This window comes from Mucilaginibacter sp. GW821-FHT07G05, from assembly GCF_059418565.1.
On sequence record NZ_JBWKQC010000002.1, the window covers coordinates 288,358 to 519,043 of the forward strand.

The following is a 230,686-nucleotide window of genomic DNA, read 5'->3' on the forward strand; positions in this document are numbered from 1 at the left end:
TTGCTTCACTCGTCTAACAGAACTGTAAACGGCAACAACAGGCGGGTGATCCACGTAGAATTTAGTCGATCGGTACTGCCCGATGGATTAGAATGGGCTGAAAAGCTATTAATTGTTTAATTTCGCCTATATATCTACAACATGCGTATCACTATTATAGGTTCGGGCAATGTGGCTACACATTTGGCGGCGGCATTTAAAAATGCCGGTCACCGCATTGTGCAGGTTTATAGCCGCACCATGCAAAACGCCGCGCTGCTGGCTTATCATGTAGGCGCCGAAGCCATTGATGATCTTACCCATATCAATACCGAAACAGACATCTTTGTTATTTCTGTTAAAGACGATGCCATTGGCGGTATAGCCGAGGTGCTTGCAGGTTACAATAAGTTGATAGTACATACATCGGGTGCCAGTAGTTTGGCTTTTATAAAGGCTTTTACTGATAACGCGGGTGTGTTTTATCCGCTGCAAACGTTCAGCAAAACCCGCGAGCTCGATTTTAGGAATGTCCCCTTATGCCTTGAAGGTGCAGACGACGAGATAGTAAATACATTACAGGAACTTGCCCGCACGGTGAGTAACAAAGTTTACCTGGTTAATTCCGATCAGCGGAAGATATTGCATTTGGCAGCAGTGTTTGCCTGCAACTTTCCTAATTACCTGTATCATGTATCGCAGCAGCTTTTGGCACAGCACGATCTCGCTTTCGACCTCATACGCCCCCTAATTGACGAAACCGCCCAAAAAGTACAGCAGCATAACCCTGCCGATGTGCAAACCGGTCCGGCGGTGCGTAATGATGAAATACCAATGAATGCGCATCTGCAATTGCTTGACGGTCAAACTGATTTGCAGCGTATATATGAGGTACTCAGTCAGGGTATTATCAAAATGGATAAAAGCACTTAGCTACCATCGGTAATTTTGTTACTTTTGCCAAAATGAATATTTTTAAAGTAAAGATAAACTTTGAGGAACAGGGGCACGAGCCTATTGAACTCCCCATTGCCGAAGGGGAATCCGTGCTGGATGTTTGCCTTGAAAATGGTATAGAACTACAGCATAACTGTGGTGGTGTTTGCGGATGCAGCACCTGCCATGTATACGTTAACCGTGGTATGGATAACATACAGGAAATTGCTGATAAAGAAGAAGATTTTATTGACAGGGCCGTTAACCCGCGCATTAACTCGCGCTTAGGTTGCCAGTGCGTTATTATCGATGGCGATATTGAAGTAACCCTGCCTGATCAGTCGCAGTTTTTAGGACACTAATTTTTAGTACAGCATATAAACCCCAAAATGACAGAAAATAAATTTGCCCTGCCCATATACTGGAACGATCATGAAGATATTGCCATAGAGCTTTACGAAAAGTTTGGCGATGATTTTGATGAATCGAAAATATACCGTATCCGGTTTACCGACCTGTTAGAGTGGATATTGACCCTGCCTAACTTTGCCGGTACACGCGAGCAATCAACCGAAGGTCACCTGGAGCAGATCCAATCGGCCTGGGTGTACGAATGGCGCGATAATCAATAAGAGATTTGCAATTTTTGAGCTTGCCGCAGGCAGGCTCAAAATTAAATAGTTCCCTAAGCCGATCAGTGTTAATACCCCCAACATGGAATCTTTTTTAAACAAGCTTAAAGATATCACCACTTTTATTTTTGATGTGGATGGCGTGCTTACCGATGGTTCTGTTTTTGTAACGGAAACCGGCAGTCAAAGCCGTGCCTTCAATATAAAAGATGGCTATGCTATGCAACTGGCCGTTAAGTGTGGTTATAATGTATGTGCCATATCGGGCAGTCGCTCAAAAAGCTCTATTTACCGTTTAAACAGCCTTGGCATTACCGATGTATTTGTAGGCGCGCGCAACAAGGACGAAAAGTTTAAAATATACCTCGAAGAACGCCACATTAAAGCCACCAACGTTTTATACATGGGCGATGATATTCCTGATTTGGGGGTGATACAACTGGCCGGGTTACCCGTTTGCCCTGCCGATGCCGCCGAAGAGATAAAAGCGGTTTGTGAATACGTATCGCCGTTTGCAGGTGGCAAAGGCTGCGCCCGCGATGTGATAGAAAAAGTATTGAAAGTACAAGGCAAATGGATGAATGCCGAAGCTTATAGCTGGTAGTATTTAATTCAAAAGTTAAAAGTCAAAATTCAAAAAAAGCAATCACTATGGCAACGCTACCTTCAATTATACTGGCATCCAAATCGCCGCGCAGGCAGGAGTTGTTACGTTTGATGGATGTTGACTTTCGTGTAGTGCTAAAGGATGTAGACGAATCGTACCCGGCGCATTTAAGCCTGGAAGAGATAGCGGTTTACATCGCCTCAAAAAAAGCCGAAGCCTTTGATGAAGAACTTGGCGACGATATTGTACTTACCGCCGATACCATTGTTTGTATTGACGACCTGATACTGGGAAAACCCGAATCCCCGGAACACGCGGTAGAAATGCTGACGTTGCTATCGGGCAGGGTACACAGGGTAGTAACCGGCGTTTGCCTGCTAAATAAGCACCATTATAATAAGTTCTTCGATGTATCTGAAGTGTTCTTCCGTAAGCTGACAGAACAGGAGATCCGGAGTTATGTAGAACAATACCAACCGTTGGATAAAGCCGGTTCTTACGGCATTCAGGAGCGCATCGGCCTGATCGGTATTGAAAAGATCAACGGTTCCTACACCAATATTGTAGGTTTGCCTACCGAAAAACTGTACCAGCAATTGCTGAAACTGGCTTAATCCAGCATCCCCGTCAAAACCCCTTCTTTTAGCGAATTGGTCGACATCAGCACATTGCCGATGCCCAGCTTACGCATCACAAAACGTGTTATCAGCGACGCTACTACAATCATATCTACCCGGATAGGGATAATGGCTTTATTGGCCTCGCGTTCCGCGTGCGATGAATCGATGAGCTTGTCAGTTGCCGCTATAAGGTCATCATTTTCAAATAAATAGTTTTTGGTGGTCTTCAGGTCGAAATGGCGGCCTTTGGCTTGTTCAACTACTTCGGCCAGGGTTTCAAAAGACCCCGATGAGCCGATCAACTGGCCGATCTCGTATCCGGCTACTGCCGTTAACATATCTTTTAACTTATCTTCGAGGTAATTATTCAATTCATCAATAGATGCCTGCGGAATAGGGTCGCTTTTGTGGAACTTATCCATCAGCCTTGCCGCGCCAATTTCAAAGCTTTGTTTCCAGATGATGTGCTCATCGTTCCCTAAAATAAATTCAACGCTGCCCCCGCCAATATCAATAATTAATACGTTACCGGCAGAAAGGCAATCACCCGCTTTAACCCCATGGTATATAAAGTTGGCTTCGGCATCTCCATCAATAATTTCAATGTTGATACCTGTTAGTTGAGCTACCTCGTTAATAAATTGGGTGCCATTGGCCGCGTTACGCAGCATGGAGGTTGCAATGGCGCGCACTTCGGTAACGTTATGAGCTTCTATATCCCGCTGAAACAGTTGCATGGTATCCAATCCCCGCTGAAAGGCTTCGGGCTGTATAAAGCCTTTATTGATGCCTCCCTCGCCCAACTTAACGGCAATATGCTCATGTATCAGTTCGTGATAATTGGTAATTGTACCTTCGGCTATCAGTAAGTGAAAGGTATTGGTACCAAGGTCCATTACCGCTACGCGTTTATTCATATCACCAGTAAACTTATAAATACGGTAAATAGTTTGGCTGTATTTTTACTTTAAAGCAGGCTTAACATTGCCGCTTAAAAGTAACGAAGTTTTTTGCAGAATAAAGAATATAGCGAATGATGGCAGCAGGTACAGCAAGTTTGAATACAGCAGCATAAACTTTACAGTTGCCGGGTTAAACTTATCGTGAAAGTAAGTGAGTATCACCAACGGAATGCTGATCTTAATAAGATGGCAAAGCAAAACTGTAATGGCAAACGCCCGGAAGGGGATAGCCAGTTCTTTAAATTTGGTACGCAGGGTAATGATCACCATGTAGGTTTCAATCACGAAAAAGGCCATACTAAAACCAGCCAGTATCTTTTGGGTTTCCGCATTTGGTGATAGCAACAACGAACCAAGAAAGGTAGCCAGTTCAAGAAACATAAACAGCGCGTAGGGTAACACGGTAGCGGTGGTGGTCCACTTGCGTAATACGGCTACGAGGTATAGCAGCACGATAATGTAGCTGGTTTCTGAAAAGAAAAGGAAAACGTAATAGATAGTACTATTGATTGGAACATTGATGATATTGAGGCCAAAAAGCAAGCCTATGGCAATGATGTGGATCATCGTCATGACGAAGGCCAGTATATTGGTCGTGTTGTTTACCTTCATGTAAAAATGTATTAAGCCGTAAAGATATTAATGCCCGCCAAGCTTTTACGAAATTAGTGCGTTTATTAGATTTACCTGATAAAAACAAAGCCCGTGATCATTACGATCACGGGCTTCTGTATATCTCATCAGTCCCCAAAGCTTTCCGTCTTCCCGACTACCCCGACTTCCGGTCTTTTCAGACTAAAATAAACTACTCAAAATATTCCTTCATCCGTTCAAAGAAGCTCTTATCATTCTTACCCGGATTTGGTTTAAAGTTTGGTGAGTTTTGCAGTTTCTCTAATATTTCACGTTCTTCACGGCTCACAACCTTTGGTGTCCAAATGTTGATGTGTATCAATTGGTCGCCGCGGCGGTATGAGTTTACTTCGGGCACGCCCTTACCTTTTAGGCGCAGTATTTTGCCCCCTTGGGTACCCGGGTCAAGCTTAATTTTGGCTTTACCATCAATGGTAGGCACTTCAACGCTGGTGCCTAAAGTGGCATCAATAAAGTTTACATGCAAATCGTATATGATGTTGTTGCCATCGCGTTTCAGGGTTTCGTGCGGTACTTCCTCAATAAGTATGATGAGGTCGCCCGGTACACCGCCGCGTGGGGCAGCATTACCTTTGCCGCTCATGCTTAGTTGCATGCCTTCGCTTACGCCGGCAGGTACGTTAATGGTAATGGTTTCTTCGCCACGTACCACGCCATCGCCATGGCACACGTTACATTTCGATGTAATTACCGAACCTTCGCCATTACAGGTAGGGCAGGTGCTGGTAGTTTGCATCTGGCCTAAAATGGTATTGGTAACACGACGAACTGCGCCCGAGCCACCACAGGTTTTACAGGTTTGGAACGATGATTTATCTTTAGCGCCGCTACCATCGCAGGTTTTACATAAAACCTGTTTGTTTACTTTTATCTTCTTTTCGGCACCGTTGGCAATTTCTTCGAGGGTTAGTTTTACCTTGATGCGCAGGTTGCTGCCACGGGCTACGCGCCTGCCGCCACCCTGACGACCGCCGCCGCCACCAAAGAAACCTTCGAACGGACTACCACCACCAAATATATCACCAAACTGGCTGAATATGTCGTCCATATTCATGTTACCACCGCCGTAGCCACCACCGCCATTAGGCGATTGCGCGTTGGCAGCATGGCCAAACTGGTTATAACGCTGGCGTTTTTCGGGGTTACTTAAAACCTCGTAAGCTTCGGCTGCTTCCTTAAATTTTTCTTCCGCCTCCTTGTCGCCCTCGTTCTTATCCGGGTGATATTTGATGGCCATCTTACGATAGGCCTTCTTTATCTCATCCGCATCGGCACCCTTGGCAACGCCCAGTACGTCGTAATAATCTCTTTTAGACATTCTATCTTCTTATTTTTTAAATCAGCGATTTAGTAAATGAGCGAATGAGTGATTGTTTTGGAAGCTCCAATAATCACTCATTCACACAATCAGTATTTCACTAATTGTTAACTTCCAACTATAACTTTGGCAAAGCGTACCACTTTTTCGTTAAGTGTGTAGCCTTTCTCCATTTGGTCAACCACCTTGCCTTTTAAATCATCGGTAGGGGCAGGTATGTTAGTGATGGCCTCGTGTATATCGGCATCAAAAGGCTGGCCTATGGCATCCATTTCGGCTAAACCTTTTTGTGCAAGTATATTTTTTAGCTTGTGCTGAATAAGCGCTACACCTTCTTTAACCGGGATAACGTCCGTAGCGGTTTCCATTGCTTTTATACCGCGTTCAAAATCATCAAGTACAGATAGCAGCGAAACAATAAGGTCTTTGCCTTCCAGTTTGCGGGCGTCTTCACGCTCTTTAATGGTGCGCCTCCTAAAGTTATCAAATTCAGCGTATAAGCGCAAGTATTTGTCATTTGCCAGTGCAAGTTCCTCTTTAAACTTTTCCTCGGCAGATGGCTCCGGCGCGGCTTGTTGAGTTTCCTCGTTTTGTTCCTGTTCTTCTACAGGGTTGGTATCGTTTGTCACGTCAGTTAAGTTTTCAGGTGTATCAGTATTTTCCTTCTTCTTTTTCTTCAGCATATCGTTAAATTTCATAGCTAATATTGCCAATCAAGTACCTTGCCACGGCTGTAAAGCCGACAAGCTGTCAGCATGGTTGTGATTTTTTAAGTAGCACTGGCAGTGCTGCCAATGTTGTAATGGCAGTTGCAGCGTTGTATGGCAGGTTTTTACAAACCGCCGGTATGGGGTAAATATAAAGCGCCCTTTGCTTTTTTACCGGCAAAGGGCGTTTGTTAAAATTAAGTTTTAAGCTATTTGTACATCCTCCAGCACCTTGCCGTTCTCGCACTTAATAATGCGCGACGGAAACGTGCGGATGATATGATAATCGTGCGTGGCTATCAGCACCGCTGTGTTCGATTGCTGGCTGATTTGTTTCAGCAGCATCACAATTTCTTCTGATGTATCCGGGTCGAGGTTACCTGTAGGTTCATCGGCCAGTATAATTTCGGGGTCGTTAAGCAGGGCGCGTGCAATTACCACCCTTTGCTGCTCACCGCCCGAAAGCTCATGCGGCATCTTTTTCAGTTTCGAACGCAGACCAACTTTTTCCAACACATCAAGCGTACGCTCATTGATCAGGCCTTTATCTTTCCAGCCGGTAGCCTGCATCACAAAGTGCAGGTTTTGCTCTACCGAGCGATCAGTCAATAATTGAAAATCCTGGAAAACAATGCCCAGCTTGCGGCGCAAAAACGGAATATCCTTTGGCGCTATCTTATCCAGATCGTATCCGCAGGCATGCCCTGTACCGCTGGCAATATTGATATCGCCGTAAAGCACCTTCAGCAAACTACTCTTGCCCGATCCGGTTTGCCCTATCAGCCACACAAAATCACCCTTATCAATATGCAGGTTCACGTTTGATAGTACGAGGTGCTTTTGCTGAAAAATATCAGCGCCGTTCAGTTTTATAATTGAATTTCCAATCATTTTATAATTCCAGTTTTAAGATCTTCCCAAAGGGGAGGTCTTTAATAATGTCCATAATTTGCGCGGCCTTATCGCCCAAACCCACCTTATCCAGCGATTTGTCGGGCCTATCTACCCTGAAATAAGCCAGCAGGGTAAACTTATCATCGCGCAGCTGTACATAATCGGGTATTTTGGCAACGCCTTTTACTTTGATAACATACATAGGTGTAAAGGTAATAATCCCGTAATAATTTAATGTAGCTAATTAATAAGAAATACACTTGGGCGTTGCCTTCGGCCCGCGCTTTCCGTTGCAAGTCCTCATTTCGCTGCGCTGCATTCCGGGCTTTCCACTGCAATCGCTAACGCGGCATAGTTTTATAAACTGCTTAAAAAGGCCATCGTATCCACACCGTCGGCATAATCTGCCAGGCCCGGCTGCTGGCTTTGGCCAAAGTCCACCACCTGGTTGGGTATGTTCAGCGGCGCGGCGCTTACCACGCATTGTATGCTTTCGGTTTGCAGGTTAAGCTTTTCTTCGGCGGCAGCCAAATCATCATAATACTCAAAATACAAAACCGCCAATGGCGACGCGAAGCGCTCGTCTTCCTTTACCAGCAAAAAGCCGTTATCAAGGTGCTTATCGCGGTTTACAAGGAATATTGATTTGTTGTAATCGTAATTGTTATGAAATTTATTGTGGTTGGCAATGTCATTATGCGCTTCTATCGACTCAAAAAAGAAGGTGAAGTCATAATCTTTAGGCACCAGCAGTTTTGATACATTGCGACAACCCAGGCCATAGTAATCAAAAATATCATGCCCAAGATTAAACAGTTGCTCGGCGGTTTCATTGCCGGTAAGCAGCGCCACACTGTTACGATTTTTACGGATAATGTTGGGCACTTTACCAAAGTAGTACTCAAAATAACGCGAGGTATTATTACTGCCGGTGGCAATTACGGCATCAAAACCTTGCAGGCGTTCTACAAAACTATAGCTATCGGCAAAGGCAGGTTCAATGGTAACCAGCTTGTGCAAAATGTATTTGATGAGGCGTGCATCCTGCGATGATGCCTTGATAAGGGCATGGTTACCGGTAATGAGCACGCACAAAATATCATGAAAACCAACCAGCGGAATATTGCCCGCCAGTATCAGTCCTACTTTTTTTGCGGACTTATTTTGGTCGATGATATATTGGCTTGTCCACTTGGTAAGATCGTAACTGTTAAGGGTTTCGGCAATGGCGGCAACGGCGGCGTTTACGCTTGCCGGGGTAAACCAGGCATTGTGGTATTGCTCGGTAGCTATCAGCTGTTGCAGCTCATCATCCGGATTGCGCAAGTGCTCGCCCAATACAGAAAATGCTTTTATGAATGTTTCTAAATTGTAATTTGACATATTTATATACTAACTGTGTAAACCCCCGATTGCTTTTTTTGTTATATTTGCATAACTGTAGGTTTACAGGAAGCAAAGTTATTTAGATTAATAAGATATTTTAGAATATGGCGATTAAAATCACCGATGAATGCATAAACTGCGGGGCCTGCGAGCCGGAGTGCCCGAATAATGCTATTTATGATGCAGGTGCCGCCTGGCGATTTTCTGATGGTACGGGTTTAAGAGGTGTTATTGATTTTGGCGATGGCAACACTTTAAATGCTGAAGAAACACAGGCTGCTTTGTCTGACGATATATATTATATAGTACCTGATAAGTGTACCGAGTGTGTTGGTTTTCATGATGAGCCACAGTGCGCCGCGGTTTGCCCGGTTGATTGCTGTGTGGATGATGAAGATATCCGCGAAACTGAAGAAGAGCTTTTAGCGAAAAAGGATTGGCTCCACATTAACGAGTAAGCCCCGATATAACATTAACAAAAAAGGAATATCCGTTTTGGATATTCCTTTTTTTATGCGCCTAACTTTCGGGTTTATAAAAACATTTCCATTTTAACATTGGCCCTTTGGTATGGCGAATTACCAACCGGGATATGCTTAAAGCCAAATTTTTCGTACAGGCCCAGTGCCGGGCCAAGCTTCGTATTTGAGCCAAGCCATACCCTTTCGGCCTTCAGGTCTTTGGCTATTTTAATAACGGCTTCCATCAGGGCGTTACCAATTTTACGCCCCTGAAATTTAGGCGCTACGGCCATCTTGGCAATTTCGTATTCGTTTTTGCCTGTTTTTATGAGGGCGCAGGTGCCTGCAATTTCATTATCGGCCTTAGCGAAAATTATTTTGCCGCCACCGGCCAGTATATGATCTTCGGGGTGGTTAAGTTGTTCCAAGTCGTGCTCTTCTACCGTAAAGTAGGTATTGATCCACTCTATGTTTAACGATTTAAAGTATTTAGCCAGCTGTGGTTCGTAGTTTAAGATACTTACACCTGTGCTGTCTAACGGTTCAAACATCTCCTTAAACCGCTGATAGTACGGTTTATCATCTAATTGTTGTTCGGTTTCCATTATTGCTGTGAGTAAATTATTTTTTTGATTATTAAAAAGTGTTCTGTTCAAAAGCAGGATCTTATCCCAAACACGATCAAACTTTTGTAAGGATGCCGTGCCTTTTTCTGATAGGCGAAGGATGCGTTTACGGTTATCTGTCTTTGATTTTACCGATTCGATATAGCCTAATGTTTCCAGCTCTTTAGCCAGGTGGATCACTCCCGGATGGGTGAGGGCCAATTCTTCGGCAATATCGGTAATGCCAATTTCGCCGCGCTTGCGTATCAGGTAAAACAGGGTGAAATATTTGGGTTCAAAATTATCCAGCTGCTCATCCTTATATATCTGTATTACATCTTTTGAGAATGTATCGTACAACCTTTTCATCCTCGCGCCAACGGCTAATTCCTGCAAATCATCTATTATTGACATATCTATGTATATAATTACGTAAGTACTTACAAATATAATTCATATTATTTATTAATTTTAATTTTTTTATAAACTTAAATGGAATACGGTATATGTAACCTGGCGGTAGTGCCCTTACGGGCCGAACCCAACGAACGTAGTGAGCAGGTTTCGCAAGTGCTTTTTGGCGAGGCGTTTGAAATATTGGAGTGGCAGGAACATTGGGTACAAATCGTCACCGCTTATGATAACTATAAAGGCTGGATAGCCCGTTTGCAGGTGAACCCGCTTGGCCATATCGCTTATAAGCAAATAAAAAATGGCCATGTACCGCAAACCCATCGTGCCATTACACAGGCCTGGAAAAAGGCTGATAACAGTGTATTATATCTTCCCGTTGGCAGTTCGTTGGTTTTTTTGGAGGGCGACCGTTGTAAAATAGGGCACGAAACTTTTACCATTGTGGGCGAAATAGGGGCGAGCGCCAATATAGCCACCACCGCCAAATCATTTTTAAACTCGCCATACCTTTGGGGAGGCCGTACGCATTTGGGTATTGATTGCTCGGGTTTTACACAATCTGTTTTTAAACTGCACGATATTAAAATTGACCGTGATGCCAGTCAGCAGGCCAAACAGGGTGCCGAAGTAACCGACCTTAAAACCGTAAAACTGGGCGACTTAGCCTTTTTTGAGAATAAGGATGCCCGCATTACCCACGTAGGGATCATGCTCGATCAAAAACATATCATCCATGCGTCGGGCAGGGTGAAAATTGAGCTGTTTGATGAAAAAGGCATTTACTCTGAAGAGCAAAAACGCTATACCCATAAGTTTTGCATCATGAAGCGTTACTTTTAAACACTACTGTTTCACAAACTTTCCGCGACCTATAACCTGCTTGGTTTTATTATCGAGCACCCTTACAATATATGTACCCGGCAACAGGTTGCCCGCGTTGTATTGCCATGAGGCCTGCGATGTAACCGCCGTGGTAACCAAGTGCCCCGAACTGCTCATCAGGTTAATGGTATAGCTGCCGGCTTGTTCGCCTTTGCTTAGTTTTACATTTACAAAGTTTACCGTTGGGTTAGGGTACACCATTACATTGCTGCTTACCATCTGCGGTTCTTCATATTTAAGCGATACCGGCTGCGTGGTGATGATGTTATTGGTGACGTCTTTCACCCGTAAACGGTACTGGTTTACACCAATCTGCGGGTTGTAATCGGTATAGCTGTAATCATCGGCATTGGTTGAGGTAAAGGTGGTTAATACGCTGTAGCTGGTTCCGCCATCGGTACTGCGTTCCAGGTAAAATATAGATGAGTTGTAAGCGTTGGCGGTTGTCCAGTTGATGAGCGCGCCAGCCGCTGTTTTTGATGCCTTAATATCCACCACCTTTAAAGCCAGTGCCGGGTCGGGACTAATCACGATACTTAACCTGTTTTTACCGAACGAGTTTTCATCAGCCTTATCAATAGCAAAGCTGTATATGGCGTTGGTACGCAAATTGGCCGAATCGCCTGTTAAGTTATCTTTTAACCACACGCTATACACCGCCGGGATGTTCTTCAGTTCGGTTAAGCGTAACTCGTAAGTGCCCGATGCGGTAGCATTTACCGCTACAGGTATAATACGGGCAGCATTTTGCGGAAGCGGGAGGCTGTTGATGGCCAATGTAACACTATCCGACGATAGTACCGACAAGCTCACCAGCGCGCCGTTGCCGCCAATATCTATACCGTCTTCATTGCTATCGTATTCGGCAGCGTAATTGTTATCAAAGTTGATGAGTACTTCATCATCGTTAATAGTATCTTTCACCATTTTTAGGCGCATAGATGGCTCAGGCCGTGGCGGATCAACAGCGAATTGCTTGGGCAGCCCCATGAGCAAATTAAGGTTACTCGCCGATGGTTGCGCCGTAGTGCGTGCACCTTCGCGAAAGGATAAGGTACCGGCCGTTGAAACCGCGCGGACAAAGAAGCCTTGTCCGCTGGCTATCATATTGCTGGCATTATTAGTGCCGGTGTATACGGTAGTAGTGGTATCGGCAGATGAAGTTATAGTAGCCGTGCGGCGTACATAAGTGCCGTATTGCTTGTTGCTGGGGTTATACATCCAAATAGTGGTGCCCACCCCGCCCGTACCGTATATGGTGGAGTTGGGGTTATTTCGGTTATATTTTTCCCAGTTGATAGTGGAAGCGTAGGGATTGCCTACCAAACAATAACCCTGTATGTTGGCATTGCCCGGCGATGGGTTGGTAATTTGTGTTGATGGCAGTGTATTATCGCCCCGATACCATAAGCGCACATTGATGGTGCCCGAATTAAGCACACCCGTTTGGGTAAAGGTAACATCCTCCGGGAAGGCGAATGGCTGCGTGGTTTTGGTGGTACCGCCTGTATTGTTTCCCCTGAAAAAAAAGAGCACGCCGTTGCCTACCGGTATGGGCATTATGGTATCATTAGCGGTATTGGTAATGGTGGCCCGCTGAAGTGAGCCTGTATTGTAAACTGGCGAATTATTTATTTTGGTGATGGCCTTAAAATTGCCCGACGTAAATGAAACGGCCGTACCCACCACGTCTTCGCGATAAAGATATAACGAAGGATTTGTACCCGATGGCGCGTTAAAACCATTGGTAGCACCACCCGCGCCCGATACATAAGCATTGTTGGTTAAATAGCTTAAATCGAAAACATTGGCGGCGGCAGGCGTAGTAACTGAACCTGTATACACAGGCGACGAGATCAACCTGTATCCCCTCATGGTTAAACTGGCCGAACTGCCCTTAAAAAAGCGTTGTACATTCACATTGCCCGTAATAGAAGCCGTTGGCGGCATACTGGCCACATTGGCCGAACTGTTGACATCTGAATTTAAGGTGAGATTGCCGCCGGCAGCCAGCGTTGTACTTGCAGCCATGGTAAGCAGGCCTGTTGACGCTACCGCGAACTTACCAGATGTAATGGTTTTTGTACCGCCTCCCTGAAAGAAAACGTTTTTGAATACTACCCCTATACCACCATCAGAACCACCGTCGGTTAAGGTTTGGGTGGTTCCCTGGAAAATGACGTTAGGGCTGTTGGTTACGGCATCCACTTTACCTGATGTGGAGGTTGAGTTCCAGTTGCCGTTGATGAGTAGATTGTCGGTTTGGATGCTTTTCGGAGATAATCCTGAAAATGAAATGTTTTGATAAGTGGAGGGCGAATTGTCAAGACCGGCAACTGTAGTATTGGTATATACCGTTTGCGTTTGGGGAGCACCAGCTGTGTTCCTGGAGTATTCTACCGTCGCACTACCTGTACCTCCACCCGGGACGTAAAAATCTACACCACCGTATGTTGAGCTTGCAATGCTTATAGCAGTTATAGCAGATAGCTGTAAAGTAGCGGCCTGGCTACCGGATACGGTAAGATTGATATTAGCTGATGGGCTTATGCCGAGCAATGACCCTGGATTTTGATTGGTTGTTTTTAATTGGCCCGCAACAGTTACTGTACTTGCTGTAGTACCATCATTTGCAAGATTAAATATTGCATTATTATTCAAAATACCGGCGGAAATAAGAGGAGGAACAGCAATCGTAACCACCGTAGTTGAATTTACGGTAAGATCGCCGTTAATGGTTAATTGCTTAATATTTGATTTAATAGTCGATACATTACCAAGTGCGACAGGCGCTGTCATATCACCTACTGTTAATGAACCACATGTGATAGTACCAGCGCCAGTTAGTGTAGTAGTTACTGTAGGAATCAATAAAGATGCACTATGGTTTTGGATTATTTGCCCGGTTACATTAAGGGTACCATCAACTGTTAGCGTTATAGTGGTAACAGGGCCAAATGTTACTGATGCACAAGTAAATGTTCCTGATGCAATGGCTGGTGGATTACTAAATGTTCTGTTAGTGCCAATTCTTATTATATCTGTACTTAAAGAAGGTGCTGCTCCCGGAGCCGTACCATTAACCCGCCAATTACTTGCAGTTGACCAGGCGCTACTTGTTGTACCGGCCCAGTCATACGTTGTTTGTGCCACGGCAGTAGAACAAAAAAATAATAGCACCACACACAACCGCAAAAAAAGTATAAACTTTTTCATAATATAAACGCAAATACGACTTGCCTGTATAGGCTAAATCAAGTATAAGTTTACGTTATATCTTTAAGCTTTCTTTCTTTTGAGGCAAAGATGAACGGAATGAATAAGTAGCTGATTAGCTGAACTTAATATCCCATATCATCACACGTTTGTCGTCGCTTACGGAGATAAGCTGATCGCCGTTCCAAACCAGTTTATTTACGGAAAGGACGTGGGCAGGCAGTCCTTTTTCGCGACTGATAATTTTACGGAGTTTAAAATCGTTGGCATCCCATATTTTGATGCTTTTATCCATACTCGCCGTGGCAAAATAGGGGAGAGTGGGATGAAAAGCGATATGGTTAACAGCAAAGAGGTGTGCCGGGATGTTATGCAGTAATTCGTAGTTGCGAGTGTCCCATATCTTCACCTGCGCGTCGCGGGCACCCGAAATGAGGTGGTCGCCATTAGGGGAATAACTTAATGAAAACACCGACATGCTGTGCCCTTTCAAGGTGGTTATAAAGGAATAATCTTCCAGATCGTACAGACGGATATTGTTATCGCGGCAGCCAAAAGCCACTTGTCCACGCTTTTCTGATAGGGCGATGCACCGCACCGTATCCGACGATACATTGATGGTATGCAGCAAATTGAGATTTTCTAATTGCCAAATGGTTACCGAACCATCTTCAGATGCTACCAGCAGTTCTTTTTTACCGGGAGCCGATTTAATATCGAAAACGGGTTTGGTATGATGCTTTAACAGCTTGATCACTTTTTGCTGCAAAAAATCAAACACCACCACGTCGCCTGTGCGTAAACCCGCGAACAAATACGGGTAACCCTCCGGGCAATGTATAGCGTAAACCGACGACGGCACCGGGAACATCACTTTTATAAAAGCATGCTCCGTAAGGCTCCACTCCACCACACCCTTATCGTTACCGCCGGTAAACAAAATGCCCGGCTTCTGCGATAATTCGGCAGTAAAAATGGGGTTACTATGCCCGGTAAGTTCCGCTATCTTTTCCGCTGTAATCATTGTTTTTAGTCCATGGTCGATAGTCCATAGACCATGGTAGTTAATTGTGAATCGTCGATAGTCCATGGTCCATTGACCATAGTTCCAGTATATTGCCATGGTCTATGGACTATCGACCATGGACCATAAACCATAAACCCTACTTATGTCTCTCTTCTAAATTTTTCGCTATAGTTTCCAGTTTCAGGTTCTTTTCTCGGAGTAGTACCAGCAGGTGAAATACCAGGTCGGATGCTTCGTTGATTAGGTCTGTTTCGGTTTCGGCAAGGGCGGCTATTACGGTTTCAACCGCTTCTTCGCCTACCTTCTGGCTTATTTTGTTCAACCCTTTTTTACGCAATTTGTTCACGTACGATCCCTCTTGCGGGTTCTCATAACGATCGCCTATAATGCGTTCCAGCTCGTTAATAAAGTTGCTGTTGTAATCAGTTTTAAAGCAGCTGCGTTCGCCGGTGTGGCAGGTTGGGCCGTCGGCTTTAACTTTTATCAGCAGGGTATCATTATCGCAATCCAGCTTAATATCTTTTACATGCAAAAAGTTGTTGCTGGTTTCGCCTTTGGTCCACAAACGTTGTTTGCTGCGCGAAAAAAAGGTGACTATATTTTCTTGAACGGTTTTGTCATAAGCCTCGCGGTTCATATAGCCCAGCATCAGCACCTCAAGGGTTTGCTCATCCTGAATGATCACGGGTACTAAACCGTCTGTTTTGTCGAAATCGATGTTCATTTTATGTTCAGTTGCCGGTGGCCGGGTTCGGGTGGCGGGTGTCAGGAGTGTATCTGACCACTCAAACCCCGACCCCGACCACTTTATTAAATTCTTACTTCTATATTGTTTTGTTTCAGGATGCCTTTCAGGTCGGGGATCAATATTTCGCCGTAGTGAAATACCGATGCGGCCAGGGCTGCATCCACATTGGTTTTCTCAAACACATCTACAAAGTGCTGTACCGAACCCGCGCCGCCCGAAGCGATCACCGGGATATGCACCGCATTATTCACTGTTTTTAACAGGCTATTATCAAAACCGGCCTTGGTACCGTCATGATCCATAGAGGTGAGCAGTATTTCGCCCGCGCCACGGCTTTCGGCCTCCAGTATCCAGTTTAAGGTTTCCTTTTCGGTAGGCAGCCTGCCGCCATTCAGGTGCACAATGTTTTTGTTATCAATAATGCGGGTATCTACCGCTATCACCACAAACTGCACCCCAAAGGCCTTTGCCAGCTCATCAATAAGCGCCGGGTTACGCACCGCGGCCGAGTTGATGGATATTTTATCGGCACCTGCATTCAGCAAAGCATCAGCATCGGCAATTTCATTAATGCCACCGCCAATAGTGAAAGGGATATTGATTTGCCTCGCTACTGATTTTACCAGCTCAACCATAGTTTTACGGCGCTCAACAGTGGCGGTAATATCCAGGAAAACCAGTTCGTCGGCACCCTGGTTCGAGTAGTTCCAGGCCAGTTCAACAGGGTCGCCCGCATCACGCAGGTCAACAAAGTTCACACCTTTTACGGTGCGGCCATCCTTTACATCAAGGCAGGGGATAATTCGTTTAGATAACATTGTATTATTAAAGCGTCATTGCGAGGTACGAAGCAATCTCCTTAAGCAATTCGGATTTGCAATGTGTGCTACTTGTCCTAAAGAGATTGCTTCGTACCTCGCAATGACGGGGTGTTTTAAAAATTGGGTTGGGGGGCCTTATATCGATATCAGCGATTCTAAGTTCCAGTTTTTTACGTCTTCGATAGAGATATGACCTTCGTAGATGGCTTTGCCTACCACGCACGATTCTACTTTGAGGCGGCTAAGGTCTTCAATATCTTTCATTGAGCTTACACCACCCGAAGCGATCAGTTTAATAAACGGCGAATGGTCTAACAGTTTAGCATACAGGTCGATACCTGCGCCGCCTAATTTGCCGTCTTTGTTGATATCGGTACACAGGAACCTGAAGAAACCCAATGCCAGGCATTTATCAACGTAATCCATTAATTTAATGGGAGAGCTTTCCATCCAGCCGGAGTATTTGATTACCTCGTCGAGCACATCGATAGCTATCACTACCTGGTCAGAACATTTATCGCGGCCGCAAACAGATTTGCTCAAATCTTCTAAAAACGAAGGATTGGTAAGGGCCTGGGTACCTACAATTACGCGGTGTACACCGGCATCAATCAGTTCTTTTACCTTTTCAATACTGCGGATACCACCGCCGTACTGCACCTTCATTTCTGTTTTGCGGATTACATCAAACAGGTATTGCTGGTTGGTAAAGTCGTTTTTAGCGCCGTTAAGGTCGATAATATGAATAAAGTTTGTACCGTTTGACTGATACCTTTCGATCATTTCTTCGAGCGAAACATCATACTCGGTTACCTGGCCATAATCGCCTTCGCGAAGACGTACCACTTTTTTGTTCAGAATGTCGATAGCTGGAATAATATACATGCCGTTATATTTTAGAAAAATTTGTTAAAAGGGTTTCACCATACACACCGGATTTTTCAGGGTGAAACTGTACCCCGTAAAAATTATCAAGCCAAATTGATGCCGAAAATTTATTGTTGTAAGTAGTTGACGACAAAGTATATGCACCGGCATACTCAATAAAGTATGAATGTACAAAGTAAAAGTGTGAACCTGTGGGTATATTTTCAAAAAGTTTGTTGTCCTTTTCGGGGAAAACGCGGTTCCAACCGGTGTGCGGAACCTTGTATTCAGCGCTGTCTTTAAAGCGCAAAGTACGCACCGGAACGATGTTCAGCAGGTTGGCATCGCCCTCTTCAGAGTATGAGGTGAGTAATTGCATCCCCACACAAATACCCAGTACGGGTTTGGTGAGCGATTTTATTTTGGGCACCAGTCCGGTGCTTTCCAATTTATGCATTGCCGCGCCTGCATGGCCTACGCCGGGTATAATATAACGGTCAAACTGTTCAAAATCAGCTTCAGTATTTATCATACCATACTCAATACCCAACCGCTCCAATGCCGCGGTGAGCGAGAATATATTACCGGCGCCGTATCTAACTATGCCTATCATTTTATTTTCAGATTAGGGAGTAGAGAATCAAGAGTTAAGATTCAGGAATAAAGAAGCAGTACGAAGCTGGTCTTATCTCCTGGCTCTCACTTCTTTACTCTCTACTAAAGTACTCCCTTTGTACTTGGTAAAACCATATTGTTCACGTCTCTTTTTACCGCCATTTTTATGGCTTTGGCAAAGGCTTTAAATATAGCTTCTATTTTATGATGTTCGTTATAACCTTCTGCTTTTATATTGAGGTTGCATTTGGCCGCGTCGCTGAACGATTTAAAGAAATGGTAGAACATTTCTGTAGGCACATCGCCCACTTTTTCGCGTTTAAACTCGGCTTCCCAAACTATCCAGTTACGGCCGCCAAAGTCTATGGCCGCTTGTGCCAGGCAATCGTCCATAGGCAGGCAAAAACCGTAGCGTTCAATACCCTTTTTGTTGCCCAATGCCTCACCGAAAACTTCGCCTAGGGCAATGCCTGTATCCTCAACAGTATGGTGTTCGTCGATATGCAGATCGCCTTTGGCCTCAACTTCCAGATCGATACTGCCGTGACGGGCAATCTGATCGAGCATGTGATCAAAAAAGTGCAGTCCGGTTGATACCTTGGCATCGCCTTTTCCGTCGAGGTTGATCTTGATGTAAATATCGGTTTCTTTGGTGGTGCGCCTGTGTTCTATAACGCGCTGACCTAATTTTAAGTATTCGTATATCGCTTTCCAGTCGGTAGTTTCGAGGGCGATGGTATCGCGTACCTCATCGGCCCATGAGGTATCGTGCTGAAATTCGGCACCGCCCAGGTTCGATTGATTGTTTAACCACAAAGCTTTTGCACCCAGGTTTTTAGCCAGCAGTACATCATTCTTGCGGTCGCCAATTACGTACGAGTTTTTAAGGTCGTACTTTTCCGGATCGAGGTATTGCGTAAGCATGCCTGTGCCCGGTTTGCGGGTAGGCGCGTTTTCGGCCGGGAAGGTTTTATCGATATATACGGCATCAAACTTTACGCCCTCGTTTTCAAAGGTTTTAAGGATGAAATTGTGCACCGGCCAAAAGTTTTCTTCGGGGTGTGATGCAGTGCCGAGCCCATCCTGGTTGGTAACCATTACCAGCTCGTAGTTAAGTTCGGCTGCTATTTTGGGCAGATATAATAATGCCAGCGGATAAAATTCCAGCTTGGCAAACGAGTCTACCTGCTCATCGGCAGGTTCTTTTACCATTGTTCCGTCGCGGTCAATGAATAATACTTTCTGCAAACTGCTCATTTATAGTTTTGTAAGTTTTTCAACAATAATTCATTCTCAGCAGGCGTACCCACGGTAATGCGGAGGCAACCTTCGCAAAGATCAATCTTCGATCTGTCGCGCACAATGATACCTTTTTGCACCAGGAAATTGTATATTTCTTTAGGGGCCGTTGTTTTAACAAGGATAAAGTTAGCGTCGGATGGGTAGATGTCCAACACAAAATCGAGGTTTTTAAGTTCGAGCACCAGTTTATCGCGCTGTGCCAGCGTTTCGCGGATCCAGCCGTTCACCTGGTCAACATTAGCCAAGGCCTCTAAAGCCAGTTGCTGCGATGCCTCGTTGATGTTGTAAGGTGGTTTTACCTTGTTCAACACCTCAATGATCTCTTCGCTGGCGAAGGCCATACCCACACGTAAACCGGCAAGTCCCCATGCTTTTGAAAGGGTTTGCAGCACTACGAGGTTGGCGTATTCGGTAAGCTCCTGTATAAAGCTTTTTTGGCGACTGAAATTGATATATGCCTCATCTACAACTACCAAGCCGCTAAAGTTGGCCAGCAGGGTTTCAACATCCTCGCGGTTAATTGAGTTACCCGTTGGATTATTAGGCGAGCAGATGAATATCAGTTTGGTGTGCTCATCAATCGCCTCGGCAATACCTTCGAGGTTTAGCTGAAAATCGGCAGTGAGCGATACCCTGCGGATAGCGATATCGTTGATATTAGCCGACACCTCGTACATGCCATAGGTAGGCGGTACCAGTATCACGTTATCAACACCGGGGTTACAAAATGCCCGGAAAATAACATCGATAGCTTCATCGCTGCCGTTGCCTAAAAATATGTTGCGTGGTGGTACGCCCTTTATTTCGCTGATCCTTTTCTTAACCTTATACTGCATAGGGTCGGGGTAGCGGTTGTATTGCGTATCCAGCGGTGAGCCGAACGCGTTTTCATTGGCATCAAGATACACACTTGCCTCACCCTTAAACTCATCGCGTGCCGATGAATAGGGGACAAGGTTTTTGATGTTGTTTCTTAGTAACCCCCCTAACCCCCTGAAGGGGGAGTTTGCATCGGGGCCGCTATAAAAGCCAAATATGTTTTTATTGTTGTTTTCCATTGTAATAATCTTTTGAGGTTACTCATTCCCCCTTCAGGGGGTTAGGGGGTATCTTACCGTTACTGCGTTTGCATGCGCATGTAAGCCTTCCAATTCGGCGAGTATTTGTACCGATGGACCAATGTTTTGCAAGCCTTGGGCAGTGATATGCTGAAAGGTTACCTTCTTCACAAATGAATCGACCGATACACCTGAATAGGCCTTGGCATAACTGCTGGTTGGCAGCGTATGGTTTGTGCCCGATGCATAGTCGCCCGCGCTTTCGGGGGTAAGGTTACCCAAAAATACCGATCCTGCATTGATGATGCTATCCGTTACCTGTTGCCAGTTTTCGGTGGCCAGTATCAAGTGCTCCGGCGCGTATTGGTTGCTGAAGTCTACCGCTTGTGCAAGGTTATCAACCACTACAATGTAAGAGTTGTCAATAGCCTGCTGCGCAATTTCGGCACGTGGCAATACGGATAGTTGCTTGTTTACTTCTTCAATAGCGGCGGCGGCAATAGCAGGCGAGGTGCATGCCAGTATCGACTGACTATCGATACCATGCTCTGCCTGTGCCAGTAAATCGGCGGCTATAAATTTCGGGTTTGATGTTTCATCTGCTATCACCAATACTTCCGATGGACCTGCCGGCATATCAATTGCCGTGGTGGTGGTAGATTGAATGATGGTTTTGGCCTTGGTTACAAACTGGTTGCCCGGGCCGAAGATCTTATCAACCTTGGTAATGGTTTCGGTACCGTAAGCCATGGCGGCTACAGCCTGCGAACCGCCAGCCAGGTAGATTTTCTCTAAGCCCAGCATCAGCGCAACATAAGCTATAAAGGCGTTTACCTTGCCATTTTTTTGCGGCGGCGAACAAACCACTATTTCATTGCATCCGGCTATTTTAGCAGGTATACCCAGCATTAAAAACGTGCTCGGCAAAACAGCAGTACCACCCGGAATATACAGGCCCACCTTTTCGATTGGCCTTAACTCGCGCCAGCAGGTAACACCCGGCATGGTTTCAATTTTGCCTTCGGTTTTTAGCTGCGTTTCATGAAATTTATAAATGTTTTGATAAGCCGTATCCAACGCCGCCTTTTGCTCGGGTAGTACGGTTGATGCTATCTCGGTTAGTTCGGCCTTATCTAAATAAAGTTTATCAAGCGTTACCTTATCAAACTTATTGGCATAATCATATAAAGCACGGTCGCCGTTTTGTTGAACGTTGCTGATAACATCCTCCACAATAGCACGGATCTCATTAGCCGGGTCAACATTGCGTTGTACCAGTTGCTGAATGTCCGCTTTGCTTAAATCTGAATAGTTATATGTCTTCATTAGTACCCCCAAACCCCCTGAAGGGGCGTTATGTCCTAAATATATACCCGGTATTGATAGCGATATGCTAATCAAAAACTCCCCCTTCAGGGGGCCGGGGGGTTAAAGAATTATCTTCTCAATAGGCATTACTACAATGCCTTGCGCGCCGGCTTGTTTCAGCTGGCTTATCCTGTCCCAAAAGTCGCGTTCTGGGATTACGGTATGCACCGCTACCCAGTCGGCCTCGGCCAATGGCACTACTGACGGACTTTTTACACCCGGTAATAAGGCCAGTACTTCGTCAAGGTTCGCTTTTGGCGCGTTCAATACCACGTATTTGGTTTCTTTGGCACGCAATACCGATTGTATACGCTGAATAAGTTCTTTGATCAGGTCGTCGTTCTCCGAACCTTTACGGCCAATCAGTACCGCTTCACTGCTCATTACATCGGCAAAGGCTTTCAGACCGTTGCTTTTGAGCGTGCCGCCGGTTGATACCAGGTCGCAGATAGCATCGCTCAGGCCTAAGCCCGGAGAAATTTCTACCGAACCCGAAATGGTGCGGATATCAGAATCTATCTTCTTGCTGTCTAAGAATTTTTTAAGTATTACCGGGTAGGTAGTAGCAATGGCTTTACCATTTAAACCTGCCAGGCTTTGTATATCGCTGTTGTTAGGGATAGCGATCTTTAACGAGCATTTACCAAAGCCCAAACGTTGCAGGTAGCTTACCTCCACTTCGGTTTCTTCAATAACGTTTTCGCCAACTATACCTAAATCGGCAATGCCATCCTGCACATATTCAGGAATATCGTCATCGCGCAAAAAAAGTATTTCTAAAGGGAAATTTGATACCGGTGATATCAGCGAGCTTTTATAATTTTCGAAATTAAGACCGCAATTCTTTAATAATTCAACAGATTTCTCATTGAGCCGACCCGATTTCTGGATCGCTATTTTAAGTGTTTTCACAAAAATGTATTATAGGGTAAATAAAAATAAACGGGGGTTGTTATTTCACGTAGAAACATACATTATCTAATATCGCCATGATGGCGATGGTGCAGATGAAGATGATGTTGTATCGTGTAACCGTTCATTTTTTTAATATAGTGTTTACTATAGTTGTATGAGGTGCTGCAAATATAGGGAGTTGTTTATAAAATCAAAATTATATATGAATTTAGTAGAGATTATTGGCGATACTCGTATATAGCCCCGTCTTCCAAATCGTATAACTTAGTTAAATGTTTCTTCTGCTCAATGTCTTTTATGTTGATGATCTCCACATTGCCCAGCTTTTTAAACCATACGAGGTAATAATGTTTTTCGCTGTAAAATTTGGCTACGTCGGCTTTGAAAAAACGATGGGGCAGTAGCTTGGCGCCGGTAATTCCGCCGAAAAAGTACAAGGCTTCATCGGCATCGGAGTAGATAGTTACACCGGGTTTAAAGATGTTACGATGCGTTTTCAAAAAGTTTACAAATGCCGATTTATTCCAGTCATCGTCGCTGTAGCCGGGGATGCCGTATTCAAACTCATCATCGTAGCGCTGCCTGTCTATATGATATATATTATATAAATAGCCGCACATTATAACAACAGATGCTCCCGCTACCAATAAATACGCGCCGCGGACTTTGATCTTATCAATCACATTCGGTACCCAATAAGTACAGGCGATCAACAGCGTAATAAACATGGGCGATAACAAACGGCTGTTCACCCTTTCAAAGCGCGATACTGTGGCAATAATGAGTATGAACAACCCATATACCACCGCGAAAAACGTGATGACGCTTTCGTAACTGTTCAACCGGTTTTTTAACGAGTTTATCACCAGCCCTGTAATTAATCCCACCAATATAAATACAGCCAAACCGCTCGCGAAAGGATAAACCACATTGGTAAAGCCCAGCCAATCGCATAATACAGTGCCAAGGTAATGCAGGTTTTCGCTAAAAGGGGTAATGGATGGCTCGCGCGTACCCGTTGCCAACCCCGATGAAAGGGCGTTGACGATAAGGTTAACCGCCAGCAAGGTGGAGGACGCTATTCCGAATGCCAACCCATGTAACATACGTTTACGAAAGGGAAGCGTGCCGTCTGCCAGGATCATGAGTCCGCCAGTGGCAATTATAGTGATGCCCGCGTAACGGGTAATGCAACATATAGCAGCCACTAATGCGGCAAGCAATAAAGCCAGCCAGCTGTGCTTTTGCAGGTATTGTTTAAACGCTAAAATGAAGAGTAATATGGTAAGCACAAACAATGTTTCCGACCATAAAAAGGAATAGATCTCCAGCATGGCCGGGCTTAATACTATGGCAGCCAGGATGAGCCATTTATAAATAATAGATTTTGCCTTGAACCGCGATATCAACAACCCGCTTACAAATATTACCGCTGCGAACAACAGTCCGTTGATCAACCCACCGTACGCTACCGGATCGGCTTGAAAAATGACAAGGCTGATACTCAAAAAGACAGGATAGAACACCGGGAAAAATACCAGTGGACCGCCATTAAAGGTAAGTAGCGAACCGTGCTCATGAATGTTCCGGGCCGTGCTCACATACATAATAGAATCGGGTGAGATGCCGATACCGCTATAAGCGCTAAAAAGATGAATGGCATAAAAACCCGCTATAGCCGCAACAAGGGTATCGATATGTTTAAGGTAGCGGGTGGCTTGCATAGTTTTCTGATGTCGAACCCTTTAGTATATTATGTAAGCGCTAAGTATGATGTTTACAAGAAGATATATCAATTATTCTTCGTTGGGTCGAAATCATACATCCAGTCGTTAAGTAATCCATCCGAGCTTTCAAGGCCAACACAATCCATAAGGTCTTCAAAATAATGACATACCTGTTCCCGATCTTCCGTATCTAATTCAAGATAGTATGGTGAAAACCTTTGTAAGCCAGCTTTAATGTTATCCCGAAATTTCTCTTCGGTAGGTTCATTTTTAACTGTTATTATAAAATCATCAGCGGCTTTGTTAATTAAATCCGCCATTACGGGCTGAAGTTTTGATTCAGATAACCCCTGATAAAAAGGAGCTTCCGTTTGCATCATAAACTTCGGCTCCTTTTTTAAATCTTCAAGTTTCTGTATTGCGTTTTTATTTACAGCCATGATATTGGTTTGATGGTTGCATGAAGTGATAGTAAATATGACAAGTATAAATAAACAAAGTTTCATCGCTTACTCAATCAAATCCAACACTGTACTTATCGGCTGGTCGCTGTCAATTAATATACCTTTTACACCGGCCAGTGTACCTGCTTCCACATCACGGTCGCGGTCGCCAATGAAGTATGATTTTGACGGGTCGATGTTGTATTTCTCAATACCTCTTAATAACAGGCCTGGTTTTGGTTTGCGGCAATCGCAATCGCCTGTAAACAGCGGGTGGTGAGGGCAGTAGTAAAAATCGGTGATCTCTACACCATGGGCGTGGTATACTTCTTTTAAGTGGTTGTGCATTTTACCGAGTTCATCTTCGGTGTACCAGCCTTTGGCCAAACCGCCCTGGTTGGTAGCTACAATTAACAGGTAACCTTTATCCTGCAATGTTTTTAAGGCATCAAAATTATCGAGTACATGGAAGTCTTCAAAGCGGCGTACATAGTCGCCCATTTCACGGTTCAGTACCCCGTCTCTGTCTAAAAACACAGCTTTATTTTTATCCGGCATATAATGTTTCAATTTTTGCAAATTTAGCAATTATGTAATTCTAACGGGCGTAATAAAAAGATGATTTATATGATGTTTGCAATTTTATCTTGCTTACAGTTGTGTTTAACCGAAATACTATATCATCTAAAATGGTATATCAAAATAAAATTTTGATTTTAGAATCAATCTAAAATCTATAAATTATTAAATGTTTCATACAATAATTTAACATTTTGATAATTTTATATACTAATTGCTATTCTATATTAGAAAACTTGCAAAAGTATTAAGCAGATTTTCAATTTTCTGCCGTATTAAGTATCTTCGTGATTACACCCTAATTATAACGGTTTTATTTTTATTATGAATCAAACTGATAGCCCCCAGGGACTTTATCGCCCTGAATTTGAACATGACTCGTGCGGAACCGGCTTTATAACCAATATTAACGGACATAAAGACTACAAGATCGTTCATGATGCGCTTACCATGCTTGAGAATATGGAACACCGCGGCGCTTGCGGCTGTGATCCGGAATCAGGCGATGGTGCAGGTATTTTAATACAATTACCGCATGAATTATTGATGGATGAGTGTTCCAACCTCGAAATCAGCTTACCTGAACCCGGTGAATACGGGGTAGGTATGATCTTTTTTCCGAAAGATTCGGCCCTGAAGAAGGCCTGCCGCACTATTATAGCTAACGCTATTGAAAAACTTGGCCTGCAAAAGCTGGGTTACCGTAAGTTAATTACCGATTCATCTGTTATTGGAGAAACCGCGCGCAGCGCCGAACCGGATGCCGAACAGGTATTTGTGGCCAGGCCGCACCATATTACCAATATTGATGATTTTGAGCGTAAGTTGTATATTTTACGCCGTTATATTACTAAAACAGTTACCGAGCAGCTGCCAAAAGCTGCCGAGCACTTCTATTTTACATCATTTTCTGCAAAAACAATTATTTACAAAGGGCAGCTTACCACCTACCAACTGCGTAAATATTTTGCCGATCTTTCTGATCCGCGTGTTGCATCGGGTTTAGCCCTTATCCACTCGCGTTTCTCCACCAATACATTCCCGTCGTGGAAGTTGGCCCAGCCATTCCGCTTAATTGCGCACAATGGCGAGATCAATACCCTTACCGGTAACCTTAACTGGTTCTATTCGGGCTTAAAATCACTTGCTTCATCATACTTCACCAGCGAAGAGATGGAGATGCTGTTGCCTGTAATTGACAACAACCAGTCTGACTCGGCTTGTTTGGATAACATCATCGAGATATTGCTGCACACCGGCCGCTCATTACCACACGTAATGATGATGCTGGTACCTGAAGCATGGGATGGTAACGAGCAAATGGACCCAATCAAAAAGGCGTTCTACGAATACCACGCTACGCTGATGGAACCATGGGATGGCCCGGCCGCGATCAGCTTTACCGATGGTAAACTGGTTGGCGCGCTGTTAGACCGTAATGGTTTGCGTCCGCTGCGTTATGCCGTAACTAATGATGGCCGCGTTATAGCAGCATCTGAAGCCGGTGTACTGGTAATTGACGAAAGCACTGTTATACAAAAAGGCCGCCTGCAACCAGGCAAAATGTTGTTGATCGATACCGAAAAAGGTAAGATCATCACCGACGAAGAAATTAAACACGAAATAGCCTCGCGCCAGCCTTATGGCCGTTGGTTAGAGAACTATAAAATTCGCCTGAACGAACTATCTGAACCACGTTTGGCATTTGCCGATCTTACCCCTGATTCGGTTTTCCGTTATCAGCAGGTATTTGGCTACAGCCGCGAGGATATCGATACTATCATTAAGCCAATGGCGGTTGATGGTAAAGAGCCTGTAGGTTCAATGGGTACCGATGTGCCGCTGGCTATCCTGTCAGACAAGCCACAGCACCTTTCAAGCTACTTTAAACAATTTTTCGCGCAGGTTACCAACCCGCCGATAGATCCTATCCGCGAGCGTTTGGTAATGAGCCTGGCTACCTTCATTGGTAACAACGGTAATTTGCTTGACGAAGATAAAATGCATTGCCATTGCGTAACGCTTAAACACCCGATATTGAAAAACCACCAGCTCGAAAAGCTGCGTAGTATCGATACCGGTATGTTCCACGCTAAAACGCTGCAAACGTATTACATGGCCGATGGTATGCCGGGTTCCCTTGAAAAAGGGATAGCAAGGCTTTGCCGTTACGCCGAAGACGCGGTTGACGATGGTTTCGAAGTATTGATCCTGTCCGACCGTGCTATCGATTCGGAACACGCGCCGATCCCTTCATTACTGGCTACATCAGCTGTGCATCACCACCTTATCAAAAAAGGTCGTCGTGGCGCGGTGGGTATCGTAGTAGAAACAGGCGACGTTTGGGAAGTACACCACTTTGCCTGTTTACTGGCATTCGGTGCTACGGCCATTAACCCTTACCTGGCGCTGTCAACCATTGAAACCGTTAAAAACAACGGCGATTTGGAAACCAGCCTGGATATTAAACAATTGCACAAAAACTATGTGAAATCTGTTAATGATGGCTTGCTGAAGATCTTCTCTAAAATGGGGATCTCTACCTTGCAATCATACCATGGTTCACAAGTGTTTGAAATATTGGGGATCAATAAAGAAGTGGTTGACCGTTACTTTACCGGTGCCGTTAGCCGCATTGGTGGTTTAGGTTTGGATGAAATTGCCCGCGAATCGTTAACCAAACACCGCGCAGGTTTCCATACTAACAAGGCCGACGAAACCCGCTTACTGCCCGAAGGTGGTATTTACCAGTGGAAACGCAGGGGCGAGGCGCACTTGTTTAACCCGCAAACAGTACACTTACTGCAACATGCTACCCGTACCAATAACTACGAGGTATATAAATCTTATGCCAAACTGATCAACGAGCAGGGCGAAAAGCACTTCACCATCCGTGGCTTGCTTGATTTTGCCCATCACCGCGAACCGATCAGTATTGATGAGGTTGAATCGGCAGAAAGCATCATGAAGCGTTTCGCTACAGGTGCCATGTCGTTCGGTTCTATCTCGCACGAGGCGCACAGCACTATGGCTATTGCCATGAACCGCATTGGCGGTAAAAGCAACACCGGCGAAGGTGGCGAAGATGAGATGCGTTACCAGGTAATGGAAAACGGCGATTCTATGCGTTCTGCAATTAAGCAGGTGGCATCGGCACGTTTCGGAGTAACCTCAAACTACCTTACCAATGCCGATGAGTTACAGATAAAAATGGCGCAAGGCGCGAAACCGGGCGAAGGCGGGCAATTGCCGGGCCATAAGGTTGACGACTGGATTGCTAAAACCCGTCACTCTACGCCGGGTGTAGGTTTGATCTCGCCGCCGCCGCACCACGATATTTACTCTATCGAAGATTTAGCCCAGCTGATCTTCGACCTGAAAAACGCTAACCGTGCAGCGCGTATCAACGTTAAGCTGGTATCAAAAGCAGGTGTAGGTACTATAGCAGCAGGTGTTGCTAAAGCTCATGCCGATGTTATTTTGATTGCCGGTTATGATGGCGGTACAGGCGCGTCACCGATCAGTTCGGTTAAACACGCCGGTTTACCCTGGGAGCTTGGCCTTGCCGAAGCACACCAAACACTGGTACGCAACAAGCTGCGCAGCCGTGTGGTATTACAAACAGACGGTCAGTTAAAAACCGGTCGCGACCTTGCCATTGCCGCCCTTATGGGTGCCGAAGAGTGGGGCGTAGCAACTGCCGCGTTAGTGGCAGGTGGCTGTATCATGATGCGTAAATGCCACCTGAACACCTGCCCTGTAGGTGTGGCCACGCAAGATCCCGAATTGAGAAAATTATTCTCGGGCGATCCGGCTCACGTAGTTAACCTGTTTAAGTTTTTAACACAAGAGTTGCGCGAGATCATGGCCGAGTTAGGTTTCCGTACCATCAACGAAATGGTTGGCCGCGTTCAGTTCCTGAAAGTAAAAGATAACCTGAAGAGCTGGAAAGCTAAAAAGGTTGACTTATCGGGCATCTTACATCCGGTTAATAACCCTAAGGATGTTACGCTTTACAACAGCGAAAAGCAAGATCACGGTATGGATAACATCCTCGACTGGAAACTGCTTGAAGCAGCAAAACCTGCGCTGGATGACAAAACACCCGTATTCGCTTCATTTGATGTGGTAAACGTTGACCGTACGGTAGGTACGTTGCTGTCAAACGAAATATCAAAGGTTTACGGTTCTGCCGGTTTGCCTGATAATACCATCAATATTAAGTTCAAAGGTTCTGCTGGTCAAAGCTTTGGTGCGTTCGCTACCAAGGGTATCTCTTTCGAGCTGGAAGGCGAAGCTAATGACTATGTTGGTAAAGGCCTTTCAGGTGCGCAACTGGCTATCTATCCTTCATCTAAAGCTACGTTTGTTCCTTCAGAGAATATCATCATCGGTAACGTTGCCCTATACGGCGCCACATCGGGTGAACTGTATGTAGGCGGTATGGCCGGCGAACGTTTCGCGGTGCGTAACTCGGGTGCTACAACGGTAGTTGAGGGTATTGGCGATCACGGTTGCGAGTACATGACCGGTGGCCGCGCGCTTATATTGGGTAAAACCGGCCGTAACTTCGCGGCAGGTATGAGCGGTGGTTTGGCTTGGGTATATAATCCGGATAATGATTTTGCCGAAAACTGCAATACCGAAATGGTTGATCTTGATCCGCTATCTATTACAGATGAGGAGCAGATTTTAACCCTGTTGCGCAAACATGTTCAGTTAACCGGCAGCAAGCTTGCTCAGGATCTACTGAACAACTGGAATACCGTATCAACACAGTTTGTGAAGGTATATCCTAAAGAGTACAAAAAAGTTATCGAAAAATTACAATACCAAACTATCGGCTAATATATTATGGGAAAACCAACAGGATTTCAGGAATTTAACAGGGAGCTTCCATCTAAAACACCGGTAAGTGAACGCGTTAAAAACTATAACGAATTTGTGGGTATGTACAGTGATGAAAAGCTGAACCAGCAATCGGCACGCTGCATGAACTGCGGTATTCCGTTCTGCCATTCAGGCTGTCCGCTGGGTAACATCATACCCGAATTTAACGATGCGGTTTACCGCAAAAACTGGCACGAGGCCTACAGAATTTTATCATCAACCAATAACTTTCCGGAGTTTACCGGTCGTATATGCCCTGCTCCATGCGAGTCGGCCTGCGTACTGGGTATCAACAAACCGGCGGTAGCTATTGAGGAGATAGAAAAACATATTATTGAAATTGCTTACGAACAAAACCTGGTTAAACCTACAGCGCCTTTAGTTAAAAGCGGCAAAAAGGTAGCTGTGGTAGGTTCGGGCCCGGCGGGTATGGCAGCAGCGGCACAGTTAGCCAAAGCAGGCCACGCCGTAACCGTTTACGAACGCGATGATAAAGCGGGCGGTTTATTGCGCTATGGTATCCCCGATTTTAAAATGGAGAAATGGATCATCGACCGCAGGATAAAAGTGATGGAAGAGGATGGCGTTAACTTTGTATACAATACCGAAGTAGGTAAGGATATTGCCGCCGAAGAAATTGTACGTAACAATGATGCCGTGATACTGGCAGGCGGTTCAACCATTCCGCGCGATCTGAACATTCCGGGTCGTCATTTTAAAGGTGTTCATTTCGCAATGGATTTCCTGAAACAACAAAACAAACGTGTTGGCAGCAGTCCGTTTGATACTGAAGACATTTTAGCGACTGATAAAGACGTAATTGTGATAGGTGGTGGTGATACCGGTTCTGACTGTGTGGGTACCTCAAACCGTCAGGGTGCACGCTCTATCAAACAGTTCGAGGTAATGTTTAAGCCATCTGATGAGCGCCCGAACAGCATGCCTTGGCCAAACTTCCCGGGCGCGTCAATGCTAAAGGTAACCAGCTCACACGATGAAGGTTGCGAGCGTTTTTGGAGCATCAACACCAAAGAGTTTTTAGGTGACGAAGATGGTAACCTGCGTGCTATTAAAGTGGTGGACATCGAGTGGGAAACAGATTTTCTGGGTCGCCCGGTAAAATTCACCGAAATAGCCGGTACCGAACGCGAATTGCCTGCACAACGTGTGTTTTTAGCTATGGGTTTCTTAAACCCGCAGTTTGAAGGCGCTATCCAAAACTTAGGTATTGAGGTTGATGAGCGTAAGAACGTTAAAGCTAAAGAAGGTGTTTACCGTACCAACGTAGGCAAAGTATTTGCCGCCGGTGATATGCGCCGCGGACAATCGCTGGTTGTTTGGGCTATATCAGAAGGCCGCGAAGCTGCCCGCAAGGTAGATGAGTTCCTGATGGGCCACTCAATACTGGAAAGTAAAGATGGTGTAAACCAATTTGAACAAGCTTATTGATCTGTTAGCAGGTAAAATAAATAGCATTTTTTTGAAAGCCGGGTATTTATACCCGGCTTTTTTTGTTGGCTATGCTTAACAATATGATAATGTAACAAGCTTGTAGTTTACATCGGCACAAAATGTAAAACACAATATATTTGCCGGGTGTAAAGGCATTTGTTTGGTGCCGTATCTATTTATCTATCTATTTTAAAATGATTATGCGTTTACTTGCAGGCTGTTTTTTTATTACCGCAATAATGTTAAACTCCGTGGTTAAGGCACAGGATAAACCCTTGCTTTTAAGTAATTATAAAATTCCTGTTGATGGTAAAACCAAACTGATTGGCAAGGTATACCTTGATGGCATAGCTAAAGGCGCTAAACTGATTGAAGATACCTCGGGCTTATTTGTCATAAATAAGGGCGGCGAGCTGTCGTTAAAAAAGGCGGCAAAGTTACAGGCTGTTAAATATAATATCGCGGTACAATACCAAAATACCAGGCAGGAATTTGTATTGGTTACCGATAAGTTCAATTACAACAAAGTAGTAGCGCACCGCGGCGCCTGGAAGAATAATGCAGGCAGCCAAAACTCATTAACCTCGTTAAAGGATGCCATCAGGTTAGGTTGCGAAGGCTCTGAATTTGATGTGTGGCTGTCAAAGGATGGCATCCCTGTACTATCGCACGATGACCACATTGGCGGTAAAAAAATAGAAGAAACACCTATTGCCGAATTACAAGCTATCGAACTAAAAAATGGCGACCATGTCCCCCTGTTTGAAGAATACATAAAAGAAGCCATCAAGCAAAATACTACGCATTTGGTACTTGAACTTAAACCTTCGGGCCTGGGTAAAGAGCGCGGCGAGGAACTGGCCACTAAATGCGTGGATATGATACGCAAGTACAAGTGCCAGGGCTGGATGTTGTATATCAGCTTTGATTATAACATCTGTAAGAAAATTGTCGCGCTTGATCCGTTTGCTAAAGTGGCATACCTGAATGGCGATAAATCTCCGGCTGATTTAAAAGCCGACAAAATGTGGGGGCTTGATTACCATTGGGGTGTGATTGAAAAAGACAGTAACCTGATTGCCGATGCCCACAAGAATGGTATCGATGTAGATATATGGACAGTTGACGCGCCCGAAAAGATGGATGCTTTTTTGAAAGCCGGGGCTAACCACATCACCACCAACGAGCCTGAAATTTTGCTGGAAAAAGTAAAAGGTGCTAAAACAGCCCAATAAGCAGTATATTTATTGGCATTTGAATACCTGCACCTAATGATGATCAGTAAAATTAAAGGAGTAATTTTTGATTTAGACGGCACTATAGCCAACACTTTGCCGCTATGTATTGCCGCGTTTCGTAAATCGGTAGAGCCGCTTGCCGGTAAGGCCTTGAGCGATGAAGAAATTGTAGCGACCTTCGGTCCGTCGGAAGAGGGGACTATCAAAGCGCTTGTGCCGCAGCATTACGATAAGGGTGTGGCTGATTACCTGTTGCATTACGAGGAAATGCACGGCCTTTGCGCCGGTCCGTTTGAAGGCATTGTTGAACTGATAGCCTTACTAAAGGAGCGTGGTGTAAAGGTAGCCATGGTGACCGGTAAGGGGAAATACAGCACCGATATTTCGTTAAAGCAGTTCGATATGCTGAACGATTTCGAGATCATAGAAACAGGCGCACCAGAAGGCCCACGGAAAGTACAGGGGATTGAAATTGTGCTGAACACCTGGAAAGAACTGGATAAAGAAGACATCATATATGTTGGCGATGCCCCAAGCGATATCCACGCCAGCAGAACCGCCGGTATCCTGGTAGTAGCCGCTGCCTGGGCCGAAACCGCCGAACCCGAACAGCTGATCCCCCTGCAACCTGATGAAATTTTCTACACCATAAAAGATTTCGCGACTTGGGTGGGAGGGAAGATTTAGGTATTGGGCATTCGTCAATAGTCATTTTGGCCGTCAATGAGATGTAAGGTTTTGTATGCCTATTGAGTTTGTATTAATTTTATAAAGGCCTTTAGATATTACAATAAATACAGACCTTTGCAGCCGAATAACTTATCACAGTAATGAAAATACAATTTAAATTAGACTTTAAAGAGTTTTTGAGACTTCAATATCTGTTAACCTATCGTAAGCCACGCACAATAATTATTACATTTTTGGGCGTGCTGTTGTTAGCTTATTCAATACTGTGTTTAACAGGCAATTGGAATGATGAAGCGCCTTACATGGCATTAATAGTAGGGGTTTACACAATATTGTTGCCTTTAATTATCTATTTCTCAGTTAAAAGGAGTTTTTCTAATAATGCCCGTTTGCAAGAAATAATGTCTTACGAATTTACCGATAAGAGTATAAGAGTTACAGGTGAAAGTTTTAATGCCGAATACAGCTGGGAGAAAACGCATAAGGTTTGGGAACTGAACAATTGGATCTTGATCTATCAAAATCGTCGTTCGGCAAGTGTGATTCCTAAAAGTAGTTTTACCGACACTCAATTATGGGATTTTAAATATATGGTAAAAAACGTGCCGGGATTAAAGGCTAAGCTTAAATAAATGTTAAAAAAGGTTGTTTTAATAGTACTCTGCTCGTTTCTATGTGCTATCGCGGGTGTTGGGCTACTTGGGGTATTAGCGGTGAGGCAATCAAACCTCGCGTTTACAGGGGAAATGTTTGTGAAGACGTATGCGTATTTCTTCCCGATGTTTTATGTGATATTGTTTATTGCGGGTAACTTGCTGGTAAGGATCACCAAGTATAGCCGCATTAAAGATCGTGTTAAGAGCAATGCTGCCCTGTTTGTTATACTGGCACTCACGGTAATATTCGGCTCTTTCTCTTTTCGTGAGTTAATAGGCGACGAATACCTGCTCGATATCAGCATAGCGCTATGTTTTTCATTATCGCTCAATGTTTACTTAAGGTTGCTCACCATTGTTGAACGTAATACGGTAGTTCCGGTGGCTAAGCCGGTGGGTAAGACTAAATAGCATTTCTCAATTGTAACACTTAGCCTGTTTGATTGTCTGATTATCAATTGCATTTGAATAATGAGATATCAGCAAATACAAGCTCCGGAGCATCTTAAAAACCACGTCCGCTATTTTTGGACGCTGGAAAGCGATTCGCTGCACACTTCAGCACAGCAATTTACTACCATTGCCGATGGTTGCCCCGGCTTGATATTTCAGCATGCCGACTATGGCAAGCTATCGCAATTTGATAAACAAATGCCCGGCCTCTGCCTTTACGGGCAAGCCACTAAATACGCTCAAATCAGTTTATCCGGCCGATTCAATACCATAGGAGTATATTTTTATCCAAGTGCATTACGTTCCGTTTTTGGTATAAGTGCTGATGAGCTGACGGATAGCTGCATTGATATGAACCTGCTGCCCGGGATACAAGCAAATTTTGAATCACAATTATTGCAATCCGTATCCGTACCACAGAAGGTAAGTATTTTGTCGGCCTGTATTGAACAGCAAATAAAGCTGAATAATAAAGCCAGTGATAGCCTGTCTCAATTTGCTTTGTTGCAGATCATCGGCTCAAAAGGTATCATTCCGTTAAGCGACTTGCAACAAAACTTAAAGCTATCGGAAAGGAGTTTCGAGCGAAGGTTTAAGCAATACGTGGGTATTTCGCCGAAATTGTTCTCACGCATTTGTCGTTTCCAATCGTCGTTAAGCCAGTTACGCAGTAACGATTATGACAAGCTTACCGACGTGGCTTATCAAAATGAGTACGCCGATCAATCGCATTTTATACGGGCTTTTAAAGAGTTCGCGGGCGTTTCACCTTATCGGTATCAGAAAAAATCAAACGAGATAGTTGAAAACCTTGCCGCTATGAATAACTGACGGACTACTGTCGGTTTTGTTCTATTTTATGAATTGCAGTCATCATAGTTTTGATAAAAAATTAAAATTATGAAAGCACATATCAATCTACTCGTTTTTGGCGCAACAGGCGCTACCGGTCGCCATGTTGTAGAACAAGCCCTGGCACAGGGCTATACCGTAACCGCTTTTGTCCGCAACGCCACAAAGGTGAGCATCAAACATCCAAAGCTGAAAATACACATTGGCGACGTATTGGATTATGCATCAGTAGAAAACGCTATGCCCGGTCAGGATGTGGTAATATCACTAATTGGCGATGGCGAAAAACGCAGCACCCTGCGTGCAGATGGTACCCGCCAAATTATGAAGGCAATGGAAAATACCGGAATTAAACGTTTCATAAGCACATCAACATTGGGGATTGGCGATAGCCGGCCGTTGCTTAGTCCGTTATATAAATATTTGTTGGTGCCCTTTATTCTTAAACATGCCTTTGCCGATCATGAACAGCAGGAGCAATATATAGAAGCCAGCCAGTTAGACTGGGTGATCGTCCGGCCATCCGCGTTAAATAATGGCTTGCAAACAGGCAGTTATCGCCATGGCTTTACAGCAACAGAAAAGGGGCTTAAGCTGAAAATTTCCCGTGCCGATGTAGCTGCATTTATGCTAAAGCAGGTAGCGATTGATACCTATCTGCACAAGAAAGTCGGGATATCTAATTGATAACAGCACAAAAAAATCGTCATTGCGAACGTAGTGAAGCAATGACGATTTTTTATAAACATGTGTGCAATCAATCTTACTTCAAAATCAATTCAATAACCGGCACCTCATACCTTGGTTTATCTTTAGGCAGATTGATTACCAAATCATCCGCTGTGCTTTTTTCGGTATTGATTACCAGCTCCGAATTATCATGAAGGAACTGGGCGTATTTTACTTTGCTTCTGAAGCCCGGCAATTTATACTCGCCGCCATCATACTTAAATAAGTGCACATACAAACGTTTGGCTTTGGCATTGTAGGTTAAGCGTGTGTTTTCGGGCGCCTTAAATTCCGACGGGGCATACGTACATCCGTAGATGGATTTGCTGTTGGCATGCATCCAGTATGAAAGACTATCCAGCCTGTTATTGGCACGAAAATCAAATTCGCCGCGGGCTGTTGGGCCTACATTCAGTATCAGGTTACCGCCGTTGGCAGTAGCGGTAATCAGCAGATCAAGCAATTGTTTTGGCGATTTCCAGCTGTTTTCGTCGCGGTGGTAGCCCCATGAGCCCGAGAAAGTTTGGCAGGTTTCCCAAGTTTTACCACGAAATTTTAGTAATTCATCTGTGCTAACCTGTTCAGGTGTTTCAAAATCCTCACCACCGGCATATCCGGCCAGGTCGAGGCGGTTATCAACAATAATACCCGGCTGTAGTTTTTTTATCAGTTTTAATAATTCTACCGATCCCCAATCATCTTTGCCCTTACCATGCCCATCAGCACGCGGAAAAGAGAAATCGAGCCAGAGGATATCGATCTTACCATATTTAGTGAGCAGTTCGGTTACCTGGTTACGCAGGTACAAGCGGTACTTAGCTATATCGCGGCCTTTGTTCAGTCGGGCATAAGCGGTGTCGCTTTTGTCTTTAGGCGATTGCGGGTGGTATTCATCTATTGTATAATCAGGGTGGTGCCAGTCTAACAATGAATAATAGAAACCTATTTTAATGCCCTGCGCACGGAACGCGTCTACATATTCTTTCACCAAATCGCGCTTGGCGGCGGTATTGGTGGCCTTATAGTCGGTAAATTTACTATCGAACAAGCAAAAGCCTTCGTGGTGCTTAGTGGTAAGCACGGCGTATTTCATGCCTGCTGCCTTTGCCCTTTGTGCCCAAAGTTTCGGGTTATACAAGTCGGGGTTAAAGGTGTCAAAGTAGATCTCATACTTAGCGTTGGTTATTTTCTCGGCGCTCTTTACCCATTCGTGGCGTGCAGGCAGGGCATACAAGCCCCAGTGAATGAACATGCCAAAGCGGTCGTTTTGCCACCAGGCCATACGTTGGGTCTTTTGTTCGGGAGTTTCGGCAGTGAGTACCTTTTGCGCGAAAGCCGGTGCGGTAGCAATGAGCAACAGAATGATAAACTGTAATTTTTTCAGCATAATAACAGGTTGAAGTTTAACAATTGGAAGGGCTTAATTTATAGGTTATTACATTCCACTCAAATGGACTATCCTCGTATTGATATGGACTATTGTACATTAATACTGCTCTCCGTCTTTATCGATCTTCTTTTTAGCTTTATTAACAATGTAAAACAGCAACGCGCCGCCAATAGCCACAAGCACAAGGCTGAAAATGATGAGTGATGCTTGCATAGGTATAAGCATTGGTTTAGTTAAAGTTAACGAAAATAGATGATTCATAAACCAAAGTATATCAATCATTAAAGGTTGTAGAAACAAAAAAGTCTCGTAGCAATATTGGCCGCGAGACTTTTCGTTATGAATACCGGGTGTTTAATTTGCCAAGGGTTGTTATCAATAAGTGCTCATATTACTAATTAGCTCAAGCGCCTGTTTACGCCAATTGGTTTTCATTTCGCTCATATCAGTGTAAGCGTTATTTTTATTGAAATTGAGTTTGTTGATACCTGGTTTAAAAGGGCCTGCTACTCCAATGTATGTGGTATCATCTTCGCTCACCTTGTACTTGTACACATAGTACGTTGAACCTTTTTGAAGCACAGTGCCAAGCAATGTTATATTTGCTATATAATAATCGTCTTCATCTTTAAGGTATTCAAATAAGTTAAGTTTGCCAAATTCAACCGGGCTTTTGTACTTGGGTGCCACACGTTGAGTTTGTTTCGCCTCGTACAAGGTTTTCATAATATAATACCTTGTGCCAATAGTATCTAACAATTTATTTAGTGTAAGTTGCGGTACTGGTAAGCCCAGTTTTATACGTGCTACAGTGGCATTACTATGATGCTCATTTAGCTCTTTTGCTTTTATAATACGCATTGTAATCCTGTCGCTAACAGGGTCGTTTATTTTTTCAATTATGCTGATATAAAAATAAAGTGGCGAATACCAGTTTTTATCCTCATAATTAATGATATTAATGTCCTTGTTTATATCAGTGTCAGCATAAAAAACAAGGGCTTTAAAATTGTCTTTAATCAGTTTCAGATGTTGTGCTTTATCATCATCGTCGTTTAATATATTGGAGGCAACGTAGAGCACCTGTGCCCTGTATTCCGGATGTTTTATAAGCGGCAAAATTCGGTTAAAGTTTTTTACTGCATAAGCAATGGAGTCGCGAAGCGGATAAAACAGATTGTAATTGCCGTTATCATTTATTGGCGGGGTAGTAGTTAATAAACTAAGGTAGGCATCATATCCTACCTGTTTATCAACATAAGGCATCATGCTCAAAATGCTGCTGCTAAGCATGGCGTTACCTTTTACGGTAGCAAATAAGTTTTGCAGCTCGCTTAACGTATGCTTATCATTCAGCTTTTTGAATATTTTTATCAGTGTATACCTGGCTCCGGTCTCTGTTGTGTCGTCAGCATATTCATGCTTTAAGGCAGCATAAACAAAAGGTAGTTCTTCGGTAGTAAATTTATAATAACTTAAGGCACCCAATGCTTTTTTATAAACAGTGGTATCGGCAGACTGCAAATCGCGGGTAATAATTTCTGCTTTTGATGAAGTAAGATCAAACTCGTTTTTTACAGGCGCCGCAAATGAAGTATGAAAGGTATTTGCAACATCACCAAATAATTCCTCTTTAGCCACATGGCTTACAAGCGAATATATATAGCCGTTATTATAAATCAGTGAGGTACGATGCTTTTCGCCTGTTGTTGTATCTTGCGTTATAAACTCCCTGCTTGTAATACCGTTAATTACTATAGTATCGGTTTTAATTATTGAATCTTTATAGGTTTTTAAGTTTATAGCGAGTTGGTTATAAAGACTATCAACACTCGGTACCCTGTAGTATTTGCTTACTACACCATACCCGATATTGTATGCGCCGCCTGATCTTTGGTCACTTACATTGGCCACCTCACCATCATAAAGGAAAGATTCATGATCTGTAGTACTGTCTTTTTTTATTACAGGTTTGCCCGGCAAAGTTATTTTATACTCCGGCACGGCTGATTGGTATACGTAAGAATCAGATTTTTCGTACGGGGCGAATTTAAAAGACGAAAAAAACTCATCCTTTACGGGCTCTTTTGCATTAGCTACAGCACTTTGTTTAAGCAGCAGATATAAACGGTTACCTCTTACAAATACCTGCATCTCGGCTGGTAATCCACCGTTCATTATTAATTTGGCATACCGGCCTTCGTAGCCATCCTTCCATATTACGGTTAATTTGCCTAATAACTTGGCTTTGCCTTCAAAATCTTTTGTGAGCAACTCAAAAACGGCCTGCTTGTTTGCCAGGTACATACCATTAGGGTAATTATTGTATCTTACCACATAAGCCATGGCATTGGCTTCATCACTGGCCAGGTACATTCTGAATTTATAAGCTTCGCGTTCGGGGTGTTGCGGGTCGGCTACGTCTTTAATAAGTTCCTGCGGCTGTTCCGGAAATTTTACTTTAAATGCACCCATGGTATTAGTGTAATCAACCCAGCTGCCTGCGGGTTTGGGTACCGGTTTAAAGTTTTTAAAAGATACGAAAAAGCGATTAACCGAAGGCTGATTTGTAGTTAAAGTATCCGCGCCATAATACAGGCAATAAACAATATCATTCGCTATTAATAATTGCGACCGTAAATAGCCCGATGAACCATGGGTTATTATCTCTTTCGCTTTAATGCCATTTACCAAAATGTCTTTATGGCTAATAAGTTTTTGAGCTTGGTTATTAGCCATAAATTTTACCATACTATCAAGTGCCTGCGCATTGGTTATGTTAGGTGCGTTGCCTGATTTATGTAGCGCGTAAATGCCATAATATATATCGTTCGCTATATCCGGATATGTTACCGTTTTTTGTCCTGAAATAACAGCACGCATAGGTATGCCGGGCATTTCAACGCTGTAACCCAGTTCATCGTCCTGGTGTTTAGGCCATTTTATTTTGGTAATATCTACCTGGTATTTATCAATAAGCCCGGTTGATGGGGCCGAAACAACCGTTAAGGTATACCCCATTTTTTTTAATAGGCTGATAATGCCGTTTTTACCCGGTAAGTGCGCTACACCCACCGCTGTGAACATACTACTTTGCCCTGTTATAACTTTATTTATACCGGCCGCCATTACCCGGTTACGGCCAACAAGTACACTATCATTTAATTGTTCGTCGCTTAAATATTCTTCAATACGTTTTAAGTTGCCCGAACTGTATACCTCTACAAGGTCTTCCGTTGCCTCTTCGTCATCGTATTCATCTTCATCTAAAATATCAAGTAGTCGCTGGCGCATTTCATCATTATTGCCATAGGCATGGTCAAACTGCGAACCGGCACTTTCGAGCCCGATAATTATTTTATTTTCCGCACGTGGTATACCGTACAAAAAAGCATCCATAAATGCCGGTTTATCATCTTTTCGCTTGTGTTCGCGCTTTAGCATTGATTCAACCTGAATAGCGTTCAGGTCGCCCATTGGGTAACCTTTCTTTTCCAGAAAGCGTTGTGCTAACCTATCATAATCATCTTTACTTAAAAGGCTTCTCAGGTTTTTTGCGGTATCGGTATCTTCATACGAGTTAAACATTTGCTTTATCATTGAGTCGGGATGAACCTCTAATGCAAAAGCATCGCATTTTTGAATAGCCAGCAATACCGAATCATTGAACCTGAATACGCGATTGTCTTTTACGTGCATGGTACCCAGCAAATACGACGGCTTTTTTAGCCCTTTGCCGCTAATGCGCCATAATAAGCTGTATGATGAATTTTGCTGCTGGGCGAAACAATTGTTAAAACCGGATGCAAAAAAAAGGGAAAAACAAAGCAACAGTTTAAGAACTAACTGTTTGCAAGATGCTGCGGATGTTTGCAGCAGTAGTAAAGATTTTATCATAAAGATAAGGCGGTAATTTTAACCGAAAAATACAAATAATTATGCACTCACAGAAAAAGAATGCGGCCCGGAGATGGCGAAAATGTCTTTGATTAAATAAGAAGGTAAGCTATTGTTGATTAGGTGATTATCAAATAGCTAACTACTTTTCAGCCGGATTCTTTTTATTGCCGAGCAATTTATCTATCATTTTTACCAGCCTGTCGGCGCGGGTTTTTTCTTGTTTGGCGCTGAGTATCCACACTATATATTCCTTTTTGTGTGAGTAGGCGAGGTTTTCGTAATAGGCTAAGGCGGCGGGTTCGGCCGTAAGGGCTTCCTGCACATCGGCGGGCAGTATCACAAGCTTCTTTTCGGGGAAGATGTATCCGGCAAATTCGTTGTTTTTACCTATGGATGCCCGGCTGCTTTCCGAATCTTTTACCAACTCGTTTGGTTTAAAGCGGAGAGCGGTCCAGTCGTCGTTAACAGCGGCAGATGCTACCGGCCTCAAATTAAGGTTGGTAAACATGCTCCAATCCTTCATCATCTCCAGGTCGCTGTTGATTTTACCGCTCTTTTTAGGGTATACCAGCCACAGGTAGGTTTCGGGCTTTAGTAATGGTTGTATTTCATTGAGGGCGGGAATGAGTTCGGCGCTGTTTGTCGCGAATAACAGGATGCCGCTAAGGGCTGCGTCAACAGCAAAAACTAACTGCGTGTCTCCGGGCAGATCGTCGAGCATTGCCGCGAAGTTTTCGGGGGCATTAAATAAAAGCCAGCGGCTGCCGGCTTTTATTTGTAATTTTTTAGCGAGCGCGTTCATCACGCTAATTTATATAAAATATTATCTGCTATGAAACGGGGACTATCTTGGCAAAAAAATCCCAAAGTACAATACCTGCCGATACCACAATGTTGAACGAATGCTTGGTGCCAAACTGCGGTATTTCAATACAGGCATCAATGTTTTGCATCACCTCGTCGCTTACGCCGTTTACCTCGTTGCCAAATATCAGGGCATACTTTTCGCCAGGGGCAGGAGTAAATTCATTAAGCATCGTACTGTTTTCGGCCTGCTCAATGGCTATTATCTTATAACCTGCCGAACGCAGTTCGTTCACGGCCTCCATAGGCTCGGTAACATGTTTCCACTCTACCGATTGTGTAGCGCCGAGGGCGGTCTTTTCAATTTCGCGATGTGGCGGCTGGGCAGTAATACCGCAAAGATAAATGCGCTCCACCGCGAAACCGTCGGCCGTACGGAAGATGGACCCGATATTGTGCATACTCCGCACATTATCAAGCACTACCACTACCGGCAGCTTATCCTGCGTTTTAAATTCGTCTACCGTGGCACGGTTAAGTTCGTCGAGCTTTAGTTTGCGCATTATTTAGCTTAAAATACCCACACCCGGCCCAATCAATGAGCTATATACTGATGGCGCGTAGCCAATTTTATCTGTATAATATTTTATCAGTTCGCGACTAAAGTCTTCAAAAGCGGTTTCTTCAACCAAAGCTATAGCGCAACCGCCAAAGCCTGCGCCCGTCATACGGGCACCGGCCACGTTAGTGTTGGTTTTGCTGTATTCAACAATGGCGTCAAGCTCTTTACCGCTCACTTCGTACAAGTCGCGTAATGAATCGTGCGATCCGTACATCAGCCTGCCAAATTCAGCAAGGTTATTACCTGCCAATGCAATAGCGGCCAGTTTAACGCGGTCGTTCTCTTCAATAACGTGTTTAGCACGGTTTTTTACAATCGGGTCGGTAATCAAATACTCGTGCTCGGCATAAGTAGCGGCATCAATATCGCAAAGGTTACTGATGTCCAGCTTTTGTTGCAGGGCAGCAAGCGCGGCAGCACACTCCTCTACACGCTCGTTATATTTTGATTCGGCCAGTTTACGTGGTTTATTGGTGTTGATAATTGCCAGCAGGTGAGTGCCTAAGTTGCTATCTACCGCCTGGTAATCAAGGGTATCGCAATTCAGCATCAAGGCCTTATCCTTTTCGCCGAAGGCAACCGCGAACTGGTCCATAATGCCGCAGTTAACACCGATGAAATGATTTTCAACCGCTTTGGCAATTTTTACCAGCTCCAGTTTGGTGTAACCCGCTTTTAGCAGATCGTTCAGCGCGAAGGCCGTAACCACCTCGATAGAGGCCGATGATGACAAGCCCGAACCGATAGGAATATCGCCGTAAAACAACATATCAAGCCCTTGTATCTGGTGACCATCTTTCAAAAAGTGCTCAAATACACCCAGTGGATAATTGTACCAGCCTTCGCCGTCTTTTTGGTAACTTGGCTGAAGCGGAATCTCTAATGATTCTTCAAAGTTCACACTTCTAAAGCGCAGCACACCATCGTTATTAGGCGCGGTTAATAAATAGGTACCAAAGGTAATGGCACATGGCATCACCAAGCCGCCATTATAGTCAATATGCTCGCCGATAAGGTTTACACGACCGGGCGAAAAATAATTGTTTTGTGCCTCTTTATTATAAATACTTATAAAATTCTGGTTCAGGCTATCCTTCATTGTTTTACTGAAAATTAAGCTTTTTGTAAGATGTGCAAATATGGTAAATACTTGCAATGTTGTTTATAATTATTATTCGGTTTCAAATATATGTAATATTGACAGTTAAAACAACTGCAAATGTTTTTTTCGTAAATTATTTATTAAACAAAAAATACAAGGCGTATGTTAGTTGCCTGTAATTATAGCTAAAACATGAACCAGTACCTCATTACCGCTTACGACTATACCGATACCGAAGCGCTTAACCGCCGCATGAATGTACGCCCGCATCATCTGGATGGTGCCAAATCATTGAAGCAAAGCAGCAATTTTATAACTGGCGGCGCTATATTGAACGATGATGGTAAAATGATAGGTTCGGTAATGATTATGCAGTTTGAAAACGACGAAGCGCTGGAAGCCTGGAAACAAAGCGAACCCTACATTACCCAAAAGGTATGGGAAACGGTAGATATAAAACCATTTCGTGTGGCCGATGTATAACTTCGCGAAACGAATTGTATTTTAGCTTTCAAAAAACTGATAACCATGCTTTCCGGTAAACGAATAATCTTATTGCACGCTTTTTTGTGCCTTGCATTTGTAGTGGGGGTAATGGCCAATGCTAAATCGGCATCGGGCTATTATTATAAACTGGCAGTATACCACTATAAAACCGCCGCGCAGGAAACCCGGTTGGATACCTACTTTCAGCAGGCGTACCTGCCTGCTCTGCACCGGGCAGGCTTTAAACAAATTGGCGTATTTAAACCGGTAGAGCAGGATACTGCCGATAAAAAGATATACGTGCTTATCCCCGCGTCGTCATGGGATAAACTGAAAGATGTTGACGAGAAGCTATCTTCAGATAATACCTATGCATCTGCCGCTGCCGATTATACCGATGCCTTATATAACAACGCGCCTTATGATCGTATAGAAACCATACTGCTAAAGGCGTTCACCAAAATGCCGGTGCCCGCAATTCCAAACCTTAACGGCAATAAGAACGAACGTGTTTATGAACTACGTAGTTACGAAAGCGCTACCGAAAAGCAGCACATTAACAAAGTGAAAATGTTTAATGATGGCAACGAGGTGGCCCTGTTTAACCGCCTTGGCTTTAACGCTGTTTTTTATGGCGATGTAATAGCGGGCGGCCACATGCCCAACCTGATGTACATGACCACCTTTAACAACAAGGCCGACCGTGATAAACATTGGGATGCCTTTGGCAGCGATGCCGAGTGGAAAGAGCTTTCGGCCAGGCCGGAGTATCAGCATAATGTATCAAAAAACACCATCGTGTTTTTACGCCCTGCACAGTATTCTGATTTTTAAGGACGAGTGTTCTTGTGTTTATCAGCATGACTGTGGTTAATTAAAAACTTAATTTTTAACTGCGGGAAAAAGTGTGGTGCAGGTTGTGCATTTTTCTCAAAAACAAAACTTAATTTTAAATTCTCCGTATATAAGTCGGTTACCGTGTAAGCTTAAAAGTTTATTGCAATTTATGGTCATAATATAGAGTTTTGAGCTAAATTGCGGGTGATTACAATCTAAAAGCTACTTTTTTAATGAAGATAAAGATACTATCAGGCTTTATTATTTTTTTGGCCATATCAATACAACAAAGAGCTTTTGCACAGGAGTCAATAATACAGGATGTTACTGACGCGTATGTTGAGAAGCTGGTTGAGGTAGCCAAAACCAATTTTCCGAGGCATAAAAGTTTTGAGAGTAAAGTTGATATAGCTAAAGCCAATGTATCCAGCGCCAGGCTATCGCTGTTTGATGCCTTGTCGGTATCATACATCTACCAGCCGGGTAATACTACTACTATTGATCCGGTAAATCCAAGTACCAGTTATTTTAAAGGTTTGCAGGCAGGTGTGTTCTTAAACTTAGGTTCGTTACTGCGTACGCCGGTTAATGTGCGTAAAGCAAAATCAGAATTACAGGTAGCGCAAAATGACCAGGCCGAATACGACCTTACACTGGCCACCGAGGTACGCAAAAGATATTACTTATATGTGCAGCGTTTAGCGCAGCTTAAACTCCAAACCCGCTCAAGGCAACAGGCCGAAAATGCTGCAAAGGATATGGAGTACAAATACAAAAAAGGTGAAGAAACTTTTGACGCGTATAACAAAATACTAATTCAGTTAACCGAGCATTCTGAAAGTAAAATCTCGGCCGAAGGCAACCTGTTTATTGCCAAAGCTGACCTGGAAGAACTATTGGGCCAAAAACTGGAAACTATAAAATAATGGAGCTGAGCAAATTTATAAAGCTGCTGCTGAAGCATAAATATACACTGATAGCCATACCGGTTATAGCAGTTATTATTACCTATTTTTTGGTGCGTAACCAGCCCGATGTATACAGTTCGCAGGCGCAGATAGCCACCGGTATAGTTGACCAAACCCAGCAGGTACTGAACAGCGAAAATCCGCAGGAATCAAAAATTAGCCAGGAGTTCAGCAACCTCATCGAGATGATGCGCTCTAAAAAGATGCTCGATCAGGTATCATACCGTCTTATCATTCACGATCTTACCAGCGATAAACCATACCGCAAACCAAGCCCCTTACTAACACAGCTAACGCCTGATGCCCGTAAACACGCGCTGGCTGTTTATAACGATCTATATAAAAAACGTACGTCGCTATCGTTATTCAATCCCGACCAGAACGGGCTGAATAAACTGCTGGAATCAATGCGGTATGATGATAAATCGTTACTAAAAACACTTACTATTTACCGTGCCGATAACAGCGATTTCATCAATGTACAATACGATGCCGAAGATCCGGAACTGTCTGCTTATGTGGTAAACGCCCTGTGTAAAGAGTTTATAGATTATTATACGCTGATAGTAAAAGAAAACCAGCGTAAAGCGGTCGATTTTCTTTCGAAATTATTGACCGATAAGCAGGATTCACTTGCTGCCAAAACAGCGGCTTTAAGGCAATACAAGATCCATAATCGGGTATTGAACTTAAGCGAACAGGCTAAAAGTTTATACGGACAGCTGGCCGATTTTGAAACCCGTAAAGAGGAGGCCCAAAAAAGTGTGATCTCTACCGAAGCGGCAATCCGTAAAATTGACGGGCAGTTTGATCCTAAAGATCGACAGTACCTCGAAAGTTCGCTCAATCGCATCAACACCCAAATTACCGAGGTTGATGAACAATTGAATGCGGCTAACCGCGAGTACATTGAGAATAACTTTGATGAGCAATATAAAGCAAGGGTTGATTCGTTAAACGAGGTGTTTACAGCCAAATTGCACCAATCGTCAGATAAATATATTCTTAACCCTTTGGCTGCCAAGCAAAACCTGGTTGATAATAAAATAACCCTGCAAACGCAAAACGTTTTGGCTAAAAACAGTATCAGTTCTATTGATAAAGAACTGAGCCGGTTAAACAGCAAATTCGACAAGTTGGTACCACACGAGGCCGTAGTAGGCTCGTATGAAAAAGCCATTGAAATAGCGCAGGAAGAGTACATGGTGCTGTTGTCTAAATACAACCAGATCAGCATGGAAGCCAGTTATTCGGTACAGCTTAAACAAGTGGTTACCGCTATGCCGGGTTTACCGCAATCATCTAAAAAAATGCTGCTGGTTATTATTGGCGGTATAGTGAGCTTTGTGTTCTGCGTAGTGGTGCTGTTTATAATATTTATGCTGGATGATAGCGTTAAGTCGCCAAAAGAATTGGCTAACCGTACCAAAATACCTGTATTGGGTTATCTTAATCTGTTAAACAACAGCGTTATCGATTTTAAAAAGATATGGGATACCAATGATGGCAGCGGCCAAACACAGCTGTTTAAAAACCTGCTTCGTTCTATCCGTTTCGAGATTGATAATGAAATGGCCGGTGATAAAATATTGCTGGTAAACAGTATTTCGCCCGCCGAGGGTAAAAGCTTGCTGGCTATCAGCCTGGCTTATTCACGCGCGGTAGTAAACCAAAAGGTATTGCTTATTGATGGTAACTTTGAAAACTCGGGCATTACGCAAACGGTGCATCCTAAGTTATATATCGAAGATTACCTGAAAGGGAAGATCGGCATTGAGGAACTGCAAACAGCGAATTTATTGAACGTTTGGGGTAACCGCGGTGGTGATATTTCGCTGTTTGAGATTGTAACTGAAGCAGAGGCGCAGGTTAAATTTAAAGCCCTGCGCGAATACTTTGATATCATTATTATCGAATCGTCGGCATTAACTACCCTTAACCGTTCGAAGGAATGGGTGCAGGTATCAGATAAGGTAGTAGCCGTATTTGAAGCCGGACAAGACTTAACCGAAACCCTTAAACCGAACATCAACTATCTTAAAACCATACGCGAAAAGTTTATTGGCTGGGTGTTAAACAAAGTGCCTTCAGATGCAGAAGCAAAAAAGAAGTCATAATACAAATATCTTAATATGGCTGTTGTAAAAATTATTTGGTGGGTATTACAAATCCTGATAGGTTATAACCTTATTATGCCATTTGTGCTGTACCTGCTCTCGTTATTCGGCAAAAAAAAGGTGTACCCAACATCAATAAACCAGGCCGATTATGCCATTATAGTAACCGCTTATGAGCAAACAGCACCGCTGCCCGCCGTTGTAAGCTCCATACTGCGCGTTAACTACAGCAATTATTTAATATATGTGGTGGCCGATAAATGCGATATCACCAACCTTCATTTTGATGATGAGCGGGTAATATTGCTTCGCCCGCCCGAAACTTTGGCCAATAATATCAAATCGCATTTTTACGCTATCAATAACTTTGTACGGCCGCATAGCAGGGTTACCATTATCGATAGCGATAACCTGATGCACCCCGAATATTTGAACGAGCTGAACAAATTGTTAGATGCAGGTTTTACCGCGGTACAAGGCGTTCGCGAAGCGAAAAACCTGGATACTACTTATGCTTGCCTTGATGGCGCGCGTGATATTTATTATCATTTTTACGATGGTAAGTTATTGTTCAATCTGGGTTCATCGGCTACATTGGCAGGGTCGGGCATGGCGTTTACTACGGCATTGTACCGCGAATGTTTGGAGCATAAAAATATTTCGGGAGCAGGGTTTGATAAGGTGCTGCAATCTGAAATTGTTGGCCGCAACCTGCGGATAGCCTTTACAGGTGAAGCCATTGTGTACGATGAAAAAACTACCCGGTCTGACCAATTGGTAAACCAACGCTCGCGCTGGATCAATACCTGGTTCAAATACTTTAGCCTCGGTTTCGTGATCATCGGCAAAGGGATCAAAAACTTTAGCGTTAACCAGTTTCTGTTTGGTTTTATACTATTGAGGCCGCCGTTGTTTATCTTTTTGCTGCTGTCGATAGTGTGTATGCTGGCTAATGTGTTCATCAGTATTACGGTAGCGTTTACATGGCTGATAGGCTTTATATTGTTCGTGCTGGGCTTTTACATCGCTTTGGCAAAATCAGATACCGACAGGCGCATTTATCAATCGCTGATCAATATACCTAAGTTTATTTTTTACCAGGTGATCTCATTGCTGAAATCGCGCACGGCCAATCAGCGTTCGGTTGCAACCCAGCATTACCATACCAATGTTACAGATGCTAATTTGAAAAGTGATGAGGATAGAACCATCTGATGAGGCATTAGGCAATGAGCAGGCTAAGCGCCGGTTACAGCGCCGTATAGATCGTATAACCCGTATTGTAGCTATTATAGTGGCGGGTTTAAGCACATTCACATTCATTATAAAAATACTTTTCCTTTAGAGTGGACAATTTTCAGTTAGAAATAAAAAACACAAAAGGCGTTGCCGGCAAAGGCAATGGGTTTTTTAGCAGACTGAGAAAAATTATCCTGATTGAAAAGCTGTACAACCGTACCGGGCTTGCCATACTTATTCTTTTAGGGTTAATAATCGCGGTAGGTACAGCCAAATTCGGGCCGATATTTGGCGCTTTGCTGCTGGTTATGGCCGTGGGGATTCCCATGGTGGTAAGCGTGGTAATGTTCCCCAACTTCGGGATGATCGTGGTACTCATCATGGCTTATTTACTCTTCCTGCTGATGCGGATAGGTGTATCCGGCCCGATAGGTATAATCATGGACGGCTTGCAGGTACTCATGATGCTTGGCCTGCTCATCAGGCAGCGCCGCGAGCGTAACTGGGCGCAATTGCGTGGCCCTATTACTACTATGATATTGATTTGGATTGGTTACAATGTATTTGAAATTGCCAACCCATCTACTGAATCGCGCCTGGCCTGGGTATATACCATACGCTCGGTGGCTATTGTGTTGCTGAGTTATTTCGTTTTTCTGTACAATATCCGCAGCATACAAATGGTAAGGCTTATATTTAAGCTTTGGCTGGGTTTGGCATTGTTTGCCGCTTTGTATGCTTATAAACAGGAGTATATCGGTTTTTCGGCGGTTGAAGAAGCTTACCTTAATTCCGATCCGGCTATCGCGTCTATCCTGTTAATAGGCGGGCACTGGCGTAAATTCTCTATTTTCTCTGATCCGGTGGCGTTTGCTTACAACATGGTGATGCCAAGCATACTCTGTATTTGCATTATTGCCGGAAAATTTAAACTGTGGAAGAAACTGGTACTAGGTTTTGTGATGTGCCTGTACCTGCAATCCATGCTATTTTCGGGTACCCGGGGTGCCAACGTATTGCTGCCAGCGGCGTTGTTCCTTTTCGCTATACTGAACTATAATAAAAAGGTATTGATCTTTACCGCTGTGGCTGCGGTGTTCCTGGTGTTTTTGATCAATGTACCTACTAACGATCAAAATCTGCTGCGCTTTCAAACAGCGTTCCGACCCAATAAGGATGACTCGTATACTGCCCGTAAGGTAAACCAAAAGCGGATCCAGCCATTTATATTAAGTCACCCCATGGGTGGCGGTTTAGGTGCTACCGGTACATGGGGCAGGCGTTTCGCGCCGGGTTCGTACCTGTCGCGTTTTCCGCCTGATAGCGGTTACATACGTGTGGCCGTTGAGTTAGGCTGGATAGGCTTGACGATTTTTTGCGCGCTTATGTTTACCATTTTGCGAACCGGTATCAATAATTACTACAAAATTAAAGACCCGGAGCTGAAAACATACTGTTTGGCCATGACGCTGATCATTTTTGCTTACAATGTGGCCAACTTTCCGCAGGAAGCACTCGTACAATTCCCGTCGAACGTTTACTTTTCAATGGCGGCTGCTATGCTTACCGTTGTGTACCGTTTAGACAGGCAAAAGCGTCGCCCGGATGAGGTGATGTACAAAGACGAAACAGTTAAATATTAATTAGCCCATAAATGAGCGGAAACGATATTATAAAAAACAGGGATATTGTAATTGTAGGCCAGCAACCCTGGGATGTTGAAATTGGCAGCAATTGCAAAAATATAGCACTTGAGTTTAGCAAACATAACCGGGTGCTGTACGTAAATTCCCCGCTCGATCGTATTACGCTGTTAAAACACAAAGCCGACCCAAAAGTAGCCAAACGCATAGAGGTAGTGCGTAAAAAGGCTGATGGCATTGTACCTATACAAGATAATTTGTGGAACCTTTATCCGGATGAATTGATAGAATCTATCAACTGGATAAAGAACGATACGATTTATACCTTCCTCAATAAAGTAAACAACAAACGCTTCGCGCGATCTATAGACCGGGCTATAAAGAAGCTGGGTTTTAAGGATGTGATATTGTTTAACGACAACGACATTTTCCGCTGCTTTTACCTGAAAGATTTACTGAAACCGGCTGTGAGTATTTATTACTCGCGCGATTTCCTGCTGTCGGTAGATTACTGGAAACTGCATGGTGAAAAACTGGAACCACAACTGATTGCCAAAAGCGACCTTTGTGTGGCCAACTCTACTTACCTGGCTAATTATTGCGGCAAGTATAATAAAAGCTCGTTTTACGTAGGTCAGGGCTGCGATCTGGAGATATTCACCAACAAGCAGGGTATTGCCACTCCTGAAGATGTTGCTGGCCTTAATAAGCCTGTAATTGGCTATGTAGGTGCGCTGCAAAGTATCCGCTTGGATATTGATTTGTTGGAGTACATTGCTAAACAAAAACCTGATTGGAGCATCATATTGGTTGGCCCGGAGGATAATGAGTTTAAGGCAAGTCAGCTGCACGGTATCCCCAATATCCACTTTTTAGGGAGTAAACCTGCCGAATTATTACCGGCCTATATCAACTCGTTCGACGTTTGTCTGAATCCCCAAATGGTAAATCAGGTTACTATTGGTAATTACCCCCGTAAAATAGACGAATACCTTGCCATGGGCAAGCCAACCGTTGCCACCCGCACCGAGGCCATGAGCGTATTTGAAGAACATACTTACCTGTGTAATACCAAAGAGGAATACGTAGCCGCCATCCAAAAAGCACTCGACGAAAACTCGCCCGAACTACAACAGCAACGCATCGACTTCGCCTCATCACACACATGGGAGAATAACGTGAAGGAGATTTATAAAGCGATAAACGCTGTTGTTGGGTTGTAAGTTGTGTGTTGTGAGTTGAAAGTAGAATTACTTTCTTTCGTTCTCGCGGGCTTTCAGCCCGTGAGTAAGCATGTTGGCAGCTTTCAGCTGCCGGTAGGCTGAAAGCTTACGCCATGTTGGGTCACGAGTTGCGCTGCGCTAAACTCGCGACAGTTAGGTAAAAATCAATTTAAGTGCTCTGTGTAACTCCGTGGAAACCTCTGTGTTCTCCGTGGTAAAAAAACACTCCCCGCTCTCTGCGAAACCTCAGCTTCCTCAGCGGTTAAAATCAATATTTCATAAAAAAAGCTGTCATTCCTAAGAACAACAGCTTTTAATACAGTTACAAAGCAGGTGAGTTATATCTTCAATGCCTTAATATCCTGTGCCAGCTTCTTAGTAAACGTCTCTGCACCGTTTTTATTTAAGTGCTCGGAGTTGTAGAAGTAGGTTGTATCGTGCGATATTGGATCGTTTGAATAATCAAGGAAAGGGATATTGTATTGCTTAGCCGCATCCTGGTAATAGCTGAATATGGTGGCACGGTTAATAAAGTAGGGCTGCACCTTCACATACTCGGGCGAGTAAACGAAGTATAGCTTTACATTATTAGCCTTGCAGGTTTTTATCAGCTCATGAAACTCTTTCACCAAACTGGTATCGGCTTTAATGGTATAGGTCTTTTTTAGCTTTTTAAAGTTCTCAAAGCTGTCATCCCATACACGCTCACGGGCCTGGTAGCCTCTTACACGCACATCATCATTAGCCACTTCTTTACCGAAGTAAAGATTAAACCCTACCGAATATGAAATTGGGTCGGAACGGTACTTCATGGCCGGTACATAGTAATCGGCCAATGTAAAGCTATTTTGGTAGTTAGCAGTACCTTTTCTGATGATGGTATCGTTAAGGTAAGGCATAAACTGCTGGTTGTTGAATATACCTATACCACGTTCCAAATCGCTGGTTGATACCGATAAGATAACCGTTTTGGGCATTTTGTTTTTACTCAGATACACCTTAAAACGGGTGTAAGCCAGGTTAAAATCGCCACCATCAACACCCAGATCATAAGCCGATTGTTTAAGGGCAGTATCCAGTACCAATGGCGATATATTTACAAACGCGCGTGAATTGCCTAAAATAATCAGATCGGCATTGATGTTGCCGCTGTAAATATCGTTCCACACAGCATATTCGCCTTTGCGGTATTTGTGCATGCCTTCGTCAACTACCTTTTGCACTATATACAGGGGTATGTACAAAAGCACCACGAATAATATAATTTTTAATGTAAGCTTTGCCATGTTTAGAATTGGAAATAGATAAACCTGTGTGCTGTTGACGATGCAAAGAAGATCATGATGATCATCAGCGAATAATAAACCGACCACCTCAATACTATATTTTGGTTGCGCAGTTTATTAAATACATCGTATTTGTTATCTAAATAATGCAGTGTTTCAAGCAGTAAGATGAACACACCGCAGTATATCAAACCTAATTTAGGTAAGCTGCCATCAAAAATAGGCTTGGTACGTGTTACCGACCAATTGGCTATCTCGGTAAAGAAACCCGGGATACGCTTCAATACATAAAATGCATCGGCCATGGTATTGGCCCTGAAGAATATCCAGGTATAGCAAACAAACAAGAAAGTTAGCACCTGGCTCACCCTGCTGTAAATAAACGGATCTACCTTTTTCGATAACCTGTTGCGCCACTTTTTGGTTAAAAACTCGTAGCTGGTAGCAAAGCCGTGCATCACACCGAAACCTACGTAGGTCCATGCGGCACCGTGCCATAAACCGCTTAATGAGAAGGTAACCATCAGCGCGAAAACGATACCGAACTTGATAGAGCCACGGTTGCTGATCACCACCGGGGTAAACAAATAATCGTTAAACCAGGTAGTGAGCGACATGTGCCACCTGCGCCAAAAATCGGTTACGTTGCGGCTGCGGAAGGGATAGTTAAAGTTTTTCACCAACTCGTATCCCATTACACGTGCTGCTCCGCGGGCTATATCGGTATAGGCCGAAAAGTCGCAATAGATCTGGAACGCGAAGAAGAAAATGGCCACCACTATGGCTATTGACGTTTGCACGTGCAGGTTATTGTAAACCCCGTCGGTATAAGTGGTTAGGTTATCGGCAATTACAATCTTTTTAAACATGCCCCAAAGCATCATCCGCAAGCCATCCACTACACGGCTGTAATCGAAGCTCTTTTTTTCGTGGAACTGGTGCAGTACGTTCTGCGGTCTTTCTATAGGGCCGGCAACCAGCTGCGGATAAAACATTACATACAGCGCGTATATGCCAAAGTGCCTTTCAGCCTTGTAATTCCCCCTCGAAATTTCGAGCGTGTAACTCATCGCCTGAAACGTATGGAACGATAAACCGATAGGCAGCAGCATGGTTAGCGCCGGTATATGGTTCTTCCAGCCGAAAAGGCTTGCTACGCCTGTAATGTTCTCATTAATAAAGTTATAATACTTAAACACAGCCAGTACGCCAATATTGGCTATAAGGCTTATGAGCAGGTAATACTTTTTCTGTTTAGCGGTTTTTGCCTCTTCAATAAGTATACCGGCGTAGTAATCAACCACAATGGTAAAAGCCAGGATAAGGATATATTCCGGCTTAAAAAACATATAAAAGAAACACGAGGCTGCCAGCAGCAACTGCCACCTGAAACGGTGCGGCAGAAAGAAGAACAGCGCAGTTACTATAGGGAAGTATAGTAAAAACTCAAATGAATTAAAGAGCATTTTGGGGTAACGTTTAAAAGATTAGGGGGATTGTGGTATTGTTTTTAGCTCAGCTTGCTTTCGATAGAACCGATCAGCTCACCAACATTTTTGAAATGATGTATCTCAGTTGAGGTGAATTTGATCTTGAAAGATTTTTCGATAGCAACGATGATCTGGATGTGGTTTAACGAATCCCAATCTTCTACATCGGTAGCCACGGTGGTATCCGTTAGCACGATGTCGTCATTGTCAAGCACGTCTTTAAAAATGTCGGTAACTTTAGCGAGTATTTGTTCTTTGTTCATACTAATTAATTATGTTCTTGTTATAAATATTGGTTTGCTTAATGTATAAGTAATAAGGTTGAGCACGTAGCTGTCTTCACTTACCTGCTCAAAACCTAACGATGGATAATGCTCTTTAACCATCATGTTCTTTTTGGTAGGTATATATTCGCCGATTATCTTGGTGAAGCCATTCAGCTTCGCGTCTTCAGCAATAGTATCTAAAGTAAACAGCTCCATGCCTCTTTTTAGCACACGGCAGCTCATGGCCCAGTTTTCTACAAAGAGGGTAGTTTCGTCAATCTGTTTTAACACAACAAAAGCGATAAGGCCATTGTCGCCATATTTATCTTTAAGGGTGTACGAGTAGGTGAAATAGTTTTTATCCTTGCTCATGTTCACCAGGTCTTCTTCGGTATAACGTACGGTGCGCAGGTTAAACTGGTTTGAACGTTGCGATAACTGCGATACCCGTGGAATGCTGAAGCCTTCAAAAGCCTTAACTTCTGACACCATATCCAGGTTGGCCAAAAACTCGTCCTCGTTGGCAAAGCTCTTCATCAGGCTGCTGCGCTTGGCCTCCTCCTGGTATTGCAGGGTGCGTTGCTCGTCGCCCTCGGTAAACGAGGCAGTTTCAAAAAGGTTAAGCGATTTCAGGAACAACAGGTACTCTGCCGCGTCGTCGGGCAGGGTAGGTACCGTTACTTCCGGAATTTCTTTCTTCACCAGTTCGCGCTCGAACGGATTATCGTCAATAAACACGATAGAATCCATACCGATGTTCAGGATGCTTTGTATATGGCGGATATTATCGGCCTTGTTTTCCCAGTTGGCTACAAAAACGGCGATATCCTCTAAACGCAGCACCATTTCGGGGTGACTTTTAAAGGGTTCCAAAGCTATCTCTTCGGTATTTTTACTGCAAACCGCTACAATGATACCACGTTGCTTAAGCTGTTTTACCCAAAGCTGAAACTCCGAGAAGATCTTTCCGCTGCCAAGATCGCCAATTTGAATGCCGTCTATACCGTCATCACCGATAATACCACCCCAGGTAGTATTATCCAGATCGAGGATAACGCATTTTTTGAACGTGCCGGTAATGGCCAGTATAATATCGCTGATGTTTTTGGCGAGGTAGGGTAAAAAGTCGATACTGAAAACCATATCGGCGCTGAAATACATTTTCGGGTCGAAAGATTGCAGATAGCCGGTTTTGGTAACCAAAGCGTCCAGATCAAGCAGGAACAGGTTTTTACGCTCCTGGCTAAATTCCATCAACTTAAAGTTGAGCTTTTTTAACTGGTACAATAACGATGAACTTACTTTTGAAGCGAAGTTACCAAACACCCCATCGTTAAGTTCGAGGTAGTTATTGATGATCACCCTGCTTTTTAACCTGCTGCCAATGGTTTGGTATAAACCGTCGATATAGTCTATCTGGGTGGCGGCAAAATTCTCTTTTTCGGCTTTATCAAGCTTGTAAAAGTATTTTGATAAACGTTCGGTACTTCTCAGTATAATAACAAAATCGGGTTCATACTCGTACAACTCCGAACTTGGGTCGAAAACCTGGCGGTCAATCTGGTTATAATCAGCCTCGAAAATATTGAAGTTAACATTGTGTTCAACTCCGTAACCCTTGATTGCCTGCGTGATCAGTTGCGATGCCGAATCAGACAGGATGGCTACCTTTATTACTTTTTGGGTTTCAGATACCTTCTTAAGGTTCTTTTTGAGGTGGTTGAAAGTTTGGATAATCACGCCCTAAGATAATTTTTTAAATCAGTAGTTGCTTCACATTTTGTACGCTTTTTTCACAAAAATGTTACACAGTAGCTACTTATAACAAATAGGAAATTATTACTGTTGATATAGTTAATAATTTCTTTTAGCGTAATTTTGATTCATTCTATGACTAACAATACTACCCCGGCAATTAACCGGATCGATTCACTCGACTACCTTCGTGGCCTGGCTGCATTCGGTATAATGATTTACCACATGCACCTTTTCACTTACGGCGAGGCCGATGCATCAAGCGTGCTGGCAAAAATTAAGATATATGGGGTAGCTATCTTTTATGTTTTAAGTGGATTAACCCTTTATATGGTACACATTCGTGGTTTTGTATTTAGCAAACCGGTACTGGTTGAGTTTTATATTAAGCGCTTCTTCAGGATTGTGCCACTGTTGTGGATGGCTACCGCATTAACGCTGGTAATAGTTTATCCGCAAATGCTGTCGTTAAAAAAGATAATAGCCAATATCACTATAATACCCGGCGCTATAAAGCCCGAAACGTTTATCGCTAATGGCGCATGGTCGATAGGGGATGAATTGTTCTTTTACATCCTTTTCCCGTTCTTAATATGGATGGCTAAGTTTAAGAAAGGTTTGTTTTGGGGCTTTGTAGCGTTGTCGTTCCTGATTCTGATCTACTTTACCTTTAAGGTGCTCGATCCTAACGTATACCTGGGCAAGCAATGGGCCGAATATGTGAACCCGCTTGGCCAGATGTTTTACTTCGCGGCGGGTATAGGCCTGGGAGCTATTGAACGTAACATGAAAAAATTTGGCTGGCCTGCTGTTTTAGGTATCGTGTTTTTGTGCTCGCTCATTACATTTTACCCCGTTACCGGCGAACCTGTACAATTGGTGACCGGCTTTAACCGGTTAATACTAAGTGGCTATGTAATTGCGCTGTGTTTTTTGTTTTATAAATGCGATTTCGACTTTTTGCCCGGTTTTATAAAAACTATTCTGCGTACACTCGGCGAAATCAGTTTTTCGGTTTACCTGATCCACCCTATAATATACGGACTCATCCGTTTTGCCGCGGCTGACTATTTATCCGCTAACCCCATTATACACATCGCGCTTACCATCGCTATCACCCTTGTACTTAGCTTTTACAGCTACACTTACTTCGAGAAGTATTTTATACGCCTTGGAAAATCTGTTAGCGCTAAAGCGAAACCTGCGGTTGCTTCGTAGGGGGGAGAGTAAGTCTCGTTCACCGTCAGCAAACAGCTTCGGCCGAAAGCGGGCAGAACTGTGGAGGATAGGAGCGGAAAGGCGGGCATAGTGAACTTGTTGCATGTGGGGAGTGAATGAGCGACGGGGCAAAAGTTCCAGCCCAAGTTCTGTCCGTTTTGCAGGGAAACGCCTTGTGCGGCAAAGAAGCCTTTTGCTGGACAAGGGTTTTGTTACTTTTGCCCTCAAAAGTAATAGCCCCTGCGGCAATGAGCAGACTGACATTAATCACAGCACAAGCACAGCCTAAGTAGAGCTTGCTTCGTTCCTCGCAATGACGTGATTTATATAGAATGCGTAAAAAGCGACGAGATTACTTCGTTCCTCCTATTTACAAGACAGCTTATTTCTTATGCGATTTAAAAGTAAACAAATCGTAATTATGCTTTACGTTACGGTAGATCATGCGTACGAAAGATATTACAGGATTTGATGTTTGCCTGAAATCGCTGCGGGTCATGGTGGTTGGTTCGTCGGCAGAGTTTACCTGGTCAAAGAGGCCTTTGTAATCCTCGTAGAACATCGCCTTTCCTTTGTGTTTTAAAAAGGAAATCGCCATTAAAAACTCAGTACGGTCGCCTTTTAAACCTTCGGCGTAGCGACCAAACTTTTGGAAAAAGCTGGTACGGCGCAAATGAGGGTGATCGCTGTATACATGGAACTTGCGGTAACCGGCGTACCAGATCTTAAACATCATCTCCGAAAATCCCTTGCGGAACGGTTTCAAATAAGGATACCTGAAGTAAGCATAAAAGCGAACCAGGTCAATATCGGCACGCTCGACCATAATATCCAGGGCATCCTGCAAATGCTCGGCATATCCCGGAAACGGGTCAAAATCTTCCTGAACATATAGGGTATAAGGCGTGGTAACCGCATCCTGCCCTTTATTGATATTGTTGCCCAGTCCGCCGTTTTTTGGCGCGGTGATGAGCCTGAAATTATAAGTGGTTGATAGCTCCTTCAGCTTATTCACGTGTTCGGGCTTGCTGCCATCGTCGGACACTACGATATCGCCAAAGTTGATATTTTGATTAGCAAATGCCTGCAACAGCCTTTGTAATGATTGGCTGCGGTTATAATGGGTTACAAGCAAAGTAATGGTACTAAACATAATTAAGCTATTGGGCAGGGTGGTAGCCTGCTGATGATGGAATTTTAGAGTTTTTTAAACAGGGCGTCGTACGTCCACCTTAGTAATTTAAACTGGAGATATACCGCGCGGGCGGCTAAGGCAAACACGTTTTTGCTTTCGCGCCATGATGCCCGACCCATGGTGCTTGGCTCGTCCGACGAGTTTTTTTGATAGAACAGGTCGTTGAAGTTATCAAAGAACAAGCCCCTGCCTTTATTTTGAATAAAGGATAAGGCCATGCGGTACTCGGTAATATCGCCCTTGATGCCTTCGGGATAACGCCCGAATTTTTGTGGGAAAGTACTGCGCCTTAAATGCGGGTGATCACTGTATACATAAAACTTAAGGTGGTTATTTTGCAATGGCGATGCCGAAAATTTCATTTCCGAAAAGCCTTTGCCGTAAGTTTTGGTATAAGGGTATTTAAAATAAGCGTAAAAGCGTGCTATGTCTAAAGTTTTATCGGCCTCAAAAAATGCCAGCGCATCTTTAAAGTGTGTGGCAAAGGCGGGTTTGGGTTCAAAATCTTCCTGCACGTACAGGGTATATGGTGTTTGCACCGCATCCTGCCCTTTGTTGATGTTGTTGCCGAGGCCTTTGTTTTTTGGGGTAGTAATAAGCCTGTAGTTCAGTTCCTTTTGCAGTTCTATAAGCCGTTCCAGGTGCTCGGGCTTGCTGCCATCGTCAGATACTACGATGTCGCCAAATACGAAACCCTGCTCGCTAAAAGTGGTCAGTAACCGCTCTAACGACCGGCTGCGGTTGTAATGGGTAACCAGTAAAGTAACATTGTCAAAGTGCAGATCCTGGCTCATTGATTTTTTGTATAAAGATTGTTTTAGTTTACTTGCAGCAATCTTTTACGGTAAACATGCCGTATAAGATTTACAAATGCTGTGTTTTTTAACTAAAAGCCTGCATTGTTATTTATTTAGGCTAATATCCGATAATTTATATTTAATTAGCTACTGTTTTACCAATACACCGATCAAAAGTTACACACCCTTATGCTATCAAAAATACTGGCCCTGATCAAGAATAAGCATTTTTTATCCCTCTCGGGCAATATCATTATGTCGGGATTGGGCATGCTTACACTGGCTATCATGTACCGTGCGCTTACGCTTAAAGAAATGGGTATATGGGGTTTATTCCAGGGGACGATACTGTTTGTTGATACCTTCCGGTCGGGATTTTTAACTACGGCTTTTATTAAATTTTACTCGGGTACTTCAAAAGAGCGCGCTACCGAAATCATTGGCTCTACCTGGTTTATCGCATTGGGTATTACGCTCACGCTGATTTTGCTAAACCTGCCGATGCTGTTCTTTCTTGGTTTTGTGGCGGATGTTGGCTACGTGATGTTCTTTAAATATTTCGGCCTGACTTATATATTGTCACTGCCATGGTTTGTGGCTACCTGCGTATTACAGGGCGATCAGCGGTTCGACAGGCTTTTGTACGTTAGGCTGGTAAATCAGGGTAGCTATATCATCTTTGTGCTCACGCTTATCATTATGGGTAAAGCCAGCCTTGTTACGGTGGTGTACGCCTTTCTATTATCGCATACGGTTACCAGTTTATATACCATATTTAAGGGCTGGACGAGGTTCGGCGCATTCAAATTCCGTGCTAAGGCTACCATCAGCGAGATCTTTCATTTCGGTAAAATGAGTGTGGGTACTACCCTGAGTTCAAATATGTTCCGCTATTCTGATACCACAATTATTAATGCCATGCTTGGACCAAGCGCTTTGGCTATTTATAACTTGGGGCAAAGTTTAATGCAATTGGTAGAGATTCCACTTCGCAGTTTCGCGGCAACAGGGATGCCTTCATTGGCCGCGGCCTATAATCAAAACAGCCGCAGCGAGGTGATCTATATCATGAAGAAGTATATCGGCTTGTTAACCGTAATACTCACCCCGGCCGCTGTAGTAGCCGTAATACTGGCCGATGTGCCCATTTACCTGATGGGCGGCGGCAAATATGTAGGTACCGAAGCAGCAAACGTATTCCGCCTGTTGATGACCTTCGCTTTATTGTTCCCTGCGGATAGGTTTTTCGCGCTTACGCTGGATGTTATTCATAAACCGAATATCAACTTTTACAAGGTGCTGGTAATGCTTGCAGGCAATATCATATTTGATATTGTGGGCGTGCTGGTGTTCCATAATATTTATGGTATAGCATTGGCCACCATAGTGCCAACATTTATAGGGGTAACCATAGGTTACAACGCGCTAAAGCGTTACCATTATTTTAGTTTCCCGAGTGTGTTTACGCTCGGTATCAGCGAAGCCAAAATGTACATTGCGCAAATGCGCGATAAAATGCGGAAGAAGAACCCGGCTTAATCAATTACCAAAGCCACCAGGTTCTTTTGCCCTCGCGTTTGTTAGATAGGTTGAAGCGCATTTCGATGTGCTTGAACGTCCACCGCGAAAGGAAGAAGATGATGAGGTAATTGATAACGAATAAATAGCTGTAAGCTGATGGCGGTAGTTTTAGCACCCTAATGAACACCACGTTGAACAGGCTTAAAACAAGTGTGTGGATCATGTAAATAGAGTACGAAAGTTTGCCGGTTTCGTGCAGTAGTTTCGATTTCTTTAGTACCGACGACAGCCAGCCTTTTTCTAAAGCAAAGATGAGTATGGTGAAGAAAAACAAGATCTCGTAGATAAAACCATACTGCTTAAAGTAATGGCCATAGCCTACAAATACAAAGGTAACGGCCAGCGCGGCTATCTCTAAAAAGCTGAATAACGAGTTCGATAGCGCCTTTAGCCATACCTTACTGCTGTTGTAAGTGTTAAAACAAAGCACCCCGGCAAAAAAGCCTGCAATGCCACGCAAAAAGCCAAAGTTGAATGTATAGGTAAGTTCAAAACCACCTGTAAAGTAAAACAGCAAAGCAAAAGCCACCAGCACAACAAGGCCATAAACATAATTACGGTTGGCGGTTAGCTTGTTGCGGTTGATAAACGTTACCGATAGACCGAACACCAGGTAAGCGATCATTTCGGCACTGATAGACCAACTGGCTATGTTCCAGCTTACATCGTGCACGCCGGGTAATTGTACCGAGTTTACTAAGAACAGGCTGGTGAAAAAGGTGGTTACGTTGTTGCTGGCGTTATCGAGTTTGTTTACATGCACGTAACCCGATGCCGAATGTTTTAACAATTCTACCGCTACAAATAATATCAATACGATAAAATGTAGCGGATACAGCCTGAAGAAACGCTTTTTGTAAAACTTACCTAACTGTTCGCCCGTACTAATGAACTGGTAGCTGTAAGCAATTACAAAGCCGCTAAGCACAAAAAAGAAATCGACAAAAAGATCGGCGTTGTAAACAAAGTTGTTATTGATAATTGGGGTGGCCGAAAAAGCGCTCATGTGGAAGAAAACCACGAGGCTCGAAAATAGTCCCCTAAAAATATCTAATACCTCAAACCTTTCTTTCATTGATGATTTTATAATTAAAATTGCCCCGGGTAAAAGTAATATTTAAACCCAAAGTAAACAGTAAATCCGTTTAAAAGCGCTATCTATAATAATATGAACATTGCCCACCTCATACTTGTACATAACCAGCCCGGCCAGTTAAAAAGGCTCATCAGTCGCCTGGCGCACTCTGATGCCGATGTGTATATTCACCTTGATGCTAAAACGGAGATGCAGCCCTTTGAGCACCTGGCCAAATTGCCTAACGTTTTTTTTGTAAAAGACAGGGTGAAAGTATACTGGGGATCATTCAATATTGTGCAAGCAACCATTAACGGCTTTCAGCAAATTATACGTTCGGGCAGGCAATATGGTTATGTAAATTTGCTCAGCGGGCAAGATTATCCGCTAAAACCCGCTGATGTTATACATCAGTTTTTGGCAGACAATCCCGGCAAGGCCTACATGAACGCGCTGGTAGCCGAAACCCATTGGATGGAAGCCCTGCCGCGTGTACAGGAGTATCATCTTAATAATTACCAGTTTCCGGGGAAGTTTATGATACAAAAGGCTATTAATAAATTGATGCCGCAACGCAAATTACCTAACGGATTGGTACTGGTTGGCCGTTCGCAATGGTTCACCATATCGGGCGAGTGCGTGGCTTTTGTTTTAGATTACTGGGATAAGCACCCCGCCCTGCGCCGCTTTATGAAGCTTACCTGGGCGCCCGATGAGTTTATATTTCAAACCATACTATATAATAATGCCGACTACAAAGCCCGCATGGTAACCGATGATCTGCGGTACATCGACTGGTCGGGTGGGGGAGTGAGCCCTAAAACCCTGACTATGGAAGATGCCGCGGTATTAGAAGCCAGCGGAAAGCTATTCGCCCGTAAGTTTGATGAAATGAAGGATAGCGCCGTGATGGATCATATAGATAAGCACCCGGCGTAATTGAAACAGGTGGCTATTATAGATTCACCTTTACAATAAAGTGATTCTCTTTGGTGGCTTCGTCAAAGTGGTAAATAAATTCGTCGGCACATTTGGTGATGATGAGCAGGCCGAAATGTTCGGTAATATCATTAATGTCCGGCTCTTCCTCGGCACTGTCTTCTACCAAAAAACGTACACGGTTGCCCGGCTCGTTAACGGCGTATAAAAAGTGCATTACATCATAACTGATGCATTTTTTGGTATGAAGCGGTTCGTTTAGCCACGGCAGCGGGAAGGGATTGCCGTATTCGGTACGTTTAATAATGAGTGTATCATCCTCAACGCTTACAATAATGTGCACAGTTTCGGTACCGGCATGTTTAAAGCCGTTGGTAAGCAGTTCGGTAATTATTGATTTGGCTTTGAATTGAATTTCTTCCAGATCGGGGTAGCCCGGCAATATGCTTTTTATATGATCAAGCGCCTGCCGTAACGATGGGGTTAGCGCTGGCCTTGCATTCAAAAAAACAAAATCCTTATAACTGTATAAGTATTGCATAGGCAGATGTGGTTCAGGCGGTAGGCACTTCGTTAAAATCTTTGTAAATCTTAAAAACTTTATCTAAACGTATCAGCGCGAAAAGATCTGAAATATCCTTTCTCAAGCCTATCAAAACAATATCTGACTTTAGCGCGATGGCATGTTTTAAAGAAGATACCAGGGCGCCTAAAAAAGAGCTGTCCATGTATTCTACCTTGCTCATGTCAATCACCACTTTCTTCTGTTTTTCATCCAACAGGGCAATCAGTTCGCGTTTAAACAGATCAGAATTGTTTAAGCTGGCTTCGCTTACGTTCAAATCAACAATAAGGTAGCCATTTTGTTCTTTAATTGTGTTTATCATTTCAGTTTTTATAAATATTAATAATACTGCAATCGTCAACCTGTGCATCGGCAAGCGTATCAAACAGCGTGGCCTTCATCTGTTCAAAATTAACGTTGGTATTAAGCTGGTTAGTAATGGTGTTGGCAAAGAGGTTATAATCGCTTTTTTTGCCTTTGTTACCGGCAAAGTCGATCATCCCGTCAGTAAAAATAAATAATTGGTCGTTGGGGGCTAACTTAATTTCCTGTTCAGTGTATTCACCTTCGGCAAATAAGCCAAGCAGCAAACCCGATGATTGTACCTGGCGTAATTCTGCGGTTTTTGCATCGTAATGCAATAGCGGCAAATCGCCTGCGCCCGAGTAGGTGATCACCTGTTTTTCGGTATCTATCAGTAATAACGAAAGGCTTGACAGGATATCCTGCAAAATATCATCCAGGCAAATAATATGGTTCACCTTGCTCAATATACTCGCGGTGGAGTAATCGGCATTAAAAGTAGCAAACCTCACTGCCGACCGTATATAGCTTAAAAAGCCAAAAGTAAAATACCAGGCCATCCATTTTTTACCCATCACATCGCCAAGGGCTATGAAGGTATAGCGCTCGTTCACCGGTATAAAATCAATAAAATCACCACCCGGAATATCATGATAAGGCCGGTGCCAAAAATCAATACCAAAGCCATTTACCGCAGGTGTTTTGGCCGGGATAGATTTTACGTTGAGCGATTTTGCCGCGTTGGTTACTTCGGCGGTTGATAGCTCGCGCTGTTTGTTTACGGCCAGTAAAATGTTACTGAGCTTACTTATAATAACATTTACGGGCGTATCCTTAATTATATAATCGATAGCTTCAAGGTCGAGGCCTTGCAGAAGCAGGTCTTTATCAGTCAATGAGGTTAAAAATACAAAAGGAATGTCCTTTAGTATTTTGTTTTTCATTAGGTACTTACGCAGCTCAATGCCGTTCATGCCGGGCATCTCATAGTCGGACAGGATAATATCCGGCCGGTTGGTTTGCAGCAGGTTGATGGCTTCTTTCGCCGAACCCGCCGTAATACATATTATCCCGGTTTTGGCAAAAGCCTGCACCAGTATGTTCAAAAACAAACTATTATCATCAATCAATAAAATCTTGTTCCGTGTGGGCTCAGTCATTTGTTCTTTTATTGATCGGGAATTTATGGAACGATTTTATCAGCAAATACACCCCGCACAATACCACCAGTAACGATACCAGGTCCATCACGGTAACGCCATCGTTTTGGGTAAAGTAGAACACGGTAAATATCTCAAACGATGGCGGGGCTGGCATCACTATCATGGCAAAACCCAATGTGATCAACACAATACTGATCGCCATTAATACCCAGTTAGCGCTTTTTTCGGTACGGATATAGCTTTTACTCACGTTGCTGTCAATCTGGTGCGATGATAGCAGGATGCTAAACTCGTCGAGCAGATCGGCGCGGGAGGTATTGTCCACATCCAGGTTGGCAAAGGCCTCGATGCCCACATTGCTGGTGCTCGATTTTTCGATGGCCTTGTTTACCTTCGCCTGCAAGCCTTTGGCTTTTTCACTATCGATATTGGTTTCAGCCAGCAGTTCAATAAGCTCATCAAGCTTTTTGTTTATGGCTAATTCCTTGTCGTCAGTGTTGGGCATGGGGAGGTATTGTTTGTAAATATTATTTAGTTGGTCAATTTTAATTAATAATTTCAACAAAACATTAGCGCAGCCGTATAAATGAGCATTGATATATTTTAATGAAGCGAGTATCCATAATAACTGTAAATTTCAATCAAAGTTTGGTTACCGAGGAGCTTTTGGCATCCATAGCTGCAACTAACACCTATACCAACCTCGAAATAATTGTCGTTGACAACGGCAGCGCTGTAAACAGCGTACCTGAATGGACAACCAAATACCCCGATATTAAGTTTATACGATCAGACAAAAACTTAGGTTTTGCCGGCGGCAATAATATAGGTATTGAGGTAGCTACCGGCGATTACCTGTTCCTGGTAAATAACGATACCGAATTTACCCCTAATCTTATCCAGGGCTTGGTTGATGTATTGGATGCGCATCCCGAAGTAGGCATGGTATCGCCCAAGATCCGCTATTTCGATCAGCCGGATACCTTGCAGTACATGGGTTTTACCGAAATGAACTACTACACCGCCCGCAACAGCTCAATAGGGCAGTTTGAAGTTGATAAAGGCCAATACGATAACCTTACGGGCCCAACGGGCTTTGCACATGGCGCGGCCATGATGATCAAGCGCGAGTGCATTGAAAAGGCAGGCCTCATGGCCGATTTCTTTTTCCTGTACTTTGAAGAGCTGGATTGGTGCGCACGTATCAAAAAGGCAGGTTACACCATTTGGCTGGTTACCAATGTGCTTATTTATCATAAAGAGTCGGTATCAGTAGGTAGGGTAAGTGCACTTAAAGAGTTTTTTATGACCCGCAACCGCATCCTCTTCATCCGAAGGAACGCTTCATTTGTACAGCGTTGGTTCTTTTATATTTATTTTATATTGCTGGTTATGCCGCGTAATATTATTAAATATATAAAAATTGGTCACCCAGAATTTACAAAGTGGCTATTTAAGGCCCTATGGTGGAATATCACTCAAAAAAGAAATAGTACTTACTTAGGTTACCCTATAAAATAATATATGATAATAGCATTCTGGTTAAGCCTGTTCATTGTTTTTTATGCCTTTGCCGGTTATGGCTTGGTGCTTTTTATACTGGTTAAAATTAAAAGGGCAATTTCGGGTAAGCCTGTAATACCCGACGCGGTTAACCTGCCTACCTGTACACTGGTAGTTGCCGCTTACAACGAAGAACGTTTTATTGCCGAAAAGATACAGAACAGCCTCGCGCTTAACTACCCCGAAGGTAAACTGAAATTGTTGTTTGTTACCGATGGCTCTACCGATAATACCGCGGCAATAGTAAGTACATTTACACAGGTTAAACTGATGCACAGCGATGCCCGCAGCGGTAAAATTGCCGCCGTGCACCGCGCCATGACGGAGGTTGACAGCGAAGTAGTGGTATTTACCGATGCCAATACTTTTTTAAATACCGATGCCATAGTAAATATTTGCCGTCATTATGCCGATAAAAAGGTAGGTGCCGTAGCCGGAGAAAAGCGTGTACACATTGATGAAACCGCCGATGCCACAGCGGGCGAAGGCTTTTACTGGAAATACGAATCGAAGCTGAAAACCTGGGATTCTGAATTATATTCGGTAGTGGGCGCGGCTGGCGAGTTGTTCAGTATCCGCAGGGAACTGTATGTGCCGGTGCAGCCCGATACTATTTTGGATGACTTTATGATATCATTATTGGTAACTATTGACGGTTATCGGGTAGTATACGAGCCGGATGCTTACGCTACCGAAACGGCATCGCAAAATGTGAAGGAAGAGTTGAAACGTAAAATTCGCATTGCGGCAGGCGGCATACAATCTATATTAAGGTTAAAGCCTTTGCTCAATCCCTTCCGCAATTTTGTGTTAAGCTTTCAGTACATAAGCCACCGCGTGTTAAGGTGGACGGTAGTACCCTTCCTGATGATACTGGCCCTGTTGTTGAATATCCTTATTGTGGCTACCTGCGCGGGCTGCTGCTTTTACTGGTTTATGCTTATCTGTCAGCTGGGCTTTTATGGTATGTCGTTGCTGGGCTGGTACTTTGAGTCGCGTGAAATGAAGGTGAAGATATTTTTTATACCTTACTATTTCTGCATGATGAATTACGCGGTGATCCGTGGGATATTCCGTTATTCGGCAGGCAAGCAAAGCGCAATTTGGGAGAAAGCAAAAAGGCAGTAATTACAACCTGAAAAAGATCTATGTCGGTTAAAGATAAAATAAAGAATAACCCCGGCCTCAAAAAGCTGGTGCATTGGATGCTGATACCAAGCGGCGAAGCACGGCCAAGGCTATGGGTAAAGTGGTTTGTAAACCCGTTTTTGCATAAGCGCGGCAAAGGCTCAAAAGTGCGCTGGCGTACCCGTATGGATGTATTGCCCTTTAATAATTTTCAGTTAGGCGCAGGCTCAACCATTGAAGATTTTTGCACCATCAACAACGGGGTAGGTGACGTCATCATCGGCGATAATACACTTATAGGTATGAGCAACGTGATCATAGGGCCGGTAAACATTGGCAACAACGTCATCTTCGCGCAAAATATAGTGGCCAGCGGCTTAAACCATGAGTACCGCGATGTTAACCAGGCAATTCACCAGCAAAAAATACTTACAGCGCCAATTACGGTTGAAGATGACTGTTGGATAGCGGCAAACTCGGTAATTACAGCGGGGGTAACTATTGGCAGGCACAGCGTTGTAGCTGCCGGAGCGGTGGTTACCAAAGATATTCCGCCTTACTCGGTAGCGGTGGGCAACCCTGCCCGGGTGATCAAAAAGTACGACTTTGAGGCAAAAGAATGGGTAAGAGCATAAGCCCTTACCCGTCAATATAAAATCTTAATAAATTATTAAACGTTCTCTTTCTGGAACAGTGCCGGAACCGTTTTAAGGATAACCCTCATATCGTTCCACAGGCTGTGGTTTTGGGCGTAAACGTTATCAAGCATTAAACGCTCGTCTTCGCTCATTTCTCCTTTACCACGTTTTTCTACCTGCCACAGGCCGGTTATACCTGCCGGTGCGGCAAAGCGCAGCGCGTATTTATCGGTAGTTAGTTTCTCGGCTTCGTAAAGCGGTAGGGGTCTGTTACCTACAATGCTCATGTCGCCAATAATAACGTTCCATAGTTGCGGCAATTCATCAATACTTGTATTGCGTATAAAATCGCCCACTTTGGTAATACGCGGGTCGTTCTTGATCTTAAAGAATGCAGAATCAGCGCCCGATTTTTTAGAGTCGATGTACTGTTTCTCACACCAGGTAACGGTATCGGCATGCAGCGGATATTGGCATTTGCCATAAGCGGTACATTCTGTACATAAAAAGCTGGTGTTATCTTCGGCTTCGGTTTCTACGTTTTTACCGGCCGCGTCAATAGCATACTGGTTAAGGTGTTTAAGATCTTTAATACGCTGATCGGAGTTCACATACATCGACCTGAACTTGTAAAACTTAAACACGCTATAGCCTGTACCTACCCTCAAAGAGTAGTAAAAAGCAGGGCCCCTTGATTCAAGCTTAATGGCGATGTAAACGATCAGCAAAAATGGCGACAGGCAAAGCAGCGCCATGCCAGCAAAGAATACGTCGAAAACACGTTTACCCAGCGGGGTTTTCTTAATAGCCGGGGTTTTGGCAGTAAGGTTGCCCTTAATACCGTTCCAGTTATTAATTAAAAAATTAACGCGCTTTTCAATTGCTTCCTGTTTAAAGGGCAGCCTGAAGGCATCAACCACACCGGCACCTAAAGCCAGTTTGCGCAGGTTGGCGCTCAGGTGGGTAACAATTAAAAAGAAAGGCACTTTATCAAGTCCTTTTTTCTTAAGGGTTTCCAGCAAAGGCACACCGGCCGGGGCCATGATCTCGCTTTGCGAAATAATGGCTACAATGTTAATGTTTTGATCCGTCCATCGCGATACGAGGTCCATACCGTTGGTGAAACGAATGATCTCGCGGTGTTCAAGGTTTGAACTGTAAAAAACATCGGCTACAGTGTCATCACAATTTACCAATGCTATAATTTGCGTACTTGTTGCGCTGTTATCAGCCATTATAATGTGTTATATAGATCTGCCAATTCTTCTTAAAACAACCCTTATACGGGCAGCAAGCTCTGCCGGGTTAAAGGGCTTTACAATAAAGTCGTCGGCACCGCTATCAAGGCACCTGATGCGTTTCTCTGAACTTTCCTCGCCCGATAGTATTATTATTGGGATAGTGCTGAAAAAATCGCTAACTTTAATCTGATCAATTAAGTCTAACCCGGTAAGTTGCGGTGTGTTGTAGTCAGATAGTATAAGATCAGGGATGTTGCCGTTTTGCAAAAATGCCAGGGCATCCATACCGGTTGAGCATATTTCTATTTCGTAAGTTGAGCTTAAAAATTCTTTAAGAATGATTTGCATGTAAGGATCATCCTCAACTATCAAAATTTTGGTTTGATTGGTATTTGTGAAGCCCATAGGGTAAGTTTAAATTTTTGCTTGAGTTTTAACTAAAGTGTTGCTTAAAAGTTAAATAACTATTTGTGCTAATACTTGTAACATTGATACGTAAAATAGAGTATATATGTTAGCAATTAATACAAAATAATTAGTTGAATGAAATGAATACTGTATCGATTAAGGATATTCGTTATTATTATTTCAATTTAAAATTAGAAAGTTTTTTTGAAGAATATACATTATAAATGAATGTTTCGCACTTTATATTTGATAACGAGCAGTTTAACAGGCTCTTTCCATATTTCATCCTTATAAATAAAAATATAAGGATTGATGGGTGCGGAAAATCTGTTGATAATGTAATAACCCACAACCCCGGCGGGCTGTTTTCCAGCTTCTTTATTATAGCAGGCTACAGTACGGTTAATATCCAGCTTTTAACCGAGTTAACCGGGAAATCCATCACCATATCGCCGGTTAATAACCCCAATATACACCTGCGCGGGCAGCTGGAATACCTTGCCGGTACCGAACAATTTTTGTTTGCAGGCAATACCATGGAAGAGGGCGAACCGCATAATTTATCATTAGCCAATAAAAACGATGGCAAGGTAAAAGGCAGCGCCATTTTTTACGAAGATATTTTAAATGAGGTGCCTGCCGATATTGTATTATTCGATACCGAGCACCATTACCTTTTTATAAACCCTACCGCCATTAAAGATCCCGTTTTGAGGGAACTGATGATAGGCAAAAAGGATGAAGACTATTGCCAGTACGCCAACAGGCCGCTAAGTGTAGCCCACGAACGCCGCGCTTACTTTAACGAGGTGCTGCAAAGCAAAAAGATCCGTACCTGGGAAGAAAAAATTATAAGGGCCGATGGCTCCGTGCAGTACAAGCTGCGCAATATGTACCCCGTGCTCGATGAAAATAACGAGGTGAAACTGGTTATTGGTTACGGACTGGATATTACCGACATGAAGCGGGTTGAAGAACAGGTAAAGATCAGCGAGAAGCGTTATCGCGACCTGTACAACTTTAGCCCCGCCTTAATTTATACGCACGATATGGATGGCAAGCTGCTATCCATTAACCCGGCTATAACCAGCACGCTTGGTTATAACGAAGAGGATGTGGTTAATGCCAATATAAAAGACCTGCTGCCCGTATACGACCGTAAAAAGGTGCAGCAAGAGTATATGGATAAGCTGGCCGCCAATGGCAACGGCCGTGGTATTTTAAGGGCCATCCATAAGAACGGGCGCGATGTGGTTTACCTGTTTTACCAAAGCTACGTGGTTGAAGAACCAAACTCGGCACCATACATCATCGGTTTTTCACATGATATTACTGATCGGATAAAAATTGAAAAGGAACTGCGCGTTGCCAAGGTAAGTACCGAAAGCGCGGCCCGTGCCAAAGAGATCTTTTTGGCCAATATGAGCCACGAGATCCGCACGCCGATGAACGGCATACTCGGCCTCAACAACCTGCTCATTAAAACCGAGCTTGACGATCAGCAACGGAGTTATACCCGAATGATTTCCGAGTCGGTAAATAACCTGCTGGTTATTGTGAATGATATATTGGATATTGAAAAGATAGGCTCCGGTAAAATGGAACTGGAGAGCCGTCCGTTCAATATCAGTAATAAAATAAGCCGCACTATGCAGCTGTTCCAGTATAAGTCGAGAGAAAAAGGACTTGACCTGGTATTGAACAACCGCCTGCCCGAAGAGTTTACCGTTATCGGCGATCAGTACCGCTTCGCGCAAATACTATCGAACCTCATTAATAACGCCATTAAGTTTACGCATAAGGGAGGTATCACCATATCGGCCGCGTTATTGTATAATGCCAATAATAAGGTATTGCTGGAGTTTTCGGTGAAAGATACCGGTATTGGTATCAGCGAAGACAGGCTACCGGTAATATTTGAACCCTTTATGCAGGGTTCATCGCATATTACACGCAAGTACGGCGGTACCGGGCTTGGCTTATCGATATGTAAAAGCCTGGTTGAAATGCAGGGCGGGCACCTGAAGGTGAACAGCCAGCTGGGTGAGGGTACCGAATTTATGTTCAGCCTTACCTATAAAAAAGGCTTGGCCTTATCGGATAACCGCCCCGAACAGGTGATTGATATCGACCAGTTGCGCAACAAAAAAATGTTGCTGGCCGAAGATGTGGAACTGAACCAGTTTTTGGCGAAAAACCTGCTCGAATCATGGGGCTGCGAGGTTGATGTAGTGGATAATGGTGCCCAGGCTGTGGAAAAAGTGAAACAAAATAAGTACGACGTTATTTTGATGGATATACAGATGCCCGAAATGGACGGAATTACCGCCACCCGTAAAATAAGAAACCTGCCCGAACACCAGCACAGCAATGTGCCTATAATAGCCGTAACAGCCAATGCTTTAAAAGGCGATAGCCAATATTACATGGATGCCGGTATGAATGATTGCGTTACCAAACCTTACACCGAAGAAAAATTATTTGAAAAAATTGTTGAAGTGTTGAAGAAAGAAGGTGTAAAGCTGCCCGAAGCCAATAATGGCCGAATAGTTGCAGAACCTATAGCCGAGAGCAGCACAATGGAACAGATAACGCCCCCACAAATGGAAGAGAATACCCCTAAACTTTACGACCTTACCATGATTGAAACCATAGGCAAGAACAGTGAAGGTTTTGTGAACAAGATGATTGTGATGTTTGATGACATTACCACGCAGGATTTTGATAAGATGAAAGCCGCCGCCGCTGCCGGATCATGGCAGGAAGTTGGGCAGGTAGCGCACAAGCTGAAATCAACCGTAGGCAATATGGGGGTTGATATTATGAAGGATGCTATAAGAGAACTTGAAATGCGTACCTCTAACGATCCGCAGGCGCTGGTTGTAGAACTGGGCGAAAAACTGGAGCGTGTAAAACAACAGATCAGGGCCGATCACCCGGAGGCCTTTGTTAACCCTACAAATTAAACACGCGCTTAAAGCGTTTCCAGGTACCTTTCCACAGGCCGCCGTCTATTTGAATGCGGCGGTCGGTGGTCCATACTATGGCGTTTGATTTGCCAACGCGGTGCATCTTGCCAAAGCCTTTTTCGGTAAGTTTTAACGCCAAAAAGCCATCTTCGTTAGTGCCCGCAGGGTGGTTAAAGCCATCTACCTGCAAGCCCTGCTCTTTACGGAAACCCGAATTAAAGCCGTACACATTCACCGCTTCGGTTTTAAATTTGGCATTATAAAAGCGGGTAAACTCCGAAAACCACTCGTAAAAGTAATAAGTGAACCTGCCGGTGCTGCCAATAGGAATGAACGAGAATGTACCGTAAGTAATGGCTGCGTTATTATCGGTAGCCAATGGTTTTATCATTTCCTCTATCCAATCCTTCGGGTAAATGGTATCGGCATCGGCATTTAAAATGTATTTTCCTTTAGCTATTGATAAGCCTTTGTTGCGGGTAGGGGTAATGCCCTGTATGGTTTGCTCGGCACAAATAACGCCGCAGGCTTTGATCAGCTCTTCTGTTTTATCTTTCGAGTTGTTGTTCACTACCACAATTTCCACCGCGAACGAGGTATTGTTATGGCATAGTGATGAAAGCGTTTGCACAATATTCTCTTCCTCATTATAAGCGGGCATCACTATAGACACCTCCGGCTCACGGCCTTTAGTAAGTGTTTGATAGGCGCTTGCTATGGCATCAAAATTTGATTGCGTATGGTTTTTATTTAAATACTGTTGGATATATTTTGGAATAAAAATCGGTCTCATGCAAATCAGATAATGAATTAATAGATAAAAAAACGCTGTTATTGCCCTGCAATATATAAAAGAGCAGTAGCTTTTACGTTGGCAGCGTCAAAATAGATACAATTATCTGATAGCCGCTAAATAAATCCACACAACAAAAAATACCTGCAATGGCACCCGGAACCACAAGTAATTGATCCCGCTGCCGGTATAGGTGCCTTTTTGATAATCAACCTTATTAATGGCGGCGTAAATATTGGCCGGTAACATCATAACAAGCAGCACTATAATAGCCCATCCGGCAACCAAATATATCCTTGAAAATAGCAAACCAATAGCCAGTATAATCTCGGCGATGCCGGTGAAGTATACCGTCGCTTTTTTGAATGGTATAAATCGCGGTACCATCATTACCATGCCTTTGGTAAAAGCAAAATGGCCTGATGCCGTGAACAGCAACATTACCGCCATAGCTATGCGCCCGGCCAAAGCGTAAGCACCCGGCTGACCGCAAAACCATAAAACGACTATGCTGATAATAAAAGCGGCTAACAATACAATAAGTGGTTTCATAACGGGATGTTTTAGATAACAAATTTACCCGCCTACCGCCGCCCCTGCAATGAACCTATGTTAACTAATAGCCTTACGGATCCGGCTTAAAGCTTGGGGTGTTATGCCAATGTAAGAGGCAATGTATTTCAGTGGAATTTGTTTGATAAGATGAGGCCTTTCGGTAAATAACTTATTATAACGCTGCGCGGCATGTTCGTTAAGCAGGGAGAGTTCGCGTTTGGCTTTCTTTACAAAAAGGTCTTCGGCGGCGAGGCGGCCAATGGTGTTGCCAGCGTGGGTATTGGCGTAAATATCTTGCAAATCGGTATAGCTTATACGCCAGAGAATGGTATTGGTAAGGGTTTCCGTGGAGTATACCGACGGACTTTGGGTTAGCAACGAATCGTAACAGCTTTCAAATTCGTTCTCGAAACTAAAGCCGAAGGTTACCTCTTTATCAATCCCAGGGATAAAGTAACGTATAATACCTTGCTCAATAAAAGACAGGTATTTTTCGGTTTGTCCGGATTGAAGGATGATCGTTTTTTTAGGGAATACCGCTTTGCTCAATCTTGACGAGAAATAGGCCCAGTCATCGTCCGACTGTACCACAATCCCGTCAAGATATTTGCGGATATATTCCATTGCCTAATACTCGCTGAACGATTCATCAGGATAGCACCACAGCCAGCGTTCGCCCGGTTGTCCCGATGCAATAACAGGGTGATCGGTAGCGTGATAATGGACCGTCATGTGTCGCCTGGGCGAATCATCACAGCAAAGCGTAACGCCGCAGGTTTGGCAGGTACGCAGGTGTACCCAGCTGCCGTTAATCTTAATGCATTCTTCGCAAACCAGTTCGTCGGGTAGTTTTACTTCGGTTATGGCCTGTATGTGTTCGCAAGCTTGTTCCATAGGTGGTATATTATACTTCTGCTAAATATTTATGTACAAAACTAATGGCCATTGAGCCTTCGCCTACGGCAGATGCCACACGGTTCATGGCCCCGGCACGTACATCGCCGGCGGCAAAAATACCGGGGCAACTGGTTTCCAACAGGTAAGGGTCGCGGTTTTGCTTCCATAACTTGTCAAAGTTATCGTGGCGGTTCAAATCGCGGCCGGTTTCAACAAAGCCCTTATCGTCTTTAATAATTTGGTTGCCCAGCCAATCGGTATAAGGTTTTGCACCTATAAATATATACAGGGCATCGGCATCAACTGTTTCGGTTTCTTTGGTTTCAATGTTTTGAATTACCAGTTGCTTCAGCTTATCCTTGCCCTTAGCCTCAATAATTTCGCTTTTACCCATCACGCAAATGCTGGGCACGCCATTGATCTGATCAATAAGGTATGACGACATGGTTGAAGACAGATCTTCCTTCCGCACCAAAATACATACCTTTTTTGCAAATTTAGACAGGTACATAGCCGCCTGACCGGCAGAGTTACCGCCGCCTACTATGTATACGTATTTATCCCTGCATGATGCCGCCTCTGTGCTGGCCGCGCCATAGTAAATGCCCGCGCCGGTAAAATCGTTAATGCCTTTAGTTTCCAGTTTGCGGTAATCAACACCGGTTGTAATAATAATGGCTTTTACATTTATTTCGGTATCGTCAGTTAGTACGATGCTCTTGTAGCCGTCTTTTAGTTTTATCTCCTTTACTGTTTGGGGCGATAAAAATTCAGTACCAAAACGGGTAGCCTGCGTAATTGCCCTGCGGGTAAGATCTGCACCGCTTAAACCGCTTGGGAAACCAAGATAGTTTTCGATACGCGAACTGGTACCAGCCTGCCCGCCCGGTGCATGGCGTTCAATCAATAAGGTTTTTAATCCTTCAGATGCGCCGTATACAGATGCCGCCAATCCGGCCGGACCAGCGCCTACTATGGCTACATCATATACATTGTTCTTCACCTTAGGGTTAAGGCCTATTTTTGATGCCACATCGATAATATCGGGGCATTTTACAATATCGCCTTCCTCAAAAATGATCACCGGGAAATCTTTAGTTTCCAAATGATTGAGCTTGCAAAGTTTGGTGCCTTCTTCGCCGCTTACATCAAGCCATTGGTAAGGCACCAGGTTGCCGGTTAAAAACTCCTTAATATCGTGCGATTTTGGTGAGAATTGGTAGCCAACTACCTTAATGCCCTTAAAGTTAGGCTTATAGCTGCCCTGCCAGTCGTCAAGCAGATCGTCAATTACCGGGTATAGTTTTTCCTCTGGCGGATCCCATGGTTTGGTTAAATAATAATCGAGCTTAACATCGTTGATTGCTTTAATGGCGGCATCGGTATCAGAGTACGCGGTAAGCAATACGCGTTTGGCATCCGGGTAAAATTCAATAGCCTTTACCAGGAAATCCACACCCTGCATTTCGGGCATGCGTTGGTCTGAAATAAAAAGTGCTACCTCTTCGCCTTTGTTTTTTAGCTCAAGCAGACCGCTTAAGGCTTCATTGGCCGATGTGGTACTTAAAATTTTATAATCCTGCCGGTAGTGGCTGCGTAAGTCGCGGTTTATAGCGCGCAACACTTGCGGATCATCGTCAATTAAAAATATAATAGGTTGATTCATGTGTGATTGTAAAGAGTGTTTTTTGGTCAGATGAATGTTTAGTCGTTATCAATAGGGATGCACACCTCAAATTCGGTATTGCCGGGCACCGAATTTACTTTTACCGTGCCGTTGTGCTGGCGTATTATACGCGTTACAACATCGAGGCCCAGGCCGGTGCCTTTGCCCATTTCTTTGGTTGAAAAGAACGGGTCAAAAATACGTGTTTTAATATCATCGGGTATACCCGGACCGTTATCAATTATCCTGATTTTTATAAAATTGCCATCCTTGGCGGTCGAAATTCTTAAAATGCCGCTGCCGTTTGGCTCCATGGCATCAATGGCGTTATCAATAATATTGGTCCATACCTGGTTCAACGCGCCGGGGTATACCTTTGCTTCGGGCAGTTCAAAATCAAACTCCTTTACAAATTCAATATTGGCCTTGCGCAGTTTATACTCCAGCATTTTGAGGGTGTTTTTGATACCCATGTGTATGTTAACGAACTGCTTATCGGTTGATTGATCCATGTGGGTAAAGTTCTTTACCGAACCCACCAGTTCAGAGATCCGCCGCGATGACTCCTGTATGTCGGTCACAATTTTATCGGTAAGCAGGTTATTGTTTATCCAGGCCAGCACAGGGGCAAGGCAGGCTACCGAAACCTGTTCCCTCAAATCGTCAAGATCGGTAAGGGTAAAATCAAAATCGGCAAGCGTGCCCGCTACTTCATAGTCGTTAATATCATGGTCGGCCAGCCAATCGGTAATATCATCCTCACGGGCCGATCGTTCCATCATCGTAATATCTTCACGTTCCGGGCGGCTCAATATCTCGGCAATCTTCAGGTTTACCGGGGCAATTTCGGTAGCGTTCATTTTAATGGCAGCTATCTTTTTAAATACCAAAGGTAGCCTGCGCAACTGTTCTTTTAACGACGACGCGTCGCGGGCAATGGCAGCGGCGGGATTGTTTAGTTCGTGCGCCAAACCTGCGGAAAGCTTACCCAATGCCACCATCTTTTCGTTTTGCTGCATCATGGAAGTGTACTCTCGTACGCGGGTGGTCATTACGTGTACCATGGCTTCGGTAAGTTCGTAATGGAGGGTGGTCATCTCCTTTATCTTTTCGGCTGAGCACTCCAAACAAACTATTGACCGGGTACACTCGCCATAACCGGGTGCTACGGTGCCACGCGAAAACGGCAGGTGACCGGTAATCGCTCCTTCGCCAATATCGGCAACCTCGCGCAGCTTACCGTTTTGCAGTATACAGATCCGGAAACGGCCTTTAATAATTATAAAGGTACGGTTCATGAGGTCGTTGGCGTTGAACAGCCTTTCGCCGGCTTCGTATTCAGCATGAGTACAAGCTTCTAAAAGCCATTGTAGTTGATTATCAGGTATCTGCTTTAGTAACTCAATGTTTTTTAGTTGCTCAATAGTGATCTTTTCCATAGTACGCTTTAGTAGTAGTAAAAGTAAGGCTGTTTTTTTACAATTACAGCATATAAAAATGATATCAGTTCACAGAAAAATAAGGGTGTCGCCTATATGCACGTTTGTAAACTGTGCCAAAATCAGATCGTATTTTATACAATATCACTGTAACATACGCTAAATGTTTGTATCTTATTGTAGTAAGCAGCTTCAATAGTTTTCTTACACTAAAAACAACAAATCCATCTATCACATAAATTTAACAAAATGGCAATCGGAATACCTGAAATACTACTCATAGCAGCAGCAATAGCAATAGCATTAATTATCGGCATTGCCAATTACGGTCGCAATACTGTATTCGGTTATTGGGGCTCTGTTTTACTTGCCTTGTTTACAAGCCCCATCGTAGCGTTTATAATTTTGTACGTGGTAAAAACCCGTACAGCAAAAACGGGTTCCTTTTGAGGGGAACCCGTGACCTGGCCGTGTGGTAATACCGCTTTGGGTGGCCTGTATTTGCGCTGTGCTTATTTTTGCTTAAGCTGATTGGCGCTTATCTTAACATTTTGCTCAATACCGGCAACTACCTGCTGCAGCGATTTTAATAACGCCGCGTTGGCTTTAAGCAAAGTTTTAATACCCGGATCCCATGGTGGTACGCGTTTCAGTACCAGGTGGCCGTTCTCATAGGTGATAATAAACCCGCCGCCATCAACAGCTACGCCGCCTATTATTCTTACAAACTCTTTTGCAAGGTCATCAAGCCTGCCAATGTTGGGTTGCGAGCCATCGTTGGTTTGCTTATAAAAGGCAAAGGCTATACCGCCTTCTTTTATCTGAGTTACATAATCAATATTGGTAGATGCAGGGCCGCCTATCTTTTTCCATTCAAAGAACGGTACACCATCAACACTTGGCAGCGAACGGATGGTTTTAAGGGTAGTTGTTGAAACCACGCCATCATTATTGGCAGCTAAGGTAACCGCGTTGTTTACTACGCCATTCATCAGTACGGTTACAAAATCACTGTCAGAAAACTGGTTGGTATCCACATTAAAGGCATCAATGAGCAAAGCCGGACCGCCGCCTCCACCACCGCCCGGTAGTATATATACGGCAAGGGCGTTAACATCACTGGCGCCTACCGGAACCGAAAAAGCCCCCGGATCGGTATATAAATGGTTACCATCGGCAGCGCCGTTTACTGATAGGAACGCGAACGAATAGTTAAGCCCGTTATGCTCAAGCATAGAAAAACCGATAGCGGTGAACGTGCCGTTGTTTGAAGGGTGACTTTCGGGCGGTGGCGGCGGAATAATATCTACCAGCGTGCCCCCGTGGTGGCGCCGGTGGCCCGACTGCCATATCACGTAACGAATTGAAGCATTTGACATGATAATTGAGGTTACAATAAGTTGGTGCCTACTCTGAAAACACTTTTCGGCTTTCGTGTATAATTGAACTGTTATTTCCCGGTGTATAACGAATCAAAGTTGGAGATATAAGCAAAACATTAACAGCGTGTTATAGCGCAATTAGCACGTGTTTTTAACGCGGCCAAATGCAGGTGTTAATGAAACTTAAGGGTGGGGAATATACTACAACCTAAGGTTGTTTCAGGCAAGAGGGATGCTGAAGTAAAAGGTAGCGCCTTCACATTCTTCGCTCTTTACCCATATTTTACCGTTGTGCAGGTGAATTATCTCGCCGGCAAGGTACAGGCCGATACCAAAGCCGGCCACGGTTTTAATAATATCGTTATCAACCCGGTAAAACTTATCGAAAACCTTGGCCTGGTCTTTAGGTTTTACACCGATGCCCTTGTCGGCCACCGAGATCTGTACATTGTTATCAATTACAATGCAGTTGATATCTATCACGGTTTCGCGGGGTGAGTATTTGATGGCGTTACTCAAAAAGTTATCTATTACCTGGCCAATTTTGTTGCGGTCGGCATATACTATGGCGTTATCCTGCCGGTATATCTCAAAAAAATGGGTATAGGTATAAAAGCGTACATCGGCCACAATTTCATTCAGCAAGTCACACAGGTTAAATTCCTCACGGGATAGGGTGATCTTGCCGCTTTCCAGTTTCGACATATCCAAAAATCCGTGGATCATTTTGGTCATCTTCACTATCTGGCGGTCGGCCTTTACCAGGGCACTGTTCAAAAACTCATCGTTGCCTTTAGGTATTTTGTTGATGAGCAGCTGTATATATGATTTGATGGAGGTAAGCGGCGTTTTCAACTCGTGGCTCACCATGGCAATAAAATCATTCTTGCGCATATCGTTATGCTTGCGCTCGGTAATATCCATTATAATGCCCGAAAAATTGAGCGGTTTGCCATTCTCGTCGGTATATAACTTCCCGGTGGTACGTACCCAGCGTTCGCGTTGTGTTTTGGCATCATGTATGGGGTATTCAAGATCGTAACTGCCGCCTTTTTCAAAAGCGGTTTCAATGGTAGTGGCTACGTAGTCGCGGTATTTCTCGTCGATAAGGCTTAATGAAGTATCCAAACCCATTTCCTCATCGCAATTCAAGCCAAATAGTTCCTTGGTACGGTCGGACGGGAAGGTTTCATGCGTGGTGGCATCAATAGCCCAAGTACCCAATTCGGCCGATTCAATGGCCATGCGTAAACGCTCCTCGGCTTCTTCGCGCTGTTTGCGGGCAACCACCAGTTCGGTAACATCGGTAGCGGTGTTCAGTACACCCCATACATTACCTTCTTTATCTTTTAATGGCTTGTAAGTAAAGTTAAAATAGAAGATCTGTAAACGGCCGTTCACAATAATATCCACACGGTCTTCGGTAGCATGGTAGGCAATGCCGGTGGTGTACACGTCATCCAGTAGTTTATCAAATGGCTGGTCGTTTAGTTCGGGTATAGCATCATGGAAGGTTTTACCTATTACACTTTCATCTTTTCCCCAGGCTTGCTGTATGGCTTTATTGGCTACCTTAATACGCATTTCGCGGCCCGCGAAAAGACCAATCGGCATTGGCGATTCCTCAATAATAGCCCGCAAAGCTTCAATATCGTTCAGGAGAATAGTATCCATAAGTGGTGGCAGATAAACAAATATATAATTTGTACTTATTATTTAATATTGTTCTCTTTTAATGTAAACTTAGTGTTTTACTGTTATTATTACGATATCTTAAAGTAAATGTTTAGCCATGCCAGTAAATGAACAGCTATTGAACCGTGTGCGCGAAGCGCTTGAAGATTTACCAGAAGTAGCAGAGAAAAGAATGTTTGGCGGGATCTGTTTTATGGTGAACGATAAGCTGTGCATTTGCGTACGCAATACCGAAATATTGTGCCGTATAGGGTTGGAAACGTATGAGGACGAGTGCGAAAAGAATGGCGTGGAGCTAATGGTGCTCGGCAAGCGGGTGATGAAGGGCTATGTACTCATCAGTCCCGAAGCTATGCAAGCTGCAAAAGATTTTAATTATTGGATAGATATTTCTCTGGCCTATAATAAAGTAGCAAAAGCATCAAAGCGCAGGTAAATTACCCGCGCTTTAATGCTCTTTTGGTTTTGGTTAGAATTTGCTGATCTCGCCGTCCATCCAAATGACGCGTTCATTCAGCCATTTTTTGAGTTGTTTAACTTCTTCCGGGTAAGTGCCCATCACAAATTGATTTGGCCATACATATTCGTTAAGTATTGGCCATTTAACAAAGTTTTGCCTTTGCGAAAGATTGATCTTGGCCGATGTGGCATCGATATCCGTGAACATCTCTTGTATGGGGCCGTTACGAACAGCGTTCCAGCGGGCTTTAAATTTGGCGCGGAATGCAGGATCCTGAAACAGGCGCGAAAAATACGGACCATCCTTTATCCACCAGCCGGTAGGGTAGCGTGAATCGGTATAATCGTTGTTGCCTGCCGAAAGATCAAAATCCCAAAGCGGACCCATGCCCAGTTTGCCGCCCCTGTCTTTATAGTAAAATATACTGCTGAAATCCCTCGCGTCCACATTGCTGAAAATTTCCTGCACAATAAACCAGTTGATAAATGAGTCGGTATTGATGTATTTGGCGTAACCGGTAGTCGGGTTGGCAAAATCATCACTGTATAAAGCCGTTTCAAAATCATTCATGTATTGCTGAATGTAATCAATCTGTGCCTGTGCACGTGCATCCGGCGATTTAAAGGTAAGCGGTACGTCTTTCTTATTGGTACGGAACCAGTAATCAGCATCAAGCCTGCCATCTTGTTCTAAGAGGTAACCGCCGGTAATTTCTTCGGCCGATGTATTGCCTTTTTTGAGTTCGGTAATTTCAACACGGCCCGGGTTCACTTCAACCTGCTCTGTCATGAGGTAACTGCCCAGGTAAGTACCATTAAGCACTACATCTACATAGCGGGTATCGGGTGTGTAATTTGAACCTAACTTAGCGCCAAGGTCAAATGCTATGCTGGTACGTATCAGTGTTTTGTCGGAGTAATTGGCCAGCAACACCCAGTTTTTGGCGGCAGTAAGGCCCAGCATGCTTGCCTTTTCGGTAAATTTTAAACGGTAAGGTTTTTTGGGATGCCCCCATGTTGAGTTACCACGGCCTTTAATTTGCAGCGGGATCACGGTTTTCTCCTGCACAAAATTAAGATTGGTGTTTACAGACATGGTAGCGTTTACATAGGTATCCTTAGAATCTACCGGCGCGCCGCCTTCGGTTGTAATAGTGAAGATGGGCAAGCCTGCAAAATTCCGCACGGTAAAATTGTAACTGCGGGTTTTGCCTTTTGGTGTGGTAAGGGTATATACCACCGGCTGCGAAAAGTCAATAACGGTTGTGCCGCTTTGTACCAAGGTATCTTTAACGTTTACTTTGGTCGAAGCTGTTTTGATAGTGAAGGTAGCTACCAGTTTTTTGTTCTGTTGCAGGTTAGGCAGCAGGGCGGTTATCTCATTACCGGTAATGGTAGCGAAAACATCACCGCTTATTTTGCCGGGGTTTTTGGCGGCTTCAAACTTAACCTGAACTAAGGCTGCCGAATCGGGGATTTCTACAGGTGGTTTTTCGGGCTCTATAACTTCGGCCTGATGTTCTTTTTTACAGCTCCACAAAAGGGTGGCCACTAAGAGTAGTGTAAAGAATTTGTTCATATAGTGTTAAATAATTGGTGCATAAATATATAGATATAAATCATATTATTATGATAAATGCTTTTAGTAATAGTACTTGTGTCATCTCAGTATAATATTGAAATGATTTAAATAGAATTTTATTCATTTTTAGATTTATAATTTGAATTTAATTCTGTTTTTTGGTTATATTGCAGAATGATTAACGAAAATGAGTTTGTATTAGATAAGATAGACCTGCAAATACTGAATTTGATGCAGGAGAACTCCCGTATATCAAATGCCGATATAGCACGCGAGGTAGGTATGGCACCATCAGGTGTGCTGGAGCGGGTAAAAAAACTGGAACAAAAGAAGGTAATACAGCAATATACTACTCGTATTAATCCGGTGGCGCTACAGCAAAAGTTACTGGCCTTTATCTTCATCAAAGCCAATGTTGGGCCGGGCTGCGATAACCTGGTTACCGATGAAATTGCCAAAATACCCGAAGTGCAGGAAGTGCACCACGTTGCCGGCGACGATTGTTACCTGGTGAAGATACGTACCTATGATTCGGCATCGCTGATGAACATTATGCGAACGCATTTCAGCCAGATCCCTAACATACAAAGTACGCGGACAACTATAGTGCTCGAAACCGTGAAGGAGCAGCAGCAACTGGTTATCCCTGTAAAATAAATACCGTATTTAAATCACTACTAACCCAACCAATCATGACTACTCAAAATACAAAAGCTTCCACATTATTGGTGATCATCGCTTTCGCGCTGGTTTACGTTGTATGGGGATCAACCTATTTCTTTATACAAATAGCCGTAAAAGGGATCCCTCCGTTTATGATGGGCGCTATGCGCTTCCTCGCATCGGGTTTATTACTATTTACATGGTGCCTGTTTACCGGTAAAAAGCTATGGATAGCCAAAAACAACATCCACTCGGCCATAAGCGGCGCATTGATGCTGTTTGGCGGAACGGGCTGTTTGATATGGGCCGAACGTACTGTGCCCAGCGCGGTTACAGCCATACTGGTATCGGCCGCGCCCATCTGGTTTATACTGATGGATGTTTCGCACTGGAAGGTGAACTTTAAAAACACTTATACCATTGTGGGGCTCATTATAGGTTTCGCGGGTATTATGCTACTATTTGGCGAGCAGTTGAGTAAATCATTCGGGGTTAATTCAAAAACGCATATTTCAGATATGGTCATCCTCGTGATCGGCTCTATCTCATGGTCGGCAGGTTCGTTGTATTCAAAATATAAAGCCAGCGATGGCGAGGCCAGTGTAAATACTACCTGGCAAATGATAGCTGCGGGTGTGGCCTTTGTTCCGTTCAGCCTGTTACATGGCGAGTTTACGGGTATCGATTTTGCCGCCATCCCGGCAAGCGCATGGTGGGCGGTGGCTTACCTGGTAATATTCGGTTCTATAGTGGCCTTTAGCGCTTATGTATGGTTGCTGTCGGTACGGTCGGCTACGCAGGTGAGTACTTATGCTTATGTTAACCCGGTCATAGCGGTTATACTGGGCGTTGTATTCGCGCACGAAAATATAAGCCTGCTGCAAATATTAGGGCTGGTAGTAATTTTGGGCAGCGTATTGCTTATTAACTTTACCAAGTACTTTAAAACAAAAACTGAACAGGTTTCGCAACCCGAAATAGCAGAGGCGTAAGATTCAGCCGCAACAGCGCAAATTAAAGAGGGTAAATACATACAGGCTGATGTATTTGCCATCTTTCAGTTGGCAGTCGGGCAGGGTGAGGGCAGGGGTGAAACCCAGTTTTAGCAAAGCATTCTGACTGGCTTCGTTCTCGCTTTCGGTTATGGCTTCGATATGCAGGAGGTTCAGCTGCTCAAAACCATAACGGATAATATGGGGTATCACTTCCTGTATAATGCCTTTTTTCCAATACTGGGGCAGCAGCCAAAAGCCAAGCTCTGCGTTGTTCTTATAGTGATCTATCTCCTTAAAGCCGCAGCCGCCAATAATTTCGTCACTATCCTTAAACCTGATGGCCCACCAAAGACTGGTACCGGGCTCCATCAGCTTATTAAACCAATGCCGCCTGAACTCAATTTTATGGAAGGTTTTGGGCGAAACTGAAAAATACTTAATAACCTGATCGTTATCGATCCCGGTGATAACCTCTTTCTCGTCTTTAGCATTCAGCACATTTAGTCGGCACCTGTCAGTAAGTATTTCTTCAAACATAGGCTTATATTTATCAAAAAATAGAGTAGTAATTGTAGGAAAATATTTTTAATATGGAAAAACCGGGGCAGCCCGACATCCTGCTAAAACCCCTTATCGAAGCCGATTCGGAGGCGTTTTATGATCTGTACGCCCTGCCTCAATTGCAGCAAAGTTTTGGCAGCAGTCCGTTTTTGCCTGGTGAAACCGCCATAGATTTTACCCGCCGAATTATTGCTTCGTGCTTTTATATCCGGACAATTAGGGCTTCTGAAGCGCCAGAACGCATTATTGGCGACTGCGCGCTGCATCATTACAACCCCGCAGAAGGCTCTGTAGAAATTGGCGGCGCGCTTCATCCTGATTACTGGGGGCGGTCAGTGATGCAAAAAGCGTTCATTTTAACCATTTCATTTGCGGGCCAAATTCCGGGCTGCCGTATGGTGCGCGGCATCACCCGTAAAAATAACCCGCAAGCTATCCGCCTTTGCGAAAAGCTGGGCTTTGTAAAACAAGCGTCAGTTAAAGATGAGGTTGTGATGATAAAATTCCTGCCCTGATAATATCTAAAATATATACCAAGTGGTATATTTGCTTCGTCAATATCCGATAGGATGAAAACAAATTTCGATATCATTACATCGGGTAATTTTTAAATTAATAATATACCAATTGGTATATTATTAATTTAAAATATCACAATAACTAAAAAAAGAAGAAAATGAAAACTACAAACAACACCGTATTAATAACCGGCGGAAGCGCAGGTATCGGGTTTGAAATTGCTAAACAATTTGATGCGCTGGGCAACCACGTAATTATTACAGGCCGTAACGAGGAGAGGCTGAAGAAAGCCGCCGCTCAACTTAAAAACGTAACCGCCATTGTATCCGACGTTAGCAACCCTGCTGAAGTAAAACAACTGGCAGATAAAATAAACGCCGATTTTCCTCAACTCAACATAGTGATCAACAACGCGGGCGCGGCATCATACTATAAATTGGATGACAACAGCGGCGCTTTTGAAAAAGCAGCCGAAGAAATAACCACCAACTACTTGGCTATCATTAATCTGAACGAGCAACTGTTACCGTTGTTAAAAACACAGGCAGAAGCCGCTATTGTAAACGTTTCGTCTATAGTAGCTTTTGTACCGGGTATTAACATACCAACTTACTCGGCAAGTAAAGCGGCATTGCATTCTTATACCAGGGCTTTGCGCCATACCCTTCAGGATACCTCTATAAAGGTTTACGAACTGATGCCTCCTTTAGTAAACACTGACTTTTCACAAGAAATAGGCGGCGAAAATGGTATCCCTCCATCAGTAGTAGCAACCGACCTGCTGAATGCTATCGACAACGACACCTTTGAAATCCACGTAGGCGGAACAGCCGATATATACAAACTGTACCTATCATCACCTGAACAAGCATTGGCTGCTTTAAACGGCGGCCGCTAATTAAACAGGTCAAAAAGGTGTGTCATTGCGAGAATTTTAATTTTTTGTAGATTTAAAGGTAAAAGACGATGGCACACCACCACACTCCACTGTCATGCTGAGGAACGAAGCATCTATCGCAGATAAGCATAGCGAAGAAGATTCTTCACTGCGTTCAGAATGACAGTTTTTTTAAAGCAAGTCATGCATGGATACGAAGCAATCCCGTAGGTGTTGAGGGATAATGTGTGAACGATGGGGTTGCTTCAATACCATTCTCGCAAAAGGAACTTGTTAACATATCAATAAAAGAGCAGGCCTCACAAAGCCTGCTTTTTTATTGCTGTTGATTTTTTAACACAGCTTTTACGCTCCCGTTATAGCTATATACCATTTATGTAGTACATTGCAGCTTGTAGCTAAATAAAAACAGCCATGTCAAACATCAGCCTCATTATTGAAGAACGTCCGCGCGATATCGGTAATTTTTTAGTAGGCCGTTTGCTGCCTTTTAGCAGTAAACGTATGGTTGGTCCGTTCATATTTATCGATCACATGGGGCCGGTTAATTTGAACGAGTATCATAATATCGATATTCCCCCGCATCCGCACATCGGGCTTTCTACCCTTACTTATTTATTTGAAGGTAATATAATGCACCGCGACGGCTTGGGTACCGCGATTGAGATTGAACCCGGACAAGTAAACTGGATGACAGCCGGAAAGGGCATAGCCCACTCCGAACGCACACCCGAGCGCTTGCGCCATTCGGATAAGCAAATGCATGGGCTGCAAATATGGGTGGCCTTACCCAAGGAACTGGAGCAAATGGAACCGGCATTTTTTCATGCTGCCGAAGATGAACTACCCACCTGGGAAACCGATGGCGTACAGTATAAGCTGATAGCAGGCAGTATCATGGGCAGGCAATCGCCGGTACCGGTATATAGTCCGCTATATTTTCTGGAGTTGAAAAGCACGGTTAAACAAACCATCAGGATAGGGAATGAGTTGTATGGCGAAGCCGGGTTGTACATACTGGAGGGCAGTATTGAAACCGACGGTGTAAGCTATGCCCCTAAAGAACTGCTGGTAGCTAAAAACAGCAGCCTGTGCGAGTTCATTATGGCCGAAAATACCACCATTTACTTTTTTGGCGGCGACGCGTTCCCCGAGGAACGCTTTATATACTGGAATTTTGTAGCCACCAGCCGCGAGCTGATTGAACAGGCTAAACAAAACTGGCGCGAGCAAAACTTTGCACCTGTACCTGGCGAAACGGAATTTATTCCGCTGCCGCCCGAAGCACAGGGAGGGAAGTTTAAATAGTGCATTATTTTAAATGTTATTTTGACGGTTTTATCCGCTGAATGCGATAAAGCTTTTTTATATTTGGATGTAACACAATATGTATTGGTACGAAGACGAGGTTAGACGGTTAGAAAGTGAACGAAGCAAATTAGGGTACAACCCTAAAGTGCTTTTTTATGGCAGCTCGTCCATGCGTATGTGGAGTACGCTGCAAAAAGATTTCGAGCCGTTTAGTCCGGTAAATTTAGGTTTTGGCGGATCTACCCTGGCAGGTTGTGTTTGGTTTTACGAGCGTGTGGTAGCTCCATACAAACCCGAGGCTATTGTGCTGTATGCAGGCGATAACGACCTCGGCGACGGGCGCAACCCCGAAGAGGTATTTATATTTTTTAAGCAGTTCGCGGCCGATGTGCACCGCACGTTTGGCAGCATTCCCTGCTTTTTTATATCGCTTAAACCAAGTATTGCCCGCTGGCATTTGATAGAGAAGTTTAAATACAGCAACCGTATTATCGAGAGCCTCATAGTGCATCATTTTCATAACTGGCAATTTGTTAACGTGTATAACCAGATGATTGATGCCAAGGGCTTCCCGAAATATGAGTATTACAGCAATGATGGGCTGCATTTAAACGCTAAAGGGTATGAGTTATGGAAAAACGCCCTCTACCCAAAACTTGCGGAAAGCATCAGGATTATTTAACAATAATGTTATAAACAGTGAGCATCTTTCAACATTAATATAAAGGATGAAAAGAGAATATCATAAGTGGTTCAGTACCTCGCTTCGTAAGAACATGGAGTTATTGATATTCGGGCACGGCGGTGTTTCTGTACTGTTTTTTCCAACACGCATGGCCCGGTTTTACGATTACGAAAACTGGAAGGTGATAGAAGCCCTGCGGCCCCGCATTGAGGCCGGCGAATTGCAGGTATACTGTGTTGACAGTATAGACCAGGAAAGCTTTTACAACCTCAATATCCCTCCCCGCGAACGTATCCGCAGGCATATTCAATACGAAGGTTACATCGTTAACGAGGTGATCCCTTTTATTGATGAAATTAATACGGGTTCATCGGTAATATCTGCCGGCTGCAGCATGGGGGCGTACCACGCGGTAAACCTTGCCTTTAAACATCCGCAACTGTTTTGCAAAGTAGTGGGCATGAGCGGCAGGTATGATGTATCGCAACCTATCAAAATGTTCCGCGACTTGTTGGATGGCTATCATAACGAAGATATTTACTTCAACATGCCTAACCAGTACATCAGCAACCTGTATGATGAAGCCCTGATCAGCCAGATCCGCAAACTGGATATCATTATAGCCGTAGGCGAAGAGGATGCGTTTTTGGATGATAACCGTTACCTAAGTAGTGAGCTATCGAAAAAAGGCATCAACAATTCCCTCTATATATGGAACGAAGAAGCCCACAGGCCTAAGTATTGGCGGCACATGGTGCAGTTGTATTTTTAAATACGGTATAAGAAGCGTTTAATTGCGAAGAGCGAATTAATCCATAAAAAAGCGCGTCATTGCGAGGAACGAAGCAATCTCTACTTAGGTTTTGCTTGTGCTGCAATTAACGTTGGTCTGCTCTTGGGCGCAGAGCCCCATTACTTTTGAGGGCAAAAGTAACAAAACCCTTTGTCCAGCAAAAGGCTTCTTTGCCGCACGAGGCCATATCCTGCAAAACAGTCAGAACTTGGGCTGGAACTTTTGCCCCGCCGCGCATTTCCCATCCCACATGCAACAAGTTCGCTATGCCCGCCTTTGCGCTCTTGGCCCTCATAGTTCTGCCCGTTTTTGCCCGAAGCTGTTTGCTGACGATGAAAGAAGTGTTTTCTAAAGCCCTCTCCCATGGAGAGGGTTGGGTGAGGCAAAAACCGCAATGGGTAGATACAAAGCAAACTTTATCAGCCAACAAAAATCTTATAACATCTCTGCCTGTTTAACCAAATCCAGCAATATTTCGGCACTGGGTTTAGCTTGTGCTTTATAGCCTGATTGCCCGGCCCACATGTTAATAAATTCAATATTGCCTGCGGCAAGGGCTAAATTACGTAAAGCCATGACCAGGCTGTACTGAACGGGGTATGGTGCTGCTTCAATGCCTGATGCTTCCAATTCAGTAATTAACGTATTTCGTAAACCGCGGGCCCACCTGCCCGAAATAGATCGTGTGATCACGCTGTCCGTTTCCACGCTGTTTTGTAAGGCTGTTTTATATGCCGCAATGGCCATACTTTCATCACTTGCTATAAACGCGGTACCCACCTGCACGGCTTTTGCCCCTAACACGAAGGCTGCTTTAATACTGCCGCCATCCATAATACCGCCCGCGGCAATTACAGGTTTAGTAACCCTGCTAACAATTTGCGGTATCAGCGACATCGAGCCAACCATAGGCAACGGTTCATCATCTAAAAATGTGCCCCTGTGCCCGCCTGCCTCAATGCCTTGCGCGGTGATCATGTCAATATCTTTGGCTGCTATCAGTTCCGCTTCTTTACTTGAGGTTGCAGTACCTATAAGTATGGTGCCTGCCCTTTTTAAAGCCCCAATGCTCTCGTCGTCAATTATCCCGAAGGTGAAACTAACTACAGGAATGTGCTCTTCTATCAATATCGCAATCTGGTAGTGATAGGTATAATATTCAAGACTATCTACGGATTGTTCTTCAAAATCCAAACCATGTTTAGCGGCAAGTTGCTTTATAAAATACTGCATCGGTTTTACCTGCTCTTTGTTGGGCATGGCATTCGCGTTAGCAAATAGGTTAACCGCAAAAGGTTTTTGAGTTAATGCCTTGGTTTGATGGATGAGCGTACGAGTTCTCTCTGCCGGTAAACCACCTACAGGTAATGAACCCAGTCCGCCATTGTTTGATACGGCAGCCACCATTTCGGGCGTAGTAACGCCAAGCATAGGCGCCTGAATTATGGGGTGTTCAATTTTAAGCAGTTGGGTAACTTCATTCTTCCGGTTCATAGTAAAAAGGGCTTTACAACGGGTGCAAATATACCGCTAAACTGTGGTATTAAAGTCTGCGGTCTTCCTCATCTATAGCCAGATCATTGATGCTTGCGTAGCGTTTTTGCATCAGGCCGTTCTCGTCAAACTCCCAGTTTTCGTTGCCGTAGGCGCGGTACCATTGCCCGGTATGGTCGTGGTATTCGTATTCAAAACGTACGGCAATGCGGTTATCGGTATAAGCCCATAGCTCTTTCTTTAGTTTGTACGATTGTTCTTTTTGCCACTTGGCGGTTAAAAACTGCACTACTTCAGCACGGCCGTTAATAAATTTATCGCGGTTGCGCCATTCGGTATCAATAGTATACGCTAATGATACCCGTTGCGGATCCTGGCTGTTCCAGGCATCTTCGGCCAGTTGAACCTTTTGGGTAGCCGTTTCAAAAGTGAACGGCGGTAAAGGGAGTTTTTGTTCCATAATAATGGTAAAGCTATGCAAGTGCCCGCAATTATTTATGGTACTGTTTACTTATTGTGTGGCAGTTAATGGAGATATTTTGCCGGTGTAACCATATCCGCAGTAAATAAAATACCAACAAGCGAAATTACTGCGCCTGTTGGTAAAGGATATAATTGATTAGTTTGCAGGAGCATCAACAGTGGTTGAGTTGGTTATTTTCCATACACCCGGTGTAGGGAAACTTACGCCTTTAGTGTTGCCGCGCACACCAGCATCGGTACCAAAATGGTACAGTGGGTGACCTTTATAAACCAATTGCGATTTGCCGAACACATCAATCACGTCAAATTGTGTTTTATCCAATATCGACGGAATGCTGCCTACGGTGGCTACCTCGTAAATAGGCCATACCGCGTTGTTTGAAAAATCGGGTTTGGTAAAGTTGTTCTTCTTGAATTTATCCGGCGCGAAATCGTATAGCGTTTGTCCGCTTGCATCGGTAATGTATTGGGTTACTTCGGTAGCGGGCTGGCTTTGGCCGTTGTAGTTAACGCCATCGTGCCCAACCAATTGTTTATTAGCCAGCATAACGGTATAATCTGCCTTGGCTACAAACCAGGTGTTGCCAACCTTATCGCCCTTTACATCATTGGCCTGGCTATCGCTTTGGTAGTAGTAAAGCGGCCAGCCTTTGTAAGTGGTTTGCTTGCTGCCATCGGTACGGGTAATTACGGCGAAATCAGCAGCATTAAGACCGGTGCCCAGTTCAGGGTTTTCTTTAAAGAAAGGCGCCCATACTACGGCGCATTGGCCGTTACAGTTAGAGTTTCCATCGGCATCAATAGCGAAAAAGTAAAGCGAGCGACCTTTGCTATCCGTAATGATATTACCGAAAGTGGCATTTTGGGTAAGCTTTACGCCGGTTACTATTGTAGGTTCGTCGGGCTTGGTATTGTCGGTATTGTTTGAATCTTTTTTACAGGCCGAAGCGAATGAGATAATAACCGCCGCAATGGCCGCTATCATCAGTTTGTGATGTGTTGATTTCATTTTAGTTGAGAAAATGTGATTAAAAATTAAATTTTATAAAGTGAGTACGCCCTCAAATCCGGATGGGTTGCCTGTGCCTGTAAAAGAATTTTCAGAAAGTATTTATGTGGCTGTAAATCAATATTATTAATTTGTAAAACCTGCCCATAATATTATTACAACTCTTGGTTGTTTTTAATTTATTGATATACAGTGATATGTGGCTATGTCGAAGCAGTAGCCAGTCTGAATATTACTTTTTTCAAAAAAATATAATAGTTGAGGCAACCATTGCTAAAGTATCTTCGTGTTATGTGTAAAAAGGCGTAATTTTAAAATGAAAGCGGTACCGCCTGTATGGGAGAAGCAGAACTACAAAATTTAATCGCCGGTTGTATAAAACAGCAAAGGCTCGATCAAAAAATGTTGTACAAAACATTTTATGGTTTTGCTATGGGTATATGTTTACGATATGCCGGCAATCGCTATGAGGCTGCCGAAATAATGAACCAAGGCTTTTTCAAAGTGTTTAGTCACCTGGATAAGTTTGATAATGGCAAGCCCTTTAAGGCATGGCTGGGCCGTATTATGATGAATACGAGTATCGATTATTATCGTAACAATCTTAAAATGATGTATAACGATGATATTGACGAAGCCGCTGAGGTAGCTAATGATGATATGCCCGATAGAAAATTGAGGTATGATGACCTGCTGGCCATGATACAGCAGCTGCCCCATGCCTACCGAACTGTGTTTAACTTATACGCCATTGAAGGATATACGCATGATGAGATTGGCGAATTGCTGGGAATAACCAGCGGCACATCAAAATCAAACCTTTTTAAGGCGCGCGATAAGTTAAAGAAGATGATAGCCGATGCAGATAATTTACCGGGGCAGTATTCGGGCACAGCCTACACCCCGATAGTAGCCATTAGTACAGCGAATTTAAAAGTTACCTTTTTAGGTAACGGAATTATAAGATGAAAAAGCAAGACAGTAATAAAATAGATAAGATTTTTAGCGACGGGCTATCCGATGCGGAAAATCATATTGCTTTTCATGATGCGGATTGGGATGCGATGGAAAAAATGCTGGACGAGCGTCCGGCGAGGAGGGGAGTTGTGCGCAGGCTTACCATTATTGCAGGCAGTATTGCTGCCATGTTGATATTGGCTTTAGGCTGGTTTTACTTAGGGAACAATGATAAGGGCGCTAAAAACAATAACAAGCCCGACCTGATCACTAAAACCGGACAGCAACAGGCAACGCGAAGTAAAACTGACGATACAACAACTAACAGGGGTGTGCAGTTACAAGGCAGCAAGGGTTTGGAGACAGATAATGCGAGGATGAAAAACGAAGAACCTTTGCTTGCCGAAACTGCCGAAAGTGGAAAGAGCGGGAAACAGGCTGGCAGCAATGCTAATAAGGATGCCATTTATACAGCAAATGATCCGAAAAGCAAGGCGGGAAACAATATCAGCAATGGTGACAAAAAAGATTCGGACCTGATTGCATCAGCTAATACGAACACCAATACTCGTGATCGAAATGCTGATTCGAACTTGATTGCAGCCGCTAATAATAAGGTGGATATATCAGATGGTCCGGTAAAGCAAAAAACGGATAGCTCCGCAATGCATATTGTAGATCGGGTTGAAGGGATGGCAATAATTCCATATAAAGCGCCTCGTTTCGCACTAAGTATTTTGGCTGCGCCGGATGTGAACGGTGTGGGTTCGTTTAATAATGGCCGTGTGGGTACATCCGCAGGGGTAATGTTGTCCTACCGCATCTCTAATAAATGGAGTATTACTACAGGTGCATCTTACGCTGTAAAACCGTATGCTGCCAACGGCGATCAGTACAAAAGGCAATGGGCTTACATGCCGGCAACAGTGGCTGCCAATTGCAATGTGCTGGATGTTCCGCTAAACATCAATTATCAAATTTACAGTAAAGGCAAAAATAGCTTTAGCGCGGGTACGGGCTTATCATCATACTTTATGCTGAGCGAAAAGTATACTTATACCTACGCCAACACAACCGATGTGCGAAAAATGACGGTCACCAATCAAAATCAGCACATTTTTGGTGTGGCTAATATTAACGTGAGCTATCAACGACAAATAAATTCAAAGTTCAATTTAATTGTACAACCTTACCTCAAACTGCCGCTAACGGAGATCGGTTTTTCGCAAGCCGATCTGAAAACTACAGGTGTGGCAGTGGGCGTAGGCTGGAATTTCAAGACAGGCAAACCCAAATAATCTATGAAATATATCGCTTTAATTTTACTTAGCTGGTTTAGCACAAACCAGGTGGGGCAGGAGATCTATGTCTGTAAAAATGCTAAGATCAGCCTATATTCTGAAGCTCCGCTGGAGAATATCGATGCTTCTTCGGCAAAGGCTGTATCGGTATTCAATGCCACCACCGGCGACCTTAGCTTCAGCTTACCTATCCGCTCGTTGCAGTTTCAGAAGGCGCTGATGCAGGAGCATTTTAACGAAAACTATATGGAAAGCGATAAATATCCCAATGCCACTTTCAAGGGCAAGGTATCGCAAAAAATAAGCGGAACGCAGGATGGTACCTTCGCCGTGAATGTAACCGGCGTACTGGAAGTGCATGGCGTAAAGCAAAACCGTACCATCCCCGGTAAAATAACGGTAAGCAAAGGGGTGGTAAGCCTGTCGTCAGAGTTTATGGTGCTGTGTAAAGACCACAACATAGAGATCCCTCAAATAGTATTTAAAAAGATAGCCGAAAGTATACAAATTAAGGTTGCCGCTACCTACGAAGCCTATAAGAAATAGCTCACCACTAAATATATCACACATGAAAAAATCCCTGTTAATACTGTTACTCACCGTGACGGCGGGCGTAGCCCTTGCCCAAACAAAAACCGACTCTGCATCTACCGATTCATTGCTTAACTCACTTGGCGGTACCGAAAAAAATGAGCCCGTCATAGCCACCTTCAAGTCAACGCGGCTCATCCTGTCGCAAACTACCGAAACCGTTAAAAAGAACAACCTCAACTTTTTGGTAGTTCACCGTTTCGGTGATATTGGCGGTACCGATGGCGGCGGCAAAACGCTGTGGGGACTGGATAACTCATCCGACATTTATATCGGCTTTGAATACGGCGTTACCGATAACCTCGATATCGATTTCGGCCGCAGCAAATTTGAGCAGCTGATAGAGCTTGGTCTCAAATACAACATCCTTCACCAAACATCAGATGATCACGTACCGGTTGCTGTTACCCTGATAGGCCGCATGGGCTTAAAGCCTTACAGTGTAGAAACCAATGTGTTTGATGATTACACTAACCGCTTTTCTTATTTAGCACAGGCGGTAATAGCCCGTAAGTTTTCGTCGAAATTATCGTTACAGATCTCGCCGATATTTTTACGGAACAATCTGCCTTTCCCTTACATACAAGGTAACGAGCAAAATATATTTTCGCTTGCCGCGGCGGGCCGTTTAAAGGTGACCAAGCGCATGGGGATCGTATTTGATTACGCGCATCCTTTCTCCTCGTTCCGCAAAAACAGCACCAGTCCTTACTTCTACGATGCATCGGGTGTGGGTATTGAGATGGAAACCGGCGGGCACGTATTTACGCTCAATTTCAGCAATGCCAAGGCCATTTCAGAAATGAATTACTTGGCCGATACCGAATCGAAATGGGGTAAGGGGCAATACCGTATTGGCTTTACCATAACAAGGGTATTTGATTTAAACAAGAAACACAAAGGCACTTATAAATAATCAGCACTAAAACTAACTCATTATGGAAAGACACGAATTTTTATCAAAATTTGGCATCGGCCTCGCCGCCGTATGCCTGGGCTGCGGCGTTGCATCATGCGGAAGCTCGCCCAAAAATGACCCTACACCCGATGACAACAATAACAACAACGGAGGTAACAACGGGGGGAATAACGGTGGTAACAATGATCTTGTTACGGCTAACCTGAGTTCTGAATTAACGTCAGTTGGTGCATCTAAGGTTGCAAAAGGGGTGATAGTGGTACGTATTGCAACCGGCAACACGGCCGATGCCTTTACCGCGGTACAGGTAGCTTGTACGCACCAGGGCACATCTATCAACTACAACAACTCACAAGGTAAATTCATTTGCCCTAACCACGGCAGCGAATTCAGTAAAACCGGAGCTGTTTTATTAGGACCGGCAGCTACCGCGCTTAAGCAATACACAGTTAAGGTGACTAATACTACTTTAACCGTTACTGCATAATTTTGAACGTGAGTTCTTAAGAGGATATCGTCATTGCGAGGTACGAAGCAATCTCTACGTAAGCAGAGCCGCTCTGTATAGTTTAGAGATTGCTTCGTACCTCGCAGCAACGACGATTTTTATATTAAATTATCCGTTTTGTTTTTTTCTACTGATGACTTTTTTCACAGCAGCGATGATATGCTCGGCATCGAGACCATATTTGGTCATGAGTTGCGCAGGCGTACCACTTTCGCCAAAGCTGTCGTTCACGGCCACATATTCCTGCGGGGCAGGGGTATTGGTCGCTAACAATTGCGCGATGCTGTCACCCAAACCACCTAAACGGTTATGCTCTTCGGCAGTAACCACACAACCCGTTTTGGCAACCGATTTTAAAACGGCTTCCGCGTCAAGAGGTTTAATAGTGTGGATATTGATGATCTCGGCATCGATACCTTCCTCGGCCAGTTTTTCACCGGCAAGGATAGCCTCCCATACGAGGTGACCGGTAGCGAAGATAGATACATCGGCACCTTCATTCACCATCCAGGCCTTACCGATCTCGAACTTTTGGTCAGCATCAGTGAAGATAGGTACCACTGGGCGACCAAAACGCAGGTAAACCGGGCCATGGTGCTCGGCGATAGCGATGGTAGCCGCTTTGGTCTGGTTATAATCGCAAGTATTGATCACGGTCATCCCCGGCAGCATTTTCATCAGGCCGATATCTTCGAGGATCTGATGTGTCGCACCATCTTCACCCAAAGTCAAACCCGCGTGCGAAGCGCAGATCTTTACGTTCTTATCAGAATAAGCAACCGACTGGCGGATCTGGTCATATACACGGCCGGTAGAAAAATTAGCGAAAGTACCGGTAAAAGGAATTTTACCACTGATGCTTAAACCTGCCGCTATGCCGATCATGTTGGCTTCAGCGATGCCGATCTGGAAAAAGCGTTCAGGGAAAGCCTTGATAAAATCGTTCATTTTGAGTGAACCGATCAGGTCGGCACAAAGTGCCACCACTTCGGGGTTGCGTTTACCTGCCTCAAGCAAGCCATCGCCAAAACCCGAGCGGGTATCTTTTTTTTCTGTGAAAGTATATTTCTTCATAAGCCTCACCTAAATCCTCTCCAAAGGAGAGGACTTATTAGGAATTTGTAATTGTGATAAAAATAATGTTGATCAAAAGCTCCCCCTTCAGGGGGCCGGGGGGATTAATAGTCTCCCAGTGTTTCCTCTAATTGCGCTAAGGCAAGTGTTAATTGCTCATCGTTAGGCGCGGTACCGTGCCATTTGTGGGTGCCCATCATGTAATCGACACCGTAACCCATGCCGGTATGCAGCAAAATGGCTACAGGCTTACCTTTGCCGGTATGGCTCTTGGCTTTTTCAAGCACGGCAACTACACTGGCCATATCGTTACCTTTAGGCTCATCCAAAACATCCCAGCCGAAAGCTTCAAACTTGGCTTTCAGGTCGCCTAAAGAAAGTACCAAACTGGTAGGGCCGTCGATCTGCTGACCGTTGTAGTCAATAGTAGCGATCAGGTTATCGACCTTGTTATGCGGGGCGAACATGGCCGCTTCCCAGATCTGGCCTTCCTGTAACTCACCGTCACCGTGTAATGTATACACAAGAGAAGGATCGCCATCCAGTTTTTTAGCTAAGGCAGTGCCGATAGCTACCGATAAACCCTGACCCAAAGAACCCGAAGCGATACGCACACCCGGTAAATGCTCATGAGTAGTAGGGTGACCTTGCAAACGTGAGTTCAGCTTACGAAAAGTAGCCAGTTCGGCTTTATCAAAATAACCGGCATGAGCCAGTACGCTGTAAAAAACAGGGGAAATGTGGCCGTTAGAAAGGAAGAAAAGATCTTCGCCTTTACCTTCCATGCTGAAAGCGGGGTTGTGGTTCATGGCGTTGAAATAGAGTGCCACCAGGAAATCGGCGCAACCTAAAGAACCGCCGGGGTGCCCCGACTGGCAGGCATGTACCATGCGGACGATATCGCGCCTTACCTGCGAGGCGGTCTGCTCTAATTGTGCTATGTCTTGTTTCATATTGTGATCGTTTTTATAATTATTTACCTGCCGCTTTAGCATGGTCGGCCAAAAACTGGGCTAAGCCATTATCAGTTAAAGGGTGTTTCAATAAAGCAGTAATTGCGCTTAACGGACCAGTAATTACATCAGAACCTAATTTAGCGCAATTGATGATGTGCATAGCATGACGAACCGAAGCAGCCAGGATCTGAGTTTCGTAACCGTAGTTGTCATAGATCAAACGGATATCTTCAATCAGTTGCAAACCATCGGTTGAAATGTCATCCAAACGGCCAATAAAAGGAGATACATAAGTAGCGCCTGCTTTGGCAGCCAATAAAGCCTGACCGGCAGAGAATACCAAAGTACAATTGGTTTTGATGCCCTTTGAAGTAAAGTATTTAATAGCGCGAACACCATCTTTGATCATAGGTACCTTTACTACAATACGCTCGTGCAGTTTAGCCAAAGCTTCACCTTCAACAATGATCTCGTCATAAGTAGTAGCAATTACTTCGGCGCTTACATCACCATCGGTAATTTCGCAAATGGCTTTGTAGTGGGCAATCACATTATCCTGACCGGTGATGCCTTCTTTAGCCATCAGGGTAGGGTTGGTGGTAACGCCATCTAAAACGCCTAATTCGTGTGCTTCTTTAATTTGTGCAAGATTTGCTGTATCAATAAAAAATTTCATGGTGTAATTGTTTGATTTAGTGTAATGTTACCAGAACCTTACGTACAAGGCGGTAAGTAATAAAAGGGTTAATATAATTAAGGCAAGGGTTGATGATTCAACTTTAAACATGCCCTTATCCAAATGCAGTGCTTTCGGGTTAATTTTCGGTCCGGCGAAGCTGATGGCCACCATTACGATGATGGTGAACAGGAATGATAAACCCATACATATCAGGAACGGGATCTCATATCCGCCCTTACCGTTAGGGAAGGCTGTATAAAGAAAGGTTTCGTGCCCGAATAAAGCCGGGGCGTAGTTGTTAAACAATACCGACATGCCAAAACCGGTTAAAATACCCGCGATAGCTGCCGCGCCTGTAGTACGTTTCCAGAAGAAACCTAAAATGAATATGGCAAATATACCCGGACTGATAAAGCCTGTATACTTTTGAATAAAGGTAAAACCACCTTCACCGCCAATACCCAGCAAATCTTTCCAGGTTAATAATATTGAAAACACCATAGCCGCGAAAATGGTTAAGCGGCCTACTATTACCAGCTTTTTCTCGCTGGCATCTTTGCTGATGTGCTTTTTGTAAATATCTAAAGTGAAAATGGTGGAGATACTGTTGGCTTTACCCGCAAGTGAAGCCACAATAGCCGCGGTAAGCGCCGCTACCGAAAGTCCTTTTAAACCTGTTGGTAAAAAGCCAAGCACCGCCGAATAAGCATTATCGGAATTGAAGTGACCACCCGATAGCATTTCCTGTTGTAAGCTGCCATTTTTGTATAAAACATAAGCGGCAATACCCGGTACAATTACAATTACAGGCATAGCCAGTTTCATTAAACCGGCGAAGAGGATACCGGTACGGGCCGTTTTTAAATCGGCACCAAGGGCGCGTTGGGTAATGTATTGGTTACAGCCCCAATAGTTAAGGTTTACTATCCACTGGCCTGCAAAATACATGGCAATGCCGGGCAGGGCCAGGTATTTATTGATTTCGCCTTGCGATGCACCCGGTTTTGGTTTGGATAACATCATTTTAAAGTGATCGGGCGCGTCGGTAAGCATGGCATCAAGTCCGGCCATGGCATCTTTACCTAAACCAAATTTTTCGCTCACCAAAGTAAGGGCGATGTAGGTTGTTGCCAAACCGCCAATTACCAGCACTAAAACCTGTATAACATCGGTAAAACCGATCACCTTCATACCACCAAGGGTAATAAACAATGCGAAAATAGCCAGCGCGATGATGATGCCATGCATCATATCCGGACTGCCGCCTGCCAAGTTGTTGAGCGCCAGCGCGCCAAGGTAAAGTATAGAGGTAAGGTTAACGAATACATAAAGAAACAGCCAAAAGATGGCCATTACAAAGCTCACGGTTTCGTTGTAGCGGGTATGCAGAAACTGCGGCATGGTGAATATCTTATTTTTAAGATACACCGGCACAAACCAAACGGCTACAATAATGAGGGCTATAGCTGCAACCCATTCGTAAGCGGCAACGGCCAAACCCACCGCGAAACCCTGCCCGCTGGCACCGATAAATTGCTCGGCAGATATGTTGGACGCGATAAGCGAAGCGCCGATAGCCCACCAGGTGAGCGATCCTTCGGCAAGGAAAAAGTCTTTACTATCTGATACGCCTTTAACTTTTTTGCGGCTGTATACCCAGTAACCATAGCTGGATACCGCAATAAAGTAGATCACGAAGATGACGTAATCAATGGTTGAAAATTTACTCATAATTCGGTTTAATTAGTTTTGATATGGAAGATACCGGTGGCCACGATAGCCCATTATTATATAAATGCGGCCGCCGGTATCTTTAATTAGGGGAGTAGGAAATACTATTTGTAAGCAATATCGTTCCAACGGATCTCGTTACGGAACTGTGCCAGTTTGGTGTCTTTACCGATCACTAAGAACTCAAGATCGGCCATGTCGGCAAAATCCTGTAAGTGTTCGGCTGTTAAATTTTGGCTGTATGCGGTATGGTGAGCGCCGCCGCCGTAGATCCATGCCGCGCAACCTGTTTTCATATCAGGCAGTGGTTTCCAAAGCACACGTGCTACAGGCAGGTTAGGTAGGTCGTTCTGTGGTTCAACGGCTTCAACTTCGTTAATTAACAAACGGAAACGGTTGCCCATATCCACAATAGAAGCGTTAAGCGCCGCGCCGCCCGATACGTTAAATACCAGGCGTGCAGGATCGGCTTTGCCGCCAATACCTAATGGGTGCACCTCTAAACTTGCTTTACCGTTGGCCAAAGAAGCGTCAACCTCCAGCATGTGTGAGCCTAATACCAGGGCGTTATTGGGGTCGAAATGATAAGTATAATCTTCCATAAAGGCATTGCCACCCGGCAAACCTGCACCCATCACCTTGAACGCGCGTACCAAAGCCGCTGTTTTCCAGTCGCCCTCACCAGCAAAGCCATAGCCATCGGCCAACAGGCGCTGTACGGCAAGGCCCGGTAATTGGATCATGCCATGCAGGTCTTCAAACGTATCTGAAAAACCTTTAAAGCCGCCATCTACCAAAAACTTACGTAAGCCTATTTCAATTTTTGCAGCCTCATATACCGATGCATGTTTTTCACCACCTTTTAATAAAGCGGCGTCCATTGTATAAGTTGCTTCGTACTCGCTGATGAGGTTTTGAATATCCTCTTCGCTTACGTTATTGATTAATGCAACCAAATCTCCAATACCATAAGTATTTACAGCGAAACCAAATTTCAGTTCGGCCTCAACCTTATCGCCATCTGTAACGGCAACATAGCGCATATTATCGCCAAAGCGGGCAAACTTAGCGCCTTGCCAATCGTACCAACCGGCTGCTGCACGTGTCCAGGCACCTATTTCGGCCAATGCTTCGCTATCTTGCCAGTGACCAACCACTACCTTGCGGTTTTTACGCATGCGCGATACCATAAAACCAAACTCCCTGTCGCCATGCGCGCTTTGGTTAAGGTTCATGAAATCCATATCGATAGAACTCCACGGAATATCGCGGTTGTATTGAGTGTGCAGGTGCAGCAATGGTTTTTTAAGAATGCTTAAACCACGGATCCACATTTTAGCAGGAGAGAAGGTATGCATCCAGGTGATTACACCAATTACGTTTTCGGCGCTGTTGGCTGCAAGCAGGGTGTCGTATATTTCTTCGGTGGTTTTTACGGTTGGTTTAAATACCACGCGTACCGGTATTTCCTGCGCGCTGTCCAATCCGGCTGCAATTTCTTTTGAATGCTCTGCAACCAGGTTCAAAGTTTCTTCGCCGTATAAGTGCTGGCTGCCGGTTATAAACCAAACTTCAAATGTTTTTAAATCTATCATTGTGTGTTATTTATATAGCTGTGTTTAAATTTATAAGCTTAGTTAAGTACCATGGTGAAGCCGCCATTGGCCTGCATGGTTACTTTTATTTTTTTATTTGACGGTAAACTGATGCTGTTTTTACTGAAGGATAAAGGCTCTTTACCATCGGTAATTATGGTGCCGGTTGTTTTATTTAAGGCTGATAGGTCAAGGTTCAGTGTTTTAGCAGCACCCTCGCCGTTGATACCGGCCACATACCAGGTGTTGCCACTTTTGCGGGCTATCACCACGTATTTGCCGGGGTAACCATCGATAAACTTTACATCATCCCAGTTATCGGGTAATGTTTTCAGCATATCGATTACAAAATCGGGTACGTGGGTCATGCCTTCGGGAGATTCGGCATAGTGTTGGATGCCCGAGAGGAACAGCACGCTCAAAGCCAGCTCGAAACCGCTGCTGGTTTTACGGATAACTTGGGTAGGTATTTTGTACAGGTTCACCGGGGTAAAATCCATCGGGTCGAAAGCGTTGCGGGTAAAGGGCAGCATGGCGCAATGGTTACCCTGCATGTCGGCACCGCGTTGCTCGAAGGTTACCATCTCAAAACCTTTCACCGCTTCGGTACTCATCAGGTGCGGGTAGGTACGTGCCCAGCCACGCGGCAGTGTAGCACCGTGAAAGTTTACCAATAGCTTGTATTTGGCGGCATCGTTCAGTATATCAATGTAATACTGTATCATGCTTTGGCCGTCGCCATTAAAAAAGTCTATCTTAACACCCTTAACTCCCATTTGCTGTAAGCGGGCAAACTCTTTTTCGCGGCCTTCATGAGTGAGCAATTTATCTTTAGGGTGATATTTTACGGTATTCCATGGCCCGGCAGAATTGTACCAAAGCAGCAGGCCCACATTTTTTTGCGCGCCGTAATCAACGAGCGCCTTTATTTTATCATAGCCAATTTTGGTGTCCCAGTCAACATCTACCAGGCAATATTGCCATTTCATTTTGGCGGCCAAATCAATATAACGGATGGTTTCGGTATAGGTGATGGAGTCATCCTTGCTCATGATCCAGCTCCAGGCCGCTTTGCCCGGTTTTATATAATCTGCCTTTGGCGATTGTTGCGCAGGTTTAGCCAAATCGGTACCTAAGGTTGATTCAACAATGGTTTTCAATCCGCCAATAGTAATTACACGCCATGGCGAATAAGCAGCGTCTTTAGGTAATAAACCTTTGCCGGTAAAAAGCTCGCGTGCATCCGGGAAACCGGTATGATAAACCGTACTTGCCGAATCGTTAACCAAATGTGTAGCGCAATAAGTACCATCCATATTGGCTTCGGTGATCAGCAGCCATGCATTGCCGCTTTTAAACAGGGCAGGGTATACCCAACCATTTTTGGCGGTTTTTCCTACGGGGATATCCTGCTCGTAATATTCTTCGTACGATGGATTAGTATGTTCCCAACCGCTTTGTGCTTCGGCTTTGGGTTGCAGCCATGCTTTGGTACTTGGCGCAAAGTTGAAGGCGGTGTACTCTTTAGTTATGGTAACGGCGGTATCTGTTTGCCCCGGGAAATGGTAGCGAAAAGCAACTCCATCGTTTGATACATTGAAGATGATCTGCACTGCTTTTTTATCAGCATTAGCTAAGCTAAAAGTAACCTGGTTGGCCGTGTAGCTAATCTGGCTCTTCTTTGCGTTCAGCATGGTGTAGCTATCCTTAACCGGTTTTATTGCCGATGTGCTTTTGAGCGTTAAGCCACTGTACAGATTTGCATTGCTTTGCGCTATACCTAAAGCCGATTCGTTGATAACCGGTTGCTTATTGTACGCGACTGTATAAACAGGCTTGCCTGCCTTCAGCTTAAATGCAACCTCTATTTTTTTATCCGGACTGTAAACGCTTTGCGCCGAAGCCAGATTAACCAACGCGCTTACGAACAGTAAAGACAGAATATATTTATATACCATATTGGCTTTATATTTTATGGTTGGTTATTGGCCGTAATATGAGTTAGGGCCATGTTTGCGCTCAAAATGTTTTTTGATCAGGGCATCCTTCAGGCGCGGGGCTTGCGGGTTGATCTGCTCGGTGAGGTAGGCCATTTGGGCAACGGTTTCTAAAACGGCGCTGTTGTAAACGGCTTTGTCGGCGGTTTTGCCCCAGGTAAAAGGGGCGTGGTTGCCTACCAGTATCATCTCTACTTCTTCATAACTCAAGCCTTTTTCCTTAAAGCAATCCATTATCTGAAAACCGGTTTGGTATTCGTAATCACCGGCAATCATCTCATCGCTCATTGGTGGGGCGCAGGGCACATCAACCGTAATATGATCGGCATGTGTGGTACCGAAAATAGGTATGTCCCTTTGTGTTTGTGCCCAGGCGGTGGCATAAGTGGAGTGTGTGTGCACGATGCCGTTGATATGATCCCAATGCTTATACAATACGGCATGGGTAAGGGTATCTGATGACGGGCGCAGATCGCCTTCGATAGTTTTACCATCAAAATCAACAATCACCATCTTTTCGGGCGACAGATCTTCGTACGGCACACCGCTTGGTTTTATAGCGAATACCCCCAGCTCACGGTCGGCGGCGCTTACGTTACCGAAGGTGAATAGCACTAAACCCAGTTTAGGCAGTTTCATGTTGGCCTCGTAAGCGCTTTGTTTTATATGCTGATACTTGCTCATGCCAATACCGAATTAGATGATTCACTTACGGCAGCTTTAGCGGCAATTTCTTTAGCGGTAAACTCGCCCAGGCGTTTATATTGCTCGTAACGGTTTTGGTAAACCGCTTCGTTCTCTTTGTTTGGTTGATATTCTACATCAAAACCACGGCCCATACCTTCCATCGCTTCTTCTACCGTGGCGTAAATGCCTGCTACAACAGCCGCGAACATGGCCGCGCCCAAAGCACAGGTGTGTTTAAACTGGTGGATGCGGATAGGCATGCCCAATACATCGGCCATCATTTGCATTACAAACGGCGACTTTTTAGCCACACCACCTATACCGATGATTCCCTTAACGGGGATGCCTTCCTGCACAAAGCGGTCAACAATGCTTTTGGCACCAAAGCAAGTAGCCTCGGCCAGCGCACGGAACACGCGCGGTGCATCAGTACCCAGGTTTAAACCGGTGATAGCTCCTTTTAAAGATTGATCGGCATCCGGGGTGCGGCGGCCGTTAAACCAGTCAATCGCCAATTCGTTGCCGGTTTCTATAGGCAGTAATGCTGCCTGGCGACTCAACTCGGGTATGATCGCTTCTGCCAGTTCTTCTTTTAAAGCAGCCGCGGTTTGCGCGTCAAGTACGGCTGACTGTGCCAGCAAGTTATTTAAAGGCCACGACAGGATGTTTTTGAACCAGGCATAAGTATCGCCAAAGGCAGATTGCCCGGCCTCTAAACCGGCCATACCGGGAATAACCGAACCGTTCACCTGTCCGCAAATGCCGCGTACCAGTTTACCTTCTACATCGGCGCTTGGCGCAACCAGTATATCACAGGTGGAAGTACCCATTACTTTACTTAAATGGTAAGGCTCAATTTGCCCGCCTACTGCACCCATGTGGGCATCGAAAGCGCCAACGCCTACTACCACATCGGTAGAAAGGCCTAACCTATCGGCCCATTCCCGGCTTAAGTTGCCTGCGGCTATGTCAGATGTATAGGTATCTTTAAATAATTTTGCTGTGATGCCACCCAAAATCGGGTCTAATGAGGAGAAGAACTCATCGGGCGGCAGGCCGTCAAATTCTTCGGCCCAAAGGGCTTTATGTCCGGCCGCGCAACGGCTGCGCTTAATTTCTTTTACATCGGTACCGCCGGTAAGTAAGAACGGGATCCAGTCGCAATGCTCTACCCATGAGTGCAGCGCTTCGGCCACGCCTTTGTCGACTCTTACAATGCGCAGCAGTTTGGCCCAAAACCACTCCGACGAGTAAATTCCGCCTACATATTTAAGATAATTGGTATCAAACTTTGTAGCGTGCTCGTTGATCTGGGCGGCTTCGTTAACCGCGGTATGGTCTTTCCAAAGGATGAACATCGCGTTAGGGTTCTCTTCAAAACCCGGGGTAAGGGCAAGCGGGGTACCGGTGCTGTCAACCGCTATCGGTGTTGAGCCTGTGGTGTCAACCGATAAGCCTTTAACGGCTTTGGCCACTTCATCGCCGCCGGCTAAACGTATGCAATCCTTTATCGTAAATTCTAAACCTTCAATATAATCAAGCGGATGCTGCCTGAACTGGTTGGCGGCCGGGTTGCAATACTGCCCCTTTTGCCAGCGCGGATAGTAGTATACTGATGATGCGATCTCTTCGCCGTTAGCGGCATCAACAATCACAGATCGAACGGAATCAGACCCATAGTCAACTCCAATTACATATTGGTTCTTACTCATAAAGATTAATAATTGTTGTCGAAATAACACTTATTTTTTGACAAAAAGAAATTTTTACAAAAAAACATTTAAAAATAAATTCACAGGGGAGGCTTAGTGTAAAAACATGGGCATGTTTACACCGGTTATTGCAAATAAGAAAGAGCTTGAAAAGGGCTTACAGGCCGATAGAATCCGGGTTAGGAATGAAGTTCATAAACGCCTGAAATTTAGCATAGTAGTTTTGCATGTTCAGCTGGTAATAGTACGCGCCGCGCTTTGAACCTGCTTTATCTTTCTCGTTCAGCTTAATCAATAGGCCTGTAGCCAGTACCCTTTTACTAAAGTTACGCTTATCAATGGTTGTATTGAAAACACATTCGTAAAGGTTCTGTAATTGAGGTAAAGTGAACTTTCCGGGCAGTAATTCAAATAAAATAGGGTGTAAAGCCGCTTTATAACGGATGCGTTGTTTGGCCAATTCTACCATCTCCTGCTGGTCGAAGATGATTTTTGGCGCGCGTTTCAACGAAAACCATTCGGCGTGGTAATCAGCGCTGATCTGCTTTTCGTACTTATGTATATCAACCAGCGCGAAGTAAGCTACTGATATGGTACGCTCAATAGGATCGCGCAGCGGGTTACCGAAAGTATGCAGTTGTTCTAAGTAAACACCCTCTAATCCAGTTAGTTGCTTTAATATTCGGTTAGATGCCTGGTCTAAGCTTTCATCAGGCTGAACAAACCCACCCATTAAACTCCAGTTGTTCTTTTCGGGCTGAAAACCTCTTTTTATTAGCAAGAGTTTTAAAGTTTCTCCGTCAAAACCAAATATGATACAATCAACTGCAAGTAAGAGCCTGGTCTGTTTCGAATATTTCTGCATTTTATAACGTTATGTGATTTTTCTAAAAAAAACAAATGTACTTATAAGAATTAAATTTTTTTTCAAAATAAAACGTGTACCCATTTTGATGTATTGTTACGTTTTAGCTTCGCTTTTAGTTAGTAATTAGTGTAACAAATACACTGCATTTATGAAAAATATTTTAAGTGTTTTTTTAACAATTAAATATTTTATTATATCTTCGATTTTAATTAAAAGGCTCTTGTAGCCCTTTATAAATTATAAGCAACCAATTATATAACAATACAACAAGCCGCGCCATATAAAGGTTAAAGCCTGTTGCTGTCACTTTTAGTATTAATATCTTATGAAAAGAAATTTTATTAACCTATTTATTACAAGCTGCTGCGCGGCAACACTATTTACTGCCTGCAATAATCAGGCTGGCAAGCAAAGCGGCGGGCAGGATTCAGTATCTACAAACAAAATGATCCCCGAAAAGAAAAACTTTGAAGCAACCATCAACGATAAACAAGTTGAGCTGTACGTGTTAAAGAACAAAAGCGGCGCCGAGGCAGCCATTACCAATTACGGCGGCAGGCTGGTGAGTTTGTTAGTACCCGATAATAAAGGAGCATTGACTGACGTGGTTTTAGGATACGATAGTTTAAAAAGCTATCAAAAACCGAAAGAGCCTTTCTTCGGTGCTATAATAGGTCGTTACGGTAACCGTATTGCTAAAGGAAAATTCACGCTTGATGGCAAAACATACCAGTTAGATATTAACGATGGTGTAAATACGCTGCATGGCGGCCTTAAAGGTTTTTACGCGCAGGTTTTTGATGCTAAACAGGTCGACGATCAAAACCTCGAACTTACTTATATATCTGATGACGGCCAGGGCGGTTACCCGGGCACGTTAACAGTTAAAGTAACTTATACCTTAACTGATGATAACGCCCTAAAGATAGTTTACCACGCTACTACTGATAAAGCAACGGTGGTAAACCTTACCAATCATGCTTATTTTAACCTTAACGGCGCGGGCAGCCCAACCATTACAGATAACGTATTGCAAATAAACGCCGATACATTTAATCCTGTTGATACCACGCTGATACCAACCGGTGTATTGCAACCGGTAAAAGGTACGCCTTTTGATTTTACTACGGCCAAGGCTATAGGCAAAGATATTGACGTTAAAGATGAACAACTGAAGAATGGCAAAGGCTACGATCACAACTTTGTGCTTAATAAAAATGATGGCAAGCAGCCTATCGCTATTGTAAGCAGCCCGCAAACCGGTATTAAAATGGAAGTGTACACTACCGAACCGGGCGTGCAGTTTTACAGCGGTAACTTTTTAACCGGTGCCGATCATGATGGTAAGGGCGGTAAGGCTTATGGCTTGCGTTCGGCATTTTGTTTGGAAACACAGCATTTTCCCGATTCGCCAAATCAACCAAAATTCCCGTCTACAGAGTTAAAACCGGGACAGGTGTACCATACCGAAACCACCTATAAATTTTTAACCAACTAAGAACCAACGCAGCAGTTAACAACTGATATTACAAACCATACTGTAAACCATGAGAATTTCTTCACTGTTATCAAAGATCGCGCTAACGGGATTGCTTGTTACAAACTACGCTTTCGCGCAACAAAAAAATACCATTGTTGTTGAAACCAAGCAGGGTAAAACGCAAATTAGTAAATACATATATAGCCATTTTGCCGAGCATTTGGGCAGATGTATATACGGTGGCTTTTATGTAGGCGATACCTCAAAAATTCCGAATACCAATGGGGTGCGTAATGATATTGTGGCGGCGTTAAAAAAAATGAAGATTCCTGCCCTGCGCTGGCCGGGCGGTTGTTTTGCCGATACCTACCACTGGCGCGACGGCGTAGGCCCTAAAGCCGAACGCCCATCGATAGTAAACCGCTGGTGGGGTGGCGTTACCGAAGATAACAGCTTTGGTACGCACGACTTTTTAAACATGTGCGAAGCTTTAGGTACCGAGCCATACCTGGCCGGTAATATTGGCAGCGGCACAGTGCAGGAACTGGCCGATTGGGTACAGTATGTAAATTCAGATACCAAGAACCCGATGTCGGACCTGCGGAAAAAGAACGGACGTGAGAAACCATGGAGCGTACGCTTTTGGGGTGTGGGTAACGAGGCCTGGGGCTGCGGCGGTAACATGACACCGGATTATTATGCCAACGAGTTCAGAAAATATGCTACGTTCATGTCCGACTGGACAAATACCGGTCATATCTTCCGTGTAGCATCTGGTGCTAATGTTGATGATTACAACTGGACGGAAACCCTGATGAAAGGCATCCCGAAACAAATGGTAGAAGGCGTGGCCCTGCACCATTACTCAATTGTGGAGTGGAACAAAAAAGGATCGGCAACTAAATTCAACGAGGATACTTACTTCAAAACCATCAAATCGGCCTTGCGCATGGAAGAACTGGTAACGAAGCATTCGGCCATTATGGATAAGTACGATCCGGAAAAGAAGGTAGCTTTAGTGGTTGATGAATGGGGCGGCTGGTACGAGGTGGAAGATGGCACGAACCCTGGTTTCCTGTATCAGCAAAACACCATCCGCGACGCGCTGATTGCCGGTGTTACCCTTAACATATTTAATAACCATGCCGAAAGGGTGCGCATGGCCAACCTGGCCCAAACAGTAAACGTATTGCAGGCAGTTATACTTACCGATAAAGAGAAGATGATACTTACGCCTACATACCACGTTATGGAAATGTATAGCGTACACCAGGATGCTACCTTGCTGCCTATAAAAGTTACCAGTAACGATTATACTTTCGGTACCGATAAACTGCCTGCCGTATCTGCTTCGGCATCGGTTGATAAGAGCGGGGTAACACATATCACCCTCGCTAACATCGACCCAAAGAACGCGCAGGATATTGAGCTGACGCTTGACGGCGGCGCTTACAAAACCGTAACAGGCAGGGCACTTACCTCAAAAAACCTGCAAGACCGCAACACCTTCGATCAGCCGAATGCGATACAACCGGTTGCTTTTAAAGGCGCGTCATTAAAAGGCGGCAAATTACAGGTGAAGCTATCGCCAATATCGGTAGTGGTACTGGAGTTGAAATAATTGAACGGCAAAAAAATAAACAACTATTACATATAGTAGCATTTGAATATGATTTTTAAAGGAACAAAAAAAATAGGCTTGCTGATAAGCGCGTTAGGGCTGTCGGTAACGGCGTTTTGCCAAACGGGTAAGGTGTACACCATTGATCCGGCGAAGGTAACGGCGCATATACAGCCTACCATGTACGGTATATTTTTTGAAGATATTAATATGGGTGCCGATGGCGGCCTGTATGCCGAATTGGTAAAGAACCGCTCGTTTGAGTTTGGCGATGCCTTGCAGGGCTGGAAAACCGAAGGCGGCAATGGTATAGTAAAAGTGGTTGACCGCAGCAGCGAACGTGCCGATAACCCTCATGTGATCAATGTAGATATCGCTTCAAATAGCGGTGCTTTTTCGTTAATTAATGAAGGTTTCCGTGGTATGGGAATCAAAAAAGGGGAGGGGTATAATTTTTCGGTTTTGAGCAAACAAGCAGCGGATAGTAAGGTGAAACTTACCATTGAACTTCGCGACGAGGCAGGCAAGGTGATAGCTACAACTTATCTACTACCTAACGGTGCCACATGGGCTAAGCACAGCGCTAAACTGGTGGCAACGGCATCGGCCAATAAGGCTAAATTGTACATCAGCTTTAAGGGTAAAGGTTCGGTTGATATAGATATGATATCACTGTTTCCACAGCATACCTGGAAGAACCGTGCCAATGGCCTGCGTGCCGACCTGGTACAAAAGCTGGCCGATATGAAACCGGGTTTCCTGCGTTTTCCGGGAGGCTGTATTGTAGAGGGCCGCGAGTTGAAAACCCGTTATCAATGGAAAAAAACCATTGGCGATATCGACACCCGCGAGAATGTAATTAACCGCTGGAACACCGAGTTCAAGCACCGCTTAACGCCCGATTATTACCAGAGCTTCGGCCTCGGTTTTATGGAGTACTTTATGTTGAGCGAAGATATAGGTGCCGAACCGCTGCCAATTTTAAATTGCGGTATGGCCTGCCAGTTCAACAGCGGCGAGCTTACCGAACTGGGTCAGCTTGACCCTTACGTGCAGGATGCCTTAGACCTGATTGAGTTTGCTAACGGTGGCCCTGAAACAGAATGGGGAAAGTTGCGCGCGCAATTAGGCCATCCGGCTAAGTTTAACCTGAAAATGCTGGGTGTGGGTAACGAAAACTGGGGGCCAAACTATATTGACCGCTGGAAGATCTTCCACAAAGCTATCAAGGCGAAATACCCTGACGTTAAAATAGTAACCAGTACCGGTACCGATCCGGATGGTGCAAGGTTTGATACGCTGAATACCGCTTTCCGTGCATTGGGTGCCGATATTTTGGATGAGCATTATTACCGCGCGCCAAAATGGTTCAGGGACAATGCCAAGCGGTATGACAAATATGATCGTAACGGTCCGAAGATATTCGCTGGTGAATACGCCGCGCAGAGTGTGGCTATCGCGAGTCCGCAGAATAAGAACAACTGGGAGTGCGCGTTATCTGAAGCCGCTTTCATGACTGGTCTTGAGCGTAATGCCGATGTAGTGGCCATGGCGTCGTACGCGCCACTGTTTGCGCATGTGGATGCCTGGCAGTGGACACCCGACCTAATTTGGTTTGACAACGAGCATAGCTACGGCACACCTAACTATTATGTACAAAAGCTTTACTCGCTTAATAAAGGTACAGATGTGGTACCGCTGCTATTGAATGACGAAGCCGTAACCGGGCAGAACGGCATTTTTGCTACCGCCAGTATCGATAAAAAGACCAACGAACTGCTTATTAAATTTGTAAATACAACTGATGCTAAGCAAACTGCCGCATTTGATATTAAAGGACTTGCTAAATATCAGCCAACGGCTACCATAACAACCCTGCAAAGCAACAAGCTTGATGCCGAAAATTCACTGACCAATCCGGTGGTGATAGCGCCTGTGGTTAGTCAGCTGAAAATAGCGGGTAAAAACTTAAGTGTAAGCGTTGAGCCGTATTCATTTACAGTGATCAAATTAAAAGCTAAATAAGTATGTTGTTTACTAAAAGATCATATTCTGTAACCGCTGTGGCTATTGCCGGTTTAGCTTTGGCATCGCTGGCATTCAATGCCTGTTCATCGGTAAAAGCTACGCAAAGTGTAGCCGGTGTGCACGATACCTTGCAGCGTAACCCGGTTATCAAAAACAAATACACTGCCGACCCGGCCGCTATGGTTTACAAGGATAAAGTGTACCTGTATACCGGCCATGATGTAGCACCGCCCGAAAAGAACTTTTACGAAATGCACGAGTGGCTATGCTTTTCATCATCGGATATGGTGAACTGGACGGAGCATCCATCGCCCCTCAATGTAAAAGAATTTAAATGGGCGCGTGATGATGCCTGGGCTTCGCAGGTGATAGAGCGTAATGGTAAATTTTACTGGTATGTAGCGGTTGAGCACGCTACCATACATGGCAAGGCCATTGGGGTGGCGGTATCTGATAGTCCGACAGGGCCGTTTAAGGATGCCCGTGGTTCGGCTATTATCACTAACGATATGACCACCGATACCAAGATCAGCTGGGACGATATCGATCCATCGGTAATTATTGATGATGACGGGCAGGCTTACCTGTTTTGGGGAAATACCGTTTGTTACTATGCCAAGCTAAAAGCTAATATGACAGAGCTTGACGGCCCTATCACTAAAATAAACGGCCTGCCGCATTATACCGAAGCTCCGTGGATCCATAAGCATGGCGACTGGTACTACCTCTCGTACGCTTACCAATTCCCCGAGAAACTGGCCTATGCCATGAGCAAGAGTATAAACGGGCCGTGGGATTTTAAAGGTTTGCTTAACGAAGTGGCCGGTAACTCCAATACCAACCACCAGGCTATTATTGATTTTAAAGGAAAATCATACATCGTTTATCATAACGGTGCTATGCAAACCAATGGCGGCAGTTTCAGGCGGTCGGTTTGTATTGATTATTTGTACTATAATAAAGATGGTTCTATTAAAAAGGTAGTAATGACCACCGAAGGCGTACAGCCGGTAAAATAATATGAAAAAGCTTTTTTTCTCGTGGGTGATGATCCTCGCGCTGCACAGCTGGTGCAGCGCACAGGATCTTAAAACCAATATATCGGTACATGATCCGGTGATGATCAAGCAGGATAGCCTGTACTACATCTTTTGTACGGGCAATGGCATCGCTATGTGGTCATCTGCCGATAGGGTACACTGGAAACAGGAAAAGCCCGTGTTTGATACCCCGCCAAAGTGGGCTGTTGATACCATCCCCGGCTTTAAAGGCCATATATGGGCGCCCGATATATCCTATTATAAAGGCTCATATTACCTGTTCTATTCGGTATCTGCCTTCGGGAAAAATACATCCGCCATCGGCGTAGCCACTAATACTACGCTGCATACTAATGATGTGGCTTATAAATGGGTTGATCATGGCAGGGTAATTCAATCCTATCCCGGTAAAACCAACTGGAACGCCATCGACCCAAACATTGCCACCGATAAAAGCGGAACGCCATACATGGTATTCGGTTCGTTTTGGGATGGTATAAAACTGGTGAAGCTAAAGAAAGACAGGTTGAGCTTGGCCGAAGATCCGGCTAAGATACCTACCATCGCGTCGCGCAAGAAGAATGCGAATGCTGCCAATCCACCCGCGGTGGATGGCAACCCGGCCGACGCGGGCGGCAACGCTATTGAAGCGCCGTTCATCTACAAAAAAGATAAATACTATTACCTGTTCGCTTCTATTGATTATTGCTGCAAGGGGCCGAAGAGTACATACAAAATGATAGTGGGCCGTGCTAAAAAATTACAGGGGCTATACCTTGACAAAACCGGTACGCCTATGCAAAGCGGCGGCGGTACTTTGGTTTTAGAGGGCGATAAAGATTGGTATGGCGTGGGGCACAACGCGGTAGCTAATTTTGAAGGAGCTGATTACCTGATATTTCACGCTTATGATGCAGCCGACAGGGGCATACCGAAACTGCGTATGGAAAAATTAAATTGGGCAGATGGCTGGCCTGTTGTAACAAAATAGTGCCTGTATGCTTTAAATAACAATATTTAACATTTAAAGCATATTGATTATGTTATGTTTGTGAAAAAGGAATTGCTACGAATGAAGGCTATAATTTTCGATTTAAACGGCACCATGATCAATGATATGTGGTATCATACACTGGCATGGGAAGGCATACTAAACGAAGATTTAGGCGGCTCCTTCACCCGCGAAGAGGTGAAGCAGAACATGTACGGCAAAAACCACGAACTGCTGGTACGCATGTTTGGCGAAGGCCACTTCACCCTCGAAGAAATGGACAGGCTATCGCTTGAAAAAGAAAAGCGGTATCAAAAAGCCTTTTTACCCGAACTAAGCCTGCTGCCTGGCTTGCCCGAATTTTTAGAGAATGCCTACCAAAAAGGTATCCCGATGGCTATCGGTTCGGCGGCTATTCCGTTTAATATTGATTTTGTGCTGGATGGTCTGAACATCCGCAAGTATATACAGGTGGTGGTAAGCGCCGATGACGTGGCGATAAGCAAACCCCACCCCGAAACCTTTTTAAAGGCGGCCCAACTGCTTAATGTTGAACCTGCCGATTGCCTCGTTTTTGAAGATGTGCCAAAAGGCGCGGAAGCCGCGGCCAACGCGGGCATGCAGGCCATCATCCTTACTACCACTCATGAGCCCTCCGAATTTGTCGGTCAGCATAATATTTTGCGCTTCGCTGCCGACTTTAGGGACGAATACATAGAAAACTTATTCTAACTTTTTCTCGTATATAATCAATAACGATAATTTATTAATCGTAAGGCTGTATTATTAACTCTGAATATCTTGTTTAAAATAATTCTCATTTAATAATATGACCTTCATATTAAAAAACTATCTTTAGAAAGTCCCCTTTACACTCACACATTATTCAATAGCACTTTAAATTTTAATTTAAACTAATGGCATTTTTAGACCATGTACTACAACGCCCTGCCTATGGTTGGCAAGACGAACAGGGGAATTTGATTAAACCCACGGTAAAGCAGTTGTTTGGTGAGTTTTTCTCGCGCCTCAATGTATTTGCCGATCGCAAGAACTGGCTGCCTTTCTTTAGCTGGTTCAAGGTATTGTGCCTTATCCCTTTCTTCTTTTTATTCCTGTTCAATTATCTTTCTGTGTGGACCGTGGGTGCAGCTTTTCTGTACAGCATGATCATCATGGGTACGCATGGTACCATTTGGCACCACCGCTATTGTACACATGGAGCTTATAAGTTCCGCAATAATTTTTGGCGTTTTGTAACCCAAAACTTAACCATCAGCGTAATTCCGGAAGAGATCTACGTGATATCGCACCACGTGCACCACGCGAAATCTGATCAGCCCGGCGATCCTTACAACGCACAAGCGGGTTTCTTTTATTGCTTTTTGGCCGATGTTAACCATCAATCTATCGCTAAAGACCTTAACGAGTCAGACTATAACCGCGTAAAACAACTGATGCGCCATACCGGTGTGCAGGCAAATAATTATAAGCAATACCAAAAATGGGGTTCGTATGTAAACCCGGCCCGTGCCGTTTTGGCCTGGGTGCTTAACTGGGGCTTTTGGTACGCGGCATTTTACTTTATCGGCGGTCACGCGCTGGCATGCAGCTTATTTGGCGCTGCCGGATTTTGGGCTGTAGGCGTACGTACCTTCAACTATGAAGGCCACGGCAAAGGTGAAGACAAACAACGCGAAGGTGTTGACCATAACGTGAACGACAAATCGGTTAACCAGCTTTGGCCGGGCATAGTAGCCGGCGAGTGGCACAACAACCACCACCTGTACCCTAAAAGCGCGCGTAGCGGCTTTAAACCGCACCAGGTTGATATGGCCTGGTATTATATTAAGTTTATGCACACCTTAGGTGCCATAAGCTCTTATAAAGACTCTAAGAAAAACTTCTACGAAAAATATTACCTGCCATACCTTGAAAGCAAGAACGGTATAGTACCTGTGCCGGTAGTGGTAGCCACACCTGTTAACGCACGCCGTAGTGGTGTACTGGCAGATTTGTAAGCTGTAAAATATTCCAATAAGAAAGCCTTTCAGTTATTGCTGAAAGGCTTTCTTGATTTTATAACTTCGCTTCAGTTTCTATAACGAAAGCCTTTAATTCGGCCATTTTACCATCGCGAAATCGCCATACATCGCAATAGGAGTAGTGGATTAGTTTCCCGTCTTCATTCTTCATGCTGATCTTACCGATCGCCGTAACAAAGTCGCCCTCGGCTACTAAGTACTCTACCTCAAACTTTGGCGGCTCCACATAAGCCTTGGCCATATATTGCCTAACAGCTTCTTTGCCTCGCAGGGTTTGCTCGCCCACAAATGTCCATTCCGTATCGTCGGTACAGTAGGTGAGGAAGCCCTCATTATCACCTTGGGTAACGGCTGCATTAGCTTTTTCGAGTATTGATTTGTTGGTGTTCATAGGATAAAAAGTTTTGTGACCCCGCTGAGGCTCGAACTCAAACCCCGCAAAAGTTGGCACACTTCAACTTAATTAACAATTTCCAGCTGTAAAGGTTAGTTGTTATTTATTGCTTTTATATAACCCCAACGTTAATTATACAAACACATGACTTGTTAGTATTCGGAAATAATTGTTTCTTTGTCGCACCAAAAAATAAAGCACCCGACTCCGTAGCTCAGTTGGTAGAGCAACAGACTCTTAATCTGTGGGTCCTGAGTTCGAGCCTCAGCGGGGTCACTTTAATTAGCCTCTAAATTTAGTTTTAGGGGCTTTTTTTATGTAGCGAAAATGCTCTTGTAATAGCACAAATAAATCCATGATTTATGTTGATTTCTTACCTTATAAAAATTATAAAAAAAAGTTGGATTCGAGAATAGCCTATAAATCAATTATAAATCTGGTAGCGTTCAATAATTCCATTTTCCCGTTACTTTTCAAGTAAATTTCTTCTCGCTTTCTTTATTATAAACTTCTACAATTTTAGTTGTTAGGTCTTGAAGAGCATTTAGGATATTCAAAAAGACTTTAGCTGCGTTGAGCGCATTTAGAGGATCAATAGATTTTAAGGTTTTATAATATATTTCAAAGCTATCAATATGTGCACCTACCTTTTGTCTAACGTTTGCAATTGCTGTATCAAACTTAAAATCTTTCTTGAATTGTTTTAGCTGATTTGATATGGTAAGCATTTCAGGAAGTAGTGTAACTGCCTTACTATTCAACATTTTTTTAAACCATTCATTGTACTTATTATAACGCACTACCGTTTCATAGATCAATGTGTAAGCATGTTTAGCATAGAACAGTTTTTCCCAATCACTGACAGTCACGAATAAATTCCTAACTACAACAGCCAAATCAAGTGTTGCTATGTTGAGAAGTGCGTTATATTCTAAAAGTTTATTAAGGTCTTCATAATTAATGGTCTCTGAATTTTGAGGTAATGAAGATTTAAATTTTAATAATTGCTCTTTAAAGTTCTTTATATCTTCCAAATGCTTAGCATGGAATATTAGACTTTTAGCGGTTTGTTCATATAATGCTAATCCAGCAGAAGTAGTTTCGATAGTTATAATTTCGCTCATTTTTAAAAATACAAAATCCATTATGAATTGCTGCATTTGGTATCCTATGTAATAATGTTATAAAAAAGAAGCCTTTCAGTGAAGGCCTTTTTAGCTTATAGTCCAGTGTTATCACCGCACCATCTTTTTACAGGTGGATAAGGAACATAAATGATTGTACGGTAATAATACCGATCACAGGCTGAAGAGCATTGGGAAAGTTTTTGTTAATGCAAAAATGTGGATAGCGTGAAAAAAAATAAACATTATAACATGAAATAAGTATCACAAATTATTTATAAACGTTCTTGTTTGTAAGAAACCTTTTAACAATGTGATATTGGAATTAGGTGATAAATAACCTAAAGACAGTTATAAAAGCGAAATGTAATATATGAAAATAATTTGATATTAAAACGCTAATCTGTTTTTGCAAGCGCAGTTTTTCATAAAATGGTCATTTTTTATGATTGTTGATAACTCGTCTTTTTGTTTAAAACTATCATATCATAACCCCGGTATCAAAACTTAAATTTGTTTACCAGATGAGAGGGATTTCGTCCCTCTCATTTAAACTTAAGATCAGTTTCGCAAAACTGGTTGATGTAGGACTTAAATATAAGACCGGCAAGTTTTGTAGTCACGTCTGCCCAGAAGTTCCCGCTTCGGGGTTTTTCATTATAACAAATCTATAAGACTAAATTCGTGCATGCAAGGTTAATTATTCTTTTTTCTGCACACAAATCATCTTAGCTGACATTATAATGACATAAATATTTATTCTGTTAATAACTTTTCTATGCAAAATTTAAGTAAGTGATAGAATATTACGTCACTTTTTACTTTATTTCGATATTAAATCTGCGACGGGCAATCACTGACTTTATTCGTTTATAATTGTATCCACCAGTCCAAATTCCCACCTTAAATAAATCGTTTTTGTAACATAAAATGCTATTCAGCTATGGTCGGTGTTATCACCGCACCATTTTTTTAGAGGTGGATAAGGAACATAAGCGGTGGTGCGGTGATAACACCGACCACAGGGTGAAATGAGAGCCCTTCACGAAAGTGAGGGGTTTTTTATTGGAACCTTTTTGTGGTGCTGGTACACTTGTTTATGAAGTGAGTCTATTGAGTTCTGAATCGAGTGATATAGATAACTACTCCTGCTATTGTTGAAATTACTAATACTGCTGCCATAAGTTTTAAGTTTGGTTTAATATACAAATTTGAATCGATTTTTGTTTAAATAAAATGTAACATAACAGACAGTCAAAATATTAAATCAACTAAAGAGTGGATACTTGACCTAAGATTAAGTCCTCGCCAATCTAAATTCCCACCCCACATAAATCGTTTTTGTAACTTAAAATGCTATTTTTAGTGCGATTTATAAACCATACTTCGAAATACATCATAAACCACTGAAAATTTAAATGAGAATCAAGTATCTACTGCAAATCGTGTTGATGGGGGCTGCTTTAAACGGCGCGGCCCAGTCGGCAAAAAGTAACCTTGTACCGGCGGCTTATACCATGAGTCGTGCGCCTTTGCGCCAAAACCCTTATGTCGAACTTCCGCTGGGTGCCATCAGGCCGCAGGGCTGGCTGCGCGAAATGCTGGTGAGGCAAAAGAACGGTGCTACCGGTAACCTCGATAAGCTGTACCCGCTGGTAATGAACCAGCGCAATGGCTGGCTGGGCGGCGACGGCGATCAATGGGAACGCGGTCCGTACTGGATTGACGGGTTGTTGCCTTTGGCCTATATATTAAACGATAAGGAGCTGATAGCGAAGGTGAAACCGTGGGTAGAGTGGTCGATAAAAAGCCAGCAGCCCGATGGCTACTTCGGTCCGTCGAAAGATTACAGCGGCGAACCCGGTTTGCAGCGCGATAACAGCCGCGACTGGTGGCCAAAAATGGTGATGCTAAAAATATTAAAGCAATACTATTCGGCCACGGGCGATAAAAGAGTGATCACCCTCATGACTAATTATTTCAAATACCAGCTGAAAGAATTACCGCAGAAACCGCTGGATCATTGGTCGTTTTGGGCCAAATACCGCGAGGGCGATAACCTGCAAGTGGTGTACTGGTTGTATAATATTACGGGCGATAAATACCTGCTTGATCTGGCCGATCTGCTGCACAAGCAAGGTTTCGATTTTACCAATGCCTTTTTAAATACCGATATGCTGGCCAGTGCAGGCAGTATCCATGGGGTAAATTTGGCACAGGGCATGAAAGAACCTATCATTTACTACCAGCAACACCCCGAAGCGCAGTATGTAGATGCCACTAAAAAAGGCTATGCCGATTTGCGCAAGTTTAACGGTATGGCGCATGGCCTGTATGGCGGCGATGAAGCGCTGCACGGTAATAACCCAACCCAGGGTTCGGAGCTATGTAGTGCTGTGGAGATGATGTTTACGCTGGAAAGCACGCTGGAGATTACCGGTGATGTGAATTATGCCGATCAATTAGAGAAGATAGCCTTCAACGCCCTGCCAACACAAACCACGCCCGATTATATGAATCGCCAGTACTTTCAGCAGGCTAACCAGGTGATGCTTACACGGCAGCCGCATAATTTTGATGTTAACCATGCCGGTACCGATGTATGCTACGGCCTGCTTACCGGTTACCCTTGCTGCACATCAAACATGCACCAGGGCTGGCCTAAGTTTGTACAAAACCTTTGGTACGCTACCGCCGATAAGGGTGTTGCCGCGCTGGTTTATTCGCCAAGCGAGGTAAGCGCTTCGGTGGCTGATGGGGTGCCGGTAACGTTTAAAGAAGAAACCAATTATCCTTTTGATGAAACCATTAAGTTTACACTAAGCACCGGTAAAAAAACGAAAGCGGTTACGTTCCCTTTTCACCTGCGGATACCGGCGTGGTGTGAAAACGCGGTAATTAAGGTGAACGGACAAGAATTGCAACAAGCTACAGGTAACCAAATTGTAAAGATAAACCGCGAATGGAAAAGCGGCGATGTGCTTGAACTGACCTTGCCTATGCACATCTTTAAAAATACCTGGTACGAAAATTCGGCATCAGTAGAACGTGGCCCGATAGTTTACGCGCTTAAAATGGGCGAAGAAACAAAAAAGGTGATCAACGATAAAGACCCAATTGCTTACGGCAGCTCGTACTACGAAGTTCGCCCTACAACACCGTGGAACTATGGTTTGGTTGAAGTGCCCAACAATAAGCTGAACGAAACCTACAAGGTTGAAAAGGCCGCTACGGTAGCCCTTTTCCCGTGGACTTTAGCTAATTCGCCGATAACTATAAAGGCTAAGGCGAAACGCATACCGCAATGGCAACTGTACAATGAAATGGCCGGACCCGTACCTTACAGTATTATTTACAACGAGGGTATGGAAAACCAAAAGGAAGAAGAAGTAACACTGGTGCCTTACGGTTGCACCCAATTGCGTATTTCGCAGTTCCCGGTGGTAAGGTAACGGTCGGGGTTAAATTATAAGTGTTAGAAATACTACGTGTCATCTCGACCGTAGGGAGAGATCTTCTTCGCCCTGTAAGTCTGCTACTTGCTTGGCGAAGAAGATTTTTCGCTACAGCTCAAGAGATAGTTTCTCCTCGTTCCTTATTCGATAACATTTTTTTGTCTTCCGGCTTCGTATTTGTCATAAAGCAGTTACATTGATGGCTTCAATAATTGCCGCATATTGTATAGTTTAGTTGCGCTCATCTTTACCTGTAACAAACCATGAAAAAACTGATCTTCCTGCTTCTGCTGATTCCTTCTGTTGTCACCTTCGCACAGCAGGAATACGTAACCGAAAAAGCCATACACTACTATGACGACGCCATAAATAAAACCGATGCTTACATCGCTTCGCAGTGCGTGCTGGATATTTATTACCCTAAAGGCGTAAAAAACTTCGCTACCATTGTTTGGTTCCACGGCGGCGGATTAACCGGCGGTGGCCGCGAGTTGCCAAAAGAACTCATGAACAAAGGTTACGCGGTAATTGGCGTAGGTTACAGGCTATCGCCGAAGGTAAAAGCGCCTGCTTACATTGAAGACGCGGCGGCGGCAGTTGCCTGGGCGTTTAAACATATCGGCAGCTATGGCGGTAACAATAAGCAGATCTTTTTATCGGGGCATTCTGCCGGTGGCTACCTGGCCATGATGATCACGCTCAATAAAAAATACCTGAACAAATACCAGGTTGATGCCAATAACATAGCCGGATTGATTCCCTTTAGCGGACAATGCATTACCCATTTTACCGTACGGCAGGAGCGGGGTATTAAAGATACCCAACCTATTATTGACGAGTACGCGCCGCTTTACTTTGTACGTGCCGATGCCCCACCAACGCTGCTCATAACCGGCGACGCGGAGATGGAACTGCTTGGCCGCTACGAAGAAAACGCCTACATGTTACGCATGATGAAACTGGCAGGCCATACCAAAACCCGGTTGCTGCAACTACAGGGATACGACCATGGTGGCATGGCCGTACCGGCCTTTCCGTTGCTGCTGAAAGAAGTTGCAGCTATATTGAAGGGTAAGTAATGCCCTTGTGAGAAAGTAATACAGTGTTTATCCACCAAAAGCCACCTAAGTTTTATAACTTACAGCTCTATTACCTCACATACTATGGCTGATACTCCTCTTATTCAAATACGCGATCTTTCAAAACATTACGGCGACAAGCACGTGCTAAAAGGGCTTTCGCTGGATATTTACCCGGGGCAGGTAATTGGTTACATAGGGCCAAATGGCGCGGGTAAGTCAACCACGGTTAAGATACTTACAGGGCTTATTCCCGAGTTTGAGGGCGAGGTAATTGTAGATGGCATCAACATGGCAACAGCTCCGCTCGAAATTAAAAAGCTGATAGGCTATGTGCCCGAAAATGCCGAGATCTACGATGTGCTCACCCCTATGGAATACCTTGATTTTATAGGCAAGCTGTATGGTATGGAGGAATCTGTTTTGCACGACAGGGCTCGGAAGCTGCTGGTGGCATTTGGTTTAGGTACTAATGGCGACGATCGCATGGATACCTTCTCCAAGGGGATGAAACAAAAGGTACTGCTGATATCAGGCATTATCCATAACCCGCGGATTATTATATTGGATGAACCCCTGTCGGGGTTGGATGCCAACGCGGTAATTATGATCAAGGAGTTGATCATGCGCTTGTCGCAGGAGGGAAAAACCATCTTCTACTGTTCGCACATGATGGATGTGGTAGAGAAAGTATCCGACAGGATCTTGCTTATCAACAAAGGCGAAATTATTGCCGATGGTACCTTTGAATCGTTAAAGCAAAACCATAGCGATACGCTGGAACGCATCTTTTCAAAGCTTACCGGTCGCGAAGATTCGTCAACCGAAACGGATGCTATTATCAATGCCTTTGATTAACCTGTTCACCGTTCCTCTGCATGAAATCATTTCTACAAAAGTTCTCGATAGATAAGCTGTTCCTGTATTTTGTATCCGGCTTTTACCCCGTTTTGGCTAAAACGGGTGTTGATACCGCGCAGCTTGCCGAAATACTGCGCATCAAATTAATGATGGATACCCGCAGGCCGAAAGCCATGTTCGCTACCCGTAAAGATGCCAAAAAGAACGCGCAGCAATCGCCGCCATGGCTGGTTAACTTTTTTACCATGCTGATGGGCGTTTTTATAGGTATGGTACTTTTTTTAAATGACATGCCTTTTGTGGGGCAAACGTATTACTTCATCATATTTATGGTGCTGATGTCGCTCACGCTGATATCAGATTTTACCACGGTATTAATTGACAGCCGCGATCAGTTTATCCTGCTACCCAGGCCGGTTAATGATCGTACCATAGCGGTATCGCGCATATTGCATATCAGTATTTATGTGCTCCGGCTGGCGTTGCTGCAGGGCCTGCCCGCGTTAATTATTGTTGGCATGCTCGATGGTATTTGGGCTGTACCCATATTTTTTGTGCAGATACTGGAAGCTACTTTTTTAAGCATATTTTTCGTCAATATCATTTACCTGCTGCTGATGCGGTCGGTAAGTCCGCAACGGTTTAAGGATGTGATCAGCTATTTCCAGATCGGTTTTTCGGTGATCATCTTCGCGGCGTATTACCTGGTACCGAGGCTTATCAACGTATCGGTTCTGGGTAAGATAGCCTTGCTTTCGCATTCGTGGGCGTACCCTTTGCCGCCGGTATGGATAGCCGCGCTCAATGAGGTGCTCATACATCCCTCACGATCAAACCTTGTTACCAGTCTACTGGCTATTGCAGGCATCACAGTTCCGCTTGGCGGTTTATGGTTTGTGGCTAAGGTTTTAGCGCCCGGTTTTAATAAGCGCCTGGCCGTTATAGCTACTTCGGATGCCAACAATAGCAAAGAGCCTGTAATTAAGAAAGCAGGGCAATCGGGCTTTATCGAAAAACTGGCCAATTTTGTAGCACCAGAACCGTTAGAGAATGCCGGATTCAGAATCACCTGGAAGCTTGCCGCCCGTACCCGCGAATTTAAAATGAAGGTTTATCCTGCCTTTGCTTATGTGCCTATTTACTTTTTGTACTTCGCGCTAAACGGCAAAGGGAATGATCTTAACGAACGTTGGGAAACGTTACAAAGCGGGCACAATTACGTGTTCCTGATTTACCTGTGTACTTTCCTGCTGTCGAGCATATTAATGAATATCTCCATGACGGAAAAATATAAGTCGGCCTGGGTATATTACGCCTTACCTGTTGATAAGCCAGGCAAAATACTATCGGGCATGTATAAGGCAATTATTACGCTGTATTTTTTACCTTATTGTTTAGTACTAAGTGCAGGTATAATTGCCGTTTGGGGACCGCAGGCTATTAACGATATTTTGCTGGCCTTACTGGTGAGCCTTATTTACGGTATATTACTGGCGCTTTTTATGGTGAAGGGTTTACCCTTTTCAAAGCCTGTAGTAGCCAGCCAGGGTGGGGGCAAGTTAATTACCTCTTTGGTGATCCTCATTTTTACAGGTGGCATCGGTTTCGGGCATTACCTTTTAATGCGGTGGGAAATGGTTGTATGGATTGCCATTATCCCGGCGCTGCTGATCAACTGGCTTATGTTCCGTTCGTACAAAAAACAAACCTGGCGCGATCTGGAGGTAGAAGAAATATAAATTCTACTCACTTGCCTTTTGCAGCAGGTAAAAATGCACTGTGGTACGCCCGGTAAAGCCGAGGTTTTGATAAACCTTAATGGCCCGGTCATTATCGTGCCTAACGTGCAGAAACGGGATACCCCCTGCTGCTTTAATGCGTTGCACCTGGTATTGAACCAACTGCCGGGCGTAACCCTTACCTAAATGATCGGGGTGGGTACAAACAGCGCTGATCTCGGCGTATGGCGGCGCATGCATACGCTGGCCGGCCATGGCTACCAATTCATCATTATGAAAAATGCCTGTATAATGCCCAAACTCAATAGTACGTAACGAAAATGGTCCGGGATTAGTGAGCTTGGTAAGCGCTATCATTTGCGTGATATGCTCTTCGGTTAAACTAATGATTTCTGCATCGGTAGATTGTAGTTGCACTTCCGCATCGCAAACCATTTGCAGGCCTTTTATATAGAAAAGCGTATTGAGCACCGCCGGGATCTGCATTTCGCTTAAGGAGAGTAACAAAATGGGGTTGTTGTGCGGTAATATTTCGAACAGATGCAGCATGTTTTCCACAGAATTATCGCTCAAGCCAACAAAAGGCGAAACCTCTCTGTCGAAATACTTCACCACATCATTGCCGTCGCCGAGGTGCCGGTTGCCGGTACCCAAAGCATACCAGGCCGGGTTGTTCAATACATATTCCATTTACAGCAAACCTATAAAAAAAGTGCTAATGATGGATAGGATATAAGTATTGGGAAATATAGAATTGCCACTTCGCTATCCGTCAGCAAAGAAGCTTTGACGATAATTGTAGCACAAACTTAAGTAAAGATTGCTCTTACCTTACAGCAATGACGATAGTGATAAAAAGAGTACTAAAAACGCGACGTGATTGCTTCGTACCTCGCAATGACATGTTTTAAAAATTGCTTATAAAATGGGTCATCCTGAGCTTGTCGAAGGATCGTGCGCAGAGGCCTCTACTCGCGCACCCTTCGACAAGCTCAGGGTGACAGGCTATACGCGTCATCGCACCTTTATAGTTCCCGGATTTAAAAACTCGTAATGACAAGTTTTTATAAATCTTTTATATTAATTAACTCGCAATACGTTTTTCCGGCAGGTATGTAGCGGCAAGCTCAGTAAGGGTTTCTTTTTTCAGTGGTTTGCTGATATAACCTTTTACACACGCGTATTGCGCGGCTTTCAATTTATCGTTAATATCAATTGATGAGGTAACCACAAAAACATCAGGTTGTTTATGCAATGAGGGCAACAAGGTTTCCAGGTGAACCAAAAAATCCCAGCCGGTGTATGGCATGTTCAAATCGAGAAAAATAATATCGGGCAGAATATCGGTTTCGTTATAATACTCTTCCATAAAAGAAATAACCATAGCCCCGTCGGTGCTGTGAACAGCATCAGGGAACACATCATAGCTTTCAAACATTCGCTGAATAATCATGTGTTCCATGGGGTTATCGTCAATCACAATCGCTTTACACATATCAAAAAATGGTTTATAATATTGTTTATATCATAACAATTGATGTGCCAGTAAAATGATTGGCTAAATAGTGTGAAATGTGGGGTGTAGTTGGTGTGAAAAGTACACACTTGATGAAAAACGGGAAATAATGAGCAATAAAGCACGCAATTATTAGCTTTAAAATGAAGCAATGTGTATGGAACAACGTGTTCATTCCTGTTCATTCATATAAATGTCAACCCAACAATAACTTATTGGCGGTACCCACGTAAAAGCGTTTAGTGAGGGGTAAATTATAAACATGAGCATGAAGTCCGGACCATTGCGCATCGCGGTTATTTATATTATTATCAGTTTAATTTGGATCACTTGTAGTGACAAGTTATTGTTTTATTTTTTTCAGCAGCTCAGCGAGAACCAACTGCTGTTGATCGGATCGGTAAAGGGATGTTTTTTTGTAAGTGGTACCGGTTTGGCACTTTACCTGCTCATCAACAGCAACGAAAAAAAGCTGAGTAATAGCGAAGCCCAATACCGCAGCATGTATGAGGCCAATCCAGAACCGATGTGGATCTACGATGAGGCTACATTGAAGATATTATCGGTAAATGACGCGGCCATTGCGGCCTATGGCTATTCCCGTGCAGAGTTTTTAAGTAAATCTATCCTCGATATAAGGCCTGCCCAAGATGTGGAAAAGGTAAAAGAAGCCACCAAAAAAGTACAGGCCGAGCCAAACAAGAGTGGCAAATGGAGGCATCTGAAAAAAGATGGTTCGTTGATCACTGTAATTATCATATCGCACAAAATAAGGTTTAATGAACATGCTGCGGTAGTAGTTATGGCGCGCGACATAACCGAGCGTGTTACTTTTCAGGATGCCTTGCAAAAGGTTAACCAGGATTTGCAGGCCGAAAGAACCAAGCTTCGCGAAACGCAGCGCATATCGAGAGTTGGCGGCTGGGAGTTTTACCCGGAAAATAATAACCTGGTATGGTCTGCCGAGGTATATGAAATTACCGGGATCAGCGCGGACGATACACGGCCGGCTTTTGATATTTATATAAAGCACATTCACCCCGAAGACCGCCCGCAGATGGTTGCCGGTTTGCAAAGTCTGCTGAAAGAAGGTCGCCACCTGGATGTTACGCACAGGATAATAGGTTTAGACGGCGAGATCCGTTACATAAGGCAACTTGCTAAATTAGAAACCTCGCCCGAAACAGGGCCGAAGATTATCGGTTCTATGCAAGATATCACCGAGATAAAGCAGCTTGAAGAGGAGCGGAACAAATATTTCTACAGCCTCGAAAATACACTCAACAGCATGAGCGATGCCTTCTTCGCGCTGGATGTAAAGATGGATATTATTCGCTGTAACCAGGTTTTTTTGAGTATTATAGGTAAACCCGGTGAAGAGGTGATCGGTATGAATATCTTTAATGTTTTCCCCAAAGAGAGAAATAAACTTTACCCGGCTTATGAAAAAGCGCTGCATGAGAAAGTGATTGTTAAGCTGGATGAATATTCAACCAATCTGGAAAAATGGATCAGGCTGGCGGCTTACCCAACCGATGAGGGTGTGGCTGTTTACTTTTCAGATATCACCGAGCATAAGCTGAAAGACAGCCAGTTGAAAGAAGCCATAGAGCGTTACGAACTGGTAGCGCAAGCCACACGCGATGTGATCTACGATTTGGACATGGTGAATAATCAACTGGTTTACAATACCAGCCTTACACAACTGGTGAAGATACCGATAGACCAGGTAGGGTACGACCTGCAATGGTGGCGCTCGCTTATTCATCAGGATGATGTGGCTAATGTAGCCGCGAGTCAGCACAAGATCAGTAGCGAGGGTAAAACCAATTGGGAATGCGAATACCGTATCGATATTGGTGGCGGCGAGTATAAGTATGTAATGGATCAGGGTTATTTTGTGTATAACGATCAAAAGGAACCTGTAAGGTTGATAGGTGCCATAAGAGATATTGACGAACTGAAGCGCTCTATCAACGAAAATAAACGACTGGCCGATTTAATTACCCGGGTAAACAACATGATTATCGTTACCGATTGCCAAAACCGGGTAGAATGGGTAAACCGTGCTTTTGAAGAGAATACAGGTTTTAAACTGCCTGAAATAGCAGGTAAAACACCGTTCGAATTTTTGACCGGGCCAAGTATGGCACCTGAAACAGTTGAAAAATTACTCACCCATATTAAAGCACACGAAGCTTTCGTGCTCGACCTCATCATTTACACCATCGATAACGTACCGGTGTGGGTAGCTGCCGAGTTTACGCCATCATTTAATAGCAAAGGCGAATACCAGGGATATATAGCCGTGTATCAAAATATCAATTCGCGCAAGGAAAAGGAAGATGAGGTAAAACGCCAAAACGAATTTTTAAGGGAGGTAGCCTGGATGAGTTCGCACGAGATACGCCGGCCTGTAGCTACCATACTGGGCCTGATGAACCTTACCGAAACTGCCGGCACCATAGAAGAAAAGGACGAAATGCTGGGACTGATAGGCCAAACCGCCCGCGAAATGGATACCATAGTGCATTCCATCAATGAAAAAATAGCCGCCGCTGTACATTATAATAAATAGGTATGCAGTGCTTATGGGTGCTTATTTATTTTATTCCTTTCCACCATTGTGTAAATGATTGTTTGGTACTGTTCAGTTGTACCACCTCGCCAATTAGCGGTGTTGCCAAGCGGTAAGGTTGATTTTTAGAAAGTTCGGAAATTTTTATCAATGGCTCATCCCAATCATGCTGCGCCAGTGTGAATTTAGAATGGTGGGTGGGTAACAGGTTTTTGGCATGCATCTCTAAAGCCGATTGCATCACCTCTTCGGGTAATTGATGTACCGATTGCCATGCTTTATTATACTGCCCGCATTCTAATATCGCCCAATCGATAGGGCCGTATTGTTTGCCCAATTGCTTAAAACGATCGTCGTGCCCGCCATCTCCACTGATGTATATTTTCATCTTCGGCGCTATCACAAGGTACGACATCCACAGGCTTTTAGCCCGTACAAATCCCCGGCCGCTGTCATGCTGTGATGATACCGTATGGATAACAAAACCGGGTGCTACGTTTACGTCCTTATCCCAATCCTGCTCAATAATCTGGCTTGGTTTATAGCCCCAATACTCAAAATCGGCGCCAACGCCTAAGCCGCATATTACATGTTTTACTTTTTGTTGAAGCGCTACAACCGTCTCATAATCCAGGTGATCGTAATGATCGTGTGAGATAAGCAGGTAGTCTATCTCGGGCATATCTGTTGCATGATAAGTATTGCTGCCCCTGTAGGCTTTCAGCGAACCCGGAATAGGGGAGGCATTGCCGCTAAAAATAGGATCGATCAGTATTCGCTCGCCCGCCACCTGTATAAATACAGATGAATGCCCGAACCAAACCAGTACGTTGCTATCCGGCGGGAGGTGTTTCAGGTCGGTTTGTACCGATGGCAGGGAATCTTTAGGCGCTACCCTCGGGTTTTTAGCGAAAATAGTTTTATAGCTTTCGCCGATAATGCTATAACCTTCGGTAATAATGGGCTTCTCTACTTTGTTCACAAAGTGCCCGTCTTTATAATGCGGTGATCTTTCAATCCGCGACAGCCTTTTGCCCGATGGTGCTTTCCCAAACTGCGGCTGGCGCATATAAAAGAATGTGATCACGGCCAGCACTATAACCAAGCCCATAAAGCCCAATAGGGTATACTTCAGTATTTTTAGCAATCTTTTCATGCTATTGCGCGGCTAAGGCTTTAATGTCCTTAATTTCTAATACTTGTGTTGTATAACCTTTTAATACCGCGTTGATCATAGCCTGCCCAAGCTCATGCAAACTGATAATGCTTTTGGCCGAAAAGATCTTGATTATATTGATAACAACCACGTACAGTGTCTTCGCGTTCTTTTGCCCTTCAACAGGTGCCATACCTCCGGGTCTGAAATTGTATTGTCCTTTGAAAGGCAATTTCATCAGGTCATTTTCTGTACGACCTTTTACCCTTGCCCACATGGAACTGCCTTTTTCCGAGCTATCGGTATGTGCGCCTGTTATGTAGTTGAATACCATATCTGGGTTAACAGCCAGCAATGTTTTGGCAAAGTGCAGGGTAGTATTATAAGTGATAACGGTATACTTTTCCTCGTTTAACCCTACCGAACTGATGCCCGCGCAGTAAAAGCAGGCATCATAACCTTTCAGCGCATCGCTGTGTTCCTCTATCTTTAAAAAGTCGGTCACCAGCAATTCTTTAAGTTTAGGGTGTGTAATAGGTGATGGCCGCCTGTTTACCATGAGTATAGATGTTACGGCGTTGTTTTGCAGGCATTCTAACAATACACCTTCGCCCGCCATACCGGTGGCGCCCGTTAATATGATCTTCATTGTTTGTTTTATGATAACGTAAATACTAAAGTAAAGCAATTAGCCGCGCTATAGCCTCATTTTGAGGTAAAGATATGGCTAATGACGACCAGTAGTTTTGTTGAGAAGTTCAATTTGCTTTGTTAAAAAGCTCATTTGTGCAGCCCTAAAATGAAAATTTTTAAACCATTTTAATTTTAAAGTGGCATTAACTAAGGCGAAAATGTGGCTTTAAACCTAATTAAATGCTATGTTAAACTATCTTAAGTGTTTTTTTAACACTTTTTACCATTATCTTATTGACACTTCGGATTTTTATTTTACATTTGATATTATAATCAATTAACAGAAACCGTTAATACCTCTTTTTATGAAAAATACAGGGCTCGCCAATGGTCGGCTGTATACGCATTTTTTGCTTACGGCATTTCTTATATTCAATTATATATTTGATAATCAAATTTATAGGTATAAACCTGTCTTCTGCTCTCTTAATATAACTATATAAAAACATACTGAATATTTCGTGCTGTATCAGCTATAACTGATGCGGGATTATAAGTTTATTGACAATTTTAAAATATCAAACGATATTTTTTTTGTTCATTTTAATAAGTGTTATAAGTACAATATATAATTCTGTGAATTTGCTTTTCCAGATAATAATGCCAATTAATAAATATGATGCAGTTCAACTAACAAAATCAACAACAAACCAACAAATCAAACAAACCAATTAAATTTTATGAGAAAAGATTTACAACACGAACCTGCGTTTGTGCGCGGGTATCTGTCGCGGTTTCCCGGCAGATGGTTGCGGAATGGCAGCAGGAGGCTGATCATTGCGCTGATTTTATCTTGTGTAACCCTCACCGCCGCCTTCGCGCAAACCAAGGTGACCGGTGTGGTAACTGATGAAAAGGGCGTACCCCTGCCCGGCGTTACCCTGTTAGATAAAACGAGCAAGGCGGGTGTAGCTACCGATATTGACGGTAAGTTTTCGCTTAATATTAGCGCCAACACCACATTAGAGGTAAAATACATTGGCTATACTACTAAAGATGTAGCGGTGCAGCCCGGTCAAAACATTACCGTGCAGCTTATACCAACCAATAACGATTTGGAAGAGGTAGTGGTGGTAGCTTATGGTACCCAAAAGAAGGCCAGCGTTACCGGCGCGATAAGCACCGTTAAATCTGCCGATCTGGTGCGTACGCCATCTGTAGCGGCAACCAGCGCGTTGGTAGGTAAGGTACCGGGTATCAACTCACGTACTACCGACTCAAGGCCCGGTAACGGTACCAGCATCCAGATCCGTAACCTTGGTAACCCTTTGTATGTAATTGATGGGGTAACCTACAGCACCTCAAACGGTACCGATGCATTTGGTTACAATACAGGAATCTCGGGTGAAAATGCCTTTAACCAACTGGGTTTAGATGATATTGAGAGTATTACCGTATTAAAAGATGCGTCTGCCTCAATTTATGGTTTAGCCGCAGGTAACGGTGTTATATTGGTAACCACCAAACGCGGTAAAAAAGGTGAGGATGCCAAGATCAACGTATCAGGCTACTATGGCTTGCAAAACTTTACACGTTTCCCACGCCCGGCAAATGCGGGTCAGTATGTAAGGGGCTTATTGCAAAGCGAGCAAAACCTTGGTCGCGATCCGTCATTACTTTATACACCTGATGAATTGATGAAATGGGAAACCCAGGCAGATCAGGCTCACAAGAATAATGATTATTACGATTTTGTTACCCGCCCTAATGTGCCGCAATACAATGTAGCCGCAAACGTAGCGGGTGGTTCGGCAACATCTACCTACTACCTGGCAGTTAACCATGTAAGCCAGGACGCGATAATTAAAGATTTTAAATTTAAACGTACCAATCTGCAAAGTAATATCAGCAGCACAATAGCTAAGGGCTTTACGGTCGGCGCCCAATTGAGCGGACGTTTAGAGGACAGGCACAACGTAGGCGTACCGGGATTGGACGACTTTTTTAATCCCTTGCTAAGTATAGGCAGTATGTGGCCTACCGAAAAGGCTTATGCCAATGATAATCCGTTATATATCAATCAAACACACAACGTAAACGTTAACCCGGCAACTTACAAAAACGATGTAACCGGTTATATTGATGATATAACCCGTGCCATGAGCGCCAAGTTTAACGCGCAGTACGATTTTAAATTCGGCCTGTCTATTAAAGGTTTGTATTCTTATGATTTCCTGAACGAAGATTTTGAAGGTTTTGAGTTCACTTACCCGGCATACATATATGATGCCGCTACAGGCCAGTATAACGATCGCGCTGCCAACGGAACGCTGTATGGTAACCAAAACCCATGGCGCGAAACACATAAAAGAAATGTGATCTCAAAGTTTTCGCAATTGCAATTGAACTATGCCAAAAAACTGGGCGACCATGATATATCTGCCGTAGTAGCTTATGAAAGGCGCGAGAGCGAAAACAAATACCAAGCCCTGCACTCGGTTCCGCCGAATAATATTATTGTAACGCAGTTGTTTGCAGATGTTGATTACCTGGGCGATTCCCGCTATCAGGAAGCTTTTGAAGGTGTTGCATCAAGGATCAACTATAGTTACAAAAATAAATACCTGATAGAAGGTGTTGCCCGTTACGATGGCTCGTTCCTGTACCGCGGCGGTAGCCGTTATGGTTTCTTCCCTGGTGTTACAGCCGGTTGGCGCATTACCGAAGAAGGCTTCATGAAGAGATTCGCGAACAAGATCAATGATTTGAAACTTCGCTTCTCTTATGGCGAAACAGGTACATCCCTGCAAGATGCCGCGGGAAATTACTATTCACCTGGTCCGTTTGATTATTTGGGTGGTTACAATACCAATGCCGGTAACGCGGTGCTTGATGGTACCTTTTATAACGGTGTAGTGCCACGCGGCTTACCTACCACCACTATATCGTGGTTACGTAATAAAATGCTGAACGTGGGTATTGATTTCACCGTGTTCAATCACTTTAGCGGTCAGTTTGATGTTTTCCGCCGTAAACGTGCCGGTTTCCCTGCCAGCCGTTACGATGTTACCCTGCCTAACGAGGTTGGTTACCTGTTACCGCTCGAAAACTTGAACTCAGATATTACGCAAGGTTTAGATGGATCGGTTGTTTATACCAATAAAGTAGGTGAGGTTGATTTTTCGCTTGGTGTAAATGCCAGTCTGGGCCGTAATAAAACTGATTATGTTTATAAAGAACGTTTCGGTAACTCGTACGAGGAGTACAGGTTTGGCAGATCGGGCCGCTGGACTGGCGTTAACTTCGGTCACCACATTATTGGTCGTTTTGAGTCGCAGCAACAAATAAATGATTACCCTGTAAATATTGATGGCCAGGCTAACAGTACACTTTTACCCGGCGATTTGATATATGAAGATTTGAATGGCGACGGCGTAATAAACCAGTACGATGAAAGACCGGTAGGTTATGCCGAAGGCGCTTTGCCGTACCTTAACTATGGTTTAAATGGTCGCGTTAGCTATAAAGGTATCTCACTGGCGTTTGATTTCGCGGGTGCTACCATGCAAACCTTCTATCGTGATTATGAGCTGAAATATCCTTTCCAAAACAATGGTAACTCACCGGCTTATATGCTTACTGATGTTTGGCACCGCAGCGATCCTTATGACGTTAACAGCGCATGGGTACCGGGTTTATATCCTGCCTTGCGGAAAGATAATAATGGTCTGTCGATATTCAGGGTTCCGGATGCGCTATCAAGTAAAGTTGCAGGTCGTGCAAATGATGCCTCGAACTGGCGTAACGATTATTGGACTACCAATATCAATTATTTCAGACTTAAAAACTTGCAGTTAGGCTATACCTTCCCGCAAAAGATCATCAAAAAAATGGGATTAAATGCCCTCAGAGTATATGTTACGGGTACCAACCTTTTCTCATTTGATAATGTGAAAGGTTACCAGATAGATCCGGAGATCTCGGCCGTGAACGGCTTGGCTTACCCGCAACAAAAGATATACACATTTGGATTTAATTTAACCTTGTAAACATTGGATCATGAAAAATAAAATGTATAAATGCTTGATGTTTAGCCTTGCCCTGGTGCTGGTGGCGACAACAAGTTGCAGAAAAAATTTCCTGGAGCTGCAACCCGTTAGTATAGTAACTGATGAGGATTTGTGGAAAGATCAGAAGCTTATTGTAGGCCTGCTGGCTAATTTTTATAACCGTATACCTACCGATATGGGCCTTACAGACCAGGCAGGTTCACAATGGCGCAATATGGCCTCGTATGATGATGCGATGTGGTCTGGCCAAACCAATGCCGATCTGGAAGCGCGTAATAACATAGTTAATTATGATGCAGGCAGGTGGTTTTTGTACGATTATTATTTTATACGCGATTTGAACCTGGCGATAGAAAATGTTGACAAATTTGGTTCATCAACCCTTACCGAGGCGCAGCGTACCCAGTTAAAAGCCGAATTTAGGTTTATAAGGGCTTACCAGTATTTTGAAATGGTAAAAAGAGAAGGTGGCGTGCCACTGGTAACCACTCAACTTATTTATGATAACAGTGGCGACCCAACGCCTTTGCAGCAACCGCGTAACAAAGAAGCCGAAGTATACGATTTTGTAGCGAGCGAAATGGATGGTATAAAAGATGTTATAGCTAACGGTACCAGTGTAAGCCGCGCAAATAAATATACCTGCCTTGCGCTTAAAAGCCGTGCTATGTTGTATGCGGCCAGTATTGCCAAGTATAACGCTTTGCTTACACCATCAATAACCTTAGCAAACGGCGAAGTTGGTATCCCCGCAAGCCGCGCTAACGAGTATTACCAAAAAGCGCTTGACGCGTCAAAAGAGGTGATCAACAGCGGTTCTTATGAATTGTACAATAGCAACCCCGACTTGGGCGAGAACTTTTATGAGGCCATCCGCAACAAAACCGGTAATAAAGAGGTGCTTTTTGTACGCGATTTTTTAACCTCAAAAGCAAAAAAACATGGGTTTACTTATGATAATATAGCCCGTGGCTTACGCGAAGATAACCTGAGTTCATCAAGCGTTACACCATCGCTAAACCTGGTTGAAAGCTATCAGAACCTTGACGGTACCAGCGGTGAGTTGAAGATTCGTAATGCAGGTAATACTGATTATTTGTATTACAATAACGTATCAGATGTTTTTGCCGGTAAAGATGCCAGAATGTACGGTACGGTGATCTACCCGGGTGCCCCGTTTAAAGGTACTAATGTGGATATGCAGGCCGGCGTTGCCGTTTGGAATGCAGGCTCAAGCTCATATACTCTTCAGGAAGGTGCCGATTTAGGTACAAATTATACAGATGGTAAACTGCTGGTATCCGCATCGGGCCCGCACCGTAGTATTGCCGAGGTATCAAATAGCGGGTTTTATCTGCGTAAATATATTGATCAGGGTGGCGGTACCAGTACCCGTGGTATACAAAGTGATGTATGGTGGGTTTGGTTCCGTTTAAGCGAAATGTACCTGAACGCGGCCGAAGCAGCCTTTGAGCTGGGCGAAACCGGCCAGGCCGTAACCTATATTAACCCGATACGTCAACGTGCCGGCTTTACCGGAGCTAATTTGTACACTACAGCAACATTAACCCGCGACAAAATAAGGGCCGAATTCAGGTCGGAATTTGCTTTTGAAGACCACCGTGTTTGGGACCTGAAACGCTGGAGGATAGCCGATAAAGTTTGGAATGGCAGTTCAAGCAATCCGGACGCGGTTGTGTACAGTTTATACCCATACAGGGTAGTACGCCCCGGCGATGCCGCCCGCGATGGTAAATATATTTTTGTGAAAATGGTTGCGCCAAGGTTTAAGGCTGCAAGGTTTTTCCAAAATTTCAATTACTATTCGAGGTTCGATCAGTCGATCATTAACAACAATCCTAAAATTGTTCAAAATCCATTTAACTAAATATGAGCATCATGAAAGTCAGATCATATATATATAGCCTGTTATTACTGTTGGTAATAGCGGGAGCGGTCGGTTGCAAAAAGGACAACTATGAAGCGCCAAAATCAAAACTATCGGGCAGGGTGGTATTTAACGGGCAGCCGGTAGGGGTACGTTCAAACCAGGTTCAGTTAGAGCTTTGGCAGCACGGCTACGCGTTTTTTAATAAGATACAGGTATTTGTGGATCAAAACGGATCGTTTTCGGCATTGGTTTTCGATGGCGATTATAAACTGACCCGCCTGAATGGTTCGGGCCCGTGGATCAATCAAACAGATTCTATCGATGTGCATGTTAGCGGCAATACCATTGTTGATGTACCGGTAACTCCCTATTTTGCTGTAACAAATGCTGCTTATACCAGGAGCGGGAATGACATTACCGCATCGGTAACAGTAGCTCAGGGCGATCCGAGTAGTCAGCTTGAGCAGGTAAGGTTGTACGTTTATAAAACAACCCTGCTCGATCAAAACAATAACAGCGCTATTGGCGTAGTTAACGGCGCTGCGGTAACACCGGGTACACCATTTAACGCCACCGTAACCATACCGGCAGCCTTAACCGGCGCTGACGCGGTGTATGTGCGTGTAGGTGTAAAAACCGTAGGCGCAAATGAGCTGGCCTATTCGGCACCGCAAAAAATACAACTTAAATAATACAGAAAAAGCAGGGTGTAAAAACCCTGCTTTTTTTATGATGATAGTGTTTATCAGCTATTTGATCTCCAGTTTGTAACCCTTGCCGTGTATGTTGATCAATTGTATCGAGGGGTTATTTTCGAGTTTCTTACGCAATTTTGATATGAACATATCCAGGCTACGGCCTACAATTACACCCTCATCTTCCCACAGCTCCTTTTGCAGGCGGCTTCGCTCAATGATTTCATTTGGCGATTGAGCAAAGATCAGCAACAGTTTATTTTCTTTAGCGGTGAGTTCTGTTATGGTTTGGTTATTTAGGAGTTGTTTTTTCTCGTGATAGAATACTGTATCATCACCAAGTTTGTAATGGTCAACATCGGTGTTGTTTGATTCAGCAACCTCTTTACGCGATTTAACCGATTTCGAGATGATCAACCCGATAAACGCCAGCAAAGGAATTCCGCCTAACAAATACCCTTTTTGAGGTAGGGTTATGCCACTGCTTTTAAATCTCAGTTCAATAAGGTAACAGTTTTTTGGCTGGTTGCGACCGGCGCAGGCTACAATATTGTCCTTCGAGTTTTTGAATATGGCATAGCCGTATATTACTTCCTTGCCGGTGCAATTTAAAACGTTAACAATGTAATCGTCGGCAATCTTCTCTTTAGCCAGTGTTCGGCTTATTATCTTTTCCAGCGAATCGGGCTGAAAAGAAAAATCGTTTTCAAACCTTATCTGGTACTCATTTTCGGCGATCTTCTTTACCGGCAATACCCTCGATGTGCTGTCGCCCGAGTGCAGAAGTACCTCATGGCCGATTTTTCGGAACAATAATTCTTTCCTGGCCGTATCAAAATCATCGGTACCGGCCCTGCTAAAAGCGGCGCTCAATAACGTTAAAAATAGCAAAACAGTAAGCCCCAGCAGGTATTTTGTTTTGGTTTTCAGGGGTACTTTATAACCGGCCATATCTATACGGATTGATTTTACAAAGTTTACAATTTTATTTACAATAATCATCATAGCTAAAGTATTGCGTGTAAGTAGGTTTGCTGCATCAAAATATATTAAACCATGCTAAACAAACTTACCATTATCCTGCTGTTCGCTATGCTTCAACTTACTGCTTATGGCCAGCAAACATACCGTTTGGATATTAAAAAAAGCAAACTTTTATGGAACGGACAAAAAACGATGGGTGGTCATTTCGGTTACATCCTTTTTAATGCGGGTACCCTGAACTATACGCCCGGTGGCGAGCCTCAAGACGGCACTTTCACCATTGATATGAACACGATGCGAGCCAATGATCATACTAAAGATGGTAAAAATAAAAAAGTAGATGACGAGTTGCGTACCCCCGGTTTTTTTGATGTCGCCCAATATCCAACCGCAACCATGGCGGTTAAACAGATCATCCGTACAGAGCAAGCAAATACTTACAAAGTAACGGGCGATCTCACGATAAAAGGAATCACCAACCCAATTACATTTACTGCCCTTATAAAAGGCACAGGAAGTACACTTACAGCTACAGCAGTAACCCAGATAAACCGCGTAAAATGGCGGATCGATTTTCAGCCTAAAAAGGATGACTGGAACCTGTTTGCTGCTATAAAGGATGAAATGATCACCGAAAATATTGACATCTCGCTGAACCTGGTATTTGTTAAATAGGGTTTTGCAAAAAGCCCGGCTGTTATTACAACCGGGCTCCATTATTTAAAACTTATTATTACAGTGCTTCAGTATATTTTTTAAAGTTATCCAGGATAGCCTGCCAACCGCCGCGTTGCATTTCTATGGGATTAGTTTCTTCCGGGTCGAAGGTTTCTGTTACTTTGGTGCCATCAATTTCTTTAGCGAAGGTGATGCTTACTTTTCTGCCGTCGCCAAGGCCGTAAGCAATAAGGCTGTAGGGCTGCACATCGGTATAAGTACCGCCAAAATCAAAACTAAAGCTGCCATCTTTTGCGGCCATAGTGGTCGAAAAGTTACCGCCCACACGCAAATCATTTTCGGCATAAGGGGCATGCCAGTCGTCGGATGCCTGGCACCATTTGGTGATGTGTTCGGGTTGGCTCCAGCTATCCCAAACCTTTTCAATAGGGGCATTAACAATAGTTTCTACAGTGATTGCTTTGCTTGTGGTTTCCATAGTAATATTGGTTAGTGATTTTGTTGAATTTTAATAAGATAAAGATAGGAGAAGCTGCCTGCTTTAAAAAGGTGTAATTGTGCCAAATTGCGGGGGATTTATGGCAATATATAACAATTAAAACCTGATAATATCCGTATCGGGCGGCGTATGTCCAAGCAATCGGCATATGGTCATGATCTGCCCTTTATGATGAAACTCATGGGCGAACGCGTGCGTGTAAATTTCCAGCGGAGTAGCGTTAACGGGTCGGTTCCGCGGGAGTACAGCGCTGATGGGCTGGTTTAATATTTGCGCGAACTGGTTCAGAAATTCATCCACATAAGCATCCGCGTTAGCAAATAATAGTTTTACAGCATCAATGGTGGTTACGTCGCTTTCTTCAATAATCGCGATTTCTTTATTCATGGCGAAGTTGGCCAGCCAGTGCGTATACACATTGGCATTGTGCACCAGTAGGTATCGTACATCGCTTCCGTTAAATTCGGGTATGGGTTTAAGCCAGTCGTGCTTTACTTCGTTCGCCACAAAATTGAGTACGAACTTCCTTGAACTGCATAATAAAGCATATTGCTGTTTTAAGATGGATACCATATTACAAGATAACGAACTATTTTATCATCACACAAATCAACAATTTACGTCAATTGTTAATTAAACGGGTTTCTTACTAATCATCATCGTCATCCTTTTTGTTTTCCAGTATTACAAAGGCGCTCCGTTTAGGTGATGGCATTACGGAGTCTTCTCCTTTCACCGATTTCCAAACCACTTCGTTCAAATCCAGATCGGGGGCGGCATCTTCTTTGGCGAAGTTGAACAAGGCCGATCTTTTGCTGCTTTCGTTTACCGCAACATTGCGCCTGTCGAGGTCTATCAACGCGGGTTTTACTTTGTAAGGCGTAAAATCTGCTTTGCTGGTAAAGCATTCGTATAGCGGGATAGCGGCAGCATCGTATTGGCTCATCGGCGGCAGGCCCAATATGAGTTCCATAGTACGCAAAAAGCCCGAGGTAGAGTACATGGTATGTACTACGGCGTTGCGTTTTACGTAAGGACCAACCACAAAAGCAGGCGAACGGTGCGCGTCCACGTGGTCGGGGCCATTTTGGGCATCATCCTCCAGTATAAACACTACCGATTCCTTCCATATCGGGCTGTTTGATAAATGTTCTATAAAGCGGCCTATAGCCAGGTCGTTATCAGCCACAGCCGCGGCAGGCGAAATCTTGCCTAAACGCTGTCCGCTGGTATGGTCGTTTGAAATCCGGATGGTATTAAACTGCGGAACGGCGTTAATAGTAAGCAACGAATCAAAATCGTGCTGCCAGGCATCAACACGCACCTGATCTTTAATATCCATATTAAAACCGGGCGATTTAGGCGAAATATGCCCTTCCAGTGCTTTAATGTTGGCCTTGCCATTATCACTAAATTCGCCGTAGCTGCGGTAGCTGATGCCGGCTCGTTTACAATAATCCCATATAAAGCCGTCGCGCGGGTAGGTGGCAGGTCGGCCGCCCTCAAAAGAGGTACTGCCGCCACGGTTACCATAACTGGTAGGCCATGTTTTTTCAACTATGTCGGTAGCATAGGCGGCCATGCTCCAGTTATGGCCGTCGGCGCTTACTTCTGCATCCACGTAAAAATTATCAAGCAATACAAAATCTTTGGCGAGCGCATGGTGGTTTGGAGTAACCTTTTGGCCAAACAAACAAAGCGTGGTATCGCCATTGCCTTCAGGCATATCGCCCAGCACCTGGTCGTACGTGCGGTTTTCTTTTATAATATAAAAAATATGCTTAATGGGCGATTTTTCGCCCTGTTTACGCGGAATCGGATTGTTGGCTACGCCCTCGGCCTGTGCTACTTTTTTGTTAGTAAAGGGCGTATTTGCATAAACTTCGCGGGTATAGGTTTTTAGCAATTCGGGTTTAGGCGCATCAATGAACGATAACGATCCCTTGAATAAGCCTGCTATATATTGCAGTTTGCTGTTGGGTGTGCTGCCGGTATGGTAACCGCTGTTATCGGCCTTTGAAACAGGCTGCGGCCCTTGTGGGTTAGCCATTGATGTTAAGCCTTTGCCATTGGCCACCAGTATTTTGCGCCCCAGTGTTTTTACGTTGGTAGGGTACCAGCCCACGGGGATAAAACCCATGCTTTTGCTGTAACCTGGTTTGGTTAAATCAAAAACGGCCAAGCAGTTATTATCGGCATTGGCAATATAAAGTGTTTTTTCGTTTGATGACAGTGCCAGCCCGTTGGTGGTTGACCCGGTGAGCATGGTAGGGTATAACGAGGTGGATATGGTTTCAACCACCTTATTGTTAAGCGTATTTATGATGGATACCGTATTATCGCTGGCATTAGCCACAAAAAGCGTATTGCCTTTTTTGTTGAGCAATAATTCGTTGGGGTGATTGCCCGTGGTAATGGTAGTTGTGATGTTGCCGGCAGACATATTATAAACGGCCACCTTATCGCTTCCCCAAAGTGAAATATATAGCGTTTTTTCATCGGGAGATAGTACGCAGCTGTAAGCAATGTTAGCCAGTTTTACCTTTTTTAAGATGTTATGTGCTGCCGGATCAATTACATATAGCGAGCTATCCTCTTTAGTTACGGCGTATAAACGGTTATTGCTTTTGTTTACCACCATACCTGTCGGGCAAATTTTACCCTTTGGCCATGGCTGGCCCAGTGTTATTGTATCAGCCTGCCCCAGTTTATTGTTTTTGATGCTGAAGTTCAATATCCAGTTATCGTTACCACCCGATACATACAGTTGTTTTTCATCCCGGCTGAAGGCCAAACCATACCACGATTTGCCAAGCTCCTTTTGATCGAGCAGTTGTTCCGTTTTAGGGTCTATAAGCTGTACCGATTGAGTGCTTTGGCCGTTATTAGTTACTGCCAATAACTTGCCCGACGCGCTTAACTGCATATTCAGCGGCAAATCGCCCAGCGTTAACGACCGTCCCGCCGGGCTGATCTTCCAGCCATTGGGCAGCATGATCTGGTTGCTTTGCTTAATATTGCCCGGCCGTTGCTGCGCTATTGCGCTAATATGCAGCAACGTACACAAAACGGTGATAACTGAAAGTGACTTTCTCATAGCAGGCAAATAACCTTATTAAAGTTAAGCTATTGTTACGTGATGGTAAATGATGGCTACATCAGTGTAAATGCTTAGTTACTTATTGTACAACCGCAGCTTATCCCTGATGTAAGCTCCTGCCAGGCTTAGTTCTGCCGGTTTCCAGTTGCCGTTTACATTGGCGCCACCAATTAATATACCGGTGGTTTCGGCTTTGTCGGTAAGGTTCCAGTCGGCCCAGCTGAGTTGGTTGTATTCGAGCCATTTAAGCCATGCTTCGGTTTTAGCTTTGTCGAATACGCCATCGCCGTTTGATTCGCCCACGCCCCATTCGGTAACAAATAGCGGTAGTCCCGCCTTAATGGCTTTGTCTGCCTTCGCTCGCAAATTTTCCTGGTGATATGGGTCGGATGCGTAGAAGTGGAAGGAATAGGCGATGTTATTGTAACCTTTGATCGGGTCGAGCGCGGCAATGTGTACATCCTGGTCCCAACGCGGACTGCCCACAATGATCATGTTCTTGCTATCGTATTTGCGTATCACCGGTATTAATTCGTTAGCATACTTTTTTATCACCAGCCAGCTGATATCTTCGGGCTCATTCCATATCTCGTAAATTACGTTGGGCACACCCTTGTATTTTTGTGCCATAGCCGCGAATAAGCGTCTGGCCTGCCCAAGGTGCTGATGCGCGTTATGGTCGTGCCAGTCTATCAGTACATATACGCCGTTTTTAATACACTGATCTATAATGGTGGTGATCAGCTTTACTTGCTTCACCGAATCCTGCAAATACCCGCCCTCATGTTCAATAGCCATAGAAGCCCTGATGATGGTCGCCTTAAAATCGGTACAAAGCCAGTTGACCACATTATTGTTGTAATACTTTTGCCCCTCCCAAATACTCCACGACATACTGATGCCCCTTAATTGAGGCGCTTTGCCATGTTCGTTAACTAACTGCCCGTTCTTTACCTGTAGCCAGCCATTTTTAGCAACGGGTGTTTGCGCCATGCCCTGCAAGTGGGTAAAGCAAACAGCACAGGCAATAAGCAGTGCCTTAATGTATTTGTGTTTTTTCATAATTGGTTATTAGGAATATAAAAATAAGCTTTTAGGCTTACTCATCAATATTTATTTAGGGTGGATTGACGTGCTGTTACCACCGCCATAATTGCATCGTTATGGCCTGATTAAAACCAAATCGTAGTAATTTAAGTTGTAAAGGAAGTCCCGCAGGTGTTTTGAGGCTGTTTGTGATGGGGCTGGTTTATTATTAACGGATCTTTTAACTATGGATATTAACAAGATTTATAATCACGCTGTTAACTGGCTTATCGATTACGGCCCCCGTTTCATACTGGGTATGGTGATCTTATTTGCAGGACTTTGGCTCATTAAACTGATATTGAACCGGTCGCAATCAGGCTTGCATAAAAAGGGAGTCGACCCAACGGTTAAACCCTTTCTGGTGAGTTTGGTAGGTGTGGTACTGCGGGTGATACTGGTGCTATCCGTAATGCAGATCATCGGGATACAACTTACCCTGTTTACAGCCGTTGTAGGTGCCATTGGCGTAGCAGCGGGACTGGCATTATCCGGAACTTTGCAGAATTTTGCAAGTGGTATCCTCATCCTGCTGCTTAAACCCTTTGTAGTAGGCGATAACATTATTACCCAGGGATTGGAAGGTACGGTAGTATCTATCCAGATATTTTATACACTGGTGCGCACGTTCGATAACCGCTCGGTAATTGTGCCTAACAGCAAGCTCTCTAATGAGGTGATCATCAACATCAGTCGCGAAGGAAACCGCAGGCTCGATATCGAACTGAAATTCAGTAACGCTATTGATATTAAAGAAGTAAAATCGGTGATCAACGAATCTATCAACCGTTCGCAAAATATCCTCGAAAAGCCGGAGCGCCGTATAGGCGTTGCCGTTTTAGAGAGCGATGGCTACAAGATAGGCGTAAACGTTTGGGTAAATGCACACGGTTTTTACGATACTAAGCTGGCCTTGCAGGAAACTATTTTGCAGGATATTAAAGATTCGGGGATTAAACTGGCAGGCATGTAACGCGCCAAAGCGAAGGCGCTAAACCTTTGCTTTGGTAGATAATACCACTACGGCCACCGCCATTACAGCCAAAAAGCTGAACGATGCACGCAATGTAAATGCCCCGGCTAAAAAGCCAATAACCGGCGGACCGATCAAAAAGCCGATAAACGCGATGGTAGACACCGCTGCAATAGCCGCGCCCGGTTGCATGGTTGTTGATTTACCTGCCGCGCTGTACACCATTGGCACTACCGATGAGATGCCCGCGCCCACAAACATGAACCCAATAATAGCCGTTAACAGGCTCGGGAACAATACCGCAATGAGTAAACCGATGGCGCTAAGCGTACCGCTTAACTGTAAGGTACGCCTAAGTCCGAAACGTGCGGCAAAACGATCGGCAACGAAACGGCCGGATGCCATGGTACACATACAGGCCGTGTAACCTGCACCTATCCAGCCTTTTTCGGCCAGTATTATCTTTTTAAAGTAGATCACGCTCCAATCAAACATGGCACCCTCAACTACCATGGAGCAAAAGGCGATCAGGCCGAGGGTGATCAATGATTTATCGGGCATTACAAATGCAGGGCCTGTACTTGCCGGGGTATGGTCGTTATGCAGGTAACGCCAGCTAACTATCACCGTTATAATGGTAATGGCGGCTATAATGGCGAAGTGAGGCGCGGGCAATACGCCTTTGCCTATCATAAATGTACCTATACTGGCACCCACAAAACCCGCCAAACTCCACACGCCGTGAAACGAAGCCATAATGGGTTTGCTGTACAAACCTTCGGTAGCAACGGCCTGGGTATTAACTGATATATTGGCGGCATTGCTACTGATGCCGAACAATATTAGACATAAAACCAACTGGTAAACTTCTGTTACCGCGCCGAGGGTAACCAGCATTAAACCATAAGTGCTAATGGCCGCTGCCAATACTTTGCGGCTGCCAATTTTTGTAACGGCCCAGCCAGATAGGGGCAGGGAGATCATCAGGCCAACCGGCAAGGCGAATAGTACGCCACCCAGCGCGGCGTCTGAAAGGTTAAGCTTTTGTTGTATAGTCGCGATGCGCGAAGCCCAGCTGGCGAAACATAAACCGGCTACAAAGAACATGGCAGCTACTGCGGTGCGGATAATTTTTGGTGCGTAAACCATTTATATATGTAAGATAAAAAAGATTAAACAAATAATAGCATTCATTTCGATTTGCAATATTTTGCAACAAATATCTAAATAATTGCAATATATTGCAAAATTAAATTTTATATTTGCTTAACATTGCAATTATGATCAAAGAAGAGCGCTTACAATTGATACTCGGGCAGGTATCTAAAGACGGAAAAGTACTGTTGGGTAATTTGAGCCAGCACCTCAATGTATCTGAAGATACTGTTCGCCGTGATATTAAGGAGCTATCAGACAGGGGTTTACTTAAGGCGGTAAGGGGAGGAGCTATGGTGCATTCACCGGTGCCGCACCATTTTAGGGACAGGGAGAAGCAGGACATCAGCCAAAAGAAAATTATTGCAAGTAAAGCGCTTAGTTTTTTAAAAGATGGGCAAGTGGTGATCTTTGACGGTGGTACATCGGCCTTGGCTATAGCCGAAAACCTGCCCGACGACCTGAAAATTACGGTGGTGACCAACAGTTTTCCGATAGCGAGCGTACTGGAAGATCACCCTGCTACCGATGTAATATTTGCGGGCGGCAGGCTTAGCAAGTCGTCTTTTACCACTACGGGCTACGAAACCGTGGAGGCTTTTAAAAACGTAAGGGCCGATATTTGTTTTTTAGGTGTTTGCAGTATTGATGCCGAAACCGGTCTCACCACAATGGATTATGAAGATGCGCAGCTGAAAAAGACCATGGTTGCCACCTCAAAGCATATCATCGCGCTATCAACCATTACCAAAACCAATACTGCCGAAGCTTTTTACGTTTGCCCCATTACTGACCTGGATACGGTGATCACCGATGTATCGCCCGAAAGTGAGGAGTTGAAAGTATACGTAGAAGCCGGTATACAGGTGCTATAAAAAAAGGGAACCCGAAGGCTCCCTCTATCATCATTAATTATATATGACTCGTAACTACTAATGATCTTGTGTGTAAAAGGTTAGTTCTTCCATGGTCATGAAGCTGCCATTGCCCCAGTTGGTCAGCAGTTTAAACCTTAAGTACCGGTATTTGGCAATATTGGCCGGGAATTTAAATTCCTCTCCGGCAAGGGCGTATGCCACATCGGCGGCACTGTTTTGGCCGAGCGGTAAGCCTGATGGTTTGATAGATTCACAATCCAGTAATTTGGTCCAGCTATCCCAGCTTCCGTTAGGGTTGGGGTTATTGCTACCATATACTTCAAATGTTTTGGCGCTTTCGAGGTTGTACAGCCTGTCGTTGGCCTGCCACATTTTAAAGCGGCTTAGTTTGGTGGTTACTCCGGTATCAAAAGTGAACGGAACAGGTTTGGTTGATTTACTGGCGAAACCCGGTGTACTGTAACGCTCATCCCAAAGATAGGGTAGCAGCCAGCCATAACCACCTTCGTCCACATCACCCGGCAACAGCATTGCCACAAATTTTGATTTATCAAGCACGCGCTCAAAAAACGGCAGTTTAGTTACCGCTACCGGCGGCGAAAATGTTTCGAACGCCAGCGAATCAGGCTTAAATAATGACCTGTAGGTTAATGAACTTTCATCTTTATAGTCGCTTAAACGGGTATCGGTTTCCGATGGCGGAATGATGATGGTTTTGGCAGCGCCATTACTGTCAAAATATTTTAGTTCTATCCCTACCTCACCGCCGGCGGCGTCGCCCCAAAGTAGTTGCGCCTTGCCATCAGCCGAAAAACCTACTGATTTAAGCGTGCGGTTCTCTAAGGAGGTAAGGTAACTATCGCCGTAAACAATACCCGCCACGTTTACCACTACCGATCTGTGGTTCTCTTTATCAAAGGTGTAAATGTTGAAATTGTAATTGCCCTCGCTAAGATCGCTGATGTCTATATTGGCGGTGTCTTTACCTGTGGTGCGTGTTACGGCAAGTTCGGTAGAATCTTGCCCATCGTTCCAGTAAACTTTTATTTTGGTTACCAGCGGATCATTGCCCAGCACTACCGCCAGCCTTAGTTTTTTATAACCCGGTTGCACGATCACCGAGTCTGCCCGGCCGGGATAGGTGATCTCGCCGCCCTTTTCAAAACTTTTATACGCGTCTTCTTTTGTACATGCGGCTAATAACATGCCCATAATGAGCAGGTATAGCGGCACTAAATATTTTATTGGTTTCATAAACTTAATATTTTAATTGTTACCTATTTTGTGTCGCCCCACATCATTATCTCGTTAAAGTTCACGTACGAGCCGTTCGACCAGTTTTTGAGTGTTTTGAACCTGATGTAACGCACTTTAGGCGCATCGATAGAAAAGGTGATGGTTTCGCCGGCATTAGCCGCGTCAATATCATCCTGTGATAGCTGTCCGTTTGGTAAGCCTGATGGTTTAACCTGTGTATGGGTGGCCAGCAGCGTCCAGCCGGTATAGCTGCCATCGGGGTTAGGGTTTTCGGTTCCCCAAATTTCAACTACGCGCGGCGTGTGCAGGTTGAAATAGAAACCCATCCGCATAAAGTAACTCATACGGCTCAACTTGGCCGATACGCCCATATCATAAGTGAACCATTGCGGCATACGCGCGGCATCACCTGTGTGGTACATAAGATCGTTACCGAGGTTGCCATCAAACAAACCGGCTATGTTACCGCTATAACCCAGCGGCGCGTCGGTAGGTAAAACAAGGCCTTTCATTCGCGTTCTGTCCAGCCTTTCTTCAAACAATGGGGTAAGGTTAAACAGTAAGGTGTCCGACAAATTGCCGAACCTATCGCGCACGTAAATGCCGAATTTGGTTTCTACTGATTGCAGCCCGCGGGTAGCGAAATCGCCTTTTTTAAGCTTGGTATAAAAGGTATTGATGGGTACAAACTCGCCAAGGCTATCATTTGATAATATCACCACGGCCAGGCTATTGCCCGTTTGATTTTTGAAATTTACGGTCAATCCGCCAAAATCTGGTGTTATAGCAAGGCTGTCGCGTACCAGTTGAAAGGGTGGACGTTTAGGATGCACGGTAACCATTAACGGTGCCGACGCGTTTTCGCCTTTATCAACGGCGTATAATGTAACCTGGTAAGCCGATGTATCGGCAAAGCCCTCTACGGTAAGCTGGCTGTTATAGCGGCTTACTTTGGTTTCGCGCACTACGCCCTGTTTGGTGGTATACACGGCCCTGATGTACAATAGGTCCGGGTCCGACGGTACGTTAAAGCTGATGGTTGCCGCGCCATTCAGGTTGGTGATCACCGCGTTGGTTATCGGCCCCGGTGCTTTGCCGTCGTTTTCTACGGGTGCTAATACCCCCTGCTTGCACGAGTTGATGATCAGTAGCATCATCAAGCCTGTACAGCATATATATAGTATCTTTTTCATCGTTTTATATTTATATATAAATTGTGTTTAACTCAACTGCGTACTTACCAGCCCGGGTTTTGTACCAGATTAGGGTTGATCTGCAAATCGTATTCTTTGATAGGCCAGAAGTAATCTCTCGGGCCGGTAAACTTCGGACTGAACAGCAATATCCGCTTGTTAAAATCTTCAAAACTGGTTTGGTTAATATCCCAGCCGTAAATAGGTGTGCTCATTACCTGCGGCGCTGTTTTCCAGCGGCGAAGGTCATAGAAACGGCTTGCCTCAAAGGCCAGTTCTATACCACGTTCCTGTTGTATGATTTCGCGCAAGCCGCTAACTGATGTGTACTTGCCCGGATTTTTTGAGTAGGTAGCCCATGAACTTTCTATCGATTTTAAACCGGCACGGTCGCGAATCTGGTTCAGGTAGGGTAAGGCCTCGGCGCTTCTGCCGCTTTCGTTTAAGGCCTCAGCATAAAGCAGGTAAAGATCGGTAAGGCGTATAATAGGCCACGGGTACGATTCAACCGTTACGTTGGTTGATGTGGCTACCAAGTTCCAGTTCACCAGTTTTTTGGTGTAGTAACCGGTTATGGAGTACAAACGGCTTTGTTTTTTGCCCGAATACTGCTCAGCCTTACTTTGAATATTGAAGTTACCGTTCTTCATAAAAAATTTGGCACCATCAAAAGCGATATCGGCGTAAAAGCGCGGCTCACGGTCAACGTGCAGACCTACGGTTTGATAATCGGCTTGCAGGTTAGGATCGCCGGAAGGAGTGGGGCGTAATTTAAAGCGATTGGCGTAATCCCAGGTTTTGTCCTCTTCAATAGGTACGCCATTTTTGGTATAGAACAGCTCGGCCATTTTAAGCGTAGGTGCCATTTGGCCTTTTAAATCGAGGTTGATATTGTTTTGATCAAGCTGCGGGCAAGCAAATAATTGCAGCCAAAAGGTAGGGTTAGCGCTCGCGGTTGATCCCCATATCAGTTCGCTGTTCCATTTTTCGCAGACAGCGTTGCGTATGTTCATTTGAGTTTTGGTAGCGTCATCTACATTAATTACCCCCGGGTTAAAGTGATAAAGGATAACGCCGTTTGCCTCGGCCAAATCAATAGCGGCTTTACAGGCTTCTACAGCACGCGTCCATTTGGCGGCATCATATTGGGTATTGAATAATGCCTGGCCGTTCTTATTTTTCATGCCCCCCAATTCTGTATTGCCGTTAAACAGCGGGCTTGCAGCTGTAACCAATACGCGGGCTTTGATAGATAACGCGGCTACTTTGGTAATGCGGCCAAGCTCGGTAGCTGCACTGGTGATTCTGCTGGGCAGGCCGGTATTGTCATCGCCGGCAGCGGCATCATCAATTAAGCGGGTAATGTAGTTCACTACCGAATCAACCGGTTGCCTTGAAACTTTTACCTGTTCCGGCGACGCGGTAATGTCGAGGTTTTTATCCTGGATAGGAATAGGCCCGTACATCCTGAACAAATACCAGTGAAAATAAGCTTTCAAAAATTTAGCTTCCGCTATCCAGCGTGCTTTTTCGTAGGGTTGCAGATCAGGCACCTTTTCTACATTCTCTAAAAATATATTACAGGTTCTGATGCCTTGCCATAGTGAACGGCCATCAAAACTGTCCCAATAGTTGAGGTACGGGTTGGCCTTGTTTTGCAAACCACGTGCAATATTGTAGGGGTCGAGGAAAAAGTAATCGGTTTGAAATGGCCAGTAGATCCACAGCTCATCGCCACCATTAAAACCGGGGTTTTTATCGGGATGCCCTTCCTGCGGCAAATACGAGTAACAGGTGAACAGGTACTTTTCGGCCTCGTTGCGGTTGGCAAAGGCGTTATCGAGCGTGGCCACGTTGTCGGGTATAATATCAAGGTAGCTTTTTTTGCACGATGATATACCCGCTATGGTGATCAGCAGTAACCCTAATCCAATAAATTTCAGACTGCTTAGCCTTGAAAATTTGTTTTGAGTATGTGTAAATTTCATAATTGATTCTTTTTAATGGGCCTATAACTGAACGTTTAACCCTATATTAAATACCTTTTGCACCGGGTAGCCAAGTCCGTTACCACCCTGCTCAGGGTCCCAAAGTTTAAAGTTGCTCAGCAGGAACAGGTTGGTGCCGTTTACATATAAGCGCAAGCCCTGTACGCGGAACTTTTTGATAAAGCTGCTCCGGAAGTTGTAAGCTACTTCCGCGGTTTTTAATCGCAGAAAGCCGCCATTGCGCATCCACCAGTTTGAGCGTTGGTTATTATTGTTACTTTGAGTTGGCCCTAAGCGCGGCCAAAAGGCGTAGGAGTTGCGGTTATCTTCCGACCAATGGTCTTTCGCTATCACATCCAATAGGCCATTCTGGTTGGCGCCATTAACCACAAAAGGTGAAATGGAAGCCGGGTCGATAAAAAAAGACGACCTTGCAGAACCTTGGAAAAAGGTATTGAACTCAAATCCATCATAAATAGCAGATAAACCGAAGCCGTAAATAATTTCGGGAGTGGTAGGGTAGCCCAAGCCGTTTATATTATCCAGGTCTGTGATCTGTCCGTCGCCATTCAAATCACGGTACTTGATATCGCCGCCCCTTACTTCGCCAAAGTTTTGGCGCGGTGAGTTCTTCACATCTTCATCATCAACAAACAACCTTTCGGCTATTAAACCGTAAGCCTGCGTAAGCGATTGCCCCACCCGCGACAGGTAGAACATATTTGAAGGATATTCGGGCTCTTCGTTAACGAGCAACTTACTCGTAGCATAGGTAAATGTACCTCGTGCCTGTACCGAAAATTTGCTGCTGAAGTTTTTGTTATAATCCGCACTCAGGTCGATACCCTTGCCTTGTGCCACGCCTACGTTGGCGCTTACAGGGGCGGTAAGGCCCAAAGTGGTTGGTATATAGCTCCGTTGCATCAAGATGCTGTTACGGCGCTCTTTGTATATGTCTACTATCAGGTTAAAATTGTTGAACAAGCCCAAATCCATACCGATGTTGGTTTTGGTGGCTTTTTCCCAGGTAATACCCTCGTTAGCATAACGGGATATGGAAACTCCCGGACGATTAAAGCCATAGTTTTCACCGAATGAGGCGCCGTAGTTGCCATCGTTAAGGTTTACGTTGGAGAGGTAAAAGAACCTGTCGTTGGCGTTACCTATCTGGTCGTTACCAACCAGTCCATAAGTACCCCTGAATTTCAGTTTGGTAATTACATTTTCGAGTGGTTTAAAGAACTTTTCATAATTAACATTCCAGGCTACACCTATTGATGGGAAGAAACCGTAACGGCTGCTTTTGGCAAAACGTTCCGATCCGTTGTAACCAAAGTTGGTTTCAAAAAGGTAGCGGTTATCATACCCGTAAGTAAACCTGCCCGATACCCCCTGGTTGCGGAACGGCAGCGATGATTGCAGGTCGCCGGCATTACCATTCAGGTAGTTTCTGCGGATACCGATAAGCAAGCCGCTGATATTGTGTTTTTCGTTAAAGGTGCGGTTGTAGTTAACGGCCAGCTCGGCATAGGTGGTGGTGTTTACAATTTTATCGCCCTGACTATAGTTGAGGTACTCGGTAGCTGTTTTTTCATTCAGCAGGTTTAAATTATAACCGTTAGGGTCATCCTGCGATGGGCTTGCCGAGTAAAAAAACGGATTATACTGGCGTGATAGGTTAAAGTAAGAGTAACGTTGCGTATACACCATACCACGGGCCGAAAGACCGGGGGTTACAAAACTGAAATCCTGCTTCAACTCCAACTGTACATTTAACGTTGATGTATTATATTGCTGAAAACCCGATACCATTTGCGCGTAAGGATTGCTGAACACCTCGCCATTTTGCCCGCGCGGGGCGTTACCAAACAGCGGGTGCTTTACCAAAGGAAGTTTAGATGCAGGGAAGGTAGCCGGGAAAAGTACCGGGTTTGAGGTAAGCGCGCTATTAAAAATAGCGCCGCCACCACCAATAGGGCCGGTATAATCATCAAAACTACCCGAAGTTCTGATAATGGCTTCAGATGTTGGGGTGAACTTAACGTTCACATTTGAGCGTACCTGGTAACTTTTCAGGTTAACGTTGTTGCTGAAATTATTGCCCTGGTCTGCTTTAAGTACGCCATTATCCTGGTTAACCGTACCCGACAGATAGTATTGCGCCGCTTTACCGCCACCCTGTAAGTTAAGGTTCAGGCGCTGGTTTGAGGTATAATCTTTAATCAACGAGCCTATCCAATTGTTGCTTGGGTACAGCAGCGGATTATCGCCGGCTATGGTATGGTCTATTTTGTTTTGGCTGTAAGGCAGCGGTGCCAAAGGGTTGCGGGTTAAGGCAGCCTCGTTAGCCAGTTGCATGTAGGTAATGTTATCGGCCAGTTTAAAGTTTTGGGTATTGGTTGATACCGAGTTCTCAAAGCGCACGTTAAACCGTGTTTCGCCGCTTTTGCCCGATTTGGTGGTTACCAGGATAACGCCGTTCGCACCCCTTGCACCGTACAGCGACGATGCCGCGGCATCCTTCAGTACCGAGAAGCCCGAAATATCATCGGGTTGCAAACGGGCAAGTGCCGTGTTACTCGATTCCATACCGTCTATCAATATCAGCGGGTCTATTTTACCCGAACCAAATGTGGTGATACCCCTGATAAAGAACTGCGCGTTATCTGCACCCGGTTCGCCGCTGCGCTGGTAGGATATAATACCCGAAATACGCCCGGCAAGCATGGTGGTTAAGTTACTGGTAGGGCCTTTAAGCTCTTTGGGGCTTATGGTAGTAATGGCGCTTACCATACTTTCCTTCTTTTGCTGGCCGTAGGCTACTACCACTACCTCGTTAAGGGAGTTTTCATCGTCTATCAGTTTTACATCGATGGTACGACGGCCCCTAACCTCAATTTCCTGCTTAACGTACCCTATAAAGGAGAATACAAGGGTAGTTGCCGGATCAGATATCCGGAGGGAATACCGGCCGGATGTATCGCTCACCACACCCGTGGAGGTGTTTTTAATGGATACGCTCACCCCCGGCATGGGCTGACCTTTGGTGTCGGTAATTTTACCGCTTAGGGTAAATGGGGTTTGTGCCCGCGCGGCTATCCCGAACAGCAGTAACGCGAACAGGCAGCACAGAAATTTTACCCTGTGGCAGGGATAAATTCTTTGGTTCATAATGGTTTAGAGTAAGTGTTAAACTATAGGATTAAATTAATTGTATGTACATAGATACATTCTAAAATTTGAATAAACAAATGTTTGTAAATAATAATTTAACTAACTGATTATTTGATAATAATAAATTGATTTAGCTTGTTAAATGATTTTATAGGGATATATGGTGTAAGCAATATTTATACAGATATGTAGAATAAACATCTACATATAATTATATGTTATAACATTTTAAATAATTGTTATTTGATTGAATGATGTAATTCAGTAGGTAGAGGTAGGTGTGAGGCATACTTACATGAATTTTTTACTCTTGCGTAAAATGTAGTTATGTAAATACATAAATATTACAGTGAAGCTCTTTAGCTTTAGTGATATTTAAGATTATGCTTCCCCATTTGTAGTAATTGTGGTTGTACTATCAGAAAGGATAGGGATGAGAACGAGAAAACATAAATAACAGAAAAGGCCGGGTTGTTAAGCCCGGCCTTATTCTGTTTGCTAAACCATTAATGGTTCAGCTTTACACTACCCGTTTATATTTTCGATATTCTTTAGTACTGATAAGAAGGTGCCTTGTTTTTAAACATTTGGCACAAAAGAAAACCTTGATAGGTAAAAAGAAAAACAAGTGACAGATAAAATCAGGTGGTTTCGGAAAATGAAACGGAAAGCCGCATTTATGGCATTTCAGTTCGGGTTTTTCATAATGCATAATGGTTAGATAGGATGTTATAGTAGTAAAAATAATTATCCACGGCCTTTTGTTATTTATTCATTACGTTCATTTTAGCCCTGCATTTTCCTTATGCTATAAAAGCTTTAACATGTGCTAAGTTTTTTTAAATTTGTTGATAAGCACTTGTGCTAAACCAATTAAATAACCGTGCCTGTAAACCACCAACGTTTTAATATTACTTTCTTGTTTATAATGGCAGCTGTATTTTGCTGCGGTAATGTTTTTGCGCAGGCTCCTCCCAAAATTGAATATCCGGGTTCGTATGTTTTTGAGGTTAACACGCCTATTACACCTATTGTTCCTGTTTTAGACGGCACAATACCCGGCATACCTAAAGGGACAACTACCCTCGCCGGTACCGGTAATAGCGGAGCTACCAATGGTGATAAGAATACAGCCACTTTTAATGCACCGGGCGGTGGTGCCACTGATATGGCAGGTAATTTATTTGTGGCCGATGTAGATAACAACCTCATCAGGCGCATAACGCCTTCGGGTGATGTTACCACTTTTGCAGGCAGCGGTTCAGCGGGTAAAAATGACGGCAAGGGCACAGCCGCGAGCTTTAATAAGCCAAGGGGAATAGCTATTGATGGGCAAAATAATTTGTACGTGGCCGATAGCGAGAATAACCTGATCAGAAAAATAACGCCCGATGGGGGTGTAACTACTATAGCAGGCGACGGTACAGTGGGATATAAAAACGATTACGGTACGGCAGCGAAATTTAATCACCCGTTTGGTATAGCGCTTGATGCAAGCGGGAATTTATATGTAAGCGATTCAGATAATAACTGCATCCGTAAAATAGCCCCGGATATGCAGGTAACCACGCTGGTAGGCGACCCGGCAAGTGGCAGGGATGATGGTATAGGCCAGGCCGCCCGTTTTAACCGGCCAACCGGTATTTATGTAGGTGTTGCGCAGGTAATATATGTTGCCGATACCGATAATAACCTTATTCGTTTGGTTGATCCATCGGGTGTGGCAAGTACTATTGGCGGTACAGGGCAGGCGGGGTATGCCAACGGGCCGATAGCGAATGCTATGTTTAATCATCCGTCGGCAATAGTGCAAGACTGGGGTGGACATATATATGTGCTTGATGCGGGAAATAACGCGATAAGGGAGCTGATGCGTTTTAATGTAATAACCGTTGCCGGTACTACCATAAGAGGCAGTGATAACGGTGATAATTTATCAGCTTCCTTTAATGCGCCGGGCGGATTAATGATTGACAAATATTCTACACTATACGTTTCAGATACTCAAAATAATAAGATCAGGCGGGTATCATTCGGTTCATTTCGCGATTTTAATCCCGGACTACCGGCAGGTTTAAATGTAAACCCGGTTACCGGGGTTATAAGCGGTACGCCAATTGCTGTAACGCGCCAGGCTTTTTACAGTATAGCAGCTTATGGGGATAGATCTGTAGCTTATGGTAATGTTCAAATAGAAATAAAACAATCATCAAACCAAAACCTCAACGCGCCAAATATCAGTTATGAAACGCCTAAAAAATATGTAATTAATAATGCAATACCTACGCTCTCGCCCGATGTAAGTCGTGGCGGAACTATACCGGGTATAGCAGCCGGAACTACTACTTATGCCGGTACAGGTAACAAAGGAGCGGATAATGGTGACAGACAATCGGCAACCTTTGATGCGCCCGGGGGAATTACAATAGATAAGGCGGGTAATTTATATATCGCCGATGAACAGAATAATAAAATAAGGCTGATAAACCCGGCGGGACAAGTAAAAACTTATGCAGGCAGCGGCGAAATAGGAAAAGATAACGGACCACCTAATGTAGCCAGTTTTTATGTGCCATGTAATTTAGTAGCCGATGAATTGGGTAATTTGTATGTTGCGGATACTTTCAATAATATGATTCGCAAAATTGAACCTGATGGTACGGTTAGTTCGTTTGCCGGTACCGGCGTAGCGGGTTTTGCTGATGGCGATGGTGCTACAGCTCAATTTTTCAGACCTTACGGCATCGCCATTGATAAGTTTGGTAATTTGTTTGTTGCTGATACTTATAATAACCGTATTCGTAAAATAGATGTAACCACACGTAAGGTAACAACATTTGCAGGCGGTAATACTAATGGTAACACCGATGGCAAAGGTACCAATGCCCGCTTTTTCAGTCCTTCGGCACTGGCATTTGACCGCGATGGCTATTTGTACGTGGCCGATTCTGAAAATAATCTTATCCGTAAAGTCAACAGCGCGGGCGATGTAATAAGATTTGCAGGCAGTGGCAGCGCGGGTAGAGAGAACGGAGTGGCAGGTATAGCAAGCTTCAATTATCCGTCGGGCATTGTGGTTGATGCGGGCAATAACCTGTATGTGGTCGACCAAAAGAATAACATGATCAGAAGAGTGGAGTACGATGGTTTTGTAAGTACTGTTGCAGGTACAGGGGCGCAAGGCTCCCGAAATGGTGATAACCTTCAAGCAACCTTCTATTCGCCAAACGGAATATTGCTTGATGCATTTGGTAACCTGTATATTGGTGATACCAATAATCGCCTCATCAGGTATATATCATTCGGTAATTTTAAAATAGATAAGGCGTTGCCTGCGGGTTTGGTATTTAATACCGCTAACGGAAAAATTACAGGTACCCCAACTGAACTATGGCCACCAACGGATTACTATGTTACTGCTACCAATGCTTATGGCAGCGGTACCACAGTTGTAAATATATCAGTGGTAGTGCCATCGGCAGATCTGCCTCAAATAAGTTATCAAACACCGCAGGTATATATAGTTGATGAACCTATTTTTCCTTTAGCTCCTATTAAAAATATTGGTACGGCCACATCTTATGCTATAGATAAAACTTTACCGGCCGGGCTTATCTTTAATACAACAACCGGGGTAATAAGCGGCAAGCCAACAACGCCGTCACCGGTAACCGAATATAAAATAACCCCTATCAACGCGGCAGGTAATGGCCCTGCTGCAACACTTACTATTAGTGTAGAATCAAACATAACGCTAACGTTTCCGCCATTGCAGGTGAAAAATATTTGCGACGTTGATTTTGCACCTGGCGCAAGTAGCGTAAACCCGATCTTTTACACCAGCAGCAATCCTTTGGTTGCTACTATTGTGGCGGGCAAAATACACATTACCGGGCCGGGCACTACCATTATTACAGCTAACGATGGTAACCCACCGCCAATACAGCAAACCCTAACGGTTAACAGTATTGATAAACCTACAATAACCATAGGCACAAATGCAAATTTACAATGCGACGGACGCGATATAACCTATACCGCCGTACCGGTAGGAGCAGGTAATAATCCTACCTATCAATGGTATGTTAATGACGTAGCGGCAAACGAAACAAGGGGCACGTTTACCATTAATACCTTAAAAAATGGGGATAAAGTTACCGCTGTAGTTACTAATAATAGCACATGTGTGCCTTTATCCTCCGACCCATCAAATGCTATAACTGTCATTATCGAGCCGCTTACTACCACCTCTGTAACTATAAGCAGTAATATTACCGGACCGGTTTGCGGGGCTACACCTGTAACATTTAGGGCTACCGCGCAAAACACACAGGAAATACCTATTTTTCAATGGCAAATAAACGGTAATGCAAGCGGTAGTAACAGTGCTACATTTACTACAAGTGGCTTAATGGATGGTGATGTTGTTACCTGTACCATAACTTCCGGCGGATTATGTATTGTTAATCCTTTCGCGGTGTCTAACACCATTACGGTAGTTGTGTTACCCGAAAGCGAATGTGTGGTTAAAATACCAAATACCTTCACTCCCAATGCCGACGGATATAACGATACCTGGACAATCACCGGCCTAAGCAAAGCGCCAAACTGCGTTGTAAATGTGTACAACCGATATGGTACTATCGTTTACCAGTCAACAGGTTATTCAAAACCCTGGGACGGAACATCAAGCGGCTCCGCCATCCCCTCAGGAACATACTATTACATGATAGACCAAAGAAACGGCCGCCCCCGACTATCCGGCTCAATCACCATCCTAAGGTAAACCAGGAATCAAGGTCAAAATCATGGCTAATCAAGTACAATCCCCATAAATCAAGGTCAAATCAAGGCCAAAAATCAGGTCAATCAAGAAAAATCCTATAAATCAAGGTCCAATCAAGGTTAATGTTCTTCGCTCAACTTATGCGATATCGTCTTTATCGCATTATCCAATTGCTCGGCCGAATAACCAAGGTATTCCTTTGTTTTCCTGATTTCTTCCGGGTTATCGCTTGCACGCATAATATCCAGCAGACCAATAATATTTGAAAGATGATTACGTACCTCGTGTGAATTGATAAATGCTATCTCTTCCTTTTTATTGGTGAACAGCAATTGTTCGTACTTTCTTTTTTGCTTAATGTTGAGGTAAAACATAACCAGTACCACCACTGCCAAAAAGATGAATATGATCACAAATATCAGCATCATACGCTCCTTACGGTACTTGGCCGCCCTGGCGATATAGGTTGATTCCATGTCGGATATTCTCAGCTGCGAAGAATTATCGCCCACCTTGGTAAGGTTGTTAACGTAGCCTTTCAGTTCGTTAAGCGCGTTTTTATATTGTTCAGCTTCCTGTTTGTGATCGTTATGCTCGCCCGCTATTTTACCCAGTAGTTCGTACTGTTGGTATTTAACTTCCGGGTGGTGCAGCTGCGTTTTTTCGTTCAGCATTTGTTCCAAAATATGCCGGGCCGAATCAGGCTGCTTATTGTAATAATAAGCATTTGCAAGGTGTTGCGGTTCCAGGTCGCTTTTCACGTATACGCTATCTTTAAGCAGGGCGTTGATCAACCCTATGGCAGTTTTATAATCATGCTTTAGCAGGTACAAATAATACGCGGTACGTTTTTGGTACGTCACCAATTTATAGCTCGAATTACCGGGGCCGTTCAGCTTTTTGTTATAAAGCAGCAATGAATCGTAATTCCTTATCCTGAAAAAGTTCTCGGCCTTGTTGTAGTTAATGAGGGTAAACAGATTGGGGTAATCAAGTTTGTACTTGTAGTACGCCGCCTGCGCCTTGTTCAGGTAATATAACGACTGGCTATAGAACCCGTTTTTATAATACACATCTGATATATTGATATTCAAAAGATTTTGCAGGTAGATATCATTCAGTTTTATAGCTTCCTTTTTAGCGAGCCCATAGCTGTATACCGCGCTGTTGGCATTACCCTTATCGGTTTGTAAGAAACCCATATTGCTGTAAAACAGGTAAAGCAGGTAATGGTCGTCGGTTTTATGGGCATGTTCAATGGCCTTTAGTATGGCGTTTTCAGCTTCTTTAAGTTGTAAAAAGCGTTTGTAGTAAATACAATCAATAAAGTACTTAAGTGCCTCTTTATTTTCAATATTAAAGCGATAAAGGGTATCGGTAAGGTTTTTTCTGCTTAAGGCCAACGCGGCTTCGGGCGCGAAAAGAAAGCGTACTTTTAAGTAGTTGACCAGCTTTTTTTCGCGGGTATACCTGTCGGTTAGTTTTATGTAGTCAATTAAGCTGTCCTGTTTTGTAATAGCCTGTTTTGCAAGCGAAACACTACAGCATAAGCCAAGCAATAAAACCGATAAATACAGTTTTTTTAACATGTAGATGCGCTTAAATTGTTGATCACGTATACGGTTTTATAATTCTTTTATACGATAAGGCATTATCTAAGTTAAACAATAATTTACATTGCTGTATTTTATTAGTGTTTGCATGGCAGGTAAACAGTGTAGTATAAGCTTGTGTAACAATTATAAGGCTATTCATATTAACTTCAGTTTTAATGGCCGAAGTTTTATTTTTGATCGATACCATATTAAGCTACCATTAGAAATACATAACATGAAAAGATATTTTTTAATACTGGTTGCCGCTGCAATAGGTTTGGCTGCATGTAACCCATCTGCCAAAAAAGAAGGCGATACCATGACCGATTCAACAGCCCTGAAGGCTATTGATGATACCTCATTTTCTAAATACATCAGCGTACTGGCTTCTGATGATTTTGAAGGCCGCAAGCCATTCACCACCGGCGAAACCAAAACCATTAATTATCTCGAAGCCGAGTTTAAAAAGGCGGGTCTTAAACCGGGTAACGGCAATAGCTATTTTCAGAAAGTGCCCATGGTTGATATTATGTCGACCCCGGCGGGTGATATGCAGATCAAAGGCGCATCAGGCAGTTTATCATTAAAATACCTTGACGACTTTGTTGCCGCTACGCGCCATGTAAAGCCGCAGGTAAAAGTGGAGAACTCGGATATTGTATTTGCAGGTTATGGTATAGTAGCTCCCGAATATAAATGGAATGATTATGCCGGACTGAATGTAAAGGGCAAAACAGTCGTGGTAATGGTGAATGATCCCGGTTTTTCTGATACTACCTTGTTTAAGGGCAAAACCATGACCTATTATGGCCGCTGGACCTACAAGTTTGAAGAAGCCGCCCGTCAGGGAGCATCGGGCATCATCATTATTCATGATACCGCCCCGGCCAGTTATCCGTGGACGGTGATCCGCAGTGGATGGTCAAAATCGAAACTGTATTTAGCTGCCGCCGATAATAACAGTTCGCGTGTGCCGGTAGAAGGATGGATCACTTTAGAGGTAGCCAAAAAACTATTCAAATTGGCCGGTAAACCTGCCGATTTATTACAGCAAGCCGGTAAGCCGGGTTTTAAACCTGTTGATCTGGGCTTAAAATTATCCATCACCCTAAACAATGCCATTAAAAGATCTACCTCAAATAACGTAGCCGCCATTTTACCGGGCAGCAAACGTGCCGGTGAATATATCATTTACTCGGGCCACTGGGATCATTTAGGCAAAGGCGAAGCCGTAAACGGCGATTCTATTTACAACGGCGCGGTTGATAACGCTACCGGTACTGCCGCGTTACTGGTACTGGCGCACGCTTTCAAAAAATTACCAACTCCGCCCGAACGTTCTATCTTGTTCATCGCGTTAACCGCGGAAGAGCAGGGCTTGTTAGGCTCTGAATATTATTCGGCGCACCCGCTGGTTCCGGTAAATAAAACCGTGGCCGATATTAATATTGACGCCATGGAAGCATCGGGCAAAACAAAAGATATTGTAGCTATAGGCTACGGCCAGTCTGAACTGGAAACATATCTTGAAGAAGCCGCTAAAAAACAGGGCAGGGTAGTAGTGAAAGACCCTAACCCATCGGCAGGTTCATATTTCCGGTCAGATCATTTTAACTTCGCCAAGGTGGGTATCCCATCCATATTTACAGGCAACGGAATTGATAACATAGCGCATGGCAAAGAATGGGGCAAAAAACAGCAGGAAGATTACAACGAGAACCGTTACCACGCCCCGGCAGATAACTTTAAACCCGAAAAATGGGATTTCTCAGGCATGGTGGAAGACCTGCGCTTACTGTTTGACGTCGGCGAAAAGCTAAGCAACGAAACCACCTTCCCCGGTTGGAAAGAAGGCTCGGAGTTTAAAGCAATCCGCGAAAAGAGTTTACAATAAGTAATCTCAATTCTCGTCATTGCTGTAAAAGTCAAGTAATTCTGTTACCGAATTACTTGACCTTTACAATTGCGAGGCACGAAGCAATCTCTACGCTTGCAAAACGAATTTGCATACCGATATTTTCTTCATTGTTAAAACTAAACCACGTTTTAACTCCCAATATTCAACTGCGCTTTATACAAACTTTTCACCAACGTACCCACAATTTTCAAAGAATGATCAATCTCCTTGGTAAACGGCGAACCAAAGCTGATGCGGATGCAATGTGTAAAGCGTGCATCGGTACTGAATACATGGCCCGGGTAAAATATAATATTGTACTTTAAAGCCGCTTTAAAAACCTCAAAGGCGTTAATGTTTTTGTGCAATTCTATCCATAAAACATAGCCGCCTTTGGGCTGACTTACCTTGGTATCATCCGGGAAATGTTCGGTGACTGCCTGTATATAACGCAGGCATTGGGTATGCAGCGCCTTGCGTAGGTTACGCATGTGCAGATCAAACCTGCCTGTTTCAAAAAACAACGCTACAGCAGCCTGTGTTGGGGTTGCGGCCGCTACGGTATGGATGAGTTTGCTGTTGATCACCTTATCGGTAAACCGGCCCGGTATGCACCAGCCCACGCGGTAACCCGGTGCCAGTGTTTTCGATACCGATGAGCATAGCAGCACCAAGCCTTTTTTATCATAACTTTTGCAGGTACGCGGGCGGGTTTTACCAAAGTATAGTTCGCCGTAAATATCGTCTTCAATCAACGGGATTTCTTTTTCGGCCAATAGCTCAACCAGTTGTTTCTTCTTTTCGTCGGGCATGGTGCAGCCCAGCGGATTGGTGAAATTGGTTACGAAAAGGCAGGCCTTAATGTTTACCTTTTCAATAGCATCGGCCAGGTATTCGAGGCTGATACCGGTTTCGGGGTCGGTAGGTATTTCGAGCACTTTAAGCCCATGGCTTTTCATGGTGTTGAAAATACCAAAGTAAGTGGGGCTCTCTATGGCGATGGTGTCGCCCGGTTCGGCAACGGCTTTCAGGCAAAATACCATAGCTTCCATACAGCCCTGGGTAGTTACTACATCATCGGCACTGATGCTGCCGCCCCAGCTAAAGGCGTTGCGGGCAATGTGCTTGCGTAACTCAATATTCCCCTGCACGTCATCGTAATTAATGCAGCTATGCGGACTTCTCCTTATCGCCTCGGCCATGGTTTTGTTGAGCTTGCTTTCGGGCAGCAGCTCAAGCGCGGGTGTGGCATTGGTTAATTTTATTACACCCTCGGTACGTATGTTTTTGTAGGTCATGGCCAGCATCTCGTCCACGCTTACATTTTCGGGTTCTTTTTTATAGATGGATGCCTGGGGAACAGCACGGTGACGCTGATTGTAAAAACGCACATAATAGCCCGATTTCGGGCGAGCCTCTATCAATCCGCGAATTTCAAGTTGGGTATAAGCCTTAAAGGCTGTGCTTAAACTAATGCCCTGCTCTTTGCTTAAAGCACGTACCGATAGCAGCTTATCACCGGTTTTTAATACGCCGTCGGTAATATTCCTTTCCAGCTTTTCGGCCAGTTGGTTGTATAAAAACTCATCGTGCTGCTGTACCCTGTTATGCTCCATTGTAAAATCTGTTATGGTCAAATATATAAATTCTGCATCTGTTTTTGGTGTTTGTTTTTGCTGAATTTTGAATTAAGTAATTATCCAATCACAAACAACGATCATCATAAAATGAAAACAATCGGATTAATAGGAGGCATGTCGTGGGAGAGCTCGGCGCTTTACTACAGGCATATCAATAAAATGGTTCATCAGCAATTGGGCGGTATCCATTCGGCACAAATACAATTGCACAGTGTTGATTACGACCCGATTGTTGAGATGGGCCGTGTTGGAAACTGGCAGGGCGTAGCCGATATTACCACAGATATCGCTGTAAAACTGGAAGCTTCGGGCGCGGAATGCATCCTGATCTGCTGTAATACTGTACACCGTATTGCCGATGAAGTGGAGCAAAAGATCAGCATCCCGCTGATCCATATTGCCGATGTAACCGGCGAAGCGATACAAAAAGCAGGCTTAACCAAAATAGCCTTGTTGGGTACAAAGTTTACGATGGAAGGCGATTTTTTTAAGGGACGCATCCTGCAAAAGTTTGGCATTGATACTATTATACCAAACGATGCCGACAGGGATTATTTGCACGATGCCATTAGAAATGAGTTTTGCAACGGCATATTCAGCGATAGCACTAAACAGCACATCATCAGCATAATTGATAAAATGGTGGCAGAAGGCGCGCAGGGTATAATATTAGGTTGTACCGAATTGCCTATTTTGATAGCGCCCGAAGATTGCAGCATTCCTGTTTTTGATACCACGCTGATACACTCGCAGGCGGCTGTTAAATTTTTGCTGGAAGAGTTGACGGTGGTTTAATTACGTTAGCGGCTCAATCAAATTAAAGATATTTATATTGAATAAGTATCTTTAATTTTTTAATACCTTATTTAATGATGAGCCGTACAGAAACCGCTTTTGAGCAATTTGATAACTATAATAAGCAAGACCCGCACACGTTTACCTGGGAGGGCGAAACCTATCCGCAGGAATATTTTTTAGCTGTTAAATTGTACGAGTGGGTTTTACAACTCGACCCTGATGCAAGTGAAGAGTTGCTGCTGGCCTCTCGCAGTCAGCATATTGGCCGCTGGGAAATACCCCGTAATACCTACCCCGACGGTCGCGAAGCCTACCTTAAATGGCGTAAAGACCTTGGTCTGTTCCATGCCGAAACGGCAACTGCTATCTTACAAAAATTGGGCTATAGTGATGAGCAGATAGCACGCGTGAGGCAAATCATCCTGAAACAAAAAATTAAGGCAGATGCCGAAGTGCAAACCATGGAGAATGCCCTTTGCCTGGTGTTTTTGCAATACCAGTACGAAGAGTTCTACCAAAAGCACGATGCCGATAAGGTGATCAATATCCTGCGTAAATCTTTACTAAAAATGGATAGCCACGGGCATCAGTTCGCTTTGGGTTTAACCTATTCCGATCAGGGCCTGCATTATATACAGGAAGCCCTGAAACTGATCACCAAGGCATAAAAACAATATCCGGCTTTGAATAAGCCGCTATAAATTGTACACTTGCTTTACCGAATATCTATCTGTTAACCTGAAAAAACATACTACCTTGAAAGTACTACACAGCGTTCACCCTCACGATTTTAAGAGCTACCAAACCGAAACCATCAGGGAGCGGTTTTTGATAGACGGCATCGTGCAGCCCGATCAGATCAATTGCACCTATATACATTACGACAGGATGATAGTAGGGGCGGCCAACCCGGTTAATCAATCCCTGGAGTTGGGCAATTACCCAAACCTCCGGGCCAATTATTTTCTGGAGCGCCGCGAGATCGGCATTATCAATGTAGGCGGCAATGGCACGGTAACGGCAGACGGGCAAACTTATCAGGTAAATAAGCTCGACTGCCTTTACTTGGGTAAAGGTGTAAAAAGTGTTGTGTTTTCAAGCGGGGATGCTGCAAATCCTGCGGTATTTTACCTGCTATCGGCACCGGCGCATGCTGTGTATGCCAACAGGCTGATGTCGCACGAAGAAGCGGTGAAGGTAGTAGCAGGTGCGCCCGAAACTGCCAACCATCGTACTATCAATAAATATATTCATGCCGAGGGAATACAAAGCTGCCAGTTGGTGATGGGCTTAACCATTTTGCATACCGGCAGCGTATGGAACACTATGCCCGCGCACGTGCACGACAGACGGATGGAAGCCTATTTTTACTTCGATTTGCCTGCCGGACAAAAAATATTCCACTACATGGGCGAGGGTAACGAAACCCGCCATATCCTCATGAATAACCACGAAGCGGTAGTATCGCCACCGTGGAGCATCCACTCGGGCAGCGGTACGGCCAGCTATAGTTTTATATGGGGCATGGCCGGCGAAAACCTCGACTATACCGATATGGATGCCATTGCGATAACAGATTTGCGCTAACATTAATACCACAACATTGGAAAATAACTATTCTTTAAAAGGCAAGGTAATTGTAGTTACGGGCGGCACGGGCATACTGGGCAACTCATTTGTGAACGGTATTGTAGCTGCCGGTGGTGCCGTGGGAATACTGGGCCGCAATGCGGATGTTGCCCACGAGCGTGCCGATGCCATTAACCAAAACGGAGGTAAGGCCGTCGCTTTAGTGGCCGATGTACTCAACGAAGCCGAACTTACCGATGCCAAAGAAAAGCTGATGCTAACGTTTGGTCGGTTGGATGGCCTAGTGAACGCGGCAGGCGGCAACATGCCTGACGGTGTTTTGCAACCCGAAGATGATATTTTTAATATGAGTATTGAAGGCATGAAACGCGTTGCCGATCTTAATCTTTGGGGTACCATCATCCCTACGCAAATTTTTGGTGAGGTTATTGCCGAAACAGGCAGGGGGAGCATCGTAAATATTTCATCCATGAACTCCAAACGGGCCATTACCAAGGTGTTGGGCTACAACATGGGCAAGGCGGCGGTTGATTGTTATAACCAATGGTTTGCCGTTGAACTGGCTAATCGTTACGGCGATGCTATCCGCATGAATGCCCTTGCACCAGGCTTTTTCCTTACCGAACAAAACCGGAACCTGCTTACTAAACCCGAAGGTGGTTATACACCAAGAGGGGAGGCGGTGATCCGCCAAACGCCGTTTAAGCGCTTCGGGCAGCCCGATGAATTGATAGGTGCGTTGGTATGGTTGTTAAGCGATGCTTCGGCATTTGTAACCGGGTCAATGATCTGTGTAGATGGCGGTTTCTCAATTTATGGAGGAGTATAGCATGATAAAGAAATACTTGTGGGCTGTGCTTTTAGCACTGTTTACAACAAGCACAGTAAATGCGCAAACCGTTACGCTCGATTATTATTTTAACCATGAAACCCACGCCGGTAAAAATGGGCAGCTGCAACGCTTCCATTACTTGTGGGAAGATGCCGATAATACCGGATTTTCCATTTGGGGTGAGATCTTCAAGAAGCATGGCGCTACGCTAAATTCGCTGGATGTAGCACCAACTACTGATAATTTGAAAGGAACATCCATCTACATTATTGTAGACCCCGACAATGCCAAAGAAAGCCCGGCACCAAATTATATGAGCGATGCGCATGCAGCGCAGATAGCGCAATGGGTAAAAGCAGGCGGTGTGTTAGTACTAATGGCGAATGACAGCGCCAATGTTGAGCTTAAACATTTTAACATACTGGCAGCAAAGTTCGGGCTGCGCTTTAATAATGAAATGCAGAATCATGTAGTTGATGATAACCACTTTAACGATGGCAGCGCGGTAATAGCAGATCGTACCTTATTTAAAACTACGCAAAAGGTATTTTTAAAAGATGTATGTACTATTAGTGCAGGTAAGTCAGCCAAAACGGTACTTAGATCTGCCGATGGCAATGCTGCCATAGCGGTCGCCTTAAAATATGGTAAAGGCACTGTTTTCGCCGTTGGCGACCCATGGCTTTATAACGAATATGTAAATGGCCGCCTCCCCAAAGAATACGAAAACGACAAAGCCGCCGATGATTTGGCGCAATGGTTGATAAGTAAAGCCAAAGGGAAGTAAATGTTTGGTAAAGAAAAGCCTTACGAAGTTTTTAAAACTTCGTAAGGCTGGAATGCTATTATAGCGGGGGAGTCATGGTGAGCATTTGCTTCGGAACGCTTCTCATTTAGAGCTATGTATGTACCACAGCTTGTCATCTCGAAACGTAGTGAGAGATCTTCTTCGCCTTGCATGTCTGATACTTGCTCAATGAAGAAGATTTCTCTTCGTTCCTCATCGAAATGACAATAGACAGGGCAATATGAACTCCTTAAAACCCGTCTTCTTTTATCTGTTTCTCAGTAATCTTACCGTATTTCTCGGCAATTTTTTTAATATCGGCGGCTTTGCCTACCAGTACAAACTGGAGGTTATTGGCAGGATAGTATTTGGCGATGATTGCTTTCGCTTGGGCAAGATCAAGCTTATCTACATTAGCCTGAAAATCATTGATGAATGATTCGTTAAAGCCATACCAAAACATCTGCGTTAGCAGATCAGCCAGTTGACCCGATGTTTCGTAACGTGGTGGGAACTGGCCTTTAACGTAGTTTTTAGCCGAAGCCAATGATTTTTCGTCGATGCCCTCTTTATGCAATTTGGCCAATACTTCCAGCGCTTTATCAACAGTAGCTTCGGTAGTTTTTAAAGCGGTAAACGTAGAAATATTGAACGTGCCCGAATTTTTTAGCGAGTTAAAGCTGCTGCGTGCGCCATAGGTTAAGCCGGAGTTTACACGTAGCTCATCATTCAGCATAGAAGTGAAACGACCACCAAAAAGGGTGTTCACTACCTCGATAGCCACATAATCCGGATTGTTGCGTTTTACGCCGATACCGCCGATCAGCATGGTGGTTTCACGGGCATCATCCTTGTTAACTAATAAAACCCTTGCCCCGGCAGGTGTGGCAATGCCTTGTGCTGCCTGGTTGTTTTGCACAACACCGCTCTTTTTCCATGTGCTGAAAAGCCGGCTTAACTTCAGTTTCATCACCTTGGCATTAAAATCGCCCACTACAGCGATGGCAGCATTATCAGGCGCATAGTTCGCTTTGTAAAACGCTTTCAGGTCATCAGCTGTTAACTTACCCACAGTAAGCGGACTGCCCGTTACGCTGTTACCATATACGTGATTGCCATAAATAAAGTGATCCCAGTAAGCGTTAATTACTTGCCTCGGGCTGTTCTTGGCCTGCTCAAGCGACGATAAGTTTCTTTTTTTATCCTTCTCAAACTCTACCGCCGGAAACACAGGCGCGGTAAGTACCTCGTTAAGTATAGGCAGTACTTTATCTGCATCTTTAGCGGCAAACTTGGCGCTAACCGAAGCGTATTCTTTTGATGAATAAGTGTTCAGGTTGGCGCCGATAAAATCAAGCTCCTGCTCAATTTTAGCCTTGGTATAGCTTTTAGTGCCGTATTGTAAACCCTGCGCGGTTAAAGAGGCCAGGCCGTGCTTTTCGCCATCGTAAATGGCACCGGCGGGTAGTACTACCGACACGCTTACCAGCGGAACTTCGTGCTGCTCCATCAGGTAAACGGTAAGTCCGTTAGGAAGCCTGAACTTTTCGAAAGCGGGTACCTTAAAAGCCGACTGTGCCGCGGCCGCGGTTGTAAGCATAAAGCCCAAAACAACCGGGAATATATTTTTTATGATGATGGTCTTCATTTATTCAACGTTTGATTTTGCTACACCTACAGTGCGATTGGTTTTCTTCAGGTATTCTTTGGCTACACGTTGCACATCGGCAGCGGTAACTTTATTAAAGGCCTCGGGCGCGTCGAAGAGTTTCTTATAATCGCCGAAGAACACTTCGTAAGTACCCAGCGCGTTAGCTTTACCGTTAATGGTTTCTAACTGCCTGTAAAGCTGTATCAGTTTCTGGTTTTTTATTTTTTGCAGTTCAACAGCGGTAACGCCATCCTTTTGCACCTTTTCAATCTCGGCATCAATGGCTTTTTCAACATCGGCCTCGTTTGATGATTTTGCTACCACGGCGTATATACTGAACAGGTTTGGATCAAAGTTTTCGCCAAAATCGGTAGATACTTCGGTTGCTACCTGTTTGTTATCAACCAAGGCGGTATATAAACGCGACGAATTACCGCTCGATAAAATATCGCTCAAAATACTTAAAGCGTAATAATCGGGGTTTTGCGTGTCGGGGGTATGGTAACCCATGATCATGTATGGCACAGGCAGCTCCTTTTGTAAAAGCACGCGGCGCTCGCCAACTTGCGGCGGCTCTTTCAAGTTTACGGCAGGCGGGGTAGGCTGCGCCGGGATAGGGGCCATGTATTTATCAGCCAGTTTTTTAACGTCGGCGGTTTTAACGTTGCCTACTATTACCACCACGCAGTTGTTTGGCGAATAGTAAGTCTTGAAATAACGTTCAAGGTCTTCCTTGGTCCAGTTGTCAATATCGGTTTGGTAACCTACAACCGGCCAATGGTACGAGTGTTCGGTAAAAGCGGTGGCATTCACCATTTCGTTCAGCCTGTTCCACGGACTATTCTCCAAACCGGTACTTTTCTCCGAAGCCACTACGCCGCGCTCGCTCTGCACCATTTTAGGATCGATGCTTAGGTTAGCTATACGGTCGGCCTCAAGATCGAAAATAGTTTCCATAGCCGATGTAGGGAACCAGTCGGTATATACGGTAACGTTTTGGTTGGTATACGCGTTATTGGCGCCACCGTTAAACTCCATTACGTTATCAAATTGCTTAGGGCCGAATTTTTTAGAACCGTTGAACATCATGTGTTCAAAAAAGTGGGAGAGGCCGGTAATACCCGGATATTCATTGCGCGAACCTACCTTGTAAAAAAGGTACATATTGGCATTCGGGATAGAAGCATCTTCCATCACCAGGAATTTCATCCCGTTCTTAAGGGTGAAGGTATTCACATCGCTCGCCTTTGTTTGCGCAAAAGCATACGAACTGAAAGCCATGAACCCTGCAAGTAAAAGTTTTTTCATGTATGAGATCAGTTAATTACGCTGCAATATAATGATAAAAATTTACCGCTGAGGTTCCGGAGTTTTTCTCGCTAACCCCTAAAAAGTCTCTGTGTAACTCCGTGAAAATCTCTGTGTACTTTGTGGTGAAATCAAAACTCCCCGCCCTCAACGGTAAACTCCTTTACTCAGCGTTTCAACCCCAAAAACAAAAATCTCTGTGTAACTCCGTGAAAACCTCTGTGTACTTTGTGGTAAAATCAAAACTCCCCGCCCTCCGAGGCAAACTCCTTTACTCAGCGGTTAAAACTAAAATCGCCCCAAAACAAAAAAGCCCGGAAAACAGAACCTGAGTTCCGTAATCCTGGGCTTTTGTTAACCTCGGGCACTACACACTATCCTTTTTAAACCACAATTCGTGCCTTCGGTGTTTCTTCCGGTTGTTGTGTTTGGCTGCTTATTTCCAGCCGCCGCCTAATGCGCGGTAAAGTTCTACCGTTGCACCGGCTTGCTGGCGTTGTATTGATGCCAGGTTAAGCTCGGCTTGCAGGGCGTTGCTTTGGGCTGTAATTACCTCAAGGTAATTAGCCATATCGCTTTTAAATAGTAATTGAGCATTTTTAATAGCCGTATGTAAGGTGTTCACCTGTCCGGTAGCTATCTGGCGTTGTTGCGCCAGTTTTTCGTTTTGTACCAAAGCGTTGCTTACTTCGCCAACGGCATTCAATACCGATTGTCTGAAACGTAACACAGCTTGTTCGCGTTGTATCTTGGCTACCTCGAACTGTGTTTTAAGCGCGCGCCTGTTAAATATAGGCTGCAAAACAGTACCCGATGCCAGGCCGAACAATGAACCCGGTACATTAAACCAATTGCTTGATTTAAAGCTTTCCAAACCACCTTGTGCCGATATGGTTAATGACGGATACATGTTGCCTTGCGCTACACCAACCTGCGCGTTAGCCGCTTTCAAAGCCATTTCATCCGAACGGATATCAGGCCTGCGGCTTACTACTGCTGCCGGTAAACCGGTAGGCAGGGTAACAGGCAGGTTCAGGCTCTCTAAACTCGCACTGCGGTTTACGGCAGATGGTAACTGACCTGCTAATTGTTGCAGGGCGGTTTCCTGTATAGCAATGCTTTGCTCCAGTTGCGGAATAAGCAGGGCGGTAGTTTGTTTTTGCGCGTCGGCTTGTTGTACCGCCAGCAGGTTAACTTCGCCTGCGTTTTTAAGCAGTTGGGTTAATTGCAGGGTGCTGTCGTTTAAGCTTAAATTGCGTTTGGCAATCAGCAATTGTTTATCCAGCATCAGCAGGTTATAATAACCTTGTGCAATATCAGCCACCAGTTGTGTTTGCACCGCTTTGGTAGCTTCGTAAGTTTGCAGGTATTGGGCTAATACGCCTTCTTTTTGGCGGCGCAGTTTACCCCATACATCCAGCTCCCATTGCAGGTTAAGGTTCGCATTGTAGTTTTCGATATGGCTTGTACCTAAAAACTGACTGGTGCTTAAACCATTCAAACTGTTATCTGAAGGGCGGTTGTATGAACCGGTAACCTGTAAGTTAAGGTTAGGCAGCAATAACAACTTAGCCTGTTTTAATTGCTGATTGGCAATATCGATACGTTTTACGGCAATTTGCAGATCGTAATTGTATTTAATGCCCTTATCAATAAGGTTTTGCAGGGTGGTGTCGGTAAAAAACTTCTTCCACTCAATATCGGCAATGCTGCTGGTATCGGCAAACGCGGTGGTGCCAAATTGCTTTGGCAGATCCACCGATGGGCGCTCGTAGTTTTTACCCACTTTACAAGCGCTTATGAACAGCGCGAGCAAAAGGCCCGTATATATGATGATATTATTCTTTTTCATGATATTATTTTGTTCAGGCATTTTCTAATTCAACTTCTTTTTTTACTACAGTTGGTTTTGGTTTGCCCGAAACTTTCTCCTGCAATGCCTGGAATATTACAAACAATACAGGTATAACGAACACACCTAAAATAACCCCGGTAAGCATACCGCCTACAGCGCCTGCTCCAATAGAGTGGTTACCCAAAGCCGAAGCGCCTTTTGCCCTCATCAGCGGTATAAGACCCACGATGAACGCGAATGAGGTCATCAGGATAGGGCGAAGCCTTAATTTTGATGCTTCTAAAGCTGCTTCAACCAAATCCATACCTGCTTTACGGCGTTGTACAGCGTACTCCACAATCAGGATGGCGTTCTTGGCCAGCAAACCGATGAGCATGATGAGACAGACCTGTACATAAATGTTATTATCGATACCCAGCATGTTGATGAACAGCATTACACCGAACACCCCTAATGGTATGGTAAGGATAACCGCCAGCGGCAGAATATAACTTTCGTACTGTGCCGATAGCAGGAAGTATACGAAGATCATACTCATGGCAAATATTAATAGTATTTGCGAACCTGACTGGATCTCCTCACGTGTCATACCGGTCCACTCGTAACCAAAGCCGCGTGGCAGGGTTTCTTTAGCGGTTTCCTGTATGGCCCTGATGGCATCACCTGTACTATAACCCGGTTTTGGCACACCGTTAATAGTTACGGCATTAAACAAGTTGTTACGTGTTACAGTCTCCGGTCCGAATACCCTTCTTAATTTTACAAGGGCATTAGCCGGTACCATTTTACCATCGGCGTTCTTAACAAATACATCGTTAAGCGTGGTAGGATTATCACGGTAAGCGGCATCAGCCTGTACCATTACCCTGTAGTATTTACCAAAGCGGTTAAAATCGCTCACGAAACTACTACCATAGTATACTTGCAGGGTTTGCAATAAGTCGGCTACTTTAACGCCCAGTTGTCTGGCTTTCTCGTTGTCAATATCCATTTGGTATTGAGGGTTACCAGCAGCAAAAGTGGTAAAGGCGTAGGCAATCTCTTTTTTCTGCATCAGCGCGCCTAAGAAAGCACGAGTGGTTGAATCAAGCTTACCCATTGTACCGTTGTTCCTGTCTTGCAGCATAAACTCAAAACCACTCACGTTACCAAAACCTTGTACCGTAGGGAACGTAAAGAAGAACGCGCTTGCACCTTTTACTTTGGTAGCTACCTCGGCGGTCATGTTAGCAGTGATCGTTGCCAGATCTTTGATCGGTCCACGATCGTCCTGTGCTTTCATGCGGATGAAACCGGCACCGTAAGGAGAAGCGTTAGCGTTAGAGATAAAGTTCAAACCCTCTACCATGTAATGGTTTTTGTTGATAGGGCTGTTCTTCACAATGTTATCAATCTCCTTCATGGCTTTGTGCGTTTGATCTAACGAACTGCCCGGAGGAGTATTCACTGCGTATAACAGGAAGCCCTGATCTTCAGTAGGGATAAAGCCTGTAGGTGTTTTCTTGATCATCACGAAAGTGATGGCTGCTACCAATGCCAAACCTGATATACCTACCCATTTGCGTTTTATTAGAAACTGTAGGGATTTAACGTATTTATCAGTCATGGCGTTAAACGCGATGTTGAACGCTGCAAAGAAACGGGCAGCAAAGTTTTTAGGCTTAGCTTCGTGTCCTTCTTCGCCCTCATGTGCATGCGGGTTTTTCAGGAATAATGCTGTCAGTGCCGGACTAAGCGTTAACGCGTTAACCGCAGATATTAAGATAGCGATGGCCAGGGTAAAGGCAAACTGCCTGTAGAATACACCCGCAGGGCCTTGCATAAAACCTACCGGTACAAACACCGCCGCCATTACTAATGTAATAGATATAATAGCGCCTGATATCTCACTCATTGATTCAACGGTGGCATCTTTAGCATTAAGCGTTGTTCGCTCCATTTTGGAGTGCACCGCCTCTACTACCACAATGGCATCATCCACCACAATACCTATGGCCAGTACAAGCGCGAATAGTGTAAGCAGGTTGATACTGAACCCGAAGAGGTTCATGAAGAAGAACGTACCGATAATAGCAACCGGTACTGCAATAGCAGGGATAAGGGTTGAACGGAAATCTTGCAGGAAGATGAATACCACAATAAATACAAGCACGAAGGCTTCAATTAAAGTGTGTTTTACCTGGTCGATAGAGGCATCCAAAAACTCTTTAGAGTTATACATTACCACAGGCTCAACACCTTTTGGCAGGGTAGTAGCAAACTCTTTTATCTGGCGTTCAGCTTCAGTTAAAATGTCGTTAGCATTTGAACCAGCGGTTTGGAAAATAGCCACACCCGATGTAGGGCCGCCATTTAATATACTGTTTGATGAATAAGTGTAAGATCCGAATTCAACACGCGCTATATCTTTCAGGTGAATGATCGATCCATCGCTGTTGGCTTTGATAATGATGTTTTCGTAATCTTTTACCTTGTTCAGTTTTCCTTTATATTTCAATACATACTCAAATACTTCCTTGCTGCTTTCGCCAAAACGACCCGGAGCAGCTTCTAAGCTTTGATCTTTAATAGCGCTGGTAACATCCTGCGGAGTAAGATTGTATGAGGTTAACCTATCAGGTTTTAACCATATACGCATAGAATAATCATGCGTACCGAAAGGCTGTGCCTGGCCTACACCGGGGATACGTTGTAACTGCGGGATAAGGTTGATTTTAATAAAGTTTTGTAAAAAGGTTTCGTTGTATGAAGTATCCTTACTGGCCAGGGCCACGAACATAATGATACTGTTTTGAACCTTTTGGGTTGATACCCCTGTTTGTACAGCTTCCTGTGGTATTTGGCTCAATGCCTTTGATACCCGGTTTTGTACGTTAACGGCTGCAATATCCGGATCGGTACCTTGTTTAAAGTAAACGTTTAGGGTCATCGAACCGTCGTTACTGGAGTTGGATGTCATGTAGGTCATGTTCTCCACACCGTTCACGGCTTCTTCAATAGGGGTAGCTACCGAACGAGCAACCACCTCGGCATTTGCACCCGGGTACGAAGCGGTAACCTGTACGGTAGGCGGTGCAATATCCGGGAACTGCGTAATGGGCAGGCTCACCAGTGATATGATCCCCAGCAGCAGGAGCAGGATGGAGATTACTGTTGAAAGGACGGGCCTTTCTATAAATTTTTTAAGCATGATTGTGGTATTAAGTACTCCTGAGTGTTTCAGGAGTACAGTTAATAAGGTGTTATATAGGGTGACTTACTTTATTATAAAGAAGCTGTTTTCAGCAAGCTATCAGCCGATATTGGTTTAGGTGTGATCACCATACCATCGCGCAGCCTGTCAATACCTTTGTAAACTATTTTGTCGCCGGCTTTTAAACCGCCCGATACCAGGTAGAAGTGGCCGCTTGTGCCGGTTACAGTAAGTGGTTTGCCTACAACTTTATTGCTATCAGCAAGGGCGTAAACAAATACTTTATCCTGTAGTTCAAAAGTAGCTTCCTGCGGTACGAGTAATGAACCTGAGTTAAGGCTCGGTATTTTAATTTTACCGGTGTTGCCTGATCTTAACAAGCCATTAGCGTTAGGGAAAGTAGCCCTGAAGCTGATAGTACCGTTCACTTTATCAAACTGACCTTGTGCCAGTTCAACTTTACCTTTTTGCGGGTAAGTAGTGTTGTCGGCCAGTACCAATTCAACAGCAGGCAACTTTTTAATTTTGTCTTGTATGGTAGCACCTGCGTACTGCTCTTTAAAGTTGATAAAATCAACCTCACTCATAGTAAAGTAAGCGTGCATTTCGCGATTTTCTGATAATACGGTTAAGGCTTCCACTTGTGTTTTGCCAACCAAACTACCTGTTTTAAAAGGAATGCTGCCTACATAACCATCTGCCGGGGCAGTAACGGTTGAGTAACCTACATTTATTTTAGCGGATTGTACCTGCGCCTGTGCTTGTGCTACGTTTGCTTTAGCGGCATCTTGCACTGCTTTGGCCGAGCGTAATTGAACATCTGATATAACGTTGTTCTCAACCAGCGGAGCAAGTTTAGCCACGTTAATTGAAGCGGTTTCAAGCGCTGCTTTAGCTGATAATAGCTGTGCTTTAGCGTTGTTCAGTTGCTCGGTATATGGCCTTGCATCAATGGTGAACAATGCCTGACCTTTGTGTACGTAAGCGCCTTCATCAACATGTATTGATTGCAGGTAACCATCCACTTGCGGACGAATTTCAATATCGCGGCTACCTTGTATAGCTGCTGTAAATTCGCTGTAGGTGGTAACCGGTTTGCTTTCTATACTTACAACCGGTAACTCTTGTGGCGGCGGAGCGCCTGCGCCCTGGTTAGCTGATGATGAGCCGCAGCTACTGTACAATACCATCCCCGCCATAGCTAAAAAGAGTGGTATGTTTTGCCTGATTTTCAGGATTGCTTTTGTGATCGTGTTCATTATGTTAATTGTTTAAGAGGTATGTGTTAATTTATATATATTGAGGAATTGATGTTTAAACATTGTTAATTTTCCTAACAGTGTTAGATATACTGAAAAAAAATTAAAGGCGCTAACTCATATTTTTGATGAATCCGCTGATCGCGTCATCCAAAACCATTTTGTTTAGCTCATCATCATTAATTATTGATGAGGTACCTACTATTTTAATAGAAATAAGTCCGTGCATTACCGACCAGAATGTATGGTACTTTAAGCAGGAGTTGATATCAGTACGTTTGTTCTTCGCTATCAGGTCTTCAATGGGTTCCATCATCAGGTCCCTGAATGATTCCTGCTCGGGCATTGCCTTACCAATTTCGCAGCAGGCCATGCCTATACCAAACATCAGCTGGTAGTGTTCTATATCGTTAATGGCGAAGTTCCAATAGGCATCAGCCATCGCTTTTATTTGTGCTGCCGGGTTGCCCACGTGCATGTCTTTCGCTTCCAGCATTTGGGTGGTAAGCATTTTGAAGCCCTTTTTTGCAAACTCAAGCAATATGGCTTCCTTGTTTTCAAAATGATCGTAAATAACCGGTACGCTATATTCAATAGCGTCAGCTATTTTACGGATAGAAAGTGATTGCCATCCTTCTGTTTTAACCATATTCCAGGCGGCACAAATAATGTCGTTCTTCACTTCTTCCTTCTGCCTTAACTTGCGCTCTAAAATTCCCATGTGTTATTTATCCTAACAGTGTTAGCAAAAGTAACAATGTATTAGTATTACTTGCAAGTGTTTTACCGGGCAAGTAGGGTTTTTGGCATTGTTATTATAGTTTGATGACAAATATGGCACCGGCAGACAATCGGATGAAAAATAATCGCAATAAAATAGGTGAAATGTTGAGGTTTTTTAAATGAGGGGCGAGGTTTCAGGTTCGGGGTTTGAGTGGATTGGGCAAGTTGTGAGTAGGACTTGAGTGAGAATTAAGCAGCGTGCAGACTTACGAAGTTTTAAAAACTTCGTAAGTCTTGAAAGTTTTTGATTTTTGAATTTTAACTTTTGAATTAAAACAAAAGCCATACACCGTGCTAAAAAAATCAGCATAATGTATGGCTTTTTATAGTAACGGGTGCTAAACCCGTATCGTAATTAAAATCTCCGGTTAGCTTTTACCCTTACAGGTACAAGGTTTCTGGCATCTTCAGCTTTTTGTTTGTATATCTTATATAATAAGAAAACAATAGAAAGCGGTACTAATACAAATATTGAGGTGATTATCATTAGGATAATCTCTGGTGTGCCTAAACCCATGGTATGTTTAAATTAAATGGTGAACATTAAACCTGCAACAAGGTAAGCAACTGATTGTTCATTAACAAATTTATTTAATTAATAAAATAAAGTGTTTCATGGTTTAAATGACCTTATGCTGATAAGCAGGTGAAAATATTACACACGGTTAAACCCTCACAGTTTCGGGCAGTCTAAATACCGTTTCACAGGCCTTGTATTTTGTAGCAAGGCGCGTAACCATTTTACCTAAACATTCATGAGATCACATATCAGCATGAAACTTAAAATTTTACTGGTGCTTTGGTTGTGCCCTTTATTAGCATGGGCGCAATGGTCATCGCCCAGGCCAAAACAGCAACCTCGTTTTCATCCTCCTCCCGCAAAGGTGGCTATGAAACTGCTGAGCGGCGAAATTAAAGATCATTTAACCATGCAGCCGGTGCCCTATGCTTCTATAGCGCTTTTAAACGCTGATAAATCTTGCAACGCCGAAGAGGATGGCATTTTTATGCTGTATAGCACCAATGTAAACCTTACCGATTCCTTATTAATTACCTGTACAGGTTACATGCCCCATAAAGTGGCGGTTGGCGATTTTGTAAACAACTGGATCATATTACTGCATCCGTGGCCAAAACCAAAACGAATTGCGCTTGCTGCAAAACCGCAAACAACCGAAAAAGTACTACTTAACCCCATCACCGATGAGGCTTTACAGTTTACCGGTCTTGATAAACCTGTTGAACGCTTTACCTATTTGCGGGTGGCGCAAAAGTTGGAAGCTCCGGTCGAAAAAACGCAGTTGAAAAGTATCAGGATTGGGCGCATGCGCATCAAAAGCCTCGAATTTGCACAGCAGACCAAATTTCTGGTGCACATATACGATGTTGACCCGGATACAGGCGGCCCGGGAGTGGAGCTGTCAGATACTACGATAATGGTAACCAATAAATCGTCGGAAGAGATAACGGTTAAGCCGCCATTGCCGGTTTTAATTCCGGGTAAGGCATTTTATGTATCGGTGGAGTGGTTGCGGATTGGGTATAATGTGTGTAAGCTTAAAATTCCGACATTTAAAAATGATGATCCTTTTGTTTATGACGATACCTATACGCCGTACATCGGCATTCAGCCCAAAAAAGGAACAAAGCTGAATATGTGGGCCTTAACCTACCACAATATATGGAAACCCTACACTTACTTTTCGCCCGATTATACTGACCTGGCCATATCTGCCGAAATAGTTTATTGATGAAAAAGGGCCGTATCATACTCTTGATTTTTATGCTGATGTGGCTGAATGGGTTTGCACAAACTTATTTTGGTAACGTAACCGACAAAAAAACAAAAGCTTCTTTAGCTTATGTAACGGTCACTTTAATTAAGGACAATATTGCTACCAGCACAGATGAGAAGGGAGCTTTCAGGCTTGCATCGCGCAAAGGGCAGGCTAACGATAGTCTGTTATTTACATTTGTGGGATATATTCCTGTAAAAATTGCCGCTGCGGCTTTGGCAAAAAAGCGGACAATTATAATGGAAGAAGATGAGGTGATACTGAACCAGGTAAACATTACATCGAAAGAAGTTAAAAAGAAAGAACTGAAGCTGAACAGCTTTTCGGTTTATGATCCGGGGTTTACGGCGATGCCAAGTTTTTATTTGAATTATGTACAGGTTGCCCGTAAGTTTATTTCGCCCAATGATATTTCCATACTCAAATCGGTACGTGTAGCGCGGCTCATCCGCTTCCCTAATGATATGGCCAGTTACAATTATAAAAACGGGCGCACCCGTTTCAGGATACGTATTTATGATGTTGACACGCTAACAGGTGGTCCCGGTAAAGATATATGCCGCGATACCATTGAGCTGCAAAATAACCGGAATACCTTTATCGAGGTAGACCTAAGTCAATCAAAAATATTGATCACCCATAAGGTATTTTTTATAGCTGTAGAATGGTTGCTGATCCCTTATAATGAAACCATTACCACAGCTTATGAGGCTTACAATGATGAGGTTAAAAACCACAAAAGAGGTTTTGCGAGATATACGCTCGAATACGATCCGGTAATTTATGGCGTACAGCCGCGTGGCAAAAGTAAAATACCGGGTACCTGGTTTATGGCCGTGCCTAATGGTAAATGGATGAGCGCCGCAAGTTACCAATACAATGCCGATGCCGCTATTTCGGCAGTGATCGCGGTTGAAAAATAAGTACTATTAATGAAAGCTATCTGCCTTGAAATAATCTTTATGTTACTGCTGCCGCTAAGCTGCCTGGCACAGCGTACTTATGTTGGCAGCGTGGTTGATAAAAATACAAAAGAGCCCTTGGCCTATGTAACCGTTACTTTAATAAAGGAAAACGTTGTTACCGGTACTGATACAACAGGCACGTTCAGGCTTGTCTCCCGTAAAATTATTCGTGATGATAGCATCGCTTTTACTTCGGTAGGCTATATTACTGTTAAAATTGTGGCAAGCACCTTGCTGAAAAGCCGCGTTATTATGATGCAGCAGGATGAGGTGATATTGAACGAAGTAAAGATCACTTCAAAGGAGGTAAAAAGAAAAGAGATAAAGTTGGGCAGCTTTTCGGTGTATGACCCGGGCTTTGGGGCAAGCCCAATCTATTATAGTAATTATGTACAGGCTGCCCGTAAGTTTATTTCGCCCAACAATATTTCATGGCTCCGGTCGGTACGTGTGGCAAGGCTTATCCGTTTCCCTATCGATGATCCTGTTGAGGGCTATTATAATTACAGGAATGGCCGAACCCGTTTCAGGATCCGTATTTACGCGGTCGACCCTATAACGGGTGGTCCGGGTAAAAGCATTTGCCGCGATACCATTGAACTGCAAAATAACCGGAACACCTTTATTGAGATAGACCTCACCAAAAACAACATCCGCATTACCGAAAAGGAGTTTTTTATAGCGGTAGAGTGGCTGATGATACCTTATAACGAAACCATTAATACATGGTATGTTGATTTTGCAGAGGAAGTAAAAGGCCGCAAAGATGGCTATGCCGAATACACGCTCGAATACGACCCGGTGCTTTACGGTGTAAAACCCCGTACCAAAGATAAGCTGCCAACAACATGGCTGTTAGAAGCACACGATGGTAAATGGACGAGCGCCGTCGAGTTGCAATATAATGCTGATGCCGCAATATCGGCTGTAATTGCGGTTGAAAAGTAAAATACGGCTATATCTGTGCATCCGTTATTTAACCCCGACCTTTTTGTAGCGTTACTAATAAACCTTACGTTTTAAAGGTAAACAAAGCAATAATTTTTATCTTTGCCAATGGGAACAGAAGATCGACCGGGTAGCTCCTCTGCTACATCTGCATTACCGGGTACTGCTGCCGCGCAGCCAATATATAATTTACAATTCGCGCTGTTATGTTTAAGCTCGCTGCTATTTTCGGCCAGCTACAATATGCTTATTCCGGAGTTGCCGGGTTATTTAAGCGGCCTGGGCGGTGCCGAATATAAGGGCCTTATCATAGCGCTGTTCACTTTAACTGCCGGTATTTCCCGCCCGTTCAGTGGTAAACTTACCGATACCCTTGGCCGTGTGCCTGTGATGGCGGTGGGCTCTATCGTATGTTTTGTGTGTGGCTTTTTGTATCCCTTGCTGGCTAATGTTACAGGTTTTTTACTATTGAGGTTGATCCACGGTTTTTCCACAGGGTTTAAACCTACCGCGACTGCCGCTTACGTGGCCGATGTTGTTCCGCAGTCGCGCTGGGGCGAGGCTTTGGGGATCCATGGCCTCTGTTTTAGCACGGGTATGGCGGTTGGCCCTGCAATAGGCAGTGCTATTACTTCAAGCTTTTCTATCAATGTGCTTTTCTATTGCTCATCGCTATTCGCGTTGATGTCCATCATTATATTGATGAACATGAAAGAAACTGTACGCCATAAGCACCCCTTCAGTTTCAGGCTGTTTAAAATATCAAAGTACGATATTATCGATATCCGCGTAATTCCCGCAGGTATCGTTACGTTTTTATCGTACATGCCTTATGGCATCATCATTACCCTAATACCCGATTGGAGCCAGCATTTAGGCATCGGCAACAAGGGGTTGTTCTTCATGGTGTTTACCATAGCTTCGTTGCTCATCAGGTTTATAGCCGGTAAGGTGTCTGACAGGTATGGCCGTATCTCGGTGATCAAAGCTGGTTTGCTTATCATCGTGATATCGCTGTTTATTGCCGGGTATGCCGATACGGTGAGCGGGCTAATGCTTACTGCAGTAGTTTACGGTATAGGCTCGGGCATATTATCGCCTGCCGTTAACGCCTGGACAATTGACCTTAGCGACCCGAAATCGCGCGGAAAGGCTGTTGCTACCATGTATATCTCGCTGGAAGCAGGCATAGGCATCGGCGCGCTTATTGCCGGCTGGATGTACCAGGACGTGATCAGCAAGGTGCCGGCCATATTTTATCTTTCCGCAGGTATTTCCGTATTGGCGCTCGCCTACATGTTTGTATGGAAGCGAACCCATTACCCCAGCATATTAAGCAGGCGCGTGGTTTAATTAACCATTGTATTACGGATGTTCTTTAATTGGTGGGTATGCCTTTGCGTATGGTATATTACAAAGTAAATAGCCTCCAGGCGGGTTAAGTTGCCATAAACCGGCAGCGCGAAAGAAGTGCAGGTTTTGCTAAGATCCATAGTTTTTATATCCTTTTGGATGGTTTGCTCAATATGTTGCAGATCATTCAAAAGATCGGCCTTTTTAAAGTCGGTATCTTCGGGCACTACAAAATCCGGTGATTTCATCTTGATGTTAAAGTTGAGGAAGTCGGCCTTGATCTGATCTGCAAATTCGGCGGCATCGCGTGTGGTATTGGCAACACTGCCACTTAGCATATCCGCGAAGCCTGAATTAGACATAATGATGTGGCGGGCGACTTGTCCGGGTGTCCAGCTACCGGCAAATGGTACGGTGTTGATCTGATGGTCATCAAACGATGAAACGATATTAATGAATTCGCCAATGGTTTTTTCGAAGCTATTGAGTGTGGTTTCCATAATTGTATTGAGTTGATTGCTTTAACTAATACAAATTTACAGTGCCCAAAAAGCTTTGGCAGGGTGAATAAACGACAGCTTAAGGGGTTGATAACGACAATTGTAAGTCATCGGTTTATCAACACATCACCGGGCTTTGCATTAAAATGTAATGTTTTTTTGCCCTTTAAAATGTATACTTATTATATTTTAGCTTTACCGAACGGGGTTTAGCATTCCGTTTTCAAATTGCACCATTTTAAAAAAGAATAACTATATGTATAACTTAAAAATCATTTCTTCGAGCGTAAGGCCCGGCCGTAAGGGTCCGATAGTGGCTAACTGGATTAAGAACCTGGCCGAGCAAACCGGTAATTTCAATGTTGAATACATCGATTTGGGCGAGCTTAACCTGCCGTTGATGAACGAGGCCAATCACCCAACCATGCAAAAATACGAGCACGAGCATACCCAAAAATGGAGCGCTACCGTTAACGAGGCCGATGCTTTTATATTTGTTACCGCCGAGTATGATTATGGTTATCCTGCTGCTTTACGCAACGCTTTTGAATACCTGTTTCATGAGTGGGGTTATAAACCGGCCGGTATTGTAAGTTATGGTGGTTTATCGGGTGGTACAAGAGCGGCTAACAGCTTAAAGGCCGATCTGTCCACCTTCAGGATAGTGCCGTTGTATGAGGCAGTAAATATTCCGTTCTTCTCTCAATATATTAATGATGACGGGCAGTTTATCCCAAGCGAAAGCGCCGAAAAATCTGCCGCTGTACAACTGCACGAACTGGTACGTTGGGCAAAAGGCTTAAAGGCTATAAAAGAAGATAAATAATAACATAGATGATGAACTACAGTCGCAATGCCGTATTGCAGCTGTAGTTCATATTATCCTAAAGTGCGAAAGTTGTTCTTTCCGGGGAGTTCGTCCTCATCAAAAAAATCGGCAAAGTTATACTCCAGTACCTCTGCAATACGATACAGCCGTTCAATAGTTACCTGCGAATAGCCCAGCTCAATTTTACTGTAAGCATTTTGCGAGATCCCCAGCTTTGCAGCAAGGTAATCCTGGCTGTAATTTCTGTCCTCTCTCATCCTTCTTATTTTATTGGCCACTGCCTTGGCTTTTGGGTGCATATTTTATTAGTAATAAATTAGTAATTATAGGTAATTAAATTAACTACGAAGTAAATAAGTAAGCGGATTTATTTAGGGTAAAGAATTTTAACTGGTTTTCGATAATACTTATTAAATGCTGATCAGCGGAGGGTGTGCTTCAGTCGATATCAAATAATTTTGGGTAACAGCTATTCTGTTTGTAGTGTGAGTGGCATTATCAGTATTTATAAATTGGTTGCACATACAACCCGCCGTTGTATTAAGTGTTTTAAGCCGAGGCCGATTTTTGGGATTTATTTAAATTTATTTGATAAAATATTTCCCAAAAATTTATTTGGGATAGATACACACGCCGAATAATAACATTCCGCAGAGTTGTATATTAAAAAGAGGCTGTTATATTTGTTAAAAACATTAATTCCTATGAAAAAAGTATTCTCATTATTTATAGTTGTTGTACTGGCAGTTACAGCAGTTAATGCCCAAAACGCCTGGGTAACACAAAAGATAGACGATAAGGTATCTGTGAAATTTCCATCGGCGCCAAAGGTTGAAAACGGTGTTTATCGCCTGAAGGATAAAGATAGCGTTGGCTATGCCCTAAACATTGTCGACTTTCAAGCCGTTGCCAATCTTGATTCGGCCGCGCTGGCGCCTATGAAAGATACCGAAGAGTTTGCCGGTCAGCTTAAGGCTGGTTTAGAGCAAAGCTTGCAAGGTATTGTACTGAGCGATATTACTATAGGTAAATGGAAAGGTTATACTACATACAGCTTAACAGGTAACAACGCGGCTAAAAAAACGAAGCTGTACCTGCAAATGATATTAATTGGCAGCAAAATGTACAGCATGTCGAGTGCGGTGCCCGATGCCGCTCCTGCCGCAGGCATAAAAAATAAAGACCTATATTTTACATCGGCAACGGTAAAATAGATCATTAATTACTATAGCAGCGGATTTGAAGGGTTATGCCACGGCGTAACCCTTTTTTTGTTGCCGGGTTAAAACAACAAATAATACCGTGTTTTCACCCCTTTCAGGAATATAATGCAGTGCTATCTTTACACCATTGGTAAGATGATTTACTGATAAGGACAACCCTACATTTACCACTACCAAAGGAAAAACAGCAGTCCTGATCAAAATTTTGCCGGTACGTTAAAAATATTGGAAATAGCCAATCCATCTAAATCACAATCACAAAAAAAGCGCTCTTGTAGTTTACAGGAGCGCTTTGCTTATTTAATGGAAGTATGTTGTTATGCTAAAGCATAAAGTTCTTCACGTTGTTTTTTAACGGCTTCGCTGTTAATGTATTCATCGTAACTCATCAGTTTATCAATGTAACCGGCAGGGGTTATCTCAATAATACGGTTGGCAACGGTTTCTACCAGTTCATGATCTCGTGAGGTAAACAATACCGTTCCGCGGAAATCTTTCATACCGTTGTTTAACGCTGTGATCGATTCCAGGTCGAGGTGGTTGGTAGGTTCGTCAAATAACAGTACGTTGGCTTGTTGCAGCATCATACGGCTAAACATGCAGCGCATTTTTTCACCGCCCGATAGCACATTGCTTTTCTTCAATACCTCTTCGCCGCTGAACAGCATACGGCCTAAAAAGCCACGGATAAACTGGTCGTCTTTTTCGCCCGGTGAATATTCGCGCAGCCAATCGATCAGGTTAAGATCTTTACCGGCAAAATATTCGGAGTTTTCGATAGGAATATCGGCAGCGTTAATAGTAACGCCCCATTTAAACTGACCTTTAAAGTCGGTATCCCTACCCATCAACACCTCGTAAAAAGCACTGGTAGCCAAACTGTTTTGTGAAATGATAGCTATTTTATCGCCCTTGTTAACCATGAACGATATATTGCCGAACATCACCTCGCCATTTTGAGTTTTACCCAGGTTTTCAACCTGTAGTATCTGATCGCCCGCCTCACGGCCAAGGTTGTTGAATATAATTCCCGGGTATTTACGGTTCGATGGCTGGATCTCGTCAAGGTTGATCTTATCCAGAGCCTTTTTACGGCTGGTAGCCTGTTTTGATTTTGATGCGTTCGCGCTAAAGCGACGGATGAAATCCTGCAATTCTTTCACGCGGTCTTCCAATTTCTTGTTCTGGTCGCTGCGTTGTTTCAATGCCAACTGGCTCGATTCGTACCAGAACGAGTAGTTACCGGTATAAATGGTCATCTTACCAAAGTCAATATCAACCACGTGGGTACACACGGTATCTAAAAAGTGCCTGTCGTGCGATACTACCAGTACAATAGCCTCGTAGCTTGCCAAAAAGTCTTCGAGCCAGCTTACGGTGTTAATGTCCAAATCGTTGGTAGGCTCATCCAGTAATAATATTTCGGGTTTACCAAAAAGTGCTTGTGCCAGTAACACACGTACTTTTTGCTTGCCATCAATCTCTTTTACTTGTTTGTAGTGAAGGTCTTCTTTAATACCTAAGTTGCTCAATAGGGTAGCGGCATTGCTTTCAGCATTCCATCCATCCATTTCGGCAAAAAGGTTTTCCAGCTCGCCGGCACGTTCGCCATCGGCATCGCTAAAATCTTCCTTCAGGTAAATAGCGTCTTTTTCTTTCATTACAGCGTACATTTCGCTGTGGCCCATCAGTACGGTTTCAATAACAGTATACTCATCAAACTCGTGGTGGTTTTGCTTCAGCACGGCCATGCGCTCGCCGGGTGTAAAACTTACCGAGCCGGTAGTAGGGTCAATCTCTTTTGATAATATCTTTAAAAACGTTGACTTACCCGCGCCGTTAGCGCCAATAATACCGTAGCAATTGCCGTGGGTAAACTTTAAGTTAACGTCTTCAAATAATGTACGTTTGCCGTAGCGTAATGTTAAATTTGATACTGTGATCATGCTGCACCTGTAATTTGGCGCAAAAATACGGTTAATTAATTCAAGATAAAAGCGACTGAGAAATTAACATCAAAATCGGTTTTGTTAACTTTTGCGCATCTGATTTATGTTTTTGACGATTTTTTGGGGCTAAGTGTTGCTGTGGCAGTATTATTTTGTAATTTTAGGATATTAAATATTCCTGTATTCAATTTAATATTACCCCCTTTGTTAAATTTAATAGGTGCCGTGTATTCTGTTGGCAGTAGTATTTATATCCCCCTATAATAACTATTGATGACAGTTTATTCTATTGAGCCTCATAATAATGAACGGCTTTATAAAACATTGGTGAACGATGTTTTGGCCGGAACATGGAATTGGGATATTAAAGCCAATTACCTGTACGTATCGCCTTCCCTTAAAGCCATGATAGGTTATGGCGAAGATGAGCTCGTTGAGTTTGCCACCTGGCGGGATATAATGCACCCCGATGATCTCGCCATAGTAGATGAGGCATTAAAAGCTCATTTTAACAGTAAAGGTGAAATAGCCTACAGCCCAGATGTAAGGTATTACCACAAAAACGGATCGATAGTTTGGGTTACCTGTACCGGCCGTGTAATTGAGTGGGATGAGAATGGCCAGCCATTGCGCATGGTGGGTGTGCATATTGATATTACCAAGTATAAGGTAATTGAACAAAAACTTAAAAAAACCAAAGATCTTTTAAATAAAACCAACCTTAGCGTAAGCCTTGGCGGCTGGGAGTTTGATGTAGCCAACAATAAACTGGCCTGGACACGTGTAACCAAACAAATACACGAAGTGCCGTTTAATTACGAACCGTCGGTAGATGATGCCCTGGGCTTTTATAAGGAAGGTTTGGGGCGCGAGGCATTGCGTAAAGGGGTAGAGGAGGCCATGGCAACCGGGAAGAGCTATGATACAGAAGCCCTATTGATCACCACTACGGGGCGCGAAGTTTGGGTACGCACCATTGGCAATGCCGAGTTTGAGGATGGCAAATGTGTACGACTGTTCGGTACGTTGCAAAACATTGACGAGGAAATGAAGATAAAGCTCGAATTGCAAAGCAGTGAAGCGCGCTTTAAGGGGGCTTTTGAAAATTCAACCATTGGTATGGCGCTGGTATCGCCGGAAGGTAAATGGCTTAAGGTAAACCAAAACCTGATCAGTTGTTTAGGCTATACCGAAGATGAACTGAACCAGATCACCTTTCAGGATATTACCCACCCGGAAGACCTGGAGAAAGACCTCGACCTGCTGAACAAGCTGATAAAAGGCGAAGTACACCATTACCAAATGGAGAAACGCTATTTTCATAAAAACGGCAGTGTTATTTGGGCGCTGCTTAGTGTATCATTAGTGCGCGATGAAAGGGGCAACCCTTTACACTTCGTATCGCAGATACAGGATATTACAGATAAAAAACTACAGGAAGAGCAAATAAAGGCTACGCTCGATGTAGTGAACCATCAGAACGAGCGCCTGCTTAACTTCGCCTACATTGTGTCGCATAACCTTCGTACGCATTCGGGCAACTTTCAGTCGCTGATTGATATGGTGAACGACCCCGAAACGGAACCCGACGAAAAAACGCATTTACTAAAACTGCTGCAAAACGTATCAACCCAGTTGAGCGATACTATTGTTAACCTTAACGATGTAGTATCCATACAAACCAGTAACCTTAAAAAGGCCAATATTAACCTTAACAGCTATATAGAGCGTACCATTGATGTAGTGGCAGGCGATGTAAGTAAACACAGGGTAATCATTAAAAATAATGTCGATCCCGCGGCAGAGGTGCTGTATCATCCCGCCTATCTCGAAAGTATACTGCTCAACTTTGTTACCAACAGCATTCGCTACCGCCACCCCGAAAGGCAGCCCGAAATAATCATTAACCTTACCGATACGGTGGGGGGCAGGGTATTAACCGTTGCCGATAATGGTTTGGGGATAGATTTGGCCAGGCATGGCAAAAACCTGTTTGGTATGTATAAAACCTTTCATGGTAATAAAGAAGCACGGGGCGTGGGCCTGTTCATCACCAAGAGCCAGGTTGAGGCCATGGGCGGTAAAATTGATGTGGAAAGCAAGGTAGATGAGGGTACTACGTTCAGGGTGTTTGTCAGTTGATGAGAAATGCTAACACTTTTTGTATTTTAATTACACACTTTTACACAGCGCGATTGTCGGCATTTCCCGTATTTCCCCAATTTGTGCAATCAAAACTTACAACCATTGGTTGTAAAATGCTGTTTTACACAATTATGACGGCTTAAATGTAAACTAAATGCTGATTTACAGCGTTATACATACATTATTACGCATACCAATTAAAACCGGGAAATTTTGGAACAAACTTTGACTTATTTATAACAGGAACAGATTTCAATAACAATTTAAAAAGCAAAGTTATGATCGCATTAATCGCAAGCCTTATAGTTATCAACTTAGTAGTGGTACTGGCCCGCAAATCATCACCAAGAAGGCTTTATTAATAAGCCGCCAACAATATATAACAAGCTTAGCCCAGTATGGTGCCTAAAGTTTGGGTTTCGTGGTCTGCCAGCTTTTGTAGCGGGCCCGAAGCAAGCATCTTCATCATCATGTTCAGTTCGGCCGCAATGGTGAACTGAACTGATGTGTACTCCGCCTCCTGCGCCAGTAACCACTGCAGTTTAATTTCAAAGGGAGGTGTATCAGCAGCAACAATACTTATTACCGAATTTTCTATCCGGCTTTCAACCACTAAGGCAAGCTTCGCCATGTTTTTTATGGTAAAGCTTGCTTCGTCGGCCGTTGAGCGCCAGTCCTGTATGCTTTCAGGCATTAATTGCTGGTGGTTATTGAGGTTGTTCAAAAACTGATAAACCTCACTAACCGGACGGGCTATATTTACAGTGCTTTCAAATAATGTCATAGGTAGATGCTAATGTTTTATTGTCCCCAGGTATCCGGAGAGGTACGCCATTGTTTAAGTACTTCAACGTCGGCAGGTAAAATATACTGTTGTTCTTCGGCATATTTTAACAGCGCGTTATAGTTAGATAACGTAACAAAAGGGCATTTAGCATTTTTAAAGTTTTCGGTAGCTACATCAAAGCCATAGCTGAATATGGCTGCCAGTCCTGCTACATCGTAACCGGCTTCGCGTAAGGCATCAACGGCTTGCAGGCTGCTTTTACCTGTCGATATCAGGTCTTCTATTACTACAACCCTTTGTCCGCTCATTATTTCGCCTTCAATAAGGTTGCCGCGGCCATGTTCTTTAGCCTTGGCGCGTACATAAATAAAAGGAAGCCCTAACTCCTGCGCCACAAGCGCGCCCTGCGGAATACCCGCCGTAGCTACGCCCGCAATACATCCTACAGCTCCAAAAGTCTCCTGAATTATGGTGGTTAATTTTTGCCTGATGTACGTACGGATTGACGGATGGGACAATGTAACACGGTTATCACAATAAATTGGAGATTTCCAGCCCGATGCCCATGTAAAAGGATTGTTAGGTTGTAATTTAATTGCTTTAATTTGCAACAGGAATTCAGCTACCTGCTGTTCTATTTCAGTATTATTAAACATGGCTCAAAAATACAGAATTTATATCAACCAAACGGTTATTCTTATAACAGAAACCGCACCCGAAAAAGTTGAAGCCGATCAATTGATTGATGCTCAAACTTTTAGTTTGAAAACTATTTACCCTAAAATTTTAAAATCGGGCAAAGCCGTTTTTTATGTGGTATGTGAAGATGCAAAGGCTTTTATTAAAAAAATAGAAGCCGCTACCACAACCATAGTAGCTGCCGGTGGCCTGGTGAAGAATGAAGATGGGCATTATTTATTCATTTACCGTAACGATAAGTGGGATTTGCCTAAGGGAAAGATAGAAAAGGGCGAAGGCATTAAAGAAGGCGCGGTGCGCGAGGTAGAGGAAGAATGCGGCATATCGGTAAATAAACTGGGCAAAAAAATATGCAAAACCTACCATGTGTATACCATTAAAAAAGAAGTGGTATTAAAGAAAACGCATTGGTATAAAATGAAATATAAAGGCCAGGAAAAGCTGAAGCCTCAAAAAGAAGAAGGCATTACCGATGTACGCTGGTTTAAAAAAGGCCAGGTAGGTACCATTGTTGAAAATACCTTCCCGTCAATTATGGATGTGCTGGTAAAAACCGAACTGGTTAAAGAAAAGCCAGTGCCTCCTTTGGTATAAACTGGCTGATATCGCCGTTGTGGCGCAAAATTTCGCGCACAATGGTTGAGCTGATGGCCGAGTAACCGGGTTTGCTTACAATAAAGATACTCTCTATATCGGGCGCAAGGGTATGGTTCATTTGAGCTATACCCTTTTCGTATTCAAAATCTGATACGGTACGTATCCCGCGGATCATGAAGTTGGCATCGATGCTCTTGCAAAAATCAACCGTTAGGCCTTCGTAAGCGATGATGTGTATTTTGGGTTCGTGCTCAAAAACGGCACGCAACATTTGCTGGCGGGTTTCAATACTTAAAAAGCTCGATTTTAAACTATTTGCCCCAATGCCTATATAAACCTTATCAAACAAGGCCAGCGAGCGTTTAACAATATCAACGTGAGCTTTGGTAACAGGATCAAACGAACCCGGAAAAAGAGCGATATTCATAGTATCAGCAATTGTTTGCCCAAAAGTAGCTATTAATGTTCAAGAATAATGATTTAAGCATCAGTAAATCCTTTAATCAAAATATTCAAAGCCTTCAATCATTCTCAATCCCAAACCCCATTATCATCATCAAAGTCAAAATCCCGCCAATCAATCCTAATCAAAAAAATCATGGTTTACTTTCACCCCTAACCAATCCAGGTCAAAATCCCATCAATCAATCCTAATCAAGAAAATCAAGGTCACTGTTTACCCCAGCAAGTCAAGGTTTATTTGAGCATACTGCAACAGCATTATCGTTTTGCCATCGCGTATTTCGCCTGTTTTTACCATTTCAAGTGCAGCTGCAAACGGAATTTCGAGTACTTCAATGTTTTCTGTTTCTTCTTCAATACCACCGCCCTCGCTCACTTTCATGCCCTTATCGTATTCGGCCACAAAAAAATAGATAAGTTCGGTAACCGAGCCCGGCGACATATAAGCCTCAAATACCTTTTTAACGGATGATACCTTATAGCCGGTTTCTTCTTCGGTTTCGCGTTTTATGCAATCTTCCGGATTGTCTTTATCAAGCAAACCCGCGCAGGTTTCAATAAGGTAACCCTGGCTATTACCGTTAAGATAAGTAGGCATCCTGAACTGACTGGTTAAAACTACCGTTTTGCTATGCTTGTTGTAAAGTAATATGGTAGCGCCGTTGCCGCGGTCATAAGCCTCACGCGATATGGTTTCCCACTCTCCGTTTTTTAATTGATGATCAAACGTTACTTTATTTAAGGTGTACCAGTTGTTCGATAAAACCTCTGTATGTATGTTTCTTATTTTTTCGTTTGCCATTTTATATGCGAATGAGGTTAAGGTGCTTTAAAAAAGGAGAAGGACGAATGCCCGTATTTACGCTGATCGGTAAAATTGGGGTGGCCGCTTAGGTTTTGCAGCGATTGATGTTCTACAATAAGCAAACCGCCGGGTACAAGTAATTCTTTCTCGAAAACGATCTTCGGTATTTCAGGGATCTTGTTGAGATCATACGGCGGATCGGCGAATATAAGGTCGTACTTTTCGCTTTCTATATCCAGATATTTAAATACATCGGCCTTGAAGGTTTTGATATTTTCGAGGCGATGTTTTTGCGCGGTATCTTTTAAAAAGATAATGCCACCCTGGTTACGGTCAACCGCCTGCACTAACGACGCGCCCCGTGAAGCAAACTCCAGCGAGATATTGCCCGTGCCGCTAAACAGGTCGAGTACCTTAATGCCATCAAGATCAATTTGATTTTGCAGGATATTGAACAGGGCTTCCTTTGCCAGATCGGTAGTAGGGCGTACAGGTAAATTTTGCGGCGGATTGATCCTTAAACCCCTTAATGTACCCCCAATTATCCGCATAACGTTAATGCCGAAAGTGACAGGATATGTTGCGCCTTAACCGAAACAGGCAATTGCAGTAATTGTATGGTGTTCAGCTCAACGTGTTTAAAAAATTCAGCCAACCGCTTAAAATTGGCATCGTCGCTACTTACTTTGCCACTTAAATTTAAATGAATGCTGCCGGGTTGCAGCTTCAATTGCTCGGCTACAAAGGCAGTATAATAAGTTAGTTCATCGGCGTTGTAAAACTCAAAGCTGTTAAAAAAACGCAGCTTGCCCTGGTTGTAATATAAAAAGCTAACCTTGTTGGCGTTGAGTTCGAGGTATAGCGTATCATCGTTAGGGTTGTAGTTGGCAATGGCCTTTATCCAGCCCTTTAAGCCAAAAATAGAATTGTTCAGCTCAAATTTTTCGACGGCGGCAACAGTGCCGTTGCTTACTTTGTATACCACACGGTTTTCGGTATCAAGTTCCTGTACAAATACCTTTTCATCGGCTTGTACATTTAACAGGCGGGCTAATAAACCAATATGCGCGTCGCTGTAAACGGCTTCGGGTACAAGGGTGAAGCTAAGTGCAGGCACGCCGGTAATTACCTGTTTGTATTTTGCGGTCAACAGGTCGCGTAATTCATCGGGATTGGTCAGCTCATCTAACGGATGCCCGCTGCCCCAGGCCAATAGCCTACTGCCTTGCGTTACCGCGTAAGCGAACGAAGCTGCCTCAATTTGCAACAGCAATACATAACCTTCGGCCTGGTCGAGGCTAAAGTCGTCATCGTAATAATTATAGTCAGGTTCGTTCATGAGCTAAGCAAAAGTAGTATTTTTTTTGTTGTGGCAAATATTTGACTTCTTCTGTTATGAGGTTCGGGGTTTCAGGTTTGAGGTTTGGGTAAGAGTAGAGCAATTATAACCGGCAGTAAACAGTAAATAATGATTAAACCTTATGGCCAAAATGCTATCCTAAGAATAATATTTGCAACTTAACACCTATGCTAACGCGATTTTTTCTATCACTATTTTTAATAACAACTACCATAGCGGCTAATGCCCAGGAGTATAGCGTTACAAAAACTGTAACCATCACCGGGGATAGTATTGAAACCTACAAGGATAAAAACGGTAATAAGGCCGTAGTCGTCACCAATTCTACCGACATTTTCGGCAACAAAATAAAAACGGTTACCGGCCCTAATGGTGAAAAGATAAAGTCAGTAAAAAAATCTAAGGATATTTTCGGGAATGAGATCATTGAACTTTCTGACGGAACAGGGCGCACCGCGGCGACTATAAAAAACTCTACCGATATATTCGGCAATAAAATAAAGAGCATTACTGATGCCAGCGGCAAAGAAATACGATCTGTTAAAAAATCAAGGGGTATTTTCGGCAATGATATTGTTGAGATAAGCGACGGCAACGGCAGACCCGCGAAAACCATAAAAACATCGAAAGATATTTTTGGCAACGAAACAAAAAGTGTAACCGGGGCAAATTATGAAAACATTGGTTCGGTTAAAAAATCAAAAGATATTTTCGGCAACGAAACCATCGAAATGCTTGACGGAAACGGACAAAGAACCTTAGCCATAAAAACCTCAACAGATATATTTGGTAACGAAACAAAGGAAGTGACCGGCCCCAACTATGAGCGTATTGGTTCGGTTAAAAAATCAAAGGATATTTTTGGCAACGAGATAATAGAGATCAGCAACAGCAACGGGCAAATCAATTCGACCATAAAAACATCGACAGATATTTTTGGGAATGAAGAACGAAGCGTTGTAGATAGAACAGGACGTGAGGTTTTATCCATAAAAAGGGTAAATGATATTTTCGGCAACACTACCACCACCTTTAAAAACGATATGAACCCGGAATCGGCCCAGTTATTAATGAATTTGCTATGCGGTTGGGGCGATAACGAAAAATAGTCTTGCTTGTCAACTCCATCCTTTGTTTACAAAACAAGCAAAGCCCTATCATTCGGCGAGGGTTGGGTGAGGCCAAAAAACTCACTACCTTTGCATAGTGTCCGCACCTACAGATATTATTCGTAAAGCATTCCCGCATGAGCCTACCGCCCAGCAATTGGAGCTGTTTGGTAAGCTGCACCAGTTTTTAACCAGCGGCACTGGCGACGAATGTTTTATACTGAAAGGCTATGCCGGTACCGGTAAAACCACGGTACTGGGTGCATTGGTGAAAGCCTTACGATCGTACAATTATAAATATGTACTGCTGGCGCCAACCGGTCGTGCCGCCAAGGTAATCACCAGTTATGCGCAGCGCAAGGCGTACACCATTCATAAGCGTATCTATCGTAAAAAATCGGCCCTAACCATCGACGAAAGTTTTCTGCTGGCCGACAATATGGCTACCGATACCATTTTTATTGTGGATGAGGCCTCCATGATTGCCGATTCCATCAGTGGTAACAGTAACGAAACCTTGCTGAACGATTTGATGCGCTACGTTTACAACGGTGAAAACTGCAAGCTGATGCTGGTAGGTGACACCGCGCAGTTGCCGCCTGTAGGGTCGGATGAAAGTCCGGCATTGGATGTGGAGCTGGTGCGTTCGGCTTACAGCGTTTCGATATTCAGCTTTGAATTGACGGATGTATTGCGGCAGCAAAAAAACTCGGGTATACTATTTAATGTAACCAACGTACGCGATATGATCAGGCTGCAAACGCTCCAAATGCCGCGTATTACTACCAAAGGTTATAAAGATGTTTTCCGGATGGGGAGCGATAAGCTGGAAGAAGGCCTTAACTATGCCTATAGCAAATATGGGCACGAGAGTACGCTGATCATCTGCCGCTCTAACAAAAATGCCAACTTGTATAATAAACAGATCCGCGCACGCATACTATGGCGCGAAGAAGAACTTACCGGCGGCGACCAGATAATGGTGGTGCGCAATAACTATTTCTGGCTACAGGAGAACGAGGAAGGCAGTACCGGTTTTATTGCCAATGGCGATATTGCCCGCATAAGAAAAGTACGCGGTGTTGAAGAAATGTACGGTTTCAGATTCGCCAATGTACAAATGGAACTGATAGACTACTCCGAAGATCCTATTATTGATTGCAAGGTATTGCTGGATACGCTCGATTCTGAATCGCCTGCCTTGAGCCAGGTAGATCAAAAGCGGTTTTACCTCGAAGTAATGAAAGATTATGAGCATATCCCTAACCGCCGCGCCCAGCATGCGGAGCTAAAGCTCAACCCTTATTATAATGCCCTGCAAATTAAGTTCGCCTACGCTATCACTTGCCACAAAGCACAGGGCGGCCAATGGCCCGCCGTATTTGTTGATCAGGGTTTTTTAACCGAAGAAATGGTGAACCTTGATTTTTTGCGTTGGTTTTACACCGCCTGCACCCGCGCCACTAACGAATTGTTTTTGGTGAATTTTAACGAGCGATTCTTTATTTAGGCATTTCGTCATTAGTCATTGGGTCATTTTGCTACGCGGTCATATAGTCAATGGTCATTAGGTCATTTCGCTATGCGGTCATTTAGTCATTTAGTCAATGGTTATTTATTGCCGGGGGCAAATAGGTAAAACAGCTTTCGCGGGTATCTGTTAATTTGGCGGTATTCCTACACGTTTTGTAATGGTTATTGATCAATAACAGTCAAAAAGTCGCGACTGATTGATTTAAACCGACATTTTTTCAGTATAAACACATTGGCAACAGATTTGAACAAGAGGGATATATGAACTTTAACAACTTTACAATCAAAGCCCAGGAAGCCGTACAAAAGGCCTCCGAAATTGCCACCGGTAATCAGCAGCAGGCCATTGAAAATGCGCACCTGTTAAAAGGCTTGTTACTGGTTGATGAAAACGTTATATCTTACTTACTAAAAAAACTGAATGTTAACCTTAACCGGTTGAACGAAACGCTCGATCAGCAGATCGGCACGTTCCCGAAGGTTAGCGGCAGCAATGTATATTTATCGTCGGATGCCAATGCTGCTTTGCAAAAAGCGCAGGGGTACCTAAAGGAATTTAAGGATGAATTTGTGTCGGTTGAACATATTCTTTTGGGTATCCTGGCATCTAATGATAAAACCGCCGGCGCTTTAAAAGATGCCGGTGTTAATGAAAAGGATCTTAAAAAGGCCATTATAGCCTTACGCGGCGATAATAAAGTGACCGACCAAAATGCCGAAGCCACTTACAACGCCCTTAACAAGTACGCCCGCAACCTTAACGAGTACGCCGAATCGGGCAAACTCGATCCGGTGATCGGTCGCGATGAGGAAATTCGTCGTACCATTCAAATATTATCCCGCCGTACCAAAAATAACCCGGTACTGGTAGGTGAACCCGGTGTAGGTAAAACAGCCATCGCCGAAGGTATTGCCTTCCGTATTATTAAAGGCGATGTGCCCGAAAGCCTGAAAACCAAAGTGGTTTATTCGCTGGATATGGGCGCGCTGATAGCCGGTGCCAAGTACAAAGGCGAGTTTGAAGAACGCCTGAAAGCCGTACTGAAAGAAGTTACCCAAAGCGATGGTGAGATCATCCTGTTTATTGATGAGATACACACGCTGGTAGGTGCAGGTGGCGGCGAAGGCGCTATGGATGCCGCGAACATACTGAAACCAGCCCTTGCCCGTGGCGAGCTAAGAGCCATTGGTGCTACTACACTTAACGAATACCAAAAATACGTAGAGAAAGATAAAGCGCTGGAACGCCGCTTTCAAAAAGTAATAGTTGATGAGCCGGATACTGCCGATGCTATTTCGATCCTGCGTGGATTGAAGGAACGCTACGAGGCTCACCACAAGGTAATTATTAAAGATGAGGCCATTATAGCCGCGGTTGAGATGTCGCAACGCTATATATCCGACAGGTTTTTACCGGATAAAGCTATCGACCTAATGGACGAGGCTGCTTCTAAACTACGTTTGGAGATGGATTCGGTACCAGAAGCGGTAGACGAGTTGAACCGCCGGATTATGCAACTTGAAATTGAGCGCGAAGCCATTAAACGCGAGAAGGATGAAAAGAAGGTACAGGAGCTAAGCGCTGAAATTGCCAATCTATCTGCCGATCGTGATTCGCTTTACGCTAAGTGGAAAGGGGAGAAGGACCTGGTAGATGCCGTTAACCAAAAGACCGAGCAGATTGAGAACTTTAAACTCGAAGCTGACCAGGCCGAGCGTGCCGGTGATTACGGTAAAGTAGCCGAATTACGCTATGGCCGTATCAAAGAAGTGCAGGACGAGATAGAGAAACTGAAAGTTTCTTTACAGGCTATGCAAAACGATAGCCGTATGCTCAAAGAAGAGGTTACGGCTGATGATATTGCAGGTGTGGTTTCACGCTGGACAGGTATCCCGGTTTCTAAAATGATACAAAGCGAACGCGAAAAGCTGCTTCACCTCGAAGAAGAGCTGCACAAACGTGTGGCCGGGCAGGAAGAAGCTATTGAAGCGATCAGCGATGCCATACGCCGTAGCCGTGCAGGATTGCAGGACAAACGTAAACCGATAGGTTCGTTCATATTTTTAGGAACCACCGGTGTAGGTAAAACCGAGTTGGCAAAGGCCCTGGCCGAATTCCTGTTCAATGATGAAAGCGCGCTGGTACGGATAGATATGAGTGAGTACCAGGAACGCCATTCGGTGTCACGCTTGATAGGAGCGCCTCCGGGCTACGTGGGTTATGATGAAGGCGGACAATTAACCGAAGCCGTACGCCGTAAACCATACAGTGTAGTATTACTGGATGAAATTGAAAAAGCGCATCCCGATGTATTTAACATATTGCTTCAGGTGCTTGATGATGGCCGATTAACTGATAATAAAGGCCGTTTGGTGAACTTTAAGAACACCATCATCATCATGACATCCAACATTGGCTCGAACGTGATACAGGAAAACTTCCAGAAACTGGAAGATGATAACCGCGACGAGGTGATCGCTAAAACCAAGAATGACCTGTTCGAGTTGCTGCGTGTTACCATAAGGCCGGAGTTTTTGAACAGGATAGATGAGATCATCATGTTCACCCCGCTAAGCCGCAACGAGATTGGCGATATCGTAAAACTCCAGTTCAGGCAGGTACAGGATACCCTTGCCGAAATGGGGATCAGGATAAACGCAACCGACGAAGCGCTCGACTGGCTGGCACAATTGGGTTACGATCCGCAATTTGGTGCACGTCCGCTTAAACGGGTTATTCAAAAGAAGATCCTGAACGAGCTATCAAAACAGATACTTGCAGGCAAAGTAGATAAAGAAAGCACTATAAAGCTCGATATGTTCGATAACCAGTTTGTATTTGTAAATACAAGTGCAGAGAGTGTTCAATAAGGCGATTAAACCGGGCGCAGGTTTAACGGAAAAAGTTTTTTATCCGTTAAACCAAAGCCGGTAAATTCTCTCAAAAGAACATAATTAACCCCATCATATAGCCAAAGAGCTGCCCCTAAAGGCAGCTCTTTGGCGTTTAAGGGGGGTGGGTGGGGCTGTATTGGTAATCGTTTTTGTCATCTCGACCGTAGGGAGAGATCTTCTTCACCATGTATGTCTGTCACTTACATAGTGAAGAAGATTTCTCCTCGTACCTCGATCGAAATGACAACTTGAATATATTTACATAGGCTGATTTTAAAACATGCGAAGCCTATTCCGTTTACACACTCTTCCAACCCATTCATTATCACCCATCATAAAACAATCAGTAAAAAAAGTAAAACAACCTGTGCGGTTTATAAGTTAATACAACAGAAGAGAGCAGCAGCAACCTCTGCTTATGTTATCACTAAACAAAACATCACCATGGAAAATTATGAAACCTTAGTGGATGCCACTAACGATCTTTTAAAAAGAGGATATACAGCAAACCTGAGCTTAGATGAAGACTCGGTAAACGATAAAGAGCACAACATTGAAATGTTGCCTGATGATTTTGAAATTGATGAATTCTACCGCTTTGAAGGGGCAAGTAATCCTTCAGACACATCAATAGTATACGCTATCAGTTCGGATAAGTATAACTTAAAGGGCGTGCTGGTAAACGCTTACGGCGTATATGCCGATAATGCTACGGCCGCGCTGGTAGCAAAACTTCACCACAACCAGGTAAGCGATCACCTGCACGGCGAAGACAGACCTAAAGCTTAACAAGTCTTAAAATGGGACGCCAAAACGTAAGCTTAGAAAAAGCGACAAATATTAATATTCAGTCGCTTTTTTTTATGCCCTTCCCACTGTCATGCTGAGGAACGAAGCATCTATTAATGAACTATTTATAGCTAAGCAACTTCTCTGTACTACTTACCCGTGACAGATGCTTCGTTCCTCAGCATGACAGTGGGGCTTGGTGTACGTTACCCTCAGTGTTATCCAGTCTACAGTAATAAAACCACCTACCACCAGCGTTAAAGCTAAAAAATGATCATCAAAACTCCCCCTTCAGGGGGCTGGGGGGATCTTTTTCAATATCATCTTCCCCCTCGCTTGTATAGCAGCCGAACCATTACGCATCAAAAACTGAAGCTGGTTGGCCAGTTCTTCGGCAATCCAGTTGTAACGGCGACTTAAGTGCAGTAAAGCTTCGGCAGCCGAACATTTTACAGCCACCAATACTTTAGGGTCAATCATCCAGTCGAACAGCTTCTCTACAACCGGTTCCAAATCGAGCGCGTCCAGTTTAGCTTTAATCAAGGGGGATGCTTTGCGGGCGGTTAGCCGTATCATGATGTTAGCATAATGCCGCTGGCAGCTTGGATAACTCACTTCCTGGAATTTGCTTATCAAATAATTCAGTTCCTCAACATATTTACCGGCATCCTTTATCAAAGCGTTCTCCAACATCCACGATGCCCGGAAGGCGATATTCTTATCGGTGTGAAAAGTAATATCGATCAGATCGGTCAGCGGGAACCGGTGCTTGTTTAACAACGCCACCAATTCAACCACACGGGATTTACCCATGGTGGCCGATATTTCTTTGATGAGTTCCTGCTGGGTCATGGTTAATTCAAAAGTCAAAATTCAAAAGTGAAAATTAAAAAACGCCTTTATTTTCAACATTGTTTTTTGATCTTTTTCGGCTGAGTGGGAAAAGTGGGAAGAATTTGTTTCTCAAAACTTCACACAAGTGAGCGTATACCTTTTGCCTTTGGAGCAATTATAGCTTTTAATGCTGTTAAACATACAAGTTGTACTCAGTTCAAAAAGAGGTTGCAAGGGTTATTAATCGTGTTGTTTTTACCGTTTTAGGTAACAAATAGTCATGTTAGTTAACCTGTTATTTAACTGTGAAAGTTGCAGGTTTTTCAAGTTAATAAAGCAATTAAATAGGGTGTTTTAACGGGGTGTTTCCTTTAGCGTATGCTGTTGTTTTGGAATATCAATTAACACAAACAACATTAAGCATTATGAAACAATTTAAAAACCTATTAATTATTGCCCTGCTGGCATTGGCAACATCGTGTGGTAAGGATGGTGGCATTGGTCCGCAAGGCGAAACAGGTGCTAAAGGTGATACCGGCGCGCAAGGTATCGCTGGTCCGGCCGGCGACGACGGTAGCGTTATTTACAGTGGTACAGGCGCGCCTGCTGCCAGCGTAGGTAAAAATGGCGATTATTATTTAAACACAACTAACGGTGCGCTGTACGGCCCTAAAACACAAGGTGACTGGGGTACGGCATTATCGCTTAAAGGCCCGCAAGGTGCCAAAGGCAACACCGGCGACCAGGGTGAAAAAGGCGATCAGGGCGATAAAGGTGCAACCGGCGCTACAGGTGCTAAAGGCGCAGCCGGCAGCCAGATATTAACAGGTACAGTTATTCCTGCTGCCAACTTAGGCAAAGTGGGCGATTTTTACCTGAATACCACTACCTACCTGCTGTACGGCCCAAGAACTGATAGCGGCTGGGGCGTAGCCATATCTTTAAAAGGTGCCAAAGGCGATAAGGGCGACAAAGGGGATAAAGGCGATAATGGCGCGACAGGAGCTACCGGAACTGCCAACGTGCAATACTCAGGCTGGATGTATGCCAAAGCTTTTAGCGATACTACTGTAGATAATTCTGCTTTAAAAGTGGGTTACATTACCGTACCCGCTCTTACAACCAGTATATTAAACTCGGGTACTATATTGGTTTACTTTACTTATGGCGGCGGCGTTTTGCCTTTACCATACACCAGCAATGCAGGTGGTAAACCTAATACTATCAACTTTATGCCATTGTTCAGGAGGTTGGTTATTACCCGCTTTGCGCATGATAACAGCAATAGCGTAGCATTATCAACCCTGTTGCAATACAGGTATGTAATTATACCGGGCGGGGTAACAGTAGCCGCAGCCAAAAAGATAGATCTTAACAATTACGAATCTGTTAAGGCATACTATCACTTGGCCGATTGATAAAATTTTAGTCTGTTAGTTAGTATATGTAACCGGGGTGCAAGGTATTGCGCTCCGGTTTTTTGCTTTGGCCGGGTAGCTTATTGTGTATGTAATGTAAATGTATGGGCCTGTAAAATAGCTAATTGTGGATTTTTACAAAATCAATACAACAAAAAAATGAGCCGAAAACTAAAAATTATACCTTTATCTTTTTAAATATTGATAAAGTTACATGGTTAAATTCAACCGTTTTACACTGGATAATGGCCTTAGGGTTATTGTTCACGAAGATAATACAACACCAATGGCGGTAGTTAACATTTTATATGATGTTGGCGCCCGCGACGAAAATCCAGAACAAACCGGCTTCGCGCATTTATTTGAGCACCTTATGTTCGGCGGATCAGTTAATATACCCGATTATGATGAGCCCCTGCAACGTGTAGGCGGCGAAAATAACGCCTTCACCAGCAACGATATTACCAATTACTATATCACGCTGCCATCAGCAAATATTGAAACTGCTTTTTGGCTGGAGAGCGACCGCATGCTTAGCCTTGCCTTTAGCGAAAAAAGCCTTGAAGTGCAGCGCAATGTGGTGATAGAAGAGTTTAAGCAGCGTTACCTGAACCAGCCTTACGGCGATGTTTGGCTGAAACTGCGTCCGCTGGTGTATAAAAACCACTCGTACCGCTGGGCAACTATTGGTAAGGAGATCAGCCACATCAGCGATGCTAAAATTGAGGATGTAAAAGCATTCTTTAAAAAGCACTACAACCCGCAAAACGCCATTATGGTAGTTGGGGGCGATGTCACCGTTGAACAGGTAAAGCAGCTATCCGAAAAATGGTTCGGGCCTATCCCTGCCGGTGAAAAATATCACCGCGACCTGCCGCAGGAGCCGGAGCAACACGATGAACGCCGAGAAACCGTTACCGCCAAAGTACCGCTAAATAATGTATACATAGCCCTGCAAACCGGTACCCGTACCGACGATAGCTACTACATTACCGAGCTGATCACCGATATACTTTCGCGCGGAAATTCATCAAGGTTATACCGTAACCTGGTGAAAGAAAAGCAGATATTCAGCGATGTACATGCTTACATTACCGGTAGCCTTGATAAAGGCATGATGGTTATTGAAGGTAAGCCTTTGCAAAACATCACTACTGAAGCTGCCGAGGCTGCTATATGGGAGCAATTGGAAAAGCTGAATGATGAACAGGTGCCTGCCGATGAACTTACCAAGGTGAAGAACAAAACGGAATCGACCATGGTATTCTCTGAAATGTCGTTACTGGAAAAAGCGATGAACCTGGCATTTTTTGAATTATTGGGCGATGCCGAAGCCATCAACAGCGAAACCGGTAAATACACAGCCGTAACTGCCGAACAAATACAGGAAACGGCCCGTTCGATATTCCGTCGGGATAATTCATCAACGTTAATTTATTTGGCTGAGTAGTCATTTGCCATTGCGTCAGTAGGTCATTAGTCATTGTTTTTTCGAATAGATAAACTAATGACCAATAACAAAATGACCTAAATAATGACCCAATGACAGAAAATGACCACTTACCGACAACAACTGACCATAAAGAATGATAGACAGAACTATAGCGCCTGATTTTAAGGCCATCAACGATATAAATTTAATAAAGCCCGAGCATATTCAGCTTGATAATGGCTGTAATGTTTTAGTGTTCAACTCCGGCGACCAGGAGCTGGTGCGCATAGAGTGGATCTTCGGTAACCTGCGTTTTGACCCGGCAAAGCCATTGCTTAACCTTACCGTTAATGCCATGCTTACCGATGGTACCGAAACTTTAACCGCTGCTCAAATTGCCGATAAGATAGATTTTTACGGCGCGTTCTTCCAGTCCGACTACGGTTTCGATCATTCGCAGGTAACCCTGTTCAGCCTTAATAAGCACCTGCAAAGTACCTTGCCGGTAGTAAAGGATGTGCTTACCAATTCTATTTTTCCGCAAAAGGAGGTAGAGACCTTTATCCGCAACCAACAGCAAAAGTTACAGGTAAACCTGCAAAAGAACGATGTAGTTGCACGCCGTACTTTTAATAAAGCCATTAACGGCGATACTATTTACGGCCTTGCACCTGATGCCGACGATTATAAGAACCTGCAACGCGAGGATCTGCTGGCGCATTTTAAACAAATGTACCAGCCATCAAACTGTACCCTTATAGTGGCCGGTAAAACAGATGCCGAAACGCTGAAAATTATCACTGATACCTTCGGCGCGGCCTGGGAAAATGCCCTGGCACCGGCGGATACCACACAACCGGAAGTAGAGCCATCGGCAGATTTATTTTACTATGTAGAAAAACCGGAAGCACTGCAATCAGCCATCAGGCTGGGTATACCGGCAATTAAACGCACCCATGCCGATTTCCCTGCCTTGCAAGTATTGAACACTGTTTTGGGCGGCTATTTTGGGTCGAGGTTAATGGCCAATATTCGTGAGGATAAAGGTTATACTTACGGCATAGGCTCGGGCATATCATCGCTAAAAAATGCTGCGGCCTGGTTTATAGCCACCGAGGTTGGGGCAGATGTATGCAAATCAGCCGTTGCCGAAATTGAAAAAGAGATCGATCTTTTAAAAACAGAATTGATAGCCGAAGAGGAACTGGCCCTGGTGCGTAACTACATGCTGGGTTCACTGTTGGGTAGCCTGGAGAACATCTTTTCGCATGCCGATAAATTCAAAAATATCTATTTCGCCGGGTTAGATTACGATTACTACACCCGCTACACCCAAACCGTAAAAACGGTAACCGCGCCATATTTACAGCAACTGGCACAGGAATACCTCGACTTCGACAGGTTTTATAAAGTGATTGTAGGAAAGTATTAAGAGGGGACTCACCCCGTCTTCTCTTCGCTGGATGCCCCTCTCTCCGTAAACGGAAAGAGGGGTTTTCAAAAAATAAAACAACATCTCTGTGTAACTCCGTGCAAATCTCTGTGCCCTCTATGGTAAATCTTAAATGCTCCCCGCCCTCTGCGGTAATAATTTAAATCTTCAATCTAAACCTATAATCATCCCAAAGTCTAAACCAATCCTAATTATCACACCAAGGCAATAATCTGCCGCATAATAACAATTAGTTGCTATCCATTCTCTATTTCAAAATAAATTCCTATCTTTGCCCGGCAAATAATAACTCCTAAAATTGTTTGCTATGCACCCTGATACCTCTAAATTTGTTGCCGAAGGATTAACCTACGACGACGTTTTACTACTCCCGGCTTATTCAGAAATTTTACCGCGCGAAGTTGATACCAGCTCGTATCTTACAAGAAAGATCAAGCTGAACATTCCTTTGGTTTCGGCAGCAATGGATACCGTTACCGAAGCGCAACTGGCAATAGCTATGGCGCAAGCGGGTGGTTTGGGTATGCTGCACAAAAACATGAGCATACAACGTCAGGCCGATGAGGTTCGCAAGGTAAAAAGATCGGAAAGCGGTATGATCCAGGATCCGGTTACGCTTAACCAGCATGGTTTACTGGCTGATGCCTTTAAAATAATGAAGGAGTATCGTATAGGTGGTATCCCGGTTATTGATGATGCCGGCAAACTGAAAGGCATTATTACCAACCGCGACCTGCGTTTTGAAAAAGACCCAACCAAACGCGTGCAGGATGTAATGACCAAAGAAAACCTGATCACCGCGCCAAAAGGTACCACGCTTACACAAGCCGAAGAAATACTTCAAAACCATAAAATTGAAAAATTGCCGGTTGTTGATGACGAGAATGTACTGATCGGTTTGATCACTTTTAAAGATATCCAGAAATTTAAAAACTTCCCTAATGCCTGTAAAGACGAGCATGGCCGTCTGCGTGTAGGTGCAGCCGTTGGTGTTACACCCGATACAATGGACAGGGTTGACGCTTTGGTTAAGGCTGGTGTTGACGTTATCGCTATCGATACTGCTCACGGCCATTCAAAAGGAGTTATTGATAAGCTGAAAGAAGTAAAAGCTAAATATCCTGATTTGCAGGTAATAGCGGGTAATATAGCCACAGGCGATGCCGCCAAAGCATTAGCCGAAGCCGGTGCAGATGCTGTAAAAGTAGGTATCGGTCCGGGTTCAATTTGTACCACACGTATCATTGCCGGTGTGGGTGTACCGCAGTTATACGCGGTTTACGAGTGTGCCAAAGCCCTTGAAGGTACAGGCATCCCGGTAATTGCCGATGGTGGTATTAAACATACAGGTGATATCGCTAAGGCTATCGCGGCAGGTGCGGGCTCTATCATGGCAGGTTCGTTATTTGCAGGTGTGGAAGAGTCGCCGGGCGAAAGCATCATTTACGAAGGCCGCCGTTTTAAATCATACCGTGGTATGGGTTCTATCGAGGCGATGGAGCAAGGTTCAAAAGACCGCTACTTCCAGGATGTGGAAGACGATATTAAAAAGCTGGTTCCTGAAGGCATTGTAGGCCGTGTACCATTTAAAGGTACTCTGGCCGAAGTAGTTTACCAATACGTGGGCGGTTTACGCGCAAGTATGGGTTATTGCGGTTCAAAAGACATCGCTACATTACAAAAAGCAAAATTTGTAAGGATCACCGCTTCAGGTATCCGCGAGTCGCACCCGCACGATATCACTATCACTAAGGAAGCGCCGAACTACACGAGATAAGTATCAGCGACGATAAATAAAAAAGACCGGTAGCATGAAAATGTACCGGTCTTTTTTATGTTATGAAATTACTTTACGTTCGTTATTTTCGACATGATACCATCGGATGTAATGATCTTTAATGCTTGGTCATTTGTGAAACCGGTTTTCACCAGTTCATCAAAATACTTTTTAGTGAGTTTGGCAAATTCGGCCAGTTTGCCCGGCTGTTTGTAATAGTTAAGCTGGGTATCTAAAACAGATTGCTGCATTGCGCTGAAAAAATTACCTGCTTTTCCGTCTGTAAACATTTGCGTTAATCCATCGGCCGTGTTTAAGGGAGGCGGAGGAGATAGTGTAACAGTCGCTATCTTTACGTTTGCATCTACCACTACTCCGTAATAATTAAAATAGCTTACGCCATTACCACCCGCACCAGCGCGCTCAATAATATCTAAAGTTTTGGCAGTGGCAGGTATCTTTTTAAAAAACACCTTGAAAGCCAGCTTTTCTTCTCCGGGTTTATAATAATGTTTAGCAGGCGCAATACTTATATTTTCGGCCTTTACAAAATCATAATGGGCGTTGTTTTGGTCGGTTTGCAGATAAATTTCCTTATTTACCTGTACCCACGAGCTATCACCGCTGGGTGTGTTTTCAAAGCTGATAATGGTATATTGGTTATTGGTTTCAATTTTAGTAATGGTAGTTAGCTGATCATCAGTTCTTGCTACTACAGGGTAAGAAATATTTTGTGCAAAAGCAGATAATGAGATGCTGAACATCCCAATTATAAAGGATAAGGTTTTTTTCATTTCGGTTCTATTTTTTATAAATGTACAAATACAATTCAATTAGCAAACAGATATAAACGGTTGATTTAGCTATTTTTGGCCTTCTAATTTTTAATGAGTGATGAAATCTATTTGTGTGTTTTGCGGAGCCAATTTTAATGGCGACGAGGTGCTTTCACAGGCTATTGAGCAACTGGCCGAAAAAATGGTTGCCGGTAATATCAGCCTGGTATTTGGTGGCGGTAAAGTAGGGGTGATGGGCATGCTGGCCGATGCTGTTTTAGATAGGGGAGGCAAAGCTATCGGCATAATGCCGCAATTTTTAATTGATAAAGAGGTTGCCCACGCCGGCCTTACCGAATTGCACATTGTGAAAAGCATGCACGAACGCAAGCAACTCATGAGCGAACTAAGCGATGGCATCATCACCCTGCCTGGTGGCTTGGGTACGCTCGAAGAATACTTTGAAGCCCTTACCTGGCTGCAGTTAGGCCTGCATCAAAACCCGGTTGGTTTATTAAATATAAACGGTTTTTACGATTTGCTATTACAGCAACTGGATGTAATGGAACAGCAAAAGTTTTTAAAACCGGCCAATCGTAAACTGGTATTAAGTTCAGCTTCTATAGATGACTTGTTTGAGCAGATGGAAAACTTCAGCTCAAAGCCCGAAGAAGTTTGGTATAATAAAAACGGACTTAAGTAGAAGGTTTTATATATTGCGTAATGTGATTCACCCACATGTATTGGGATAAAAAGGATGTCATTTCGAACGAGGAACGAGGAGAAATCTTCTTCATCAAGTAAGTAGCAGACTTACAAAGCGAAGAAGATCTCTCCCTGCGGTCGAGATGACAGTGCCTTTTCCAATACTTGTTTTTTACCAACTGTATAAACCATCTATCCCGAAAAATGAAACGAATACTGTGTATTGTTGGAGCGCTTGCTTTTGCCGCCATGATGATCTGCTTTAAAAAAGACGATCTGCGGGCATTAAAAAAGCATGTGCAAAAGCAAAAGGCCAATAATTTAATTGCCGTCAACGTAAAGCGTATAGCACGTGTAACTGGCGCTACTCTTCCCGGCGAAACATTGCCGAATCCCAATAATACTCCGGTTAAATATGATTTGGGCGGTACCGATCTTGGTATTATGTGGGATATGGGTAAAGGCCGTATCGGTATTTTCTTTGGCGATAGTTTCGGGCGCGATTGGAAGCAAACCAAAGAAGGCGGCGGTAATGGCACTAATTGGCGCTCAAACCTGTTAGCTTTTTCTGCCGATAATAAGCTTGATGATGGTCTTACATTTTCGGGTATGGCTATGAATGCCGATGGAAAGAGCGCAAGGGGAATTGTCCCCAGCGCCCATAATACCAGCGGTAACGGCGACTGGACGACCATCCCCACCGCGGCCATTCGTGCTAACGGTGCCGATTACCTGCATTACATGGCCGTTAAAAAATGGGGTGCTCCCGGTACTTGGTCGACTAATTATTCAGGGCTGTACAGATCAACCGACGACGGCAAGAATTGGGCTAAAGTACCAAACGTAACTTTTGCCGCTACCAGCAATTTCGCGCAGGCAGCTTATGGTAAAAAAGATGGCTACGTTTATATGCTGGGTACCAAAGCAGGCAGGTTCGGCGATGTGTACCTTGCCCGCTTTAAAGAGCAGAACATCGCGAAGCAAAGCAATTACGAATACCATACTAAAACAGGTTGGGTAAAAGGTAACGAAGCGAAAGCTTCACCCATATTTAATGGCCCTGCCGGGGAACTATCATTGGCATACAATACCAAGTATAAACGCTGGATGGTAACTTATCTGGATGAACACAGGAGAAAGATAATGTTGCGGGATGCCGTAACCATAAACGGTAAATGGAGCGATGCCAAACTACTGGTGAGCGGCGATGATTATCCCGGCCTATATGGCGCGTTCATCCATCCGCAGAAAAACGATGGGGATGAGTTGTACTTCCTGATGTCGCAATGGCAGCCTTACAATGTGTTTTTGTTTAAGGTAGATTTGCGATTGACGGAACATGTAAATTGATAGGATATGAAAAGGTTGCTGCTATCAATACTTGCTTTATTTATTTTTTGTATCACAAAGGGGCAAAATATTAAAGTAGTTAAAAATGAAACAAGCTACTCCGTTTATGTTAAGGGAGGAAATTTTGATGGAGTAATATTTAGTGAAAAGTATGCTGTAGAAAACTTACACGAATTAAAAGGTCATAAACGCTTTACCCCATCTATAAAAGAAATATTATCAACTGAAAAGTTGCTTGCTTCTGATTTAAACAGTTTTAAATATTGTCATGATTTTGTGGTTGCCAACCTAAGTAAATATACTCGCCAATACTTGGGATATATAAATTACAGGGGCGAAAAGATGATTTATATTAATGCAGCCTGGAGGCCAGACCTTTTTCATATACGTGCTACTAAAGAATCGCCTTTGAAAAAGAAGACCTGGTATAATCAAATTATTCTTGTTGAAGATGGTGGGCACTATTTTTGGAATGCAAGCTTAAATTTGTCACAGCAAAAAATTATAACGTTTACAACAAACGGAGCGTAGCCTGATTTGTAATTACTACGTAACCACCTAATGGCACTATACTGACTGATGTATGTTGCCTTAATCAGCAATAAAGCTTAAATTTGTATTCAAATTCAATAATACTAATGTCGCAAGAAACTGAACACGTTAAATGCCTTATCATAGGCTCGGGTCCTGCCGGGTACACAGCTGCTATTTATACTGCACGCGCCGATCTTAAGCCCGTATTATATACCGGTATGCTTTCGGGAGGCCAGCTTACCCAAACTACCGAGGTTGAAAACTATCCCGGTTACCCGGATGGTATTTTAGGGCCCGAAATGATGCAGAACTTCGAGAAACAGGCATCACGTCTGGGTACCGATATTCGCTTTGGCTACGTAAGTTCAGTTGATTTTGCAAGCTTGCCCCATAAAGTGGTGGTTGACGAAACCAAAACCATACTGGCCGATACGGTGATCATTTCAACAGGCGCATCGGCAAAATGGCTGGGTTTGGAGTCGGAACAAAAGTATAATGGCTTTGGTGTTTCTGCCTGCGCCGTGTGCGATGGTTTCTTTTTCCGCGGACAGGATGTGGCTATAGTAGGTGCCGGTGATACCGCTGCCGAAGAAGCTACTTACCTTGCAAAACTTTGCCGTAAGGTATACATGATCGTTCGCCGCGATGAGTTCCGCGCTTCAAAGGCGATGGTACACAGGGTGTTGAATACACCGAATATCGAGGTGATCTACAATTCAGAAACTACCGAAATAGTAGGCGACGGACAAGTGGTGACCGGTGTTAAAATACTTAACAACCAAACTAACCAGGACAGGTTACTGGATGTGAACGGTTTCTTCGTGGCCATTGGTCACCACCCTAATACCGAGATCTTCCGCGGATGGATCAATATGGATGAAACCGGTTATATCATTACTAAACCTGGTTCGTCAGAAACCAATATAGAAGGTGTGTTTGCCTGCGGCGATGCGCAAGATCATATTTACCGCCAGGCAGTAACAGCTGCTGGTTCGGGCTGTATGGCGGCCATTGATGCCGAGCGTTACCTTGCCGCTAAAGAGCACGTAGTTACCGCTTAACCAGGAGCGTTTTTACAATATTATAGTTCGTTTTAGCAAACGATTGCATAAAGCCACCTTTTTACAGGGTGGCTTTTGTTTTTAGGGTAGTTTTTTGCCGGTAAGCTTGCATATTAAATTCAAAATCTGCTAACTTCACCCAATCATAAATTATTAAACTGATCGTTTCTATTTTGATGCATAAAAAAATCTACACCCTGCTGTGTGCTTTGGCTGCTTTTTCTGCAAGTACCGTAATGGCACAGGACACCAACCCCTACATGGGCATTATACCCGCCCCCGTATCTGTTAAAAAAGCCGTTGGCGAATTTATTTTAAGCCAGCAAACCGTAATACAAGCCGATACACCTGATAACCGGGCCGTAGTTTTTTTCAAATCATTTTTGGCCAATAAACTGGCATACAATAAACCCGTTACTACCGGTAACGGCAGCAGCGTAAACACCATTTATCTAACATCGGCAGGTACTGATAATTTGCCCGCCGAAGGTTACCGTTTAACAATTACCCCGCAGCGTATTACCATCGCTGGTAAAGGCGCGGGCCTGTTCTACGGTATTCAATCGCTTATTCAATTATTCCCGGTTGAAAGGGCAGGAGTTGCCAAACTACCCGCTGTGGAAATTGAGGATTATCCCCGTTTCGGTTATCGTGGCTCGATGCTTGATGTGTGCCGTCATTTCTTTTCGGTAGAGTTTGTTAAAAAATACATCGATATACTGGCTGCTTACAAGATCAATACCTTCCACTGGCACTTAACCGACGACCAGGGCTGGCGCATCGAGATCAAGAAATACCCTAAATTAACCCAGATTGCGAGTCAGCGTGCGCAAACGGTGGTTGGTAACTATCACGATCGTACTCCGCAGCAATATGATAATACCCCTTACGGTGGTTTTTACACGCAGGAACAAATTAAGGATGTTATAAAATACGCCGCCGACAGGTACATCACCATAGTGCCCGAAATTGAAATGCCGGGTCATGCGCAGGCTGCCTTGGCCGCTTACCCTGAACTAAGCTGCGAACCCGACAGAACCTACAAAGTAGCCGAAACATGGGGAGTATTCAACGATGTATACTGCCCTTCAGAAAAAACTTTTGCCTTTTTGCAGGAAGTATTATCCGAGGTGATCGACCTGTTCCCGAGTAAATACATTCACATTGGTGGCGATGAAGTGCCGAAGGAAGCCTGGAAGAAATCGGCATTTTGCCAAAAACTCATCAAAAACCTGAAGCTGAAAGACGAACATGGCCTGCAAAGTTATTTCATTCAACGTATGGAGAAATTTGTGAACAGCAAAGGCCGCAGCATTATAGGCTGGGATGAAATATTAGAGGGCGGACTGGCACCCAACGCTACCGTAATGAGCTGGAGAGGCGAGGCAGGTGGTATCAGCGCGGCACAGCAAAACCACGATGTGATCATGACACCGGGCTCGAACGGTCTTTATCTTGACCACGCGCAGGGCAAACTTTACCAGGAGCCGGTGGGCATTGGCGGTTATTCTCCGTTAGAAAAAACCTACAGCTACAACCCAACACCGGGCGCTTTAACTCCCGAACAACAAAAATATATAAAGGGTGTACAAGCCAACCTTTGGACGGAGTACATTGCCACCGAGGGCAAGGTAGAATACATGGTACTACCGCGCATACTGGCGCTTGCCGAGGTAGCATGGTCGCCATTGGCCAACAAAAATTTTAAAGATTTTAGCGAAGTTCGCCTGCCGCAGCATTTTGCCTGGCTGGACAGGAACAACTATAATTACCGTGTGCCACCTGCAATTGGCGCAAAGGATACCATCATATTCGCGCCGCAGTTTACGGTCGATTTGAAATCGCCGGTCGCGGGCGCTAAAATTTATTATACCATAGATGATTACAGTCCGCGTGAAACAGACCTGATCTATGACCTGCCCGCTACCTATAATGTACCGGCAGACCAGTACCGAATGCTGCAAACCATGGTAGTAACGCCATCGGGCAAACGCAGTTTGGTTACCAAGGCTGTTATTTATAACCGTACGCCGCTGGCTCCTGTAGCTAATTTTCAGGGTACTATTCCGGGTGTTAAATACCAGGTATATTCCGGTAGCTTTGGTAATACCAGCAGGATAGAGTCGGTTTCGTTACTGGATAGCGGCGTTACCAAAACGTTTAGTCCGCTGGCATTTAAAAAAGTAACCAAAAACTTCGGTGTAGTTTATAACGGCTATATCCGTATTGATACCGATGGCGTTTACGGCTTTTCAACCCAATCAACTGATGGCTCGGTGTTATTAATAGACGACCAGCCGGTGGTTGATAACGATGGCCGCCATAACCTGTACGAACAGGGCGGGGCAGTGCCTTTGCAAAAAGGGTTTCATAAGTTAACGTTACGCTATTTCAATATCGGTTCATCAAGCATACTTAAAGTATTTATGACCATACCGGGCAAGCCGAAAGGCGAAGTATCGCCCGAATCACTTTTCAACTAAGAAATTTAATAACATGAACGCAAGGTTTATATTAGGTTTATTAACGGCAGGCGCGCTGGCAGCAGGTTGCGGCAGCGACGATAAAAAGCCGGTAAATAACAACGCCGTGACTCCAAAAAAGCCAACGGTACAGGCACCATTCCGTTTTCATAAAAGGATAGAGGTAGCGCCCGGGCAGGACTTTGATGTGCTCAGCTGGGGCCGAGGATCGTCAGATGTGGGCAGTTTCCTGATACTGCATTCTGATTCGGCAGGCATGGATTATACCACCACTACTGGCAACCTGGAGGGCAGCATTGTAGATGTATACAATTCGGATATGGATCTCGATGGCAACCCCGAACTACTGATACAAGGCAAGGCCAAGGATACCACTAACTACGCCAACGTTTACGCCTTTGAGTTTAACGGCGACAGGGCAAACAAGCTCGACTTTCCGAAGCTGACCAAAAAACAGCGCAAAGGCTATCGTGGTAACGATAACTTCTACATAAAAGAAGGCAAGCTGATGCGCGAATTCCCGATATATGATGGTGAAGGGGCCGAAGCGAAACCAAGCGGCGCTAAACGTGTGTTTGAATATGGGTTACGCAATAATAGTTTTACGGTTGATCAGTTAAGTAAAGATTCTACCGCTAAAGATGAGCCTAAACAAGCCGTTGCCAACCAGCCAAAGCAGGAAGAAAAAACGGAAAAGAAATCAGAAGTACGCAGCAGTTCGTCAAAGAAGAAGCGTTCTTTGTCGTCATCTTCAAGATCATCAAAAAAGAGACGCAGGCATAGAAATTAACAGGCGGACTTACCCTGTCGACGCTTCGCCGGATATCCCTCTCTGCTACGCAAAGAGGGATTTTTTTGATCTTCTTTTCGCTTGTGAAAGAGCCACAGGTGTTGGGAAGACCAATTTATTGTCATTTCGAACGAGGAACGAGGAGAAACTACTCTCTTGAGCGGTAGCGAAAAATCTTCATCATCATGTAAGTAGCAGACATGCATGATGAAGAAGATCTCTCACTGCGTTTCGAGATGACAAGTAGTCCTCCCAACACCTGTGGTGAAAGAGGGTTTAATGTGGCGGGAGCTTGGAATGGGAGAGGTATCGCAACTGTTTTAAAAGAATTGTTTACCAGTTTTTTAAGTTGCCTGCTGCAAATGAATTTTGCACATTTGTATAACATCAATACCCTATATCTATAAATGCAGTTTCTGTATCCGGCTTTTCTTTTCGCGCTTGCTTCTTTAGCCATCCCGGTGGTGATACACCTGTTCAATTTCAGGCGGTATCAAAAGGTGTATTTCAGCAATGTGCAGTTTTTAAAAGAGATACAGGAGCAGCAGGCCTCGCGCCGTAACCTGCGCGAAAGGTTGATACTGGCCAGTCGTTTACTGGCGCTTACATTTTTGGTGCTGGCATTTGCGCGGCCTTTTATCCCCGGCAAAAGCACGGCAGTGGCGGGTAAGCAAAACGTGATCAGCATATTTGTAGATAATTCGTACTCCATGCAAACCCTTAACCGTGAGGGGAGCCTGCTTGATGAGGCCAAGCAAAAGGCCAAAGAAATCGTATCGGCTTATGGCATTAATGACCGTTTTCAGCTGCTCACGCAGGATTTTGAAGGCCGGCACCAGCGCTTGCTAAGTCGCGATGAGTTTAACAGCGCGGTTGATGAAGTGAAGATCAGCGCGCAAAGCCGCAATTTACAACAGATCATCAGTCGCCAGCAAGATCTGCTGGATATGCAGGGCAGTACCGAAGGTTTGTCATATATCATATCTGATTTTCAAAAAGATATCGGTACTAAGCCTATCCCGGCAAATAAAAATATTACCGTTAACCTGGTGCAGCTTAAGGCCAATTTATTACCCAACGTAGCAGTAGATTCTGTTTGGCTGCTGAGCGCGGTTCACCGCCCCGGTGAAGCCGAAAAGATGGTGGTAAGGCTGCATAATTATGCCGATGAACAGGCGCAAAACATTCCGCTGAAACTCATGATCAACGGTAAGCAAAAGGCGTTAGGCAGTTACAGCATAAAACCACGATCGGTACAAAACGATACGCTTAGCTTTTCGGGACTGGAGGCCGGCTGGCAGCGTGGCGAAATTGAATTGCAAGATAACCCCATCACTTTTGATAACCGTTTTTATTTCAGCTTCAACGTAAAACAGCAGATGCCTGTTTTACTGATAGATGGAGGTACGGAGAATAGTTATTTAAAAGCCATTTTCGGGTCTGATAAATTTTTTCAGGCTACACGGGTACCTGATGGAAACGTTAACTATGCGGGACTTAATACTTACCCGCTGATTGTATTGAGCGATGTTAAAAGTATTTCCACCGGCCTTGCACAGCAATTAAAAACCTATGTAGATAAAGGCGGTACACTTGCGGTATTTCCGGCTGCCGATGCGGATATGGCGAGTTACCGCTTGTTATTACAACCTGTAAACGCGGCTTACCCCGAAAAGCTTGTAAAAGCCGATGTAAAAGTATCTGCCATTAATTTACAGAACAAAGTTTTCAAGAACATATTCGAGGCCATTCCTCAAAACCCTGATCTGCCGGTAGCAAAGCAATATTTTACATTAAGCACCGCCAATGCCGAAACGATAATGAAACTGGCCGATGGTCAGCCTTTTTGGGCAGGCTATAAAAGTGGCAAGGGTAATGTGTATGTAGCTGCCGTGCCGCTGAACGATGACTTTAGCAACCTGCAACGGCATGCCATGCTTGTGCCCATTATGTTCCGTATTGCATTATTGAGCGGACAGGATACGCCTTTGTTTTACAATTTGGACAGCAACGAGGGGATAGAAACCCTGCCGCTGCAAACCACCGAAAAGCAAATTGTTACACTGGTAAAAGGTCAGCAGAAAATAATACCCGATGTAAGGCAGCAGGATGGCGGCACCGTTTTATACCTGCCCGGCCAGCTACAGGAAACCGGCTTGTACGAACTTAAAAAGCAAGACAGTACCGCTGCCATATTGGCTTTTAACGATAACCGCAGCGAATCAGATATGAGTTACCTGTCGGCAGCCGAGCTTAAAACCTTATTGCCGCAAACAGGTACTTTGTTGCCTGCCACCAACGCGTCGTTAAAAAGCATAATTAATGACACAAATTATGGCATGCAATTATGGAAACTTTGTATAATTTTGGCATTGGTTTTTCTGGCTGCCGAAATACTGCTCATCAGGTTCTATAAAACCGACAGTGTCGCGGCAAACCGGGCATCATCACCTCAAACTACTCATTAAAGCAACAGCGAATGAATTTGCTTATCAAATCTGCAAAAATTACTGACCCCAACTCTCCGTTTAATCAACAAATTGCCGATATTTTAATTACAGATGGTATCATCACCCAAATAGCCGCATCTATTAATGCTGCTGATGTTGAGGTGTTTGACGCGCAAGGCAAATACGTTTCACCCGGCTTTTTCGACCTTAATTGCAACATAGGCGAGCTTGGTCTCGAAACAAAAGAAGATATTAAAACAGGCACACAGGCCGCCGCTGCCGGTGGCTTTACAGGCTTGGCCCTGATGCCTGCAACCCAGCCGCCGGTGCACTCAAAAACCGAGGTAGAATACCTGCTTAACCGCGCGAAAAATAACCTGGTTGATGTATTTCCTTTAGGTACCATATCGCACAAGCGTGAGGGGAAAGACCTTGCCGAAATGTACGATATGTACAGCAGCGGCGCAAAAGCCTTTACCGATGCCAACCGCCCGGTGCAGGATGCCGGTTTAATGGAACGCGCGTTATTGTACGCCAACGGTTTTGGCGCAACAGTGTTTTCATACCCTGAAGATACCGCCATTGCAGGCAAAGCCAAGGTAAACGAGGGTGAAGTAAGCACCTTACTGGGCATGAAGGGCATCCCGCCGCTGGCCGAGCAACTGATGATAGCCCGCGACCTTTACCTTGCCGAATACACCGATTCAAAACTTCACTTCAGTACCATATCAACAGGCCGTTCGGTGAGTTTGATCCGCGAAGCGAAGAGTAAGGGGCTTAACGTAACCTGCGATGTAGCCGCGCACCACTTGGTACTTACTGATGCCGCTTTAGCAGGCTTCGACAGCCAATACAAAGTAAAACCCCCGCTGCGCATTCAAAGTGATGTTGACGCGCTGATAGAAGGCCTTAACGATGGTACAATTGATGCCATTGTATCGCAGCATACCCCGCACGAAATTGAGTTTAAGGATGTGGAGTTCGAGATGGCCGAGTTCGGTATCATCGGGCTGCAAACAGTGCTTTCACTGGCTTTAAAGGCAGGTTTAAGTGTAGATACCATTGTGCAGAAACTGGCTGTTAATCCGCGTGGTATACTGGGTGTAGAGGTGCCTGCCATAGCCGAAGGGCAAGAGGCCAACCTGGTTGTGTTCGACAGCGAAGCGGAGTGGGTGTACACTAAGGAGAACAACCGATCAAAATCATATAATTCACCGTTCATAGGGCACAGTTTAAAAGGCCGTGTGCTGTTAACCATTAATAATAATCAAACTTTTAATTTACCATCAGCATGATAGATCCAAAAATTAAAGCAGCCCTTGACGCGGCGTTAGCGGCTTTCAGTAACAACAGTGATTTTAACGCTGTTGAGCTGACGGAAGGTTTTCACGAAGTTTTTTCATCAGATGAAGACTTTTTAACCAAGGTTGACCTGTTGGATGATGTGTTTAACGAGAACCCTGAAATAGAAGGTTTACGTGAGGTATTCTTCGATTTATTGATGATCAATTTCTTTAGCGCTGATGTAAAGAAACTGGAAGAAGACTACCTGGATACTCCGGAATGGGAAGCCATTGAAGAAGAAACCATAGACCGTGGTACCGAACTGTTGAACCTGCTGCTGTACCTTAACGAGTGCGACGACGAAGGCATCGAGCCCGAACTGGATGATTACCTGAAAGAGTTTTTATTAGTTGATGAAGATGAGTTTCAGGATGAGTACCGTATTTATGAGCCGATAATTGCCAACCAGATACTAATGGAAGGCAGCTACGCCGAAATTAACGAGGTAGCGCAAGCCTTACCCGAAGAATCAGAACTGAAGGAATTGTTTTACCCGGTGATGAGCTTCTTTTATAATACCGATCCATCTGAAGAGGATAAGCAAGAGGTGATAGCTAACGCTGTAGATACAGAGTTTGACAGTGCGGTATATGAGATATTAACTAACTTTAAATAAACTTAAATACTATCGCAATGGATATTGAAGAAAACAAAGCAGCCGCGGATAAGGCTTTACAGCAGTCGATAAGAAAAGCGGCTATACCAAGCGGCGTGCTATTGGGCGTAATTTTGCTGGTATTGGGCATATTTTCGTTTTACTTTGTAGTAAGTATCGCATCATCATTCTGGCTTATCGTATCGGGGCCGCTTTTATTCGGTATTCTTGTACCATTAGTTATCGCTGTGTTCTTCGTGCTCGATCTGCGCAAGAAAATAGGCGGTTTCTGGACATTGAAACAAGCCACATCCGGCATATTTATCCTGTTTATTGTGGGCAACATAGTAAGTACCATAGGCCGCGATTTGCTGTTTGCCAAAGTTATTGAGCCACAAATGGTTGAAAAGATGCAAAACACCATGGTAAATGCTACTACCAAGTTTATGGAGGACCAAAACGTTGAGCAGGCCGAAATTGATAAAAAGATAGCAGAGGTAGAAAAAGGTTTTGACGCTCAAAAAGATGCCGGTGTAGCCAAATACATTCAAGGTGTGGTTATTTCCATTATCATGACGTTTGTTTTGGCACTCATATTTGCAGCCATATTTAAACGCGAGCCACCTATCACCTTACAGTTTGACGAGGCTCCTGAGCCACAACGTTATTAATATTTAAAACACCACAAGTAGATAAAAGAAAAGCGGCGCTCCCTGATCAGGAAGCGCCGCTTTTACTTTGAATATGTTTTGTGCCTGTTCTTATTTAGGCACAATGTGTTTTAAAATATCATTACCGAAGGCAAATACCATCAGGGAGATCAGCAATACAAAACCTACCAATTGCGCGCGCTCCAAAAACTTATCGCTTAGTGGTTTGCCTTTTATCATCTCGATGATCAGGAACAGCGCGTGGCCGCCATCCAATGCAGGGATAGGCAACAGGTTCATCAGTGCCAGTACCATTGATAGCAAGCCTGTAAGTCCCCAGAAACGAACCCAATCCCATTCGGCACCAAACAATACCGCTATACCTATCGGGCTTGATACTGCCTTGCGCGGGTTAACATCGCCGGTAAACAGTTTGCCTAAACCTTTGGCGTTATCCTTAAACATGTTCATGGCCTTGTTGGCACCAACAGGTAACGAGGAGAAGAAGCTGTAACGGATAGTTTTTTCAACCGGCAAATCATAAGTACGCATAAAACCAAGCTGACCCAGGTTGTTCACCTGCGCGTTAAGGTTCAATACATCTTTATGGCGCTTTACGGTAAGCTGTACCTGTTTATTCTTGTTTTTGGTTAGTTCGCCCTGCAGTTGGTCAAAGAATACGGTAGGGGTGCTGTTTACAGCCAGTATGCTATCACCCTTTTGCAAGCCTGCTTTTTGCGCGTTGCTTTTTGGGGTAACCTGCTGCACGCTGAATTTGCTGCGCGGCATTACAAACTCGCTGATACCATAATCTGATATATCGTTCAGGATGCTTTTCGGGATAGGAATATCCAGCTTTTGATTGTCGCGCTCAACATTTAAAACGGTGCTGTTCAATAATACTTTGGCACTGATCACTTCATCAAAACGCTCAACGGGGGTGCCATTGATACCGTAGATTTTATCGCCGGCCTTGATGCCTATTTTAGTACCTATTTTACCCGGGGCAACACCATATTTAATAGCGCTGTTTGGGGTGTAGCTTTCGCCGTACTTAACGGTCATCATCCAAAAAATGAATATACCTACAACAATGTTTACGAAGATACCGCCAAGCATCACAATAAGGCGCTGCCAGGCCGGTTTCGAACGAAACTCCCAGGGCTGCGGCGGACCGGCCATTTGATCGGTATCCATTGATTCATCTATCATACCGGCTATTTTAACATAACCGCCCAATGGCAGCCAGCCAATACCGTATTCAACACCTTTGTAGTTGAATTTGAACAGACTAAAATTCCAGGCATCAAAAAACAGGTAGAACTTCTCTACCTTAATACCAAAAGCACGTGCGGCCAAAAAGTGACCCATCTCGTGCAAAATTACCAATATTGAAAGGGCGAGCAGCAACTGGCCACCCATTATTATTACATTCATTTAGTTGTTTGTATCAAATTGTAATACCGTATGCGGTATATTGTTTATAAAATTATGTGCAAATATGCGTGTTTCCCTGTCAGTATTCAAATAGTCGGTTAAGTTAGGGCGGGCTATAAAAAATACCTGCTGCATGCAGGCTTCAATAACATCGCTCATGGCTAAAAAGCCTATTTTTTTATGCAGAAAAGCAGCTACGGCTACCTCATTGGCAGCGTTAACAATGCAGGGCATGTTACCACCTTTGTGCAAAGCATCAAATACCAAAGCCAGGTTACGGAAGGTTTTGGTATCGGGCTGCTCAAAGCTTAAATTAGGGTAAGCCGTAAAATCAAATCGTTTAAAATTATTTTGTACACGGTTGGGGTAGGCAAGGGCATACTGTATAGGCAACTTCATATCGGGCAAACCCATTTGCGCTTTTATGGAGCCATCCTGAAACTGCACCAGCGAATGCACAATTGACTGCGGGTGAACGATCACCTCAATCTGATCGGCTGTTAAACCGAATAACCATTTTGCCTCTATAACTTCCAACCCTTTATTCATTAACGAAGCAGAGTCGATAGTTATTTTAGCGCCCATTACCCAGTTAGGGTGTTTCAGCGCGTCTTCGCGGGTTACATTAGCCAAAAACTCGGCGTTTCTGCCACGAAAAGGGCCCCCGGAGGCTGTAAGAATGATCTTTTCTATCGGGTTATTTTCTTCGCCTACCAGGCATTGAAAAATAGCCGAATGTTCAGAATCAACGGGTAATATTTTTACGTTGTGTTGTTGTGCAAGTTCGGTAATAATATCACCGGCAACCACTAATGTTTCTTTATTTGCTAACGCGATGGTTTTACCTGCTTTTATGGCGGCAATGGTAGGCTCCAAACCCGCGAAACCAACCATAGCGGTAAGCACAATATTGATCTCGGGGAGGGTAACCAGTTCGGTAATGGCCTGGTGACCGGCATGTACACGGATCTCGTAACCTGCAAGCGCCTCCTTAACTGCCGGATACTGGCTTTCATCGCAAATGGCCACGTGCTGCGGCCTGAAGGCGATGGCCTGCTCAATAAGCAGGGCGGCGTTGGCATTACCTGTAAGCAACACTACCTTAAACAGCGAAGGGTTTTCCTTCACCACCTCCAGTGTTTGGGTGCCTATACTGCCGGTAGAACCAAGTATGGCTATGTTTTTTATATCGTTGTGTGTGCTATTGTGCATATATGTTCGTTGGCCATGTTATTCACGCGCCACGACGTTAAATTATATAATCCTTTAATTCCTCGGCTATCTTCCTGTCGTTTGATAATCTTGGTACTTTATTTTGCCCGCCCAGTTTACCCTGCGAGCGCATGTAGTTAATAAAGGTATCTTTTTTTAAGGCTTTGACGATCAAAGGTTGCAAAATGTTACCCTCTATCAAGTCAAAATAATAAATATTTTTCTTTTGCAGTGCCTTATCAACCTTGAGTGCGAAGTCGCTAATATCTTTGGGTTGCTGGCCAAACTCTATAAACCATTCGTGGTAAGGTAATTGCCCGGCATCCGGGTTTACCTGTGGGGCAACGGTGAACTCCACAATATCCAGTCCTTCCTGATTGGCTACGCTTAATAAAGCCTGCTCTACTTCTTCGCCAATTACGTGTTCGCCAAAGGCGGATATGTAATGTTTAATGCGGCCGCTCACTACAATCCGGTACGGATCTTTAGATACAAACTTCACCGTATCGCCAATGCTATAACCCCAAAGGCCTGCATTTGTGTTCATTACGAGGGCATAGTTCTTATTCAGTTCCACATCCTCTAAACTGATACGGGTAGGGTTTTCGTTAAAGTATTCATCTGCCGGGATAAACTCGTAAAATATCCCCGAATCAACCAGCAGCAGCAATCCTTTTTCCTTTTGCGAATCCTGGAAAGCGATAAAACCTTCAGATGCAGGGTAGGTTTCTATGGTATCAATGGCGAAACCGATGCTATCCTGCATGCGGCTGCGGTAAGGCTCGTAATTAACGCCGCCATACACATATAACTTAAAGTTTGGGAAGATGTCCTTGATCTTTTTACCATCGAACTTGGCCGATAGCCTGTCGAAATACATTTGGCACCATGGCGGTATGCCGGAAATGAGGCGCATATCGGCATTGGCGGTTTCCTCTACAATGGCATCAACCTTTTGCTCCCAATCTTCAATGCAATTAACCTCGTAGCTTGGCAGCCTGTTGGTTTGCAGGTAACCGGGCACGTGGTGGGCTACAATACCCGATAACCTGCCGGTATCTATCCCATTCTTTTTGGCCAATATAGGGCTGCCCTGCAAAAATATCATCTTGCCATCTACAAAATCGGCATTACCGGTTTCGTGGATGTAGCTCAACAGCGCGTTGCGGGCGGCTTTGATGTGCTCGGGCATGCTTTCTTTTGATATCGGAATGTATTTAACGCCCGATGTAGTACCCGATGTTTTGGTAAGATAGGTTGGTTTACCCGGCCAAAGTACATTCTCTTCGCCCGCGGTAACACGTTCTATATAGCCGCGCAGTTCCTCATAATCACGTACCGGGACATGCTTTTTAAAATCGGCATAAGTTTTTATTTGGGCGAAGTTGTGGGCTTTGCCAAACTCGGTATGCTTAGCCTGCTCAATTAATTGCAGGAATGTTTTTTGCTGAAGCGGCACAGCGTTTTTGCGCAGCTTATTGAGCTGCACATTTACAAAAGCTGCAAACACTTTACTTAATGTGGCTTTTAAACCCATAGTTTAGTTGGTTTCGGCAATATCGTCATCCACATCTAAGTGGCTGTAAACCAGTTTGCGGTAAGTAACCATAATAATAACCTGTACTGCGGGGAAAGCAATGGCAAACCATGCATAATACCCTAATACAAATACGTAGTCATCCGCATCGGCACTGGGGTGTAAAAATGTGATGATGATATTGATTGGTATCAGTGTGATGATCATTATAACGAGTATACTTAACGCGATACCTAAAGTTTTAAAAAAGTTGTCTTTAGTAATCTCAAAGCTTTGCTTTAATGATTCGAGCGGCTTTGAATCGTCATCAATGATGAAGCAAACGCAAAATATCGACCTAAGCAGCATATACAATAACCCTAAAGTAGCTATTACTGTAAATACTTCAGAAAAGACAATGTTTTGGCGACTCAATACCAGGTTAATAAAAATTAAAAATGCAATGAGTATTCCGAATCCTATACAAATAACGATGAAATTGAATGCCATACGCAGGGAAGGCAAAATGTCTTTAAACTCAAATTCGTAATAGGCCCTGTCCATCAGCGTTAATATCAATTTATAAAAGCTTAATGTGAGGTAGGTTTGAACAATCATCTGCGCAAAGATCTGTGTTAGATTGTTCAGCAGTTCATCATCATCCGGAAATATAATAAACGTAACAATTTTAACCCCCTTATAGATCAGCAAGGTTATTACCGAATAAATTATAAGCGGTATAAAGTTTTTTCTGAGAATATCCCATGAAGTTTTAATGGTTTCTATTACAGAAAACGGATGGTACATTAGAAATTCTTAAAATTGTTTTAAAATCAGTCGTCTCCAAATATCCTGCATAAAGCCTAAACCATAAGCAGTGAGTTGAATGAAGGCAGTTATTATGCTCAAAAATGCAATTTTTGCTGATCTATTTTTAATCAATGAGTGAAAAAATATCAACATAATTAATATCAGCAGCATTACATTGCAAAACAGCGCGATAGGCCAGCCTGCAATATTGGCCAGCAAGGTAAAAATTAGTCCCAGCGTAAATACGCTCGGAAAAAAGTGTACCGCCTTTAACTCACTGGGAAAGAACTTGTAAATATTGATACGTGCCCTGCCAAAAAAGTGGATCTGTTTATAGAACTGTAAAAAATTAGTACGGCGTTTGTGGAAAACTTTGGCATCGGGTATCAGCCCTATCCTGAATCCTGCCGTATGCACACGGATGCTATATTCAATATCCTCGCCCGAACGGGTAATAATAAAGCCGCCTACCTTTTCCCATACCTTGCGCGATACGCCCATGTTAAAGCTACGCGGATGAAACTGCCCGATGCTTTTTTTATTGCCACGGATACCGCCGGTAGTAAAAGGCGAGGTCATGGAATAGCTGATGGCTTTTTGAATAGGGGTGAACGATGGGTGCGAAGCATCTGGGCCGCCGTACATATCCAGCGGATTGGCCTTCAACGAACGGTTAACGATCTCCAGGTAATCGGGCGGTATCAGGCAGTCCGAATCAAATATGATGAAGTAATCACCTTTGGCACGCTCAAAACCAAAGTTGCGGGTAAAACCCTGGCCCTCGTTGGGTTTTACAAAATAACGCAGGTCGAGCTGACCGTCAACGGTCTTCACAATATCGGCCGCGTCATTTACAGAACCATCTTCAATAACCAGCACCTCAAACTGCTTATAAGTTTGCAGTAGCAAGGTTTCCAGCAGTTCTTTTATCTCCTGCGGGCGGTTATACAAAGGGATTATGATGGAAAAAAACATAGTTATTTGATGTGCAAATATGCGTATGCGCTAATGTGCAGATGATTGATCTTGTTAATTATGAACAATGCGTTTTGTGCCGATGATGCAATTTGCACATCTGCATATTTGCACATCAACACATCCGGTTTAAACAACTTCTTCTATCTGGTAGCTATTACGTTCGGGTGAGTTGCGCGATACCAGCTCGGCAACAAATCCGGTTAAAAATAATTGCGAACCCAATATGATGGCTACCAGGGCGATATAAAACAATGTGTTTGATGTAATATCGCGATATGGCTCGTTGTGTGATATCGAATACAGTTTTTCAACTATCAGCCATATTGCTATAATAGAACCCGTTAAAAAACTAAGTACGCCCATACTGCCAAAAAAGTGCATAGGGCGCTTGCCGAACTTGCCTACAAAAAATATCGAAAGCAAATCCAAAAAACCATTCACAAAACGGCTCATGCCGAATTTGGTGGTGCCGTATTTTCGGGCGCGGTGCTCTACAATTTGTTCGCCAATTTTGGTGAAGCCTGCCCATTTGGCCAATACAGGTATATAGCGGTGCATTTCGCCGTATACCTCAATGTTTTTCACCACGGTTTTATTATAAGCTTTTAGGCCGCAGTTAAAATCGTGCAGGTTATTAATGCCCGACATTTTGCGGGTAGCCGAATTGAATAGCTTGGTAGGGATGGTTTTGCTCGGCGGATCGTACCGCTTGGCCTTCCAGCCCGATATAAGGTCGTAATTTTCTTCGGTAATGCGGCGGTAAAGCTCGGGGATCTCGTCGGGGCTGTCCTGCAAATCTGCATCCATGGTAATTACTACATCGCCCTGTGTGGCTTCAAAACCAACGTTCAGCGCGGCCGATTTACCGTAGTTGCGCCTGAATTTGATGCCCTTAATGTGCGGGTTGCCGGTTTTTAGCCTGCATATCATCTCC

The 230,686-nt window shown here is 44.0% G+C and carries 199 protein-coding genes and 1 tRNA gene (2 of these 200 running past the window's edge); 98 read left to right on the plus strand and 102 right to left on the minus strand.

Features of this window, described 5'->3' with window-relative positions; genetic code table 11:
* The 6 genes from AC07NA_RS05585 to AC07NA_RS05610 all read left to right on the plus strand — a co-directional run.
* Nucleotides 1–120, plus strand: partial view of a phytanoyl-CoA dioxygenase family protein gene (locus AC07NA_RS05585; protein ID WP_494896401.1) — the 3' end only. 603 nt of this gene lie to the left of the window's left edge; 120 of the gene's 723 nt are visible here — the last part of the coding sequence; the start codon falls outside the window, past its left edge; it ends in the stop codon at nt 118–120.
* A 21-nt stretch (nt 121–141) separates the two neighbouring features.
* A complete protein-coding gene (locus tag AC07NA_RS05590) occupies nt 142–912 on the plus strand; it encodes a Rossmann-like and DUF2520 domain-containing protein (protein WP_494896403.1) in 771 nt (256 codons plus the stop codon).
* A 32-nt stretch (nt 913–944) separates the two neighbouring features.
* Entirely contained in the window at nt 945–1,277 is a 333-nt protein-coding gene (locus AC07NA_RS05595) for a 2Fe-2S iron-sulfur cluster-binding protein (protein ID WP_345210658.1), read from the plus strand.
* A gap of 27 nt (nt 1,278–1,304) precedes the next feature.
* Nucleotides 1,305–1,547: a Fe-S cluster assembly protein IscX gene (iscX, locus tag AC07NA_RS05600; RefSeq protein ID WP_345210659.1), complete on the plus strand. Its 243-nt coding sequence runs from the start codon at nt 1,305–1,307 to the stop codon at nt 1,545–1,547.
* 82 nt (nt 1,548–1,629) lie between these two features.
* Nucleotides 1,630–2,151, plus strand: coding sequence for a KdsC family phosphatase (locus AC07NA_RS05605; protein ID WP_345210660.1), 522 nt, complete (start codon nt 1,630–1,632; stop codon nt 2,149–2,151).
* Nucleotides 2,152–2,198: 47 nt separating this feature from the next.
* Complete coding sequence (locus tag AC07NA_RS05610; RefSeq protein ID WP_494896406.1) at nt 2,199–2,768, plus strand: Maf family nucleotide pyrophosphatase; 570 nt, start codon at nt 2,199–2,201, stop codon at nt 2,766–2,768.
* Here AC07NA_RS05610 and AC07NA_RS05615 read toward each other — a convergent pair.
* The 7 genes from AC07NA_RS05615 to AC07NA_RS05645 form a co-directional block, all read right to left on the minus strand.
* Nucleotides 2,765–3,691: a Ppx/GppA phosphatase family protein gene (locus tag AC07NA_RS05615; RefSeq protein ID WP_494896408.1), complete on the minus strand. Its 927-nt coding sequence runs from the start codon at nt 3,689–3,691 to the stop codon at nt 2,765–2,767. The genes AC07NA_RS05610 and AC07NA_RS05615 overlap by 4 nt on opposite strands.
* Nucleotides 3,692–3,736: 45 nt before the next feature.
* Nucleotides 3,737–4,348 (minus strand): hypothetical protein, encoded by a 612-nt coding sequence (locus AC07NA_RS05620; protein WP_494896410.1) that lies wholly within the window; start codon nt 4,346–4,348, stop codon nt 3,737–3,739.
* Between the two features lie 193 nt (nt 4,349–4,541).
* Nucleotides 4,542–5,708 carry a molecular chaperone DnaJ gene (gene dnaJ, locus AC07NA_RS05625; protein WP_345210665.1) on the minus strand — a complete coding sequence of 389 codons (1,167 nt, stop codon included), beginning with the start codon at nt 5,706–5,708 and terminating at the stop codon, nt 4,542–4,544.
* A 107-nt stretch (nt 5,709–5,815) separates the two neighbouring features.
* Complete coding sequence (locus AC07NA_RS05630; RefSeq protein ID WP_494896413.1) at nt 5,816–6,406, minus strand: nucleotide exchange factor GrpE; 591 nt, start codon at nt 6,404–6,406, stop codon at nt 5,816–5,818.
* Nucleotides 6,407–6,619: 213 nt separating this feature from the next.
* The gene (locus AC07NA_RS05635) at nt 6,620–7,306 is read right to left on the minus strand and encodes a cell division ATP-binding protein FtsE (protein ID WP_345210667.1); all 687 of its coding nucleotides are present in this window, start codon (nt 7,304–7,306) and stop codon (nt 6,620–6,622) included.
* A 1-nt stretch (nt 7,307) separates the two neighbouring features.
* Nucleotides 7,308–7,511: a fructose-6-phosphate aldolase gene (locus tag AC07NA_RS05640; protein ID WP_345210668.1), complete on the minus strand. Its 204-nt coding sequence runs from the start codon at nt 7,509–7,511 to the stop codon at nt 7,308–7,310.
* 155 nt (nt 7,512–7,666) lie between these two features.
* Nucleotides 7,667–8,692: an acyl-CoA reductase gene (locus AC07NA_RS05645; RefSeq protein WP_494896416.1), complete on the minus strand. Its 1,026-nt coding sequence runs from the start codon at nt 8,690–8,692 to the stop codon at nt 7,667–7,669.
* A 107-nt stretch (nt 8,693–8,799) separates the two neighbouring features.
* Here AC07NA_RS05645 and AC07NA_RS05650 point away from each other — a divergent pair, with 107 nt between their 5' ends.
* The gene (locus AC07NA_RS05650) at nt 8,800–9,153 is read left to right on the plus strand and encodes a 4Fe-4S dicluster domain-containing protein (protein ID WP_345210670.1); all 354 of its coding nucleotides are present in this window, start codon (nt 8,800–8,802) and stop codon (nt 9,151–9,153) included.
* A gap of 74 nt (nt 9,154–9,227) precedes the next feature.
* Here the strand turns inward: AC07NA_RS05650 and AC07NA_RS05655 are convergent, their stop codons facing one another.
* The gene (locus tag AC07NA_RS05655; RefSeq protein WP_494896418.1) at nt 9,228–10,175 is read right to left on the minus strand and encodes a bifunctional helix-turn-helix transcriptional regulator/GNAT family N-acetyltransferase; all 948 of its coding nucleotides are present in this window, start codon (nt 10,173–10,175) and stop codon (nt 9,228–9,230) included.
* Between the two features lie 78 nt (nt 10,176–10,253).
* Between AC07NA_RS05655 and AC07NA_RS05660 the strand changes: the two genes are divergently transcribed.
* The gene (locus AC07NA_RS05660; RefSeq protein WP_494896420.1) at nt 10,254–11,015 is read left to right on the plus strand and encodes a C40 family peptidase; all 762 of its coding nucleotides are present in this window, start codon (nt 10,254–10,256) and stop codon (nt 11,013–11,015) included.
* A 3-nt stretch (nt 11,016–11,018) separates the two neighbouring features.
* On the opposite strand, the gene AC07NA_RS05665 is transcribed toward AC07NA_RS05660, so the two are convergent.
* Nucleotides 11,019–13,856, minus strand: a complete 2,838-nt coding sequence (locus AC07NA_RS05665; protein ID WP_494896422.1) for a DUF8693 domain-containing protein — start codon at nt 13,854–13,856, stop codon at nt 11,019–11,021.
* Nucleotides 13,857–13,881: 25 nt separating this feature from the next.
* Between AC07NA_RS05665 and AC07NA_RS05670 the strand changes: the two genes are divergently transcribed.
* Nucleotides 13,882–14,280, plus strand: coding sequence for a hypothetical protein (locus AC07NA_RS05670; RefSeq protein WP_494896423.1), 399 nt, complete (start codon nt 13,882–13,884; stop codon nt 14,278–14,280).
* Between the two features lie 108 nt (nt 14,281–14,388).
* Here AC07NA_RS05670 and AC07NA_RS05675 read toward each other — a convergent pair whose 3' ends face one another.
* The 12 genes from AC07NA_RS05675 to AC07NA_RS05730 all read right to left on the minus strand — a co-directional run bounded on the left by AC07NA_RS05675 (nt 14,389) and on the right by AC07NA_RS05730 (nt 25,722).
* A complete protein-coding gene (locus AC07NA_RS05675) occupies nt 14,389–15,396 on the minus strand; it encodes a WD40 repeat domain-containing protein (RefSeq protein WP_494896424.1) in 1,008 nt (335 codons plus the stop codon).
* A gap of 40 nt (nt 15,397–15,436) precedes the next feature.
* Nucleotides 15,437–16,024: a bifunctional phosphoribosyl-AMP cyclohydrolase/phosphoribosyl-ATP diphosphatase HisIE gene (hisIE, locus tag AC07NA_RS05680; protein ID WP_345210675.1), complete on the minus strand. Its 588-nt coding sequence runs from the start codon at nt 16,022–16,024 to the stop codon at nt 15,437–15,439.
* 86 nt (nt 16,025–16,110) lie between these two features.
* The gene (gene hisF, locus AC07NA_RS05685; RefSeq protein WP_494896426.1) at nt 16,111–16,866 is read right to left on the minus strand and encodes an imidazole glycerol phosphate synthase subunit HisF; all 756 of its coding nucleotides are present in this window, start codon (nt 16,864–16,866) and stop codon (nt 16,111–16,113) included.
* A 138-nt stretch (nt 16,867–17,004) separates the two neighbouring features.
* Nucleotides 17,005–17,754 carry a 1-(5-phosphoribosyl)-5-[(5-phosphoribosylamino)methylideneamino]imidazole-4-carboxamide isomerase gene (locus AC07NA_RS05690; protein WP_345210676.1) on the minus strand — a complete coding sequence of 250 codons (750 nt, stop codon included), beginning with the start codon at nt 17,752–17,754 and terminating at the stop codon, nt 17,005–17,007.
* Nucleotides 17,755–17,758: 4 nt separating this feature from the next.
* Nucleotides 17,759–18,349, minus strand: coding sequence for an imidazole glycerol phosphate synthase subunit HisH (gene hisH, locus AC07NA_RS05695; protein WP_494896428.1), 591 nt, complete (start codon nt 18,347–18,349; stop codon nt 17,759–17,761).
* Nucleotides 18,350–18,453: 104 nt separating this feature from the next.
* Nucleotides 18,454–19,608 (minus strand): bifunctional histidinol-phosphatase/imidazoleglycerol-phosphate dehydratase HisB, encoded by a 1,155-nt coding sequence (gene hisB / locus AC07NA_RS05700; RefSeq protein ID WP_345210678.1) that lies wholly within the window; start codon nt 19,606–19,608, stop codon nt 18,454–18,456.
* Nucleotides 19,605–20,711: a histidinol-phosphate transaminase gene (gene hisC / locus AC07NA_RS05705; RefSeq protein ID WP_494896430.1), complete on the minus strand. Its 1,107-nt coding sequence runs from the start codon at nt 20,709–20,711 to the stop codon at nt 19,605–19,607. The genes hisB and hisC overlap by 4 nt, the downstream gene beginning before the upstream one ends.
* A gap of 33 nt (nt 20,712–20,744) precedes the next feature.
* Nucleotides 20,745–22,037, minus strand: a complete 1,293-nt coding sequence (gene hisD / locus AC07NA_RS05710) for a histidinol dehydrogenase (protein ID WP_494896432.1) — start codon at nt 22,035–22,037, stop codon at nt 20,745–20,747.
* 102 nt (nt 22,038–22,139) lie between these two features.
* The gene (gene hisG, locus AC07NA_RS05715; protein ID WP_345210681.1) at nt 22,140–22,991 is read right to left on the minus strand and encodes an ATP phosphoribosyltransferase; all 852 of its coding nucleotides are present in this window, start codon (nt 22,989–22,991) and stop codon (nt 22,140–22,142) included.
* 221 nt (nt 22,992–23,212) lie between these two features.
* Nucleotides 23,213–24,718 (minus strand): hypothetical protein, encoded by a 1,506-nt coding sequence (locus tag AC07NA_RS05720; protein WP_494896433.1) that lies wholly within the window; start codon nt 24,716–24,718, stop codon nt 23,213–23,215.
* A gap of 68 nt (nt 24,719–24,786) precedes the next feature.
* Nucleotides 24,787–25,161: a DUF4844 domain-containing protein gene (locus tag AC07NA_RS05725; RefSeq protein ID WP_494896434.1), complete on the minus strand. Its 375-nt coding sequence runs from the start codon at nt 25,159–25,161 to the stop codon at nt 24,787–24,789.
* 69 nt (nt 25,162–25,230) lie between these two features.
* Nucleotides 25,231–25,722 (minus strand): D-glycero-alpha-D-manno-heptose-1,7-bisphosphate 7-phosphatase, encoded by a 492-nt coding sequence (locus AC07NA_RS05730; RefSeq protein ID WP_494896436.1) that lies wholly within the window; start codon nt 25,720–25,722, stop codon nt 25,231–25,233.
* Between the two features lie 345 nt (nt 25,723–26,067).
* Here AC07NA_RS05730 and gltB point away from each other — a divergent pair, with 345 nt between their 5' ends.
* From gltB to AC07NA_RS05770, 8 genes are all read left to right on the plus strand, one after another.
* Entirely contained in the window at nt 26,068–30,591 is a 4,524-nt protein-coding gene (gltB, locus tag AC07NA_RS05735) for a glutamate synthase large subunit (RefSeq protein ID WP_494896437.1), read from the plus strand.
* Nucleotides 30,592–30,597: 6 nt separating this feature from the next.
* Entirely contained in the window at nt 30,598–32,082 is a 1,485-nt protein-coding gene (locus AC07NA_RS05740; protein WP_345210685.1) for a glutamate synthase subunit beta, read from the plus strand.
* A gap of 242 nt (nt 32,083–32,324) precedes the next feature.
* On the plus strand, nt 32,325–33,320 hold the full coding sequence (locus AC07NA_RS05745; protein ID WP_494896438.1) for a glycerophosphodiester phosphodiesterase: 996 nt from the start codon (nt 32,325–32,327) through the stop codon (nt 33,318–33,320).
* 36 nt (nt 33,321–33,356) lie between these two features.
* Nucleotides 33,357–34,010: an HAD family hydrolase gene (locus tag AC07NA_RS05750; RefSeq protein WP_494896439.1), complete on the plus strand. Its 654-nt coding sequence runs from the start codon at nt 33,357–33,359 to the stop codon at nt 34,008–34,010.
* A gap of 143 nt (nt 34,011–34,153) precedes the next feature.
* On the plus strand, nt 34,154–34,645 hold the full coding sequence (locus AC07NA_RS05755; RefSeq protein ID WP_494896441.1) for a YcxB family protein: 492 nt from the start codon (nt 34,154–34,156) through the stop codon (nt 34,643–34,645).
* The gene (locus AC07NA_RS05760; protein ID WP_494896443.1) at nt 34,646–35,080 is read left to right on the plus strand and encodes a hypothetical protein; all 435 of its coding nucleotides are present in this window, start codon (nt 34,646–34,648) and stop codon (nt 35,078–35,080) included. It begins immediately after the preceding gene.
* 60 nt (nt 35,081–35,140) lie between these two features.
* Nucleotides 35,141–35,953 (plus strand): DUF6597 domain-containing transcriptional factor, encoded by an 813-nt coding sequence (locus AC07NA_RS05765; protein WP_494896445.1) that lies wholly within the window; start codon nt 35,141–35,143, stop codon nt 35,951–35,953.
* A 69-nt stretch (nt 35,954–36,022) separates the two neighbouring features.
* Complete coding sequence (locus AC07NA_RS05770) at nt 36,023–36,661, plus strand: NAD(P)-dependent oxidoreductase (protein WP_494896447.1); 639 nt, start codon at nt 36,023–36,025, stop codon at nt 36,659–36,661.
* 76 nt (nt 36,662–36,737) lie between these two features.
* Here AC07NA_RS05770 and AC07NA_RS05775 read toward each other — a convergent pair whose 3' ends face one another.
* The 5 genes from AC07NA_RS05775 to AC07NA_RS05795 form a co-directional block, all read right to left on the minus strand.
* Nucleotides 36,738–38,090 (minus strand): alpha-L-fucosidase, encoded by a 1,353-nt coding sequence (locus tag AC07NA_RS05775; RefSeq protein ID WP_494896449.1) that lies wholly within the window; start codon nt 38,088–38,090, stop codon nt 36,738–36,740.
* A gap of 378 nt (nt 38,091–38,468) precedes the next feature.
* Nucleotides 38,469–41,990, minus strand: a complete 3,522-nt coding sequence (locus AC07NA_RS05780; RefSeq protein WP_494896451.1) for a TraB/GumN family protein — start codon at nt 41,988–41,990, stop codon at nt 38,469–38,471.
* 142 nt (nt 41,991–42,132) lie between these two features.
* Nucleotides 42,133–42,795, minus strand: coding sequence for a YdeI/OmpD-associated family protein (locus AC07NA_RS05785; RefSeq protein WP_494897128.1), 663 nt, complete (start codon nt 42,793–42,795; stop codon nt 42,133–42,135).
* A 28-nt stretch (nt 42,796–42,823) separates the two neighbouring features.
* A complete protein-coding gene (locus AC07NA_RS05790) occupies nt 42,824–43,360 on the minus strand; it encodes an RNA methyltransferase (protein ID WP_494896453.1) in 537 nt (178 codons plus the stop codon).
* Between the two features lie 3 nt (nt 43,361–43,363).
* Complete coding sequence (locus tag AC07NA_RS05795; RefSeq protein WP_494896455.1) at nt 43,364–44,518, minus strand: galactokinase; 1,155 nt, start codon at nt 44,516–44,518, stop codon at nt 43,364–43,366.
* 195 nt (nt 44,519–44,713) lie between these two features.
* Between AC07NA_RS05795 and AC07NA_RS05800 the strand changes: the two genes are divergently transcribed.
* From AC07NA_RS05800 to AC07NA_RS05835, 8 genes are all read left to right on the plus strand, one after another.
* Nucleotides 44,714–45,004 (plus strand): YciI family protein, encoded by a 291-nt coding sequence (locus AC07NA_RS05800; protein ID WP_494896457.1) that lies wholly within the window; start codon nt 44,714–44,716, stop codon nt 45,002–45,004.
* A gap of 45 nt (nt 45,005–45,049) precedes the next feature.
* Nucleotides 45,050–45,841, plus strand: coding sequence for an NIPSNAP family protein (locus AC07NA_RS05805; RefSeq protein ID WP_494896459.1), 792 nt, complete (start codon nt 45,050–45,052; stop codon nt 45,839–45,841).
* Between the two features lie 236 nt (nt 45,842–46,077).
* The gene (locus AC07NA_RS05810) at nt 46,078–46,770 is read left to right on the plus strand and encodes a TolC family protein (protein WP_345210697.1); all 693 of its coding nucleotides are present in this window, start codon (nt 46,078–46,080) and stop codon (nt 46,768–46,770) included.
* Nucleotides 46,770–48,929 carry an exopolysaccharide transport family protein gene (locus tag AC07NA_RS05815; protein WP_494896461.1) on the plus strand — a complete coding sequence of 720 codons (2,160 nt, stop codon included), beginning with the start codon at nt 46,770–46,772 and terminating at the stop codon, nt 48,927–48,929. The genes AC07NA_RS05810 and AC07NA_RS05815 overlap by 1 nt, the downstream gene beginning before the upstream one ends.
* Nucleotides 48,930–48,944: 15 nt before the next feature.
* Nucleotides 48,945–50,144, plus strand: a complete 1,200-nt coding sequence (locus AC07NA_RS05820; protein ID WP_494896463.1) for a glycosyltransferase — start codon at nt 48,945–48,947, stop codon at nt 50,142–50,144.
* Nucleotides 50,125–50,274 carry a hypothetical protein gene (locus AC07NA_RS05825; RefSeq protein WP_345210700.1) on the plus strand — a complete coding sequence of 50 codons (150 nt, stop codon included), beginning with the start codon at nt 50,125–50,127 and terminating at the stop codon, nt 50,272–50,274. Before AC07NA_RS05820 ends, AC07NA_RS05825 begins: the two co-directional genes overlap by 20 nt.
* Before the next feature lies 1 nt (nt 50,275).
* Nucleotides 50,276–51,811, plus strand: a complete 1,536-nt coding sequence (locus tag AC07NA_RS05830) for an O-antigen ligase family protein (RefSeq protein ID WP_494896466.1) — start codon at nt 50,276–50,278, stop codon at nt 51,809–51,811.
* 11 nt (nt 51,812–51,822) lie between these two features.
* Nucleotides 51,823–53,034 (plus strand): glycosyltransferase, encoded by a 1,212-nt coding sequence (locus tag AC07NA_RS05835; protein ID WP_494896468.1) that lies wholly within the window; start codon nt 51,823–51,825, stop codon nt 53,032–53,034.
* Nucleotides 53,035–53,372: 338 nt separating this feature from the next.
* Here AC07NA_RS05835 and AC07NA_RS05840 read toward each other — a convergent pair whose 3' ends face one another.
* The 4 genes from AC07NA_RS05840 to AC07NA_RS05855 are packed head-to-tail and all read right to left on the minus strand — an operon-like array spanning nt 53,373 to nt 57,816.
* Entirely contained in the window at nt 53,373–54,320 is a 948-nt protein-coding gene (locus AC07NA_RS05840) for a hypothetical protein (RefSeq protein ID WP_494896470.1), read from the minus strand.
* A gap of 2 nt (nt 54,321–54,322) precedes the next feature.
* Complete coding sequence (locus AC07NA_RS05845; protein WP_494896472.1) at nt 54,323–55,786, minus strand: MBOAT family O-acyltransferase; 1,464 nt, start codon at nt 55,784–55,786, stop codon at nt 54,323–54,325.
* A 44-nt stretch (nt 55,787–55,830) separates the two neighbouring features.
* Nucleotides 55,831–56,073: an acyl carrier protein gene (locus AC07NA_RS05850; protein WP_345210705.1), complete on the minus strand. Its 243-nt coding sequence runs from the start codon at nt 56,071–56,073 to the stop codon at nt 55,831–55,833.
* Nucleotides 56,074–56,082: 9 nt separating this feature from the next.
* Nucleotides 56,083–57,816, minus strand: a complete 1,734-nt coding sequence (locus tag AC07NA_RS05855) for an HAD-IIIC family phosphatase (RefSeq protein ID WP_494896474.1) — start codon at nt 57,814–57,816, stop codon at nt 56,083–56,085.
* A gap of 150 nt (nt 57,817–57,966) precedes the next feature.
* Here AC07NA_RS05855 and AC07NA_RS05860 point away from each other — a divergent pair, with 150 nt between their 5' ends.
* Nucleotides 57,967–59,049, plus strand: a complete 1,083-nt coding sequence (locus AC07NA_RS05860; protein WP_494896476.1) for an acyltransferase family protein — start codon at nt 57,967–57,969, stop codon at nt 59,047–59,049.
* Nucleotides 59,050–59,431: 382 nt separating this feature from the next.
* Here AC07NA_RS05860 and AC07NA_RS05865 read toward each other — a convergent pair whose 3' ends face one another.
* Nucleotides 59,432–60,202, minus strand: coding sequence for a glycosyltransferase family 2 protein (locus AC07NA_RS05865; RefSeq protein WP_494896478.1), 771 nt, complete (start codon nt 60,200–60,202; stop codon nt 59,432–59,434).
* Between the two features lie 44 nt (nt 60,203–60,246).
* Nucleotides 60,247–61,038 (minus strand): glycosyltransferase, encoded by a 792-nt coding sequence (locus tag AC07NA_RS05870; RefSeq protein ID WP_494896480.1) that lies wholly within the window; start codon nt 61,036–61,038, stop codon nt 60,247–60,249.
* A gap of 192 nt (nt 61,039–61,230) precedes the next feature.
* Here AC07NA_RS05870 and AC07NA_RS05875 point away from each other — a divergent pair, with 192 nt between their 5' ends.
* Nucleotides 61,231–62,580, plus strand: a complete 1,350-nt coding sequence (locus AC07NA_RS05875) for an oligosaccharide flippase family protein (RefSeq protein ID WP_345210189.1) — start codon at nt 61,231–61,233, stop codon at nt 62,578–62,580.
* A gap of 4 nt (nt 62,581–62,584) precedes the next feature.
* Here AC07NA_RS05875 and AC07NA_RS05880 read toward each other — a convergent pair whose 3' ends face one another.
* Nucleotides 62,585–63,697 (minus strand): acyltransferase family protein, encoded by a 1,113-nt coding sequence (locus tag AC07NA_RS05880; protein WP_494896482.1) that lies wholly within the window; start codon nt 63,695–63,697, stop codon nt 62,585–62,587.
* 93 nt (nt 63,698–63,790) lie between these two features.
* On the opposite strand from AC07NA_RS05880, the gene AC07NA_RS05885 reads away from it, so the two are divergent.
* Nucleotides 63,791–64,636, plus strand: a complete 846-nt coding sequence (locus AC07NA_RS05885; RefSeq protein WP_494896484.1) for a beta-1,6-N-acetylglucosaminyltransferase — start codon at nt 63,791–63,793, stop codon at nt 64,634–64,636.
* A 16-nt stretch (nt 64,637–64,652) separates the two neighbouring features.
* Here the strand turns inward: AC07NA_RS05885 and AC07NA_RS05890 are convergent, their stop codons facing one another.
* From AC07NA_RS05890 to AC07NA_RS05905, 4 genes are read right to left on the minus strand one after another with little or no spacing between them, the layout of a single operon-like run.
* Complete coding sequence (locus AC07NA_RS05890; RefSeq protein WP_494896486.1) at nt 64,653–65,177, minus strand: ATP-binding protein; 525 nt, start codon at nt 65,175–65,177, stop codon at nt 64,653–64,655.
* A gap of 13 nt (nt 65,178–65,190) precedes the next feature.
* Nucleotides 65,191–65,523, minus strand: coding sequence for an STAS domain-containing protein (locus AC07NA_RS05895; RefSeq protein ID WP_494896488.1), 333 nt, complete (start codon nt 65,521–65,523; stop codon nt 65,191–65,193).
* 1 nt (nt 65,524) lies between these two features.
* Nucleotides 65,525–66,664: a SpoIIE family protein phosphatase gene (locus AC07NA_RS05900; RefSeq protein ID WP_494896490.1), complete on the minus strand. Its 1,140-nt coding sequence runs from the start codon at nt 66,662–66,664 to the stop codon at nt 65,525–65,527.
* A complete protein-coding gene (locus tag AC07NA_RS05905) occupies nt 66,657–67,172 on the minus strand; it encodes a hypothetical protein (RefSeq protein WP_345210182.1) in 516 nt (171 codons plus the stop codon). Before AC07NA_RS05905 ends, AC07NA_RS05900 begins: the two co-directional genes overlap by 8 nt.
* A 101-nt stretch (nt 67,173–67,273) precedes the next feature.
* Between AC07NA_RS05905 and AC07NA_RS05910 the strand changes: the two genes are divergently transcribed.
* The 3 genes from AC07NA_RS05910 to AC07NA_RS05920 are packed head-to-tail and all read left to right on the plus strand — an operon-like array spanning nt 67,274 to nt 69,993.
* Complete coding sequence (locus AC07NA_RS05910; protein ID WP_494896492.1) at nt 67,274–68,188, plus strand: glycosyltransferase family 2 protein; 915 nt, start codon at nt 67,274–67,276, stop codon at nt 68,186–68,188.
* 3 nt (nt 68,189–68,191) lie between these two features.
* Nucleotides 68,192–69,358 carry a glycosyltransferase family 2 protein gene (locus AC07NA_RS05915; RefSeq protein ID WP_494896494.1) on the plus strand — a complete coding sequence of 389 codons (1,167 nt, stop codon included), beginning with the start codon at nt 68,192–68,194 and terminating at the stop codon, nt 69,356–69,358.
* Nucleotides 69,359–69,378: 20 nt separating this feature from the next.
* A complete protein-coding gene (locus tag AC07NA_RS05920) occupies nt 69,379–69,993 on the plus strand; it encodes an acyltransferase (RefSeq protein WP_494896496.1) in 615 nt (204 codons plus the stop codon).
* A 35-nt stretch (nt 69,994–70,028) separates the two neighbouring features.
* On the opposite strand, the gene AC07NA_RS05925 is transcribed toward AC07NA_RS05920, so the two are convergent.
* Entirely contained in the window at nt 70,029–71,231 is a 1,203-nt protein-coding gene (locus AC07NA_RS05925; protein ID WP_345210178.1) for a sugar transferase, read from the minus strand.
* A gap of 9 nt (nt 71,232–71,240) precedes the next feature.
* Entirely contained in the window at nt 71,241–71,642 is a 402-nt protein-coding gene (locus AC07NA_RS05930) for a response regulator transcription factor (RefSeq protein ID WP_345210177.1), read from the minus strand.
* 227 nt (nt 71,643–71,869) lie between these two features.
* Between AC07NA_RS05930 and AC07NA_RS05935 the strand changes: the two genes are divergently transcribed.
* Nucleotides 71,870–74,611, plus strand: a complete 2,742-nt coding sequence (locus AC07NA_RS05935; protein ID WP_494896499.1) for a hybrid sensor histidine kinase/response regulator — start codon at nt 71,870–71,872, stop codon at nt 74,609–74,611.
* On the opposite strand, the gene AC07NA_RS05940 is transcribed toward AC07NA_RS05935, so the two are convergent.
* The 6 genes from AC07NA_RS05940 to AC07NA_RS05965 all read right to left on the minus strand — a co-directional run bounded on the left by AC07NA_RS05940 (nt 74,601) and on the right by AC07NA_RS05965 (nt 79,964).
* Complete coding sequence (locus AC07NA_RS05940; protein ID WP_494896501.1) at nt 74,601–75,407, minus strand: glycosyltransferase family 2 protein; 807 nt, start codon at nt 75,405–75,407, stop codon at nt 74,601–74,603. The two genes, AC07NA_RS05935 and AC07NA_RS05940, sit on opposite strands and share 11 nt — an antisense overlap.
* A gap of 102 nt (nt 75,408–75,509) precedes the next feature.
* Complete coding sequence (locus tag AC07NA_RS05945; protein ID WP_494896502.1) at nt 75,510–75,959, minus strand: DoxX family protein; 450 nt, start codon at nt 75,957–75,959, stop codon at nt 75,510–75,512.
* Between the two features lie 60 nt (nt 75,960–76,019).
* Nucleotides 76,020–76,586 carry a Crp/Fnr family transcriptional regulator gene (locus AC07NA_RS05950; RefSeq protein WP_494896503.1) on the minus strand — a complete coding sequence of 189 codons (567 nt, stop codon included), beginning with the start codon at nt 76,584–76,586 and terminating at the stop codon, nt 76,020–76,022.
* Nucleotides 76,587–76,589: 3 nt separating this feature from the next.
* Nucleotides 76,590–76,856: a UBP-type zinc finger domain-containing protein gene (locus AC07NA_RS05955; protein ID WP_494896504.1), complete on the minus strand. Its 267-nt coding sequence runs from the start codon at nt 76,854–76,856 to the stop codon at nt 76,590–76,592.
* Nucleotides 76,857–76,866: 10 nt separating this feature from the next.
* On the minus strand, nt 76,867–78,525 hold the full coding sequence (locus tag AC07NA_RS05960; protein WP_345210171.1) for an FAD-dependent oxidoreductase: 1,659 nt from the start codon (nt 78,523–78,525) through the stop codon (nt 76,867–76,869).
* Nucleotides 78,526–78,563: 38 nt separating this feature from the next.
* Nucleotides 78,564–79,964, minus strand: coding sequence for a sensor histidine kinase (locus AC07NA_RS05965; protein WP_345210170.1), 1,401 nt, complete (start codon nt 79,962–79,964; stop codon nt 78,564–78,566).
* 249 nt (nt 79,965–80,213) lie between these two features.
* Here AC07NA_RS05965 and AC07NA_RS05970 point away from each other — a divergent pair, with 249 nt between their 5' ends.
* Nucleotides 80,214–80,414, plus strand: coding sequence for a hypothetical protein (locus AC07NA_RS05970; protein WP_494896507.1), 201 nt, complete (start codon nt 80,214–80,216; stop codon nt 80,412–80,414).
* A gap of 62 nt (nt 80,415–80,476) precedes the next feature.
* Here AC07NA_RS05970 and AC07NA_RS05975 read toward each other — a convergent pair whose 3' ends face one another.
* Nucleotides 80,477–81,343 carry a hypothetical protein gene (locus AC07NA_RS05975; protein ID WP_494896509.1) on the minus strand — a complete coding sequence of 289 codons (867 nt, stop codon included), beginning with the start codon at nt 81,341–81,343 and terminating at the stop codon, nt 80,477–80,479.
* Between the two features lie 222 nt (nt 81,344–81,565).
* Nucleotides 81,566–83,020 (minus strand): PAS domain-containing sensor histidine kinase, encoded by a 1,455-nt coding sequence (locus AC07NA_RS05980; protein ID WP_494896511.1) that lies wholly within the window; start codon nt 83,018–83,020, stop codon nt 81,566–81,568.
* Between the two features lie 118 nt (nt 83,021–83,138).
* On the opposite strand from AC07NA_RS05980, the gene AC07NA_RS05985 reads away from it, so the two are divergent.
* Nucleotides 83,139–83,477, plus strand: a complete 339-nt coding sequence (locus AC07NA_RS05985; RefSeq protein WP_494896513.1) for a TfoX/Sxy family protein — start codon at nt 83,139–83,141, stop codon at nt 83,475–83,477.
* Between the two features lie 33 nt (nt 83,478–83,510).
* Here AC07NA_RS05985 and AC07NA_RS05990 read toward each other — a convergent pair whose 3' ends face one another.
* Nucleotides 83,511–85,079 carry a CotH kinase family protein gene (locus tag AC07NA_RS05990; protein WP_494896515.1) on the minus strand — a complete coding sequence of 523 codons (1,569 nt, stop codon included), beginning with the start codon at nt 85,077–85,079 and terminating at the stop codon, nt 83,511–83,513.
* Between the two features lie 177 nt (nt 85,080–85,256).
* On the opposite strand from AC07NA_RS05990, the gene AC07NA_RS05995 reads away from it, so the two are divergent.
* Both AC07NA_RS05995 and AC07NA_RS06000 read left to right on the plus strand, forming a co-directional pair.
* Nucleotides 85,257–85,739 carry an Lrp/AsnC family transcriptional regulator gene (locus tag AC07NA_RS05995; protein ID WP_494896517.1) on the plus strand — a complete coding sequence of 161 codons (483 nt, stop codon included), beginning with the start codon at nt 85,257–85,259 and terminating at the stop codon, nt 85,737–85,739.
* Nucleotides 85,740–85,774: 35 nt separating this feature from the next.
* Nucleotides 85,775–86,737 carry an EamA family transporter gene (locus AC07NA_RS06000; protein WP_494896519.1) on the plus strand — a complete coding sequence of 321 codons (963 nt, stop codon included), beginning with the start codon at nt 85,775–85,777 and terminating at the stop codon, nt 86,735–86,737.
* Between the two features lie 3 nt (nt 86,738–86,740).
* Here the strand turns inward: AC07NA_RS06000 and AC07NA_RS06005 are convergent, their stop codons facing one another.
* Nucleotides 86,741–87,277, minus strand: coding sequence for a GNAT family N-acetyltransferase (locus AC07NA_RS06005; protein WP_494896521.1), 537 nt, complete (start codon nt 87,275–87,277; stop codon nt 86,741–86,743).
* Nucleotides 87,278–87,330: 53 nt separating this feature from the next.
* Here AC07NA_RS06005 and AC07NA_RS06010 point away from each other — a divergent pair, with 53 nt between their 5' ends.
* From AC07NA_RS06010 to AC07NA_RS06030, 5 genes are all read left to right on the plus strand, one after another.
* Nucleotides 87,331–87,816 (plus strand): GNAT family N-acetyltransferase, encoded by a 486-nt coding sequence (locus AC07NA_RS06010; RefSeq protein ID WP_494896523.1) that lies wholly within the window; start codon nt 87,331–87,333, stop codon nt 87,814–87,816.
* A gap of 161 nt (nt 87,817–87,977) precedes the next feature.
* On the plus strand, nt 87,978–88,718 hold the full coding sequence (locus AC07NA_RS06015; protein WP_494896525.1) for an SDR family oxidoreductase: 741 nt from the start codon (nt 87,978–87,980) through the stop codon (nt 88,716–88,718).
* A gap of 414 nt (nt 88,719–89,132) precedes the next feature.
* On the plus strand, nt 89,133–90,026 hold the full coding sequence (locus AC07NA_RS06020; protein ID WP_494896527.1) for a pirin family protein: 894 nt from the start codon (nt 89,133–89,135) through the stop codon (nt 90,024–90,026).
* Nucleotides 90,027–90,105: 79 nt separating this feature from the next.
* The gene (locus tag AC07NA_RS06025) at nt 90,106–90,711 is read left to right on the plus strand and encodes a GDSL-type esterase/lipase family protein (RefSeq protein ID WP_345210158.1); all 606 of its coding nucleotides are present in this window, start codon (nt 90,106–90,108) and stop codon (nt 90,709–90,711) included.
* Nucleotides 90,712–90,757: 46 nt separating this feature from the next.
* Nucleotides 90,758–91,486 (plus strand): esterase family protein, encoded by a 729-nt coding sequence (locus tag AC07NA_RS06030; RefSeq protein WP_494896529.1) that lies wholly within the window; start codon nt 90,758–90,760, stop codon nt 91,484–91,486.
* Between the two features lie 456 nt (nt 91,487–91,942).
* On the opposite strand, the gene AC07NA_RS06035 is transcribed toward AC07NA_RS06030, so the two are convergent.
* The 3 genes from AC07NA_RS06035 to AC07NA_RS06045 all read right to left on the minus strand — a co-directional run bounded on the left by AC07NA_RS06035 (nt 91,943) and on the right by AC07NA_RS06045 (nt 94,493).
* Nucleotides 91,943–93,001, minus strand: coding sequence for an NAD(P)H-dependent flavin oxidoreductase (locus AC07NA_RS06035; protein ID WP_494896531.1), 1,059 nt, complete (start codon nt 92,999–93,001; stop codon nt 91,943–91,945).
* 49 nt (nt 93,002–93,050) lie between these two features.
* Nucleotides 93,051–93,461: a nuclear transport factor 2 family protein gene (locus tag AC07NA_RS06040; protein ID WP_494896533.1), complete on the minus strand. Its 411-nt coding sequence runs from the start codon at nt 93,459–93,461 to the stop codon at nt 93,051–93,053.
* Nucleotides 93,462–93,620: 159 nt separating this feature from the next.
* Nucleotides 93,621–94,493, minus strand: a complete 873-nt coding sequence (locus AC07NA_RS06045; RefSeq protein ID WP_494896535.1) for a hypothetical protein — start codon at nt 94,491–94,493, stop codon at nt 93,621–93,623.
* 402 nt (nt 94,494–94,895) lie between these two features.
* Here AC07NA_RS06045 and AC07NA_RS06050 point away from each other — a divergent pair, with 402 nt between their 5' ends.
* The 5 genes from AC07NA_RS06050 to AC07NA_RS06070 are packed head-to-tail and all read left to right on the plus strand — an operon-like array spanning nt 94,896 to nt 98,748.
* Complete coding sequence (locus AC07NA_RS06050) at nt 94,896–95,462, plus strand: RNA polymerase sigma factor (RefSeq protein ID WP_494896537.1); 567 nt, start codon at nt 94,896–94,898, stop codon at nt 95,460–95,462.
* On the plus strand, nt 95,459–96,748 hold the full coding sequence (locus AC07NA_RS06055) for a porin family protein (RefSeq protein ID WP_494896538.1): 1,290 nt from the start codon (nt 95,459–95,461) through the stop codon (nt 96,746–96,748). Before AC07NA_RS06050 ends, AC07NA_RS06055 begins: the two co-directional genes overlap by 4 nt.
* 3 nt (nt 96,749–96,751) lie before the next feature.
* A complete protein-coding gene (locus AC07NA_RS06060; RefSeq protein ID WP_494896540.1) occupies nt 96,752–97,297 on the plus strand; it encodes a YceI family protein in 546 nt (181 codons plus the stop codon).
* A gap of 22 nt (nt 97,298–97,319) precedes the next feature.
* Entirely contained in the window at nt 97,320–98,258 is a 939-nt protein-coding gene (locus AC07NA_RS06065) for a DUF5777 family beta-barrel protein (protein ID WP_494896542.1), read from the plus strand.
* 22 nt (nt 98,259–98,280) lie between these two features.
* Nucleotides 98,281–98,748 (plus strand): QcrA and Rieske domain-containing protein, encoded by a 468-nt coding sequence (locus AC07NA_RS06070; protein ID WP_345210149.1) that lies wholly within the window; start codon nt 98,281–98,283, stop codon nt 98,746–98,748.
* A gap of 129 nt (nt 98,749–98,877) precedes the next feature.
* Here AC07NA_RS06070 and AC07NA_RS06075 read toward each other — a convergent pair whose 3' ends face one another.
* From AC07NA_RS06075 to AC07NA_RS06115, 9 genes are all read right to left on the minus strand, one after another.
* Entirely contained in the window at nt 98,878–99,843 is a 966-nt protein-coding gene (locus AC07NA_RS06075) for a transketolase family protein (protein ID WP_494896544.1), read from the minus strand.
* Between the two features lie 104 nt (nt 99,844–99,947).
* On the minus strand, nt 99,948–100,796 hold the full coding sequence (locus tag AC07NA_RS06080; RefSeq protein ID WP_494896546.1) for a transketolase: 849 nt from the start codon (nt 100,794–100,796) through the stop codon (nt 99,948–99,950).
* A gap of 19 nt (nt 100,797–100,815) precedes the next feature.
* A complete protein-coding gene (gene fsa, locus AC07NA_RS06085; protein WP_345209184.1) occupies nt 100,816–101,475 on the minus strand; it encodes a fructose-6-phosphate aldolase in 660 nt (219 codons plus the stop codon).
* 27 nt (nt 101,476–101,502) lie between these two features.
* Nucleotides 101,503–103,209 (minus strand): sodium:solute symporter family transporter, encoded by a 1,707-nt coding sequence (locus AC07NA_RS06090; RefSeq protein ID WP_494896548.1) that lies wholly within the window; start codon nt 103,207–103,209, stop codon nt 101,503–101,505.
* Nucleotides 103,210–103,313: 104 nt separating this feature from the next.
* Nucleotides 103,314–104,804, minus strand: a complete 1,491-nt coding sequence (araA, locus tag AC07NA_RS06095; RefSeq protein ID WP_494896550.1) for an L-arabinose isomerase — start codon at nt 104,802–104,804, stop codon at nt 103,314–103,316.
* Between the two features lie 38 nt (nt 104,805–104,842).
* On the minus strand, nt 104,843–106,762 hold the full coding sequence (locus tag AC07NA_RS06100; RefSeq protein WP_494896552.1) for a glycoside hydrolase family 97 protein: 1,920 nt from the start codon (nt 106,760–106,762) through the stop codon (nt 104,843–104,845).
* 24 nt (nt 106,763–106,786) lie between these two features.
* Nucleotides 106,787–107,485, minus strand: a complete 699-nt coding sequence (locus AC07NA_RS06105) for an L-ribulose-5-phosphate 4-epimerase (RefSeq protein WP_494896554.1) — start codon at nt 107,483–107,485, stop codon at nt 106,787–106,789.
* A complete protein-coding gene (locus AC07NA_RS06110; RefSeq protein WP_494896556.1) occupies nt 107,482–109,200 on the minus strand; it encodes a ribulokinase in 1,719 nt (572 codons plus the stop codon). Before AC07NA_RS06110 ends, AC07NA_RS06105 begins: the two co-directional genes overlap by 4 nt.
* A gap of 157 nt (nt 109,201–109,357) precedes the next feature.
* Nucleotides 109,358–110,065: an NUDIX hydrolase gene (locus tag AC07NA_RS06115; protein ID WP_345210141.1), complete on the minus strand. Its 708-nt coding sequence runs from the start codon at nt 110,063–110,065 to the stop codon at nt 109,358–109,360.
* Nucleotides 110,066–110,393: 328 nt separating this feature from the next.
* Here AC07NA_RS06115 and AC07NA_RS06120 point away from each other — a divergent pair, with 328 nt between their 5' ends.
* The 7 genes from AC07NA_RS06120 (at nt 110,394) to AC07NA_RS06150 (ending at nt 119,249) form a co-directional block, all read left to right on the plus strand.
* Complete coding sequence (locus AC07NA_RS06120) at nt 110,394–111,566, plus strand: aldose epimerase family protein (protein WP_494896559.1); 1,173 nt, start codon at nt 110,394–110,396, stop codon at nt 111,564–111,566.
* A gap of 49 nt (nt 111,567–111,615) precedes the next feature.
* The gene (locus AC07NA_RS06125; RefSeq protein WP_345210139.1) at nt 111,616–113,169 is read left to right on the plus strand and encodes an alpha-N-arabinofuranosidase; all 1,554 of its coding nucleotides are present in this window, start codon (nt 111,616–111,618) and stop codon (nt 113,167–113,169) included.
* A 48-nt stretch (nt 113,170–113,217) separates the two neighbouring features.
* Nucleotides 113,218–115,194 (plus strand): alpha-L-arabinofuranosidase family protein, encoded by a 1,977-nt coding sequence (locus AC07NA_RS06130; RefSeq protein ID WP_494896561.1) that lies wholly within the window; start codon nt 113,218–113,220, stop codon nt 115,192–115,194.
* 2 nt (nt 115,195–115,196) lie between these two features.
* Nucleotides 115,197–116,216 (plus strand): glycoside hydrolase family 43 protein, encoded by a 1,020-nt coding sequence (locus AC07NA_RS06135; RefSeq protein ID WP_494896563.1) that lies wholly within the window; start codon nt 115,197–115,199, stop codon nt 116,214–116,216.
* Between the two features lies 1 nt (nt 116,217).
* Nucleotides 116,218–117,228: a family 43 glycosylhydrolase gene (locus AC07NA_RS06140; RefSeq protein WP_494896565.1), complete on the plus strand. Its 1,011-nt coding sequence runs from the start codon at nt 116,218–116,220 to the stop codon at nt 117,226–117,228.
* An 81-nt stretch (nt 117,229–117,309) separates the two neighbouring features.
* Nucleotides 117,310–117,960 carry an HAD family hydrolase gene (locus tag AC07NA_RS06145; protein WP_494896567.1) on the plus strand — a complete coding sequence of 217 codons (651 nt, stop codon included), beginning with the start codon at nt 117,310–117,312 and terminating at the stop codon, nt 117,958–117,960.
* Nucleotides 117,961–118,145: 185 nt separating this feature from the next.
* A complete protein-coding gene (locus tag AC07NA_RS06150) occupies nt 118,146–119,249 on the plus strand; it encodes a fatty acid desaturase (protein ID WP_345210134.1) in 1,104 nt (367 codons plus the stop codon).
* Nucleotides 119,250–119,307: 58 nt separating this feature from the next.
* Here the strand turns inward: AC07NA_RS06150 and AC07NA_RS06155 are convergent, their stop codons facing one another.
* Complete coding sequence (locus AC07NA_RS06155) at nt 119,308–119,664, minus strand: nuclear transport factor 2 family protein (RefSeq protein WP_494896569.1); 357 nt, start codon at nt 119,662–119,664, stop codon at nt 119,308–119,310.
* A 206-nt stretch (nt 119,665–119,870) separates the two neighbouring features.
* Between AC07NA_RS06155 and AC07NA_RS06160 the strand changes: the two genes are divergently transcribed.
* A tRNA-Lys gene (locus tag AC07NA_RS06160) sits at nt 119,871–119,943 on the plus strand.
* A 197-nt stretch (nt 119,944–120,140) separates the two neighbouring features.
* Here AC07NA_RS06160 and AC07NA_RS06165 read toward each other — a convergent pair.
* Nucleotides 120,141–120,827: a hypothetical protein gene (locus tag AC07NA_RS06165; RefSeq protein WP_494896571.1), complete on the minus strand. Its 687-nt coding sequence runs from the start codon at nt 120,825–120,827 to the stop codon at nt 120,141–120,143.
* A gap of 1,382 nt (nt 120,828–122,209) precedes the next feature.
* On the opposite strand from AC07NA_RS06165, the gene AC07NA_RS06170 reads away from it, so the two are divergent.
* The 4 genes from AC07NA_RS06170 to AC07NA_RS06185 all read left to right on the plus strand — a co-directional run bounded on the left by AC07NA_RS06170 (nt 122,210) and on the right by AC07NA_RS06185 (nt 127,925).
* Nucleotides 122,210–124,243 (plus strand): beta-L-arabinofuranosidase domain-containing protein, encoded by a 2,034-nt coding sequence (locus AC07NA_RS06170; protein ID WP_494896572.1) that lies wholly within the window; start codon nt 122,210–122,212, stop codon nt 124,241–124,243.
* 266 nt (nt 124,244–124,509) lie between these two features.
* Nucleotides 124,510–125,325, plus strand: a complete 816-nt coding sequence (locus AC07NA_RS06175; protein ID WP_494896574.1) for an alpha/beta hydrolase — start codon at nt 124,510–124,512, stop codon at nt 125,323–125,325.
* Nucleotides 125,326–125,409: 84 nt separating this feature from the next.
* Nucleotides 125,410–126,183, plus strand: a complete 774-nt coding sequence (locus AC07NA_RS06180; RefSeq protein ID WP_345210128.1) for an ABC transporter ATP-binding protein — start codon at nt 125,410–125,412, stop codon at nt 126,181–126,183.
* A 20-nt stretch (nt 126,184–126,203) separates the two neighbouring features.
* Nucleotides 126,204–127,925, plus strand: a complete 1,722-nt coding sequence (locus tag AC07NA_RS06185) for a hypothetical protein (protein WP_494896576.1) — start codon at nt 126,204–126,206, stop codon at nt 127,923–127,925.
* Between the two features lie 3 nt (nt 127,926–127,928).
* Here AC07NA_RS06185 and AC07NA_RS06190 read toward each other — a convergent pair whose 3' ends face one another.
* Both AC07NA_RS06190 and AC07NA_RS06195 read right to left on the minus strand, forming a co-directional pair.
* Nucleotides 127,929–128,615, minus strand: a complete 687-nt coding sequence (locus AC07NA_RS06190) for a GNAT family N-acetyltransferase (RefSeq protein WP_494896577.1) — start codon at nt 128,613–128,615, stop codon at nt 127,929–127,931.
* A gap of 394 nt (nt 128,616–129,009) precedes the next feature.
* Nucleotides 129,010–129,420: a response regulator gene (locus AC07NA_RS06195; RefSeq protein WP_494896578.1), complete on the minus strand. Its 411-nt coding sequence runs from the start codon at nt 129,418–129,420 to the stop codon at nt 129,010–129,012.
* A gap of 283 nt (nt 129,421–129,703) precedes the next feature.
* Between AC07NA_RS06195 and AC07NA_RS06200 the strand changes: the two genes are divergently transcribed.
* Nucleotides 129,704–132,019 carry a PAS domain S-box protein gene (locus tag AC07NA_RS06200; RefSeq protein WP_494896579.1) on the plus strand — a complete coding sequence of 772 codons (2,316 nt, stop codon included), beginning with the start codon at nt 129,704–129,706 and terminating at the stop codon, nt 132,017–132,019.
* Between the two features lie 25 nt (nt 132,020–132,044).
* Here AC07NA_RS06200 and AC07NA_RS06205 read toward each other — a convergent pair whose 3' ends face one another.
* Together AC07NA_RS06205 and AC07NA_RS06210 are read right to left on the minus strand one after the other, a co-directional pair.
* Complete coding sequence (locus AC07NA_RS06205; protein WP_494896581.1) at nt 132,045–133,175, minus strand: MBL fold metallo-hydrolase; 1,131 nt, start codon at nt 133,173–133,175, stop codon at nt 132,045–132,047.
* Between the two features lies 1 nt (nt 133,176).
* On the minus strand, nt 133,177–133,824 hold the full coding sequence (locus tag AC07NA_RS06210) for an NAD-dependent epimerase/dehydratase family protein (protein ID WP_494896582.1): 648 nt from the start codon (nt 133,822–133,824) through the stop codon (nt 133,177–133,179).
* A 724-nt stretch (nt 133,825–134,548) separates the two neighbouring features.
* Here AC07NA_RS06210 and AC07NA_RS06215 point away from each other — a divergent pair.
* Genes AC07NA_RS06215 through AC07NA_RS06225 form a run of 3 tightly spaced genes read left to right on the plus strand, consistent with a single transcriptional unit; the run spans nt 134,549 to nt 140,461 of the window.
* Complete coding sequence (locus AC07NA_RS06215) at nt 134,549–137,857, plus strand: SusC/RagA family TonB-linked outer membrane protein (RefSeq protein WP_494896584.1); 3,309 nt, start codon at nt 134,549–134,551, stop codon at nt 137,855–137,857.
* A 10-nt stretch (nt 137,858–137,867) separates the two neighbouring features.
* Nucleotides 137,868–139,766 carry a RagB/SusD family nutrient uptake outer membrane protein gene (locus AC07NA_RS06220; protein WP_494896586.1) on the plus strand — a complete coding sequence of 633 codons (1,899 nt, stop codon included), beginning with the start codon at nt 137,868–137,870 and terminating at the stop codon, nt 139,764–139,766.
* Nucleotides 139,767–139,777: 11 nt separating this feature from the next.
* Entirely contained in the window at nt 139,778–140,461 is a 684-nt protein-coding gene (locus AC07NA_RS06225; protein ID WP_494896588.1) for a DUF3823 domain-containing protein, read from the plus strand.
* A gap of 57 nt (nt 140,462–140,518) precedes the next feature.
* Here AC07NA_RS06225 and AC07NA_RS06230 read toward each other — a convergent pair whose 3' ends face one another.
* Nucleotides 140,519–141,469 carry a winged helix-turn-helix domain-containing protein gene (locus AC07NA_RS06230; protein WP_494896590.1) on the minus strand — a complete coding sequence of 317 codons (951 nt, stop codon included), beginning with the start codon at nt 141,467–141,469 and terminating at the stop codon, nt 140,519–140,521.
* 51 nt (nt 141,470–141,520) lie between these two features.
* Here AC07NA_RS06230 and AC07NA_RS06235 point away from each other — a divergent pair, with 51 nt between their 5' ends.
* Nucleotides 141,521–142,123 (plus strand): YceI family protein, encoded by a 603-nt coding sequence (locus AC07NA_RS06235; protein WP_494896592.1) that lies wholly within the window; start codon nt 141,521–141,523, stop codon nt 142,121–142,123.
* Between the two features lie 58 nt (nt 142,124–142,181).
* Here the strand turns inward: AC07NA_RS06235 and AC07NA_RS06240 are convergent, their stop codons facing one another.
* The 4 genes from AC07NA_RS06240 to AC07NA_RS06255 all read right to left on the minus strand — a co-directional run bounded on the left by AC07NA_RS06240 (nt 142,182) and on the right by AC07NA_RS06255 (nt 146,787).
* Nucleotides 142,182–142,604: an SRPBCC family protein gene (locus AC07NA_RS06240; protein ID WP_494896594.1), complete on the minus strand. Its 423-nt coding sequence runs from the start codon at nt 142,602–142,604 to the stop codon at nt 142,182–142,184.
* 117 nt (nt 142,605–142,721) lie between these two features.
* On the minus strand, nt 142,722–143,198 hold the full coding sequence (locus tag AC07NA_RS06245) for a DinB family protein (RefSeq protein ID WP_494896596.1): 477 nt from the start codon (nt 143,196–143,198) through the stop codon (nt 142,722–142,724).
* A 76-nt stretch (nt 143,199–143,274) separates the two neighbouring features.
* Nucleotides 143,275–145,722, minus strand: coding sequence for a bifunctional YncE family protein/alkaline phosphatase family protein (locus tag AC07NA_RS06250; protein ID WP_494896598.1), 2,448 nt, complete (start codon nt 145,720–145,722; stop codon nt 143,275–143,277).
* A gap of 78 nt (nt 145,723–145,800) precedes the next feature.
* Nucleotides 145,801–146,787, minus strand: coding sequence for a glycoside hydrolase family 5 protein (locus AC07NA_RS06255; protein WP_494896600.1), 987 nt, complete (start codon nt 146,785–146,787; stop codon nt 145,801–145,803).
* Nucleotides 146,788–146,998: 211 nt separating this feature from the next.
* On the opposite strand from AC07NA_RS06255, the gene AC07NA_RS06260 reads away from it, so the two are divergent.
* A complete protein-coding gene (locus tag AC07NA_RS06260; RefSeq protein ID WP_494896602.1) occupies nt 146,999–147,784 on the plus strand; it encodes a mechanosensitive ion channel family protein in 786 nt (261 codons plus the stop codon).
* Nucleotides 147,785–147,802: 18 nt separating this feature from the next.
* Here AC07NA_RS06260 and AC07NA_RS06265 read toward each other — a convergent pair whose 3' ends face one another.
* Nucleotides 147,803–148,933 carry an MFS transporter gene (locus AC07NA_RS06265; protein ID WP_494896604.1) on the minus strand — a complete coding sequence of 377 codons (1,131 nt, stop codon included), beginning with the start codon at nt 148,931–148,933 and terminating at the stop codon, nt 147,803–147,805.
* 131 nt (nt 148,934–149,064) lie between these two features.
* On the opposite strand from AC07NA_RS06265, the gene AC07NA_RS06270 reads away from it, so the two are divergent.
* Complete coding sequence (locus AC07NA_RS06270; protein ID WP_494896606.1) at nt 149,065–149,814, plus strand: DeoR/GlpR family DNA-binding transcription regulator; 750 nt, start codon at nt 149,065–149,067, stop codon at nt 149,812–149,814.
* 57 nt (nt 149,815–149,871) lie between these two features.
* Here the strand turns inward: AC07NA_RS06270 and AC07NA_RS06275 are convergent, their stop codons facing one another.
* From AC07NA_RS06275 to AC07NA_RS06290, 4 genes are read right to left on the minus strand one after another with little or no spacing between them, the layout of a single operon-like run.
* Nucleotides 149,872–151,071, minus strand: coding sequence for a DUF4998 domain-containing protein (locus AC07NA_RS06275; RefSeq protein WP_494896608.1), 1,200 nt, complete (start codon nt 151,069–151,071; stop codon nt 149,872–149,874).
* Nucleotides 151,072–151,094: 23 nt separating this feature from the next.
* Nucleotides 151,095–152,267, minus strand: a complete 1,173-nt coding sequence (locus AC07NA_RS06280; protein ID WP_345210109.1) for a DUF5000 domain-containing lipoprotein — start codon at nt 152,265–152,267, stop codon at nt 151,095–151,097.
* 44 nt (nt 152,268–152,311) lie between these two features.
* Entirely contained in the window at nt 152,312–154,255 is a 1,944-nt protein-coding gene (locus AC07NA_RS06285) for a RagB/SusD family nutrient uptake outer membrane protein (protein WP_494896610.1), read from the minus strand.
* A 21-nt stretch (nt 154,256–154,276) separates the two neighbouring features.
* Nucleotides 154,277–157,426 carry a SusC/RagA family TonB-linked outer membrane protein gene (locus AC07NA_RS06290; protein ID WP_494896612.1) on the minus strand — a complete coding sequence of 1,050 codons (3,150 nt, stop codon included), beginning with the start codon at nt 157,424–157,426 and terminating at the stop codon, nt 154,277–154,279.
* A gap of 931 nt (nt 157,427–158,357) precedes the next feature.
* Between AC07NA_RS06290 and AC07NA_RS06295 the strand changes: the two genes are divergently transcribed.
* Nucleotides 158,358–162,215 carry a T9SS type B sorting domain-containing protein gene (locus AC07NA_RS06295; protein ID WP_494896614.1) on the plus strand — a complete coding sequence of 1,286 codons (3,858 nt, stop codon included), beginning with the start codon at nt 158,358–158,360 and terminating at the stop codon, nt 162,213–162,215.
* Nucleotides 162,216–162,334: 119 nt separating this feature from the next.
* On the opposite strand, the gene AC07NA_RS06300 is transcribed toward AC07NA_RS06295, so the two are convergent.
* Nucleotides 162,335–163,804, minus strand: coding sequence for a phytochrome family protein (locus tag AC07NA_RS06300; protein ID WP_494896615.1), 1,470 nt, complete (start codon nt 163,802–163,804; stop codon nt 162,335–162,337).
* Nucleotides 163,805–164,045: 241 nt separating this feature from the next.
* On the opposite strand from AC07NA_RS06300, the gene AC07NA_RS06305 reads away from it, so the two are divergent.
* Nucleotides 164,046–165,704: a M28 family metallopeptidase gene (locus AC07NA_RS06305; protein ID WP_494896617.1), complete on the plus strand. Its 1,659-nt coding sequence runs from the start codon at nt 164,046–164,048 to the stop codon at nt 165,702–165,704.
* A 152-nt stretch (nt 165,705–165,856) separates the two neighbouring features.
* Here AC07NA_RS06305 and AC07NA_RS06310 read toward each other — a convergent pair whose 3' ends face one another.
* Nucleotides 165,857–167,323, minus strand: a complete 1,467-nt coding sequence (locus AC07NA_RS06310; RefSeq protein ID WP_345210102.1) for an aminotransferase-like domain-containing protein — start codon at nt 167,321–167,323, stop codon at nt 165,857–165,859.
* Between the two features lie 111 nt (nt 167,324–167,434).
* Between AC07NA_RS06310 and AC07NA_RS06315 the strand changes: the two genes are divergently transcribed.
* The 5 genes from AC07NA_RS06315 to AC07NA_RS06335 all read left to right on the plus strand — a co-directional run bounded on the left by AC07NA_RS06315 (nt 167,435) and on the right by AC07NA_RS06335 (nt 171,354).
* A complete protein-coding gene (locus AC07NA_RS06315) occupies nt 167,435–168,142 on the plus strand; it encodes an aspartate/glutamate racemase family protein (protein WP_494896619.1) in 708 nt (235 codons plus the stop codon).
* 74 nt (nt 168,143–168,216) lie between these two features.
* Nucleotides 168,217–168,813 (plus strand): DUF4202 domain-containing protein, encoded by a 597-nt coding sequence (locus AC07NA_RS06320; protein ID WP_494896621.1) that lies wholly within the window; start codon nt 168,217–168,219, stop codon nt 168,811–168,813.
* 88 nt (nt 168,814–168,901) lie between these two features.
* Complete coding sequence (gene kduI / locus AC07NA_RS06325) at nt 168,902–169,732, plus strand: 5-dehydro-4-deoxy-D-glucuronate isomerase (RefSeq protein WP_494896624.1); 831 nt, start codon at nt 168,902–168,904, stop codon at nt 169,730–169,732.
* A gap of 16 nt (nt 169,733–169,748) precedes the next feature.
* Nucleotides 169,749–170,564: an SDR family oxidoreductase gene (locus AC07NA_RS06330; protein WP_494896626.1), complete on the plus strand. Its 816-nt coding sequence runs from the start codon at nt 169,749–169,751 to the stop codon at nt 170,562–170,564.
* Nucleotide 170,565: 1 nt separating this feature from the next.
* Nucleotides 170,566–171,354, plus strand: a complete 789-nt coding sequence (locus tag AC07NA_RS06335; protein WP_494896628.1) for a DUF4350 domain-containing protein — start codon at nt 170,566–170,568, stop codon at nt 171,352–171,354.
* A gap of 250 nt (nt 171,355–171,604) precedes the next feature.
* Here the strand turns inward: AC07NA_RS06335 and AC07NA_RS06340 are convergent, their stop codons facing one another.
* The 6 genes from AC07NA_RS06340 to AC07NA_RS06365 form a co-directional block, all read right to left on the minus strand.
* Complete coding sequence (locus AC07NA_RS06340; protein ID WP_494896630.1) at nt 171,605–173,002, minus strand: M16 family metallopeptidase; 1,398 nt, start codon at nt 173,000–173,002, stop codon at nt 171,605–171,607.
* Nucleotides 173,003–174,313 (minus strand): M16 family metallopeptidase, encoded by a 1,311-nt coding sequence (locus tag AC07NA_RS06345; RefSeq protein ID WP_494896632.1) that lies wholly within the window; start codon nt 174,311–174,313, stop codon nt 173,003–173,005.
* A gap of 436 nt (nt 174,314–174,749) precedes the next feature.
* On the minus strand, nt 174,750–176,165 hold the full coding sequence (locus AC07NA_RS06350) for an efflux transporter outer membrane subunit (protein WP_494896634.1): 1,416 nt from the start codon (nt 176,163–176,165) through the stop codon (nt 174,750–174,752).
* Nucleotides 176,166–176,178: 13 nt separating this feature from the next.
* Nucleotides 176,179–179,358, minus strand: coding sequence for an efflux RND transporter permease subunit (locus AC07NA_RS06355; RefSeq protein ID WP_494896636.1), 3,180 nt, complete (start codon nt 179,356–179,358; stop codon nt 176,179–176,181).
* 74 nt (nt 179,359–179,432) lie between these two features.
* Nucleotides 179,433–180,620, minus strand: a complete 1,188-nt coding sequence (locus tag AC07NA_RS06360; protein WP_494896638.1) for an efflux RND transporter periplasmic adaptor subunit — start codon at nt 180,618–180,620, stop codon at nt 179,433–179,435.
* Nucleotides 180,621–180,732: 112 nt separating this feature from the next.
* The gene (locus AC07NA_RS06365; protein ID WP_345210091.1) at nt 180,733–181,341 is read right to left on the minus strand and encodes a TetR/AcrR family transcriptional regulator; all 609 of its coding nucleotides are present in this window, start codon (nt 181,339–181,341) and stop codon (nt 180,733–180,735) included.
* An 817-nt stretch (nt 181,342–182,158) separates the two neighbouring features.
* On the opposite strand from AC07NA_RS06365, the gene AC07NA_RS06370 reads away from it, so the two are divergent.
* The 4 genes from AC07NA_RS06370 to AC07NA_RS06385 all read left to right on the plus strand — a co-directional run bounded on the left by AC07NA_RS06370 (nt 182,159) and on the right by AC07NA_RS06385 (nt 186,465).
* On the plus strand, nt 182,159–183,154 hold the full coding sequence (locus tag AC07NA_RS06370; protein ID WP_494896641.1) for a peptidase associated/transthyretin-like domain-containing protein: 996 nt from the start codon (nt 182,159–182,161) through the stop codon (nt 183,152–183,154).
* Nucleotides 183,154–184,122: a carboxypeptidase-like regulatory domain-containing protein gene (locus AC07NA_RS06375; protein WP_494896643.1), complete on the plus strand. Its 969-nt coding sequence runs from the start codon at nt 183,154–183,156 to the stop codon at nt 184,120–184,122. The genes AC07NA_RS06370 and AC07NA_RS06375 overlap by 1 nt, the downstream gene beginning before the upstream one ends.
* A gap of 9 nt (nt 184,123–184,131) precedes the next feature.
* Entirely contained in the window at nt 184,132–185,112 is a 981-nt protein-coding gene (locus AC07NA_RS06380; protein ID WP_494896645.1) for a carboxypeptidase-like regulatory domain-containing protein, read from the plus strand.
* Nucleotides 185,113–185,220: 108 nt separating this feature from the next.
* Entirely contained in the window at nt 185,221–186,465 is a 1,245-nt protein-coding gene (locus AC07NA_RS06385; protein WP_494896647.1) for an MFS transporter, read from the plus strand.
* On the opposite strand, the gene AC07NA_RS06390 is transcribed toward AC07NA_RS06385, so the two are convergent.
* On the minus strand, nt 186,462–186,965 hold the full coding sequence (locus AC07NA_RS06390) for a DinB family protein (RefSeq protein WP_494896649.1): 504 nt from the start codon (nt 186,963–186,965) through the stop codon (nt 186,462–186,464). The genes AC07NA_RS06385 and AC07NA_RS06390 overlap by 4 nt on opposite strands.
* 256 nt (nt 186,966–187,221) lie before the next feature.
* Between AC07NA_RS06390 and AC07NA_RS06395 the strand changes: the two genes are divergently transcribed.
* Nucleotides 187,222–187,791: an NADPH-dependent FMN reductase gene (locus AC07NA_RS06395; RefSeq protein WP_494896651.1), complete on the plus strand. Its 570-nt coding sequence runs from the start codon at nt 187,222–187,224 to the stop codon at nt 187,789–187,791.
* Between the two features lie 53 nt (nt 187,792–187,844).
* Here the strand turns inward: AC07NA_RS06395 and AC07NA_RS06400 are convergent, their stop codons facing one another.
* Nucleotides 187,845–188,093: a helix-turn-helix domain-containing protein gene (locus AC07NA_RS06400; RefSeq protein WP_345210084.1), complete on the minus strand. Its 249-nt coding sequence runs from the start codon at nt 188,091–188,093 to the stop codon at nt 187,845–187,847.
* A gap of 405 nt (nt 188,094–188,498) precedes the next feature.
* Here AC07NA_RS06400 and AC07NA_RS06405 point away from each other — a divergent pair, with 405 nt between their 5' ends.
* The gene (locus tag AC07NA_RS06405) at nt 188,499–189,008 is read left to right on the plus strand and encodes a hypothetical protein (protein WP_494896653.1); all 510 of its coding nucleotides are present in this window, start codon (nt 188,499–188,501) and stop codon (nt 189,006–189,008) included.
* A gap of 326 nt (nt 189,009–189,334) precedes the next feature.
* Here the strand turns inward: AC07NA_RS06405 and AC07NA_RS06410 are convergent, their stop codons facing one another.
* Nucleotides 189,335–190,963 carry an ABC-F family ATP-binding cassette domain-containing protein gene (locus AC07NA_RS06410; protein WP_494896655.1) on the minus strand — a complete coding sequence of 543 codons (1,629 nt, stop codon included), beginning with the start codon at nt 190,961–190,963 and terminating at the stop codon, nt 189,335–189,337.
* A 276-nt stretch (nt 190,964–191,239) separates the two neighbouring features.
* On the opposite strand from AC07NA_RS06410, the gene AC07NA_RS06415 reads away from it, so the two are divergent.
* Nucleotides 191,240–193,108 (plus strand): PAS domain-containing sensor histidine kinase, encoded by a 1,869-nt coding sequence (locus tag AC07NA_RS06415; RefSeq protein ID WP_494896657.1) that lies wholly within the window; start codon nt 191,240–191,242, stop codon nt 193,106–193,108.
* 391 nt (nt 193,109–193,499) lie between these two features.
* On the opposite strand, the gene AC07NA_RS06420 is transcribed toward AC07NA_RS06415, so the two are convergent.
* Together AC07NA_RS06420 and pyrE are read right to left on the minus strand one after the other, a co-directional pair.
* Nucleotides 193,500–193,895 (minus strand): SRPBCC family protein, encoded by a 396-nt coding sequence (locus AC07NA_RS06420; RefSeq protein WP_345210080.1) that lies wholly within the window; start codon nt 193,893–193,895, stop codon nt 193,500–193,502.
* 17 nt (nt 193,896–193,912) lie between these two features.
* Nucleotides 193,913–194,554, minus strand: coding sequence for an orotate phosphoribosyltransferase (pyrE, locus tag AC07NA_RS06425; RefSeq protein WP_345210079.1), 642 nt, complete (start codon nt 194,552–194,554; stop codon nt 193,913–193,915).
* Between pyrE and AC07NA_RS06430 the strand changes: the two genes are divergently transcribed.
* The gene (locus tag AC07NA_RS06430; RefSeq protein ID WP_494896658.1) at nt 194,553–195,191 is read left to right on the plus strand and encodes an NUDIX hydrolase; all 639 of its coding nucleotides are present in this window, start codon (nt 194,553–194,555) and stop codon (nt 195,189–195,191) included. The two genes, pyrE and AC07NA_RS06430, sit on opposite strands and share 2 nt — an antisense overlap.
* On the opposite strand, the gene coaD is transcribed toward AC07NA_RS06430, so the two are convergent.
* The 4 genes from coaD to AC07NA_RS06450 form a co-directional block, all read right to left on the minus strand.
* The gene (gene coaD / locus AC07NA_RS06435; protein WP_345210077.1) at nt 195,160–195,621 is read right to left on the minus strand and encodes a pantetheine-phosphate adenylyltransferase; all 462 of its coding nucleotides are present in this window, start codon (nt 195,619–195,621) and stop codon (nt 195,160–195,162) included. The two genes, AC07NA_RS06430 and coaD, sit on opposite strands and share 32 nt — an antisense overlap.
* Before the next feature lie 249 nt (nt 195,622–195,870).
* A complete protein-coding gene (gene nudK, locus AC07NA_RS06440; protein WP_494896660.1) occupies nt 195,871–196,458 on the minus strand; it encodes a GDP-mannose pyrophosphatase NudK in 588 nt (195 codons plus the stop codon).
* A 17-nt stretch (nt 196,459–196,475) separates the two neighbouring features.
* Nucleotides 196,476–197,012: a 16S rRNA (guanine(966)-N(2))-methyltransferase RsmD gene (gene rsmD, locus AC07NA_RS06445; protein ID WP_494896661.1), complete on the minus strand. Its 537-nt coding sequence runs from the start codon at nt 197,010–197,012 to the stop codon at nt 196,476–196,478.
* Nucleotides 197,003–197,800, minus strand: coding sequence for a DUF3822 family protein (locus AC07NA_RS06450; RefSeq protein WP_494896662.1), 798 nt, complete (start codon nt 197,798–197,800; stop codon nt 197,003–197,005). The genes rsmD and AC07NA_RS06450 overlap by 10 nt, the downstream gene beginning before the upstream one ends.
* 188 nt (nt 197,801–197,988) lie before the next feature.
* On the opposite strand from AC07NA_RS06450, the gene AC07NA_RS06455 reads away from it, so the two are divergent.
* From AC07NA_RS06455 to AC07NA_RS06470, 4 genes are all read left to right on the plus strand, one after another.
* Nucleotides 197,989–198,930, plus strand: a complete 942-nt coding sequence (locus AC07NA_RS06455) for a hypothetical protein (protein ID WP_494896663.1) — start codon at nt 197,989–197,991, stop codon at nt 198,928–198,930.
* Nucleotides 198,931–199,024: 94 nt separating this feature from the next.
* On the plus strand, nt 199,025–200,440 hold the full coding sequence (locus AC07NA_RS06460; protein ID WP_494897129.1) for an ATP-dependent DNA helicase: 1,416 nt from the start codon (nt 199,025–199,027) through the stop codon (nt 200,438–200,440).
* A 284-nt stretch (nt 200,441–200,724) separates the two neighbouring features.
* Entirely contained in the window at nt 200,725–203,334 is a 2,610-nt protein-coding gene (clpB, locus tag AC07NA_RS06465) for an ATP-dependent chaperone ClpB (protein WP_494896665.1), read from the plus strand.
* A 468-nt stretch (nt 203,335–203,802) separates the two neighbouring features.
* Complete coding sequence (locus AC07NA_RS06470) at nt 203,803–204,147, plus strand: phosphoribosylpyrophosphate synthetase (protein WP_345210070.1); 345 nt, start codon at nt 203,803–203,805, stop codon at nt 204,145–204,147.
* 291 nt (nt 204,148–204,438) lie between these two features.
* Here AC07NA_RS06470 and AC07NA_RS06475 read toward each other — a convergent pair whose 3' ends face one another.
* Nucleotides 204,439–205,017 carry a HEAT-like fold family protein gene (locus AC07NA_RS06475; protein WP_494896667.1) on the minus strand — a complete coding sequence of 193 codons (579 nt, stop codon included), beginning with the start codon at nt 205,015–205,017 and terminating at the stop codon, nt 204,439–204,441.
* Between the two features lie 389 nt (nt 205,018–205,406).
* Here AC07NA_RS06475 and AC07NA_RS06480 point away from each other — a divergent pair, with 389 nt between their 5' ends.
* The 4 genes from AC07NA_RS06480 to guaB all read left to right on the plus strand — a co-directional run bounded on the left by AC07NA_RS06480 (nt 205,407) and on the right by guaB (nt 211,061).
* Nucleotides 205,407–206,399: a hypothetical protein gene (locus AC07NA_RS06480; protein ID WP_494896669.1), complete on the plus strand. Its 993-nt coding sequence runs from the start codon at nt 205,407–205,409 to the stop codon at nt 206,397–206,399.
* A gap of 214 nt (nt 206,400–206,613) precedes the next feature.
* Nucleotides 206,614–207,849, plus strand: coding sequence for a M16 family metallopeptidase (locus AC07NA_RS06485; protein ID WP_494896671.1), 1,236 nt, complete (start codon nt 206,614–206,616; stop codon nt 207,847–207,849).
* 136 nt (nt 207,850–207,985) lie between these two features.
* A complete protein-coding gene (locus AC07NA_RS06490; protein ID WP_494896673.1) occupies nt 207,986–209,263 on the plus strand; it encodes a M16 family metallopeptidase in 1,278 nt (425 codons plus the stop codon).
* Nucleotides 209,264–209,591: 328 nt separating this feature from the next.
* Nucleotides 209,592–211,061: an IMP dehydrogenase gene (gene guaB / locus AC07NA_RS06495; protein ID WP_494896675.1), complete on the plus strand. Its 1,470-nt coding sequence runs from the start codon at nt 209,592–209,594 to the stop codon at nt 211,059–211,061.
* Nucleotides 211,062–211,129: 68 nt separating this feature from the next.
* Here the strand turns inward: guaB and AC07NA_RS06500 are convergent, their stop codons facing one another.
* Complete coding sequence (locus AC07NA_RS06500) at nt 211,130–211,855, minus strand: hypothetical protein (RefSeq protein ID WP_494896677.1); 726 nt, start codon at nt 211,853–211,855, stop codon at nt 211,130–211,132.
* Nucleotides 211,856–211,955: 100 nt separating this feature from the next.
* Here AC07NA_RS06500 and AC07NA_RS06505 point away from each other — a divergent pair, with 100 nt between their 5' ends.
* From AC07NA_RS06505 to AC07NA_RS06550, 10 genes are all read left to right on the plus strand, one after another.
* A complete protein-coding gene (locus AC07NA_RS06505; RefSeq protein WP_494896679.1) occupies nt 211,956–212,540 on the plus strand; it encodes an LOG family protein in 585 nt (194 codons plus the stop codon).
* Between the two features lie 206 nt (nt 212,541–212,746).
* Nucleotides 212,747–213,892: a glycoside hydrolase family 183 protein gene (locus tag AC07NA_RS06510; RefSeq protein WP_494896681.1), complete on the plus strand. Its 1,146-nt coding sequence runs from the start codon at nt 212,747–212,749 to the stop codon at nt 213,890–213,892.
* A 6-nt stretch (nt 213,893–213,898) separates the two neighbouring features.
* The gene (locus AC07NA_RS06515) at nt 213,899–214,423 is read left to right on the plus strand and encodes a hypothetical protein (protein WP_494896683.1); all 525 of its coding nucleotides are present in this window, start codon (nt 213,899–213,901) and stop codon (nt 214,421–214,423) included.
* Nucleotides 214,424–214,530: 107 nt separating this feature from the next.
* Nucleotides 214,531–215,487 carry a thioredoxin-disulfide reductase gene (trxB, locus tag AC07NA_RS06520; protein ID WP_494896684.1) on the plus strand — a complete coding sequence of 319 codons (957 nt, stop codon included), beginning with the start codon at nt 214,531–214,533 and terminating at the stop codon, nt 215,485–215,487.
* A 176-nt stretch (nt 215,488–215,663) separates the two neighbouring features.
* Nucleotides 215,664–217,970, plus strand: coding sequence for a family 20 glycosylhydrolase (locus AC07NA_RS06525; RefSeq protein ID WP_494896685.1), 2,307 nt, complete (start codon nt 215,664–215,666; stop codon nt 217,968–217,970).
* 13 nt (nt 217,971–217,983) lie between these two features.
* On the plus strand, nt 217,984–218,760 hold the full coding sequence (locus AC07NA_RS06530; protein ID WP_494896687.1) for a hypothetical protein: 777 nt from the start codon (nt 217,984–217,986) through the stop codon (nt 218,758–218,760).
* Nucleotides 218,761–219,167: 407 nt separating this feature from the next.
* Entirely contained in the window at nt 219,168–221,228 is a 2,061-nt protein-coding gene (locus AC07NA_RS06535) for a BatA domain-containing protein (protein WP_494896688.1), read from the plus strand.
* Between the two features lie 11 nt (nt 221,229–221,239).
* Complete coding sequence (locus AC07NA_RS06540; RefSeq protein ID WP_494896689.1) at nt 221,240–222,505, plus strand: dihydroorotase; 1,266 nt, start codon at nt 221,240–221,242, stop codon at nt 222,503–222,505.
* Nucleotides 222,502–223,170 carry a hypothetical protein gene (locus tag AC07NA_RS06545; RefSeq protein WP_494896691.1) on the plus strand — a complete coding sequence of 223 codons (669 nt, stop codon included), beginning with the start codon at nt 222,502–222,504 and terminating at the stop codon, nt 223,168–223,170. Before AC07NA_RS06540 ends, AC07NA_RS06545 begins: the two co-directional genes overlap by 4 nt.
* Before the next feature lie 17 nt (nt 223,171–223,187).
* Nucleotides 223,188–223,820 (plus strand): DUF4199 domain-containing protein, encoded by a 633-nt coding sequence (locus AC07NA_RS06550; RefSeq protein WP_345210055.1) that lies wholly within the window; start codon nt 223,188–223,190, stop codon nt 223,818–223,820.
* Nucleotides 223,821–223,910: 90 nt separating this feature from the next.
* On the opposite strand, the gene rseP is transcribed toward AC07NA_RS06550, so the two are convergent.
* The 6 genes from rseP to AC07NA_RS06580 form a co-directional block, all read right to left on the minus strand.
* Nucleotides 223,911–225,236 (minus strand): RIP metalloprotease RseP, encoded by a 1,326-nt coding sequence (gene rseP, locus AC07NA_RS06555; protein ID WP_494896693.1) that lies wholly within the window; start codon nt 225,234–225,236, stop codon nt 223,911–223,913.
* The gene (locus AC07NA_RS06560) at nt 225,237–226,448 is read right to left on the minus strand and encodes a 1-deoxy-D-xylulose-5-phosphate reductoisomerase (protein WP_494896695.1); all 1,212 of its coding nucleotides are present in this window, start codon (nt 226,446–226,448) and stop codon (nt 225,237–225,239) included.
* A gap of 37 nt (nt 226,449–226,485) precedes the next feature.
* Nucleotides 226,486–227,985 (minus strand): GH3 auxin-responsive promoter family protein, encoded by a 1,500-nt coding sequence (locus tag AC07NA_RS06565; RefSeq protein WP_494896697.1) that lies wholly within the window; start codon nt 227,983–227,985, stop codon nt 226,486–226,488.
* 3 nt (nt 227,986–227,988) lie between these two features.
* On the minus strand, nt 227,989–228,771 hold the full coding sequence (locus tag AC07NA_RS06570; RefSeq protein ID WP_345210051.1) for a hypothetical protein: 783 nt from the start codon (nt 228,769–228,771) through the stop codon (nt 227,989–227,991).
* A 9-nt stretch (nt 228,772–228,780) separates the two neighbouring features.
* Nucleotides 228,781–229,749, minus strand: a complete 969-nt coding sequence (locus tag AC07NA_RS06575) for a glycosyltransferase family 2 protein (RefSeq protein WP_494896699.1) — start codon at nt 229,747–229,749, stop codon at nt 228,781–228,783.
* A 129-nt stretch (nt 229,750–229,878) separates the two neighbouring features.
* Nucleotides 229,879–230,686: the 3' portion of a glycosyltransferase family 2 protein gene (locus tag AC07NA_RS06580; protein ID WP_494896701.1), read on the minus strand. Its footprint extends 143 nt past the window's final position; 808 of the gene's 951 nt are visible here — the last part of the coding sequence; the start codon falls outside the window, past its right edge; it ends in the stop codon at nt 229,879–229,881.

Bases quoted from the DNA above. Each gene is read 5' to 3' on its own strand.
- AC07NA_RS05590 (WP_494896403.1), top strand. From the start codon at position 142: ATGCGTATCACTATTATAGGTTCGGGCAATGTGGCTACACATTTGGCG.
- AC07NA_RS05595 (WP_345210658.1), top strand. From the start codon at position 945: ATGAATATTTTTAAAGTAAAGATAAACTTTGAGGAACAGGGGCACGAG.
- iscX (WP_345210659.1), top strand. From the start codon at position 1,305: ATGACAGAAAATAAATTTGCCCTGCCCATATACTGGAACGATCATGAA.
- AC07NA_RS05605 (WP_345210660.1), top strand. From the start codon at position 1,630: ATGGAATCTTTTTTAAACAAGCTTAAAGATATCACCACTTTTATTTTT.
- AC07NA_RS05610 (WP_494896406.1), top strand. From the start codon at position 2,199: ATGGCAACGCTACCTTCAATTATACTGGCATCCAAATCGCCGCGCAGG.
- AC07NA_RS05615 (WP_494896408.1), bottom strand. From the start codon at position 3,691: ATGAATAAACGCGTAGCGGTAATGGACCTTGGTACCAATACCTTTCAC.
- AC07NA_RS05620 (WP_494896410.1), bottom strand. From the start codon at position 4,348: ATGAAGGTAAACAACACGACCAATATACTGGCCTTCGTCATGACGATG.
- dnaJ (WP_345210665.1), bottom strand. From the start codon at position 5,708: ATGTCTAAAAGAGATTATTACGACGTACTGGGCGTTGCCAAGGGTGCC.
- AC07NA_RS05630 (WP_494896413.1), bottom strand. From the start codon at position 6,406: ATGAAATTTAACGATATGCTGAAGAAAAAGAAGAAGGAAAATACTGAT.
- AC07NA_RS05635 (WP_345210667.1), bottom strand. From the start codon at position 7,306: ATGATTGGAAATTCAATTATAAAACTGAACGGCGCTGATATTTTTCAG.
- AC07NA_RS05640 (WP_345210668.1), bottom strand. From the start codon at position 7,511: ATGTATGTTATCAAAGTAAAAGGCGTTGCCAAAATACCCGATTATGTA.
- AC07NA_RS05645 (WP_494896416.1), bottom strand. From the start codon at position 8,692: ATGTCAAATTACAATTTAGAAACATTCATAAAAGCATTTTCTGTATTG.
- AC07NA_RS05650 (WP_345210670.1), top strand. From the start codon at position 8,800: ATGGCGATTAAAATCACCGATGAATGCATAAACTGCGGGGCCTGCGAG.
- AC07NA_RS05655 (WP_494896418.1), bottom strand. From the start codon at position 10,175: ATGTCAATAATAGATGATTTGCAGGAATTAGCCGTTGGCGCGAGGATG.
- AC07NA_RS05660 (WP_494896420.1), top strand. From the start codon at position 10,254: ATGGAATACGGTATATGTAACCTGGCGGTAGTGCCCTTACGGGCCGAA.
- AC07NA_RS05665 (WP_494896422.1), bottom strand. From the start codon at position 13,856: ATGACAGCGCCTGTCGCACTTGGTAATGTATCGACTATTAAATCAAAT.
- AC07NA_RS05675 (WP_494896424.1), bottom strand. From the start codon at position 15,396: ATGGCAATATACTGGAACTATGGTCAATGGACCATGGACTATCGACGA.
- hisIE (WP_345210675.1), bottom strand. From the start codon at position 16,024: ATGAACATCGATTTCGACAAAACAGACGGTTTAGTACCCGTGATCATT.
- hisF (WP_494896426.1), bottom strand. From the start codon at position 16,866: ATGTTATCTAAACGAATTATCCCCTGCCTTGATGTAAAGGATGGCCGC.
- AC07NA_RS05690 (WP_345210676.1), bottom strand. From the start codon at position 17,754: ATGTATATTATTCCAGCTATCGACATTCTGAACAAAAAAGTGGTACGT.
- hisH (WP_494896428.1), bottom strand. From the start codon at position 18,349: ATGATAGGCATAGTTAGATACGGCGCCGGTAATATATTCTCGCTCACC.
- hisB (WP_345210678.1), bottom strand. From the start codon at position 19,608: ATGAGCAGTTTGCAGAAAGTATTATTCATTGACCGCGACGGAACAATG.
- hisC (WP_494896430.1), bottom strand. From the start codon at position 20,711: ATGGAAAACAACAATAAAAACATATTTGGCTTTTATAGCGGCCCCGAT.
- hisD (WP_494896432.1), bottom strand. From the start codon at position 22,037: ATGAAGACATATAACTATTCAGATTTAAGCAAAGCGGACATTCAGCAA.
- AC07NA_RS05720 (WP_494896433.1), bottom strand. From the start codon at position 24,718: ATGCAAGCCACCCGCTACCTTAAACATATCGATACCCTTGTTGCGGCT.
- AC07NA_RS05725 (WP_494896434.1), bottom strand. From the start codon at position 25,161: ATGGCTGTAAATAAAAACGCAATACAGAAACTTGAAGATTTAAAAAAG.
- AC07NA_RS05730 (WP_494896436.1), bottom strand. From the start codon at position 25,722: ATGCCGGATAAAAATAAAGCTGTGTTTTTAGACAGAGACGGGGTACTG.
- gltB (WP_494896437.1), top strand. From the start codon at position 26,068: ATGAATCAAACTGATAGCCCCCAGGGACTTTATCGCCCTGAATTTGAA.
- AC07NA_RS05740 (WP_345210685.1), top strand. From the start codon at position 30,598: ATGGGAAAACCAACAGGATTTCAGGAATTTAACAGGGAGCTTCCATCT.
- AC07NA_RS05745 (WP_494896438.1), top strand. From the start codon at position 32,325: ATGTTAAACTCCGTGGTTAAGGCACAGGATAAACCCTTGCTTTTAAGT.
- AC07NA_RS05750 (WP_494896439.1), top strand. From the start codon at position 33,357: ATGATGATCAGTAAAATTAAAGGAGTAATTTTTGATTTAGACGGCACT.
- AC07NA_RS05755 (WP_494896441.1), top strand. From the start codon at position 34,154: ATGAAAATACAATTTAAATTAGACTTTAAAGAGTTTTTGAGACTTCAA.
- AC07NA_RS05760 (WP_494896443.1), top strand. From the start codon at position 34,646: ATGTTAAAAAAGGTTGTTTTAATAGTACTCTGCTCGTTTCTATGTGCT.
- AC07NA_RS05765 (WP_494896445.1), top strand. From the start codon at position 35,141: ATGAGATATCAGCAAATACAAGCTCCGGAGCATCTTAAAAACCACGTC.
- AC07NA_RS05770 (WP_494896447.1), top strand. From the start codon at position 36,023: ATGAAAGCACATATCAATCTACTCGTTTTTGGCGCAACAGGCGCTACC.
- AC07NA_RS05775 (WP_494896449.1), bottom strand. From the start codon at position 38,090: ATGCTGAAAAAATTACAGTTTATCATTCTGTTGCTCATTGCTACCGCA.
- AC07NA_RS05780 (WP_494896451.1), bottom strand. From the start codon at position 41,990: ATGATAAAATCTTTACTACTGCTGCAAACATCCGCAGCATCTTGCAAA.
- AC07NA_RS05785 (WP_494897128.1), bottom strand. From the start codon at position 42,795: ATGAACGCGCTCGCTAAAAAATTACAAATAAAAGCCGGCAGCCGCTGG.
- AC07NA_RS05790 (WP_494896453.1), bottom strand. From the start codon at position 43,360: ATGCGCAAACTAAAGCTCGACGAACTTAACCGTGCCACGGTAGACGAA.
- AC07NA_RS05795 (WP_494896455.1), bottom strand. From the start codon at position 44,518: ATGAAGGATAGCCTGAACCAGAATTTTATAAGTATTTATAATAAAGAG.
- AC07NA_RS05800 (WP_494896457.1), top strand. From the start codon at position 44,714: ATGAACCAGTACCTCATTACCGCTTACGACTATACCGATACCGAAGCG.
- AC07NA_RS05805 (WP_494896459.1), top strand. From the start codon at position 45,050: ATGCTTTCCGGTAAACGAATAATCTTATTGCACGCTTTTTTGTGCCTT.
- AC07NA_RS05810 (WP_345210697.1), top strand. From the start codon at position 46,078: ATGAAGATAAAGATACTATCAGGCTTTATTATTTTTTTGGCCATATCA.
- AC07NA_RS05815 (WP_494896461.1), top strand. From the start codon at position 46,770: ATGGAGCTGAGCAAATTTATAAAGCTGCTGCTGAAGCATAAATATACA.
- AC07NA_RS05820 (WP_494896463.1), top strand. From the start codon at position 48,945: ATGGCTGTTGTAAAAATTATTTGGTGGGTATTACAAATCCTGATAGGT.
- AC07NA_RS05825 (WP_345210700.1), top strand. From the start codon at position 50,125: ATGAGGATAGAACCATCTGATGAGGCATTAGGCAATGAGCAGGCTAAG.
- AC07NA_RS05835 (WP_494896468.1), top strand. From the start codon at position 51,823: ATGAGCGGAAACGATATTATAAAAAACAGGGATATTGTAATTGTAGGC.
- AC07NA_RS05840 (WP_494896470.1), bottom strand. From the start codon at position 54,320: ATGGCAAAGCTTACATTAAAAATTATATTATTCGTGGTGCTTTTGTAC.
- AC07NA_RS05845 (WP_494896472.1), bottom strand. From the start codon at position 55,786: ATGCTCTTTAATTCATTTGAGTTTTTACTATACTTCCCTATAGTAACT.
- AC07NA_RS05850 (WP_345210705.1), bottom strand. From the start codon at position 56,073: ATGAACAAAGAACAAATACTCGCTAAAGTTACCGACATTTTTAAAGAC.
- AC07NA_RS05860 (WP_494896476.1), top strand. From the start codon at position 57,967: ATGACTAACAATACTACCCCGGCAATTAACCGGATCGATTCACTCGAC.
- AC07NA_RS05865 (WP_494896478.1), bottom strand. From the start codon at position 60,202: ATGTTTAGTACCATTACTTTGCTTGTAACCCATTATAACCGCAGCCAA.
- AC07NA_RS05870 (WP_494896480.1), bottom strand. From the start codon at position 61,038: ATGAGCCAGGATCTGCACTTTGACAATGTTACTTTACTGGTTACCCAT.
- AC07NA_RS05875 (WP_345210189.1), top strand. From the start codon at position 61,231: ATGCTATCAAAAATACTGGCCCTGATCAAGAATAAGCATTTTTTATCC.
- AC07NA_RS05880 (WP_494896482.1), bottom strand. From the start codon at position 63,697: ATGAAAGAAAGGTTTGAGGTATTAGATATTTTTAGGGGACTATTTTCG.
- AC07NA_RS05885 (WP_494896484.1), top strand. From the start codon at position 63,791: ATGAACATTGCCCACCTCATACTTGTACATAACCAGCCCGGCCAGTTA.
- AC07NA_RS05890 (WP_494896486.1), bottom strand. From the start codon at position 65,177: ATGCAATACTTATACAGTTATAAGGATTTTGTTTTTTTGAATGCAAGG.
- AC07NA_RS05895 (WP_494896488.1), bottom strand. From the start codon at position 65,523: ATGATAAACACAATTAAAGAACAAAATGGCTACCTTATTGTTGATTTG.
- AC07NA_RS05900 (WP_494896490.1), bottom strand. From the start codon at position 66,664: ATGACTGAGCCCACACGGAACAAGATTTTATTGATTGATGATAATAGT.
- AC07NA_RS05905 (WP_345210182.1), bottom strand. From the start codon at position 67,172: ATGCCCAACACTGACGACAAGGAATTAGCCATAAACAAAAAGCTTGAT.
- AC07NA_RS05910 (WP_494896492.1), top strand. From the start codon at position 67,274: ATGAAGCGAGTATCCATAATAACTGTAAATTTCAATCAAAGTTTGGTT.
- AC07NA_RS05915 (WP_494896494.1), top strand. From the start codon at position 68,192: ATGATAATAGCATTCTGGTTAAGCCTGTTCATTGTTTTTTATGCCTTT.
- AC07NA_RS05920 (WP_494896496.1), top strand. From the start codon at position 69,379: ATGTCGGTTAAAGATAAAATAAAGAATAACCCCGGCCTCAAAAAGCTG.
- AC07NA_RS05925 (WP_345210178.1), bottom strand. From the start codon at position 71,231: ATGGCTGATAACAGCGCAACAAGTACGCAAATTATAGCATTGGTAAAT.
- AC07NA_RS05930 (WP_345210177.1), bottom strand. From the start codon at position 71,642: ATGGGCTTCACAAATACCAATCAAACCAAAATTTTGATAGTTGAGGAT.
- AC07NA_RS05935 (WP_494896499.1), top strand. From the start codon at position 71,870: ATGAATGTTTCGCACTTTATATTTGATAACGAGCAGTTTAACAGGCTC.
- AC07NA_RS05940 (WP_494896501.1), bottom strand. From the start codon at position 75,407: ATGAGACCGATTTTTATTCCAAAATATATCCAACAGTATTTAAATAAA.
- AC07NA_RS05945 (WP_494896502.1), bottom strand. From the start codon at position 75,959: ATGAAACCACTTATTGTATTGTTAGCCGCTTTTATTATCAGCATAGTC.
- AC07NA_RS05950 (WP_494896503.1), bottom strand. From the start codon at position 76,586: ATGGAATATATCCGCAAATATCTTGACGGGATTGTGGTACAGTCGGAC.
- AC07NA_RS05955 (WP_494896504.1), bottom strand. From the start codon at position 76,856: ATGGAACAAGCTTGCGAACACATACAGGCCATAACCGAAGTAAAACTA.
- AC07NA_RS05960 (WP_345210171.1), bottom strand. From the start codon at position 78,525: ATGAATCAACCTATTATATTTTTAATTGACGATGATCCGCAAGTGTTG.
- AC07NA_RS05965 (WP_345210170.1), bottom strand. From the start codon at position 79,964: ATGGAAAAGATCACTATTGAGCAACTAAAAAACATTGAGTTACTAAAG.
- AC07NA_RS05970 (WP_494896507.1), top strand. From the start codon at position 80,214: ATGGCAATCGGAATACCTGAAATACTACTCATAGCAGCAGCAATAGCA.
- AC07NA_RS05975 (WP_494896509.1), bottom strand. From the start codon at position 81,343: ATGTCAAATGCTTCAATTCGTTACGTGATATGGCAGTCGGGCCACCGG.
- AC07NA_RS05980 (WP_494896511.1), bottom strand. From the start codon at position 83,020: ATGGATACTATTCTCCTGAACGATATTGAAGCTTTGCGGGCTATTATT.
- AC07NA_RS05985 (WP_494896513.1), top strand. From the start codon at position 83,139: ATGCCAGTAAATGAACAGCTATTGAACCGTGTGCGCGAAGCGCTTGAA.
- AC07NA_RS05990 (WP_494896515.1), bottom strand. From the start codon at position 85,079: ATGAACAAATTCTTTACACTACTCTTAGTGGCCACCCTTTTGTGGAGC.
- AC07NA_RS05995 (WP_494896517.1), top strand. From the start codon at position 85,257: ATGATTAACGAAAATGAGTTTGTATTAGATAAGATAGACCTGCAAATA.
- AC07NA_RS06000 (WP_494896519.1), top strand. From the start codon at position 85,775: ATGACTACTCAAAATACAAAAGCTTCCACATTATTGGTGATCATCGCT.
- AC07NA_RS06005 (WP_494896521.1), bottom strand. From the start codon at position 87,277: ATGTTTGAAGAAATACTTACTGACAGGTGCCGACTAAATGTGCTGAAT.
- AC07NA_RS06010 (WP_494896523.1), top strand. From the start codon at position 87,331: ATGGAAAAACCGGGGCAGCCCGACATCCTGCTAAAACCCCTTATCGAA.
- AC07NA_RS06015 (WP_494896525.1), top strand. From the start codon at position 87,978: ATGAAAACTACAAACAACACCGTATTAATAACCGGCGGAAGCGCAGGT.
- AC07NA_RS06020 (WP_494896527.1), top strand. From the start codon at position 89,133: ATGTCAAACATCAGCCTCATTATTGAAGAACGTCCGCGCGATATCGGT.
- AC07NA_RS06025 (WP_345210158.1), top strand. From the start codon at position 90,106: ATGTATTGGTACGAAGACGAGGTTAGACGGTTAGAAAGTGAACGAAGC.
- AC07NA_RS06030 (WP_494896529.1), top strand. From the start codon at position 90,758: ATGAAAAGAGAATATCATAAGTGGTTCAGTACCTCGCTTCGTAAGAAC.
- AC07NA_RS06035 (WP_494896531.1), bottom strand. From the start codon at position 93,001: ATGAACCGGAAGAATGAAGTTACCCAACTGCTTAAAATTGAACACCCC.
- AC07NA_RS06040 (WP_494896533.1), bottom strand. From the start codon at position 93,461: ATGGAACAAAAACTCCCTTTACCGCCGTTCACTTTTGAAACGGCTACC.
- AC07NA_RS06045 (WP_494896535.1), bottom strand. From the start codon at position 94,493: ATGAAATCAACACATCACAAACTGATGATAGCGGCCATTGCGGCGGTT.
- AC07NA_RS06050 (WP_494896537.1), top strand. From the start codon at position 94,896: ATGTTGTACAAAACATTTTATGGTTTTGCTATGGGTATATGTTTACGA.
- AC07NA_RS06055 (WP_494896538.1), top strand. From the start codon at position 95,459: ATGAAAAAGCAAGACAGTAATAAAATAGATAAGATTTTTAGCGACGGG.
- AC07NA_RS06060 (WP_494896540.1), top strand. From the start codon at position 96,752: ATGAAATATATCGCTTTAATTTTACTTAGCTGGTTTAGCACAAACCAG.
- AC07NA_RS06065 (WP_494896542.1), top strand. From the start codon at position 97,320: ATGAAAAAATCCCTGTTAATACTGTTACTCACCGTGACGGCGGGCGTA.
- AC07NA_RS06070 (WP_345210149.1), top strand. From the start codon at position 98,281: ATGGAAAGACACGAATTTTTATCAAAATTTGGCATCGGCCTCGCCGCC.
- AC07NA_RS06075 (WP_494896544.1), bottom strand. From the start codon at position 99,843: ATGAAGAAATATACTTTCACAGAAAAAAAAGATACCCGCTCGGGTTTT.
- AC07NA_RS06080 (WP_494896546.1), bottom strand. From the start codon at position 100,796: ATGAAACAAGACATAGCACAATTAGAGCAGACCGCCTCGCAGGTAAGG.
- fsa (WP_345209184.1), bottom strand. From the start codon at position 101,475: ATGAAATTTTTTATTGATACAGCAAATCTTGCACAAATTAAAGAAGCA.
- AC07NA_RS06090 (WP_494896548.1), bottom strand. From the start codon at position 103,209: ATGAGTAAATTTTCAACCATTGATTACGTCATCTTCGTGATCTACTTT.
- araA (WP_494896550.1), bottom strand. From the start codon at position 104,804: ATGATAGATTTAAAAACATTTGAAGTTTGGTTTATAACCGGCAGCCAG.
- AC07NA_RS06100 (WP_494896552.1), bottom strand. From the start codon at position 106,762: ATGGTATATAAATATATTCTGTCTTTACTGTTCGTAAGCGCGTTGGTT.
- AC07NA_RS06105 (WP_494896554.1), bottom strand. From the start codon at position 107,485: ATGAGCAAGTATCAGCATATAAAACAAAGCGCTTACGAGGCCAACATG.
- AC07NA_RS06110 (WP_494896556.1), bottom strand. From the start codon at position 109,200: ATGAGTAAGAACCAATATGTAATTGGAGTTGACTATGGGTCTGATTCC.
- AC07NA_RS06115 (WP_345210141.1), bottom strand. From the start codon at position 110,065: ATGCAGAAATATTCGAAACAGACCAGGCTCTTACTTGCAGTTGATTGT.
- AC07NA_RS06120 (WP_494896559.1), top strand. From the start codon at position 110,394: ATGAAAAGAAATTTTATTAACCTATTTATTACAAGCTGCTGCGCGGCA.
- AC07NA_RS06125 (WP_345210139.1), top strand. From the start codon at position 111,616: ATGAGAATTTCTTCACTGTTATCAAAGATCGCGCTAACGGGATTGCTT.
- AC07NA_RS06130 (WP_494896561.1), top strand. From the start codon at position 113,218: ATGATTTTTAAAGGAACAAAAAAAATAGGCTTGCTGATAAGCGCGTTA.
- AC07NA_RS06135 (WP_494896563.1), top strand. From the start codon at position 115,197: ATGTTGTTTACTAAAAGATCATATTCTGTAACCGCTGTGGCTATTGCC.
- AC07NA_RS06140 (WP_494896565.1), top strand. From the start codon at position 116,218: ATGAAAAAGCTTTTTTTCTCGTGGGTGATGATCCTCGCGCTGCACAGC.
- AC07NA_RS06145 (WP_494896567.1), top strand. From the start codon at position 117,310: ATGAAGGCTATAATTTTCGATTTAAACGGCACCATGATCAATGATATG.
- AC07NA_RS06150 (WP_345210134.1), top strand. From the start codon at position 118,146: ATGGCATTTTTAGACCATGTACTACAACGCCCTGCCTATGGTTGGCAA.
- AC07NA_RS06155 (WP_494896569.1), bottom strand. From the start codon at position 119,664: ATGAACACCAACAAATCAATACTCGAAAAAGCTAATGCAGCCGTTACC.
- AC07NA_RS06165 (WP_494896571.1), bottom strand. From the start codon at position 120,827: ATGCAGCAATTCATAATGGATTTTGTATTTTTAAAAATGAGCGAAATT.
- AC07NA_RS06170 (WP_494896572.1), top strand. From the start codon at position 122,210: ATGAGAATCAAGTATCTACTGCAAATCGTGTTGATGGGGGCTGCTTTA.
- AC07NA_RS06175 (WP_494896574.1), top strand. From the start codon at position 124,510: ATGAAAAAACTGATCTTCCTGCTTCTGCTGATTCCTTCTGTTGTCACC.
- AC07NA_RS06180 (WP_345210128.1), top strand. From the start codon at position 125,410: ATGGCTGATACTCCTCTTATTCAAATACGCGATCTTTCAAAACATTAC.
- AC07NA_RS06185 (WP_494896576.1), top strand. From the start codon at position 126,204: ATGAAATCATTTCTACAAAAGTTCTCGATAGATAAGCTGTTCCTGTAT.
- AC07NA_RS06190 (WP_494896577.1), bottom strand. From the start codon at position 128,615: ATGGAATATGTATTGAACAACCCGGCCTGGTATGCTTTGGGTACCGGC.
- AC07NA_RS06195 (WP_494896578.1), bottom strand. From the start codon at position 129,420: ATGTGTAAAGCGATTGTGATTGACGATAACCCCATGGAACACATGATT.
- AC07NA_RS06200 (WP_494896579.1), top strand. From the start codon at position 129,704: ATGAGCATGAAGTCCGGACCATTGCGCATCGCGGTTATTTATATTATT.
- AC07NA_RS06205 (WP_494896581.1), bottom strand. From the start codon at position 133,175: ATGAAAAGATTGCTAAAAATACTGAAGTATACCCTATTGGGCTTTATG.
- AC07NA_RS06210 (WP_494896582.1), bottom strand. From the start codon at position 133,824: ATGAAGATCATATTAACGGGCGCCACCGGTATGGCGGGCGAAGGTGTA.
- AC07NA_RS06215 (WP_494896584.1), top strand. From the start codon at position 134,549: ATGAGAAAAGATTTACAACACGAACCTGCGTTTGTGCGCGGGTATCTG.
- AC07NA_RS06220 (WP_494896586.1), top strand. From the start codon at position 137,868: ATGAAAAATAAAATGTATAAATGCTTGATGTTTAGCCTTGCCCTGGTG.
- AC07NA_RS06225 (WP_494896588.1), top strand. From the start codon at position 139,778: ATGAAAGTCAGATCATATATATATAGCCTGTTATTACTGTTGGTAATA.
- AC07NA_RS06230 (WP_494896590.1), bottom strand. From the start codon at position 141,469: ATGATGATTATTGTAAATAAAATTGTAAACTTTGTAAAATCAATCCGT.
- AC07NA_RS06235 (WP_494896592.1), top strand. From the start codon at position 141,521: ATGCTAAACAAACTTACCATTATCCTGCTGTTCGCTATGCTTCAACTT.
- AC07NA_RS06240 (WP_494896594.1), bottom strand. From the start codon at position 142,604: ATGGAAACCACAAGCAAAGCAATCACTGTAGAAACTATTGTTAATGCC.
- AC07NA_RS06245 (WP_494896596.1), bottom strand. From the start codon at position 143,198: ATGGTATCCATCTTAAAACAGCAATATGCTTTATTATGCAGTTCAAGG.
- AC07NA_RS06250 (WP_494896598.1), bottom strand. From the start codon at position 145,722: ATGAGAAAGTCACTTTCAGTTATCACCGTTTTGTGTACGTTGCTGCAT.
- AC07NA_RS06255 (WP_494896600.1), bottom strand. From the start codon at position 146,787: ATGAAAAAACACAAATACATTAAGGCACTGCTTATTGCCTGTGCTGTT.
- AC07NA_RS06260 (WP_494896602.1), top strand. From the start codon at position 146,999: ATGGATATTAACAAGATTTATAATCACGCTGTTAACTGGCTTATCGAT.
- AC07NA_RS06265 (WP_494896604.1), bottom strand. From the start codon at position 148,933: ATGGTTTACGCACCAAAAATTATCCGCACCGCAGTAGCTGCCATGTTC.
- AC07NA_RS06270 (WP_494896606.1), top strand. From the start codon at position 149,065: ATGATCAAAGAAGAGCGCTTACAATTGATACTCGGGCAGGTATCTAAA.
- AC07NA_RS06275 (WP_494896608.1), bottom strand. From the start codon at position 151,071: ATGAAACCAATAAAATATTTAGTGCCGCTATACCTGCTCATTATGGGC.
- AC07NA_RS06280 (WP_345210109.1), bottom strand. From the start codon at position 152,267: ATGAAAAAGATACTATATATATGCTGTACAGGCTTGATGATGCTACTG.
- AC07NA_RS06285 (WP_494896610.1), bottom strand. From the start codon at position 154,255: ATGAAATTTACACATACTCAAAACAAATTTTCAAGGCTAAGCAGTCTG.
- AC07NA_RS06290 (WP_494896612.1), bottom strand. From the start codon at position 157,426: ATGAACCAAAGAATTTATCCCTGCCACAGGGTAAAATTTCTGTGCTGC.
- AC07NA_RS06295 (WP_494896614.1), top strand. From the start codon at position 158,358: ATGGCAGCTGTATTTTGCTGCGGTAATGTTTTTGCGCAGGCTCCTCCC.
- AC07NA_RS06300 (WP_494896615.1), bottom strand. From the start codon at position 163,804: ATGTTAAAAAAACTGTATTTATCGGTTTTATTGCTTGGCTTATGCTGT.
- AC07NA_RS06305 (WP_494896617.1), top strand. From the start codon at position 164,046: ATGAAAAGATATTTTTTAATACTGGTTGCCGCTGCAATAGGTTTGGCT.
- AC07NA_RS06310 (WP_345210102.1), bottom strand. From the start codon at position 167,323: ATGGAGCATAACAGGGTACAGCAGCACGATGAGTTTTTATACAACCAA.
- AC07NA_RS06315 (WP_494896619.1), top strand. From the start codon at position 167,435: ATGAAAACAATCGGATTAATAGGAGGCATGTCGTGGGAGAGCTCGGCG.
- AC07NA_RS06320 (WP_494896621.1), top strand. From the start codon at position 168,217: ATGATGAGCCGTACAGAAACCGCTTTTGAGCAATTTGATAACTATAAT.
- AC07NA_RS06335 (WP_494896628.1), top strand. From the start codon at position 170,566: ATGATAAAGAAATACTTGTGGGCTGTGCTTTTAGCACTGTTTACAACA.
- AC07NA_RS06340 (WP_494896630.1), bottom strand. From the start codon at position 173,002: ATGAAGACCATCATCATAAAAAATATATTCCCGGTTGTTTTGGGCTTT.
- AC07NA_RS06345 (WP_494896632.1), bottom strand. From the start codon at position 174,313: ATGAAAAAACTTTTACTTGCAGGGTTCATGGCTTTCAGTTCGTATGCT.
- AC07NA_RS06350 (WP_494896634.1), bottom strand. From the start codon at position 176,165: ATGAAAAAGAATAATATCATCATATATACGGGCCTTTTGCTCGCGCTG.
- AC07NA_RS06355 (WP_494896636.1), bottom strand. From the start codon at position 179,358: ATGCTTAAAAAATTTATAGAAAGGCCCGTCCTTTCAACAGTAATCTCC.
- AC07NA_RS06360 (WP_494896638.1), bottom strand. From the start codon at position 180,620: ATGAACACGATCACAAAAGCAATCCTGAAAATCAGGCAAAACATACCA.
- AC07NA_RS06365 (WP_345210091.1), bottom strand. From the start codon at position 181,341: ATGGGAATTTTAGAGCGCAAGTTAAGGCAGAAGGAAGAAGTGAAGAAC.
- AC07NA_RS06370 (WP_494896641.1), top strand. From the start codon at position 182,159: ATGAGATCACATATCAGCATGAAACTTAAAATTTTACTGGTGCTTTGG.
- AC07NA_RS06375 (WP_494896643.1), top strand. From the start codon at position 183,154: ATGAAAAAGGGCCGTATCATACTCTTGATTTTTATGCTGATGTGGCTG.
- AC07NA_RS06380 (WP_494896645.1), top strand. From the start codon at position 184,132: ATGAAAGCTATCTGCCTTGAAATAATCTTTATGTTACTGCTGCCGCTA.
- AC07NA_RS06385 (WP_494896647.1), top strand. From the start codon at position 185,221: ATGGGAACAGAAGATCGACCGGGTAGCTCCTCTGCTACATCTGCATTA.
- AC07NA_RS06390 (WP_494896649.1), bottom strand. From the start codon at position 186,965: ATGGAAACCACACTCAATAGCTTCGAAAAAACCATTGGCGAATTCATT.
- AC07NA_RS06395 (WP_494896651.1), top strand. From the start codon at position 187,222: ATGTATAACTTAAAAATCATTTCTTCGAGCGTAAGGCCCGGCCGTAAG.
- AC07NA_RS06400 (WP_345210084.1), bottom strand. From the start codon at position 188,093: ATGCACCCAAAAGCCAAGGCAGTGGCCAATAAAATAAGAAGGATGAGA.
- AC07NA_RS06405 (WP_494896653.1), top strand. From the start codon at position 188,499: ATGAAAAAAGTATTCTCATTATTTATAGTTGTTGTACTGGCAGTTACA.
- AC07NA_RS06410 (WP_494896655.1), bottom strand. From the start codon at position 190,963: ATGATCACAGTATCAAATTTAACATTACGCTACGGCAAACGTACATTA.
- AC07NA_RS06415 (WP_494896657.1), top strand. From the start codon at position 191,240: ATGACAGTTTATTCTATTGAGCCTCATAATAATGAACGGCTTTATAAA.
- AC07NA_RS06420 (WP_345210080.1), bottom strand. From the start codon at position 193,895: ATGACATTATTTGAAAGCACTGTAAATATAGCCCGTCCGGTTAGTGAG.
- AC07NA_RS06430 (WP_494896658.1), top strand. From the start codon at position 194,553: ATGGCTCAAAAATACAGAATTTATATCAACCAAACGGTTATTCTTATA.
- pyrE (WP_345210079.1), bottom strand. From the start codon at position 194,554: ATGTTTAATAATACTGAAATAGAACAGCAGGTAGCTGAATTCCTGTTG.
- coaD (WP_345210077.1), bottom strand. From the start codon at position 195,621: ATGAATATCGCTCTTTTTCCGGGTTCGTTTGATCCTGTTACCAAAGCT.
- nudK (WP_494896660.1), bottom strand. From the start codon at position 196,458: ATGGCAAACGAAAAAATAAGAAACATACATACAGAGGTTTTATCGAAC.
- rsmD (WP_494896661.1), bottom strand. From the start codon at position 197,012: ATGCGGATAATTGGGGGTACATTAAGGGGTTTAAGGATCAATCCGCCG.
- AC07NA_RS06450 (WP_494896662.1), bottom strand. From the start codon at position 197,800: ATGAACGAACCTGACTATAATTATTACGATGACGACTTTAGCCTCGAC.
- AC07NA_RS06455 (WP_494896663.1), top strand. From the start codon at position 197,989: ATGCTAACGCGATTTTTTCTATCACTATTTTTAATAACAACTACCATA.
- clpB (WP_494896665.1), top strand. From the start codon at position 200,725: ATGAACTTTAACAACTTTACAATCAAAGCCCAGGAAGCCGTACAAAAG.
- AC07NA_RS06470 (WP_345210070.1), top strand. From the start codon at position 203,803: ATGGAAAATTATGAAACCTTAGTGGATGCCACTAACGATCTTTTAAAA.
- AC07NA_RS06480 (WP_494896669.1), top strand. From the start codon at position 205,407: ATGAAACAATTTAAAAACCTATTAATTATTGCCCTGCTGGCATTGGCA.
- AC07NA_RS06485 (WP_494896671.1), top strand. From the start codon at position 206,614: ATGGTTAAATTCAACCGTTTTACACTGGATAATGGCCTTAGGGTTATT.
- AC07NA_RS06490 (WP_494896673.1), top strand. From the start codon at position 207,986: ATGATAGACAGAACTATAGCGCCTGATTTTAAGGCCATCAACGATATA.
- guaB (WP_494896675.1), top strand. From the start codon at position 209,592: ATGCACCCTGATACCTCTAAATTTGTTGCCGAAGGATTAACCTACGAC.
- AC07NA_RS06500 (WP_494896677.1), bottom strand. From the start codon at position 211,855: ATGAAAAAAACCTTATCCTTTATAATTGGGATGTTCAGCATCTCATTA.
- AC07NA_RS06505 (WP_494896679.1), top strand. From the start codon at position 211,956: ATGAAATCTATTTGTGTGTTTTGCGGAGCCAATTTTAATGGCGACGAG.
- AC07NA_RS06510 (WP_494896681.1), top strand. From the start codon at position 212,747: ATGAAACGAATACTGTGTATTGTTGGAGCGCTTGCTTTTGCCGCCATG.
- AC07NA_RS06515 (WP_494896683.1), top strand. From the start codon at position 213,899: ATGAAAAGGTTGCTGCTATCAATACTTGCTTTATTTATTTTTTGTATC.
- trxB (WP_494896684.1), top strand. From the start codon at position 214,531: ATGTCGCAAGAAACTGAACACGTTAAATGCCTTATCATAGGCTCGGGT.
- AC07NA_RS06525 (WP_494896685.1), top strand. From the start codon at position 215,664: ATGCATAAAAAAATCTACACCCTGCTGTGTGCTTTGGCTGCTTTTTCT.
- AC07NA_RS06530 (WP_494896687.1), top strand. From the start codon at position 217,984: ATGAACGCAAGGTTTATATTAGGTTTATTAACGGCAGGCGCGCTGGCA.
- AC07NA_RS06535 (WP_494896688.1), top strand. From the start codon at position 219,168: ATGCAGTTTCTGTATCCGGCTTTTCTTTTCGCGCTTGCTTCTTTAGCC.
- AC07NA_RS06540 (WP_494896689.1), top strand. From the start codon at position 221,240: ATGAATTTGCTTATCAAATCTGCAAAAATTACTGACCCCAACTCTCCG.
- AC07NA_RS06545 (WP_494896691.1), top strand. From the start codon at position 222,502: ATGATAGATCCAAAAATTAAAGCAGCCCTTGACGCGGCGTTAGCGGCT.
- AC07NA_RS06550 (WP_345210055.1), top strand. From the start codon at position 223,188: ATGGATATTGAAGAAAACAAAGCAGCCGCGGATAAGGCTTTACAGCAG.
- rseP (WP_494896693.1), bottom strand. From the start codon at position 225,236: ATGAATGTAATAATAATGGGTGGCCAGTTGCTGCTCGCCCTTTCAATA.
- AC07NA_RS06560 (WP_494896695.1), bottom strand. From the start codon at position 226,448: ATGCACAATAGCACACACAACGATATAAAAAACATAGCCATACTTGGT.
- AC07NA_RS06565 (WP_494896697.1), bottom strand. From the start codon at position 227,985: ATGGGTTTAAAAGCCACATTAAGTAAAGTGTTTGCAGCTTTTGTAAAT.
- AC07NA_RS06570 (WP_345210051.1), bottom strand. From the start codon at position 228,771: ATGTACCATCCGTTTTCTGTAATAGAAACCATTAAAACTTCATGGGAT.
- AC07NA_RS06575 (WP_494896699.1), bottom strand. From the start codon at position 229,749: ATGTTTTTTTCCATCATAATCCCTTTGTATAACCGCCCGCAGGAGATA.